Annotated in this window: 215 protein-coding genes, 2 tRNA genes and 1 pseudogene (1 of these 218 cut by a window edge); 128 read left to right on the top strand and 90 right to left on the bottom strand. The window is 62.9% G+C overall.

The window, feature by feature from the left end; all coding sequences use genetic code 11:
• From QM716_RS01085 to QM716_RS01060, 6 genes are all read left to right on the top strand, one after another.
• Positions 1-218, top strand: partial view of a hypothetical protein gene (locus tag QM716_RS01085; RefSeq protein ID WP_283301696.1) — the final stretch only. Its footprint begins 241 nt before the window's first position; the window shows 218 of its 459 coding nt (coding positions 242-459); the start codon falls outside the window, past its left edge; it ends in the stop codon at positions 216-218.
• An 89-nt stretch (positions 219-307) separates the two neighbouring features.
• A complete protein-coding gene (locus QM716_RS01080; protein WP_283301694.1) occupies positions 308-985 on the top strand; it encodes a hypothetical protein in 678 nt (225 codons plus the stop codon).
• A gap of 26 nt (positions 986-1,011) precedes the next feature.
• Entirely contained in the window at positions 1,012-1,770 is a 759-nt protein-coding gene (locus tag QM716_RS01075) for a peptidoglycan-binding protein (RefSeq protein ID WP_283301692.1), read from the top strand.
• Positions 1,767-1,901: a hypothetical protein gene (locus QM716_RS01070; protein WP_283301690.1), complete on the top strand. Its 135-nt coding sequence runs from the start codon at positions 1,767-1,769 to the stop codon at positions 1,899-1,901. The genes QM716_RS01075 and QM716_RS01070 overlap by 4 nt, the downstream gene beginning before the upstream one ends.
• A gap of 8 nt (positions 1,902-1,909) precedes the next feature.
• Positions 1,910-2,293, top strand: coding sequence for a phage holin (locus QM716_RS01065; protein ID WP_283301688.1), 384 nt, complete (start codon positions 1,910-1,912; stop codon positions 2,291-2,293).
• Positions 2,294-2,389: 96 nt separating this feature from the next.
• The gene (locus QM716_RS01060) at positions 2,390-3,319 is read left to right on the top strand and encodes a recombinase family protein (RefSeq protein ID WP_283301686.1); all 930 of its coding nucleotides are present in this window, start codon (positions 2,390-2,392) and stop codon (positions 3,317-3,319) included.
• Positions 3,320-3,435: 116 nt separating this feature from the next.
• Here QM716_RS01060 and QM716_RS01055 read toward each other — a convergent pair whose 3' ends face one another.
• The 3 genes and pseudogenes from QM716_RS01055 to QM716_RS01050 all read right to left on the bottom strand — a co-directional run bounded on the left by QM716_RS01055 (position 3,436) and on the right by QM716_RS01050 (position 5,158).
• Positions 3,436-3,885 carry a hypothetical protein gene (locus tag QM716_RS01055; RefSeq protein WP_283301684.1) on the bottom strand — a complete coding sequence of 150 codons (450 nt, stop codon included), beginning with the start codon at positions 3,883-3,885 and terminating at the stop codon, positions 3,436-3,438.
• 123 nt (positions 3,886-4,008) lie between these two features.
• Positions 4,009-4,101: pseudogene (locus QM716_RS29310) on the bottom strand (DUF2510 domain-containing protein); the annotation flags it as partial.
• Positions 4,102-4,174: 73 nt separating this feature from the next.
• Positions 4,175-5,158, bottom strand: a complete 984-nt coding sequence (locus QM716_RS01050) for an HNH endonuclease (protein ID WP_283301681.1) — start codon at positions 5,156-5,158, stop codon at positions 4,175-4,177.
• A gap of 169 nt (positions 5,159-5,327) precedes the next feature.
• Here QM716_RS01050 and QM716_RS01045 point away from each other — a divergent pair.
• A tRNA-Leu gene (locus tag QM716_RS01045) sits at positions 5,328-5,406 on the top strand.
• 98 nt (positions 5,407-5,504) lie between these two features.
• On the opposite strand, the gene QM716_RS01040 is transcribed toward QM716_RS01045, so the two are convergent.
• The 3 genes from QM716_RS01040 to QM716_RS01030 form a co-directional block, all read right to left on the bottom strand.
• Positions 5,505-6,191 carry a DUF8020 domain-containing protein gene (locus QM716_RS01040; RefSeq protein ID WP_283301680.1) on the bottom strand — a complete coding sequence of 229 codons (687 nt, stop codon included), beginning with the start codon at positions 6,189-6,191 and terminating at the stop codon, positions 5,505-5,507.
• A gap of 548 nt (positions 6,192-6,739) precedes the next feature.
• Positions 6,740-6,934 (bottom strand): hypothetical protein, encoded by a 195-nt coding sequence (locus tag QM716_RS01035; RefSeq protein WP_283301678.1) that lies wholly within the window; start codon positions 6,932-6,934, stop codon positions 6,740-6,742.
• 289 nt (positions 6,935-7,223) lie between these two features.
• On the bottom strand, positions 7,224-7,901 hold the full coding sequence (locus QM716_RS01030) for a TerD family protein (protein WP_283301677.1): 678 nt from the start codon (positions 7,899-7,901) through the stop codon (positions 7,224-7,226).
• 380 nt (positions 7,902-8,281) lie between these two features.
• Between QM716_RS01030 and QM716_RS01025 the strand changes: the two genes are divergently transcribed.
• From QM716_RS01025 to QM716_RS00990, 8 genes are all read left to right on the top strand, one after another.
• A complete protein-coding gene (locus QM716_RS01025; RefSeq protein WP_283301675.1) occupies positions 8,282-10,504 on the top strand; it encodes a putative bifunctional diguanylate cyclase/phosphodiesterase in 2,223 nt (740 codons plus the stop codon).
• Positions 10,497-12,872, top strand: coding sequence for a putative bifunctional diguanylate cyclase/phosphodiesterase (locus tag QM716_RS01020; RefSeq protein ID WP_283301673.1), 2,376 nt, complete (start codon positions 10,497-10,499; stop codon positions 12,870-12,872). Before QM716_RS01025 ends, QM716_RS01020 begins: the two co-directional genes overlap by 8 nt.
• 46 nt (positions 12,873-12,918) lie before the next feature.
• The gene (locus tag QM716_RS01015; RefSeq protein ID WP_283301671.1) at positions 12,919-13,770 is read left to right on the top strand and encodes an SDR family NAD(P)-dependent oxidoreductase; all 852 of its coding nucleotides are present in this window, start codon (positions 12,919-12,921) and stop codon (positions 13,768-13,770) included.
• Between the two features lie 3 nt (positions 13,771-13,773).
• Positions 13,774-14,679 carry a TIGR03619 family F420-dependent LLM class oxidoreductase gene (locus tag QM716_RS01010; RefSeq protein ID WP_283301669.1) on the top strand — a complete coding sequence of 302 codons (906 nt, stop codon included), beginning with the start codon at positions 13,774-13,776 and terminating at the stop codon, positions 14,677-14,679.
• Positions 14,680-14,747: 68 nt separating this feature from the next.
• Positions 14,748-15,434 carry a nitroreductase gene (locus QM716_RS01005; protein WP_230814204.1) on the top strand — a complete coding sequence of 229 codons (687 nt, stop codon included), beginning with the start codon at positions 14,748-14,750 and terminating at the stop codon, positions 15,432-15,434.
• A 72-nt stretch (positions 15,435-15,506) separates the two neighbouring features.
• Positions 15,507-16,643: a class I SAM-dependent methyltransferase gene (locus QM716_RS01000; RefSeq protein WP_283301665.1), complete on the top strand. Its 1,137-nt coding sequence runs from the start codon at positions 15,507-15,509 to the stop codon at positions 16,641-16,643.
• A 184-nt stretch (positions 16,644-16,827) separates the two neighbouring features.
• A complete protein-coding gene (locus tag QM716_RS00995) occupies positions 16,828-17,685 on the top strand; it encodes a Bax inhibitor-1/YccA family protein (RefSeq protein WP_283301663.1) in 858 nt (285 codons plus the stop codon).
• A gap of 128 nt (positions 17,686-17,813) precedes the next feature.
• Positions 17,814-18,569 carry an enoyl-CoA hydratase/isomerase family protein gene (locus QM716_RS00990; RefSeq protein ID WP_283301661.1) on the top strand — a complete coding sequence of 252 codons (756 nt, stop codon included), beginning with the start codon at positions 17,814-17,816 and terminating at the stop codon, positions 18,567-18,569.
• 66 nt (positions 18,570-18,635) lie between these two features.
• Here the strand turns inward: QM716_RS00990 and QM716_RS00985 are convergent, their stop codons facing one another.
• Both QM716_RS00985 and QM716_RS00980 read right to left on the bottom strand, forming a co-directional pair.
• Positions 18,636-19,853 carry an acetyl-CoA C-acetyltransferase gene (locus tag QM716_RS00985; RefSeq protein ID WP_019744600.1) on the bottom strand — a complete coding sequence of 406 codons (1,218 nt, stop codon included), beginning with the start codon at positions 19,851-19,853 and terminating at the stop codon, positions 18,636-18,638.
• 121 nt (positions 19,854-19,974) lie between these two features.
• On the bottom strand, positions 19,975-20,946 hold the full coding sequence (locus tag QM716_RS00980; protein WP_502941929.1) for an SGNH/GDSL hydrolase family protein: 972 nt from the start codon (positions 20,944-20,946) through the stop codon (positions 19,975-19,977).
• A gap of 71 nt (positions 20,947-21,017) precedes the next feature.
• Here QM716_RS00980 and QM716_RS00975 point away from each other — a divergent pair, with 71 nt between their 5' ends.
• The 3 genes from QM716_RS00975 to ilvA all read left to right on the top strand — a co-directional run bounded on the left by QM716_RS00975 (position 21,018) and on the right by ilvA (position 24,919).
• Positions 21,018-22,403 carry a cystathionine beta-synthase gene (locus QM716_RS00975; RefSeq protein ID WP_283301657.1) on the top strand — a complete coding sequence of 462 codons (1,386 nt, stop codon included), beginning with the start codon at positions 21,018-21,020 and terminating at the stop codon, positions 22,401-22,403.
• Positions 22,404-22,447: 44 nt separating this feature from the next.
• On the top strand, positions 22,448-23,620 hold the full coding sequence (locus QM716_RS00970) for a cystathionine gamma-synthase (protein WP_230814198.1): 1,173 nt from the start codon (positions 22,448-22,450) through the stop codon (positions 23,618-23,620).
• A 135-nt stretch (positions 23,621-23,755) separates the two neighbouring features.
• Positions 23,756-24,919, top strand: coding sequence for a threonine ammonia-lyase (gene ilvA / locus QM716_RS00965; protein ID WP_283303013.1), 1,164 nt, complete (start codon positions 23,756-23,758; stop codon positions 24,917-24,919).
• 6 nt (positions 24,920-24,925) lie between these two features.
• Here the strand turns inward: ilvA and QM716_RS00960 are convergent, their stop codons facing one another.
• Together QM716_RS00960 and QM716_RS00955 are read right to left on the bottom strand one after the other, a co-directional pair.
• Entirely contained in the window at positions 24,926-25,720 is a 795-nt protein-coding gene (locus QM716_RS00960; RefSeq protein ID WP_283301654.1) for an FAD:protein FMN transferase, read from the bottom strand.
• A complete protein-coding gene (locus QM716_RS00955) occupies positions 25,717-25,962 on the bottom strand; it encodes a hypothetical protein (RefSeq protein ID WP_153211881.1) in 246 nt (81 codons plus the stop codon). The genes QM716_RS00960 and QM716_RS00955 overlap by 4 nt, the downstream gene beginning before the upstream one ends.
• A 205-nt stretch (positions 25,963-26,167) precedes the next feature.
• Here QM716_RS00955 and QM716_RS00950 point away from each other — a divergent pair, with 205 nt between their 5' ends.
• The gene (locus QM716_RS00950; RefSeq protein ID WP_283301652.1) at positions 26,168-27,268 is read left to right on the top strand and encodes a C40 family peptidase; all 1,101 of its coding nucleotides are present in this window, start codon (positions 26,168-26,170) and stop codon (positions 27,266-27,268) included.
• Between the two features lie 72 nt (positions 27,269-27,340).
• Here QM716_RS00950 and greA read toward each other — a convergent pair whose 3' ends face one another.
• Both greA and QM716_RS00940 read right to left on the bottom strand, forming a co-directional pair.
• A complete protein-coding gene (gene greA / locus QM716_RS00945) occupies positions 27,341-27,835 on the bottom strand; it encodes a transcription elongation factor GreA (RefSeq protein ID WP_007726385.1) in 495 nt (164 codons plus the stop codon).
• A 227-nt stretch (positions 27,836-28,062) separates the two neighbouring features.
• Positions 28,063-28,488: a DUF4307 domain-containing protein gene (locus QM716_RS00940; protein ID WP_283301650.1), complete on the bottom strand. Its 426-nt coding sequence runs from the start codon at positions 28,486-28,488 to the stop codon at positions 28,063-28,065.
• A 279-nt stretch (positions 28,489-28,767) separates the two neighbouring features.
• On the opposite strand from QM716_RS00940, the gene mca reads away from it, so the two are divergent.
• From mca to QM716_RS00925, 3 genes are read left to right on the top strand one after another with little or no spacing between them, the layout of a single operon-like run.
• On the top strand, positions 28,768-29,646 hold the full coding sequence (gene mca, locus QM716_RS00935) for a mycothiol conjugate amidase Mca (RefSeq protein WP_283303011.1): 879 nt from the start codon (positions 28,768-28,770) through the stop codon (positions 29,644-29,646).
• Positions 29,643-29,957, top strand: a complete 315-nt coding sequence (locus QM716_RS00930; protein ID WP_283301649.1) for a hypothetical protein — start codon at positions 29,643-29,645, stop codon at positions 29,955-29,957. The genes mca and QM716_RS00930 overlap by 4 nt, the downstream gene beginning before the upstream one ends.
• A 19-nt stretch (positions 29,958-29,976) precedes the next feature.
• A complete protein-coding gene (locus QM716_RS00925) occupies positions 29,977-32,004 on the top strand; it encodes a thioredoxin domain-containing protein (protein ID WP_283301647.1) in 2,028 nt (675 codons plus the stop codon).
• Here QM716_RS00925 and trhA read toward each other — a convergent pair.
• Positions 31,971-32,639 (bottom strand): PAQR family membrane homeostasis protein TrhA, encoded by a 669-nt coding sequence (trhA, locus tag QM716_RS00920; RefSeq protein WP_230814192.1) that lies wholly within the window; start codon positions 32,637-32,639, stop codon positions 31,971-31,973. The genes QM716_RS00925 and trhA overlap by 34 nt on opposite strands.
• A 172-nt stretch (positions 32,640-32,811) precedes the next feature.
• Between trhA and QM716_RS00915 the strand changes: the two genes are divergently transcribed.
• Positions 32,812-33,579: an isoprenyl transferase gene (locus QM716_RS00915; RefSeq protein ID WP_283301644.1), complete on the top strand. Its 768-nt coding sequence runs from the start codon at positions 32,812-32,814 to the stop codon at positions 33,577-33,579.
• 6 nt (positions 33,580-33,585) lie between these two features.
• On the opposite strand, the gene coaA is transcribed toward QM716_RS00915, so the two are convergent.
• Complete coding sequence (gene coaA, locus QM716_RS00910) at positions 33,586-34,518, bottom strand: type I pantothenate kinase (protein ID WP_230814191.1); 933 nt, start codon at positions 34,516-34,518, stop codon at positions 33,586-33,588.
• A gap of 172 nt (positions 34,519-34,690) precedes the next feature.
• On the opposite strand from coaA, the gene QM716_RS00905 reads away from it, so the two are divergent.
• From QM716_RS00905 to phoH2, 5 genes are all read left to right on the top strand, one after another.
• Entirely contained in the window at positions 34,691-35,887 is a 1,197-nt protein-coding gene (locus QM716_RS00905; RefSeq protein ID WP_283301641.1) for a DUF885 domain-containing protein, read from the top strand.
• 76 nt (positions 35,888-35,963) lie between these two features.
• On the top strand, positions 35,964-37,271 hold the full coding sequence (gene glyA, locus QM716_RS00900; protein WP_003945195.1) for a serine hydroxymethyltransferase: 1,308 nt from the start codon (positions 35,964-35,966) through the stop codon (positions 37,269-37,271).
• 175 nt (positions 37,272-37,446) lie between these two features.
• A complete protein-coding gene (locus QM716_RS00895) occupies positions 37,447-38,880 on the top strand; it encodes an amidase (RefSeq protein WP_283301639.1) in 1,434 nt (477 codons plus the stop codon).
• A 26-nt stretch (positions 38,881-38,906) separates the two neighbouring features.
• The gene (locus QM716_RS00890) at positions 38,907-39,623 is read left to right on the top strand and encodes a helix-turn-helix transcriptional regulator (RefSeq protein ID WP_283301636.1); all 717 of its coding nucleotides are present in this window, start codon (positions 38,907-38,909) and stop codon (positions 39,621-39,623) included.
• Positions 39,624-39,898: 275 nt separating this feature from the next.
• Positions 39,899-41,266, top strand: a complete 1,368-nt coding sequence (phoH2, locus tag QM716_RS00885) for an RNA 5'-3' helicase PhoH2 (RefSeq protein ID WP_283301634.1) — start codon at positions 39,899-39,901, stop codon at positions 41,264-41,266.
• A gap of 57 nt (positions 41,267-41,323) precedes the next feature.
• Here phoH2 and QM716_RS00880 read toward each other — a convergent pair whose 3' ends face one another.
• The 5 genes from QM716_RS00880 to QM716_RS00860 form a co-directional block, all read right to left on the bottom strand.
• Entirely contained in the window at positions 41,324-41,728 is a 405-nt protein-coding gene (locus QM716_RS00880; RefSeq protein ID WP_283301632.1) for a carboxymuconolactone decarboxylase family protein, read from the bottom strand.
• A 30-nt stretch (positions 41,729-41,758) separates the two neighbouring features.
• Positions 41,759-42,184 (bottom strand): limonene-1,2-epoxide hydrolase family protein, encoded by a 426-nt coding sequence (locus tag QM716_RS00875; RefSeq protein WP_283301630.1) that lies wholly within the window; start codon positions 42,182-42,184, stop codon positions 41,759-41,761.
• An 18-nt stretch (positions 42,185-42,202) separates the two neighbouring features.
• Complete coding sequence (locus QM716_RS00870) at positions 42,203-43,816, bottom strand: serine hydrolase domain-containing protein (RefSeq protein WP_283301628.1); 1,614 nt, start codon at positions 43,814-43,816, stop codon at positions 42,203-42,205.
• A gap of 95 nt (positions 43,817-43,911) precedes the next feature.
• The gene (locus QM716_RS00865; protein WP_283303009.1) at positions 43,912-45,483 is read right to left on the bottom strand and encodes an MFS transporter; all 1,572 of its coding nucleotides are present in this window, start codon (positions 45,481-45,483) and stop codon (positions 43,912-43,914) included.
• Between the two features lie 94 nt (positions 45,484-45,577).
• The gene (locus QM716_RS00860) at positions 45,578-46,144 is read right to left on the bottom strand and encodes a TetR/AcrR family transcriptional regulator (protein ID WP_283301626.1); all 567 of its coding nucleotides are present in this window, start codon (positions 46,142-46,144) and stop codon (positions 45,578-45,580) included.
• Between the two features lie 377 nt (positions 46,145-46,521).
• Between QM716_RS00860 and QM716_RS00855 the strand changes: the two genes are divergently transcribed.
• Both QM716_RS00855 and QM716_RS00850 read left to right on the top strand, forming a co-directional pair.
• Entirely contained in the window at positions 46,522-46,977 is a 456-nt protein-coding gene (locus tag QM716_RS00855; RefSeq protein WP_283301624.1) for a nitroreductase family deazaflavin-dependent oxidoreductase, read from the top strand.
• Positions 46,978-47,036: 59 nt separating this feature from the next.
• Positions 47,037-47,756 (top strand): NADPH-dependent F420 reductase, encoded by a 720-nt coding sequence (locus QM716_RS00850; RefSeq protein WP_283301622.1) that lies wholly within the window; start codon positions 47,037-47,039, stop codon positions 47,754-47,756.
• Positions 47,757-47,805: 49 nt separating this feature from the next.
• Here QM716_RS00850 and QM716_RS00845 read toward each other — a convergent pair whose 3' ends face one another.
• Positions 47,806-49,209: a class II fumarate hydratase gene (locus QM716_RS00845; protein WP_283301620.1), complete on the bottom strand. Its 1,404-nt coding sequence runs from the start codon at positions 49,207-49,209 to the stop codon at positions 47,806-47,808.
• 101 nt (positions 49,210-49,310) lie between these two features.
• Complete coding sequence (glpX, locus tag QM716_RS00840; protein WP_003945202.1) at positions 49,311-50,345, bottom strand: class II fructose-bisphosphatase; 1,035 nt, start codon at positions 50,343-50,345, stop codon at positions 49,311-49,313.
• A 180-nt stretch (positions 50,346-50,525) separates the two neighbouring features.
• On the opposite strand from glpX, the gene QM716_RS00835 reads away from it, so the two are divergent.
• On the top strand, positions 50,526-51,095 hold the full coding sequence (locus QM716_RS00835; protein ID WP_283301618.1) for a DUF4245 domain-containing protein: 570 nt from the start codon (positions 50,526-50,528) through the stop codon (positions 51,093-51,095).
• 21 nt (positions 51,096-51,116) lie between these two features.
• On the opposite strand, the gene QM716_RS00830 is transcribed toward QM716_RS00835, so the two are convergent.
• Genes QM716_RS00830 through QM716_RS00820 form a run of 3 tightly spaced genes read right to left on the bottom strand, consistent with a single transcriptional unit; the run spans position 51,117 to position 53,193 of the window.
• Positions 51,117-51,335, bottom strand: coding sequence for an exodeoxyribonuclease VII small subunit (locus QM716_RS00830; protein ID WP_003945276.1), 219 nt, complete (start codon positions 51,333-51,335; stop codon positions 51,117-51,119).
• Positions 51,332-52,597, bottom strand: coding sequence for an exodeoxyribonuclease VII large subunit (gene xseA, locus QM716_RS00825; protein ID WP_283301617.1), 1,266 nt, complete (start codon positions 52,595-52,597; stop codon positions 51,332-51,334). The genes QM716_RS00830 and xseA overlap by 4 nt, the downstream gene beginning before the upstream one ends.
• Positions 52,594-53,193, bottom strand: coding sequence for a lipid droplet-associated protein (locus QM716_RS00820; protein ID WP_283301615.1), 600 nt, complete (start codon positions 53,191-53,193; stop codon positions 52,594-52,596). The genes xseA and QM716_RS00820 overlap by 4 nt, the downstream gene beginning before the upstream one ends.
• A 153-nt stretch (positions 53,194-53,346) precedes the next feature.
• On the opposite strand from QM716_RS00820, the gene QM716_RS00815 reads away from it, so the two are divergent.
• The gene (locus QM716_RS00815) at positions 53,347-54,360 is read left to right on the top strand and encodes a 4-hydroxy-3-methylbut-2-enyl diphosphate reductase (RefSeq protein WP_003945273.1); all 1,014 of its coding nucleotides are present in this window, start codon (positions 53,347-53,349) and stop codon (positions 54,358-54,360) included.
• Positions 54,361-54,430: 70 nt separating this feature from the next.
• On the opposite strand, the gene QM716_RS00810 is transcribed toward QM716_RS00815, so the two are convergent.
• Complete coding sequence (locus QM716_RS00810; RefSeq protein ID WP_283301613.1) at positions 54,431-55,423, bottom strand: DUF6542 domain-containing protein; 993 nt, start codon at positions 55,421-55,423, stop codon at positions 54,431-54,433.
• 217 nt (positions 55,424-55,640) lie between these two features.
• Between QM716_RS00810 and QM716_RS00805 the strand changes: the two genes are divergently transcribed.
• Both QM716_RS00805 and QM716_RS00800 read left to right on the top strand, forming a co-directional pair.
• Positions 55,641-56,816 carry an exonuclease SbcCD subunit D gene (locus QM716_RS00805; protein ID WP_283301611.1) on the top strand — a complete coding sequence of 392 codons (1,176 nt, stop codon included), beginning with the start codon at positions 55,641-55,643 and terminating at the stop codon, positions 56,814-56,816.
• Positions 56,813-59,791, top strand: coding sequence for an AAA family ATPase (locus QM716_RS00800; RefSeq protein ID WP_283301609.1), 2,979 nt, complete (start codon positions 56,813-56,815; stop codon positions 59,789-59,791). The genes QM716_RS00805 and QM716_RS00800 overlap by 4 nt, the downstream gene beginning before the upstream one ends.
• Here QM716_RS00800 and QM716_RS00795 read toward each other — a convergent pair whose 3' ends face one another.
• A complete protein-coding gene (locus tag QM716_RS00795) occupies positions 59,792-60,985 on the bottom strand; it encodes an AI-2E family transporter (protein WP_283301607.1) in 1,194 nt (397 codons plus the stop codon).
• Positions 60,986-61,137: 152 nt separating this feature from the next.
• Here QM716_RS00795 and QM716_RS00790 point away from each other — a divergent pair, with 152 nt between their 5' ends.
• On the top strand, positions 61,138-61,542 hold the full coding sequence (locus QM716_RS00790) for a hypothetical protein (protein ID WP_283301605.1): 405 nt from the start codon (positions 61,138-61,140) through the stop codon (positions 61,540-61,542).
• A 23-nt stretch (positions 61,543-61,565) separates the two neighbouring features.
• On the opposite strand, the gene QM716_RS00785 is transcribed toward QM716_RS00790, so the two are convergent.
• From QM716_RS00785 to QM716_RS00775, 3 genes are all read right to left on the bottom strand, one after another.
• The gene (locus QM716_RS00785) at positions 61,566-61,775 is read right to left on the bottom strand and encodes a YbdD/YjiX family protein (RefSeq protein WP_502941927.1); all 210 of its coding nucleotides are present in this window, start codon (positions 61,773-61,775) and stop codon (positions 61,566-61,568) included.
• Positions 61,776-61,777: 2 nt separating this feature from the next.
• On the bottom strand, positions 61,778-64,060 hold the full coding sequence (locus QM716_RS00780) for a carbon starvation CstA family protein (protein WP_283301603.1): 2,283 nt from the start codon (positions 64,058-64,060) through the stop codon (positions 61,778-61,780).
• Between the two features lie 112 nt (positions 64,061-64,172).
• Positions 64,173-65,750, bottom strand: coding sequence for an FMN-binding glutamate synthase family protein (locus QM716_RS00775; RefSeq protein WP_283303005.1), 1,578 nt, complete (start codon positions 65,748-65,750; stop codon positions 64,173-64,175).
• Positions 65,751-65,838: 88 nt separating this feature from the next.
• Between QM716_RS00775 and QM716_RS00770 the strand changes: the two genes are divergently transcribed.
• The 3 genes from QM716_RS00770 to QM716_RS00760 all read left to right on the top strand — a co-directional run bounded on the left by QM716_RS00770 (position 65,839) and on the right by QM716_RS00760 (position 70,799).
• The gene (locus QM716_RS00770) at positions 65,839-66,288 is read left to right on the top strand and encodes a CD225/dispanin family protein (protein ID WP_283301601.1); all 450 of its coding nucleotides are present in this window, start codon (positions 65,839-65,841) and stop codon (positions 66,286-66,288) included.
• A 70-nt stretch (positions 66,289-66,358) separates the two neighbouring features.
• The gene (gene ychF / locus QM716_RS00765) at positions 66,359-67,438 is read left to right on the top strand and encodes a redox-regulated ATPase YchF (protein WP_283301599.1); all 1,080 of its coding nucleotides are present in this window, start codon (positions 66,359-66,361) and stop codon (positions 67,436-67,438) included.
• Positions 67,439-68,168: 730 nt separating this feature from the next.
• Positions 68,169-70,799 carry an AAA domain-containing protein gene (locus QM716_RS00760; RefSeq protein WP_283301598.1) on the top strand — a complete coding sequence of 877 codons (2,631 nt, stop codon included), beginning with the start codon at positions 68,169-68,171 and terminating at the stop codon, positions 70,797-70,799.
• A 111-nt stretch (positions 70,800-70,910) separates the two neighbouring features.
• On the opposite strand, the gene QM716_RS00755 is transcribed toward QM716_RS00760, so the two are convergent.
• Complete coding sequence (locus QM716_RS00755) at positions 70,911-71,504, bottom strand: TIGR03086 family metal-binding protein (RefSeq protein ID WP_283303003.1); 594 nt, start codon at positions 71,502-71,504, stop codon at positions 70,911-70,913.
• A 105-nt stretch (positions 71,505-71,609) separates the two neighbouring features.
• On the opposite strand from QM716_RS00755, the gene QM716_RS00750 reads away from it, so the two are divergent.
• The gene (locus QM716_RS00750) at positions 71,610-72,545 is read left to right on the top strand and encodes a helix-turn-helix transcriptional regulator (protein WP_283301596.1); all 936 of its coding nucleotides are present in this window, start codon (positions 71,610-71,612) and stop codon (positions 72,543-72,545) included.
• Between the two features lie 327 nt (positions 72,546-72,872).
• On the opposite strand, the gene QM716_RS00745 is transcribed toward QM716_RS00750, so the two are convergent.
• Complete coding sequence (locus QM716_RS00745; RefSeq protein WP_283301594.1) at positions 72,873-73,841, bottom strand: pseudouridine synthase; 969 nt, start codon at positions 73,839-73,841, stop codon at positions 72,873-72,875.
• 187 nt (positions 73,842-74,028) lie between these two features.
• On the opposite strand from QM716_RS00745, the gene QM716_RS00740 reads away from it, so the two are divergent.
• Positions 74,029-74,101, top strand: a tRNA-His gene (locus QM716_RS00740).
• A gap of 305 nt (positions 74,102-74,406) precedes the next feature.
• On the opposite strand, the gene QM716_RS00735 is transcribed toward QM716_RS00740, so the two are convergent.
• Positions 74,407-75,504, bottom strand: coding sequence for a glycerophosphodiester phosphodiesterase family protein (locus QM716_RS00735; protein ID WP_502941926.1), 1,098 nt, complete (start codon positions 75,502-75,504; stop codon positions 74,407-74,409).
• A gap of 62 nt (positions 75,505-75,566) precedes the next feature.
• On the bottom strand, positions 75,567-76,424 hold the full coding sequence (locus QM716_RS00730) for a PE-PPE domain-containing protein (protein WP_283301590.1): 858 nt from the start codon (positions 76,422-76,424) through the stop codon (positions 75,567-75,569).
• Between the two features lie 107 nt (positions 76,425-76,531).
• Here QM716_RS00730 and QM716_RS00725 point away from each other — a divergent pair, with 107 nt between their 5' ends.
• The 7 genes from QM716_RS00725 to QM716_RS00695 all read left to right on the top strand — a co-directional run bounded on the left by QM716_RS00725 (position 76,532) and on the right by QM716_RS00695 (position 80,411).
• Entirely contained in the window at positions 76,532-76,735 is a 204-nt protein-coding gene (locus QM716_RS00725) for a lactate/malate family dehydrogenase (protein WP_283301588.1), read from the top strand.
• Positions 76,736-76,744: 9 nt separating this feature from the next.
• The gene (locus tag QM716_RS00720) at positions 76,745-77,131 is read left to right on the top strand and encodes a phage holin family protein (RefSeq protein ID WP_283301586.1); all 387 of its coding nucleotides are present in this window, start codon (positions 76,745-76,747) and stop codon (positions 77,129-77,131) included.
• The gene (locus QM716_RS00715) at positions 77,128-77,493 is read left to right on the top strand and encodes a VOC family protein (protein WP_283301584.1); all 366 of its coding nucleotides are present in this window, start codon (positions 77,128-77,130) and stop codon (positions 77,491-77,493) included. The genes QM716_RS00720 and QM716_RS00715 overlap by 4 nt, the downstream gene beginning before the upstream one ends.
• 75 nt (positions 77,494-77,568) lie before the next feature.
• Positions 77,569-78,063, top strand: coding sequence for an SRPBCC family protein (locus QM716_RS00710; RefSeq protein WP_283301578.1), 495 nt, complete (start codon positions 77,569-77,571; stop codon positions 78,061-78,063).
• A 32-nt stretch (positions 78,064-78,095) separates the two neighbouring features.
• Entirely contained in the window at positions 78,096-79,424 is a 1,329-nt protein-coding gene (locus QM716_RS00705; RefSeq protein ID WP_283301577.1) for a WS/DGAT domain-containing protein, read from the top strand.
• A 20-nt stretch (positions 79,425-79,444) separates the two neighbouring features.
• Positions 79,445-80,008 carry a mismatch-specific DNA-glycosylase gene (locus QM716_RS00700; RefSeq protein ID WP_283301575.1) on the top strand — a complete coding sequence of 188 codons (564 nt, stop codon included), beginning with the start codon at positions 79,445-79,447 and terminating at the stop codon, positions 80,006-80,008.
• A 52-nt stretch (positions 80,009-80,060) separates the two neighbouring features.
• Entirely contained in the window at positions 80,061-80,411 is a 351-nt protein-coding gene (locus QM716_RS00695) for a hypothetical protein (RefSeq protein ID WP_283301574.1), read from the top strand.
• 59 nt (positions 80,412-80,470) lie between these two features.
• On the opposite strand, the gene QM716_RS00690 is transcribed toward QM716_RS00695, so the two are convergent.
• Both QM716_RS00690 and QM716_RS00685 read right to left on the bottom strand, forming a co-directional pair.
• A complete protein-coding gene (locus QM716_RS00690; protein WP_283301572.1) occupies positions 80,471-82,168 on the bottom strand; it encodes a fumarate hydratase in 1,698 nt (565 codons plus the stop codon).
• A 114-nt stretch (positions 82,169-82,282) separates the two neighbouring features.
• Positions 82,283-83,404 carry a winged helix DNA-binding domain-containing protein gene (locus QM716_RS00685; RefSeq protein WP_283301570.1) on the bottom strand — a complete coding sequence of 374 codons (1,122 nt, stop codon included), beginning with the start codon at positions 83,402-83,404 and terminating at the stop codon, positions 82,283-82,285.
• A gap of 272 nt (positions 83,405-83,676) precedes the next feature.
• On the opposite strand from QM716_RS00685, the gene QM716_RS00680 reads away from it, so the two are divergent.
• The 8 genes from QM716_RS00680 to QM716_RS00645 all read left to right on the top strand — a co-directional run bounded on the left by QM716_RS00680 (position 83,677) and on the right by QM716_RS00645 (position 90,392).
• Positions 83,677-83,802 carry a hypothetical protein gene (locus tag QM716_RS00680; protein WP_283301568.1) on the top strand — a complete coding sequence of 42 codons (126 nt, stop codon included), beginning with the start codon at positions 83,677-83,679 and terminating at the stop codon, positions 83,800-83,802.
• Between the two features lie 573 nt (positions 83,803-84,375).
• Positions 84,376-84,570 carry a hypothetical protein gene (locus QM716_RS00675; protein WP_502941925.1) on the top strand — a complete coding sequence of 65 codons (195 nt, stop codon included), beginning with the start codon at positions 84,376-84,378 and terminating at the stop codon, positions 84,568-84,570.
• An 11-nt stretch (positions 84,571-84,581) separates the two neighbouring features.
• Positions 84,582-85,553 (top strand): alpha/beta hydrolase, encoded by a 972-nt coding sequence (locus tag QM716_RS00670; RefSeq protein ID WP_283301566.1) that lies wholly within the window; start codon positions 84,582-84,584, stop codon positions 85,551-85,553.
• Between the two features lie 85 nt (positions 85,554-85,638).
• The gene (locus QM716_RS00665; protein ID WP_283301564.1) at positions 85,639-86,118 is read left to right on the top strand and encodes a VOC family protein; all 480 of its coding nucleotides are present in this window, start codon (positions 85,639-85,641) and stop codon (positions 86,116-86,118) included.
• A gap of 223 nt (positions 86,119-86,341) precedes the next feature.
• Positions 86,342-87,112 carry an ABC transporter substrate-binding protein gene (locus QM716_RS00660; protein ID WP_283301562.1) on the top strand — a complete coding sequence of 257 codons (771 nt, stop codon included), beginning with the start codon at positions 86,342-86,344 and terminating at the stop codon, positions 87,110-87,112.
• A 168-nt stretch (positions 87,113-87,280) separates the two neighbouring features.
• Positions 87,281-87,979: a CPBP family intramembrane glutamic endopeptidase gene (locus tag QM716_RS00655; RefSeq protein WP_283303001.1), complete on the top strand. Its 699-nt coding sequence runs from the start codon at positions 87,281-87,283 to the stop codon at positions 87,977-87,979.
• Positions 87,980-88,048: 69 nt separating this feature from the next.
• Positions 88,049-89,449 carry an amidohydrolase family protein gene (locus QM716_RS00650; RefSeq protein ID WP_283301560.1) on the top strand — a complete coding sequence of 467 codons (1,401 nt, stop codon included), beginning with the start codon at positions 88,049-88,051 and terminating at the stop codon, positions 89,447-89,449.
• A 1-nt stretch (position 89,450) separates the two neighbouring features.
• A complete protein-coding gene (locus QM716_RS00645; RefSeq protein ID WP_283301559.1) occupies positions 89,451-90,392 on the top strand; it encodes an antibiotic biosynthesis monooxygenase in 942 nt (313 codons plus the stop codon).
• Here the strand turns inward: QM716_RS00645 and QM716_RS00640 are convergent.
• On the bottom strand, positions 90,380-90,610 hold the full coding sequence (locus QM716_RS00640; protein ID WP_283301557.1) for a PLD nuclease N-terminal domain-containing protein: 231 nt from the start codon (positions 90,608-90,610) through the stop codon (positions 90,380-90,382). The genes QM716_RS00645 and QM716_RS00640 overlap by 13 nt on opposite strands.
• A gap of 894 nt (positions 90,611-91,504) precedes the next feature.
• Here QM716_RS00640 and QM716_RS00635 point away from each other — a divergent pair.
• Entirely contained in the window at positions 91,505-92,287 is a 783-nt protein-coding gene (locus tag QM716_RS00635; protein ID WP_283301555.1) for a DUF1906 domain-containing protein, read from the top strand.
• On the opposite strand, the gene QM716_RS00630 is transcribed toward QM716_RS00635, so the two are convergent.
• Positions 92,274-92,774: a nuclear transport factor 2 family protein gene (locus QM716_RS00630; protein WP_283301552.1), complete on the bottom strand. Its 501-nt coding sequence runs from the start codon at positions 92,772-92,774 to the stop codon at positions 92,274-92,276. The genes QM716_RS00635 and QM716_RS00630 overlap by 14 nt on opposite strands.
• 237 nt (positions 92,775-93,011) lie before the next feature.
• Positions 93,012-94,454, bottom strand: coding sequence for an MFS transporter (locus QM716_RS00625; RefSeq protein WP_283301550.1), 1,443 nt, complete (start codon positions 94,452-94,454; stop codon positions 93,012-93,014).
• An 86-nt stretch (positions 94,455-94,540) separates the two neighbouring features.
• Between QM716_RS00625 and QM716_RS00620 the strand changes: the two genes are divergently transcribed.
• Positions 94,541-94,999 carry a MarR family winged helix-turn-helix transcriptional regulator gene (locus QM716_RS00620; protein ID WP_283302999.1) on the top strand — a complete coding sequence of 153 codons (459 nt, stop codon included), beginning with the start codon at positions 94,541-94,543 and terminating at the stop codon, positions 94,997-94,999.
• Here the strand turns inward: QM716_RS00620 and QM716_RS00615 are convergent.
• From QM716_RS00615 to QM716_RS00605, 3 genes are all read right to left on the bottom strand, one after another.
• The gene (locus QM716_RS00615) at positions 94,990-95,391 is read right to left on the bottom strand and encodes a hypothetical protein (RefSeq protein ID WP_283301548.1); all 402 of its coding nucleotides are present in this window, start codon (positions 95,389-95,391) and stop codon (positions 94,990-94,992) included. The two genes, QM716_RS00620 and QM716_RS00615, sit on opposite strands and share 10 nt — an antisense overlap.
• A gap of 78 nt (positions 95,392-95,469) precedes the next feature.
• Complete coding sequence (locus QM716_RS00610; protein ID WP_283302997.1) at positions 95,470-96,213, bottom strand: Rv1157c family protein; 744 nt, start codon at positions 96,211-96,213, stop codon at positions 95,470-95,472.
• 270 nt (positions 96,214-96,483) lie between these two features.
• Entirely contained in the window at positions 96,484-96,786 is a 303-nt protein-coding gene (locus QM716_RS00605) for a 4a-hydroxytetrahydrobiopterin dehydratase (RefSeq protein ID WP_283301546.1), read from the bottom strand.
• 16 nt (positions 96,787-96,802) lie between these two features.
• On the opposite strand from QM716_RS00605, the gene QM716_RS00600 reads away from it, so the two are divergent.
• Entirely contained in the window at positions 96,803-97,228 is a 426-nt protein-coding gene (locus tag QM716_RS00600) for a (deoxy)nucleoside triphosphate pyrophosphohydrolase (protein ID WP_283301544.1), read from the top strand.
• On the opposite strand, the gene QM716_RS00595 is transcribed toward QM716_RS00600, so the two are convergent.
• The gene (locus QM716_RS00595; protein ID WP_230814144.1) at positions 97,206-97,382 is read right to left on the bottom strand and encodes a hypothetical protein; all 177 of its coding nucleotides are present in this window, start codon (positions 97,380-97,382) and stop codon (positions 97,206-97,208) included. The genes QM716_RS00600 and QM716_RS00595 overlap by 23 nt on opposite strands.
• 324 nt (positions 97,383-97,706) lie before the next feature.
• Here QM716_RS00595 and typA point away from each other — a divergent pair, with 324 nt between their 5' ends.
• From typA to QM716_RS00565, 6 genes are all read left to right on the top strand, one after another.
• The gene (typA, locus tag QM716_RS00590; protein ID WP_283301541.1) at positions 97,707-99,614 is read left to right on the top strand and encodes a translational GTPase TypA; all 1,908 of its coding nucleotides are present in this window, start codon (positions 97,707-97,709) and stop codon (positions 99,612-99,614) included.
• Between the two features lie 151 nt (positions 99,615-99,765).
• Positions 99,766-101,550: an ABC transporter family substrate-binding protein gene (locus QM716_RS00585; RefSeq protein WP_283301538.1), complete on the top strand. Its 1,785-nt coding sequence runs from the start codon at positions 99,766-99,768 to the stop codon at positions 101,548-101,550.
• Positions 101,547-102,431 carry an N-acetyl-1-D-myo-inositol-2-amino-2-deoxy-alpha-D-glucopyranoside deacetylase gene (gene mshB, locus QM716_RS00580; protein WP_283301536.1) on the top strand — a complete coding sequence of 295 codons (885 nt, stop codon included), beginning with the start codon at positions 101,547-101,549 and terminating at the stop codon, positions 102,429-102,431. Before QM716_RS00585 ends, mshB begins: the two co-directional genes overlap by 4 nt.
• Positions 102,432-102,538: 107 nt before the next feature.
• Positions 102,539-102,697, top strand: a complete 159-nt coding sequence (locus QM716_RS00575; protein ID WP_019744522.1) for a hypothetical protein — start codon at positions 102,539-102,541, stop codon at positions 102,695-102,697.
• A 92-nt stretch (positions 102,698-102,789) separates the two neighbouring features.
• Complete coding sequence (locus tag QM716_RS00570; RefSeq protein ID WP_283301534.1) at positions 102,790-103,224, top strand: hypothetical protein; 435 nt, start codon at positions 102,790-102,792, stop codon at positions 103,222-103,224.
• A gap of 33 nt (positions 103,225-103,257) precedes the next feature.
• Positions 103,258-104,103, top strand: coding sequence for a uroporphyrinogen-III synthase (locus QM716_RS00565; RefSeq protein WP_283301532.1), 846 nt, complete (start codon positions 103,258-103,260; stop codon positions 104,101-104,103).
• Here QM716_RS00565 and QM716_RS00560 read toward each other — a convergent pair.
• Together QM716_RS00560 and QM716_RS00555 are read right to left on the bottom strand one after the other, a co-directional pair.
• Positions 104,063-105,634, bottom strand: coding sequence for a PH domain-containing protein (locus QM716_RS00560; RefSeq protein WP_283301530.1), 1,572 nt, complete (start codon positions 105,632-105,634; stop codon positions 104,063-104,065). The two genes, QM716_RS00565 and QM716_RS00560, sit on opposite strands and share 41 nt — an antisense overlap.
• On the bottom strand, positions 105,631-106,134 hold the full coding sequence (locus QM716_RS00555; protein ID WP_214885416.1) for a PH domain-containing protein: 504 nt from the start codon (positions 106,132-106,134) through the stop codon (positions 105,631-105,633). The genes QM716_RS00560 and QM716_RS00555 overlap by 4 nt, the downstream gene beginning before the upstream one ends.
• Positions 106,135-106,216: 82 nt before the next feature.
• On the opposite strand from QM716_RS00555, the gene QM716_RS00550 reads away from it, so the two are divergent.
• From QM716_RS00550 to QM716_RS00515, 8 genes are all read left to right on the top strand, one after another.
• Positions 106,217-106,405 carry an Rv3202a family protein gene (locus tag QM716_RS00550; protein ID WP_283301526.1) on the top strand — a complete coding sequence of 63 codons (189 nt, stop codon included), beginning with the start codon at positions 106,217-106,219 and terminating at the stop codon, positions 106,403-106,405.
• A 118-nt stretch (positions 106,406-106,523) separates the two neighbouring features.
• Complete coding sequence (locus QM716_RS00545) at positions 106,524-109,082, top strand: bifunctional FO biosynthesis protein CofGH (RefSeq protein ID WP_283302995.1); 2,559 nt, start codon at positions 106,524-106,526, stop codon at positions 109,080-109,082.
• On the top strand, positions 109,082-109,840 hold the full coding sequence (locus QM716_RS00540; protein WP_283301524.1) for a hypothetical protein: 759 nt from the start codon (positions 109,082-109,084) through the stop codon (positions 109,838-109,840). Before QM716_RS00545 ends, QM716_RS00540 begins: the two co-directional genes overlap by 1 nt.
• Positions 109,841-109,985: 145 nt before the next feature.
• Positions 109,986-110,309: a ferredoxin gene (gene fdxA, locus QM716_RS00535; RefSeq protein WP_003945248.1), complete on the top strand. Its 324-nt coding sequence runs from the start codon at positions 109,986-109,988 to the stop codon at positions 110,307-110,309.
• A gap of 5 nt (positions 110,310-110,314) precedes the next feature.
• Entirely contained in the window at positions 110,315-111,418 is a 1,104-nt protein-coding gene (gene dapC / locus QM716_RS00530; RefSeq protein ID WP_283301521.1) for a succinyldiaminopimelate transaminase, read from the top strand.
• Positions 111,419-111,482: 64 nt separating this feature from the next.
• Positions 111,483-112,163 (top strand): rhomboid family intramembrane serine protease, encoded by a 681-nt coding sequence (locus QM716_RS00525; protein ID WP_283301518.1) that lies wholly within the window; start codon positions 111,483-111,485, stop codon positions 112,161-112,163.
• A 12-nt stretch (positions 112,164-112,175) separates the two neighbouring features.
• Positions 112,176-113,588: an acyl-CoA synthetase gene (locus QM716_RS00520; RefSeq protein ID WP_283301516.1), complete on the top strand. Its 1,413-nt coding sequence runs from the start codon at positions 112,176-112,178 to the stop codon at positions 113,586-113,588.
• 213 nt (positions 113,589-113,801) lie between these two features.
• Entirely contained in the window at positions 113,802-115,403 is a 1,602-nt protein-coding gene (locus QM716_RS00515; RefSeq protein ID WP_283301513.1) for a substrate-binding and VWA domain-containing protein, read from the top strand.
• Here QM716_RS00515 and QM716_RS00510 read toward each other — a convergent pair.
• Positions 115,400-116,707 carry an HNH endonuclease signature motif containing protein gene (locus tag QM716_RS00510; RefSeq protein WP_349307337.1) on the bottom strand — a complete coding sequence of 436 codons (1,308 nt, stop codon included), beginning with the start codon at positions 116,705-116,707 and terminating at the stop codon, positions 115,400-115,402. The genes QM716_RS00515 and QM716_RS00510 overlap by 4 nt on opposite strands.
• A gap of 124 nt (positions 116,708-116,831) precedes the next feature.
• On the opposite strand from QM716_RS00510, the gene QM716_RS00505 reads away from it, so the two are divergent.
• Positions 116,832-117,806: an ABC transporter ATP-binding protein gene (locus QM716_RS00505; RefSeq protein ID WP_283301509.1), complete on the top strand. Its 975-nt coding sequence runs from the start codon at positions 116,832-116,834 to the stop codon at positions 117,804-117,806.
• The gene (locus QM716_RS00500; RefSeq protein ID WP_283301507.1) at positions 117,806-118,564 is read left to right on the top strand and encodes an ABC transporter permease; all 759 of its coding nucleotides are present in this window, start codon (positions 117,806-117,808) and stop codon (positions 118,562-118,564) included. Before QM716_RS00505 ends, QM716_RS00500 begins: the two co-directional genes overlap by 1 nt.
• 9 nt (positions 118,565-118,573) lie before the next feature.
• Here the strand turns inward: QM716_RS00500 and QM716_RS00495 are convergent, their stop codons facing one another.
• Positions 118,574-119,956, bottom strand: a complete 1,383-nt coding sequence (locus QM716_RS00495) for an amino acid permease (RefSeq protein ID WP_283301504.1) — start codon at positions 119,954-119,956, stop codon at positions 118,574-118,576.
• Positions 119,956-120,909 carry a 2,3,4,5-tetrahydropyridine-2,6-dicarboxylate N-succinyltransferase gene (gene dapD / locus QM716_RS00490; RefSeq protein ID WP_019749368.1) on the bottom strand — a complete coding sequence of 318 codons (954 nt, stop codon included), beginning with the start codon at positions 120,907-120,909 and terminating at the stop codon, positions 119,956-119,958. Before dapD ends, QM716_RS00495 begins: the two co-directional genes overlap by 1 nt.
• Before the next feature lie 49 nt (positions 120,910-120,958).
• Here dapD and dapE point away from each other — a divergent pair, with 49 nt between their 5' ends.
• The 10 genes from dapE (at position 120,959) to QM716_RS00440 (ending at position 129,503) form a co-directional block, all read left to right on the top strand.
• Positions 120,959-122,029, top strand: coding sequence for a succinyl-diaminopimelate desuccinylase (gene dapE, locus QM716_RS00485; RefSeq protein WP_283301500.1), 1,071 nt, complete (start codon positions 120,959-120,961; stop codon positions 122,027-122,029).
• Between the two features lie 16 nt (positions 122,030-122,045).
• Positions 122,046-122,849 carry an LOG family protein gene (locus tag QM716_RS00480; RefSeq protein WP_283301498.1) on the top strand — a complete coding sequence of 268 codons (804 nt, stop codon included), beginning with the start codon at positions 122,046-122,048 and terminating at the stop codon, positions 122,847-122,849.
• Positions 122,843-123,400, top strand: a complete 558-nt coding sequence (locus QM716_RS00475) for an LOG family protein (protein WP_283301495.1) — start codon at positions 122,843-122,845, stop codon at positions 123,398-123,400. Before QM716_RS00480 ends, QM716_RS00475 begins: the two co-directional genes overlap by 7 nt.
• A gap of 180 nt (positions 123,401-123,580) precedes the next feature.
• Entirely contained in the window at positions 123,581-125,353 is a 1,773-nt protein-coding gene (locus QM716_RS00470; protein ID WP_283301492.1) for a long-chain-acyl-CoA synthetase, read from the top strand.
• Positions 125,354-125,383: 30 nt separating this feature from the next.
• Entirely contained in the window at positions 125,384-126,283 is a 900-nt protein-coding gene (folP, locus tag QM716_RS00465; protein WP_230817391.1) for a dihydropteroate synthase, read from the top strand.
• The gene (locus QM716_RS00460; RefSeq protein ID WP_283301488.1) at positions 126,280-127,221 is read left to right on the top strand and encodes a glucosyl-3-phosphoglycerate synthase; all 942 of its coding nucleotides are present in this window, start codon (positions 126,280-126,282) and stop codon (positions 127,219-127,221) included. The genes folP and QM716_RS00460 overlap by 4 nt, the downstream gene beginning before the upstream one ends.
• Before the next feature lie 32 nt (positions 127,222-127,253).
• Complete coding sequence (locus QM716_RS00455; RefSeq protein ID WP_283301485.1) at positions 127,254-127,658, top strand: DivIVA domain-containing protein; 405 nt, start codon at positions 127,254-127,256, stop codon at positions 127,656-127,658.
• Positions 127,658-128,227 (top strand): DNA-3-methyladenine glycosylase I, encoded by a 570-nt coding sequence (locus QM716_RS00450; RefSeq protein ID WP_283301482.1) that lies wholly within the window; start codon positions 127,658-127,660, stop codon positions 128,225-128,227. Before QM716_RS00455 ends, QM716_RS00450 begins: the two co-directional genes overlap by 1 nt.
• 151 nt (positions 128,228-128,378) lie before the next feature.
• Positions 128,379-128,546: a DUF3117 domain-containing protein gene (locus QM716_RS00445; RefSeq protein ID WP_003945169.1), complete on the top strand. Its 168-nt coding sequence runs from the start codon at positions 128,379-128,381 to the stop codon at positions 128,544-128,546.
• Between the two features lie 117 nt (positions 128,547-128,663).
• Positions 128,664-129,503 carry a putative RNA methyltransferase gene (locus QM716_RS00440; protein ID WP_283301479.1) on the top strand — a complete coding sequence of 280 codons (840 nt, stop codon included), beginning with the start codon at positions 128,664-128,666 and terminating at the stop codon, positions 129,501-129,503.
• Positions 129,504-129,509: 6 nt separating this feature from the next.
• Here QM716_RS00440 and glgA read toward each other — a convergent pair whose 3' ends face one another.
• Positions 129,510-130,682 carry a glycogen synthase gene (gene glgA, locus QM716_RS00435; protein WP_283301476.1) on the bottom strand — a complete coding sequence of 391 codons (1,173 nt, stop codon included), beginning with the start codon at positions 130,680-130,682 and terminating at the stop codon, positions 129,510-129,512.
• A gap of 132 nt (positions 130,683-130,814) precedes the next feature.
• Here glgA and glgC point away from each other — a divergent pair, with 132 nt between their 5' ends.
• Positions 130,815-132,029, top strand: coding sequence for a glucose-1-phosphate adenylyltransferase (gene glgC, locus QM716_RS00430; RefSeq protein WP_283301474.1), 1,215 nt, complete (start codon positions 130,815-130,817; stop codon positions 132,027-132,029).
• Here glgC and QM716_RS00425 read toward each other — a convergent pair.
• Positions 132,026-132,661 (bottom strand): O-methyltransferase, encoded by a 636-nt coding sequence (locus QM716_RS00425; protein ID WP_007736091.1) that lies wholly within the window; start codon positions 132,659-132,661, stop codon positions 132,026-132,028. The genes glgC and QM716_RS00425 overlap by 4 nt on opposite strands.
• Before the next feature lie 330 nt (positions 132,662-132,991).
• Between QM716_RS00425 and sigE the strand changes: the two genes are divergently transcribed.
• From sigE to tatB, 4 genes are all read left to right on the top strand, one after another.
• Entirely contained in the window at positions 132,992-133,588 is a 597-nt protein-coding gene (gene sigE, locus QM716_RS00420) for an RNA polymerase sigma factor SigE (protein ID WP_029255812.1), read from the top strand.
• 52 nt (positions 133,589-133,640) lie between these two features.
• Entirely contained in the window at positions 133,641-134,000 is a 360-nt protein-coding gene (locus tag QM716_RS00415) for an RNA polymerase subunit sigma-70 (protein ID WP_283301470.1), read from the top strand.
• A gap of 99 nt (positions 134,001-134,099) precedes the next feature.
• Complete coding sequence (locus QM716_RS00410) at positions 134,100-135,578, top strand: S1C family serine protease (RefSeq protein ID WP_349307344.1); 1,479 nt, start codon at positions 134,100-134,102, stop codon at positions 135,576-135,578.
• Between the two features lie 74 nt (positions 135,579-135,652).
• Entirely contained in the window at positions 135,653-136,045 is a 393-nt protein-coding gene (gene tatB, locus QM716_RS00405) for a Sec-independent protein translocase protein TatB (protein WP_003945177.1), read from the top strand.
• A 65-nt stretch (positions 136,046-136,110) separates the two neighbouring features.
• Here the strand turns inward: tatB and QM716_RS00400 are convergent, their stop codons facing one another.
• The 5 genes from QM716_RS00400 to QM716_RS00380 all read right to left on the bottom strand — a co-directional run bounded on the left by QM716_RS00400 (position 136,111) and on the right by QM716_RS00380 (position 141,630).
• Entirely contained in the window at positions 136,111-137,247 is a 1,137-nt protein-coding gene (locus tag QM716_RS00400) for an Mrp/NBP35 family ATP-binding protein (protein ID WP_095972904.1), read from the bottom strand.
• 24 nt (positions 137,248-137,271) lie between these two features.
• The gene (locus tag QM716_RS00395; protein ID WP_283301461.1) at positions 137,272-138,132 is read right to left on the bottom strand and encodes a lytic transglycosylase domain-containing protein; all 861 of its coding nucleotides are present in this window, start codon (positions 138,130-138,132) and stop codon (positions 137,272-137,274) included.
• 145 nt (positions 138,133-138,277) lie between these two features.
• Positions 138,278-139,729, bottom strand: coding sequence for a lytic transglycosylase domain-containing protein (locus QM716_RS00390; RefSeq protein ID WP_283301458.1), 1,452 nt, complete (start codon positions 139,727-139,729; stop codon positions 138,278-138,280).
• A 75-nt stretch (positions 139,730-139,804) separates the two neighbouring features.
• A complete protein-coding gene (locus QM716_RS00385; RefSeq protein ID WP_003945067.1) occupies positions 139,805-140,347 on the bottom strand; it encodes a DUF1003 domain-containing protein in 543 nt (180 codons plus the stop codon).
• A complete protein-coding gene (locus QM716_RS00380) occupies positions 140,344-141,630 on the bottom strand; it encodes a magnesium transporter MgtE N-terminal domain-containing protein (protein WP_230817403.1) in 1,287 nt (428 codons plus the stop codon). The genes QM716_RS00385 and QM716_RS00380 overlap by 4 nt, the downstream gene beginning before the upstream one ends.
• 73 nt (positions 141,631-141,703) lie before the next feature.
• Between QM716_RS00380 and QM716_RS00375 the strand changes: the two genes are divergently transcribed.
• The 6 genes from QM716_RS00375 to QM716_RS00350 all read left to right on the top strand — a co-directional run bounded on the left by QM716_RS00375 (position 141,704) and on the right by QM716_RS00350 (position 147,801).
• Entirely contained in the window at positions 141,704-142,666 is a 963-nt protein-coding gene (locus tag QM716_RS00375) for an HpcH/HpaI aldolase/citrate lyase family protein (RefSeq protein WP_003945087.1), read from the top strand.
• Between the two features lie 106 nt (positions 142,667-142,772).
• Positions 142,773-143,267, top strand: coding sequence for a general stress protein (locus QM716_RS00370; RefSeq protein WP_003945065.1), 495 nt, complete (start codon positions 142,773-142,775; stop codon positions 143,265-143,267).
• A gap of 189 nt (positions 143,268-143,456) precedes the next feature.
• Positions 143,457-144,833, top strand: coding sequence for an ABC transporter substrate-binding protein (locus QM716_RS00365; RefSeq protein ID WP_283301452.1), 1,377 nt, complete (start codon positions 143,457-143,459; stop codon positions 144,831-144,833).
• A gap of 80 nt (positions 144,834-144,913) precedes the next feature.
• Positions 144,914-145,795: a carbohydrate ABC transporter permease gene (locus tag QM716_RS00360; protein ID WP_230817475.1), complete on the top strand. Its 882-nt coding sequence runs from the start codon at positions 144,914-144,916 to the stop codon at positions 145,793-145,795.
• A gap of 1 nt (position 145,796) precedes the next feature.
• Positions 145,797-146,627 (top strand): carbohydrate ABC transporter permease, encoded by an 831-nt coding sequence (locus QM716_RS00355; protein ID WP_019749348.1) that lies wholly within the window; start codon positions 145,797-145,799, stop codon positions 146,625-146,627.
• A gap of 4 nt (positions 146,628-146,631) precedes the next feature.
• Positions 146,632-147,801 carry an ABC transporter ATP-binding protein gene (locus tag QM716_RS00350; RefSeq protein WP_283301450.1) on the top strand — a complete coding sequence of 390 codons (1,170 nt, stop codon included), beginning with the start codon at positions 146,632-146,634 and terminating at the stop codon, positions 147,799-147,801.
• Between the two features lie 4 nt (positions 147,802-147,805).
• On the opposite strand, the gene QM716_RS00345 is transcribed toward QM716_RS00350, so the two are convergent.
• Positions 147,806-148,063 (bottom strand): hypothetical protein, encoded by a 258-nt coding sequence (locus tag QM716_RS00345; protein ID WP_283301448.1) that lies wholly within the window; start codon positions 148,061-148,063, stop codon positions 147,806-147,808.
• Between the two features lie 125 nt (positions 148,064-148,188).
• On the opposite strand from QM716_RS00345, the gene QM716_RS00340 reads away from it, so the two are divergent.
• A complete protein-coding gene (locus tag QM716_RS00340; protein WP_283301446.1) occupies positions 148,189-149,460 on the top strand; it encodes a sensor histidine kinase in 1,272 nt (423 codons plus the stop codon).
• Positions 149,461-149,470: 10 nt separating this feature from the next.
• Complete coding sequence (locus QM716_RS00335; protein WP_283301444.1) at positions 149,471-150,574, top strand: winged helix DNA-binding domain-containing protein; 1,104 nt, start codon at positions 149,471-149,473, stop codon at positions 150,572-150,574.
• Here QM716_RS00335 and QM716_RS00330 read toward each other — a convergent pair.
• Positions 150,567-151,430, bottom strand: coding sequence for a hypothetical protein (locus QM716_RS00330; protein WP_003945080.1), 864 nt, complete (start codon positions 151,428-151,430; stop codon positions 150,567-150,569). The genes QM716_RS00335 and QM716_RS00330 overlap by 8 nt on opposite strands.
• Entirely contained in the window at positions 151,420-152,118 is a 699-nt protein-coding gene (locus tag QM716_RS00325) for a metallophosphoesterase family protein (protein WP_283301441.1), read from the bottom strand. The genes QM716_RS00330 and QM716_RS00325 overlap by 11 nt, the downstream gene beginning before the upstream one ends.
• 71 nt (positions 152,119-152,189) lie before the next feature.
• On the opposite strand from QM716_RS00325, the gene QM716_RS00320 reads away from it, so the two are divergent.
• Positions 152,190-152,774, top strand: coding sequence for a suppressor of fused domain protein (locus QM716_RS00320; protein WP_219466400.1), 585 nt, complete (start codon positions 152,190-152,192; stop codon positions 152,772-152,774).
• A gap of 51 nt (positions 152,775-152,825) precedes the next feature.
• Here QM716_RS00320 and QM716_RS00315 read toward each other — a convergent pair whose 3' ends face one another.
• Both QM716_RS00315 and QM716_RS00310 read right to left on the bottom strand, forming a co-directional pair.
• Positions 152,826-153,272 (bottom strand): SRPBCC family protein, encoded by a 447-nt coding sequence (locus QM716_RS00315; RefSeq protein WP_007736117.1) that lies wholly within the window; start codon positions 153,270-153,272, stop codon positions 152,826-152,828.
• Positions 153,273-153,406: 134 nt separating this feature from the next.
• Complete coding sequence (locus QM716_RS00310; protein ID WP_283302992.1) at positions 153,407-154,477, bottom strand: magnesium and cobalt transport protein CorA; 1,071 nt, start codon at positions 154,475-154,477, stop codon at positions 153,407-153,409.
• 192 nt (positions 154,478-154,669) lie between these two features.
• On the opposite strand from QM716_RS00310, the gene QM716_RS00305 reads away from it, so the two are divergent.
• From QM716_RS00305 to QM716_RS00290, 4 genes are all read left to right on the top strand, one after another.
• The gene (locus QM716_RS00305; protein WP_283301438.1) at positions 154,670-155,524 is read left to right on the top strand and encodes a PHP domain-containing protein; all 855 of its coding nucleotides are present in this window, start codon (positions 154,670-154,672) and stop codon (positions 155,522-155,524) included.
• Positions 155,521-156,135: a MarC family protein gene (locus QM716_RS00300; protein ID WP_452623349.1), complete on the top strand. Its 615-nt coding sequence runs from the start codon at positions 155,521-155,523 to the stop codon at positions 156,133-156,135. The genes QM716_RS00305 and QM716_RS00300 overlap by 4 nt, the downstream gene beginning before the upstream one ends.
• A gap of 3 nt (positions 156,136-156,138) precedes the next feature.
• The gene (locus tag QM716_RS00295; protein WP_283301434.1) at positions 156,139-156,525 is read left to right on the top strand and encodes a hypothetical protein; all 387 of its coding nucleotides are present in this window, start codon (positions 156,139-156,141) and stop codon (positions 156,523-156,525) included.
• A gap of 365 nt (positions 156,526-156,890) precedes the next feature.
• The gene (locus QM716_RS00290; RefSeq protein ID WP_283301432.1) at positions 156,891-158,084 is read left to right on the top strand and encodes an NAD(P)-dependent malic enzyme; all 1,194 of its coding nucleotides are present in this window, start codon (positions 156,891-156,893) and stop codon (positions 158,082-158,084) included.
• 72 nt (positions 158,085-158,156) lie between these two features.
• Here QM716_RS00290 and QM716_RS00285 read toward each other — a convergent pair whose 3' ends face one another.
• The 4 genes from QM716_RS00285 to QM716_RS00270 are packed head-to-tail and all read right to left on the bottom strand — an operon-like array spanning position 158,157 to position 161,619.
• The gene (locus tag QM716_RS00285; RefSeq protein WP_214885611.1) at positions 158,157-158,846 is read right to left on the bottom strand and encodes an ABC transporter permease; all 690 of its coding nucleotides are present in this window, start codon (positions 158,844-158,846) and stop codon (positions 158,157-158,159) included.
• On the bottom strand, positions 158,843-159,526 hold the full coding sequence (locus QM716_RS00280; protein WP_283301427.1) for an ABC transporter permease: 684 nt from the start codon (positions 159,524-159,526) through the stop codon (positions 158,843-158,845). The genes QM716_RS00285 and QM716_RS00280 overlap by 4 nt, the downstream gene beginning before the upstream one ends.
• Positions 159,527-159,530: 4 nt before the next feature.
• On the bottom strand, positions 159,531-160,676 hold the full coding sequence (locus QM716_RS00275) for an ABC transporter ATP-binding protein (RefSeq protein WP_283301425.1): 1,146 nt from the start codon (positions 160,674-160,676) through the stop codon (positions 159,531-159,533).
• Positions 160,677-160,680: 4 nt separating this feature from the next.
• Positions 160,681-161,619, bottom strand: a complete 939-nt coding sequence (locus QM716_RS00270; RefSeq protein WP_283301423.1) for an ABC transporter substrate-binding protein — start codon at positions 161,617-161,619, stop codon at positions 160,681-160,683.
• A 206-nt stretch (positions 161,620-161,825) separates the two neighbouring features.
• Here QM716_RS00270 and QM716_RS00265 point away from each other — a divergent pair, with 206 nt between their 5' ends.
• Entirely contained in the window at positions 161,826-162,707 is an 882-nt protein-coding gene (locus QM716_RS00265; RefSeq protein WP_283301421.1) for a glycine betaine ABC transporter substrate-binding protein, read from the top strand.
• Between the two features lie 51 nt (positions 162,708-162,758).
• Here QM716_RS00265 and QM716_RS00260 read toward each other — a convergent pair whose 3' ends face one another.
• The 3 genes from QM716_RS00260 to QM716_RS00250 form a co-directional block, all read right to left on the bottom strand.
• Positions 162,759-163,700, bottom strand: a complete 942-nt coding sequence (locus QM716_RS00260) for an alpha/beta hydrolase fold domain-containing protein (protein ID WP_283301418.1) — start codon at positions 163,698-163,700, stop codon at positions 162,759-162,761.
• Between the two features lie 80 nt (positions 163,701-163,780).
• Positions 163,781-164,611, bottom strand: a complete 831-nt coding sequence (locus QM716_RS00255; RefSeq protein ID WP_283301416.1) for an SDR family NAD(P)-dependent oxidoreductase — start codon at positions 164,609-164,611, stop codon at positions 163,781-163,783.
• Positions 164,608-166,182, bottom strand: coding sequence for a flavin-containing monooxygenase (locus QM716_RS00250; RefSeq protein ID WP_283301414.1), 1,575 nt, complete (start codon positions 166,180-166,182; stop codon positions 164,608-164,610). Before QM716_RS00250 ends, QM716_RS00255 begins: the two co-directional genes overlap by 4 nt.
• A 71-nt stretch (positions 166,183-166,253) precedes the next feature.
• On the opposite strand from QM716_RS00250, the gene QM716_RS00245 reads away from it, so the two are divergent.
• Positions 166,254-166,874: a TetR/AcrR family transcriptional regulator gene (locus tag QM716_RS00245; protein WP_283301412.1), complete on the top strand. Its 621-nt coding sequence runs from the start codon at positions 166,254-166,256 to the stop codon at positions 166,872-166,874.
• Between the two features lie 106 nt (positions 166,875-166,980).
• On the opposite strand, the gene QM716_RS00240 is transcribed toward QM716_RS00245, so the two are convergent.
• The 5 genes from QM716_RS00240 to QM716_RS00220 all read right to left on the bottom strand — a co-directional run bounded on the left by QM716_RS00240 (position 166,981) and on the right by QM716_RS00220 (position 177,374).
• Positions 166,981-170,757: a multifunctional oxoglutarate decarboxylase/oxoglutarate dehydrogenase thiamine pyrophosphate-binding subunit/dihydrolipoyllysine-residue succinyltransferase subunit gene (locus QM716_RS00240; protein WP_283301410.1), complete on the bottom strand. Its 3,777-nt coding sequence runs from the start codon at positions 170,755-170,757 to the stop codon at positions 166,981-166,983.
• A gap of 175 nt (positions 170,758-170,932) precedes the next feature.
• A complete protein-coding gene (locus QM716_RS00235) occupies positions 170,933-174,748 on the bottom strand; it encodes an ABC transporter ATP-binding protein (protein WP_283301408.1) in 3,816 nt (1,271 codons plus the stop codon).
• 36 nt (positions 174,749-174,784) lie between these two features.
• The gene (locus QM716_RS00230; protein WP_283301406.1) at positions 174,785-175,558 is read right to left on the bottom strand and encodes an ABC transporter permease; all 774 of its coding nucleotides are present in this window, start codon (positions 175,556-175,558) and stop codon (positions 174,785-174,787) included.
• Positions 175,555-176,556: an ABC transporter ATP-binding protein gene (locus QM716_RS00225; protein WP_283302990.1), complete on the bottom strand. Its 1,002-nt coding sequence runs from the start codon at positions 176,554-176,556 to the stop codon at positions 175,555-175,557. Before QM716_RS00225 ends, QM716_RS00230 begins: the two co-directional genes overlap by 4 nt.
• Positions 176,557-176,624: 68 nt before the next feature.
• Entirely contained in the window at positions 176,625-177,374 is a 750-nt protein-coding gene (locus QM716_RS00220) for a hypothetical protein (RefSeq protein WP_230817426.1), read from the bottom strand.
• Between the two features lie 154 nt (positions 177,375-177,528).
• Here QM716_RS00220 and QM716_RS00215 point away from each other — a divergent pair, with 154 nt between their 5' ends.
• A complete protein-coding gene (locus tag QM716_RS00215; protein ID WP_283301403.1) occupies positions 177,529-177,939 on the top strand; it encodes a VOC family protein in 411 nt (136 codons plus the stop codon).
• Positions 177,940-177,951: 12 nt separating this feature from the next.
• Here QM716_RS00215 and QM716_RS00210 read toward each other — a convergent pair whose 3' ends face one another.
• Positions 177,952-178,986, bottom strand: coding sequence for a glutathione S-transferase family protein (locus QM716_RS00210; RefSeq protein ID WP_283301402.1), 1,035 nt, complete (start codon positions 178,984-178,986; stop codon positions 177,952-177,954).
• Between the two features lie 23 nt (positions 178,987-179,009).
• Positions 179,010-179,699, bottom strand: coding sequence for a GNAT family N-acetyltransferase (locus QM716_RS00205; protein WP_283301400.1), 690 nt, complete (start codon positions 179,697-179,699; stop codon positions 179,010-179,012).
• A gap of 127 nt (positions 179,700-179,826) precedes the next feature.
• Between QM716_RS00205 and QM716_RS00200 the strand changes: the two genes are divergently transcribed.
• Together QM716_RS00200 and QM716_RS00195 are read left to right on the top strand one after the other, a co-directional pair.
• On the top strand, positions 179,827-180,450 hold the full coding sequence (locus tag QM716_RS00200; protein ID WP_230817430.1) for a PadR family transcriptional regulator: 624 nt from the start codon (positions 179,827-179,829) through the stop codon (positions 180,448-180,450).
• A 2-nt stretch (positions 180,451-180,452) separates the two neighbouring features.
• Complete coding sequence (locus tag QM716_RS00195; RefSeq protein ID WP_283301397.1) at positions 180,453-181,937, top strand: MFS transporter; 1,485 nt, start codon at positions 180,453-180,455, stop codon at positions 181,935-181,937.
• On the opposite strand, the gene QM716_RS00190 is transcribed toward QM716_RS00195, so the two are convergent.
• A complete protein-coding gene (locus QM716_RS00190) occupies positions 181,897-183,297 on the bottom strand; it encodes an FAD-binding oxidoreductase (protein ID WP_283301396.1) in 1,401 nt (466 codons plus the stop codon). The genes QM716_RS00195 and QM716_RS00190 overlap by 41 nt on opposite strands.
• Here QM716_RS00190 and QM716_RS00185 point away from each other — a divergent pair.
• From QM716_RS00185 to QM716_RS00170, 4 genes are all read left to right on the top strand, one after another.
• Complete coding sequence (locus tag QM716_RS00185; RefSeq protein WP_283301394.1) at positions 183,296-184,096, top strand: enoyl-CoA hydratase/isomerase family protein; 801 nt, start codon at positions 183,296-183,298, stop codon at positions 184,094-184,096. The genes QM716_RS00190 and QM716_RS00185 overlap by 2 nt on opposite strands.
• A gap of 94 nt (positions 184,097-184,190) precedes the next feature.
• Positions 184,191-185,384: a class I adenylate-forming enzyme family protein gene (locus QM716_RS00180; protein ID WP_283301392.1), complete on the top strand. Its 1,194-nt coding sequence runs from the start codon at positions 184,191-184,193 to the stop codon at positions 185,382-185,384.
• Between the two features lie 35 nt (positions 185,385-185,419).
• The gene (locus tag QM716_RS00175) at positions 185,420-186,181 is read left to right on the top strand and encodes a crotonase/enoyl-CoA hydratase family protein (RefSeq protein WP_283301390.1); all 762 of its coding nucleotides are present in this window, start codon (positions 185,420-185,422) and stop codon (positions 186,179-186,181) included.
• A 6-nt stretch (positions 186,182-186,187) separates the two neighbouring features.
• Entirely contained in the window at positions 186,188-187,153 is a 966-nt protein-coding gene (locus QM716_RS00170) for an adenosine deaminase (RefSeq protein WP_283301388.1), read from the top strand.
• A 3-nt stretch (positions 187,154-187,156) separates the two neighbouring features.
• On the opposite strand, the gene QM716_RS00165 is transcribed toward QM716_RS00170, so the two are convergent.
• Positions 187,157-188,470 carry a D-arabinono-1,4-lactone oxidase gene (locus QM716_RS00165; RefSeq protein WP_283301387.1) on the bottom strand — a complete coding sequence of 438 codons (1,314 nt, stop codon included), beginning with the start codon at positions 188,468-188,470 and terminating at the stop codon, positions 187,157-187,159.
• A gap of 78 nt (positions 188,471-188,548) precedes the next feature.
• Here QM716_RS00165 and QM716_RS00160 point away from each other — a divergent pair, with 78 nt between their 5' ends.
• Positions 188,549-189,196 carry a TetR/AcrR family transcriptional regulator gene (locus tag QM716_RS00160; protein WP_230817438.1) on the top strand — a complete coding sequence of 216 codons (648 nt, stop codon included), beginning with the start codon at positions 188,549-188,551 and terminating at the stop codon, positions 189,194-189,196.
• Positions 189,197-189,266: 70 nt separating this feature from the next.
• On the top strand, positions 189,267-190,442 hold the full coding sequence (locus tag QM716_RS00155; protein WP_283301383.1) for an amino acid deaminase/aldolase: 1,176 nt from the start codon (positions 189,267-189,269) through the stop codon (positions 190,440-190,442).
• A 47-nt stretch (positions 190,443-190,489) separates the two neighbouring features.
• On the opposite strand, the gene QM716_RS00150 is transcribed toward QM716_RS00155, so the two are convergent.
• A complete protein-coding gene (locus tag QM716_RS00150) occupies positions 190,490-193,933 on the bottom strand; it encodes a TM0106 family RecB-like putative nuclease (RefSeq protein ID WP_283301381.1) in 3,444 nt (1,147 codons plus the stop codon).
• Positions 193,934-194,016: 83 nt separating this feature from the next.
• Here QM716_RS00150 and QM716_RS00145 point away from each other — a divergent pair, with 83 nt between their 5' ends.
• Positions 194,017-194,658, top strand: coding sequence for an alpha/beta hydrolase (locus QM716_RS00145; RefSeq protein ID WP_283301380.1), 642 nt, complete (start codon positions 194,017-194,019; stop codon positions 194,656-194,658).
• Between the two features lie 5 nt (positions 194,659-194,663).
• On the opposite strand, the gene QM716_RS00140 is transcribed toward QM716_RS00145, so the two are convergent.
• Positions 194,664-195,281, bottom strand: coding sequence for a cysteine hydrolase family protein (locus tag QM716_RS00140; RefSeq protein WP_283301378.1), 618 nt, complete (start codon positions 195,279-195,281; stop codon positions 194,664-194,666).
• A gap of 91 nt (positions 195,282-195,372) precedes the next feature.
• On the opposite strand from QM716_RS00140, the gene QM716_RS00135 reads away from it, so the two are divergent.
• From QM716_RS00135 to QM716_RS00125, 3 genes are all read left to right on the top strand, one after another.
• Complete coding sequence (locus QM716_RS00135) at positions 195,373-196,074, top strand: FadR/GntR family transcriptional regulator (protein ID WP_283301376.1); 702 nt, start codon at positions 195,373-195,375, stop codon at positions 196,072-196,074.
• Positions 196,071-197,441, top strand: a complete 1,371-nt coding sequence (locus QM716_RS00130) for an FAD-binding oxidoreductase (protein ID WP_283301374.1) — start codon at positions 196,071-196,073, stop codon at positions 197,439-197,441. Before QM716_RS00135 ends, QM716_RS00130 begins: the two co-directional genes overlap by 4 nt.
• Positions 197,442-197,526: 85 nt before the next feature.
• Entirely contained in the window at positions 197,527-198,513 is a 987-nt protein-coding gene (locus QM716_RS00125) for an NAD-dependent epimerase/dehydratase family protein (protein WP_283301371.1), read from the top strand.
• A 55-nt stretch (positions 198,514-198,568) separates the two neighbouring features.
• Here the strand turns inward: QM716_RS00125 and QM716_RS00120 are convergent, their stop codons facing one another.
• The 4 genes from QM716_RS00120 to QM716_RS00105 all read right to left on the bottom strand — a co-directional run bounded on the left by QM716_RS00120 (position 198,569) and on the right by QM716_RS00105 (position 202,832).
• Positions 198,569-200,356: an AMP-dependent synthetase/ligase gene (locus tag QM716_RS00120; protein WP_283301369.1), complete on the bottom strand. Its 1,788-nt coding sequence runs from the start codon at positions 200,354-200,356 to the stop codon at positions 198,569-198,571.
• A gap of 139 nt (positions 200,357-200,495) precedes the next feature.
• On the bottom strand, positions 200,496-201,194 hold the full coding sequence (locus tag QM716_RS00115) for a DUF8548 family protein (protein WP_283301366.1): 699 nt from the start codon (positions 201,192-201,194) through the stop codon (positions 200,496-200,498).
• 128 nt (positions 201,195-201,322) lie between these two features.
• Positions 201,323-201,949, bottom strand: a complete 627-nt coding sequence (locus QM716_RS00110; protein ID WP_283301364.1) for a phosphoribosyltransferase — start codon at positions 201,947-201,949, stop codon at positions 201,323-201,325.
• A gap of 55 nt (positions 201,950-202,004) precedes the next feature.
• On the bottom strand, positions 202,005-202,832 hold the full coding sequence (locus QM716_RS00105; RefSeq protein WP_283301363.1) for a carbon-nitrogen hydrolase family protein: 828 nt from the start codon (positions 202,830-202,832) through the stop codon (positions 202,005-202,007).
• Positions 202,833-202,934: 102 nt separating this feature from the next.
• Here QM716_RS00105 and QM716_RS00100 point away from each other — a divergent pair, with 102 nt between their 5' ends.
• Positions 202,935-204,710 (top strand): DEAD/DEAH box helicase, encoded by a 1,776-nt coding sequence (locus QM716_RS00100; RefSeq protein ID WP_283301361.1) that lies wholly within the window; start codon positions 202,935-202,937, stop codon positions 204,708-204,710.
• Between the two features lie 82 nt (positions 204,711-204,792).
• On the opposite strand, the gene QM716_RS00095 is transcribed toward QM716_RS00100, so the two are convergent.
• From QM716_RS00095 to QM716_RS00080, 4 genes are all read right to left on the bottom strand, one after another.
• Positions 204,793-206,691, bottom strand: a complete 1,899-nt coding sequence (locus tag QM716_RS00095) for an ABC transporter ATP-binding protein (RefSeq protein WP_283301359.1) — start codon at positions 206,689-206,691, stop codon at positions 204,793-204,795.
• Between the two features lie 92 nt (positions 206,692-206,783).
• The gene (locus QM716_RS00090; RefSeq protein WP_283301357.1) at positions 206,784-207,374 is read right to left on the bottom strand and encodes an AMIN-like domain-containing (lipo)protein; all 591 of its coding nucleotides are present in this window, start codon (positions 207,372-207,374) and stop codon (positions 206,784-206,786) included.
• Between the two features lie 56 nt (positions 207,375-207,430).
• Entirely contained in the window at positions 207,431-207,841 is a 411-nt protein-coding gene (locus QM716_RS00085) for a YchJ family protein (RefSeq protein ID WP_283301355.1), read from the bottom strand.
• Between the two features lie 22 nt (positions 207,842-207,863).
• Positions 207,864-209,426, bottom strand: a complete 1,563-nt coding sequence (locus QM716_RS00080) for a long-chain-fatty-acid--CoA ligase (protein ID WP_283301352.1) — start codon at positions 209,424-209,426, stop codon at positions 207,864-207,866.
• A gap of 262 nt (positions 209,427-209,688) precedes the next feature.
• Here QM716_RS00080 and QM716_RS00075 point away from each other — a divergent pair, with 262 nt between their 5' ends.
• The 5 genes from QM716_RS00075 to QM716_RS00055 all read left to right on the top strand — a co-directional run bounded on the left by QM716_RS00075 (position 209,689) and on the right by QM716_RS00055 (position 215,937).
• On the top strand, positions 209,689-210,462 hold the full coding sequence (locus QM716_RS00075; protein WP_283301350.1) for an ABC transporter ATP-binding protein: 774 nt from the start codon (positions 209,689-209,691) through the stop codon (positions 210,460-210,462).
• 4 nt (positions 210,463-210,466) lie between these two features.
• On the top strand, positions 210,467-213,001 hold the full coding sequence (locus tag QM716_RS00070; RefSeq protein ID WP_283301348.1) for an ABC transporter permease: 2,535 nt from the start codon (positions 210,467-210,469) through the stop codon (positions 212,999-213,001).
• A gap of 67 nt (positions 213,002-213,068) precedes the next feature.
• Complete coding sequence (locus tag QM716_RS00065) at positions 213,069-213,515, top strand: hypothetical protein (RefSeq protein WP_007736175.1); 447 nt, start codon at positions 213,069-213,071, stop codon at positions 213,513-213,515.
• A gap of 107 nt (positions 213,516-213,622) precedes the next feature.
• Complete coding sequence (locus QM716_RS00060; protein WP_283301346.1) at positions 213,623-214,798, top strand: acyl-CoA dehydrogenase family protein; 1,176 nt, start codon at positions 213,623-213,625, stop codon at positions 214,796-214,798.
• Positions 214,799-214,806: 8 nt separating this feature from the next.
• Complete coding sequence (locus QM716_RS00055; RefSeq protein ID WP_283301344.1) at positions 214,807-215,937, top strand: acyl-CoA dehydrogenase family protein; 1,131 nt, start codon at positions 214,807-214,809, stop codon at positions 215,935-215,937.
• A 58-nt stretch (positions 215,938-215,995) separates the two neighbouring features.
• Here the strand turns inward: QM716_RS00055 and QM716_RS00050 are convergent, their stop codons facing one another.
• Entirely contained in the window at positions 215,996-217,342 is a 1,347-nt protein-coding gene (locus QM716_RS00050; RefSeq protein WP_283301342.1) for a DUF5691 domain-containing protein, read from the bottom strand.
• A gap of 104 nt (positions 217,343-217,446) precedes the next feature.
• Between QM716_RS00050 and QM716_RS00045 the strand changes: the two genes are divergently transcribed.
• On the top strand, positions 217,447-218,658 hold the full coding sequence (locus QM716_RS00045) for a hypothetical protein (protein WP_283301340.1): 1,212 nt from the start codon (positions 217,447-217,449) through the stop codon (positions 218,656-218,658).
• A 136-nt stretch (positions 218,659-218,794) separates the two neighbouring features.
• A complete protein-coding gene (locus QM716_RS00040; protein WP_283302988.1) occupies positions 218,795-219,565 on the top strand; it encodes a hypothetical protein in 771 nt (256 codons plus the stop codon).
• A gap of 1 nt (position 219,566) precedes the next feature.
• Here the strand turns inward: QM716_RS00040 and QM716_RS00035 are convergent, their stop codons facing one another.
• Positions 219,567-220,514 (bottom strand): aldo/keto reductase, encoded by a 948-nt coding sequence (locus QM716_RS00035; RefSeq protein WP_283302986.1) that lies wholly within the window; start codon positions 220,512-220,514, stop codon positions 219,567-219,569.
• Positions 220,515-220,648: 134 nt separating this feature from the next.
• Between QM716_RS00035 and QM716_RS00030 the strand changes: the two genes are divergently transcribed.
• The gene (locus tag QM716_RS00030) at positions 220,649-220,846 is read left to right on the top strand and encodes a hypothetical protein (protein WP_283301338.1); all 198 of its coding nucleotides are present in this window, start codon (positions 220,649-220,651) and stop codon (positions 220,844-220,846) included.
• 71 nt (positions 220,847-220,917) lie between these two features.
• Here the strand turns inward: QM716_RS00030 and QM716_RS00025 are convergent, their stop codons facing one another.
• Entirely contained in the window at positions 220,918-226,401 is a 5,484-nt protein-coding gene (locus tag QM716_RS00025; protein WP_283302984.1) for an ATP-binding protein, read from the bottom strand.
• Between the two features lie 513 nt (positions 226,402-226,914).
• On the bottom strand, positions 226,915-227,700 hold the full coding sequence (locus QM716_RS00020) for a nucleotidyltransferase family protein (protein WP_283301336.1): 786 nt from the start codon (positions 227,698-227,700) through the stop codon (positions 226,915-226,917).
• A gap of 216 nt (positions 227,701-227,916) precedes the next feature.
• Here QM716_RS00020 and QM716_RS00015 point away from each other — a divergent pair, with 216 nt between their 5' ends.
• Both QM716_RS00015 and QM716_RS00010 read left to right on the top strand, forming a co-directional pair.
• A complete protein-coding gene (locus QM716_RS00015) occupies positions 227,917-228,648 on the top strand; it encodes a GNAT family N-acetyltransferase (protein ID WP_283301334.1) in 732 nt (243 codons plus the stop codon).
• 53 nt (positions 228,649-228,701) lie between these two features.
• A complete protein-coding gene (locus tag QM716_RS00010) occupies positions 228,702-229,676 on the top strand; it encodes a sigma-70 family RNA polymerase sigma factor (protein ID WP_283301332.1) in 975 nt (324 codons plus the stop codon).
• Between the two features lie 53 nt (positions 229,677-229,729).
• Here QM716_RS00010 and QM716_RS00005 read toward each other — a convergent pair whose 3' ends face one another.
• Entirely contained in the window at positions 229,730-230,140 is a 411-nt protein-coding gene (locus tag QM716_RS00005) for a VOC family protein (RefSeq protein ID WP_003945103.1), read from the bottom strand.
• Between the last annotated feature and the right edge of the window lie 546 nt (positions 230,141-230,686).

The raw sequence follows: 230,686 nt of genomic DNA, 5'->3' as shown, positions 1-230,686 counted from the left end.
TGAATGCGACCGGAACTGATCGGGTGATCTACGTACCCGTTGATACTCCGAATCCCGTTGCTGTCGAGGAAGCGGACGAGCAGATCTTCGTCGCCGACATCTCTGACTATGACGCGGATCAGATGGCGGCGTTGAAGCTGCAGATCCAGCAGAAGGAGATCGCCGACAAGATGCTCGAGCAGGCCGACCCGCATGTGCGGGGGGAGGGGGATCTCTGATGGTGGCGACACCGCAGGATCCGTCGTTCGTTCGGGAGTACACCCCGCAGAAGGCGTACACGAAGAGAACCGTTCACAGTCTTCAGAACGTGGATCCGTACGACTTCGCCGGCGAGCGCGATCGAGATCTACACGGCAGGGCCGAAGGAGTGCGCGGCAATCTGTTCACCCGTTTGCTTGCCGGGTTTCTTGATCTCGGTCAGTTTCTGGACGACCTAGCGAAGGCAATCAAGGGCATTGGCAATTTCGGTCCGGGTCCGCTTCGGGATATCCGTGATGGCCAACTTGATCTGAACAACCGAACCGATCTGTTGTCGCCGCTGCTCGACTACGGGTCCGCTTATGCGAACACTGTGGCGGGAATCTTCAACAAAGGCCAGGTCGGGTTTACCAATCAGATCGGTCCCATGCAGGGTTGCAGATTGGTCAACGGCCGGATCAGGCTCGGCGACCAGGGGTTGTGGGACATCCGCTGCCAGTTGTGGATCGACAGTATCGCGGTGGTGTCGGGGATGGTTGAGTGGGAGATTCGTGTGTTGCGACCGGATGGTTCCACGTTTTCGTTCCAGCGAACCCGCCTCGACTCGAGAGACATCTTCTCGTCCACGAACATCACCTCGGTCGTCGTCCCTGACGCTGGCTATCAGGTGCAGATTTTCATCACAGAGATGGCTCCTGGTCGCGGTGCTATCGGCGGTCCCGGACTGAACCGACTTACCGTGCAGCATATTTCGCGCCGCACGGATGTCGGAGATACAGGTCAGTAATTCGTTTCAATCCGCAAGGAGTAGTCATGACATTTCGCACCTACAACGGCAACACACATACCGAGAACGGTTGGCGCATATGCAACAGTGACCAGTGCGTAACCCTCTGGTACGCAGGCAAGCCGGTTCTCGTCCGAGACGGTCATGCGACGACGGTTCTCAAGTGGTGGATCGACTGGTACAACGCAAATGTCGAACCGATCAAGTCTCAGATCTGGGGATGGTCGGCCACTAACGACGTCCCCGGAACCCCGGGCCGCAACGACGGCTCGAACCACCTGTCAGGCACCGGTATTGATCTCAACGCGCCATGGCATCCGTGGACTGTCGATGCGTCGAGAAACTTCACTCCCGGTCAGATCGCCGCGATCCGGCGGGGTCTTGCGCTCGCCGAGGGAAATCTCTTCTGGGGGCAGGACTGGGGTCGTAAGGACCCGATGCACTTCCAGCTCAACGACGGGACCGCATCAGGAAACGGTGCGTCGGCCAAGCTCGCAGCATTCGCCCAGAAGATTCGTGAAGGCAAGGTCGGCTCGGGAGGCACGGCACAGCCTCCGTCGCCGTCGACTTCGCGCCCGACGTTGCGTCGAGGATCCACCGGTAGTGACGTCAACTATTTGCAGTCGCTGTTCAACCGCGCCTACCCGGCCTACTCGAAGCTCGTAGTGGACGGAGACTTCGGCCCTGCAACGGAATCCGTTGTCCGCGAGTTCCAGCGCCGGGCAGGACTCGGCGTCGACGGCATCGCCGGCCCCGCGACGTGGTCGAAGCTCGGTGTGAAGTGAAGGGCTTCGGCGCTCTCACCGCGACGCTCGGCCTCATCGCATTTGGCACCATCGCCGCAACCGTGATCGGACTGTGGCGCTGGGCCACCCGATACGAATCCATCATCCGCAATCAGAACAACGAACGATAGGAACCCGCATGTCTCTTCTCGATTCCATTCGTACCGCAGTGCCCGCGTCTGCCCGCGAGAACTGGTACCGCTACGGCGGCGCCATCATCGTCTTCCTCGCGTCGTGGGGGTACATCGACACCGCCGTCGTCACACAGTGGACGGCTCTCGTGTTGGGCGTCATCACATTGCTATTCGCGGCGCTGCACTCCACCTCGAGTGTTCGCACCGCGCTCTACCTTCTCCTCGTCGCTGTCCAGGGCGTCGCCGGGGGAGTGTTCGGGATCCTCAACGAACAGCGCTGGGGCGCGATCATCACTTTGGCGGCGTTGTTCCTCGGTGTGGCAACCGCGGCGGCGAAGACTCCGACACCGGTGGAGTTCCAGGGAGTTCGCGCAAGTACGTCCTGGTGACCTGACTAGTCAGGGCGAGGGGCGGGGCCGTTGTGGTCTCGCCCCTTTCTCATGTCCGCTACAGTTGCGGTAGATACAGTGAGCAAAGGGGACACAGTGAGTCGTGCATACGGTTGGAACGATACGAATGACGCCACCATCGACGAGGAAGCAGAAGTCATCCGCATGATGGCCACCACCCTCCTCGACGGCGGCTCACTCCGCGGACTCGTCGACCACCTCGAAACCGAAGGTATCTCCACCGTCTCCGGCAAAGCGTGGAAACCGATCACCATCAAACGCGCACTCACCAACCCCCGCATGATCGGAAAGAAGCAGAGCGGCGACAAACTCGTCGCCACCACCATCCCGCCGATCCTGCAGCCCCGAACCTACAAACGACTGTGCGAACTGCTTCTCGACCCGGAGCGAGCGAAGTACACCGGCGACCGCACCCAAGTCGCGCTCCTCGGGGGCGGGCTCGCCAGGTGCGGAGGCTGCGGCCGACCCATGTACGCGGCATCCACCGTCGGCCGCCCCACCGTCTACGCCTGCTCCACCCGCAGCAGCGACTGCCCCTCCATCGTGTCCGTCCAAGCTGAACTTCTCGAGGCGGACGTCATCGAACGAGTCCTCGCGCGGTTGTCGTCCCCGAAGTACCGGAAAGCGTTGACGAAGTCGATCAACGAACTCGGCTCACGCGAGGAAGGCGAAACCCGCGTCGAAGAACTCAACGCCCGCTTCACCGCGCTGGGGGAGGACTTCGCCGACGGACTCATCGATCGCGAAACCATGCGCGCCGGCACCGACCGCGTACGAGCGAACATCGCCGCAACCGAACTGAAGATGGCACAACGGGAAGTCCTCATCGATCTCCCCGAACCATCAGCAGATGACATCGTGAAGTGGTGGGAAGACGCGGACAAGCGTCGACGACGCGATGTCGTGTCAATCGTCGTCGACCACCTCACCGTCAAACCCACCGACCGGCGAGGCCGCGACGGACTCGACCCCCACCGCGTCGACTACGTCTGGAAAACACAGTGAGACTGGTCTTCATTCGACGCTATAAAATAGCGACCTGCACTATATTATGGCGCGCGAATCAACATCCGGAAGCAGCGGAGGCCCCACCGTTTGGTGGGGCCTTCGTGATGGGGGAGCTACTCGACGAGTTCGATCATGCCGATCTGAAACTGGGGAACCGTGAATTTGATGTCGGCGGCAGAGGTATACGAGAACTCACCGTCGACGACCACATACATTTTCACATCGTCGCCTTTGACAAATGGCTTGAGTGTGGCCGGATCGCCGACCATGTGAGCTGATTCGAGATTGCCAACGCCGATCGAGGAAGTACCGATGCTGGCGAGAAATCGACCAGGGCCAGTCGCTGAATCGAACTGACTAATTGATCCGTATAGGACGATCCGCTGCCCGGAACTCGCCCTGACGTCTTTCAGGATGACTTCGAGGTCCCGGCTTGAGATCTCTTTGTAGGTTGTCGGATCGAGAATCGTCTGATTGGACTGTAGGTCGTTGCGAGTTTCGATGGCCTGCTGATATTGCTGCTGCTCTTGCCGCTCGTCGGTCTTGTTGTTGTCGTTGATCAAGTTGAAGACGATCGCGACGGCAATTACGACAACGGCGATACCTGCCAGTGATCTTAGAATCTGTGCGGGTGAACTGGTTTTCCGTTCCGGCTTGGTGACGACAGGGGATCCGGGCATGGGGGTTGGCCGTGTGGCGTCTGACCACTGCAGTCCGTTCCAGTACCGCTGGAGGCCTTGAATTTGTGGGTCTGGGTACCAGCCGGGCTGTGAGTTCATCGTCGCGTCCTTGCTCGGCCCCGTGGTGGGGAAGTGTCAGCAATACATACCAGACAGTCCGGACACTGGGGAACTAAACCCTGGCGCCCTTCGCTAGATTGCACGCCCGGCATAAGAGCTGAACATTGCCTTCCGTACTTGCGCCCCCTCGGGAGAACGGAATGATGTGATCGTATTCAAGGTAGGAATTCGCGCCGCATTCCACGCAAGCCCCACGATCACGCTGAAATACAGCAGATTTGACGTGCGCCGGTATGTGCCGCGTTGGACGGTCCCCGTTGTCCGGTAGGAGGATTCGTCGGTCGATCCGTAGGGCCGTGTCCACCAGGATGGATGTGTATTCAGCATCGGGAACCGAGAAACGCCCGCTGAGTGACCGGGCTGTCGACTCGATAAGAACGGTGGTGCGGTCGAGGTATGACACCCTCTGCACCTTGCTCAGTGGGATTTCGCCGCCATGCTGCTGAGCGATAAACCGGATCTTGCGGTTGGTGATCGCTAGTTGTCCCTGGGACGGAGTGGGGCCAGCTTGGAGGTCGCGCCAGCGAGTTGCGCCAGCGACCATGTAGCAGTATTCGTCAGTGGGCAGATGGAGTCCTGGGATTTGAACAGTTGGTAGGCGACCTTGGCGGATCTCGCCGAGCATCTGCTCTCTGAGTAGTTGAGATTCGATGTGGGTGATCGCGGCGGGTTCCAATTCAAAAGCGCGTGCTGCTTGTCGGAAGGTGGCGAGTTCGTCGTCGGTGATGATGCCGTCACTGAGCGCGTATGTGGCGTATCTGTTGAGCCAAGTGAGTGCGTCCGCCCGAATGGTGTCGAGTGCATGTTTCCGGGGGATACGCGCGCCGAACAGCCATTCATGCAATGTGATCCATTCAGGTCCAAGTGGGCCTGAGTGTGCCAGCACGTTCCTCGCTGCCGCGGAGTACTGCGTGAGCGTCGAGTTCACGAAAGCTTTGCACTCAGGGCAATAGCTCTGGAGCAATCGGGTTTTGGTGCCGCATCGTGCGCAGCTATCGCCAGCCGATCGAAATGCTCTGAGCCACTTGTCTGCCATGGAAGATGCATACCAGACCGTTGGCGACGCTCGATTCGCTTGGTTCAATTCCTCTCGCAGGTCACCTTGTATTCGGTAGAAGACTTCGGGATTTGTCACCGAGTTGTCACAACTCGAGTCACGATCTGTGGCACGCGGCGATGGCAGGGGCCGGATATCGCCAGGTGAGGCCGTTCTGTGGCGACACCTGGCGCATATCCTGCGGACTTAAAATCCGTCAAGTGTCGGTTCGAGTCCGACTGGGGGCACCGCGTAGGTCAACCTTCGGTGAGATATCGAAAAACCCCGCTCGTCCCCATTCGGACGGGCGGGGTTTTCCGTGGAGCAACGACTGACCACAGAGTGGCTACTGAGCCCAGACGGTCGTTCCGGCAGGGGCGTTCAGCGTGTTGACGAGATCGATGCCGGCTACGACGGCAGCGCCGCCGCCACCGAGGATCGTTCCGGCGATACCGCCGATTCCGGCTCCTGTTGCGAGACCACCCAGGCACAGTGCCGCAGCGACGGGGAGTCCGACGATGGTCAAGCCCAGCGGAGCACCGACAGCGCAACCGATTCCGGCGCCGACGATGGTGCCGAGCAGGCTGCCGACCTGAGTGCCGAGACCGAGCTGGCTCTGGAAGTGCGCAATCGCCCGATCATTCTCCTCGGGCGAGGCGACGGGCGTCCATTCCTTTGCCGCAGGCGCACTCTCGGGCCGAGGAGTGGCCTTCGCCGAATCGGTGATCGGTGTCAGCGTGAGAGTCTTACCGTCTTCACTGATCGCGCGATCGAAGGGAAACTGCAGATCTCCGAGGTTGTATGCGAGAGGCAGGGAAACCAGGTCGGCTCCCTTGCTGTCCTGCAAGACGACGGACTTCCCGTCGCCGGACACCTTGAACAGTCCGGCGTCGATGGTGGTGACGATCGACTTGTCGACGATCTTCGCTTCGTAGTTGACGTCGGTCGACGGATCAGCTGATGCGATCCCGGTTGATGCTCCGACTGCAGCGACCGCTAGAGCAGTCACAGCCGCCTTCTTGAAGAAACCCATAGTTCAACCCCGTGTTCGCCTGCGTGTACCCGCAGAAACTCGACAACTTCGGACATTGGTAAACCCCCGACAAAGCCTTCGTATTAAAGCAGACCGAAGTGACAGAAGGGATAGTTGCGCTCGGGCCGACCGGAAGCGGCCGGTGAAATCGAATTTGCCGTTTGCAGTACCAAGGTGTCGAACGTGTGTGTGAAAATGTGGAGATGCGGTTGACCGAGCGATCCCCGGACCGCTGCCCGAACGGACACCGGCTCACGGCGAACACGTGCCTTGTCGGCTGGGAGGTGTGCGGGTGTGCCTCGGCCGAGAATGGCGGGCATCGGACCCATTACTGCAGGCGATGTGGTGAAACTGTCCGGACGCCGGAATGTGTCGGCGTGGATCCGCAGAAAAGACGATGGAGTTGAAGGGGTGCCCTGCCTGCTTGGGTGGGGCAACCAGGCAGGGCAGTGGTTGGCCGTCCCTCTCAATACCGACCTACGGCGAACCATTGGCGTTGAAGGTACCCACACTTGGTGATGCGCGCCACTTACGTACCAGTACCTTCGTTAGCCGAGTTCAGTGCTGGCGACGACGGAAGTCGCCGACGTCCCCGCGGGGACGTGGTTCATGGAGAAATCGCGGTCCCGGTCAGGGTTGACGACGCTTGCCAGCAGGAGCATGGCGGCGACAAATAGAACTCCGGCGGTGAGGTAGGCGATTCTCACGGGCAGGCGCGGGCGTCGATCTGAATTCGTGGACATTCACGTTCTCCATCGGTGCATGTTGGACGAACGCTTAGTTTAACGATCAACTAATGGAAGAGTTCGAACAGTGACGCAAGATACGAAAAGGCCCTCGATCTCGGGGGAAATCGAGGGCCTTTCCGGTCGAACGTCGGCGTCGCCAAGCACATAGCGTCACCGGCCCACTATCGGTGTCGAGCGTGACCCCTCATGTCCGACCCCACTTCTCGACACTATCCAGTAATTTGCGGCATTGGGGACGATTCGGACTTTGTCATTCGGATGGGGGGCTCCCCGGCCACGAAACCTACTTTCGTCCGGCTGCCCATTTCATTCCCCAGTTGTATGCCCGATCGAGATCGGACTGACTGCCGTTGATGTACTGCACTTCGCGAGTCACCGTCACGCCTTGACCTGAACTTTGGATGAGCGCGATCGCGCACAGTCGCTCCTGGTTACTCGCGGAGTCGAGTCGCACTTCCACCTCAGGTCCGTTGGTGGGATACAGGGTGACGACGCCGTCCACGGCCGCCCAGTTAGGAGCGCCGTCGTAGATCATCGCGAAGATGAGGATTCGCCGGAAAGCGCTGGGGTCACCGAGATTGACGTGCATGTTCTCGCCGCCGGTGTTCGCACCACTGCGGTCGTCGCCGTCGAGGGAGATGTAAGGCGGGGAAGTCAGCGAACCGAAACTTTTGCCCAAGGCCTGGACTACTCCTTTGGACCCGTCGGCGAGTTCGTAGAGGCATCCGAGGTCCAGGTCGACCGCGCCGGAGCCCGCGCCGGCGAGCTTGGCGAGGAAACCGGTCTTCTTCGGCGGCGCTCCTTGTGACCAGTTGAGGTTCACGCGCATATTGCCTTGTCGTTCACCCGCCTTCGCGAGGTTGACCGTCGGCGCTGATTTGGTGAGCGTGATCTTGCTCAGGCCGACCGGTGCCTGCGACGGTGTGGACTCGCCGGAACGTCGGGTGTAGTCGATTGCCATCGTGATAGTCCTTGTCTGAACTCGAATGAGTCCGATCGTGTTACCCGTCGAGGAATCTCCACCGACGTGATCGGCGATCTCCGGCCATTGTCCCTCATATCCGGATTTCAACCCGAGGACACGCAACTCGCTGCGCCGACCACCGGGCAGACCAGCAGTTTGCTGACTACTGTGTCTGTGGGCGGATCTCACTCCGAAAATGGTCGGACGTACTGGTTGACGCGACAGTGTTCATTTACGGGAGAATTGCTCAGTTGGACGTCCGATTCGAATTGCGCCGTTGGAGTGGGAGGTAAGTGATGTCGGTCCGCTCTCGTCTGCAACCCCACCCGAGAGAAAGACTGACTCCCGCGCAACGCGATGACGTAACGCGTGAACAGATGGCCGTCACCTTCGGCGTGCTGCCATGGGCCGCAGCTGTCCACCTCGTCGTCACACTCGGGTTGGCGCTGTATGTGATTCCACCGGACAGCGGACTGTTACCGCGCCTGTGGCCTTTCCTGTCCGGCATGATCGGGCTGGTGGGGATGTGCGTCGGACTCGCCATTCATTTCAACCTGATAGCGCCCACCTACCGGATGTCCTACGCGTTTCTCATCGTCGAATTTGCCGTCGTCGGGATCCTGTATTCCTCGCTCGCCCTGGTCCTGTACCCGATCCTGGACGATTCCGGCGATCTGATCCTGATAGCGGTCACCACATCCATCACCGGGGCCGGAGCCGTGGCCACCGCGATGTTGCGGGTGGTGGGGCTCACCTGGGTGCTGTCAAATCTTGTCATCCACGGGGTGGCATTTTGGCTTCAACCGGGACCCGAGTCCGAACGAATACTCATTGGAATGATCGCCTACGGAGCCGCTCTGATCGGCGGCACGATAGTGGTCTCGGGCAATCTGGAATCGCGTTACCGAGCTGAGTTGAGCGCCGCGTCGGAACGATCGGTCGTGCAGATGCTTCTCGAAGATTTCGAAGGCAATGCCGGGGACTTCGTGTGGGAGACGGACCAGAAAGGCAAGTTCAACCGAATCCCGACGCGGCTCGCGGTCGAGTCGGGGCTTGATCCCGCCGAGTTGCAAGCAACGGCGTGGCAGGACCTGTTCATGGAGTTGGGCACATTACGGATCCCTGGCGGAATCGATGCGCTCATGGAGTTGCAGCAAGCCCGCCACACGAAAACTGCATTCGTCGACGTCCTCGTTCCTGTCCGAGTACACGGTGAAATCCGGTGGTGGCAGGTGTCCGGACGGCCGCGTCCCGGCCGCACGCCCGACGAGTTCGTTTGGCGAGGAGTCGGTTCCGACGTCACCGAAGTGAAACTGCAGAGCGACGAAATCGTGCGGATGGGTCGGGTGGACGCACTCACCGGAATGCCGAATCGGCACAGTTTCTGGACTGAGCTGGAACGACTACTGCGGGATCCGTACACAAGCGAAAGCGGTCTCGCGTTGGCCATGCTCGACCTCGACAACTTCAAATCGGTCAACGACACACTGGGACACACCGTTGGCGACGCGGTTCTGCGGGAGGTCGCGGATCGCCTGTCCGAAGCCGGAGGGGTGTCACAGTTGTTCGCGCGTTTGGGCGGAGACGAGTTCGCGATTCTTTTCACCGATGTGGGTGACAGTTCGCACGTGCGAACTCTGCTTGGCCGCTACATCGAAGCACTCCATGAGCCGATCACAGTGGCAGGCACGCGGTTGGAGATCGGGTGCAGCATCGGGTACTACCGCCCTGACGCTCTCCCGGCCTCCGCCGACGAGTTGATGGGCGCAGCGGACTTGGCGTTGTTCGCCGCGAAGGAATCCGGGCGTGGTGCTGTACGCGAATATCGAGACTCGATGAAGTCCGTGGCAGATCGGCGTGCCCACCTTCTCGAGGATCTGGGGAACACCGTGTCCGACAAGGACCTCGAACTCGAGCTGCTTCCCCGGATCGACGTCGTCTCCCGCGAGATCGTGGCTGTGGAGGTTCGTGTGATCTGGCACAACGCCAGGCTTGGGGCTGTGACGTCCGCAGAATTCATGAGTGTCGCCGACGACACCGGTTTGGCGTATTCGCTCGGGACAACGGTTTTCGAGCTGGCCTGCGCGGCGGCGTCACGCCTACCTGATCACTTGCGGGTAGCCGTCGCGGTATCGACGCGTCAGCTCGAATCGGATTTCTTTGTCGACTCGATAGGGGATTCGCTTCGACGATCGGGTGCCAGTGCAGATCAACTCGAACTTCAACTCAACGAATCCTCGGCGATCACCGACGAGTCGAAGGCTGCATTGCATGCCATCGCGGAAATGGGCGTCTCGCTGACGGTGGACGAGTTCGGCGCCGGATTCTCCTCCCTGGCATCATTATCCGGCCTTCCATTCATCAGAGTTCGGATCGAACGCTCTATTTCGGGTGCGGCCCCCGGTGGACGGCCGATTCTCGAAGCTGTCGTGGATCTGGTCGACGCACTGGGAATGGAGGTCGTCGTCTCGGGAGTGGATAGTGAGGAGGACCTGATGTCCGTGGCCGCCGCAGGGGTGCGGACTGTCCAGGGATACGCCGCCGGCGGAGTCATGTCGGTCGACGCGGTCGCAGCAGCGACAGTCGGCCGACATGGATGACCGGGCAGCACTCCGTAGGCGTCGTGTCGAAACGTCGGTGCGCAAGCTCGGTCGAAGCGGCACGGAACAACACCTCTCGGATTACGATCGACGTCGTCTACTCGATCGACGACTGCAGTTCACCGCGCGGGTTCTTCCGTGGTCCTTTCTGACCGCAGCTGTTGCGTTGTCAGCGATCGTGGTGCTCTTGCCAGTGGATGCCAGATGGTTCACCTTCGCCTGGTCGAGTGTCATGCTGTTGTCGAGCGCCGGATTCAGTGTTTATTGGCTGCGGCGCGCGCGTCTCGGCGTCTCCGAGTCGCAGACCACCGAATTGGTGGTGCTCACAGTCGAAATCGTTGTCGGGGGAGTGCTCCTGGCATGCTTGGCTCTCGTTCTCTTCCCGATGCTCGACCCCGGTGACGAATTGGTACTGAGCTCGACTTTGATCGGCGGGATCGCAGTCGGCGTATTTCCCACGATGATGTTTCGCGGAATCACTGTCGTCTGGATCAGCGTGGTCGGGGCCGGGCTGGTCGGGGCGTTTTGGACAGAACCGGGCACGTCGCGTTACGTACTGATCGGGGTGCTGGTCATCTTTCTGGGTTCGCTCTACAGCGGAACATTGCTGTTGGCCAACCTTTTCGAGAGACGGCTACGTGCCGAGCTCATCGCCGAGGACGAACGAGATCTCGTGGAACTGTTGCTCAACGATCTCGAAGACGGTGCCCAGGATTGGCTCTGGGAGACCGATTCGCACGGTATCGCCAGTACCGTGTCGTATCGATTCGCCGAGCAGGTCGGTTTACCGGCAGCGCAGATTCGGGGCCGCACCATGCACGAGATTCTGATCGGGATCGGCGCATCCCGAACAGACGAGGGTAGGAAGTCCCTAGCTCTCCTCGCCGCGAACTTTCAAGCAGGGGAGGCGTTTCGGGACCTCACACTGCAGGTCGTCGTACGGGGCGATACTCGCTGGTGGTCGATGTCAGGTCACCCTGGCAGCGGCGACAGGTCGGACTACGGGTGGCGCGGTGTCGGATCCGATATCACGCACTCCTATCACCAGCGTCAAAACATCTTGCGACTGGCGGAAGTCGATTCGCTGACCGGGCTCAGAAATAGGTACAGCTTCAACGCTCAACTGTCTTCGCGGCTTCGGGCCGGGCGCAGAGTGTGGTTGGCGATTTTAGATCTCGACAACTTCAAGTCGATCAACGACCGGTTGGGGCATCACGTCGGTGACGACGTGCTTCGTGATGTAGCGAGCAGACTGCACAGCGTTCTGCGATCGAACGAGATCTGTGGCCGCCTGGGGGGTGACGAGTTTGCCATCGCCTTCGACGACTTCGGGAATGCAGACGAGGTGGAGGAGCGATTCCAAACGATTCTCGACGCACTCGAACGACCATTTTTGCTGGTCGGCAACCAGATTCGCATTCGTGCCAGTCTGGGCTACGGCTCTACGCCCGACGACGCCGACAGCCTCGAAGACCTGGTGATTGTTGCTGACCTTGCGCTGTACCACGCAAAGGAGAGCGGTCGGAATCAGATCCGCGCCTTCAATGTGGCTTTGCGGGATCGTGCGACCGGTAGGGCCAGGGCACTGTTGGATCTTCGTCGTGCGCTGATCGACGAAGAGTTCGAGTTGGTCTATCAACCGCAGGTTTCAGCCGCGACGGGAGCCGTTGTCGGGTTCGAGGCTCTGCTGCGGTGGAACCATCCGACTTCAGGTCTCGTCTCGCCGGGAGACTTCATTTCGGTCGCCGAGGAAACTGGCTTGATCGTGCCGATCGGTGCAGGCGTTTTGCGGGCCGCCTGCACGGCAGCGACAACGTGGCCGGAGGATATTCGGGTTTCCGTCAATGTCTCTCAGGTTCAACTGCGTTCGAGTCGATACGTCGAATCGGTACGCCGGACACTGAACGAGGTGAACCTCGACCCCAGCCGACTCGAGATCGAGGTGACCGAATCGCTGGTCATCGACGACGCCGACCGAGACGTGTTGGTACAGCTCTCTGCGCTCGGAATCGCCATTGCGATGGACGACTTCGGCACAGGCTTCTCCTCGGTTGCCAGCTTGGCGCGCCTGCCGCTCGATCGGTTGAAGATCGACCGGGCGTTCGTCGCACCACTGGACGCGGATCCCTCGAGTTCGAGATTCGCTGTCCTGCGAGCCGTCATCGCGATTGCCAAATCTCTCGGGCTGGACACCGTCGCCGAGGGTGTGGAGACGGAGAGGCAGCGCGCGATAGTGACCGAGTGTGGATGTGACGTGATCCAGGGGTACCTGGAGGGAATGCCGATACGGGCAGCCGAGATTCCGGACTACTTGACCAGGCGACTCGGCGGTCCGAGCAGGCGGGGTGTAGCGGCTACCACTGAGTGAGAACGTGGTGCCCGTTTTGCGAATCGATGTGTGACGGTACGCCGAAGTGATTCACATCGAACTGCAGAAGGGTGTCTTCGTGGAGGTCGGATCGGCGTACTCCCCAGGGCCGATGTTGGTGGGTAAGAAGGCAGTGGTCACAGGCGGCTCCCAGGGAATCGGAGCAGCGATAGCTCGGGCATTCGCATCCCATGGCGCGTCAATTCTGGTTGTGGACGTGGCTCCCCTGAACGACGTCGAATTCGACTCCGCTGCAGGTGGTTCGATCAACCATCTCGAGTACGACGTGCGGGCGCCGGAAGTCCCCGTTGCGTTGACCGAGTTCGCACCAGATGTCCTGGTGAACAATGTGGGGCATTTCCTGGATCCGCCGACATCGTTCACCAGAACCGATCCGGGTTTCTGGTCCGAGGCCGGCAACATCAATTTCGATCACGTCGTGCGCCTGACCCATGCCCTGCTTCCCGGCATGATCGACCGCGGTTTGGGCGGATCGATCGTGAACCTGACGACGGTGGAGGCGCATCGAGCCATCCCGGGCCACACCATGTACTCGGCATACAAGGCGGCGCTCACACAGTTCACCAGAAGTCTTGGTGTGGAGATCGGTCGAACCGGAGTACGCGTCAACGCCATTGCCCCGGATCTGATCGAGTCGGTACAGGTGCCGTATCGCACGATCGTCTCTGCCGACGACTGGGACAAGTGGCCGGCGTGGGCGCCGTTGAGTGGACCAGGTCAGCCGGTCGACATTGCCGGTCCCGCACTGTTCCTGGCTTCCGACCTCGCTCGGTACATCACCGGAACTGTCATCCATGTCGACGGCGGCTCGCACGCTGCCGGTGGCTGGTTCCCCACAGAAGAGGGCGGCTGGACCAACCGGCCCCGAAAGGCTTGACACATGACAACTTTCAGTCTGAACGTTCCCAATTTCGGCACCACTCTCGCGGCGGACTCCTACGGGAAACTTGTGCAGGTCTGTCAGAGCGCGGAAGCTGCCGGCTTCGACCGGGTCCTCGTTACCGATCACGTGGTGATGGGCTCGGACAACTCGGCGTACACGTGGTCGGCGTTTCCCACCGAGCCTGACGCCAACTGGCTCGAACCGCTGACCGTGCTGGCTTTTGTTGCCGGACAGACAAAAACGATTCGCCTGGGTACCGGAATCGTCATCGCCGCACTGCGCGGGGGAGCGGTACTGGCCAAAACTGCCGCGACACTCGATCTGCTCTCCGGCGGCCGCCTCGACCTGGGCGTCGGAACCGGTTGGCAGGAACGCGAATACGAAGCTGTCGGTATGGATTTCGGTAAACGCGGACCCCTGCTCGACGACGCTCTCGCGGTGTGCCGGGCCCTGTGGAGTTCGGCGCCCGCAAGCATCGACACTCCTCGACTGAAATTCGATGACGTGTACTGCGCGCCCCGGCCGTCTGCAGGAATCCTGATCTGGGTGTCGGGTTCACTCTCCAAAGCAGTCGTACGACGCGTCGCAACCTGGGGCGACGGGTGGATTCCGATCATGGGCGCCGTCGACGACGACTTGTGTGAAGGGATCAACGTCATCGGCAAGGCAATGACAGATCTCGGACGCGATCCGGCGGAACTGCAGATTCGTGGGCGATTGACCGTCGTTCGCGGGTCTGACGGCTCGATCGACCTCCCGGCGACGATGCTCGGCACCGAACAGCTGCTCGAATCCGGTGCTACCGATGTGCTGGTTGCGCTGGCAGCAGTTGATCCCGACCCGGATGCGGCGATGGCGGAGTTCGGCGAGCTGGTGGCGGCCTTCGCGAAGGTGACCCGCTGACCATCGCGTCGAGGCGGTAGTTCTATCGTGCGAAGTGTTGTAGTGCAGCCTGATCGAGGAGAGAACACATGACCGAGAGCATCGTCGTGGATACGAGCCTGGAAGCGTTGCTCGATGCCCGGATCAGCTGCCGCGCCTACGAGGACCGCCAGGTGCCGCGTGAGGTGATCGAGGAGATCCTTCGGTTGGCGCAGAAGACGCCGTCATGGTGCAACACGCAACCGTGGCAGGTCGCGATCACGGAAGGGGAGGGCACCGAACGATTCCGCGCCGGCCTCGGTGAGTACGTGATGGCCAACGCCCAGGAGTCGGACTTCGAGTTCCCACGCCAATATCAGGGCATCTACAAGTCGCGTCGTTTCGACTGCGCGATGGCGCTGTATTCGAGCGTCGGAATCGAGCACGGTGACCGCGCCGGGTCCGCGGCGCAGACGATGAAGAATTTTGAGCTCTTCGGTGCTCCCCACGTCGCGATCATCACCACCGACGAGGCATTGGGCACCTACGGAGCCGTCGACTGCGGGTTGTACGTGAACAGCTTCCTGCTCGCGGCGCAGAGTCTGGGTGTGGCCACCATTCCGCAGGCGGCGCTCGCAGGCAGTTCCAAGTTCATCCACGAACACTTCGGCATCGACGACACTCGCAAGGTCGTCTGCGCAATCTCGTTCGGATACCCCGACACCGACCACCCGGTGAACGGATTCCGCACCGAACGCGAAACTGTCGACAACGTCGTGCAGTGGATGTCGAACTGACGGGATGTCGAACTGATCACCTGCTGGTCGGGGGATTGAGTGTTGCGTAGTTCCACCTGAAAGACTGGTGGCATGTCCGACACACCCGAACTGTTCGATCGTCTGCGCCGATTCCCCGATGTCGAGGCACCAAATCTCTTTGCCGTCGACGCGGCCGATCGCCTGATCCTCGACGAGGCCGCCGACGCTCTGGCCGCCGCGCCGGCAAACTCCGTCGTCGTGATCGGCGATCACTACGGTGCGCTCACCGCCGGCGTTGCCGTGGTTCACGGAATTGTCGGTGTGCGGGTTCATCAGGATCCGCTCACCGGAGAGCTGGCACTCGCGAACAATGCGCGCGAACTCGGCTTCAACGACGCCTTCGCGTCCCACGGACTGGACGAGGCGTTGCTCAGCGGTGCCCGCGTCGTGCTCATGCAATTGCCGCGTAGCCTCGCCGAACTCGCCGAGATCGCTCAACTGATCGCACTCCATGCCGACCCGGCGGTACGGGTTTTTGCCGGCGGGCGGGACAAGCACATCACCCCGGCGATGAACAAGGTTCTCGGCGAATCGTTTTCCGACGTCAGCGCCTCACGTGGGCGCCAAAAGTCGCGCGTACTCAAAGCGTCGGGACCCAAGGCCGATGTTGCCGTCACGTTCCCGTTGACCGAACGCCTCGACGAGTTCGATCTCGACGTCGTGGCTCACGGCACAGTGTTTGCCGGTGCGAGCTTGGACATCGGCACCCGGCTGTTGCTGGAGAACCTCGGAAAAATCGCGGTCGACCCGTTGAGCGATGTGATCGATCTGGGTTGCGGCAGCGGCATTCTCGCGACGGCGATCGCACGCAAGTTCCCGGAGGTCCACGTGATCGCGACGGATCAGTCCTCGGCAGCTGTCGCTTCGTCGTTGGCGACCGCGTCCGCAAACGGCGTCGGCGATCGGGTGAGCGGTCTGCGCGACGACGCGATGAGCTCGCTGCCCGACGCGAGCACGGATCTGGTTCTGTTGAACCCGCCGTTCCACGTCGGCGCGGCGGTTCACACCGGCGGAGCACTCAAGATGTTCGAAGCCGCCGGTCGTGTCCTGCGCCCAGGAGGGGAGCTGTGGACTGTCCACAACGCGCATCTGGGTTATCGCGAACCTCTGAAAGCCGCGGTAGGTCCCAGTGAGGCGATGGCGAAGAACGCGAAGTTCATCGTGATGAAGTCGGTCAAACCGTCCTAGTATCGAAAAGGGAAGAGTGTTGACCTTCCGGAAACGCGCCGGGAACTACCGCGGATGCTTCGACGTTGTAAATTACGAGTGCTTTACTTTTAGTTAGGTACACGGACCGTGTCGGAAACTCGGATCCGTCCGGCGAACCCGCGACGCACCCGTCGTAGGCCACCACGATGAAGGGATGATCACGGTGCGCACCACCAGCAACCCGGTGTTCCGCAATCTGCCCAAGCAAGAGGGCAACGGATACGCCTCGTTCGGATCTGCGACGGCGGGCGCCTCGCAGGCAACCCAGCAGTTCGGTCAGCCGCAGTACGCTCCGGCTGAGCCGTACCAGACCGGTCCCACCTCGCGGGCCATGACGATCGACGACGTCGTCACCAAGACGGGCATCACGCTCGGTGTGCTGTCAGTTACCGCACTGATTTCTTACTTCCTCGTGAACAACAATCCCAGCCTCGCGACGCCTTTCGTGATTGTCGGCGGACTGGTCGGCCTTGTTCTGGTGTTGGTGGCCACGTTCGGGCGCAAGATGGACAGCCCGGTAATCGTGCTGGCGTATGCAGCGTTCGAGGGCCTCTTTCTCGGCGCGCTGTCGTTCATGTTCACGTTTCCGATCGAGGCTGCCGGCGGTGCAGAGGCTTCGACGCTGATCGCCCAAGCTGTTCTCGGTACCTTCGGTGTGTTCTTCGGCATGCTGGTGGTTTACAAGACCGGCGCGATTCGCGTTACGCCGCGTCTGACGCGAATGATCATCGGTGCGTTGATCGGTGTTGTCGTTCTGGCACTCGGTAACCTCGTGGCCAGTTTCTTCATCGATGGTGGACTGGGACTGCGCGACGGTGGCCCGATTGCCATCATCTTCAGCCTCGTGTGCATCGGTCTGGCAGCGTTTAGCTTCCTCCTCGACTTTGACGCCGCTGATCAGCTGATCCGAGCACAGGCTCCGGAGAAGGCGGCCTGGGGTGTTGCGCTCGGTCTCACGGTCACACTCGTTTGGCTGTACATCGAGATCCTCCGTCTGCTGAGTTACTTCAGCAGAGACTGACAGGCTCGGTACTACCCGCAAGAAGCTAAAAAGAAGGGCCCCACTCGGGGCCCTTCTTTTGTCGTCGGTGGGCGGTTACGGTGCTTTGATACCTAGCAAATGCTTGGTTTTCAGCGAAGGATGCACAAATGTCGACGAACACCACCGAACCCGTCCTCGTTGCGGATGCCGGAGCAGTGCGAACGCTGACCTTCAACAATCCGAGCCGCCTGAACGCTTTCAACGCAGCCGGCTTTCGAGCGTTGACCAAGGCGCTCGACGACGCGGCGTCGGACGATGCCGTGGCCGTGGTGATCGTCGAGGGCGCAGGCAAGGCATTTTCGAGTGGCGTCGACCTACGGGCGCTCGCCGAACCAGGCACGGACAATGCCGACTTCGGCCGCGCATTCTCGCCGCTGATCGTTGCGTTGGTGGAGTTCCCGAAGCCTTTGATCGCCGCGGTGCACGGCGCCGCCGTCGGCATCGGTCTGACCATGCTGCTCTACTGCGACGTCGTCTACGTTGCCGAGGACGCACGCTTGCGGGCACCGTTCACATCGCTGGGCACGGCGCCCGAAGCAGCCAGTAGTTGGTTGCTGCCCAAGGTGATCGGAACACAGCGCGCGGGCGAACTGATCTTGTCGGCCCGATGGCTCAGCGGCGTCGAAGCGGCTGACTACGGCTTGGCGACCGCAGCGGTACCAGCCGACGAGGTACATGCGCGCGCCCGCGAGAGCGCCGAGCAGATTGCCGCCAACGTCGGACCTGCCGTGCTGGCCGCCAAACGACTGCTCCGTCATGGTTGGGCAGAAGAGGCCCGCGCCGCCGTGCAGCGTGAAGACAACGCTGCGCGAGAGTTGATTCGCGAGTTGGGGAGTTTTGCTCAGAAATTCACCACAACGTGAAACACGACCACATGAAAGCGGCCGCCCGGCAGAAGCCCGGCGGCCGCTTTCGACGTGCTCAGGGGATCAGCTGAGGCGCTCGATCACCATTGCCATGCCCTGTCCGCCGCCGACACACATGGTCTCGACGCCGAAGGTCTTGTCCTGCTCCTGCAGGTTGTTGATCAGGGTGTTGGTGATGCGGGCACCGGTCATACCGAAGGGGTGGCCCAGTGCGATCGCGCCACCGGAGATGTTGAGCTTGTCTTCTTCGATACCCAGTTCGCGAGCGGATCCGAGGACCTGCACGGCGAATGCCTCGTTGATCTCGAACAGGTCGATGTCGGAGATCGACTTGCCGGCGATCTTCAGGGCGTTCTTGACGGCCTGAATCGGGCCGAGGCCCATGATCTCGGGGGACAGGCCCGAGACGCCGGTGGAGACGATGCGAGCGAGCGGGGTCAGGCCGAGTGCCTTTGCCTTGGTGTCGGACATGATCACCAGTGCGGCTGCGCCGTCGTTGAGCGGGCAGGCGTTGCCCGCGGTGACGGTGCCGTCGGGGCGGAAGACGGGCTTGAGGCCGCTGATGCCCTCGTAGGTGGTGCCTGCGCGGGGGCCGTCGTCCTTGGAGACGACGGTGCCGTCGGCGAGGGTGACGGGGGTGATCTCACGCTCGAAGAAGCCGCGAGCGATCGCTTCCTCGGCGCGGTTCTGGCTGCGAACTGCCCAGCGGTCCTGGTCTTCGCGGGTGATGCCGGTGGCGGAAGCGACGTTCTCCGCGGTCTGGCCCATACCCAGGTACACGTCGGGGATCAGGCCCTCTTCGCGAGGATCGGTCCAGGCGACTCCACCTTCGGCGAGCTTGGCGCTGCGAGCCTGCGCTGCGTCGAACAGCGGGTTCTTGGTGTTGGGCAGGCCGTCGGCGTTGCCGGTGATGAAGCTGGAGACGGACTCGACGCCGGCGGAGATGAAGACGTCGCCCTCGCCCGCGCGGATGGCGTGCAGCGCCATGCGGGTGGTCTGCAGCGAGGAGGAACAGTAACGGTTGACCGTGACACCGGGAAGGAAGTCGTAGCCGAGCTGGACGGCGACGACGCGGGCGATGTTGAAGCCCGACTGGCCGGCGGGCTGGCCGCAACCGAGCATGAGGTCGTCGATCTCGGTGGGGTCGAGCTCGGGGATCTTTGCCAACGCGGCGGCAACCATCTGAGTTGCGAGGTCATCCGGGCGGATGTCCTTGAGCGAACCCTTCATTGCGCGGCCGATGGGCGACCGTACTGCTGAGACGATTACTGCCTCGGGCATGAAAACTCCTTTTGTGTACTGCTCGCGGGCGGCTTGAAACGCCGTCGAGCAGGGCAAGTTGAATGCAGCTTCGACTTACAATTTACGTTGCCACTCCCAGATGGTGGTCACGCAGTCTCACTCAGTTGACGTCGGGGCGCTGACCTGCGGGTTTGGTGCGTCGCGCGAAGGCTTTCCACTGGGTTGCCGCCGCTGTCAGTCGGGCCGCGACGGTGCGAGCTTGTGCCGCCTCCGAGACGTGGGGGAGTTCGGGTAGCGGGCCACCCTGCCACTCATCCAGAGCTGACGCGAGGACCGGGACGATCTGCTTTGCTGCGAGTTCGTATCCGGCTGCGGACGGGTGGAAACGGTCGGCGGAGAACATCGTGTCGGGCGAGGCCAGGAACTCCTTGGCCAGCAGGTCTGCAAGTGGAACGGGATGACCCCCGGCGTTTCTGGTCGCGGCCGCCTGGGCGAGCGCGAGGCGATGACCCCATTCGCGCACCACGGAGCGCAGAGGTTGTGGGATGGCTGTGACCACTCCCAGATCCGGGCAGGTACCGACAACAACGACGGCGCCGCTCTCGCGTAAGCGTCGTACTGCGTCACCGAGGCGTTTTGCCGAAGCGCGAATTGCGTTCTTCGCGGTGACGTCGTTGGCGCCGATCAGGATCACCGCAGCGTCCGGGGGAGGGCCGGCAACGAACACGGCGTCGACCTGCCCGCTCAACCCGCGTGAGGTGGCGCCGCCGATAGCCTTGGTACTCAAACGGATTCGTTTCCCGGTTTCACTCGCGAGCAGCTTCGCGACCTGCACACCCGGAACTTCCGACGCCGTCAGAGCGCCGACGCCGGCCGCCGACGAATCGCCGAAGATCATCAAGTGGAGATCGAAGGGCACGCCCCGCCACCAGGGTTCCGGGTTGTCGGCGCCGGGTGCGTACACCCCGTCCGCCTCGGGTGGCTTGGCGATATTGCGACCGATCACCCCACGCGCCGCACCTGCCTGCGACATCAGATAGTTGTAGCCCAACCAGGAGAGCGTGCCTGCACTCGATCCGGCCACCACCGTGGCCACCGACGCTTTCAGACCGGTTCGACTCACACTTGCCAATCTAGCCGGATTGCACCGCCTTCGCCCGACGTCCGCGCGCACCGTTTTCTTCTATCTGGGAACATGGACGAATGCGCATCGCGGAACACGTCGTCGACCTCATCGGCAACACCCCACTCGTCAAGCTCACGTCCGTCACGGGCGAAAACTTCGGCACGGTGGCAGCCAAGGTCGAGTACCTCAACCCGGGCGGTAGCTCCAAGGACCGCATCGCCGTCAAGATGATCGACGCAGCCGAGGCTTCGGGTGAACTGAAGCCGGGCGGCACCATCGTCGAACCGACTTCGGGCAATACCGGAATCGGCTTGGCGCTCGTGGCGCAAAAGCGTGGATACAAGTGCGTTTTCGTCTGCCCCGACAAGGTCAGCGAAGACAAGCGCAACGTCCTGCGTGCCTACGGCGCCGAGGTGGTCGTGTGCCCCACGGCAGTCGCGCCGGACAACCCGAACAGCTACTACAGCGTCTCCGACCGCCTCACCCGTGAGATCCCCGGCGCCTGGAAGCCCAACCAGTACTCCAACCCGGGCGGCCCCGAGAGCCATTACGAGACCACCGGCCCCGAGATCTGGGCCGACACCGACGGCAAGATCACGCACTTCGTCGCGGGCGTCGGCACCGGCGGAACCATCACCGGCACCGGCCGCTACCTCAAGGAAATGTCGGGCGGCAAGGTCAAGGTCATCGGCGCAGACCCGGAAGGCTCCGTCTACTCCGGCGGCACCGGGCGCCCGTACCTGGTCGAGGGCGTCGGCGAAGACTTCTGGCCGACTGCATACGATCCGTCGATCCCGGACGAGATCATCGCGGTCTCCGACGCGGATTCCTTCGAGATGACGCGTCGCCTCGCCCGAGAAGAGGGCCTGCTGGTCGGCGGTTCCTGCGGTATGGCCGTCGTCGCTGCCCTCGAAGTAGCCAAGCGCGAGGGCCCCGACGCCCTGATCGTCGTCCTCCTCCCGGACGGTGGCCGCGGTTACCTGTCCAAGATCTTCAACGATCAGTGGATGGCGTCGTACGGATTCCTGCGCACCCCACTGGACGGCAAGACGAACGTCCCCACCGTCGGCGACGTTCTGCGCGGCAAGTCGGGCGAGCTGCCGGACCTCGTACACACCCACCCGTCGGAGACCCTGCGCGACGCGATCGAGATCCTGCGCGAGTACGGCGTGTCCCAGATGCCCGTCGTCGGTGCGGAACCGCCGGTCATGGCAGGCGAGGTCGCCGGAAGTGTGTCCGAGCGAGATCTGTTGAGCGCGGTATTCGAAGGCCGTGCGCACCTTGCGGATTCCGTCGAGAAGCACATGAGCAAGCCGTTCCCGCTCATCGGTTCCGGCGAGCCGGTCTCGGCTGCGACGAAGGCGCTCGGTGACACCGACGCACTCATGGTCGTAGACGACGGCAAGCCGGTCGGTGTCATCACGCGCCACGATCTCCTGGGTTTCCTGAGTTCGGATTCCTGAGTTCGGATTCCTGCGCCGGCACCGGCGCCATTAGGCTGGGGATCATGAGTGAGCAACGCAGCAAGGCCGACAACATCAGCTGGCAGGGTTTCTCCACGAAAGCGGTGCATGCGGGTTACGAACCCGATCCGCTGACCGGTGCGGTCAACGTGCCGATCTACGCAAGTTCCACCTTCGCCCAAGACGGCGTCGGTGGAATGCGCAGTGGCTTCGAGTACGCGCGAACGGGTAACCCCACCCGTCGCCCGCTCGAAGCGAACCTCGCCGCGCTCGAATCCGGAACCTACGGTCGAGCGTTCAGTTCGGGAATGGCGGCCACCGACTGCCTGCTCCGTTCGGTACTTCGACCCGGCGATCACCTCGTCATCCCGGACGACGCGTACGGCGGAACCTTCCGTCTCATCGACAAGGTCTTCACGCAGTGGGGGATCGAGTACACCCCGGCTCCGGTGTCCGACGTCGATGCAGTGCGCGCGGCGATGAAGTCCAACACCAAGCTGGTCTGGGTCGAGACCCCCACGAACCCGCTGCTCAACATCGGTGACATCGAGCTCCTCACCGAGGTCGCCCACGAAGGCAACGCAAAGATCGTGGTGGACAACACTTTCGCGTCGCCGTACCTGCAGCAGCCGCTGCAGCTCGGTGCCGACATCGCGCTGCACTCCACGACCAAGTACATCGGTGGACACTCCGACGTGGTCGGTGGCGCTCTCGTCTGCAACGACGAAGAACTGGACACGGCCTTCGCGTTCCTGCAGAACGGATCAGGCGGCGTTCCCGGCCCGTTCGACGCGTTCCTGACGTTGCGCGGAATCAAGACACTGGCGCTGCGCATGGAGCGTCACAGCGACAACGCGGAGAAGGTCGTCGAGTTGCTCGACGGTCACCCCGCTGTTGCCAGCGTCATTTACCCCGGCCTGGCTTCGCACCCGTCGCACAAGGTCGCGGCCAAGCAGATGCGACGCTTCGGTGGCATGATCTCCGTGCGTCTCAAGGGTGGCAAGGCGGCAGCTCTCGACCTGTGCTCGCGCACCGAGATCTTCACGCTGGCAGAATCTCTCGGCGGAGTCGAATCCCTCATCGAGTTCCCCGGTGCGATGACCCACGCCTCGACGGCCGGTTCCGCGCTCGAGGTTCCCGACGATCTGGTTCGCCTGTCGGTCGGCATCGAGGACGCCTCCGATCTGGTCGGCGACATCGAGCAAGCGCTGTCCTGATCTTCGCTCTACGGTAATTCGAATTCGAACCTGCAGTGCGCCTTCACACCTCACGAGGGTGTGGAGGCGCACTTTCTGGAGGCATGCGTGAATCTCGAACAGATAAAGGCTGCACAGCAACTTCTCGCCCCGGTCATGCGCCGCACCCCGGTGGTGGCTTCGCGAGTGTTGTCTGAAACCACCGGCTTCACCGTGAGTTTGAAATGTGAAAACCTGCAACGCACCGGCTCTTTCAAGCCGCGCGGTGCCTACAACCGCATCGCCAATCTGTCCGCGGAGGAACGAGCAGCGGGAGTGGTCGCGGCCAGCGCCGGCAACCACGCGCAGGGAGTTGCCTGGTCTGCAACAGAATTGGGAATCAAGTCGACGGTCTTCATGCCGACCGGTGCGCCGCTGCCGAAGTTGGTGGCCACCAAGGCATATGGGGCCCAGGTTCACCTGCACGGTTCGACTGTCGACGAAGCGCTCGTGGCCGCTCGCGAATTCGCGGATAGAACCGGCGCGGTCCTGGTCCACCCGTTCGACCACGAAGACGTCGTCGCGGGGCAGGGCACGGTGGGCCTGGAAATCCTCGAGCAACTCCCCGAGGTGGGCACGATCCTCGTTCCGACCGGCGGCGGTGGATTGATCGCCGGAGTGGCGGCAGCAGTCAAAGCTGTACGCCCGCAGGTGCGCATCGTCGGAGTGCAGGCCGAAACTGCGGCCGCCTGGCCGGCGTCGTTGGCGGCCGGGAAGCCGACGGCCTTGGCGTCGATGTCGACGATGGCAGACGGTATCGCCGTGGGCTGCCCTGGCGAGGTTCCGTTCGCCGAGGTTGCCGCACACGTTGACGCCGTGGTGACGGTCAGCGAGGAAGCGTTGTCCAAAGCGCTGCTGTTGTGCCTCGAACGCGCCAAGCTGATCGTCGAACCGGCAGGCGTCGCGGCCGTTGCGGCGTTGATGACGTGCTCGCCGGAGGAGTTGGGACTGACCGGGCCGGTATGCGCTGTGCTCTCCGGTGGCAACATCGATCCGCTGCTGCTCACGCACGTCATCTCACACGGGCTGCGGGCAGCCGGACGGTTCCTCGGCGTTCACATCACGATCGACGATCGGCCGGGCGCGCTGGTGTCGCTGCTCGAGGTGGTTCGGGCGAACGGTGCCAGCGTGGTCGACGTCATCCACTCCCGTACCGGTGGCGAACTTGCACTCGACGAAGTGGAAGTCTTCCTCACCGTCGAGACGCGTGGTCCGGACAACAAGACGGAACTTCTGACGGCCTTCGACCGCGCCGGCTACGCAGTACGCCTGCAGAACTGACGCGACTTACTCGTCAGGCCAGCCGCCCAGAACCGTCACGCGGAACTCCTGGTCGACCAGCCTGGCGGGTACGTCGAGTTGATGTAGCCAGTCGATGGCCGAACCGCCCATGCCAACCGCAACACGACTCAGTGCGGCGGCCTGGGCGCACGACGATGCAATCACCGACACCGTGCGCCACATCGGCGTCGCGGTCGATTCGCGATGCAGTGGTTTGACGGTGCTGGCTGTCGCGATCCCGCAGTCGGACGGGAGACCTACCTGGCATGTCGGATCTCCAGGTAGGTCTTGAACCTGAATCTGCCAACCGTCTTCCGGTGCCGGGCCGGCAACTGCGATGTCGCCGCCGAGGCCGACCAACACTCCGCACCCGAGAAGCGTGGCGGTGGACGCCGCGCAGTGGTCCGCTGAACTGGCGCGGGCCGTCGCGGACAGGTCGAGGACGACGTCGTCCGGGCTGTACACACGGTTGTTCTCGACGCGAATCTTCCACCAGGAGTGAGGATCTGCCGAGCCGGCCGTAGGCGTGAGTTTTCCGTCGGTCAGTCGTGCGACAGCCAACGCGTCCTCGAGAAAGTGCGCGAACATCGGCGTCACCCCGACGCCCTCGACGTTGCTTGCGGCGCTGACGTAGGTACGAATCTCGGAGTCGGCACGATCTCGATTGGTGGCGGCGTCGGCAGCGGTGAGGTACCCACGAACCAGGCTGGCAGCGGAGGGCAGGACTTCAGGGTCGGTCACGACGACCCGAGCCTGCACGCCCCAGGTGAGCCACTCGGTGGCCGAGCGCGGAGTGCTCACGAACCGTTGGAGACGGCGTCCGGGGTTCCGAATCCGGCGACCACGACGGGCCGCTTCGCTACGGGATTTTTGGTGTGAGAAGCCGAGGTGTCCGGCGCGAGTGCCGTGGCCGTGGGAGAAGAAACGAGAGAAAGTCCGCCGCTTGCGAGTGCTCCCGCCACAGCCGTGGCTGCGAGGGCGAGGCGAACGGGTCGATACACCGTAGTGCGTCCCCGGGCGGGTCGTGGCCGATCGTCGCTCATGCACTCAGCTTGCACTCCGAACCTGAGAAAAGCCTTGGCGTCTGTAGTCATTTGCGTAACGTCCACCGAGATAAATGAGACATTGGTTACAGGAGTTGCGAGACTTAGCCGCGTCGAATGCATGTTCGAAAGAGTAGATGTTCGCACCGACAAGTTTCGGGTACGACGACATACATGGATTTTCAGAGGTTTATCGGAGGTTCGGATGGCAGTCGGTGTCCTGGCGATCGCTGTGTCGATCGGCACCGCACTGGGCGTGATGAGTGGAACTCTCGGCGCGCCCGCTCGAGTCGAGAAGAACGAGTCTTCGAATGCTGCAGTCTCACTTGCAGCCTGGAACGGGCCGGCACGAACACAGGACACACCTGAGGGAATCGTGCCTTCCGTACCTTCCAACTTTCCGGGAGCGACGTTGGCGCCCGTGGGAGCGGTGGCAGTGTTCGCGCCGTGGATCAAGAAGGCCGGTGCTCTCTGCTCGGAGATCACGCCCGCGGTGATCGCTTCGCTGTACTCGGTCGAGAACGGATTCAAGTACGGACCCGATACCGACATCTCACCTGAAGGAGGACGCGGACCTGGTCGCTTCACCACCGCGGCGTGGACTGCCTATGGCAAAGACGGTGACGGCGACGGGAAGATGGACATCCTGGGTGTCGCTGATCCGGTGATGACAACCGGCTACCGGTTGTGCGATCTCGTGAAGCAAGCGCAGTCCTGGCAGAAATCAGGTGAAGTCGAGGGCGATACCGTCGACCTTGCGCTCGCGGCATACGACGTCGGACCCGACGCCGTTCGTGAAGCGGGCGGCGTTCCGGCAGACAAGTCAGGCGACGTTCCCGCCGAGCAGGCGGTCGCCGCTCCTTTTGTCGCCCAGATCAAATCGTTGCAGGACTCGTTCGCTCTGATGCTCGCACCCTTCGACTACAACAACCTCGCCGCTGCGGTGGGCGGCGTCGTCGAGGCCGGTCTGAAGTTTCTCGGATTGCCCTACGTGTGGGGCGGCGGAAACGTCAACGGGCCGTCGATGGGCGGGTTCGACTGCTCGGGACTGACGTCGTACGCGATCCACGCGGCAACTGGCGTGACTCTGCCGCGGACCTCCGAGACGCAGTGGGGCGTCGGCGTCGAGATCCCGCTGGATCAGGCGCAGCCCGGTGACCTGTTGTTCGGCAACTGGCAGGCAGGCGGCCCCGGCCACGTGGCGATCTACGTCGGCAACGGCCAGATGCTTCACGCACCCACGTTCGGTGACGTCGTGAAGGTCGGCCCGATCTTCGCCGGAATGAAGGCTCGCCGCGTGGTGTGAGTGCGCCGGAACTGCAAGAAGCGCCACCCGACCGAGTCGGGTGGCGCTTCTTTTCAGAGCTGGTACAGCAGATCAGCTGTGGTAAGGCTCCGCGCTCAGCAGCGTGACCTTCATGGTGCTGCCGTTGGGCAGGTTGTACTCACGCGTGTCGCCGACCTTGGCTTCGAGCAGTGCGCCGCCCAGCGGTGAGTTCGGGGAGTAAACCTCGAGCTTGGCGTCACGTGCGCCTTCTTCGCGAGTAGCGATGAGGAACGTCTCGGTGTCACTCTCGTCGCCGTCGTAGTAGACCTTGACTACGGATCCGGGCAGTGCAACACCGGACTGCGTGGGGGCTTCGCCGACCTTGGCGCTGTTCAGCAGCTCCTGGAGCTGGCGAATGCGGGCTTCCTGCTGACCCTGCTCTTCGCGGGCAGCGTGGTAGCCGCCGTTCTCTTTCAGGTCACCCTCTTCGCGACGCTCGTTGATCTCGGCGGCGATGACAGGGCGATTGGCGATGAGCTGGTCGAGTTCGTTCTTGAGCCTGTCATGTGATTCCTGGGTAAGCCAGGTCACCTGGGTCTCGGTCATCTCGATCACTCCCTAGTAGTCGGAGCCGGGGGCTCCCTCGACGATCACTGCAACAGCAGCGAACAACGACTCGGAAAGCACCACCAGGGGTGCAACCTTGCCGTCAAACCTTGCGTCAATGCAGCAATACACGGTTCCACCCGGAACCGTGTATCGGGCAATTCTATCACGCAGGACTACCCGCCCTGTCCGGCGCCAAACGTCCGGCAGGGTGGGTGCGTCCGAGGTCAGCTCTTGGTCAGATACTCCGGAACGTCGAAGCTGCAGCCGTAGACGTCGGCCATGCCTGGCGGCTGGGACGTCTTGACCTCGGTGTTGAAATCGAGGGTCTGATGTTCCGAAGGCGGGACGTAGACCTCCCGTCGACCGGTTTCGGAGCCGTCCTTCGAGCGGGCGCGCACGATGCACATCGCTTCACGTGACGAATCGTCGCGCGTGACGGTGAAGCGGATCTTCACCGTGGCATCGTTGGCGATGTCGAACGAGATGGTCTCGGTCTCGATTTCCTTGACTGCGAATTTTCCGTACGCGTAGTACGCGATTCCGCCGCCGACGACGATGACGAGAGCGGTCAGAGCCCACACCATCCACTTGCGGGGACTGCCCGTGCGAGTAGTGCTCGGGTACCGATCTTGGGGAAGCGGTTTGCTCATCACTCTGCTCTCGAAGACTCGAGTTCACGTGTCGTGCAGCAACTGACTGCGCCCCACCGAACTACTGAAGGGGTCACGGCAGCGCCAGGAACTCTCGGGTGGAACTATAGAGGACGTGTCCCGTCGCGCCGTCGGTAGGTTTGACGGCAGTCGGTACGTTTGACGGCAAAGGCTCGGAGCAATCCGAGCGGTACACAGCGTGTAAATCGAAGACTGCCGGTGACGGCTACAGGTGAACTGCCGGCAACGGCTCCAGGTGAAGTTGAGGTGAACGAACACGTGAGCGGATTCCGGCTCATGGCCGTCCATGCCCATCCCGACGACGAGTCAAGCAAGGGTGCGGCCACCACCGCCCGTTACGCAGCCGAAGGCCACGAAGTGATGGTCCTGACGCTCACCGGGGGTGAGCGTGGCGACATTCTCAACCCGGCCATGGACGTTCCCGGCGTCCGCGATCGAATCAGCGAAGTCCGCCAGGAGGAGATGGCCGAGGCCGCTCGCATCCTGGGCGTGAAGCAGCGCTGGCTCGGTTTCGTCGATTCCGGACTCCCCGAGGGTGACCCTCTTCCGCCGCTGCCCGAAGGGTGCTTCGCCCTCGTTCCGCTCGAAGAGTCCACGCGCGCTCTGGTCAAGGTGATTCGCGAATTCCGTCCCCACGTCGTCACGACGTACGACGAGAACGGCGGATACCCGCACCCGGACCACATCCGGTGCCACGAGGTGTCGATGGCTGCCTACGAAGCCGCCGCCGATCCCGAATACTTCCCCGAGGACGGGAAACCGTGGGAGATCAAGAAGATCTACTACTCGCACGGATTCATCCGTAAGCGCCTCGAACTCTTCCAGGAGGAGTACGAGCGCCGAGGTGAGCCGTTCCCGATGGCTGACTGGCTCAAGAAGTGGAAGACCGAGCGTGGCGACATGATGGTCCGGGTGACCACTCAGGTCACGTGCGGCGATTACTTTCCTCAGCGTGACGACGCTCTGCGTGCGCACGCGACGCAGATCGATCCCAACGGTTCGTTCTTCGCTGTGCCGCTCGACATTCAGCAGAAGATCTGGCCCACCGAGGAATTCGAGCTCGCCAAGACGCGGGTCACCACGTCCATTCCGGAAACCGACCTGTTCGCAGGTCTCGAAGAGGACGTTCAGAAGTGAATGCTCTGTCCGCCGAGGTAGTTCTCGGCACCACACAATTTCTTGCTCAGACCCCGAGTAATCCATCCGGCCCGGAGTTCGGAAAGTCGTCTCCGGTCGGATTGCTGGTGATTCTTGCGCTGCTCATCGGTGTGATCCTGTTGGTTCGGTCGATGAATCGCCAGCTCAAGAAGCTGCCGGAAACCTTTGAACCGGATCATCCCGAACTCGATCAGCAGGCGGATGAAGGCACCGACCGGGGAGCGATCACAGCTCCGGGCCCGGCGGAACCGAACGTCTCTACCGAGAAGAAGCCGAAGCAAGAATCCTGAGACGGACGAGGTAGCGACGATGGACCCACGGATGCGGAACAACCTGGGTGGGTCCTCGAGCCCCTACCTGCGTCAGCACGCCGACAATCCGGTCCACTGGCAACAGTGGGGCGAAGAAGCGATGGAGTGGGCGCGCGAGCGCAACGTGCCGATCCTCCTCTCGATCGGGTACTCGGCGTGCCATTGGTGCCACGTCATGGCGCACGAGTCGTTCGAGAACGACGAGATCGCGGCGATCATGAACGCGAACTTCGTCTGCGTGAAGGTGGACCGCGAAGAACGTCCGGACATCGACGCCGTCTACATGAACGCGACGGTCGCGATGACCGGTCAGGGCGGCTGGCCGATGACCTGTTTCCTGACTCCCGACGGTTCACCCTTCTACTGCGGCACGTACTACCCGCCGACGCCTCGCGGCGGAATGCCCTCGTTCACACAGCTTCTCGAAGCGATAGCCGACACCTTCACCGATCGGCGCGACGAGGTCGACACCGCGGCACAGTCGATCGTCACGGAACTTCAGCGCGCGTCCGGCGGAATCCCGTACGGCGGCGCGCCCGTCGATGCGGAGCTGCTGGATGCGGCGGGTCTGTCTGTCCTCGGCGACGAGGACATGCCGCGCGGGGGATTCGGCGGGGCACCGAAGTTTCCGCCGTCGGCACTTCTGGAGGGACTGCTCCGACAGTTCGAGCGCACGGGTTCGGGCGAGATTCTCGGCGGCATCGAGCGCACCGCCGAAGCAATGGCACGTGGCGGCATCTACGACCAGTTGGGTGGCGGTTTCTCGCGGTACTCGGTCGATGCCGAGTGGGTGGTTCCGCACTTCGAGAAGATGCTCTACGATAACGCGCTGCTTCTGCGGTTCTACGCGCATTGGGCGCGGCGAACCGGATCGGACCTGGCCACCCGCGTCGCCGCGGAGACCGCAGGGTTCCTGCTCGCCGATCTGCTGACCGAGAACGGTTGCTTCGCTTCGGCTCTCGATGCCGACACCGACGGCGGCGAAGGCCTCACGTACGTATGGACGCCGGCGCAATTGGTCGAGATTCTCGGCGCGGAGGACGGGCAGTGGGCGTCGGAATTGTTCCGGGTCACCGATACCGGCACCTTCGAAGAGGGTGCGTCGGTGCTGCAATTGCTCCGTGATCCCGACGACTGGTCACGCTGGCAGACGGTCTCCGACGCTCTACGCGCCGTCCGGGCTCAGCGTCCACAGCCTGGCCGTGACGACAAAGTGGTGACTGCCTGGAACGGGCTGACCGTCACGGCTTTGACGGAAGCGGGGCTTGCCCTGGACCGGCCCGAGTGGATCGACGCGGCAGCCGAGTGCGCCGGCGCTCTTCTCGACCTTCACCTGGTGGACGGTCATCTGCGCCGCGCTTCCCTCGGCGGGACTGTCGGCGCCCCGACGGCAGTGCTCGAGGATTACGCAGCGCTTGCGACGGGCCTCCTGGCTCTCTACCAGGCAACGGGAACTGCGCGATGGCTCGATGCGGCGCAGCAGCTGCTCGACGTCACTCTCGATCATTTCGCCGATCCGGCTGAGCCGGGAAGCTGGTTCGACACAGCCGATTTCGCGGAGTCTCTCGTTACCCGGCCCCGAGACCCGTTGGACGGCGCGACGCCGTCCGGTGCGTCGAGCGTTGCAGAGGCTCTGTTGACCGCAGCGGCGTTGACCGATGCCGAGCGCTCGTCTCGTTACGCCCAGGCCGCGGCGGACGCGATGGCGAGGGCCACGCTGCCGCTCGAGCGTGCGCCTCGGTCGGCGGGACACTGGCTCGCGGTGGCGGAAGCGTCGTTGCGTGGTCCGATACAGGTGGCCGTCGTCGGTGAAGGTTCGTTGTTGGCCGATGCCCGTCGGCTTGCCCCGGGTGGTGCAGTGGTGGTCGGCGGAGCGCCGGATTCTTCACCGCTGCTTGCAGATCGACCCCTTGTCGACGGTGGTGAAGCCGCGTACATCTGCCGGGGATTCGTGTGCGATCGGCCGGTGACGACGGTGGTGGAACTGGCGAGTCAGTTGAACACGACGAGCCATACCGCGATGTAGTGGCAGATCGCCGCGACGACCGTCGCGGCGTGGAAGAACTCGTGGTGACCGAACGTCGTGGGCCACGGGTTGGGCCATTTTGTCGCGTACAGAATTGCGCCGACGCTGTAGAAGATTCCGCCGACGAGCAGCAGCACCATCGGCGCCACACCGACCTGGTGTGTCAGTTCACCGACCACGGGGACGATCGCCCAGCCGAGGAGCAGGTAGAGCGGGACTCCCACCCATTTCGGGGCGGTAGGCCAGAGCATCTTGAGTGCTACGCCGGCGAGCGCGCCAGCCCACACGATCGCAAGAATGATCTTGCCGGTGTCAGTGGGGAGGCCGAGCATGGCGAACGGTGTGTAGCTGCCGGCGATGAAGAGAAAGATCATCGAATGGTCCGCACGCTTCATCCACGTTCGGCCCTTGACTGTCTGCCACTGGATGCGGTGATACGTCGCGCTGATACCGAAGAGGCCGCAGATCGTGATGCTGTAGATTGCGGTTGCCCAGGCCGCCTTGGCGCCTACCTGAGCGCCCGCCACGGACACGAGAACGATGCCCGCGACGACGGAGACACCGAGCGCCCATAGGTGGATCCAACCGCGCATGCGTGGTTTGACCGGAAGCTCGTCGAGCCCGAATGCCGTCATGTGCAACCCCTCTCGTTCCGTGATGTTGCGAATCGCGTAACCTACGGTACCGTAGGTTACGCACCAGTAGCATAACCTACCTGCAGGTTTTCGACGTGTACAAAAAGCGTGACGGCGCTCGCATGTGGCTGTCACTGCCGGGCGTAGTCTTTGACACCATGGTGATGTCACGGTGAATCTGCGCGGACTGCTGTACAGCATCTACGAGCGACGACTCCTCAGTCATCTCGACGGTCTCGCGCACCCACGGCACGTAGCGGTGATGTGTGACGGAAACCGGCGATGGGCCCGCGAGAACGGCTTCACCGATGTCAGTCACGGGCACCGCATGGGCGCGCTCAAGATCGCCGAATTGCTGGAATGGTGCGACGCCGCCGGAATCGAGATGGCAACCATCTATCTGCTCTCGACCGAGAACCTGCGCCGCGAACCGGAAGAGTTGGACACCCTCCTCGAGATCATCACCGACGTCGTCGAAGAGATCTCCGGGCCCGGCAAGAACTGGAGTGTGCAGATCGTCGGTGCCCTCGATCTTCTGCCCCCCGAGCAGTCCAGGCGATTGCGGGAAGCTGCAGCCGGAACCAGTGGCCGAACCGGAACGCATGTCAACGTCGCGATCGGATACGGCGGACGGCAGGAGATCGCCGACGCCGTCCAATCGCTCCTGCGCGACAAGATCGGTGAAGGTCTGAGCGGAGACGAACTGATCCAGGCCGTCTCGGTCGACGGCATCGACGGTCACCTCTACACGTCGGGGCAGCCCGATCCGGATCTGGTGATCCGCACCTCCGGCGAGCAGCGGCTCTCCGGATTCCTGTTGTGGCAGAGCGCCTATTCGGAGATCTGGTTCACCGAGGCATACTGGCCCGAGTTCCGCCGAGTCGACTTTCTTCGAGCCTTGCGTGACTACGCGGCGCGCCACCGCCGGTTCGGCGCCTGAGCCGGCTCAGAGCTTGCGCAGTCGGAGCCGGTTGATCGTGTGATCGGCGTCCTTGCGCAGTACCAGGGTTGCGCGGGGACGGGTGGGGAGAATGTTCTCCACCAGGTTCGGGTGATTGATCGAGTTCCAGATCTCCTTCGCCGCGATGGTCGCGTCGCGGTCGGAGAGGCCGGAGTAGTGGTGAAAGTGAGCGTTCGGATCGGCGAACGACGTGTTGCGCAGCGCGAGGAACCGCTCGATGTACCAGGCTTCGATGTCCTCGATGCGGGCGTCGACGTAGATCGAGAAGTCGAACAGATCGGAGACCATCAGACGCGGGCCGGTCTGCAGGACGTTGAGGCCCTCGATGATGAGGATGTCCGGCTGGCGGATCAGATGGTACTGGCCCGGGATGATGTCGTACGACGTGTGCGAATACACCGGCGCCGCTACTTCTTCCGCGCCGGACTTGACTTCCGTGACGAAGCGCAACAGCTTGCGACGATCGTAGCTTTCGGGAAAACCCTTGCGGTGCATGATGCCTCGACGCTGGAGCTCCTTGGTTGGATACAGGAATCCGTCCGTGGTGACGAGGTCGACGCGCGGATGGTGATCCCAGCGGGCCAGGAGAGCTTGCAGCACACGAGCTGTCGTGGATTTTCCGACCGCAACCGAACCGGCGACACCGATGACGAAGGGCACCTGACGATCGGGATGCTTCTCACCGAGGAACGTGGCGGTGGCTGCGAACAGTCGTTGGCGCGCCGCCACCTGCAGGTGGATCAGACGTGCGAGGGGGAGATAGACCTCGGCGACCTCTTCGAGATCGATCTGCTCGCCGAGACCACGCAGGCCGTACAACTCGTCCTCGGTCAACACCAGCGGCGTCGACTTACGCAGTGTCCGCCACTGCTTGCGGTCGAACTCGACGTAGGGACTCGACTCGTTGGTGCGCGCCATCAGCCCAGCTCACCGGCACGTAGTGAACCCGGGGCCCGGCGGACGAAACAGCTATGCGAGCAAGCCAGGCGCGTGAGCGCACGATCCGAGTGCATAGTCGGATTGTGCTCGGTGCCACGTCCGGGACTTTCGCCGGGTGGCATTCCGGAGCGAGCGGCTAGGCTCGGTCGTTATGGATCCAGACACACTTGTTCGCCAATATCTGCTGCTCGGACTGGGTTTCGACCGTCTCGAAGACGGGTTCGTCGACGCGTTCACCGGTGACCCCGCGCTGCGTAAGCAGATCGAGAGCGCTCCGAAGCCCGATCCGCGTGAACTTGCCCGCACGGCACGTGAATTGCGGGGCGAGCTTGCCGGAAGTGGTCTGAATGCCGAGCGCGCTCACTTCATCGACGTTCACCTGCGCGCCCTCGAATGCTCCGGACGCAAGTTCGCGGGTGAGGACATCGGCTTCGTGGACGAGGTGGAGGCGTACTTCGACGTACGAATCGAAAAGGGAAACGAGGACGCCTACAGCGACGCTCACCGGTTGATGGGTGAAGTTCTGCCCGGTCCGGGACCGCTGGCCGAGCGGGTGCAGGCGCATCGCAAGGCCGACGAGATCCCCGCCGCGAGACTGAACGAGTGCGTCGAGGCAATGTCGAGTGCGCTGCGTGATCTGGTTCGCGGCACGTTCGGGCTTCCTGCGTCGGAAACCGTCGAATACGAAGTGGTGGGGGACAAGCCGTGGTCCGGCTTCAACTACTACCTCGGTGACTACCGCTCCAAGGTTGCGATCAACTCGGACCTGCCGCAGTTCATGGCCAACCTGCCGCGGCTGATCGCGCACGAGTCCTACCCCGGCCATCACACCGAGCATTGCCGCAAGGAAGCCGGCCTGGTCGGGACCGGCCAACTCGAGCAGACGCTGTTCCTGGTCAACACGCCGCAGTGCATCATGGCCGAAGGACTCGCGGATCTGGCGCTCGAAGCGATCGTCGGCCCGGACTGGGGTTTGTGGGCGCAGGAGATCTACGCCGATCTCGGTTTGTCTTTCGACGGGGAAAAGGCGCAACGGCTCTCCACCGCGTCGGGGCAATTGCTGAGCGTTCGTCAGGACGCCGCTCTGATGTTGCACGACGAGGGCCGCAGCCTCGACGACGTGGCGCTCTTCCTCGAACGGTGGTCGCTGTCGACGCCGGAACGCGCGCGGCAGTCGCTCAAGTTCCTGTCTTCACCGCTGTGGCGGGCCTACACCAGCACGTATGTCGAGGGATACCGGCTGCTCGGGGGCTGGTTGGACGAGGTGCCGGTGGGCGCAGAGCGCACCGAACGCTTCCGCAGGCTGCTCGACGAGCCGCTGGTCCCCAGCTCTCTGCGTGCTGCCTAGTGCCGGGTGGAGACGGCGGGAGCGAACTTCGTAGACTGGACGTATTCGTTTCCGCATCCAGCTTGGAGATTCTTCGATGACCGCTGTGCCCGGCTCCGACGTCAACTCTGCATCACTCGCCGAACTCGACCCCGAAGTCGCCGAGGCGATGGCTGGTGAATTGGCTCGTCAGCGCGACACGCTCGAGATGATCGCGTCGGAGAACTTCGTTCCCCGCTCGGTTCTGCAGGCTCAGGGCAGCGTCCTGACCAACAAGTACGCCGAGGGCTACCCGGGACGTCGTTACTACGGCGGTTGCGAGCACGTCGACGTCATCGAGGATCTGGCGCGCAACCGTGCGAAGGAACTCTTCGGTGCGGAGTTCGCCAACGTTCAGCCGCACTCGGGCGCACAGGCCAATGCTGCTGTCCTGATGGCACTGATGAACCCGGGTGAGAAGCTGCTCGGCCTCGACCTTGCACACGGCGGTCACCTCACGCACGGCATGAAGCTCAACTTCTCCGGCAAGTTGTACGACGTCGCGTCCTACGGCGTCAGCAAGGAAGATCACCGCATCGACATGGACGAGGTGCGCTCGATCGCCCTCGCCGAGAAGCCGAAGGTCATCGTCGCCGGCTGGTCGGCGTACCCGCGTCAGCAGGACTTCGCGGCCTTCCGTGCGATCGCCGACGAGGTCGGGGCGTACCTGTGGGTCGACATGGCGCACTTCGCCGGATTGGTTGCGGCAGGCCTGCACCCGTCGCCCGTCCCGTACGCGGACGTCGTCTCCTCGACCGTCCACAAGACCCTCGGTGGACCGCGTTCCGGTCTGATCCTGGCGAAGAAGGAGTGGGCCAAGAAGCTCAACTCCGCTGTCTTCCCCGGTCAGCAGGGCGGACCGCTCATGCACGCCATCGCGGCCAAGGCAGTCACCTTCAAGATCGCTGCGGGCGAAGAGTTCAAGGACCGTCAGGCACGCACCCTTTCCGGTGCGCGCATCCTTGCCGAGCGTCTGGGCAACAAGGACGTCGCAGATCAGGGCATCAGCGTGCTGACCGGTGGCACAGACGTCCACCTCGTTCTCGTGGACCTGCGTAACTCGCAGCTCGACGGCCAGCAGGGTGAGGACCTTCTGCACGAAATCGGCATCACGGTAAACCGCAACGCTGTTCCGTTCGATCCCCGCCCGCCGATGACCACCTCCGGTCTGCGTATCGGTACCGCGGCGTTGGCCACTCGCGGATTCGGCGATGCCGAGTTCACCGAGGTCGCCGACATCATCGGTACCGCTCTGGCCGGCAACGCGGATCTGCCGGCGCTGCGTGCGCGCGTCGCCAAGCTCGCCCTCGACCTGCCGCTGTACGACGGTCTCGAGAACTGGGGCCTGCTCAGCAAGAACGTCTAGGAATTTCTTCACCGACGGCCCGGTCCCTTTCGAGGGGCCGGGCCGTCGGTGTTCACGGACTTCTGGTTCACGGACTTGCGGTTTTCAGACTTGTGGCATCGGTCACATGACCGATGGTGGCGGAGTTCGGCGCTTCCTAGCCTGAGAGCATCACCCCTCCGGCGAAGGAAATCCCATGACCGAACAGAATCTGCATTGGCTCTCCGCTACCGAGATGGCGGCGTCGGTCGCGTCGAACAATCTCTCGCCCAACGAGATTGCCGAAGCGATGATCCAGCGCGTCGACGCCGTCAACCCGTCGATCAACGCGATAGTGCAGTTCGATCGTGAGCAGGTCACGCGCGACGCGGCCGAACTCTCGTGGCAGCAGGAATCGGGGGAGAAGCTCGGCCCGCTGCACGGTGTTCCGTTCACGATCAAAGATCTGACGGCAGTGGACGGGCTGCCGACCACGTTCGGGATGAAGCCGATGGCCGACAACATCGCGACGGGAAATGCCGTCGTCGTGGACAGGCTGCGCGGCGCGGGCGGACTGTTCCTGGGAAAGACGAACACTCCCGAAAGCGGGTACTACGGTGGCACGGACAACCACCTGTACGGGCCGACGCACAACCCGTGGAAGCTCGGCAACAGCGCGGGCGGGTCCAGTGGCGGTGCGTCGGCTGCTGTGGCTGCCGGCCTCGGGCCACTAGCCGAGGGCAGTGACGGCGCCGGATCGGTGCGAATCCCGTCGGCTCTCTGCGGGGTTGTCGGGCTCAAGCCGACCACCGGCGTCATCCCGCAGACCATCCTGGCCGGCCGGTTCTACAACTGGGCGTACCACGGTCCGATCACCAGGACGGTTGCCGACAACGCGCTCATGCTCGACATCATGGCCGGGCCGCACAATGCGGATCCGCTCTCGATAGAGCGTGCCGAGACCTCGTACGTCGAAGCGGCGAAGGGTCACGTGAAGGGACTTCGTGTTGCGTGGTCGACGAATCTCGGCCTCGGCCATGTTGATCCGGAGGTACTGGCCGTGTGCCTGGACGCGTTGTCGGCGTTCGAGGAATTGGGTGCCCAGATCACCGAGGCGACCCCGGAGTGGGGAAATCCGTCGGAATCGATGTGGAACGGCATCTGGGTTCCCGGTTTCGCTTCGGAGTACGACTTGCTCGACTGGGAGAACCAACGCGGCGAGGTCGACGACAATCTCATCGAGATCATGCACGAGGCCGAGCGGCTCACCGGTGTCGACGTCGGGCGGGCCGACGCCTTCCGCGGCGTCATGTGGGACACGTGGACCACGTTCATGAACGATTACGACGTATTGGTTTCGCCGACCTTGGCATCGGCCACGTTCCCGCTCAGTCAGTTCGCACCGTCGTGGCTCGAAGGTGCGTCGCTGCGTGAGCAGTTGCTCGATTGGCTTTTCACCTACCCGTACAACATGCTCAACAACCCGGCGATCACCGTGCCTGCCGGATTTACCGCCGACGGCCGACCGGTGGGGCTGCAGATCGCCGCACGCCACCGTCAGGACGCACTGGTCCTGCGGACGGCCGCGAACTTCGAGGCGGTGCGTCCGTGGGCCGACAAGAAGCCTGCCGATTCGCTGGTGGTGGCCTAGCTCACACAAGTGACTAGATTGGTGTGATGACGTCTGTACTGCCTGATCGCGGCGCTGGACCTGACATGTTCGCGCCGCGATCGCCGGCGGCGGGGGCGTACGGCATTTTCGGTCTGTGCGCCGAAGAACTTCGCGCGCGTGGACTCGAATACTCGGCTGCCGCGGTCACCTACCGAGAACCGTCGACCGGACGGCATCGGGCCCTGGCGAGTTCCGGATACAACGCCAGGGTGCTCGAGTTCCTGCTCGACGACTTCGTGGCCGATCGAAATCTCTTCGGCATCATTCGCGAGGCCTCAGGTGTGCCGGTGTTCTGGCAGGACGTGCCACGATTCGAGCAGGTCGAGATGGTCACCGATGTTCTGCGGCCGTCCGGGTACGCCGAGGGTGCGTCGGTCGCATTGGGGTTTTCCGGCCGTGAGGTGACCGGATTGCTGCACATGAGCTTCGCGGATTCCGGCGTGGTCGATCGCGTGCGAGAGGTGGTGGCGGCGTCCAGCGCGGCCTGCTCCCGCGTAGTGGGGGACCAGGTGGCGCTCGATCGCGTCCACCTGAGCCCACGGGAGATTCAGGTCCTGCAATTGGTGGCCAAGGGCGCGGGCAATGTCGAGATCGCCGAGGAGTTGTTCGTCAGCCGTCGCACTGTCGCCACTCACCTCGAGAACATCTTCGTCAAGACCGGCACCAATTCGCGGGTTCAGGCAGCGGTGCGCGCCGCCAAGTGGGGTCTGATCGAGTCCTGAGGGGCGCTGAATCACACGTGTGGCATTTTGTTACCTGGCGTTCACCAGATGTGCGGCTCGTTCCGTGGCGCGAGTGTCCGATCCGCAGTACCGTCGGCAGTAACGAGTAACCAGAAGTTACTTGTGCGGGAGGTTCTGATCGTGACTGAAACACTCAGTACGAGAGGGCCGGCGCCCGGCCCTTGTTTCAGCTGACACAGCGTCACCTGACACCAGAGCCGTCCGGCCCAGCGAGCTGAGTTTGCGCGGGTGCCGCGCAGACCTAGGAGCCCAACGTGACTGCATCACGCTCCGTCTCTGCCCACTCGGCCCGGGCCGATCTATCAGCCGGGAATCATTCGGGAGATGCACTTCGCACGTACGTCTTGGATACCTCGGTACTACTGTCCGATCCATGGGCTGTCACTCGATTCGCCGAACACCACGTGGTACTGCCACTGGTCGTGATCAGCGAACTCGAAGGCAAGCGACACCACCACGAACTGGGATGGTTCGCCCGAGAATCGCTCCGCATGCTCGACGATCTCCGCATCGAATACAGCCGACTGGACCGTCCGGTGCCGATCGGCACCGAGAACGGGACACTGCAGGTCGAACTCAATCACACCGACCCTGCGGTCTTGCCCGTCGGATTTCGCACGGACAGTAACGATTCGAGGATTCTGGCGTGCGCTTTGAACCTTGCGGCAGAGGGCAAGGACGTAGTCCTGGTCAGCAAGGACATTCCGCTTCGTGTGAAGGCAGGCGCGGTGGGGCTACCCGCCGACGAGTATCACGCTCACGACGTTGTGCCCTCCGGATGGACAGGCATGACCGAACTGGACGTCGCCTCGACGGACATCGACGAGCTGTTCAACGAGGGGTTCCTGGATCTCGACGAAGCGCGGGATCTGCCGTGTCACACGGGTCTTCGTCTCTTGGGTGGTTCGTCGAGCGCGCTCGGACGGGTGACTCCGGACAAGCGCATCCAGTTGGTGCGCGGTGAGCGCGAGGCGTTCGGGTTGCACGGCCGCTCCGCTGAGCAGCGCATTGCGCTCGATCTCCTCATGGACGAGAGTATCGGCATCATCTCACTCGGCGGTAAGGCAGGCACCGGTAAGTCGGCCTTGGCTCTGACGGCAGGTTTGGAAGCCGTTCTCGAGCGCCGCACTCAGCGAAAGGTTGTCGTCTTCCGTCCGCTGTATGCCGTTGGCGGACAAGAACTCGGCTACCTTCCCGGCAGCGAGAGCGAGAAGATGGGCCCGTGGGCTCAGGCCGTCTTCGACACTCTCGACGGGTTGGCCTCGCCCGAGGTTCTCGAGGAGGTTCTCGCCCGCGGAATGCTGGAAGTGTTGCCGCTGACGCACATTCGCGGTCGGTCGCTGCACGATTCGTTCGTGATTGTCGACGAAGCGCAGTCCCTCGAACGAAATGTTCTGCTGACAGTGCTTTCTCGTCTGGGAACCGGGTCGCGAGTGGTTCTCACGCACGACGTCGCGCAGCGTGACAACCTGCGAGTAGGCAGGCATGACGGAGTTGCGGCCGTCATCGAAAAGCTCAAGGGGCACCCGCTTTTTGCGCACATCACACTCACTCGCAGTGAGCGTTCGCCGATCGCCGAGTTGGTGACCGAGATGCTCGAGGAGTTCGGCCCTACTTCCTGAGAAGTGATCTCCCCGTGCGGACTTCGGTCAGCACGGGGAGTTCGGGTTTGTAGTAGTTCAGCCCTGCAGTGATCCCAGTTCGATGTCGAGAACCTCTTGCACCACACGCATTGCCGCGAGCCCGGCTGGAGCGCCGCAGTACGCGCTCGCGTGGATCACGGTTTCGACGATCTCGGTGCGCGTCAAGCCGTTTCGAAGTGCACCGCGTACGTGGCCTTTGAGTTCGTTCTCGGCGCGCAGCGCGATCAGCATCCCCAGATTGATCAGACTGCGGCTGCGGCGATCCAGTCCGGGGCGCGTCCACACCGAACCCCAGACGTTGGCCGTCACGAAGTTCTGCAGTTCTTCGCTGTCGGTGCCGCGGGTGCGCTCGAAGGCGGCGTCGACAAAATCGGCGCCCATGACTTCGGTTCGCACAGCCAAGCCGGCATCGAAGGAATCAGGCGTGGTGTTCTCGGGCATCGAAGGTTCGCTCGCTTTCGGCAGGTGTTTTCAGGCCGGAGCAAGCCTACTTCGTGACCCGTTCCCGACTACTGCGCGGCCGACCGCGGTCACTACACCCCACGCGACGTCTCGCAGGCTGAAATAGTCTCGCCAGACGGAGATCTTGCCGTCGCGCAGTTCGAAGGTTCCGCACACCCAGAATTCGATGCGCAGCGGCCCGACGGTCAAGATGTCGGTGCGTTCGGTGAGCACCGTGGACTCGTCGCCGACGATGTGGTGCATTTCGGCCTCGAATTTCAGTGAAGGCTTGGTGACCAAACGAAGCACTCGCACGACGGTCTTCTTGCCTCGCAGTGTGGGGAGCGAGACGTTCTGCCAGATGATGTCGTCTGTCATCAGTTCGGCTGCGGTGTCCACGTCGAAATCGGTGAGGGCTGCGAACATTGCGCGCACCGTGGCTGTTGAACTGCTCATGGGGTGTCCTTGGCTGAGTTATTCGGCCGGTGTTGCCCGGATGAAGGTACCGAGATGATCGTGATCGAAGTACTCCAAGGTTAGCGAGTTTCCGTCGAAGGTGGCCCTCGAGACACTCCCAGTCGGTGCGTTCTCGCCGCTGAGGGGGAACGTGAAGGTGTTTCCGTCCCAGTGGGTCAGCGGGTACGTCACGGCCGCGGGTCCCATGGTCAAGGTCAGCGCACCGTTCTGCTGCGTCACGAGCACGGGACCCCAGTACGCGTTGCCGTAGTCGCCGGTTACTTGGTTTGTCGGCGGAGCAGGAGCAGGGGAGGCCGGCGGTGTCTTCCCAGCGAGTTCGCCCTCGGGGTCGGCTTGTGAGGCAAACGACGCTTCGTACAGCGGGCGCCACTCACGGGTGATCTTTCCGAACTGCACCAGATCGGCGAACTCGGCGGTCAGGGTCTCCGCAACACCGGTGGGAGTGCCGTTGGTGAGAACGACGATGCCGACGTCAGCGGAGGGAATCGTCACGAAATTCGTCCCGGCTCCGACCAGGAAGGCTCCGGAGTGGCTAGCTGTGACACGACCGGCGGCGCTGTCGGAAACGTTGAACCCGTAGCCGTAGAAGCCGGAGCGCTCGCCGATTTCCTGCGCGTGCCGCGAGACGATCTCGGGGTTGACCGCGGGCACGAGCGCATCCGTCTGAACGACCTGCTGCCCCTGATACTGACCGCCGGCCAGCACCATGTGCAACCACTTGGCCATGTCGTTCACCGAGGAGCTGACTCCACCGGCGGGGGATTGGGCGTCAGCGTCCCGGACCGGTCCTACCGAGTACTTCCCGTCCTCGAGGATGTGGCCGACTGTGCGATTTTCTCGGGCCTGGTAATCGGCGAACCGCGAAGACGTCAACGTCATCCCGAGCGGACCGTAGATCGTGTTCTGAGACAGCGTTTCCCAATCGGTGCCCGCCGCAGCAGCAACCGCCTCCGCGCCGGCAGTGACGCCGAAGTTCGTGTACTCGTAGGTGATTCGGAACGGATTGAGCGGTAGTTGGCGAAGCTTCTCGAGCACCTGGGCCCGGTCGTAGCCCAGGTCCTCGAGTCCGTCGCCGGCATGGTCCGGTAGTCCCGACCGATGCGTGTAGAGGTCGGAGATCGTGAGGTGATCGGTCACCCACGGATCGGCAAGTGCGAACCCCGGCAGTTTCGAGATCACCGGAGTGTCCCAGTCGACGGTCCCGATTCCGACTTCGTGGGCTACCACCGTGGCCCCCACCGATTTCGACACCGACGCTAGTTGGAACACGGTGTCGGCATCGACGGTGGCGCTCTTCCCCAACTCGCGAACCCCGAATCCCTTGGCGTACACAGTCTTGCCGCCGTGTACTACGGCCACTGCCATGCCGGGAACACCGGAAATCTCCATGAGATCGTTCGCGAGACCATCGAGCTTTCCGACGGCGTCGTCGATCTGCCCGTCCGGGATCGGCACCCCGGCGTCGAGGCCCGGGCTGGCGTCGCTGACGACCGGCCCGGGCGCTGGGGCTGTGTCGGAATCGGACGAGCACCCGGCGAGTAGGGCGACCGTCAGTGCGACCGGAACCGCCGCAGCCGACAGTCGAGAGCTGCTTCTACTGGTGATGGACACGAGATTCTCCCTAACGGGGCGTCGTCGGTACCACTCGGTCAATCCAGTATCGGGAATCGTGGGCTGATAGTGGGACAAATCGGAAAACCGTGTGCCTACTTCGGCGCCTTGGTTGTCAAATTACCGAGGATCGAACCTTCGGTGACGGGTTTCCAGGGGAGCAACAACGCGACCAGCAGAGCGGTGATCAGTGCTGCTCCGACCGTGAAGTACGAAGCGATGGCGAAGCCTTCCAGGCACGCTGTCTTCATCGTGAGGATCAGACTTTCCTTCTGTTGCTCGAAGAGCGGGCTGATGTCGCGGGAGCGGATCTCGATGACGCTGAGCACCGACTCGCGAGCGAAGCCCTTTTCCTGGGCGGACATCACGGCGTCGGGGATGGCGTCGACGATCGGGGCCACCTTGGATGTGTAGTACGACGCGACGATCGAGCCGATGACGGCGACGCCCAGGGTCCCGCCGAGTTCACGCGTCGTGTCGTTGACTGCCGATCCTGCGCCGGCCTCGTCCAGGGGGACCGAGGACATGATGGAGTCGGTCGCGGGGCCCTGGACAATTGCGAGGCCGAGCCCCATGAGCACCATCGAGATGACGACGGGCCCGAGATAGGGGGTGTTGACGGTCGTCTGGCCCGCCAGGAACATGCCGCAGCTGAGGACGAGGAGGCCGAACACCATGACTGCGGTTGTGCCGAGTTTCTGTGCCGCCAAGGTGGCGACCGGGGCGCCCACGGCAACGGCGGCAGCGAAAGGCAAAGAGTGGATGCCGAATTCGAGTGGGGAGTACTCCCGTACACCCTGAAAGTACTGCGTGATCAGGAACAGGAATCCGAACATGCTGAAGTAACTCACTGCAATAGCCAAGGCGGGGAACGAAAAACGTCGGATACGGAAGAGGTTCATGTTCAGGATCGGTGCATCGGTGCGCAGTTCCCAGATGACGAATGCGGCCAACAGTACTGTCGCAGAAAGGTATCCCGTGATGCTGAACGTCGACACCCATCCGCGGTGCGGTGCGTCGATGATGGTCCACACCAGAACGACGATGCCGAGGAGCGAGAGAATTGTTCCGACGAAGTCGAATCGGCCGACGTGGAACGCCTTCGACTCCGGAACAACCAGCAGCACGCCGACGATGACCAACAAAGCGGCCGGAACGTTCATCCAGAACACCGAGTGCCAGGAGAAGTGCTCGAGCAGCCAACCGCCTGCCGTCGGACCGATGGCAATCGCAAAGCCGGCCATTGCGGTCCAGGCCGCGATGGCGATGGCTCGTTCTCTGGCGTCGGTGAAGATGTTCGTGATCATGGCCAAGGTAGCCGGAAAGACCGCTGCGGCAAAGACACCCATGGCGGCTCGCGCCATGATCACTTGTTCGAGGTTGGAAGCCAAAGCGCCGACGAGCGACATCGCACCGACGCCGATCAGGCCGATGATCATCACTCGGCGGCGTCCGAAGCGGTCACTCAGGTGGCCGAAAGTCAGGAGGAACCCGGCGAAGGTCAACGTGTACGCGTCGACGATCCATTGCAGGTCGCTGACGCTGGCGAACAGGTCGACGCTCATTGTCGGCAGCGCGACGTTGACCACCGTGTTGTCCAGCACGACAAGGAGTTCGGCGAGGCAGATGAAGATCAGCGCAGTGAATCGACGGGATTTTGTCATCATGGGCGCCGAGAGTGCCGGTGCAAGTGTGTGAGACATGTTTGTACGCCATCTCTGCTCCTGCGCGAACGGCAGCAGCGGTTGGAAGTTGGGTTCGTCAGCTCGGGGCTGAGACCAGAGCCTTGAGGTGAGCGCCGATGCGATCGAGAGGCGCCGTGGTGTGCTGAGCTTTTGCCATCAGGGTCGCGCCTTCGATCGACGCGATGACTACGGTTGCCCACTGTGCTGCAGTCTCGGACGGCTGTCCCTGCTGCCAGAAGAACGATGTGAGAAGCGATTCCCACGATGTGAAGGAGTCGCCCGCAGCAGTTAGCGCCGCCGGCGTCGACGCGCCCTCCACCGCCGCGGCAGCGACGGGACAGGAAGAGGTGAAATCGCTCTCTACCAAGCTGTTTCGGAAAATGGTGACAACCGCGTCGATGATCTCCGGTGGGGAAGACTGGGCGATCATCGAACTGATGGCGGCGCTGACGCCCCGGCCGAAGTACGCCACGGCTTCGCCGGCCAACTGCCCTTTGCCCTCGGGAAAGTAGTGGTACACCGACCCGCGAGGTGCTCCAGAGCGTTCGACGATTTCGGTGAGCGAGGTTGTGGCGATCCCGTGTTCGCGGAAGGCGTTGATGGCGCCGACCAGCATCAGAGTGCGGGAATCGGAGTCGGCCATCCCGTCATCGTATGCAATCGCGGTGCTGCTCGATTGTTGCGGTGTCGCTGATTGCTGCGGTGTCACTGTTTGCTCTGGTGTCACTGATTCCTTCGGTACGCCCCACTTGCGACGCGCTGCGGTGATCGGACAACGCGTCTGCGGGCCGGTCATGGCATCGAGGCGTCTCGAGGTGTGTTCATCTCTGTCTCCCAGTATGTCGATCGGTATAGGAACGAATCCGAGACTAGATGTAACCGGCAGACACAGTCAAGTGTTGTATGCAGGTAGCGCGCATTGATGGAGATTCTTGCTGGTAAAACTCAGCAATCAGTGGTTATATCGTGCGGTATAGAGCTGTTGCATGGTGTGCCAGCTCCGAAGGAGAGGAAAACGACATGCCGGTTCCGACGTCCGTTGCACGAAAAAGAAGAATCGAAGTCGCAGTCGGGAAGTATTTCGCCAATCCGCTGGTCACAGGATTGAATCGGATCGGTTTGATGCCGTCGTTGATGACCGAGATCGAGACGGTCGGACGCCGCACCGGCCTGACCCGCCGAGTACCCGTTGCGATCACCTACGACGGCGACGAGGCGTGGGTCATCGCGCAACACGGCATCGACACGGGTTGGGGTGCCAACATCTCTGCGACGCCGGAGGTTCGGATCCGTCGTCGCGGCGAGTGGGTGGACGGGCAGGCTCACATCATGCCGGACGACGACGTGCCGGCGCGGGTGAAGACTTTCGCGTCGGGGAAGCTCAGATCAGCACTGACCGCGTCTGCGTTCCGCGGGTTGCAGACCGATCCGGTGAGCGTTCGTATCAAGCTCGCGCTCGACCCGTCAACAGATTGAATCAACAGGAGTTGAAATGGTCGGTACGGAATGACGCGATGCGATGTCGTCGTTGACGAATGCAGCGGTGGTGGAATCACCCCTGCATACGACGAAGGAGCAGGATCATGCGTATCGGAATCATCGGAGCCGGTCAGATCGGTGGCACGCTCACACGCAGGCTCGCTGCGCTCGGTCATGACGTACGCGTCTCGAACTCGCGCACACCGGACACACTTGCCGAGTTGGAAGCCGAGACGGGAGCGAAGGCAGTCCGCAGCACCGAGGCCGCCGAAGGTGCCGAACTGGTCATCGTGAGCATTCCTCAGAAGAACGTGGTCGATCTACCGGCGGGGATCCTCAGCGGCGCGGTCGCCGGTGCCCCGGTCATCGAGACCAACAACTACTACCCGCAACAGCGTGACGGTTTGATCTCCGCCATCGAGGACGGGCAGGCCGAAAGCGGATGGGTGCAGGAGCACCTGGGCGTGCCGGTCTTCAAGGCGTTCAACGGAATCTGGTGGAAGCATCTCCTCGAGAAGGGGCGTCCCGAAGGTGCTGAGGGGCGCATTGCGCTACCCGTCGCCGGCGACGACGACGTGAACAAGCAGGTCGTGTTCGATCTGATCAATCAGTTGGGCTTCGATCCCGTCGATGCCGGAACGATCGAGGACTCCTGGCGTCAGCAGCCGGGAACTCCGGTGTACGGCAAGGACTTCGATCGTGAGGCGACGCTGAAGGCATTGGCCGAGGCGAGCCCCGAGCGTACCGAAGAGTGGCGGGCAACCACCACGGTGTAGGAAAAAAGTGGCGGTTTCCGAAGTGGAAACCGCCACTCTGTAAGTCTTGTCAGTCCTTGACCTTTGCCATCGCCAGAACGTCGAGACGCTTGTCGAGTTCTTCCTCGCTCAGCTTGTCCGGGACGAGTCCGCGCTCGATGACGACCTGCCGGATCGTCTTCTTCTCCTTCAGTGCCTGCTTCGCAACAGCAGCGGCTTCCTCGTAACCGATTGCCGAGTTGAGTGGCGTCACGATCGACGGCGACGATTCGGCGAGTGTCTTGAGGTGCTCCTCGTGTGCGACCAGTCCGCTCACGCACTTGTCTGCAAACAGTCGGGAGACGTTGGCGAGCAAGGTGAACGACTCCAGCAAGTTGCGGGCCATGACCGGGATGTAGACGTTGAGTTCGAAAGCTCCGGCAGCGCCACCCCACGCGATGGCGGCGTCGTTTCCGATCACCTGAGCCGCAACCTGTGTGGTTGCCTCCGGCAGGACAGGGTTCACCTTGCCGGGCATGATCGAGCTACCCGGTTGCAGGTCGGGTAGTGCGATCTCGCCGAGCCCGGTCAGCGGACCCGATCCCATCCACCGAATGTCGTTGGCAATCTTCGTCAGTGAGACGGCGATGGTGCGCAGCGCGCCCGATGCCTCGACCAGTCCGTCGCGCGCGGCTTGCGCTTCGAAACTGTTCTTCGCCGGAGTCAGAGCGTCGACACCCGTCGACTTGACGAGCTCGGCAACAACTTTGGGGCCGAATCCGTCCGGAGCATTAAGGCCGGTACCGACTGCGGTTCCGCCGATCGGCAATTCGCCGAGGCGGGGGAGTGTTGCGTTGACGCGCTCGATCCCGGCCTCGACCTGACGTGCGTAGCCGCCGAACTCCTGACCGAGCGTGACCGGCACAGCGTCCATCAAGTGGGTGCGTCCGGACTTGACGACGGTCTTCCACTCGGTCGCCTTGGTGGCAAGCGCAGCATGCAGATGTTCCAGCGCCGGAACAAGATCGGTGACCGCTGCCTCGGTGGCCGCGACGTGCGTGGCGGTGGGGAAGGTGTCGTTGGAAGACTGCGACATGTTGACGTGATCATTGGGATGTACGTCCACGCCGGCGGCCTTCGCGATGGACGCGATGACCTCGTTGGCGTTCATGTTCGAACTGGTTCCGGAACCGGTCTGGAAGACGTCGATGGGGAACTGATCGTCGTGCTTGCCCTCGGCGATCTCGTTCGCGGCGGCGATGATTGCGTCGGCCTTGTCCGCGTCGAGCAGTCCGAGGTCCTTGTTGACTTGCGCGCACGCTGCTTTCAGCAGGCCCATTGCGCGGATCTGGGTGCGCTCGAGTGGGCGCCCACTGATCGGGAAGTTCTCGACCGCGCGCTGGGTCTGTGCTCGCCACAGTGCGTCGATGGGCACCCGAACTTCGCCCATGGTGTCGTGTTCGATTCGGAACTGTTGATCGTTGCTCTCCGTCATGGCTCCACATTGCCACTTTTGGAGAGCGGGCAGGGGACTACGTCCCCCGTGAGCGGTTAAGGAGTGCAGGGACTCCCTAACCACTCACGGGGCGGAGCCGATCAGAACGTCGGGGGAACCGCACCCTCTTCGCCGTCGAAGTCGACGGAGCTGTACTCACGGAGCTTCTCGAGACGGTGGTACGCGTCGATCATGCGGACGGTGCCGGACTTGCTGCGCATCACGATGGACTGCGTGCTGGCGCCGCCCCCGTAGTAGCGGACGCCGCGCAGAAGGTCACCGTCGGTGACGCCGGTGGCGCAGAAGAACACGTTCTCGCCCGAGACGAGATCTTCGGTGGACAGGATCCGATCGAGATCGTGACCGGCGTCGATGGCCTTCTGCCGCTCTTCGTCGTCGGTGGGCGCAAGCTTGCCCTGCAGTGATCCGCCCATGCAGCGCATTGCTGCTGCGGCGATGATGCCCTCGGGCGTTCCGCCGATGCCCACGAGCATGTCGGTGCCGGACTCCGGGCGCGCCGCGGCGATAGCGCCGGCAACGTCACCGTCGGAGATCAACCGGATACGAGCGCCGGTGTCGCGCACGTCCTGGATCAGCTGGTTGTGACGCGGGCGGTCCAGGATGCAGATCGTGATGTCGGAAACCGACGCCTTCTTGACCTTGGCGACTCGCTTGATGTTCTCGGCGATCGGCGCGCTGATGTCGATGACATCGGCAGCGTCCGGTCCGACGGCGATCTTCTCCATGTAGAACACGGCCGACGGATCGAACATCGCGCCGCGCTCGGCAACAGCCAGAACGGAGATGGCGTTGGGCATGCCCTTGGACATCAACGTGGTGCCGTCGACCGGGTCGACGGCGAAGTCACAGTCGGGACCGTCGCCGTTTCCGACCTCTTCGCCGTTGAACAGCATCGGCGCTTCGTCCTTCTCGCCTTCACCGATGACAACGATGCCGCGCATCGAGACGGAGGAGACGAGCTGACGCATTGCGTCGACGGCTGCTCCGTCGCCGCCTTCCTTGTCGCCGCGGCCTACCCAGCGGCCGGCAGCCATAGCACCGGCTTCGGTGACTCGGACCAGTTCGAGTGCGAGGTTACGGTCCGGGGTCTCACGATGAGTGCTGCTGGCCGTCATGTGCGGTGCCTCCTGGCGCGGTCGCGGTCGACGGGGTGTGTCGACGCAGTGGTTTCTTCAGGCGTCATTGTCCCAGATGGGAGCGGCTACGTGCGCTGTCGGGTCGCCGCACGAACGTTTTGTCGCGCTGGAGGGGGACCGGGAATCGTATCTACAGCGGAGTACCTGGATACTGGGGGTGTGGCATCGAAGAAACCCCGCATTCTCGAAGACAACAAAGACATGGTCTGGTCTCTCGTACCGTTGGTGCTGTTCTGCATCATCATTGCGGGCATCGCCAGCCAGTGCACGTTCAGTCCTGGCGGCCCGACGCAGGGGCCGATCCCGAGCGTCGACGTGGACGCAGCTCTGAACTACGACGCGAAGGAACTCGGATTCCCCATCCGTAATCCCGGTGTTCCGGACGGGTGGACACCGAACTCCGGCAGTCGCAAGATCATTTCCGGCGACGGTGGCGGTGACTCGAGCACTGTGGGATTCATCACGACCAGCGGTCGCTACATTCAGCTGACGCAGAGCAACGCCGAGGAATTCCCGTTGGTGTCGCACATTGCCGGCGGGCAGCGATTTGCGACCGGAGTCGAAACCGTCGGTGCCGATACCTGGAATGTCTTCGGCGGCGAAGGTGTCGAGTCCATCTGGGTCACGGATGTCGGAGATGTTCGCTTGCTACTCACGGGTGCAGCGACGCCGGAAGAGTTCCGGACTCTCGCCGAGAAGGTCGGCGCAGCGCAGCCGATCACTCCTTAGGATTTGTGGTCGGAGCGGGCGTTACTCGTCCGCTTCGGCCAGAGCCTTTTCGACGCGTGCCCTGGCGCCGGCCAAATGCTCTTCACAGCGCTTGGCCAACGCTTCGCCTCGCTCCCACAGCGAGAGTGACGCGTCGAGGTCCAGGCCGCCCTGTTCGAGAATCTTCACGACGCTCACCAGTTCGTCGCGGGCGGCTTCGTAGCCGAGTTCGTTGATATCGGTGTCGGTGGCGTTGCTCATTTTTCTCTTCCCATCACTGCGGCGCGAACGGCGCCGTCTGCAAGTCGAACGCGAATCTGGGTACCGGGTGGTGCGTCCTCGACCGAGCGCAGAACCTCCGGATCACCGTCGGGGACAACACGTTGCACGACGGCGTACCCGCGGGCCAATGTGGCGGCGGGGCCCAGAGTGGTGAGCCGGGCACGCAGATGCTCGATCGTTCGGGACTCGGAGTCGATCAGCCGGGTCACATCGCGTCGTCCCGCGGCTTGGAGCCTTTCGACCTCTTCGGCGCGGTGATCCACTGCCAGCAGCGGTGATGCCATGACCGGTCGAGTGCGCAACTGCTCGATCAGGTGAGACTCACGCTTGACCCAGCTGCGCAGCGCCGCAGCGCTGCGATCACGAAGATCCGAAACCAACGCAGCTTCTGCCACCGCGTCAGGTACGACGCGTTTGGCGGCGTCGGTGGGCGTGGCTGCGCGGAGGTCGGCGACGTGGTCACTGAGCGGACTGTCCGGCTCGTGGCCGATGGCACTGACGATCGGCGTCGTACAGGCCACGATGGCGCGGCACAGCGCTTCGTCGGAGAACGGCAGAAGATCCTCGACGCTACCGCCGCCGCGAGCGAGGATGATGACGTCGACTACCGGATTGGCGTCGAGTTCCTTCAGCGCTTCGATGATCTGAGGAACAGCGGTCGGGCCCTGCACCGCGGTGTTGCGCACCGCGATCGCCACAGCGGGCCAACGACGGTGGGCGACCGAGACGACGTCCTTTTCGGCAGCACTGGCTCGGCCGGTGATCAGGCCGATCGTGCCGGGCAGGAACGGAAGCGGCCGTTTGAGTCTCGGATCGAACAGGCCTTCGGCGGCGAGCAAGGCGCGCAGTCTCTCGATGCGCGCCAGGAGCTCACCGATCCCCACGGCGCGAATCTCGGTGACACGCAACGACACAGTTCCGCGTCCGGTGTAGAACGAGAGCTTGCCGAACATCACGACACGCGAGCCCTCGGTCAACGGCACCGGAGAGTTGTGCAACAACTGTGGTGAGCACGTGATCGAGAGCGACATGTCTGCCGACGGATCACGCAGAACGAGGAAAGCCGTTCGGGTGCCGGGCCGTGCATTGATCTGGGTGATCTGACCTTCGACCCAGATACTGCCGAGCCGATCGATCCAGCCGGCGACCTTCGCGGAAACCGTGCGGACCGGCCACGGCTGCTCAGCGCTACTGGCGCCGGACGAACGCTGCGATGAAGCGGGGGGCGTTGCGGAAGTCACTTTGCCTTGGCTGTGGTGATGCGGTTGGCGAGCATGGTCTGGAACGGTGCGCGGGCGAGCGTCGCATTCTCGTAGTCCAGGACGGCGGTCAGCTCGTCGATGGTGAGCGTCCGGATGCGCGCACGGAGCTGTGCGAGTGTGAGGTTGGGGTAGTCGAGTTCGGTGACGATCTCGGGCTCTTCGGCAGGCTTGTCCGACGTAGCGGCAGTGGACTCGGACTCGGCGCCGGGTGCGGGCTCTTCGATGGGGGCAGTCGGCTCGAGCGAGTAGAGCGCGAAGCGTCCGGCGTTGGTCGGGGTGTCAGCCGAGGTCGATCCGGTGGAAGACGTCGAGTCAGCAGGCGCGTCGGTATCCTCGTCGAATACTGCCCACTCGGGCTGTTCGTCTTCGGAAGACCAGTTGATCAGGGCAAATGCCTGATCGCCCTTGATCGCCAACGAGGTGATCGACTGCTGCACGCGCATGCTTGTCTGCAGCATCTGGCTCACGGCGGTCATCGGCAGGGCGACGGCGGTGGTGGGCAACTTCTTTGCCTCTTCCATCGCGGTGACGGCGAGTCCCGCGGCAACGCGCGCCACGAACGGTGGTCGGATCATTCCCACAGCTTGCCGCAAAGCACCGACAATCGGTAGCCGACTTGCCTGTGACGGACGTACTCGTTCACTTCGCACCCCTCGATCGGCACCCGAAACCGAGGTGTTCACGTTTGCCGGAGTGTCTCACGTTCGAGGTGCCAGTAGGCTGGTCACATGTCTTCGGCTGTTCCTCTCAATCTCGGTATCGCGCACTCGGCTGATTCGCCGTCCACCCGCAAGGGCAGCGCCAAGCGCGTGCTCCTCGCCGAGCCTCGCGGCTACTGCGCCGGCGTCGACCGCGCTGTCGAGACCGTCGAGAAGGCGCTCGAGAAGCACGGCGCACCCATCTACGTGCGCAAGGAGATCGTCCACAATCGCCACGTCGTCGAGACGCTCGAAGATCAGGGCGTGATCTTCGTCGACGAAACCGACGAGGTTCCCGAAGGATCGTTGCTCGTGTTTTCGGCGCACGGCGTATCGCCGGCCGTCCACGACTCGGCTGCCGAGCGGAACTTGCGCACGATCGACGCGACGTGCCCCCTGGTCACGAAGGTGCACCAGGAGGCAAAGCGATTTGCTCGCGACGATTACGACATCCTGCTCATCGGCCACGAAGGCCACGAGGAGGTCGAGGGCACCGCAGGTGAGGCTCCCGATCACGTCACCATCGTCGACGGCCCGGATTCGGTCGACGCGGTTACGGTTCGCGACGAGTCCAAAGTCATCTGGCTTTCCCAGACCACCCTGAGCGTGGACGAGACGATGCAGACCGTTGCACGCTTGCGTGAGCGTTTCCCGAATCTGCAGGACCCGCCGTCGGACGACATCTGCTACGCAACGCAGAACCGTCAGGTCGCGGTCAAGGCGATGGCTCCCGAGTGCGATCTCGTGATCGTGGTGGGATCGCGGAACTCGTCCAATTCGGTTCGCCTGGTCGAGGTCGCGCTCGGGGCGGGCGCGGCCGCGTCGTACCTGGTCGACTACGCCCGTGAGGTAGATCTCGCGTGGCTCGAGGGTGTCCAGACAGTTGGCATTACGTCGGGTGCTTCAGTGCCCGAGGTGCTCGTGCGCGGTGTGATCGAACTTCTTGCCGAGCACGGTTACAACGACGTTCAGCCGGTCACCACAGCCAACGAGACTCTGGTGTTCGCTCTTCCCCGTGAATTGCGAGCAGCGCGCACGTCGTAGAACAACCAAAAATGCGGGGCACCTTCCACATCTGGAAGGTGCCCCGCATTTCTGCTACTGGCTCGTCTGTTCAGGGCTCGTCGCGATCGCGATACCGAACTCGCGGCGGCGGATACGCCGGAAGATCGACTCCCGGTGGGCGGCGGCGAGGGGGCGGCGGCGGCGATACGTCGTCACCTGAAGCGAAGAAGGGCTCCATCCGCTCCTCACGCCTGGGCGCCGGGGTGGGCTCGGGCGCTCGGCGGCGACCGTACGACGGGTAGTCGTCGTCTGCTATCGGTCTGTTGTCCGGCTGAGGGCGACGCGTGGGCGGTTGATGCGTGCGATCGACCCTGGGTGGCAGTGGGCTTCTCCGGGGCGGCAGCGGGCGCTCGTCCTGAATCGGCTCGCGCCTGGGGGTGCTTCGGTAAGTGGGCTGTTCGTCCACCTCGGGGGCGCGGCGGCGCGGGGGCTCGGAGACGGGTGCGTCGGTCACTCGGCGACGACGCCCGGTCTCGGGCGCGGGGTCTCGAGTGGCAGATGCCGAGGAGGCGTCTCGAGTGGCAGATGCCGAGGAGGCGTCTCGAGTGGCAGATGCCGAGGAGGCCGAACGGCGGGAGCGGGTCGAGCGCGCGGGCCCGGTGGGGCGCTGATTGAGCAGGAAGTACCGGAAGCCGCCGATGATCAGGACGACCACCGTTGCGGCCAACATGATCGGAAAGCGGTTGACCAACGGGTACGCGATGTTGATGGCGATGTCGCGCAAGGCGGTGCTGTTGTCCTTACCGATGAGCGTGTGCCCGATCGGCACCGCAGCGAAGAGCAGCAGAGGCGGTTGGGCCATCGCGGTGAACAGCGCCTTGTTCGAAGCGGCAACCACAGCAAAGAGACAGCCCAGGAAGTAGAACGTCGAGAACACCGCTGTGAGCTCGCCGCCACCTCCGGTGGCGTCGATCAGTACGCCGACGGCGGTGACACCGGCAGCAAGCAGGATCACTCCCCACCAGGGCAGGCCGGGGACGGTCACGATGAGCGATCGCTTGTCCAGCGGTACCCCGGAGCGAGCACGTTGGGTTGCAGACACATAACGACATTAGCGGTTCTTGCGTTGCCGGCCGTGTTTGTGCGGGTCGTGGCTGGCGCATTTATCGACGCGATGGCGCGATGGTTTCGGGTTCTTCGCCAAACGAACCGGACGGATTGTGTGCAGGGTCACCGGACGCTCGTGGGTTGGGGCACAGCGCCGTAGCCGTCAGCGTGGGAGATCGGCGGTGTCGGTGGGCTGCTCTACCGTCGGATTCATGAAGATTCTGCACACCTCCGATTGGCACATAGGTCGCACCTTTCACGGCGTCGATCTGTTGGCCGATCAGGCGAGTGTGCTCGGTTCCATTGCGGATTCCGTCCGCGAACACGGCGTCGACGTCGTGGTCGTGCCGGGGGACATTTACGACCGCTCAATTCCCAGTTCCGATGCGGTCACCGTGTGCAATCGAGGCTTCGAGGCAATTCGGGCGGCCGGAGCGGTCATCGTCGCGACGTCCGGCAATCACGATTCCGCGGTGCGGCTCGGGGCCGGGGCATCCTTTGCTGCTGCCGGCGGATTGCACTTGATCACCCGCGTCGGCCAGATCGGTACTCCGGTGATGCTGAGCGATCAGTTCGGGCCTGTCGCGTTTTACGGGATTCCGTATCTGGAGCCGGAGATCACGCGCGTCGAGTTGGACGTGCCCCGGGCTCGTACTCATTCCGACATCCTCGGAGCGGCCATGTCGCGTGTTCGGCGAGATCTCGCCGAACGAACGGCTACTGACTCGTCGACTCGGTCGGTATTGCTCGCGCATGCCTTCGTCGTGGGCGGTGAGGCCTCTGAATCGGAACGCTCCATTTCGGTCGGCGGAGTGGAGACCGTTGCAGTGGGTGAGTTCGACGGTGTCGACTACGTCGCCCTCGGGCACCTGCATTCTCCGCAGATGCTCTCGGAGAGTGTTCGCTACTCGGGTTCACCGTTGCCGTATTCGTTCGGTGAGCGCAGCCACCGTAAGGCAGCGCTCCTGATCGAGCTCGACGCAGCCGGCCTGTCATCGGTGCAGCGCCTCGATCTCCCGGTGATTCGGGGGCTGAGCCAGGTGGCTGGAACTCTCTACGAACTGCTCAGCGAGTCGGAGTATGCCGATTCCGAGCAGTGCTATGTCTCCGCATTGCTCACCGACCCGGTCCGTCCCGTCGATGCCATGAGGCAACTTCAGGGACGTTTCCCCTTTGCCGTTCATCTCGAATGGCAAAGGCCGGAAGGACAATCGGATCTCAAGTACCGCGACGCGGTACGGGGTCGAACCGACGTGGAGATCGCCCGCGGGTTCGTCTCGGCCGTGCGTAGTGACCCGTCCGAGCGCGAGGTCACGTTGATGGCCGAAGCGCTCAGCGCTGCCGCGCGCGCAGAGGAGTCCACGGTAGAACTGGGTGAAACCGCGTGAGACTGCACAAACTCGAAGTCAGCTCTTTCGGGCCCTTTGCCGACACGGTGGAGGTCGACTTCGATCGATTGGGTGCAGACGGGCTGTTCCTCCTTCACGGCGACACCGGGGCAGGCAAGACCACGATCCTCGACGCGGTTGCGTTCGCCCTGTACGGGCGGGTGCCGGGTGCACGCAACGAGGGCAAGCGATTGCTGTCGGATCACGCGGCCGCCGGTTCGGTGCCGCGTGTGGAGCTCGAGGCAACCATCAGTGGTCGCAGAATCAAACTTGTTCGCAGTCCGGAGTTTTCGCGTTCGAAGAAGCGCGGGACCGGTTCGATCACCGAGAATGCCAAGGCCACGCTGACGTGGCTGGACGGCCGCGGCGAAAACCTCTCGCGCATCCCTGACATCGGTGACGAGATCAACCGTCTCATGGGAATGAGCGCTGATCAGTTCTTCCAGGTTGTGCTGCTCCCACAGGGTGAGTTCGCCAAATTCCTGCGTGCCGAAAGCGACGAGCGAGGCAAGCTGCTCGAGCGCCTGTTCGATACCAAGCGTTTCGTTTCCGTGGAGGCATGGTTCGACGCCAAACGGAAGGCAAGTGCCACCGCACTCGCGGCCAGGGAGCAGTCCGTGAGGCTGCTGCTTGCCAAGGTCGAGACTGCGGCGGGACTCGAGGTTGGAGCCGAAGCGCACCCACTGGAATGGTCGCGCAAACTTCTGGCCGAGGCTCAGGACACCCGCGACGCAAGTCTCGCGGAGCTGGTGACCGCAAAAGATGCAGCAGCCGACGCTAATCGGATTTTCGCAGCGGCACAGCGAACCGCCGACCTGGTCGCTCGCCGCAATCGTGCAACCGGTGAACTCGCGGCATTCAACACCGGCGCCGCGCACCGATCTGCGATCGCCGCCGAACTCGAGACTGCCAAGCGCGTCCTGCCTGTGGCCACAATCGCCGGCGATGTAGAAGCTGCCCGCGTGGCTCTTGCCGCATCGCTCGAATCGATGAACACCGCGATGTCGACCTACACCGCACTCGACGGGCCGGACATTTTCGAGCCGGAAGTGTGGCCGCCCGCCGGCGATGAGCGCCAACGCGTCATAGCTCGGATCAGGACGTGGCGCGACGAGATCGTTCGTCTGGACGCGATGGCGGAGGACGCTCGCAGTGCCGATGCGGCAGAAGTCGAGATCGAGAAACTCGGAGTTCGGCGAGACTCCCTGTCCGAGCGCGTAGATGCGATTGTGCGTGAACGGACTCAACTGCCAGAGCTGGTGCGCGCGGCCGGCCAACAATTGGACGACGCGCAGCGCGCGCATGCGGCTCTGCCGGGCCTCGAGGCTGCACTCGCGAAGGCGTCGGATGCTGCGACAGCGGCCCATGAAATCGTTTCTCTGCGTGCGCAAGCTGAGAAAGTTCGTGTGGAGGTTTTGGATGCACGCGACGCTCATCAGGGTGCTCGTGGGCGGTGGCTCGATCTTGTGCAGAAGCGTATCGAGGGCATGGCCGCGGAGTTGGCGAGTTCTCTCGAACCCGGTGACGCATGCCAGGTGTGTGGTTCTCGTGAACACCCTGCGCTGGCGCAGTCGGATGTCGTTACGGTCACCGAGCCCGATCTCGAGGCTGCGTCGGCAGCCGAGCGCGCAGCCGAGAAAGCTCTGAGCAAAATCGTCGACCGCCAGGGAACCGTCGACCGTGACATCGATCGGGTGATCGCGCGTGGTGGGGACGGCGATGTCGAAGAACTCGACAGGCTTCGCGCTGCGGCGCAGAACTCCGTCGACGAGGCAACGCGGGCTGCCGGGCAGGTTGGAGCGCTGGCCGAAAAGCTCGCGCAACTCAACGAGCGTGACGGCGAGCTGCAACATGAATCCGCATCTCTGACGGCCGAATTGGCGGCACTGACCGAGCGCATCTCGGCTCTGTCGGCCACGGTCGCGCAGATTCGAACGGCGATCGTCGCTGCGGTGGGAGACGATTCGTCCATCGCTGCTCGGCGCTCGCGGTTCGAAGGGCTTGCGTCCGCTGCCACGTCTGCGTCCGAAGCGCGGGACGATGCCGTCCGTGCGCAGTTGCGATCGGCAGAGTTGTCTACCAAGCTGGCCGACGCTGCCGCCACTGCCGGATTCGATTCGGTGGAAGGAGCGATCGAGAGCGTTCGATCCTCCGCTCGAATCGCAGCGATCGAAACGGAACTCGCCAAAGCGCGTGACCTCGAGGTGGCCGCTTGGACCGTCCTCGACGATCCTGACGTCGTCGCGGTGGGCGAGGTCGAGACAGTCGACGTCGACGGTCCTCGCGAGCGCGCTCTCGAGTGCTCAGAGGTGGTGAACTCGGCTGTTGCAGCTGCTTCCCTGGCCGAGAACCGTGTGTCGGATCTCGAACGGTTCAGCGGACAACTCGAGAATGCGTACGAGGCGGTTGCGCCTGAGCGGGAACTGCACGAGGAACTCGCTGCCCTCGCAGACGTGATCGCCGGCAAAGGGCAGAACAGTCGCAAGATGTCGCTGAGAGCCTACGTACTCGCGTCGCGGTTGGAAGAGATCGCGGTGTCGGCATCTGTCCGGCTGCAGCGAATGTCCGGGGGACGATACGAGTTCGTCCACAGCGACCAGGCCGGAACTCGGGGCCGCCGCGGCGGTCTGGGACTCGACATCCGTGACGACTTCACGGGCGTCGTTCGCTCGGCGAAGACGCTCTCCGGCGGTGAATCGTTCTTGGCGTCTTTGGCTTTGGCGCTCGGACTCGCCGATGTGGTCGCCGCGGAGTCCGGGGGAATCGTTCTCGACACGATGTTCATCGACGAGGGATTCGGAACGCTCGACGCGGATACCCTCGACTCGGTCATGGGTGTATTGGACGAACTCCGTGATGGTGGACGCGTGGTGGGCATCGTCAGTCACGTCGACGAGATGCGGCAGCGAATCCCGAGTCGCCTGCACGTCATTCGCGGACGTGCAGGCTCGTCGGTGAAGGTGATCGCGGGCTGATCAGGCCTTTTTGTTCTCTACCTCTGACTCGGCTTCGTCATCCTGCTCTTCGAGGATGTCCGAGGTGTCTCCGGCCGGCATCGGCTCGTTGTCGCTTGCGCGTTCGTCGATCTGCTCGCCGATGTACCGGATGACCACCGCAGCCACGGCCGCGACCGGTACTGCGAGGAAGGCACCGACGATGCCGTACAGCGAGCTACCGGCGGCAACGGCAAGCAGCACGATGACGGCGTGTAGTTTCATCGACTTGCTCTGCAGCACAGGCTGAAGGACGTTTCCTTCGATCTGCTGAACCGCCAGGATGATGATCAGCACGATGATGGCGGTGGTGAGACCGTTGGCCACCAGGGCAACCAAGACGGCCAGGGCGCCGGCGACAAACGCACCGACGATCGGGATGAATCCACCGATGAACGTGAGAATTGCCAGCACCGGTGCCAACGGGACGCCGAGGATCAGCAATCCGGCGCCGATGAAGACCGCGTCGATCAGGCTCACCAGCGCTTGAGTCCTGATGAATCCGCCGAGCGTGTCCCACATGCGAGTGAGGACCTCTTCGAGGTGCCTTCCGGCACGGCCGCCGCCGACAGCGTGGAGCCAGGGGATGAACCTCGGTCCGTCCTTGATGAAGAAGAACGCGAGAATCAGGACCAAACCGAGCGTGACCAGCAATGAGCTTGCCGTGCTCACACCGCTGAAAACGCCTGAAGCGATAGCAGTTCCACTTTCCTGCACCTTGGTGACGACGGCGTGGACGGCGTTGTCGATCTGGTCGTCCTTGAGGTTCAGCGGCGGACCCTGTAGCCAGTCCTGAACCTGGTTGATGCCCTCGGTGGTCTTGTTCGCGAGCTCGGGGGCCTGGCTGACCACTGACGGAACGATGCCTGCGATCACTCCGGCCAAGATTCCGATCGAGAGCACCAGGGTGATTCCGGCTGCCGCGGCCGGGGGCATACCGCGCTTGATCATGCCGCGGGTCGGTGGCCACATGACTGTTGCAACAACGATCGCCAGAGCCACCGGCAGGACGATGACCCAGAGCTTTTCGATCAGCCAACCGAAAATCCAGGCACCCAGCGAAATCGACGCCAACACCAACGACCACTTTGCGAGCCACATACCCCCTTGCCCGATGATCTCGCCGCGGTCGCGCTTTCGCACCCCTGCGGACGTCCCCTTGTCTTGCTCGCTCACTGATCGTCCTTTCCGTCGACGCAGGGATCTCCTCGCCGATGTGAGAATCCGGTGATCTAGCTGAGCTGATCGTAACGACTGCATGCGATAACTCGTGTGTTGCGCTGCAATACTGTGTTTTGAAGCATGCCGCTCGGACTAACATTTCCGTCATGAGAATCGCAGCAGCAGTCGGGGCAGCAGCAATCGTCGTTCTCGGGCTCACCGCGTGTAGCACCGAGGATCAGGACAACGCCCAGAACAAGATCAGCGAGGCAGTCACGAGCGGGCAACAGGCGCTCGAGACGGCGAAGCAGTCAGCGGGCAACGCAATCGACCAGGGCAAGGTGGCGCTGTTCGTCGCTACGTTCCGTGGGGCGTACGCACCGTTGGCGGAGAACCGCGACGACGCAGACATCGAGGAGATCTTGACGACCACGTGCACCGAGGTCGCGAACGGCACGGACGAGGCGAAGGTCAAGACCGAGATCGTCGACCTGGCCGAGAACAACGGCAACAAGCCCACCGACGAGCAGGCGGGCCACATTTACGAACTCGCGAAGGCCACCTGCCCCTGACCGAGATTCAGCAACTGCGGGATTCAGCAGCAGCGGGCGCCTGGGTTGGCGTCGGCTGCTGCGTGTCGGCGTCGCCAGAACTCTCGTTCGCTGATCACCGGTGAGTCGGCGTGGTGGCGTCGAGTGTGCTCGACGTAGCGCTGATAGTCGAGATCACCCATCACCGAGCGAACCCACCACAGCGTTCCGCGGAACGCTGTGGTGAGTCTTGCCGTCATGGTCGCCGTCGTCATGGTCAGTGCCCACCTCCGTGCGCGGCTCCGGGCGCACGGACCTTCCCGGCTTTGATCAGCTCGTCCCATTCCTTCTGGATTTCCTTTTCGGCGGGCGTCGGAATGAAGCTGGCGGGACCGAAGATCTTCGACGGTTCTTCCGGGGACTCGGTGGTCGGGAGGCCGCCGGCTCGGATTGCCTTGACACACACGATGATCCCGGCGATGACGACGACAATCACCAATGACGCAAAGATGATCGACAGAGTGCCCTGGATGAAGGTGTTGCGGATGACGGCGTCGATGGCCTCGGGAGTCTTCGCGGAACCGTGCGCCGTCTCGCCGGCAGCCTTCGCATCCTTGAAAACATTGTGCTGAGCCCAGTACCCGATCGCGGGGTTGTCGGAGAAGATCTTCTGGTACGACGCGGTCATGGTCACGACCAGGTCCCACACCAGCGGCACGCCGGGGATCCAGGCCCATTTGAACAGGCCCTTCTTCATGACGATCGTCATGACCACCGTCAGCGCGATCGCGGCGAGTAGTTGGTTGGCGATGCCGAAGAGCGGGAAGAGCGTGTTGATGCCGCCGAGTGGATCGGTGACACCCATGAGCAGGATCGCGCCCCAGGCCGCGACGACGATCAGTGAGCACAACCATGCGCCGATGCGCCAGGACGGGTCCTTGAACTTCTTTGCCGGACCGCCGAAGTTGCCGAGCGAGTCCGAGAGCATGAATCGAGCGACGCGGGTGCCGGCATCAATCGTGGTGAGGATGAAGAGAGCCTCGAACATGATCGCGAAGTGGTACCAGAACGATTTCAGCGAGTCACCGCCGAACACGTCGCTGAGCACTTCGGACATGCCGAATGCGAGCGTCGGGGCACCGCCGGTTCTCGAGATGATCGATTCCTCGCCGACGGCCTCGGCTGCCTGAGTCAGCACGTCCGGTGTGATGGGGGCGGTGCCGAGGGGCAGATTGTTGACGTATTCGGCTGCGGTTTCCGGTGTTCCGCCGGTCAGCGCCGCGGGAGCGTTGAGTGCGAAGTACAGGTGCTGATCGAGGATGCAGGCGGTGACCAGAGCCATGATCGCGACGAACGATTCGGTCAGCATGCCGCCGTACCCGATCATCTTGGTCTGGCTTTCTTTTTCGAGCAGCTTCGGTGTCGTGCCCGAGGCGATCAGCGCGTGGAATCCCGAGAGCGCGCCACAGGCAATGGTGATGAACAGGAACGGGAACAGCGAACCGGCAAAGGCCGGGCCTTCGCCGTTCGAGGCGAACGGCGTCACTGCCGGCATGTTCAGCGCGGGTCGTGCGACCAGAATTCCGATGGCCAGCAACGCGATGGTGCCGACCTTCATGAACGTCGACAAATAGTCACGCGGCGCCAGGAGCAGCCAGACCGGCAGCACCGAGGCGGCGAATCCGTACGCGATCATCAGCCACGCGATGGTGACCTTGGAGAGCGTGAACCAGTCTGCGCCCCAACCGGTATCGGCAACCCAGCCACCGGAGACGATGGCAAGGAGAAGCAGGACGACGCCGATCAGTGAGACCTCGGAGACCTTGCCCGGCCGCAGATACCGCAGGTAAACGCCCATGAACAGAGCGATGGGGATGGTCATCGCGATCGAGAACACACCCCACGGGGACTCGGCGAGGGCGTTGACGACAACAAGGCCGAGCACCGCGATGAGGATGATCATGATGACGAAGACGCCGATCAGTGCGGCGACACCGCCGACGAGGCCGAGTTCTTCGCGGGCCATCTGACCGAGGCTGCGCCCGCGGCGCTTCGACGAGATCCACAGGACCATGAAGTCCTGCACCGCCCCGGCGAACACGACGCCGACGATGATCCAGATCGTTCCCGGTAGGTATCCCATCTGCGCGGCCAAGACAGGCCCTACCAGTGGACCGGCACCGGCGATTGCCGCGAAGTGGTGACCGAAGAGCACCCGACGATCGGTCGGCATGTAGTCGGCGCCGTTCTCCATGATCTCGGCGGGAGTGGCGACGTCGTCGCGGGGTTTGACGATTTTGCGTTCGATCAACCGCGCATAGAAACGGTAGGCAATCAGATAGGTACAAATTGCGGCCAACACGAACCACACGGCGCTGATGTGTTCACTGCGGACAATCGCGATCATGTACCAGGCGCCCGCGCCGACCAGTCCGAGAACGAGGAAGACGACGCGCGCAGTCGTGGAGATGGGTGTTTTGTCGATGACACCGACAGGTGGCAGGTCAGGATCGGTCTTCAGGTACTCGACATTTGGTTCCGGCGCAGTCGTCAAGCTCATCGTCGAACTCCGTCCACTAGTGCACGTGTGGCCGCCGTCATAGCGGGCCATCTGTCACTGTAGGACCAGAAGGGTGAATCCGCGCGATCTGAGGCGCGGGAGTCGACCGGCGTCAGAATCGGTGAGCGTCGGCGTCGATCCAATCGGTGAGCCAGCTTTGCGGCGGGGACTCGAGCAGTTCACCCGGCATCAGCCAGTCGAACAGGTCGGCATAGGTGCGGGTGGTCAGACCGTCGACGCGGCGGTTGAGCATCCCCGGTTGCAGTTGGTCGAAGGAATCGATACCCATCGACGCGATCATCTGTTGAGCGCTGGCGACGGTTGCCTTCTGGAAGCGGTAGACGCGCTCGCTCTTGTCCGGGATGTCGAGTGCGCGGGTGCGTGCTGGGTCCTGGGTGGCAACGCCGACCGGGCACCGGTTGGTGTGGCACATCTGGGCCTGAATGCAGCCCACTGCGAACATCATTGCGCGGGCCGCCATCGTGAAATCGGCGCCCTGGATGATGCGTTTGACGATGTCGGAACCGCTCGCCACCTTTCCGGAGGCTCCGACTTTCACGAGAGGGCGCAGACCAGTTCCCACCAAGGCGTTGTGCACGAGCATCAGGCCCTCGGTCAACGGCATGCCCATGTGGTCCTCGAACTCCACCGGACCTGCGCCGGTGCCGCCTTCGGAACCGTCGACGATGATGAAGTCGGGCGTGATGCCTCGCTCGATCATCGCTTTGCAGATGCTGAGGAATTCACGACGCGAGCCGACGCACAGTTTCATCCCGACAGGCTTGCCACCTGACAGTTTTCGCAGGGTGGCGATGAAGTTGATCAGTTCGACCGGGGTGCTGAACGCGGTGTGTGCCGGTGGCGAAATGACGGTCTGGCCGACGGGAACGCCGCGGGTCTCGGCGATTTCGGGGGAGACCTTGACTCCGGGAAGCACGCCACCCAAGCCGGGTTTGGCGCCTTGCGAGAGCTTGATCGAAATGGCTTTCACTTGATCGGAGCCGGCGCGCTCGGCAAAGCGGTCAGGATCGAATCGGCCGTCCTCGGTTCGGCATCCGAAGTACCCCGAGGCGATTTCCCAGATCAGATCGCCACCGTGTTTGCGGTGATATCGACTGATCGCGCCTTCTCCGGTGTCGTGGGCGAAGCCGCCTTTCGCGGCGCCGGCATTGAGGGCCTCGATTGCGTTGGCGGACAACGATCCAAAGCTCATCGCCGAGACGTTCAGGAGAGCGATGTCGTACGGTTTCGTGCAATCGCGTCCGCCGAGGCGAACTCGCGGAACGGTGTCGGGTGCGGTCCGGGCTCGGATCGAATGCGTCATGAACTCGTAGCCGATTGCATTGACGTCGCGCTCGGTTCCGAAAGGCTCTTCTGCCAGTGTTCCCTTGGCGCGCTCGTAAACCAGATCTCGCGTTTCGCGATCGAATGGCATTCCATCGGTGGAAGATTCGACGAAATACTGCTGTATCTCCGGTCGAATCTTCTCGAGCAGGAACCGTGCATGGCCCAGGACGGGATAGTTACGGAGAATGCTGTGGGACCTCTGAGTGAGGTCGTAGGTGCCCATCGCTGCCAGCGCGATAGTGACGACCGCGATCACCCACCATCCGGGCGAGACGACAATTGCGAGGGCGGCAGTGCCGAGACCCACTATCCATATCAAGAGCACGATCAGCATCCGAGTCACCTCGAGAGCGTAGGCGCTCACTGTGACACGGCAACGCTAAGTCTCCACTAGGTTCTGCGATAGAGAACCGAATCCGACTCTTGGGGGAATGATGACCGAACCGCAATATCCGACCGACCCGCAGGATCCGAAGGGGCAGCAATATCCGTCGGGCCAGCAGTATCCGACCGACCCGCAGTATTCAGCGGGCCAGCAGTATCCGACGGGTCAGCAGTACAGCGCGCCCCAGCAGTACAGCGCCGCACCTGCATACACGACGCCCCAATACGGTCCGCCGAAGTCCAATGCCGGGTGGGCCGTCGCGTCGATTCTTTTCTTCTGGCCTATCGCGTTCGCCGCGTTCAACCACCTCCACGACATCTACCCGAAGTGGGCGATGGGCGATCACCAGGGTGCGCAGTACGCGTCCGAGCGGGTGAAGAAGCTCGGGCAGATTTCGCTCCTGATAGCCGTCATCTGCTGGGTGCTGTTCATCGCGTTCTACGTGATCTTCCTGGTTGCGATCGTGTCGTCCGTGGACTCGTATACCTACAACTGATCACCTGCGGCGACGTGACGGTGGGGCGAGTACCCGTCACGTCGCCGCGAGGCCGTAGAATCCACAGACCGTGAGCCTTACCCTCGGAATCGTCGGACTGCCCAACGTCGGCAAGTCCACCCTTTTCAATGCACTGACCAACAACGACGTGTTGGCAGCGAACTACCCGTTCGCGACCATCGAACCCAACGTCGGCCTGGTCGAGCTGCCCGATCCGCGGCTGCAGAAGCTCGCCGAGATCTTCAGCTCCGAGCGCATTCTTCCCGCGACCGTGTCTTTCGTGGACATCGCCGGAATCGTCAAGGGTGCCTCCGAGGGTGCCGGGCTCGGCAACAAGTTCCTGGCCAACATTCGTGAAGCCGACGCAATCTGCCAGGTAGTGCGCGTCTTCGCCGACGACGACGTCATCCACGTCGACGGCAAGGTCGACCCCGCATCCGACATCGAAGTCATCGAGACCGAGCTCGTGATCGCCGACATGCAGACCTTGGAGAAGGCTCTCCCGCGTCTGGACAAGGAAGCTCGCAAGAACAAGGAGCTCAAGCCGGCGCACGACGAGGCACTAAAGGCTCAGACATTCCTCAACGAGGGCACGACGCTGTTCAGCGTCAAGGACAAGCTCGACTTCTCGTTGCTGCGTGAGCTGAGCCTGCTCACCACCAAACCCTTCCTGTACGTCTTCAACGCCGACGAGTCGGTGCTCACCGATGAGGCGAAGGTTGCCGAACTGCGCGCTTCCGTCGCTCCGGCCGACGCTGTGTTCCTCGACGCGAAGGTCGAGCAGGAATTGCTCGAACTGGACGAGGAAGACCGCCAGGAAATGCTCGACTCGATTGGTCAGACCGAGCCCGGCCTGCATGCCCTCGCGCGCACCGGCTTCCACACTCTCGGGCTGCAGACCTACCTGACGGCTGGTCCGAAGGAAGCTCGCGCCTGGACGATCCACAAGGGTGACACCGCGCCCCAGGCCGCCGGCGTCATTCACACCGACTTCGAGCGTGGCTTCATCAAGGCCGAAATCGTGTCCTTCGACGACCTCGTCGAGGCGGGTTCCATGGCCGCAGCCAAGGCTGCCGGCAAGGTTCGCATGGAGGGCAAGGAATACGTCATGACGGACGGCGATGTGGTGGAGTTCCGCTTCAACGTCTAAGGCACCTGTTCAGCGGCCCATTTCGGGTCAATCGTCCGCAGTACGTCCGCAGCAGAACCCGCAGAGGCGCGAAACAGATCGTCCGCCGCCCTGTGGGTTTTGTCATCCGCGAACGGCCACAGGTGCGACTCAGGAGTAGGTGCTCTATTCAGTGCCGTCACCGAAAAGTACTGAATCGGTCCTTTATCGCATCGCATCGCATCGCGTCGTCGAGGACCAGGACTCTCGCCACCAGTTGGATTGCCCCACCTGTGGCAACAAGTGCGGCGCTAGTCGGAGAGCACGTTCGACAGCACGTTCGACAGCACTGTCGAAGACTGATTCCTGGCATGGACCATGCCGTCATCGTTGTGTTTCGGATGCTTAGGCTTAAATCCTAAGCCGAGCCAAGTTGCACCGCCGACTTACTGCTGAGGTCGATCTCTCCGAACCACCCCTTCTTCGAACCGCCGGCAAAACAAGCAGACCGGTCGTTCTCTGGCTATCATGACGCCGAACGCATTGCGGGGCAGTCATGGGGACGCATCGCTCGAGGGAGTGAACAGGGAACAGGGGCGCTGTCATGTTGGATCTGCGAAATGAAATGGTGCTGGTGCAGCGGTCCGTTCGAGAGCCGTTCGAGGACAAGACGACGGAGATCGAGTCGTGCTCCCAGGTTGGTTCCAAAATTATTGTGCGGTACCAAAATTCAAAAAAGGCCTACTCGTACTCCGTGGCTCGAATGCATCGCATGACTGGTCCCCGTGAGCTACTGCAGGGTGAGTCGATTGTCACCGTCGACGGCGAAGAATGGCCAGAAATCATCAGCGTGCTCGAGTTCAGCAACCCCACGGTGAGCTGGGTGCGATTGTTCCGGGGCGTCGACAAGAGTTACAGCCGTCCTTCATCGCAAGTCGAGGTCCGTGCGCTACCGGCGCTGTCGGCTCTCGCCGGTGACGCGCTGGACTACTGGCGCCGCGCGGTCGATGCTTTGCCGCCGGTAGACGGATCGGAAGATCCACTGAAACGCACATATGCCGAGTTTAAGAAGGTCCACCCGGAAAGCGCGCTTGCGCATATCCTTTCCGCTCGACCACTCGAATTTTCTGAACCACTCGGGTTGGCAATCGAGCCCTTCTCGTCGAATGTCAGTCAACGAGAAGCCGTCAATATCGCGCTCCGTCATCGCGTGTCTGTCATCGAGGGCCCGCCCGGTACTGGAAAGACTCAGGCGATCTTGAACCTCGTCGCTTCGCTCATCGCTGAACCAGGCACAAGCGTCGGTGTTGTGTCGGCGAACAACGCCGCCATCGACAACGTCGTTGAGAAGCTGAACAAGCAGGGGTACGGATTTGTTGTCGCCGAACTCGGCAACAAGACCAGGCGAGATGCGTTCTACGCGGGGCAGGAAGAACGCAACAGGGACACGGATCGGTGGCTTGCAGCTCGCGTAGGTGAACGGCACGGAGATCAAAATGAAGCAGACTCGCGGATCGCGACACTCAATCGATTGCAAGGTGACGAACGACAGCTTCGGAAGTTGCAGGACTCACTCGCCATGCATCGGCACGAATTCGAGCGATTCGAGGTCTGGCTGGGAGAGGAATCCGTCAACCTGTCAGAGTCAGGAATTTTGGCGGGCCGACCGGCACAGCGAATCTTGACGCTGCTCGCCGAGTCGGAGTTCGATACTCAGACCGGTCCAGTTCGAACGTGGATGCGCCGCCTCAGTCGGCGGATCCGGTTCGGCGATCTTCGCGACATCGACCTCGAGCAGTCCGACGACGTCATATCGCTGCACCGGCTGTACTACGAGCGGCGGATCAAGGAGCTTGCGGACGAGGTCGACCGTCTGTCGAACCGGCTCGAGTCGGCCGGCATGGAGCGTCTGCTCGACGAGCAGGCAGAGCTTTCGAAGCGGGTACTCGACGACGGCCTGGTACAGCGCTACGCAGACAGCTCGCGACCGAAATTCGATCAGAAGGACAGCGGCCGGAATAACCGAAAACTCCTGCGCGAGTATCCCGTTGTCGTCAGTACGTGCCACTCGCTCCGACGGAGTATCGGAGCGGACACGCTTCTGGATGTAGTGATCATCGACGAGGCGTCCCAGCTGGACCTACTCGCCGGCGCTCTCGCCATGGCGAACTGCCGGAACCTGGTGGTCGTTGGCGACCTGCAGCAGCTCAGCCACATCGCACCTGCACTGTCGACCGATATCGGGCCGCCGCCACACACCGCGCTGGATGTCACTTGTCATAGCGTGCTCTCGTCGCTGACGTCCTTGTACGGCTCGGCGACGCCGCGGACGATGCTTCGGGAGCACTACCGTTGCGACCCGGCGATTATCGAGTTCTGCAATACGAAGTTCTACGGCGGTGAGCTGATTCCCTATCGCGAGGGGACGGCCACAGGCCCGGCGTTGTTGCTCGTCCGCACGGTCGAGGGAAACCATATGCGCCATTTCCATGCCGGCGGATTCTTGAACCATCGTGAAATCGACTCGATCACCCGGGAACTCATGCCGTCACTGCTGACCACGTACTCCGCTGACCAGATCGGAATCGTGAGTCCGTACCGCAAACAGGCGAACGTCGCGACGACGTCACTGGGCGAGAGCGGTGCGGACACGCAGAGCGATACCGTTCACAAGTATCAGGGACGCGAAAAGGACGTCATGATCTTCACTGCCGTTTTGGACGATTCGTGGCGAGGTCGGTTAGGCGTGAAATTCGTCGACGACCCTCGGCTCGTCAATGTCGCCGTTTCACGGGCGGTGGACCGCTTCATCCTCGTCACGCACAAGAGCGGACTGCCTGAGAGTCGGCATCTACGAGATCTTGTCGGCTACATCGAGTTTCGCAATCCGGACTCCGTACGAGACAGTCGACTCGTCTCGATCTTCGATCTCTTGTACACGTCGTACGCCTCAGAATTGAGGGGACTCAACCGGCGGATTCGTGGACGCAGCAAATACCCTTCGGAGAATATTGCCTGGACGATGCTCGAGGAGATCCTCGAGGAGGAGAAGTACCGGGGACTCGCACTATCCTCGCAGGTCCTTCTGCGGGAACTGGTACCTGTGCTCGATCGGTTGACGGAGAGACAAGTCTCGTACGTGCAGCATCGTGCGTCAGTCGATTTTGTTGTGCGGAACGCGATCACGCGGCAACCGATCTTGGCGATCGAAGTCGATGGGTATCAATTCCACGAGAACAAACCGGAGCAACTCGCACGGGACGATGTCAAGAACAGCATCTTCGGCACGCTGGAAATGTCCCTACTTCGTTTACCGACGACTGGTCACGGCGAAGCGGACCTTGTTCGCAACGAACTCGACGCAGCTCTGGCAGGCGAAAGTCGTGTGAAAGCTGATCGGTGACGCGAACATGCTGCCTCGCCCCCGAATTGGTCATCGCGGCACGCCGGTTGTGCAGATGCACGCGCGGTTGCGCACGCATCTGCACAACCGCGCGGTAGCTGTGGGCGGCAGTTAGACCCAACCCGCCGAAGAACGCCCGGACCAGTTGGCCAGACGCTCGGTGGGGCCCGCCTCAGCGCGAGGCTCCACGACCACGGAAAAGGGTACGCCCGGCACGCGGGCGGCAGGGGGCAAGACTTGACGTTGCATCGCTGCCGTCGGCTCCACCAAGGCCGGATCGGCTTCGGCCGGCTGCCCGATCGCTACCGCCAGGTCCCAGCCGTGGACGAGCACCTCGTTTGTGTAGCCCCAGAGCGCAATTCGGCCGGAAGACTCGCCCCACGGTGCGACGATGGGCTTGTCGAGCATAGCGTCGTCCGCCCACGCCTTCTGGGCGAGCTCGGCCAGGCGCGCGAAGGTATTCGCGTCGTACTCGGGTGCGATCGGTGACACCGATTCGGGGCTTCCCAGTTCCGCGATGGCGATGATTCGACCGACTGTTCCGATCAGGTGTGACGACAGGGTTTTGACGTCGTACTCGTCGCATGGTGTCGGCAGCGAGAGTTGGTCCTCTCGGACGCTTCGGAGCAGGGCCGTCACCCACGTTGTCGCTCCGAGATAGATGGGGCGTGGGTCGATCAGTTCGGGAGCGCTGACGGTGTTGATGGCGGAAATCCTCTCGTCGGTGCCGCGTGGAGTGCGGTCGTGCAATCAAGTAGACCCGCCAAACATGTCATCTCCTGTCATGTTCTGCTGGCAAGATTTCAGAACATGCGCGCCGACCGGCTTCTGGCCATCCTCATGCTTCTGCAACGACGCGGACGGCTGACCGCATCGGATATTGCCTCCGAGTTGGAAGTGTCCAAACGGACAGTGCTTCGCGACATCGACGCTCTGTCCACGTCGGGAGTGCCCGTCTACACCGATCGCGGACGCGGCGGCGGAATCAGCCTGATTCCCGGATACCGCACCGACCTCACGGGCCTCACTCTGGAGGAAGCAAAAGCCTTGCTGGCCTCTGGTGCCGGTCGCGTCGACTCGCCGCATTTTGCAAGCGCGATGCGCAAGGTGGCCGCCGCTCTCCCGGAGTCACACCGCGCGGAGGCAAACCGTGCTTCGCAGCGGATACTCGTGCGTCCCGACGGATTTGTCTGGCCCACTCCGCCGGATCTGCACCTGGTCGAATTACAGCGGGCGGTGATCGACGGACTGCGAATACGTGTGCGATACAGCAGTCGTACTGCGCCCGCTGCGGAGCGGACCCTCGACCCGATCGGCCTGGTGTTTGCCGGTTCCCATTGGTACCTGTTGGCGCGGCGTGACGGCGTCGAGCGGACGTACCGCGTGTCCCGTGTCGAAGAGCTCACGGTGCTTGCCGAGCCTGCCGTTCGCGATGTCCAGGTGGATCTGGAAGCGGCATTCTTGGTGCACTGGGACTCATTTCGCAATTCACTTCCGAAGGTCGTGGTTTCGTGTCTGGTACGCGAAGATGTGTGGGAGGCGTTGTCCGCCAAGTCACTTCGGGTCCACAGTCGTGAAGGCGGGGCCGACGGTTGGTGGCGAGCGGAGTTGGAGTTCGCCGAGGACGCTCATGCTGTCCGGGCAATGTGGGCTGCCGGGCCCGCTGCCGTAGCGCTGGGGCCACCGCGAATCAGAGAGGAGCTCACGGTCCGTGCGATCGACACGGCGGCCAGGTACCAAGCGTGAACGATCCTGTGATCACGCTTCCCGAGTCGGCGCGCCCCGGGTGCGTGGGGGTCGGACCCGGGCATACGTCACGGCCGACGGCGATGTGGTGGAGTTCCACTTCAATACTCGAGGTCCAGGGTCAGCGGCCCATTCTAGGTCGTTCATCCGCTGCAGAACCCGTGTGGTCACGGAGCAGTTCGTCCGCAGCACTGCGGGTCTTGCCGTCAGCGAGAATCTTGCGCAGTCCGGTCATCGTAGATTCTCCAGGACGACTTCGCCTGGATACCAGGCCAGCGATAGTCTCCAGGTGCCTGAAGGCACAGACGTCAGACGCGCACTCAGCAGTTAGACGGGCATCTCGCTGAGCGTCCGACGCGTGACAAACCGCCGCGGTCTCCCCGACAACGGATCGGTGAATTCGAGTTCCCTCGCGAGCAATTGGAGTGGGAGAGAATGATCGTCGGGTGCGTCGGGCAGCAGGTCGGGGTATCGCCGGTCGCCCAGAATCCCGGCGCCGAGAGCCGCCAAATGCACCCGCAACTGGTGCATTCGCCCGGAGTGCGGACGTAGAACCGTGTGCAGCACAGTACGTCCGGAGGCGCTCACGCCCGTTCCTCGCGCCTCGATCATGGTCTCCGAGTTGGGTTCACGGCTGTCGTCGACGAGGACCCGCAGCTCCCCGCGCCGAGCTTCGATATGGTTGCGGTAGACGAGGGGACCGTCGGATTCGGCGAGCGCCGGTGCATCCTGGCCCCAAAGTGGGGGTCGCGCCGACACCGCCTCGTAGACCTTCGTGACTTGCCGCTTCTCGAACAAAGACTGGTACGCGCCGCGCGTCTCGGGGCGGGCCGAGAACATCACCACCCCTGCGGTGCCGCGGTCGAGTCGATGGATCGGGGTCAGATCTGGATTGTCGAGGCGGACCCGCAGTCGGACGAGTGCCGACTCGCGCAGGTAGCGCCCGCTGGGGGTGGTCGGGAGAAAATGTGGTTTGTCGATCACGACGAGGTCGTCGTCGACGTGCAGGATTTCTTCGTGAAACGGCACCGGGTCCTCCGCCGGTAACTCACGGTAGTACCAGATAAACTGGTGTGCGCTGAGTTCTGTGCTCCGGCAGATCGTGTGACCGTCGATACCCACGAACTCGCCGTCGTCGAACCGCCGATACAGGTTTTCGGCTTCCAGATGGTCGAACTTGGCCACGACGTACTCAGCGATTGTCGCCCACGGCCCGGACAGCGGGATGCGTAGACGCGTCGGGCCAACTCCGTTCTTGACGGGCAGCGGTGGGGACATGGACACACAGGTAATCATCCCATCGACTGCTGGTCAGCGGTGATTCGGTGTGGCCTTGCCGGAGACGTCCCCGCGGGGACGCGGGAACCAACTCGGAGCGGTGATCACCAGAGATCGTCGAGTCGAAAATCAGTAGCGCGGACGACAGGCGGGTCCGTATGGTTCGGGAGACAAAGACCGCAGTCGAAAAGCGCTGCGGTCCATACCTTCTGTAGCTCAATTGGTAAGAGCACCCGACTGTGACTCGGGCGACGGCGGATCGTAACCGCCCAGAGGGACTCAGGCCGCACCTCAGATGGGGCTGAAGCTTGGCCTAGATGCAGAGACCGGAAGCCCTCTGCCTGGACAGTTGCCGAACCAGCCTCAGCCGGTATTCCCTGAATCGCCGAACAGCATTCCAGTCACCTGCAATTTCCGCGTCGGCAAGTAGGTATTCGCAGTTGTCCAACTGATCCTTCAAAGACATCATCAGAATTCACCTCCGATCACCCGAGCAAGTACCTGTCCAGGATCCGTCCGGCGGGACCCCGCGGGCATCGGCCGTAGTACCTGTTCAGGTACCTGCTTCGGAGTGGGCCGCAGGCTACTTCTTGACCGCAGGCGCGGGTAGCGGCATACCGCGCTCGGTCAGGACGAAACGGAGACGGTCGGGGTAATCGGTGATGATTCCGTCGACACCGAGGTCGATGAGGGCGTGCATGGTGGCGGGATCATCGACGGTCCACGGGATGACCTTCATGCCACGCGGATGTGCGCTCGCGATCATGTCGGCTGTCGGGTACAAGGCGAAACCGGGGTCGCCGACCTTTCCTCCCTGCGGAGTTCCCTGGACAGGGGAGTAGGCGGAGGCGCCGAAGGTTGACACCGCCGCGATGCCGTCGCCACCGAAATCATCGATGTCCAGGCCGCCGAGCCACGGTGACGCTCCGTCCTTGCCTACCTGGAGAAAGTCGCCGTTAGTGAGCGCGACGACGGGCACACTCGGCGCGAGTTGACGGGTGAGCATCAGCGAGCCCCAGTCGAAGCTCTGAATGGTGACGCTGTCCAACAATCCTGCTGCCCGGATCGTGTCGAGGACTACAGATACGAACTGCTCACGCGGGGCGGTCTCGTGAGGCGCTCCGGCTTCCACCTTGGTCTCGATGTTGAGCTTGATTCCGGGTGCGTTGTACGACTTCACCAGAGCGAGTACTTCTTCGAGTGTCTGCATTTTCGCTCCCGGAACATTTTGCTGCTCAGGGTATCCAGCAAGGGGGAGGGTGCCACAGTCCATGGTCTTGATCTGCTGCAGGCGCAGCGTGTTGACGAATTTACCGACGTACGGGAACTCCGGGTCGCCGGTAGTGGCTGGCTCCGTGTCGAGGCATTTCTTGTTCGAGATCTTACGATCGTGTGTGACGACAGCGATCCCGTCTTCGGTGATCTGGGTATCGAGTTCGAGTGTGCTGACGCCCATTTCGAGGGCGTTGGAGAACGCAGCCAGGCTGCTCTCCGTGTACAGGCCGAGTCCGCCGCGGTGGGCTTGGACGTCGAACGTCGAAACCGGCTGGGGCGCTGAACTACCGAACGAACCGGACCAGTCGAGACTGCCGGTTGGCGATGCGGTGGCCGGGGTCGCCAGCGCGGTGAGGGGGAGTGCGACGGTCACGGCGGCACACGACAATATTCTGCTGAGTTGCATGAAAGGAACGTAGAGGCGTCGAATGGCTCGCCGGGGTTCGTTAGGTAAACTAACGGTAAAGGTCAGGCCGCGTGAATGTGCTGCCCGACGCCGCTCGCTTGGATCTTCATCCACGACGCCAGAAGCTCGCACCCGGTCAGTCCACTCTCGTCGAGAGGTTCGATTGCGTAGCTGATGTGTCTACCGCCGCGAGGGTTCTGTAATTGAAAACGGTTCAGGTTCAGCCGCGTCGGCAGATAGCCGAGTACCTCGAGGAACGCGGTGCGAATGCGTCGTAGATCGGTGCGCCACTGTTTCGGGCTGAAACGAGTCTTCTGCGCATTCTGGAAAGCATTGCTACGAAGGAGTTCCCACACCTTGCGTGCCCACACCCGCGCCTGCGAGAAGGACATCCAGCGCGTCAAGTCTGCGATGTCGCGAATGTAGCTGTCGTCGCTGGCATTACAGATCATGTCCTGCGGGTGGCCGATCCACTTGACCGGGATCCACGGCTGGACTTCCGGTCCATCGCCGGCAACACCGTGTCCCTCACAACCTTCGACGACGCCGGCCGGTTGTTGCGGATCGGAGATCAGTCCGACTCCGATGATGTTGGCGCCGTTGAGTGTCGGAAGAGTCAGCGTCGGAAGTGCCGCTCGGATTACTGTGCATCCCTGTGAGTATCCGATCAGCATCACGGGGCCGCCCGACTGCGCGATTTCGGTCGAGAGGGCCTTCACACCCATCGCGGTGCTGTGCCGAAAGCTCAGGCCGCCGTCGGCGACCGGGCCGTACGACGCGGGATACGCGACCCAGCGAGAATCGAATCGACTGTCGAGTTCGTCGGTAACGGCACTGAGGAGTCCGCGCACACGGGCGCCGTCGTCGCCGACGTGGGATTCGCCGGTGCCGCCAACTGCAAGAACGGTTACCTCAGCCATGTCAGCGATCATCCACGCCGATTCTGAGAAGTCGGCATCCAAACCCTGAGAAGAGACTGGCAATCCGTAGTGCTGCGAAATCGTTATAGAGCGAGCACCATTTACCCATGACGACGTCGAATCGTTCGTCCAGACGAAAAGTGTCCGTGGTCGGTGCGGGAAGCGTCGGCACGGCAATTGCGTATGCCTGCCTGGAACGCGGATCGGCCGACGCGCTCGCCCGCCACGACACCCACAGCGCAAAGGTCCGGGCCGAAGTTCTCGATCTCTGGGATTGTGAATATCTGTTGTCCTCGATATCCGACATATAGGATCAATAAATGATCAGCTTCCTGATTCGCGCCGCGATCTTCCTGGGTTCTGCGGCTGTCGGGCTTCTTGTTGCGTCGTTGATTCTTTCGGGCTTCTCGGCGCCTACATCCGGATTCATCGTGGCGGTCGTGATCTTTGCGATTGCGCAGTCGGTCTTGGCGCCGTTCATCGCGACGGTGGCAAAGCGACATGCACCGGCATTTCTCGGCGGAATCGGATTGGTGTCGACGTTTGTCGCTCTGTTGGTGGCGTCGATCTTCTCCAATCTGTCGATCTCCGGTGTCTCGAATTGGATTCTGGGAACCGTCGTCGTGTGGCTGGTAACCGCAGTTGCGACACTGGTTCTTCCGTTGTTGTTCGTTCGTAAGAAAGTTCAGGAGAAGAAGGCACAGTGACGCGCCCGAGCATCGGTATGGACTACACAGTCCTGGACTGCCCGGATCCGGCTGCATTGGCCAACTTCTACGTCCAGGTCCTCGAGTGGAAAAGTGTTCGGGACGAGGATGATTGGCACGTGATCGAAGGACCCGGCGGGGAGCGGCTCGCGTTTCAGCTCGCTCCGGATTTTGTTCCGGTGGACTGGCCGACGTCCGGCGTCGGGATCCATCTGGATCTGCTCGTGGATTCTCTCGACCCCGCGGAGGCTTGGGTGACGAGCCTCGGTGCGCAGCGGGTGACCGGCATCCCGGAGCATCAGACTTTCCGCGTCTACCGCGATCCGGTCGGTCACCATTTCTGCCTGTGCCTGCGGGACTGAGTGTCGACTCGCCTCGATCTCGTCGACCGTGGATAATTCCGAACACTTGTCACGCCCGAGAATTGGAGATCGACGATGGCTTCGCAGAATTCCGACGAATTCCTGGTAGAACGTACGACGATCGTCAAGGCAGAAGCATCGGTCGTCTTTGCGTTGATCAACGATTTCCATCAGTGGACTCAGTGGTCGCCGTGGGAAGGTCTCGACCCGGCGATGCAGCGCACGTACGCGGGTCCTGACGCGGGCGTCGGGGCTTCGTATGCCTGGGCCGGAAACAAGAAGGCGGGCTCCGGTTCGATGGTGATCACCGAGTCCGTTCCAGGCGAACGCGTAGTTTTGGACCTGGCCTTCCGCAAGCCGTTCAAGGCGCAGAACGTCACCACCTTTCTCATCTCTCCGAATGCCGGTGTCTCTCCCAATGCCGGTGAAGTTCAGGTGACGTGGAAGATGACCGGAAAGAAGAATCTGTTCTTCAAGATCTTCGGTTTCATCTTCAGCATGGACAAGCTTGTCGGAAAGGATTTCGAGAAGGGCCTGTCCCAGCTGAAAGCTGCTGCAGAAAAGGGCTGACGAGCCGGTGGTACCGTCTCCCGGTGTTACGGATGACGCCTACCGACGCCCAAACCTTCTGGATTTCGGAGAAGATCCCCAACGATCAGCTACTGCTCTACTGCTTCGACGGGCAGAGTCAGTCGATCGACGAGCTACGACGCTCGGTGGTGGAAAGAGCGTCGCTCATTCCTGATCTCAATGTTCGGATTCGTGAATCACCGTGGCACCTCGACTATCCGGTCTGGGAGCCCATGCCGGTCGATACCTTGTTGGTGAGAGTGCATGAGCTGCCCGATGACTCGTGGATCTCGTGCATTCAGGGAATCGAGAAACTACTCGAGCATCACGTCGACCCGCGTCAGTCGCCGTGGACGCTGCACCTGTTTCAGGATGTCAGCGGCGTGCCGCGCTGTAGCGGCCGGGCGCTGATCGCAGTTCTGCAGGTCGCTCATTCTCTGGCGGACGGCAAGCGGGCATCGGCGATCGCTCGCCTGCTGTTCTCGCCGCAACCGCCCACACCACAGAAGATGGACGGGCGACACAGCGGATCAGCAGAAATACTGGGCCGCGCGGCTCTGCGCCTGCCAGGTCAGCTTGTCTCACTGTTCCGCGACGGCCGAGCGGGGCACAAAGCGCAGTTGCAACTGCAGGCGGATACCGAGTCGGGAGTTGTTGCGCCGCAAGCGGCGAGCCGTCCCAAGGTGCGCTCCAACATCCCTCCCGGACCTCATCGGCTGGTGCGCATGGTCGTGCGGGACAGTGCAGATTTCCGCGGCGACGACGTGTCCGTCACAGTCGGTGCGATGACCGCGATCTCGGTGGCGATGGCGAACTATCTCACCGAACGAGACGGTTCGGTACCGCCCGAATTGGGAGCCGAGGTGACTATCGCCAAGGCCGGTACACCCACGGCGCGCAACCACTTCCGCAATGCGGGTGTCGGACTGTTCCCGGATATCGACGGCCTCCGGGAGCGAGCCCGACGGATCAAGGAGTCGATGGACGAGCGTCGTGCACGTGCGTCCCATCCGTCCAGCGCAGCTTCGGATCTCGCGCTCAACGCGGTTCCCGGACCGCTCGTCCGTTGGGGCGTGCAGCAATACGATTTCACGGTCGTGCCCGACGAGGTCACCGGCAACACCGTCGTGTCGAGTGTCGCGCGTGGTGATGCGGATCTGGTGCTCGGAGGCGGCGTCGTTCGGTTCACAGCGGGCTTCCCGAGTTTGTCGCCGGTCATGTCGTTGACCCACGGCGTACACGGGATCGGGGACACGGTGACGATCAGCATCACGAGCAGTCCGGCCTCGATTCCGGACATCGATGTGTACGAGCAGATGATGCACGACGCGATCGACGAGGTGCGCGAAGCGCTGTCGTGACGGCCTGATCTACTGGGAGCATGGGATTCACGCGTGCCGAACTGGAATCGTTCCGAGACGCCGAGATCGAGGATCTGATCGGGCCGGATTGTCGGCTGTTGTTCGTCGGTATCAATCCGGGGCTGTGGACGGCGGCGACCGGCGCGCATTTCGCCAGGCCGGGCAATCGGTTTTATCCGGCACTGCTGCGGGCAGGCATCATCGAGCGTGCGATCGATCCCTCCTCGGGTATGTCGGACGCTGACACACAACATCTGATCGGTCGGGGAGTGGGCATCACCAATTTGGCGGTGCGGGCAACTGCGCGCGCAGATGAATTGACCTCGGAGGAACTCGCAACTGGCGGAATTCGGGTCCGAAACATCGTGCGCGCAACCAAACCAGTAGTCGTTGCCTTCGCCGGGATCACCGCCTATCGAACAGCTTTCGGTGACAAGAAGGCGAAGGCCGGGCGCCAGGACCGCGATTTCGAGGGGGCAAAACTCTGGATCGTGCCCAATCCCAGTGGCCTCAACGCACACGAGACGGTGGACACATTGGCAGCGAAATATCGTTCCGCCGCATCCGAAGCCGGAATTCTCTGAGAGAAGTCGTAGTTCCGTTCGGCCAGAACAAGGTACAAGTTAAAGTGCTTGTATGTCTGTTCTATACAACATCTTTGTAGTGATTCACCTACTCGGTATGGCTGCCCTGGTCGGTAGCTACTTCACCGTCCTCAAGGCTCCCTCGATCACCGAGGTCATGGTGTGGGGTGCCAGGATGCAATTCGTGTCCGGCCTGATCCTCGTCGGTCTGGGCGAGGGCGCGCTGGACAAGAACTACATTCACGCGAAAATCGCTGTGAAGCTGGTGCTTTCGCTGGTCATCGTGGCCCTCGCCGAGATCACCCGGGCGAAGCAGAAGAAGGGGCAACCCAATCCGAATCTGGTGCACGTCGTCGGAGGGTTGTCGATCGTGACCGTGTTCGTGGCTGCGCTCTGGACCTGACAAAACACAAAAGAGCCCCGGCGATCGAAACGCGCCGGGGCTCTTTGCTGTTGACGTGTTTACAGACCCGGACGCTTGCCGATCGTCAGGGTCACTTCACCGGTGTGGGCGAAGAAGTCGTTGCCCTTGTCGTCGACGACGATGAAGGCGGGGAAGTCCTCGACATCGATCTTCCAGACGGCTTCCATACCCAGTTCGGCGTACTCGAGGATGTCGACCTTCTTGATGCAGTCGAGCGCCAGGCGAGCGGCCGGTCCACCGATCGATCCGAGGTAGAAACCGCCGTGCGAGTTGCAGGCGTCGGTGACCTGCTTGGAACGGTTTCCCTTGGCCAGCATGATCATCGAGCCTCCGGCAGCCTGGAACTGCTCGACGTACGAGTCCATGCGGCCGGCCGTGGTCGGGCCGAACGAACCGGACGCCATGCCGTCGGGCGTCTTGGCAGGGCCGGCGTAGTACACCGGGTGATCCTTGAGGTACTGCGGCATTTCTTCGCCGGCGTCGAGACGCTCTTTGATCTTGGCGTGCGCGATGTCGCGTGCCACGACGAGCGGACCGGTCAAGGAGAGACGAGTCTTCACCGGGTGCTTGGAGAGCTCGGCCAGGATCTCCGACATCGGCTTGGTCAGATCGATCTTGACCGCAGCGCCCTTGCCGGTGCCCGAAATTCCATCGGTCTCTTCGTCGAGCTGAGCGTCCGTGACCTCGGGCAAGAAGCGGCCAGGGTTGAATTCGAGCTGTTCCAGGAACACGCCCTCCGGCGTGATCTTGGCCTTGGCCTGTCGATCGGCCGAGCAGGACACCGCAATGGCGACGGGCAACGAAGCGCCGTGACGGGGGAGTCGGACGACGCGGACGTCGTGGCAGAAGTACTTGCCGCCGAATTGTGCGCCGATACCGATCTTCTGCGTGAGCTCGAAAACTTTCTTCTCGAGTTCGTGATCGCGGAAGCCGCGACCCGTGATAGCGCCTTCGGTGGGCAATTCGTCGAGGTAGTGCGCCGACGCGTACTTCGCCGTCTTCATCGCGAACTCGGCCGAGGTACCGCCGACGACGATTGCGAGGTGGTACGGCGGGCAGGCTGCTGTCCCGAGTGAGCGGATCTTCGCCTCGAGGAACTGCATCATCGAGTCGGGATTCAGGATCGCTTTGGTTTCCTGGTACAGGTAGGACTTGTTGGCGCTGCCGCCGCCCTTGGCCATGAAGAGGAACTTGTACGAGTTCTCGTGTCCGGCAGCAGTATCGGCGTACAGCTCGATCTGCGCGGGCAGGTTGTTGCCGGTGTTCTTCTCATCCCACATCGTGATGGGGGCGTTCTGCGAGTAGCGAAGGTTCAGACGCGTGTAGGCGTCGTAGACGCCTCGGGCAATGGACTTCTCGTCGTCTCCGGGGGTGAGCACATGCTGCCCACGCTTGCCCATGACGATGGCGGTTCCGGTGTCCTGGCACATCGGCAGGACACCGGCCGCGGCGATGTTGGCGTTCTTGAGTAGATCGAGCGCCACGAACTTGTCGTTGTCCGACGCTTCGGGATCGTCGAGGATGCTCGCCAGCTGCGTCAGGTGATCCGTGCGCAGGTAGTGAGAGATGTCGTGCAGCGCCGTTTCGGTCAGCAGACGCATCGCCTCCGGCTCGACCTGCAGGAAGGTGCGGCCGTCCGGTCCCTCGACTGTCGACACCCCTTCGGTGGTGAGCAATCGGTACTCGGTGGTGTCATCACCGATCGGCAACAGGTCCTCATAGAGGAAGTCGGCCATCATCTCTCCTGAACAAGGGTGCGTGCGAAGGTCGCATTCAGGTTATCGTTGGGGGTTTCCTTCTCCGAATCGGGGCGGGTGTGAGCTGGAATTATCCGTGCCGCACTGGCTCGATCAAGATACTTCGACCAGTTCGGAGAGCTCGGCGCCACGAAATTCGGCAAGTATTTCGGCCTGCTCGGCGACTGCTGCGCGGGCCGATCGGGACCACGTTCCCCACGGGGTGATCGCGACCTTCAGATTCTTTCCGGACGCCCGCGGTCGCCACAGTCCGGTGATCGTGCCGCCGACCACCACCGTGCCCGGTCGCCCGAGGGTCGGCCATACCGTCTTCTGTGCGGCCGGGTCGGGAACCAAGGTCTGCCGATCCTTGAGCTGTACATACGGATCGAAAGGCCCGAGCAGGCGCGTACTCGAATCGGTGGGGGAGCCGAGCAAGTCTTCGCGGTCCTGTTCGAGAATCCACCGCTTCTCGCCGTTCACCTCGATCTCCTCGGCATCGGTGGGCCAGTGGGCTCTGACATCCTTGACCGGAGCATCGAGAAACGACGCGACGTGAGCAGGAGTGGCGGGGCCGTAGAAGCGCAGATACCCGCGAATCACGTCGAAGCGGGGATCGGCGTCAGAACCTGAGGCTGTGTACGGGCGTCGACGCCAACCCGGAATGCGTTCGAGCACTGGGGGAGATGTGTCCGGCTGCAGCTCGAGGCCCGCCTGAAGCGCCGCGAGCCGGAACGGCATCTCGTACAGATGGGTGGCGTTACACGGTCGGCAGAATCTCAAATACGGTTCGGTGACCCGCGTGGTCAATTGCGCGGACATCTCGCCCTTGACGGTTGGTTTCGAGACGATGTCCCGCATCGCGGTAGCAACTGTTTGCAGGGCAGTCAGCGTCGGGATGCCGGCGGCCTTCAGCGGCCGGTTCGCGTCGTAAATACGTTTGGCTGCATCGACTTCACTGAACGGCGACGTGGCGACAGCGACGGCAGGCAGGTCGCGACGACGGTAGTAGTGGGGAGCTCCGCGCAACGTCCAGGCAAGAGCGTGGTCAGTGGCGTCGACGCGTACGCCGCGGATCTGTAGTGCCCAGGCGGCGCCGTCCGGTCCGGTGTTCTGAATCCCGAGATCGAGAATGTCGCAATCGTGGTGATCGGCATCACCGGCAAGAGGGGTGTCGAGTTGATGGCGGTGCCACCGGAAATTAGCTACCTGCGTGAGTGAGGTTGCGCTAGACATGATTTCAGTTTACTGGTGAGTAACCGCAGGTTGTGTGTCGGTTAATGATCGCGGCAACAGAATCAGTAAAATCCGACCGATTTGCCGGAATTTTTTCAGTAGCAGACCTTATTAGTCGAAATAATGACCCCATTGTCGGAATTCTTTGCCAACTGGTCGTTCGTATGATTACTGTTACCCACGTCACGGATACATTACAGATGTGACGCAGCTGTCACAGCACTGTCGGGTGCTTTTTGACGGCTGACCTCTGACTTCTCAAGGAGATTCACATGGGTTCAATGGAAGGTATTCTCGGCGCTGTTGTTCAGGGCCTGGGATCACTGTTCAGTGCTGACGGTCTGCTCAAGACTTTCATGGGTTCGGTAGAGGGCATCTCCAAGGACCCGACTCCTTAATCCAGCGCAACTTTGCAGCGTCCGCTTCGGACGTAGTTACTTCAACTTCTACTAACTGCAGGAGGAAACTCATGGGATCTCTCGGTGAAGCATTCGGAAGCGTCAACAACCTCGGCCAGCGTCTCGTCGACGCACTGACCACGCTCAGCGGCGGCACGGTTACGCCCAAGTAAGCGTCGTCTGACGAGAAAGGCTCACGCACTCGGTGCGTGAGCCTTTCCGTGTCGACCGGGTCGCGTTTTTCCGATCACGTCGGTTTTGCCTGTCTCAGGCGGTACCGTTCGAACGGTACCGCTGCCGAAGAGAGTGACCCGGATGATCGAGACTCGTTCCTTACGAACGGTTTTCCGCGTCTTCGTGGCTCTGACCACGGCGGTATGTGGGTTCCAACTTTCTCAGCGCACCGGGTCACGCTCAATCAGTGGACAGCAGGCTGGTCGACACCTCGGTGTACTCACCGTCGGTGGGGCGCGACATACCGTTGCAGGTCTTGCGGCCGGCTGATACCTCGACACCCGCTCCGACGCTCTACCTACTCAATGGAGCGGCCGGACCCAAGCCTCGCGAAATCCGGTGCAGTTTGTTCTCGGTGGCGGAATCGAGGCAGCAACTCACTACTGCACCACCCAGCTTGCGGAAAAGACGAACGCATTGGGTATGAACGACATTCGCTACAACTTCAAGCCGGCAGGAACGCATTCATGGGGATACTGGGAAGACGACTTACACGATTCGTGGCCGATGATCGCCGCGTCGCTCGGCGTGTGAGTTCCCGTCGAGTGAGCCTTCGAAGCGTCGTTCTCGTCGGCGCGCTCGCCCTGAGTTCACTTCTTGCGCTGCCGTCGACCGCACTCGCCGACGAGGCCCCGAAGATAACGAGCGTCTCCGAACTGTCCTCGCGCTTGGTTCTTCTCGACGTTCTGAGTCCCGCCATGGGGCGCACCATGGCGGTGAAAGTGCTACTTCCGGCCGACCGCTCGGAACCGCGCGGGACGCTGTATCTCCTGGATGGCAATTCCGGGCAGATCGAGGAGAACAACTGGTTGGCCCCGACCAACGGCGATATCGTGCCGTTCTTCGCCGACAAGAATGTGAACGTCGTACTCCCCATCGGTGGAACCGGCACCATGTACACCGATTGGCAGGAAGATCACCCGAAATTCGGTCGTCTGAAGTGGGAGACGTTCCTGACAAAAGAGCTTCCCTCGCTGATCGACGAGAGGTTCGCGACCAACGGGCACAACGCAATCGGCGGGATCTCGATGGGTGCAGAAGCCGCGCTGATCCTGGCCCAACGCTCAGCCGGGTTGTACGACGCGGTCGCCGGCTACAGCGGCTGCTACACAACCGTCGGAGGATTCGGCAAGGCGTTGACCGATCTTGTGGTCGTCAACGGAAATGCCCGTTCGGAGCAGATGTGGGGTCCGGCCGGCAGTGAGGCTTGGCAAGAGCACGACATCTTCGCCAATGCCGACAAGCTGCGCGGCACCAAGGTGTATCTCGCCTCGGGGTCGGGACTACCAGGCCCCCACGAAACCCTCGATACTCCTGCCCTGGGTCGTGTACTGGTCGTGGGCGGGGTTATGGAACTGGGATCGAACCTGTGCACCGACCAGATCACGCAGGTGCTGCGCGAGCGAGGAGTCGATGTCACCCGCAGCGCTCAAGCGGTGGGGACGCACGGTTGGCCGTATTGGCGCGACGAACTCGTTCGGTCATGGTCGATGCTCGAATCTGCGTTGTCCGCTTGAGCAGTTCCTTGCGATGAGTTTTCGTTTCCGGTCGGGTCTATAACCGTGTACACCTGATTCGTAACCTCTCCGACAAGGACAGAACATGCCTTCCATCACCCCCTGTTTGTGGTTCGACAATCAAGCAGAAGAAGCAGCGAACTTCTACATCTCGGTGTTCGGTTCCGGGCAGATACTCGGAATCGAAAGGTACGTCGAGGGATCGCCCTCCGGAATGCCGGCGGGATCGGTGATGACCGTCAGCTTCGAGCTCGGCGGTCAGCGATTCACCGGATTGAACGGCGGACCGATGTTCACGTTCTCGGAGGCCGTGTCTTTCGAGATTCCGTGCGTCGATCAGGCGGAGGTCGATCACTACTGGTCCCGGCTGACCGATGGCGGGGAAGAAGGCCCGTGTGGATGGGCCAAGGACAAGTTCGGACTGTCCTGGCAGGTAGTCCCGAATCGTCTCCTCGAACTGATGCAGGATCCAGATCGAGCCAAGGCGCAACGCGCCACGGACGCGATGATGAAGATGAAGAAAATTGACATCGCGGAACTCGAAAAGGCCGCAGACGCATCCTGAACATGACGTGACAGACGGGCGACAGTCTTCTTTAGCTGACGCTAGCCTTCCCTAATTCTCGCTGGAGCGTTGGAGGAGTGCTGGTAACCATGCGGATCAAAGTCTCTCGAATGAAGATTGCAGTCACGGCGCTGGCAGCCTCGCTTGCCGTCGCCGGGCTTGCCGGTTGCAGTAGCGACAGTGCTGACGCACCGGCGGAGGCGGGCGCAACCATTTCGACGATGTGGGCACTCAACCAGTGGGCGTCGCGGACTGGATGGCGTTCGGCGGCAAGGGCGTCGGACCGTGGGTTGCGGACGAGTTCACCACCGACCCGAAGATCCTCGGAACGATGGATCTGAGCGTCGAGGACGTCATCGCACTCGAGCCGGACCTCATTTTGTGGACGCGGAGCGACAACACGCAGGCGACGTACGACAAGCTCAGCGCCATCGCGCCGACGGTCGGGCCGCCTCCAGGTCTCTCCACGGCCTACGGGACGACGGTCGAGCAGCAGACTGAACTCGTCGCCAAGGCACTCGGTAAGGAAGCGGAAGGCAAGGCGCTACTCGACGGCCTCGACGCCAAGTTCGACGCCGCGATTGCCACCAATTCGAACTTCGCGGGCAAGACCGTGGCAATCGGTGCCTACAGTTCCGACGGTTACGCCGCCTACGTACCCGGTGACGCGCGCGCAGACTTCATGACCCGTCTCGGCTTCACGATTCCGGCCGCGATCACCGAAAAAGCAACCGGCAATTTCTACGTTCCGGTCGCCAACGAGAACCTCAACCTGTTCGACGCCGATCTCACCGTGCTGTTCCCGATCTTCCTCGACAGCAGTGCGTTTGCGAACGATCCGCTATTGCGTGCAATTCCGTCGGCCCAACATGGACACTTGTTGATTCTCGATGACGTTTCACTCGTCAATGCTTTCTCGAGTGGCTCCGTACCGGGGCTGACCTACGCAATCGACAACGCGGTTCCGAAGTTCGCGAGCACGCTCGGGGCCTGATCAGTGCCATTTCAGGGCCTGCCCGTCACTGTGAGCGTGTTCGCAAAAAGTGGCGGGCAGTTCTCGTACGTCGGTACACTGGAAAAAGTGAACTTTCAGCTAACGAGCGACGGCCCCGTGGAGATCGGTCCAGTGGAGATCGCAGCGACCGCTCCCCGTTTTCCGCGGATGCACGCATACGTGGATATCGCTGTTGTGATCGTGGTGCTGGTCGGAACGAATCTGATCGCGCACTTCACCACCGCCTGGGCAAGTATCGCCACGGTACCTATCTCTGCTCTCGTTCTGCTGGCGCTCACCAAACGCCGGGGGATGGGGTGGGCGGAGCTCGGGCTGTCTCCCCGTGACCTGCGGAAGGGTTCGAAGTACGCCCTCGCCGCCGTCGGTTTGGTCCTGACGGTTGTCGCCGTCGGTGCGCTGCTTCCGCTTACGCGCCCCTTCTTCATGGCGGATCGCTACGCCACAATTTCCGGCGCCATCATCGCGTCGATGATCGTCATTCCGCTCCAGACCGTCATACCCGAAGAGTTGGCTTTCCGCGGCGTCCTGCACGGCACGCTGAACCGGGTCAGTGGATTCCGGGGCGTCGCAGCGGCCGGTTCACTGATGTTCGGACTGTGGCACATCGCGTCGTCGATGGGTTTGACCAGCGGCAACGAGGGGCTTTCCGGCTTTCTCGGTACCGGAGTCGTCGGTCAGGTCGCCGGAATCCTCGGAGCTGTTCTCGCCACCGCTGCAGCCGGTCTCGTATTCACCTGGCTCCGTCATCGCAGTGGCAGCCTCATTGCGCCGATTGCTCTGCATTGGTCGTTGAACGGGGCGGGCGCGCTGGCTGCGGCTCTTGTTTGGCACGCAACTCTTGCTTGATCCCAATATCTGACAAAAAGGACAGTATTCGCCGCGCGGCGCCGGGTAGTTTTGTGCTTTGCTCAGTGAGTGACGCACCTTCATCGAGGCCATGTCTTCCACATTTCCGGTCGTCCGACGGTTGAGGATGCGGCGCAGTCGCTCGTCTCGATCCCCGACGGCGTGTTGGCGATCGACGAAGCGGGAACCATCGTCTACTGCGGAGAATTCGAATCACTCCCGAGTGAACTCGAAGGCGCTGAAACCCACGATCACCGGCCAGGATTCCTGCTGCCCGGATTTGTCGACGCACACATTCACTTCCCGCAAACGTACGCCGGCGACGCGTACGGCGGCGGTCAGCTCCTCGAGTGGCTCGACCTCTGTGTCTTTCCCTCCGAATCGAGGTTTGCTGATCCCGAGTTCGCCCAGCACGCTGCCGAGGCCTTCTGCGCTCGCCGAATCGCCACGGGAACCACGGCCGCGATGGTGTTCGGATCGGCCTTCCCGCACGCGCAGGACGCGTTGTTCTCGGAAACTCTGAAACGCGGCCTTCGAGTGGTCAGCGGGCGGGGGATTCAGACCACCGGCCCGGCCTCCGCCGCCGCGCTGATCACCTCGGAAGAGGACGCGATCAGGCTCACCCGCGAGGAGATCGACAAGTGGCACGCGGCCGACACCGGTGACGTGAACACTGCCTTGGTTCACGTCGCAGTGGTTCCGCGCTTCTCCCTCGCGGTGACGACCCGAACGCTGAAAGCGCTGGGGGAGTTGTACGACTCGGTCCGCGACCGCGGCGTCTACTTCCACAGTCACCTCAACGAGAACAACCGGCCGGGAACCGGCGAGGTGGCAACCACACTTGCCGAGTACGAGGTCGAGACCTATCTCGACACGTACGACGGCAAGTTCCTCCCCGGCTCGCAAGTCGGCGGAAAGAGCTTCCTGGGTCCGCGTGCGATTCTCGCGCACTCGGTGCACTGCCAGGACTCCGAACTCGCACGAATGGCCGAGACCGGAACCTCGATCGCACATTGTCCGACGTCCCAGCAGTTTCTCGGCTCAGGCACCATGCCGTGGAAACGAACCGTTGCATCAGGGGTCAACATCGCGATCGGATCGGACTTCGGCGGCGGCGACGAGTGCCTGCTCACCCGAGTCCTCGGCGACGCCTTCAAGGTTCACATCTCCGAAGCCGGCGACGACGGAGTGTCGATGCACCCCGCCGAACTGCTGTTCACCGGAACTCTCGCCGGTGCTCGCGCGCTGGACATGGAGAACCGGATCGGCAACTTCGACGAGGGCAAAGAGGCCGACTTCCTGGTGATCGATCCGGCCGGGTGGCCGCCGCTCGCCGGGCTCGTCAACCATGGAACGCGTTCGGATGATCCGATACTCGCCCGCGACCAGACGCTTTTCGGGCTCCTGATGGCGATGCGCGAACCCGCGATTGCGCACGTGTACGTGCAAGGGCGCCGGGTGTCGGGCTGACGTGTCCGCAACCGCCATCACCGGGTACCACCGAACGAGTTCGGGATTCCGGGCGTGGGTGGAGCGTGCGGCCGAGATCGCCGGTCGATTCGACGGCTACCTGAGCTGTGGCATCAGTGATCAACCGGATCCGGTGTCGCACGGGTTGTCCGTCACCTTTGACAGTGCCGACGATCTTCATCGTTGGCTGGAGTCGGGCGAACGCCGCGATCTCGAAAGATCGGCTGCGGCAACGGGAATTCTCGCGCAGACGAGTGATCTGGTCCTGGTCGACGGCCTTTTGCCGCCGCCCGGTATCGGTGTGTACGACCATGCCGTCGTCGTGGGTAAGGAGAACGAGTTTCTGCGAACGCAACGACACCTCATCGATCTCAGTTCGCGATTTTCAGGCTACGAGTCAGTGATGTTGTTGCGGTCGGTCACCGACTCCACCCAGTGGAAGTCCGTACTTCGGTTTCGGACCGAACAGCAGTTGGCGGTGTGGATGGCGTCGCCCGAAAGGGCCGCGGCACTACCGAAACTGCGAGCCGAGCTAGCCGAGGACTTCACCGAGACCACGCGGTCGACGCCGTTCGGCACGATCCTGCGCACGGAGAACGGGCAGACCCGTGCGACGCCGAATTGGAAGACGGCGATGATCATCCTGCTCGTTCTCTATCCGACGGTGATGACGCTGTCGAGGTTTCTCGGACCGCTGCTCGACGGGATCGGAGCGCCGCCGTGGCTCTCGATGTGGCTGAGCCAGATAGTCAGCGTCGGCGCCATGACGTGGTTCCTGATGCCGACGGTCACGAAGTGGTTCCGCCATTGGCTGGACCCGGTCGACGGCGCCGTTCCCCGCACCAACTGGCGCGGAGTCGCGGCGGTAATCGCGGTGTATGCCGTAACTCTGACCCTGTTCGCGTCGGTGAAGTGGCTGCAGTTCTGGGACTACTTCGACTGAATCCGGCCTCGGCGGAAGTAGGCGAGCGGTCCGAAGAAGTTGACGAAGATGATCGCTGCCCACTTCTTCTTGCTGCCGTTCACCGTTTCGGCAGGTCGTCGCGCGAGGTCGGTCCACGCGGCAATCGCCAACAGGGACTGAATCGTTCCGAGCAGGGCGACGATGCGGCACTGCGCGGGTGACAGCTCACCCCAGGACTTCGTTTTCGTGAGGTTCATGAACTCCACCTTGCCCTCGAATGTCCAATTGGTGTGGAGATGGGATTGCCATCGGCACCCGAAGTTCCTCGACACGGTGTGAATAGCATCACCATGATGACCGCTAAGTACGGTGTGGGACCGCGGCGGGACGGTCGTTTTAGGCGTAAAGATCTCGCTAACTCGAACTGTGGCTGAATGTTTGCGTGAGCGCTAAGCTCGACCGGCCCGATTGCCAGATGCGATTTGGCCAATCTGCTGGTACGCGCTCTATCGGGTGAAACACCCGGTCAGTTAAGTAAGGCTTGCCAAACTTGTGTTCGGCGTACAGATGTCATGCTGGCTGATAGCTGCTATCGGGAACGATGTTCGGAATGTGTCAACAAATCGCCCGTAGGTGACAGTTTGATCACTGCCGGTGGGTGTCACCTGTGTGTATGTCTATGGCCGGAAGAGGCTGAAATGTAACGTCCCGGACACATTTGGTGTCGCCAAAGTAACGGAAGGGCTCTAAAGTTATGCCCGGCAGCCAGCCAGTGGCCCGCCATCACGGACAGTTCATCACTGACAGGAGCTAATTCAATGCCTACTATCGGTTTCGGCGACATCTCAGACTTCCTCGGCGCTTTCGCTGACCTCTTCGGATTCCTCGACTTCATCTCCGGAAGCGTTGAAGGCCTGTCGGCCGAGTAAGTCCCGCAAAGCCAGAAGTGCCCCCGAGTCGCAGACTCGGGGGCACTTCTTTAGTTTTCGGCGGGCAGGTGGCCGAATGCGCGCTGAGCCCATTTGTCGCAAATGTGGCTCGTGTTGGCCAAGTGCATGGCGGGGACGATGTGACTGTGGTGGAATGCGAGCGAAAGAAGACAGCTTGCCTGCCCGCCACTTCGAGCGGGACACGCCGATGATCGGAGCTTTGTGCACGTCTCGCGAAGAAACCTCTTCAAGTACGCAGCCGCTGGATCGGCAGCTGCCGGACTCGCTGCATTGAGCGGTACGACGTCGGTGGCCAATGCCGGTTCGCTCGGGACCCTGCTCGATTACGCCGCCGGCGTGCCGTCCGCTCAGGCAATCAAGGCCGCCGGGTATGCAGGCGCCATTCGATACGTCTCGGATCGACGACCGGGCGCAGATTGGATGGTCGGTAAGCCCGTACTGGCGCGGGAAACCGACGCGTTGACGGCGGCCGGACTCCAGGTCGTTTCCTGCTATCAATTCGGCAAGGGTGGAACGGCGGACTGGCGCGGGGCCCGCGAGGCCGGCAAGCGTCACGCGTCCCGTGGCCTCGAACTACATGCTGCGGCCGGGGGGCCGTCCGGTCGGCCGATCTACGCGTCGATCGACGACAATCCCACCAGTACCGAGATCACGACGCTGATCGCGCCGTACCTCGAGGGGTGGGCCTCGGTTGTCGGCAACGGGGCGCTCGGTATCTACGGAAACACTCGCGTGATCGACGCGATGATCGGTGCCGGGGTCGGAACCTGGTTCTGGCAGCACAACTGGGGTTCACCCGCAGGGTATGTGCACCCGCGGGCAAACCTGCACCAGTTCGAAATCGACAAGCGCAAGGTCGACGGCGTCGGCGTGGATCTGAATTCGATCCTCACTCGCGACTACGGGCAATGGTCGTTGGCCGGCTCGGTCGGTCCGGTCCAGCCCGTCGGATCGTCGCTGCCGACGGGATCTATCGCACCATAGCGCCGAATTTGGCGAGCCAGGCCTTCGCGTCATCGGGGAGAGCGCCCGCCGCTTCGGCGGCGAGGCACCATGCTTTTGCCATCGACAAAAAGTTCATCGGGTTGTAGGCGTCTTCTTCGCGAGACCACAATCCGTCGCCCGCATAGTGCAGGATCGTGATGTTGGCGGCGCCGTGCTTGGATCCGTCACCCGGATCCTCCATCGGGTTGTCGATCTCGCACACGATCCATCCGCGCTGCTCGTCGACGACGAACCAGTTGGCCGGGAACTCGGTCATCCGGCGCCCCGGGAACTCGGTCATCGTGCGAGTCACCCACTTGCGTACGGCTTCTCGGCCGTCGAGAGTGCCGAAAGCGTGTTCCACGTAGACGACGTCCTCGGTGAACAGGTCCGCGAAGGCATTCCAGTCGCCGGAACGAGTGCACTCGACAACGGTGTTCTGGTAACTCGCGAATGCTTCCTCAAGTTCAGTGCGTGACCAGGTCATGAAAACTCCTCGGGTAGTCGTCGCCTCAAATTAGAACACGTTGCAGAATTGTGTGTCGGCGATTCGATGCAGAAGGGTTCTGCGGTACCGTCGTCGACGGGTCGGGGACCCATTATGTGAGAGGGCAACACGTGGAATTCATCATCGACTTCATCTACACACTTCTGTCGAAGTTGCAGACGGGCAGCATCGAAGACTCTTCGGTGAAGTGAGTCCTCCGCCGGGTTGATTCCCTTATCAGACTTTCTGTTTGGGGATCAGTCCGGCGAACACCATTGTCGCGACGGCGGCGGCGATGGAAATCAGGAACGTGGCGCGAAACGCCTCGAACGAGGGGATCACTGCGGAGCCGACCGTGATTGTCATCCCAGCCAGAACGACGCTCACGATCGCGGCAGACGTCGACGTGCCGATCGATCGCATCAGAGAGTTCAGTCCGTTCGCGGCCGCAGATTCCGTGATGGGTACCGCGCCCATGATCAAGGCTGGCATGGCCGAGTACGAGAGTCCGACCCCCGCGCCGATGAACATTCCGGCCACGGCGACCTGCCAGACGCTCGACACCGTGAAATATGCGAAGGCGTAACCCAATCCGATCACGAGGGCACCAAGCATCAACGTGATTCGTGGACCTCGCCAAGCTGAAATCCGAGCGGAGACGGGTGAGAGCGCCATCATGACAAGTCCACCGGGGGCCAACGCAAGTCCCGCTGCGACCATGGATAATCCGAGGCCATAGCCGGTGGACGTCGGTGCCATGAGAAGTTGGGGGAGCGTCAAGGAATTGCCGTACATGGCAAAACCGACGGCGATCGACGCGAAGTTGGTGAAGAGAACCTGCGGCCGGGCCGATACGCGAAGGTCCACCAGCGGTGCGCTGCGTCGAAGTTCCCACCATCCCCACACCAGGAAGCTGAGGGCGGAAACCGCCAGGAGTCCCAGTGTTTTCGCGTCGCCCCACCCCCAGGTTCCGCCCTTCGTGATCGGGAGCAGAAGGGTAATGAGTCCGGCGGTGAGACCGAGCGCTCCGATGAAGTCGAAACGTCCCGGGCGACGTACTTTCGATTCCGGAATGACAAACGCAACCAGTGCGATGCAGATCAAGCCGAATGCCGCCGAAGTGACGAACAGGAAGTGCCAGTTGGCATTCTGTGCAATCACTGCGGCGATCGGTAGTCCGATCGCACCGCCGACGCCGAGGGTGGCGCTCATGACGGCCATGGCGCCGGCCACCTTCTTCGGCGGAAGAACGTCGCGAATGATGGCGATTCCCAACGGAATTGCACCTACCGATGCACCTTGAAGTGCACGTCCGATCACCAGCACGATCAGTGAAGGCGCGAGCGCGCAGATCGCCGAGCCGAGGACGACCGTCCCGAGACTGACCAGCAGCATTCGTTTCTTGCCGAACATGTCGCCGAGGCGTCCGCTGATCGGCGTGATCACGGCGGCGGCGAGCAGCGTTGCGGTGATCGCCCACGACGTGTCGGCGGGAGAAGAGTTCAGCAGGTGCGGCAACTGCGGAATGATCGGGACGACCAGCGTCTGCATAAGGGCGACGACGATTCCGCACAGTCCGAGAACTGTGAGCACGGGACCCGAAGGTGCGTAGTTCGTGTCCGTGTTTTTCTCGTCCGGGGTTTTCTCGTCGACATTCGACGACCCTGCGTGAACGGACATTCGGCTCCCGCCATGGCGTGTTCTGTTTCGGTGCGTTCGCCCCAGTGTGCACGCTACACATCGTGTGTAGTCTGCACAATATGAAGATGGACCGGGACCCCGAACTGGTGAATATCGAGTACGAGTTGACTCTGCTCTCGCGCTACCACGCGCTCGCTCAACGGGCGGAACTTCATCTGGACCGGTCGGCGTATCTGCTGCTCGGACGACTGGAATTACAGCATCCCATGAGCCTCAAGGAGCTCTCCTGCGCTTTCTCCCTCGACATCTCGACCATCAACAGGCAGATCGGTGCGCTACGCAGGTTGGGCTTGGTGGAGCGGGTGGAGGATCCGGACGGTGGCCTGGCACGAAAGGTGCGGCCGACAGCGCTGGGGTTGTCGAAACTTCGTGCTGATCGCGAACATTCGACAGCGGGCGTCGAAAAGGTCTTGCGCGAGTGGACGCCGGAGCAGCGCCTTGCGCTCGGTGATCTACTCCGGCAATTCAATCACTCGGTGGAGAACTTGGAGGGCCGCGACTGGCCGCGACCGGATCAGGTCTGAGAGTGCGAAACGGACCGCAACGAGCGGTCCGGATCGCTCGAATCCGATTCCGGCGCAATGACAACAAGTTTCGGATGTTCTTCGGGCGCTGCATGATTTCCACGCCAGGAGAGCAACGACCAGCGTGAGAGACCGGACAGTGCGGACCCGAGACTGGCGAACGAGCCCGAACTCAACACCGATGCCGTCGATCCGATGCTTCCGATGGACAGAAATGAGCCGACGCTACCGATCGACAGAATCGAGTACGCCGATCCGATCGAGAGAATGGACCCCTCGGATCGGATGGACAGTATCGATCGAGTCGACTTGTGCGACCGTATCGACTGGTCGTCTGGGCTTGATTTCTGGTCTGAACGGCCATGCGTGATGTCCACTCTTAGATGTCCCATCTATCGGGTCTATCACGGTGATCGGAGATGCAAAAGGGACCCACCGAAATTCGGCGGGTCCCTTTCACAAGACTTCGATCAAGCGACCGCGAACATGCCCACGGTCGGCAGGAAGCTGCAGGTGATGCGTTCTGCGCCTTCCGGCTGGGTGGTCAGCGAACCGCTGATCACCGAGAGGACGCGTCCGGGGCCTGTATCGGCGATAGCCGACAGGGTGGCGGGGCCGTCCGGGTTGATGCGCGCGGCGTTGGTCAGGTTCTGGGTGGCGCTGCGCTGGTTGTCGATGTTGACCCAGGTCACGGTCATCGGCACCGGCTGGTCGTCGACGGCGGGAGCCGTACCGAGAGCGGTGAAGACGAATCCGGCCTGACCGGCGGCGGGGCCGGGAGGAGGCAGGTGAGCCGGGCCGGGAACAGCAAGTGCGGTTCCGACCGAATCGGCGGTTGCCGAGATGCAGCCCTTGCCCAGCGTCGGGTAGAGGAACTGCGCGATGACAGGTGCATTCTCGTTCGGGATTTCCGGTCCGCCGCCGCCGCTGCCGTCGAGGAAGGTGATGACCTTCTCGAGAGTGGCTTTGATCTCGGGCGGAATGCCGGGGGAGTTCAGGATCGCACGAGCCTGGTCGAGCAACGCTTGCTGCGGGCCGCCGGCGACGTCAGCCGGACCTGCAGCGGCGCCGATGATGGCGGGCGCAAACGATGCGAGGAACTCGATCGGAACACTTTCGGGTGCGGGCGGTGCTGCCGGATCGGCCATTGCCTGTGCCGGCAATGCCAGTCCTGCTACTGCGGCAATAGCGACGGCGGTGAACGCCTTTCGCATACCTCGGGTTCGAAGCACTGTTTCCCCATCCTTAGTCATACCGCGCGGGCGCCTAGGCGAGCTCCGCGTTTGACGGCTCGAGGGGTCACTCTATGTACAGAGCCCCCGGGTTGTACAGCTGTTCAGTTGCTGAGCAGCTACGCACCGGGGGAGTCTATGGCATGACCGGCCTCGATCGTGATTTACGGCGACCATACCTGTGACTGAAGTGATCTATGTGAAAGTTGATGCAACTGTTACGTCAGATTGCGAGGATTGTTCACTCGAAGATCAGTCGAAACGGACCGAATCGTCGACAAGTACGTCAATTCGACGGGCCAGGTCGAAGTCCAGATCGGTGAGTCCGCCGGCCGAGTGTGTCGAGAGCGTGTAAGTGACCTTGCGCCATCGAACATCGATGTCGGGATGGTGATCTGCGGCCTCGGCGACGGCCGCGATGCGTTGGAGAAGGGCGATCGCGTCCGGGAAGGTCGCGGAGTCGACGGTGCGAGTGATCGAGCCCGGGGACAGCTGCCAGGCAGGCAGTTCGTCGAGCGCGCTTTGGATTGCGGAGTCGGACAACAAAGTGGCCATACTCCATCATGGTGCGATGAGTGATGTGCCTGCAAGGGATCGCGAAGTTGTTGCCGGCGCGATCTTCCGTGGGGGAAGGCTGCTCCTCGCGCAGCGGACGAGTCCGCCGGCGTTGGCCGGCCGCTGGGAACTGCCGGGCGGGAAGGTCGAGGAGTTCGAGTCACCGCAGAACGCGTTGGTGCGAGAGCTACTCGAAGAACTCGCGGTCGAAGTTCGGTGCGGCGCCAGAATCGGCGTCGATGTGCCCCTGTCGCCTGGGTTGGTCTTGCGGGCGTACCGGGCGGAGTTGGTGTCCGGCGAACCGGTCGCTCTCGACCATGCTCAGTTGGCATGGGTCGACGCCGAAGAACTCCTGTCGATCGATCTGGTCGACAACGATCGGGCCTGGATGCCCGAACTGCTGGAGGAGTTGAGGGCGCCTACGCCGCACGGGCCTTCTTGAGGCCGGCTTTGAGTTCCTTCTTGGATGCGCCCTCGTTCTCGAGCTTCTTCATCCGCATGATGACGACGGGGCACTTGATGCACCGCGTCTTCTTGCGGCAGCACTTCTTTTTCGGCTTGAGCTTCGAGACCTTGCTTGCTTTGACTTTTCCCATGTGACGCTGCGGCTTTCCTGTTTCACTACGGCGGAGAGCCCGCTCTTGGAACGAGGTTAGCGTACCCTTAAATATCCTGTTTCTCCAGGTCGTAATCCTACGCGCTTCAGCGTGGTGCAGATCACTATTGGCTGGTGGGAGCGGTGATCGAGGCCGCACAATGCAGGAGTATCCGCTCGGAGCGAGTAGTATTTACTAGGCCGCGGTGCCTATTCAGGCGATTCGTGCCCTGATTCGGATCACACACTCGTGCAGCGGCCACCAGAAGAGCCGTGCGACTTGACTTTCGCGTGGCCGAATCAACTCAGCCAGGAGAGCCATCGCGTGACCACTACCAGCTTCCGTAACGTTGCCATCGTCGCACACGTCGACCACGGCAAGACCACCCTCGTCGACGCCATGCTTCGTCAGTCCGGCGCGTTCGAGGAGCGCGCCGAGCTGGTCGATCGCGTCATGGACTCCGGCGACCTCGAACGCGAGAAGGGCATCACGATCCTCGCGAAGAACACCTCGGTGCACAAGCGCAACGAGGATGGTTCGGTCACCGTCATCAACGTCATCGACACCCCCGGCCACGCCGATTTCGGTGGCGAGGTCGAGCGCGGTCTGTCCATGGTCGACGGCGTCGTCCTGCTCGTCGATGCGTCCGAGGGCCCGCTTCCGCAGACGCGTTTCGTGCTGCGTAAGGCACTTGCTGCCTCGCTGCCCGTCATCCTGGTCGTCAACAAGACCGACCGTCCCGATGCTCGCATCGAAGAGGTTGTCTCCGAGGCTCAGGACTTGCTCCTGGACCTCGCGTCCGATCTCTCCGACGAGGCCGCCGAGGCCGCCGAGCTTGCGCTCGGGCTACCGGTTCTCTACGCCTCCGGCCGCGAGGGCAAGGCTTCGACGGTGCAGCCCGAGAACGGTCACGCACCCGACGCCGAAGACCTCACCGCACTGTTCCAGGTTCTGATGGAGTACGTCCCGGCCCCCAAGGGAACGGTCGACGCGCCGCTTCAGGCCCACGTCACCAACCTCGACGCCTCGGCGTTCCTCGGTCGCCTCGCACTCGTCCGCATCCACAACGGCGAACTGCGCAAGGGCCAGACCGTGTCCTGGTGCCGGGAGGTCGACGGCGAGCCTGTCATCACCAAGACCAAGATCACCGAACTGCTCACCACCATCGGTGTCGAGCGTGTTCCCGCAGAGGTTGCGCTTGCCGGCGATATCTGCGCTGTTGCGGGCTTCCCGGACATCATGATCGGCGACACGCTCGCCGACCTCGACAACCCGGTTGCGCTGCCTCGCATCACTGTCGATCAGCCGGCTATCTCGGTCACGATCGGTACCAACACCTCACCGCTGGTCGGCCGCGTCAAGGGTCACAAGCTCACCTCACGCATGGTCAAGGCTCGCCTGGACCAGGAGCTGGTCGGTAACGTCTCGCTCAAGGTCCTCGACATCGGTCGTCCTGATGCGTGGGAGGTCCAGGGTCGTGGAGAGCTCGCGCTCGCCATCCTCGTCGAGCAGATGCGTCGCGAAGGCTTCGAGCTGACCGTCGGAAAGCCGCAGGTGGTTACTCAGACTGTCGACGGCAAGATCCACGAGCCTTTCGAAGAGCTGACCATCGACAGCCCCGAGGAGTACCTCGGTGCCATCACTCAGCTCCTGGCCAACCGCAAGGGCAAGATGGTTCAGATGTCGAACCACGGTCAGGGCTGGGTTCGTATGGAGTTCATCGTTCCCTCACGTGGCCTTATCGGCTTCCGTACGGAATTCCTCACGGATACCCGCGGAACCGGCATCGCCAACGCCGTCTTCGACGGGTACGGCCCCTGGGCCGGCGAGATTCGTGCACGCCACACAGGTTCGCTCGTGTCGGACCGTTCCGGCACAGTGACGCCGTTCGCGATGATCCAGCTGGCTGACCGCGGAACCTTCTTCGTCGAGCCCGGCGCCGACACCTACGAGGGCCACGTCGTCGGTATCAACCCCCGCCAGGAAGACCTCGACATCAACGTCACCCGCGAGAAGAAGCTGACCAACATGCGTCAGTCGTCCGCAGACGTGATGGAGACCCTCGCGAAGCCCATCAAGCTCGAGCTCGAAGCGGCCATGGAATTCTGCTCCGGCGACGAGTGCGTCGAGGTCACCCCTGAGGACGTCCGCGTTCGCAAGGTGCATCTCAATGCAACCGAGCGCGCTCGCGAGCGTTCGCGCAGCAAGTCTCGCGACAAGGCTGCTCTGTAGTCTTTCGTCGGTTACAACCTGACAGGCGGATGTGCCTTTCAGCCGAGTTTTCGGCGGAAAGGTACATTCGCCTTCATGGTTTCCGGGCGAAAGTTCTGCCCGGAAATCGAGTGCGAAGGGGCGACGCGGCCCCGTACGGAAGGAATTGTCTGTGGCCTCAGGACGTCGCTACCTGGCGTTGGCAGTGGCAGTGACGGCGTTGTCGCTGACAGCATGTACAGCCGATCCGCCGCCTCCGGTCGAGAGCACCGAAACCGTCAAGCCCACACCGACTCCCGTCGTTCCGGCGATGAAGCAGGTCACTGTGGCAATCGACGAGGTAGGAGGCGGATTCAACCCGCACCTGCTCGCGGATCAGTCGCCGGTCAACTCCGCAGTCGGCAACCTCGTGCTGCCCAGTGCGTTTCGCCCGATCAATTCGCCGACGCAACCTGGTGCGACGGAGTGGGCGATCGACGATTCTTTTCTCGTTTCGGCTGAAGTGACGTCAGAGGCTCCGTTCACGATTCGCTACCAACTGCGCAACGAAGCTCAATGGTCGGACGGTGCTCCCATTGCTGCAGAAGACTTTCGCTATCTGTGGCAGCAGATGATCTCGGTTCCCGGTGTGGTCAATCCAGCGGGCTATCAGATGATCGACGACGTGAACTCGTCCGGCGGTGGCAAGACGGTCAACGTCGTGATGCGTGCACCGTACCCGGCGTGGCGAGAGTTGTTCACCGATATTCTTCCGTCGCACCTGATCAAGGACACTCCCGGCGGTTTCAGCACCGGATTGAGTGAGGGGATTCCGGTGTCGGGAGCCCACTTTCACGTGCGCTCTGTCGACCGTGGTCGCGACGAGATCGTGCTGGAGCGCAACGACCGATTCTGGGGCAAGCCGTCCGACCCGGATCAGATAGTTCTGCGACGCGGCGGAACGGCTTCGCAGTTGGCGGATGCACTTCGCACCGACGATGCTCAAGTGGCGCAAGTTCATTCGGGTAGTGCCACTGATATTCAGCTGTCTGCGATCCCGGGGGTCAGTACTGCATTCTCGTACGTTCCGCGCACTCTCGACATCAACGTGAACGGGCGCAGCAAGAACTTCGCGGACGTTCGGGTGCGTAAAGGTGTTCTGGGACTGCTCGATCCGGACCTGCTCGCCGTAGTGGCGGCAGGGAGTGAATCGGCGTCGGCACCGGTGAAAGCTCAGATCCTCGCTCCGTCGGACCCGGGATACGCGCCCACCGCGCCGCCGAAGCCGACCAGAGAGCAGGCGCTGGGCGAGCTGACTGCAGCCGGCTACCTGACGGCACCGCCCACCGGAATCGTCACGGGCACTGGAACGGTCGGATCGATCGTCCGGGACGGCGCTCAGTTGACCTTGCTGATAGGTGCTCCCGAGAACGACGACATCGCGATCGCCGTGGCAAACACCGCGGCCGACGAATTGCGCGACGTGGGGATCCTCGCGACCGTCGAATCGGTGCCGCCGGAGGAACTCTACGGCGAGGACCTGACTGCAGGACGCGTTGACATGATTGTCGGTTGGAGCCGCGCAGGCGCCGACACGGCCACTTCACTGGCCTCGCGGTTCAGTTGCCCGACAGCACCTTCCACTCCGGCAACAAGTTCAGCGGTACCCGCACCGGCGCCGTCGCAGTCTCCGGAGCCTGTCCGCACGACAAGCGTCGAGGCTCCGAGCAATCTGTCCGGGCTGTGCGATCCTGCGCTGCAAGGCCGGATCGACGAAGCGCTCAGCGGCGTCGGGGATCTCGGATCGTTGATCGCCGATGCGGAACCCAAGCTGTGGGATCTTGCGGCGGTCTTGCCGATCGTGCAGAGCCGAGCGCTGGTCGCGGTCGGGACCGGAGTCGAGGGCGTCGTCCTCGACGGGCCGGTGCAGGTGGGGATATTCGGAAACGCTACGGACTGGGTGAGGGTGGCAAAGTGACCGCGTCGGCGAAACGACTGCTGTTGGTGCACGCACATCCGGACGACGAAACGATCACCACCGGTGGCACCATCGCGCGTTACGCGTCCGAGGGCGCCGAGGTCACGGTCCTCACCTGCACGTTGGGGGAGGAAGGCGAAGTGATCGGTGACCTGTGGGCCGGGCTCGTGGCTGCCGAGGCGGATCAACTCGGTGGCTACCGGATTGCGGAACTGAGCGCAGCTCTGTCGGCCCTGGGCAGTGCAGCTCCTCGATTCCTCGCCGGCGCCGGTCGGTATCGCGATTCCGGAATGATCGGCACACCGTCGGCGGCCAATCCCCGTGCTTTTGTCAATGCTCGACTCGACGAGGCAGTCGGCGCGGTGGTCGCCGTCATTCGTGAGATCAGGCCGCACGTGGTGATCACGTACGACCCCAACGGCGGCTACGGGCACCCGGACCACATCCAGGCACACACGATCACGACAGCGGCCGTCGAAGCTGCAGCAACGACGGCGTATCCCGAGGCCGGCGAGCCGTGGTCGACCCCGAAGTTCTACTGGACCGTGACCGAGCGCAGCGGACTCGAGCGCGGCATCGCGGCAATTTCCGAGTTCCCGGCGAACTGGCGTCTGCCCGAGCCCGGGGAATTGCCGAGCGTCGAAGACGGAGACGTGACGACGGCGATCGACGTTCGCGGCGTCATCGATGCGAAGGCGCGGGCATTGGGCGCCCACTCGACTCAGGTGACGGTTGCCCCGAGCGGAGCCGAGTTCGCATTGTCGAACAACGTAGTTCAACCGATCTTGACGGTCGAGCATTTTGTGTTGGTGGCGGGGACTCTCGGTCCCGTGGCTGAGGACGGTCGCGAGAGCGATCTGTTCGGCGGGCTGCACACCTGACCTGGGCGTCGGCTCACAGGCATTGCGATCGACGCCGTAGTGGTGTGTGATGCGTGTCACCGGATGGGTGGTCCTTTCGGTAACAGCAAAGCCTGGGGGCTGAAGAAATGTACAACTGGGACCTGCAGAACCAGATCGTCGCCTTTGTCGATTCGTTGCGTCCGATGGCTGGTTACTACCACGACATGTATTACGGATCGCTCTACGCATTCGCAGATCAGCAGAGTCATCTGCTGACGCTGCTCGGGTTCCCGCCGGTTCCCTGATCGTCTTCGTGCTTTCGGGCGCGAGCCGGGGTGCTTGTCGGGAGGGGACCCCGCGCTCGCGCGATGACGACCGATAGACCACTATCAAAACCATGATCACGGTCGAGAAGAACACGGACGCCTCGACAGGAACGTCGCTGTCGTGGCTCGACCCTGTCATCCTCGGCGTCCTGATTTTCGACGGATTCCTGTGCGCGGTGCTGTCCGTTCTGTTCCTGCCGACTCATCTCGGTACGACGGCATTTCCCATGAGCATTCTCGTAGCCGCGGTTGCGAACCTCGTGTTGGTGATCGCGGCCCGCACTGTCACGACTCCGGGCAGGGCCGCATTGCCGCTCGCTGGTTGGATCGTCGGGTTCTTGGTGTGCATGGTGGGCGGCCCCGGCGGCGACGTGCTGGTGCTTTCGTCCCCACTGACGTTCTTGCTTTTGGTCGGTGCGATCGCCCCGGCCGCAGTTTTCCTTTTCAAAGTGGCAATCAACAGGCTTGCCACCCTCAGTTCGCAACAGACCTCGGCGCGCGCGTAGGAAAGTGACCCATACATAAGGGACACTCAGCCTGTGGCTGAACATGATCTGGCGGGTGCGACGATCGCCTTGACCGCAGAACGGCGTGCCGAAGAATTTGCGACGCTCCTCGAACGTCGAGGTGCAGCGATCGTGCGGACTCCGGTGATCCACGTGCTGCCGTTGGTGGACGATCGAGACCTGCGCACCCAGACTTCCGCCCTGATCGCCGATCCACCGGACCTGGTCGTGATCAGTACCGGAATCGGCTTTCGCGGATGGCTCGACGCCGTCGCCTCGTGGGGTTTGACCGACGAGTTCCTCGGAGCTCTCGCCCGGACACGCATCGTCGCCCGGGGCCCCAAAGCGACGGGCGCCATCCGAGGTGCCGGATTGCGTGAGGAGTGGTCACCTTCGGGTGAGTCGTCCGAGGAAGTTCTGGCGCACCTCGGAAGCGAGGGAGTGGCAGGCTTGCGCGTCGCAGTCCAGTTGCACGGCACCATCACCGAATGGGAGCCGTTGACGGATCTGAGCGCTTCCCTTGCCGATACCGGCGCGATCGTCACTCCGGTATCGGTCTATCGGTGGATCCGGCCGCCGGATCAGTCGCCCGTCCGCGCGCTGGTTGCTGCAGTTCGTTCCGGCGCAATCGACGCGCTGACCTTCACCAGTGCCCCCGCGGTCTCCTCGATGCTCAGCACGGCAAAAGAGATGGGCGAGCTGGAGCGGTTCGTCGCAGCGATGCGCGGACCGGTACCGACCTACTGCGTCGGACCGGTGACGGCCGCGCCGCTGGAACTGCTCGGTGTTCCCACCATCCAGCCGGAGCGATCACGTCTCGGTTCGCTGGCGAGGCTCATCATCGACGACCTGCCCAGACGTCGCCTCCGCCCGGAGTGACGGCCTCGATCAAAGCCCACGCGTTCTCCGCGGGGAGATCGATCACTTCGTAGCTTCCGGTGCCGGCGGGCGTCGCGGCGATGACGGTTGCCACGCCTGCGCGACGTTGGAAGTACGTTTCGCGCACCGTCCAGCCGATGACGCCTTCGGATTCGAGGCTGTGACGCTGGCGATCGAGCGAGCCGCTTCGTGTGATCAACCATCCCGACAGAACTGCGTGGCCGAGGCCGTTGTATCTGTCGTAGGCGAGGGCGGCGCCGCCGATCGCGAGTACAGCGACCCCGAACCAGGCGTAAATCGGCACGTGTAGCCCCGATGCCGCGCACGCCACGCAGGCCAGAAACGCCACTGCCGCCAGAAACAGCGCTCGGGTGTACCGGCGACGCCGCGCGGCCGGGCCGTGATTCATCAGGGGAGCGGAAGCTTGTCGTGAATCACCGATCACCGTGGCCATCACTCGCTCGGCCTCCCTGCGTGGTCCCTGCGGGAGCAGTAGCGACGATTCCTTCTTCTCGGCACTCACTCCCGTCATGATGGCGTCGAGGCGCGCGCCGCGGGCCAGACGCAGCAGGAGCGGTTCCTTGAGCGTCGTGCCGCGAAGGCGGGCTCGGTCGAGTGTGGTCTGCCGGGTTTTCAACAGTCCGTGGCTGACGTGCAGGATGCGGCCGTTGTAGGCGAGTTTCATGTTGCCGAACGCGATCAGATACTGGACGCAGGCGAGTGCGCTCGACAGCACCAGCAACACGACGAGTGCGATGACGATCATCACCGCGATGCCGAGGCTCTCGAGTGAGTCGAAGCTGTCACTGACCGCCGAGGATTTCGCGACGGCAGTGCCGATGCCGTATTGGAAGGAAATGCCGATGATTGCCGCGATGATGGCGATTCCCGTGAACGAAAAGGGGGCATAGCGAACCCAACTCGGCTCCCAGTGACCGATCTCGGTGTCGACTGGTTCGGCGATGTTCTCGACCGGAGCGCCGGGGACCTCGAGGTTGCGTGCTTGTTGCGCGCGGGCCAACAGTGCGGCACGGAGGTCCGGAACCAGGGCGGTCGAGAGGGCGTTGAGTTCGAACTTGTTCGAATCGTGGCCGCCCCCAGCGCGTTGGCCGGTCCCGATGCGCACGATCGACAGCCCCAGCAGTCGGTGCATGACACCAGCCTCGACGTCGACGGATCGGATGCGGCTACGCGGGACGGAGAGCAGCTTCTTCTGGAATACCCCGGTGCGGAGTTGGACGTGAACGGGCCCGATGCGGTACGTGGTGGTGAAGTACCGCAACAGACCGAAGACGACGAGCAGAGTGACGACGCCGAGTCCCCACCAGTGGTTTCCGGATTGGCTGCCGAGGACTAAGGAGACGAGTAGGACCGGGAGCAGTTTGACGACTTCGTTGACAGGGTGGACCAGAAGCATGCGTCGGTCGAGGCGGAGCCAGGGCTGCTCCTCTTCGGCTGCCTCGGCAGCTGCCGTTTCCGCCTCAGCGGGGATCTCGATCGCGGTCGTCTCGCCCAACTGTTTCTCGTTCATGTTGCGTCTCCCACGTTGGTGCCCGCGATCTCCGTCAGTTGAGCCACTGTGCGGTCGGCGATTTCCTGGTCGAGTGCGGAGATTTTCACAGCCCCGGCCGACGACGCCGTAGTGACAGTCACCGTTGCCAGACCCAACATGCGGTCGATCGGTCCGCGCTCGGTGTCCACGGTCTGCACACGCGAGATCGGTGCAATGCGTCGTTCCTGGGTGAACCAGCCGGTGCGTGTGTATACCGCGGTGTCACTGATTTCCCATCGGTGGACGCGATACCGCCACGCCGGAACCATCAGAATGTAGGTGGCCGCGAAGAGCACGGTGACTGCGAATACGGTGCCGACCACCCAGGACGGGATTCCGGGTATCAAGACGGCACAGACGATTTCGGCGACGATGACGGGTACCCAGAACAGCGAGGCGGTGATTGCCCACAGCCTCGGGGCTTTGGTGCTGGGTCGCCATAGTGGATCGGCCATGGTCAGCGGTTGCGGCGCAGTCATGGGCACTACTTTGGTCGAGTGAGGGGCGAGCTGTCGACATCCGCCCTATCGTGGAGTGTGGCGACCGCGAAGGGAGCACGTGATGACCGAACAAGATGCGACATTCGACCCGGAGGCTCCGGAATCAGATGCGCTCGAACAATCGACACCCGTAGATCCAAACGCCCCCGAAGAACCCGATCTGACCGACATTCCGCTCGACGCACCTGTGGCTGACGTGGTGGATCAACGCGTCGAGGTCTCGGTCGACGACGACTACCGGCCCTCGTGATCGAGGCGGTATCGCGGCGGTAAGGCCTCCTACTTCTGGCACCGGGTGGCACTAGTCGTCTCACATGGCGCATGATCGCTAGGTGAACCGAACTGGTGATGACTCCGGCAAACCCACCATGCTTCCGATGCCAGGTATTTCCGCGTCCGCCTCGTCCAGTCCGTCGCCCGGCCCGTCAGCGTCGGCGATGCGGCGAGTGCTCCGTCGCGCACGCGACGGAGCGACCCTCAATGTCGACGAGGCGGCAACGCTGCTGCAGGCGCGGGGAGCCGATCTGACCGATCTGTGTTCCTCGGCGGCCAAGGTTCGCGATGCCGGTCTGCTGGCAGCGGGTCGGCCGAACACCGTGACGTATTCGCGAAAAGTTTTCATTCCGCTGACCCGACTGTGCCAGGACAAGTGCCATTACTGCACCTTCGTCACCGTGCCCGGGAAGCTGCGTGCCGAAGGGCACGGCATGTTCCTTGAGCCGGACGAGGTTCTGGACATTGCCCGGGCCGGCGCCGAATTGGGCTGCAAGGAAGCCTTGTTCACGCTGGGGGATCGCCCCGAGGCTCGCTGGCCGGAAGCAAAGCAGTGGCTGGATGAACGCGGCTACGATTCCACCCTCGACTACGTGCGAGCGATGTCGATTCGGGTGCTCGAGGAGACCGGACTGCTCCCACACTTGAATCCCGGTGTGATGAGCTGGCAGGAACTCTCGCGGCTCAAGCCCGTTGCGCCGTCGATGGGCATGATGCTCGAGACGACGGCAACTCGGCTGTTCACCGACAAGGGCGAATGCCACTACGGAAGCCCGGACAAGGACCCGACGGTTCGGTTGCGCACCCTGACTGACGCAGGCCGACTGAACATTCCGTTCACCACCGGCATTCTCGTGGGCATCGGGGAGAACTTCCTCGAGCGTGCCGAGTCGATCATGGCGATACGCAAGTCGCAGAAGGCGTTCGGCCACATCCAGGAAGTGATCATTCAGAACTTCCTGGCCAAGCCTGATACCGCGATGCGCAATACCCCTGATGCAGGCCTTGACGAATTTCTCGCGGCCATCGCCGTCGCGCGCCTACTGCTCGGGCCCACGATGCGGATTCAGAGTCCGCCGAACCTCGTCTCGAACAGCGAGTGCCTCGCGCTGCTCGGCGCAGGCGTCGACGACTGGGGCGGGGTATCACCGCTGACCCCCGATCACGTCAACCCCGAGCGCCCGTGGCCCAATCTCGAGACCTTGGCCGAGATCAGCGCAGAGGGCGGCTTCGCGCTGACCGAACGCACCGCGGCTCAGCCGGCTTATGTCCTGGCCGGAGCTCCGTGGATCGATCCGCGCATCGCGGGTCACGTGCAGGCGCTGGCGGACCCCAAGACCGGCCTCGCCTTGCCCGACACCAAGCCGGTGGGTCGGCCGTGGCAGGAGCCGGACGAGTCCTGGGAATCGAGCGGACGCGTCGATCTCAACAGCGAGATCGACACAGACGGGCGCAACACCGAGACCCGTAGTGACCTGGGCAGTGCGTTCGGCGACTGGGAGACCGTGCGCGAACAGGTGCTCGAGCTCAGTGCTCCGATTCGCGTCGACACCGATCTGTTGGCTGCGCTTCGCAGTGCCGAACGCGACCCCGCCGGATGCTCGGACGACGACTATCTTGCCCTGGCCACCGCGGAGGGGCCCGGCTTGGAAGCCGTTGTGGCACTCGCGGATGCGCTACGCAAGGATGCCGTCGGCGAGGACGTCACCTATGTCGTGAACCGGAACATCAACTTCACCAACATCTGCTATACGGGCTGCCGGTTCTGTGCGTTCGCGCAGCGCAAGGGCGACGCCGACGCCTTCACACTGTCGGCAGACCAGGTCGCCGACCGTGCATGGGAGGCGCACGTCGCCGGCGCGACCGAGGTGTGCATGCAGGGCGGTATCGATCCGGAGCTACCCGTCACCGGTTATGCCGACCTGGTCCGGGCCGTCAAGAAGCGCGTGCCGTCGATGCATGTCCACGCGTTCTCACCGATGGAGATCGTGAACGGCGCATCGCGCAGCGGTGAAAGCATCAGGGATTGGCTGACCGCCCTTCGTGAGGCGGGCCTCGACACCATTCCCGGCACGGCAGCCGAGATCCTCGACGACGAGGTGCGCTGGATCCTCACCAAGGGCAAACTGCCGACAGCGGAGTGGATCGAAGTGGTCACCACGGCCCACGAGGTAGGACTGCGGTCGAGTTCGACGATGATGTACGGACACGTCGATCAGCCGCACCACTGGGTCGGGCACCTGAACGTACTTCGCGGAATCCAGGATCGCACAGGCGGATTCACGGAGTTCGTGCTTCTGCCGTTCGTTCACCAGAGTGCGCCACTGTACCTGGCAGGCGCTTCACGACCAGGGCCGACCAATCGGGACAACCGTGCCGCGCACGCACTGGCACGCATCATGCTGCACGGACGCATTCCCAACATCCAGACCAGCTGGGTCAAACTTGGCGTCACCGGGACGCAGATGATGCTCAACGGCGGAGCCAACGACCTCGGCGGAACACTGATGGAGGAGACGATCTCGCGGATGGCCGGCTCCGAACACGGGTCCGAGAAGACCGTCGCAGAACTGCGCGCCATCGCCGAGGGAATCGGACGTCCGGCGCGCGAACGAACCACCACACATGCACGACGCGAAGGAGCGATTGCCTGATGGCCGATGTATTGGGGGACCGCAAGGTCGTCGAGGTTCTCGATCGAGCGGTCTGGGGGATCAACCCGGTTCTCGACCTCGCCTACAGCGATCCGCTCGGTATCAAGCGTCGGACCTTCGAGCCGACCGATCCCGAGCGAAACGCTGCCGCGATGGTGTTGGACGCAGCCGCTTGGGTCCTCGATGTCGTCAAGTTCCCCGGGACGGCGGCGTGGTCGGTGATGACCGACGAGCAGCGCTCGAAGTGGTGGACGACCCGGTTGGGTGCACTCAACACCGTTGCCGTCGCATTCCCCGGCATCTTCGGCGTCCTCCTCAATCGGTTGCCGATCCAGGATCTGCTGGCTTTCGCGAATCAGGCCGTTGTGCTCGTTGCGGTTGCCCGTGAACACGGAGTGACGGAACGGGATCAGCAGGTGGACCTCCTGGCGTCGGTGCTGTGCCGGCGTGAGACCAAGTCCCGAGATCTGCTCGCCGGCGAAGATTTCGCCGAAAAGTCGGTCAATGCCACCGACGAGACCTGGCGCCCCTTCGCCCTGATCGGGACCTTGTGGCGCACGTCGAAGACTTTCCGTGCCATTACGGACGAGCTGCACAAGCGGCCGTCGCGGACAAAACCATACGAGATATTCGGCAAGATTCCGGTGGTCGGCGTCGTGGCGGACTACCTCGGTGAGCGGGGCGCACTGGTACGCGCGGCCACCCTGGGGGAGAAGTGGATCGCGATTCGGTCGAGGAACATCACCGCAGTAGGCTGAAATGTGTTACCCCGCCTGCTCAGAGTCGGTAGGCAGGGGGATAATAGGCTGTTCCCGCGGTACGTGAGAGTCGTATCGGATTTTCGGCCCCGAGCAACTCCGTGTCGCGGCGGCGATGCACGACAGGAAGGCAGGGAGATCGGCAGTGACCTACACGATTGCTGAACCGTGTGTAGATGTGATGGACAAGGCGTGCATCGAAGAATGCCCTGTCGACTGCATCTACGAGGGTGGACGCATGCTTTACATCCACCCCGACGAGTGTGTCGACTGCGGCGCGTGTGAGCCTGTCTGTCCCGTCGAAGCCATCTTCTACGAAGACGACGTCCCGGACCAGTGGAACGCGTACATCAGCACCAACGTCGATTTCTTCGACGATCTCGGTTCGCCTGGTGGGGCCGCCAAGCTCGGCAAGGTCGACTACGACACGCCGTTCATCAAGGCGCTGCCTCCCATGGGTGAGGAATAGAGATCTTGTCTCGTACTCCGGTGGCCGCTGGGCTTCCTGATTTTCCGTGGGATTCGCTCGCCGACGTCACGGCAAAGGCGCACTCTCATCCCGACGGCATCGTGAACCTGTCCGTGGGTACGCCGGTGGATCCGGTGGATCCGGTGATTCAGGAGGCTCTGGCCTCTGTTGCCGAGGTGCCCGGATATCCGACGACTCATGGCACGCTCGCGCTTCGTGAGGCCGTGGCGGAGTCTCTGGATCGCCGCTACAACATTCCCGACGTCGATCCGGCAGCGGTGCTGCCGGCGATCGGTACCAAGGAAATGATCGCGTGGCTGCCGAAATTGCTCGGTCTCGGAGCCGACGATCTAGTGGTCATTCCGGAGTTGGCATACCCGACCTACGAAGTCGCGGCGAAGCTGGCAGGCGCCCGCGTTTTGCGTGCCGACGGCTTGAACAAGCTCGGTCCCGAGTCGGCGGCGATGATCTTCGTGAACTCGCCGTCGAACCCCACCGGCAAGGTGCTCGGCCTCGAGCACTTGCAGAAGGTCGTGGCCTGGGCGCGCGAGCGCGGCGCCATCGTCGTCTCGGACGAGTGCTACCTCGGATTGACCTGGGAGGCAGATGCGCTCTCCATTCTCGATCCCCGAGTCAACGACGGCGATCTGACCGGTTTGCTTGCGGTCCATTCACTTTCGAAGACATCCAACCTTGCGAGCTATCGCGCCGGGTTCGTCACCGGTGACCTTGCTCTGGTGTCGGAACTGCTCGAGGTGCGCAAGCATGCGGGCATGATCCTGCCGCTCCCGATCCAGGCGGCGATGACCGCGGCCTTGGGCGACGACCAACATGAGAACATCCAACGCGAGCGGTACCGCGAGCGTCGCAGCGTGTTGATCGAAGCTGTTCGAGACGCCGGATTCACCGTCGACAATTCCGAGGCCGGCCTGTACCTCTGGGCAACCCGCGGCGAGGAATGCCGAGCGACGGTCAGTTGGTTCGCCGAGCGCGGGATCCTCGTTGCCCCCGGTGAGTTCTACGGACCGAGCGGGAGCAAGCACGTTCGGATCGCTCTCACCGCAACAGACGAACGAATCGCCGCGGCAGCAAAGCGCCTCTCCGCCTGAACTGTGTGCTTTCGCAGGTGTCAGGTTCCCTGATGTCGGTATCAGTCCGATGTAAGGTCGCGCTGTGACCACCTCAGGGACCGGCGGCTTGGACGCGGTACTGATTGTCGCCGTCGTTGTTGCCGCGGTTGCGCTGATGCTCACCTGGCTGAAGGATCGTCGAATATTCGGAGACTTCCCTCTTGCGGCCGCTGTCCTTTGGCTGGTGGTGGCAGTTCCGTCGATCCTGCAGGCGCTGATGCCGGGACTGCTGGACATGTTTCGTCGTGATCCCACCATGATCCGTGACGGTCAATGGTGGCGCATTCTGACCTCGGTGCTCGTCCAGGACGGAGGGGTCGCAGGAACCGTCACCAATCTCGTGACGTTGGCAGTGGTGGCGCCGCCGGCGTTTCGACTCTGGGGCGCCGCACGCGGATGGGCTCTCTTCCTGCTCGGTCAACTGCTGTTCGGTTTGCTCACCACCGCAGTCTTCCCGTCGACCGGCGCAGGCAACTCCGGTGCCACACTTGCGCTGGCAGCGGCGGCCGCCGGGATCGGGGTTCTGGTACGTCCTCGAATGCCCGAGATTGTTCTGACTGCCGTGATTGTGGTCGGCGGCGCAACGCTGGTGACGGTCGACGACGCGCACGGATTCGCCGTGCTTTCCGGGGCGCTCTTGGGGGCGGCGCTGGTGACCCTCTTCCCACCACACTCGATGGATGCACGTCGGGCGGGAGAAAGTTTGCGACCATCCGCGCTGTGAGATGCTGTCGTGGTGCTGCTGAGATCCCTGAACCCCCTTGCTGTCGCCCGCGGCGACGACCTCGACGACGCCGTGACGATCGGTGACACGGTTCTCTCGCGGAGTGCCATTCTCGGTGCCGCAACCTCGGTCGCGGAGCGAGTGGCGCAGGCCGATCGGGTTGCCGTATTGGCAACTCCCACAGCAAAAACGATCCTCGCCGTCGTCGGGGCATTGATTGCCGGCGTCACCGTTGTGCCGGTACCGCCGGACTCGGGGAAGGCTGAGCGGGAGCACATCCTGCGTGACTCCGGCGCTCAGGCGTGGCTCGGCGAAACGGACGACCACTGCGAAGGCCTGCCGGTAGTTCCCGTCCGACTGCACGCTCGCTCGTGGCACAGCTATCCCGAACCGGCACCGCAGTCCACAGCATTCGTCCTGTACACGTCCGGAACTACCGGCCCACCTAAGGGTGTTCTGCTCAGTCGCTCGGCCATCGCAGCCGGGATCGATGCGCTCGGCGAGGCTTGGGACTGGACGTGGCGAGACACCCTGGTGCACGGGCTTCCGCTCTTCCACGTGCACGGACTGATCCTCGGAATCCTCGGCCCCCTCCGGATCGGCAGCCGGGTGATCCACACCGTCAAGCCGACGCCGGAAAACTATGCGCGGGCGAAAGGCTCCCTCTACTTCGGTGTCCCCACCGTCTGGTCGCGTATCGCCGAAGACGAAGAAGCTGCCCATGCGTTGTCCGATGCCCGACTTCTGGTTTCCGGTAGTGCGCCCCTTCCTGTGCCTGTCTTCGAAAAGCTGCGTGAGCGAACAGGATTGACGCCCATCGAGCGTTACGGCATGAGTGAGACGATGCTGACCTTGAGTACGCGTTTCGACGGCGAGCGACGCCCGGGGTGGGTCGGCGTGCCGCTGCGCGGTGTCGAGACTCGTCTTCGTGACGAGAAGGGCAACGACGTGCCACACGACGGCGAGAGCATCGGTGGCCTACAGGTACGCGGGCCGATGCTTTTCGACGGCTACTTGAACCGTCCAGACGCAACCGCCGAGTCCTGGACGGAGGACGGCTACTTCAAGACCGGTGATGTCGCCGTCATCGACGAGGGTGGGTTCCACCGAATCGTCGGCCGCGAATCCATCGACTTGATCAAAACCGGTGGGTTCAGAGTCGGCGCCGGCGAGATCGAGACCGCCATCCTCGGGCACCCCTCGGTGTCCGAAGTTGCGGTGGTCGGTGTCCCCGACGCCGACCTGGGGCAGCGGATAATCGCCGTCGTAGTCCGCAAGCCCGGGAGCCGCGAGGTCACCGAAGCTGAATTGGTCGAGTTGGTCGGGGCAGAGTTGTCGGCGCACAAGCGTCCCCGTGAGGTTCGCTTTGCCGAGACTCTGCCGCGTAATGCGATGGGCAAAGTCCAGAAGCGCGAGCTGTTCTGAGCAGAGCAGTTTGCTGAAAAATCGCTGAGACGCTTGAAGGATCGTGAGTTCGGCCGCCCTGTCCCGGAATGTGGGCTCGCCGGTTCTCCGATGATTCAGCGCTAGTTGGATTTTCTGTGTTCTTGGCTACACTACCGCCCGGTAGGGATAGCTCCAGTCGCACGCATGCCGTCGGTATGCCCTAGTGCGAGTGGCCTCGGAAGGACAGATTTCATGGCGGGCGGACGGCATTCGAGTCCTGACAGCGGGCGGTCGATCGGGTTCTACGCAGTGGGTGGGTTGGTTGCCGTCGCGGTAGTCGCCACCGGAGTGGTGGTCTTCAAGGCAACACAGTCCGATTCCTGCGAGAGCGTCGACGAGTACTCGCTGGCAGCAGATCCTGCGATCGCGCCTGCAGTGACGGAGATCCTCGCTGAATCGTCGCCGGAACAGACAGGCTGTTCGCGGATCACAGTCACCTCTGCGCTGCCGGGCGACGTCGCGGGAACTTTGGGTAAGGGCGTGGACGCTCCGGACATGTGGATACCGGATTCGACGGCGTGGGTCGGCAAAGCTGCATTGACGGCGAAGGGACCGGTCGCTGCCGCCGGCGGTTCGATCGCCACCTCGCCCGTCGTCCTCGCCTCCGGCGGTGGCGAACAGTTTGCCAGTTGGCTCACAGCGCTGCAGCTACCCGATCTTGCGCTGGGCAATCCGTTGTTCACCGGGGTTGCATCGGCGCCCATTCTCGGAGCTCTCGCGGAGACCGGCGCCACCTCCGAATCGGTTCGAGCGGCCCTCGTACCCCATGCCCAAGCCGAGAGTGTTCGTACCGAAGATCAGCCGGTAGGACAGAAGATGCTCACCGAATTGGTCAGCTCCGGGAAGGTCGGTGTTTCGACCGAGCAGCAGGTAGTCGAGTTCACGAAGGCCGAGTCGAAGATTTCCGCGACAGTGCCGGCGACGGGAACCATGATCATGGATTACCCCCTGGTGGTCAGTGCTTCGGCACCGGATCGGCACTATGCCGCAGCGAAGAAGGGTGACGCCATCGCCGACCTGTTGCACAGTGAATCTGCGCAGGAGGTTCTGACACGCAGCGGTTTCCGTACTTCCGGCGGAGGAGCTGTCGAAGGTGGAGTCGGTGACGTCACGGCACTGACCGTGTCCGAACAGTCGGTGGCCGATCAGACACTGGGTGCTTGGGCGTTGATGGCCAAGCCGATCCGGACACTCGTCGCGATCGACGTGTCTGCGTCGATGGACTATCCGGCGGCCGGCGGCAAGACGCGTATGCAGCTGACCACTGCTGCGGCCCTTGCCGGCAATCAAGTTTTCCCGGACAGCGTCGCCGCCGGTCTGTGGGCGTTCTCCCAAGGTATGAACGGAACCCAGGACTTCCAGGAATTGGTGCCGATCAGGCGTTACGACACCATCGTCGACGGCGTGACTCAACGAAAGTTGATGGCGGATCAGGCGAACCGGCTCACCGAACTCAAGCGTGGCGCCACAGGTCTGTACGACACGACTCTGGCAGCCTTCCGTAAGGTTCAGGAATCTTATGATCCGCGAGCGGTCAACAGCGTCATCATCTTGACCGACGGTGCCAACGAAGACCCCGACAGTATCAGCCGTGAACAGCTGCTCGATGTTCTTGCACGCGAGCAGGATCCGGCTCGACCGGTCATCATCGTCACCATCGGCATCACCGACGACGCTGATGCGGCGGCGCTCGCCGATATCTCCCGTGTGACGGGCGGTTCGACATACATCGCTCGCGACCCCTCGGAGATTTCCGAGGTGTTCGTGAACGCACTGGCTCACCGAGGAACTTAGGCCGCATCGGGACCGGCCCACGGTGTCGGAAGTGGCGGAGCCACAGACGAATATCGGTGCCCGGTAGGTGTCGTTGTGGTGAAGGTATGCCGGTTACCTGGTACAGGTTCGGCAGACCAGTCCAAGCCCTCCTTGGCGTAATTGCATGCCGCGCACAACCCCGCGCCGTTGGCTGCGCTGGTGGGGCCGCCAATTTTGTGATCGCGAATGTGGTCGCGGTGGCGAACCGGCGCGTCGCACCACGGAGTGCGACAGCTTCGATCACGGAGTTCGATCAATCGCGCCAACCCCTTCGGGAAGGTTCTCGCCGTTGATTCCATTGCGGTCATCGCACCGGTGTCGGGGCATGCGTAGATCTTTCGGACCGTTGCCATCGTGTCGGAGTCTTCGCTGGACTTGGCGATCCATTCGCGTGCAATGTCGGCTGGTACGGGTCCGTAGCCGTGGACGTGTGCCGGGTCGGTGCTGTCGCCCAGTAATGACTGATCGGAGACAACCAGATTCACGGTAATGGGTGTCGGTGTGGCGCGGCCGATTCCGGTGACACGCTCGACCAGGAGATCGGCCATGATTTGCGCATGCGTGCGCTTGTCCCCGCCGGCGAGAACGGAATCTGCGTCGCGCCTGAGCGTGGCGTGCACGGCGATACCTTCGGCAACGGGAAGTAGCACACTGAGATAGCACATCGTGTCAGGTGCAGGCCGTGCCGTCACTCGTCTGTCTCCCACGGCTTTGCGTGCTCGTCTGGCAACACTGTCGGCGTCGATCTCGGCAGTGCGTGTGCGGATCCTTGCTGCCAGTTGATGGTCGCCGCATCCGGCCAAGATTGCAGCGTCGCGGCAGAATTCGCGATCCAGTGTAGCGCGATCCTGGGTTGTGAGACACGCAGTCTCGCGCATGAGGATTGTCGCTTGATGCTCACTGATGGAGCCACGGACGAGCAGTCGAAGTGTGTGCGGCATCTCGTCGTTCAGTGCGCGGGCCAGGCTCAGATGTCGAGTTCCGAACCACACCGACTCTCTCCGTGCGAGTGCAACCTGCGCGTTGATCCCGCGGCCCTGGTAAGCGCGCGGAACACCCCGTTCGCTGCGGTCTTTGCGGGTCAACGCATCGAGGTCGGCAGCCAGCAACGCTTGGGCCCCGGCACAACTGGCCTTCAATTCTTCCAATGCGCGTAGAAGATCCACACGTGCTGCATTGTCGATGGAACGATCTATGCTGGCGAGTGAAGCTCTGAATTGTCCGATCGTCTCTTCGGATATCGCCTGCACAGGTATCGCCTGTTCAATTACTGTCGTCGTCACTTTTACCCCCCGGTAGTGTCGAACATACATTCGATACTAACGTCGACAACGAACTTACGCAACGGTTTTCTCCGTGCGCAGAGGAAAGTTCCGACAGTTCGGTTTTCGTGGTTGACTGGTCCTCATGATCGAGCTGAGGGGATTGACCAAGGTTTACGGACCGACGAAAGCGGTGGACGATTTGTCGTTCACGGTCAAGCCGGGCATCGTGACGGGCTTTCTGGGTCCGAATGGTGCGGGTAAGTCGACGACGATGCGGATGATTCTGGGGTTGGATCAGCCGACGTCGGGTTCGGCGTTGATCGACGGCAAGCCGTACCGCGAGTTGACGACACCGTTGCGGACGGTGGGCGCGTTGTTGGATGCGAAGTGGGTGCACCCCAATCGCAGTGCGCGGGCGCATCTGCAGTGGATGGCCGCCTCGAACGGGATCCCGAAGTCCCGCGTCGACGAGGTGCTCGGGTTGGTCGGGTTGTCCGAGGTGGCGGGCAAGAAGGCCGGCGGGTTCTCGTTGGGTATGTCGCAGCGTCTGGGGTTGGCGGGTGCGTTGTTGGGTGATCCGAAGGTGTTGTTGTTCGACGAGCCGGTCAACGGTCTCGATCCGGAGGGCATCGTCTGGATTCGTAAGTTCATGCAGCGGTTGGCGACCGAGGGTCGCACGGTGCTGGTGTCGAGTCACCTCCTGTCGGAGATGGCGTTGACGGCCGAGCAGTTGGTGGTGATCGGCCGGGGTCGGTTGATTTCTGATTCGACGGTGAAGGAGTTCGTGGATCGCTCGTCGGAGTCGACGGTGCGCGTGCGCAGTCCTCAGCTCGATGCGTTGCGCAGTGTGTTGCTCTCGCAGGGGCTGACGGTGCGTGAAGACGGTTCCGGTGTTGCGCCGGCATTGGTCGTCGTGGATTCGACCACCGATGTGATCGGCGGTTTGGCTGGTTCGCAGGGAATCGTGTTGTACGAGTTGGCGTCCCAGCAGGGATCGCTCGAGGATGCGTTTATGAAGTTGACCGGAGACGATGTCCAGTACCACGCGTCCGGTGTCGATCCGGGTGCTGGTGCACACCACGCAAATACACAGCAGGCTATGGGAGGTGCACTGTAATGGCTGTTCTCAGTGCTGAACGTATCAAGATCACCACGACCAAGTCGCCGCTGTGGTGCACGATCATCATCGTCGTTCTCGGGCTGGGGCTTGCGACCGCTTTCGGACTCAGCGCCAAGTCGTCGCTCCGCAGTTCGAACGGTGCAATGATGCCGACCGTGTCGGGGGCGCTCAGTGGAGTGACCGGCTTCGGCGTGTTGGTTCTGATGATCATGGCGGCCCTCGCGGTCACCAGTGAGTACCGCTTCGGGACCATCCGAACCACATTCCAGGCGATTCCGAATCGCGCTTCGGTGCTGATCGCCAAGGCCGGCCTCATCGGCGGTTTCGGAGCGGTATTGACTCTCGTATTGTCGTTCGGCGCCTTCGCTCTGACGAAGGCCACAGCAGGTGACGCCGGAAGATTCCTTACGCTGTCCGGCGACGAGAACTGGCGGGTCGTCTACGGAACACCGATCTACGCGTTCTTCTGCGTGGTTCTGGCAGTCGGAGTGGGAGCGTTGCTCCGGCAGTCTGCAGGTGCTATCGCGCTACTGCTGTTGTGGCCCCTACTCATCGAGAATCTGTTCAACCTGTTCGGCAGCATTGGCGAGAAGATCATGCCGTTCCTGCCGTTCATGAATGCCAATAACTTTCTCGGTTCCGGCGGTAGCGTCGACTTCCACTGGGGACCCTGGGGCAGCCTGATCTACTTCGCCCTCTTCGTACTCGTCGTCTTCGGTCTCAGCGTCGTCGTAGTGAACAGACGAGATGCATAGGCACACAGATCAAGCGGGCTGATTCTGCTTACGCCAGCGGGCGTTCAGGAAACCCAATGCCGCGATCACGAGGAACAACACGGTGGTCGAGATTAACTGCGCACGTGCATCGGCGTCGAAGAGCATGAGGACGACGAACACGCCGAGCATCGCGAGTGTCGCGTAGCTCAGATACGGGAACAGCCACATACGAACTGTCAGCTTGCCCGACGCTTCGAGTTGTTTACGCAGTCGCAGATGCGAGACGACGATGAAGATCCAGATGACGAGCAGCGCGGCGCCGACTGCGTTGAGCAGGATGCCGAGCAGGTCGTCGGGGAGCAGCCAGTTAAGCAGGACGCTGACGAAGCCGAAGAACACCGACAGCAGAACGGCATTCGTAGGAACTCCGGTGCTCGACAGTTTCGCCATGAAAGCGGGCCCGTCGCCGCGGCGCGACAGTGAGAACGCCATACGAGAGGTGCCGTAGATGTTGGCGTTGAACGCGGAGAGCAAAGCCACAACTACGACGAGTTCCATGAACCCGGCAACACCCGGAATGTTCGCCTTGTTCAAGACGGCCACAAACGGGCCGCTCTCGAGTTCGGGGTCGTTCCAGGGCAGCAGCAGAACCATGATCGAGATGGCGCCGATGTAAAAGACGCTGATGCGCCACACGACGCTCCGGACAGCGACGGCGATGGAGCGTTCCGGATCCTCGGATTCGGCTGCGGCGATGGTGACGATCTCGATCCCGCCGAAAGCGAATGCCACGACGAGAAGACCTGCGGCAATGCCGGACAACCCGTTGGGCATGAAGCCGCCCTGCCCGAAAAGATTGCTCGTACCGACCGGGTCGGTATCGGGCAGGATGCCGAACACCAGCAGGACACCGATGATCAGGAAGCCGATGATGACGGTTACTTTGATTGCGGCGAACCAGAACTCGAACTCGCCGAAGTTGCTGACCTTGGCCAGGTTCACGACGGCGAAGAACACCACGAAGACCAGGGCGACGACCCATTGCGGGATCGACGGCACCCAGTCGTTCACGATCGCCGACGCTCCGGTGATCTCGGCGCCCAGCACCATGATGAGCATGAACCAGTAGAGCCAGCCCATCACGAAGCCGGCCCACTCGCCGATTCCCAGGCGTGCGTAGTGGGAGAAGGAACCGCTGGCCGGAATCGCAGCTCCCATCTCGCCGAGCATGCGCATCACGAACACCACGACGGCGCCCGCAAGGATGTAGGAGATCAGGACTGCCGGGCCGGCCTTGGCGATACCGACGCCGGTTCCGAGAAATAGTCCGGCGCCGATGGCCGAGCCCAGGCCCATCATCGTCAGATGGCGGACCTTGAGACCGTGGCCGAGAGCAGTGGTTGTTCCGTCGGAGACGTCGGTGCTAGTCATCAGTCGTTGGCGTGCAAAGCAGCGTTCAGTTCGACGCCGGTGCCCTTCCACGGCACGACCTCGACGGCACCCGAGACCGAGTTACGGCGGAAGAGAAGGTTGGACTTGCCGCTCAGTTCCTTGGCCTTGACGACGGTGCCGTCCGGACCGGTGACCTTGGTGCCCGCGGTGACGTAGAGGCCGGCTTCGAGGACGCAGTCGTCGCCGAGTGAAATGCCGAGGCCGGCGTTGGCGCCGAGGAGGCAGCGCTTGCCGAGGGAGATAGTTTCCTTGCCGCCGCCGGAGAGGGTGCCCATGATCGAGGCGCCGCCGCCCACATCGGATCCGTCGTCGACGACGACGCCCGCAGAGATGCGGCCTTCGACCATCGAGTTGCCGAGGGTGCCGGCGTTGAAGTTGACGAAGCCCTCGTGCATGACGGTGGTGCCGCTGGCGAGGTGTGCGCCGAGACGGACACGGTCCGCGTCACCGATGCGAACTCCCGACGGCACGACGTAGTCGACCATGCGGGGGAACTTGTCGACGCTGAACACGGTGACGACTCCGCGGATGCGCAGACGCGAGCGAACCTGCTCGAAGCCCTCGACGGCGCACGGGCCGAAGTTGGTCCACACGACGTTGCTGAGCAGGCCGAACTGGCCGTCGAGGTTGACGCCGTGGGGCGCGACGAGACGGTGCGAGAGGAGGTGGAGGCGCAGGTAGACGTCATGGGCGTCGACCGGTGCCTTGGAGAGATCGGCGATGGTGGTGCGCACGACGACCTGCGAGACCTCGCGAGCGTCGTCAGTGCCTGCCAGGAGTGCAAGATCGGAAGGAATGTCTGTTCCCTCGACGTTCTCGGTACCGGTCTTGTCGAATGTTCCCAGCTCCGGTGCCGGGAACCAGGTGTCGAGGACGGTTCCGTCCGCGGTCACGTTGGCGATACCTACTGCTGTTGCTCCCTGTGCGCTCACGGGACTAGAGATTACTGGGTGGTGGGTGCACCGGCCTAGGCTGGTGCGTGTGAGCATCCTCGATCTTGCTTCGGACCCCATCGACTTGACGGCTGCCCTGGTCGACATCCCCAGCGTCTCGCACGACGAATCCGTCATCGCGCAGGCTGTCGAGGATGCGCTGCGTGAGCAGACTTCGGGCTTCGAGATCATCCGCAACGGCAACGCCGTGTTGGCGCGTACCTCGCGTGGTTTGCCCAGTCGCGTCATGCTCGCCGGACATCTGGACACGGTGCCGATCGCCGATAACGTTCCTTCGCAACGTGTTGGCGACATCCTGCACGGATGCGGGACCGTCGACATGAAGTCGGGCGACGCGGTGTTTCTTCACCTGGCCGCGACCATCGAGAACTTGGCCCACGACTTGACCCTGGTCTTCTACGACTGCGAAGAGATCGCCGCGGCGTACAACGGACTCGGACGAATCGAACGCGAGATCCCGGAATGGCTCACGGCCGACGTCGCAATTCTCGGTGAGCCGACGGCCGGTTTCATCGAGGCCGGGTGCCAGGGCACGATGCGGGTTCGGTTGACGGCTTCGGGAACTCGCGCACATTCTGCCAGGTCCTGGCTGGGCGAGAACGCCATTCACAAGTTCGGCGGAGCGTTGGAGCGGTTGTCGAGTTACCAGCCGCGCTCGGTCGACATCGACGGTTGCGGCTACCGCGAAGGTTTGTCGGCGGTGCGGATCTCCGGAGGTGTCGCCGGAAACGTCGTCCCTGACGAAGCCGAGATGGACGTCAACTTCCGATTTGCACCCGATCGCAGCGAGGCACAAGCCGAGGCACACGTGCGTGAAGCGTTCGACGGTCTGGGCCTCGGATTCGAGGTCACCGACTCCTCACCCGGCGCGCTGCCTGGCTTGGCGAACCCGTCCGCTGCCGCCCTGATCGAGGCGGCCGGTGGTCAGTTCCGCGCGAAGTACGGGTGGACCGACGTGTCCAGATTCTCGGCGCTCGGCATTCCTGCCGTGAACTACGGACCGGGTGATCCGAACCTCGCGCACAAGCGCGACGAGCACGTTCCGGTGCAACAGATCACCGACGTCGCGGACGTGCTGAGGAAGTATCTGTCGGCCTGACCGTTAGCCTTGCCGCATGGCACCAGAGAAGAATTCGGCTTCGAAGAAGCAGAGCTCGTCGATCAAGCACCGCGGGCCGGTTCAGCTTCGACGCAAGCGCAAGGACGAGAAGACCACGACAGATCAGCGCTTGCTCGACAAGCGCGGACCCACGGATTGGGTACACACCGATCCGTGGCGTGTGTTGCGTATCCAGAGCGAATTCATCGAAGGTTTCGGCGCGCTCGCCGAGGTCCCGCGTGCAGTGACGGTGTTCGGTTCGGCCCGCACCACGGTCGATCATCCCGAGTATCAATCCGGCCGTGAACTGGGAACGGCGTTGGCCGAGGCCGGGTACGCCGTCATCACCGGTGGTGGGCCGGGCGTCATGGAAGCTGCCAACCGCGGTTGCAGCGAGGCCGGCGGATACTCGATCGGTCTCGGCATCGAGCTGCCGTTCGAGCAGGGACTCAACGAGTGGGTGGATCTCGGAATCAACTTCCGGTACTTCTTCGCTCGCAAGACGATGTTCGTGAAGTACTCCCAGGCCTTCATCTGCCTGCCCGGCGGCTTCGGAACACTCGACGAGCTGTTCGAAGCACTCACCCTGGTGCAGACCCACAAAGTCACGCGCTTCCCGATCGTCCTGTTCGGTACCGAGTACTGGTCCGGACTCGTCGACTGGATTCGCGGCACCCTCGAGAGTGACGGCAAGATTTCCGAAGGCGACGTGAACCTGCTGCACGTCACCGACAGCGTGGAAGAAGCAGTACGAATCGTCCTCGACGCAGACAAGGGCGTCGACGAGGCCGCAGATCTGGGGAAAGAAGAGGAATGGTGACCGATTCCGACAAGAAGTACTCGATCTGCGTCTACTGCGCGTCAGGTCCGGTGGACGAGTCTTTCCTGGCGTTGGCGGCAGAGGTGGGAACCGCGATCGGTCGACGCGGATGGCAGTTGGTCTCGGGCGGCGGCAACGTTTCGATGATGGGCGCTGTTGCCGAGTCCGCTCGCGCGGCGGGCGCTTGGACCGTCGGCGTCATTCCGAAGGCCTTGGTACACAAGGAAGTTGCCGACGTCGATGCCGACGAGTTGATCGTCACGGACACCATGCGCGAACGCAAGAAGCTGATGGAAGATCACGCCGACGCGTTCATCACGCTGCCAGGCGGAATCGGCACGCTGGAAGAGTTGTTCGAGACGTGGACCGCCGGCTACCTCGGAATGCACGAGAAGCCTGTGGTGATGCTCGATCCCGTCGGGCACTTCACCGGCCTGCTCGAGTGGTTGAACAAGCTCGAGGGGACCGGCTTCGTCGGGCGTCAGGCGCTGGACACGCTGCTGGTGAGGACGGACGTCGAGGCTGCCCTGGACGCGTGCGTCGAAAGGTGACAGACGCGTGCGTCGAAAGGTGACAGACGCGTGCGTCGAAAGGTGACAGACGCGTGCGTCGAATGGTGGCAGACGCGTGCCTGAAACCCTGACCTGGGGCATGGCGGGCTTTATTACCGTGCAGTAAGGTGGCCGCAGACCGGGCGGCCGAATGGGCGCCGGATACGTGTTAGGGGAGCCATGAGTTCGGAAGCCCGTTCGACCGTCGGCCTGCTGGATCTGGCGGCAAAACTGCCGTCGATGATCACCGAGGTGCCGATCCTGGCGCGGGGGGCTGCCGGCCTCACCCGAAAGCCTTCGGCCAAGGAATCGATCGGGTTGATCTTCCAGAAGGCTGCGCACGCTCACCCGTCACGCCCGTTCATCCGGTTCGAAGGTCACGCGACCAGTTATGCCGAGGCCAACGAACTGGTGAACCGCTACGCGGACGTTCTCCGTGGCCGAGGGGTCGACCGCGGAGACGTCGTCGGAGTGCTGGCAAAGAACACGCCGGAAGCCCTGCTGATCGCACTCGCTGCCGTCAAACTCGGTGCGGCGGCAGGCATGCTGAACTACAACCAGCGCGACGACGTTCTGGCACACAGCCTTACGCTGCTCGACGCTCGCGTCCTGGTGGTCGCCGACGAGTGCGAAGAAGCCCTTGAATCGTTGCCTGCCGGATTTGCCGGGCCAGCTCAACTTCTTGTCAGTGAACTGTCGGATCTGGCGAAGACGGCTGATCCGGCCAACCCGGCGGTCACCGCCGAGGTGCTGGCTAAGGAGAAGGCGTTTTACATCTTCACCTCGGGCACCACCGGAATGCCCAAGGCCAGCTTGATGACTCACTTCCGCTGGTTGAAGTCGATGTCAGGGCTCGGGTTGATGGGCGTGCGCTTGCGCGGCTCCGACACCCTGTACTGCTGCCTGCCGCTCTATCACAACAACGCGTTGACGGTCTCGTTGTCCTCGGTGCTCGCGTCCGGTGCGACCATCGCGATCGGACGTCAGTTCTCCGCCTCGCGGTTCTGGGACGACATCGCAGTCAACAAGGCGACCGCCTTCACCTACATCGGCGAGCTGTGCCGCTATCTGCTCAACCAGCCGGTCAAGCCGACCGACAGCGACAACGCTGTTCGGCTCATGGTGGGTAACGGTCTGCGCCCTGAGATCTGGGCCGAATTCACCCAGCGGTTCGGCATTCCCCGCGTCGCCGAGTTCTACGGTGCCAGTGAATGCAACATCGCGTTCGTCAATGCACTCAACGTGGACAAGACAGCAGGCATCTGCCCGTTGCCGCACGCCGTCGTGGAGTTCGACGAGGACACCGGAAAGGCGTTGCGCGCCGCCGACGGTCGACTCCGCAAGGTCTCCACGGGTCAGGTCGGGCTCCTGCTGTCCAAGGTCACCGACCGGGCGCCTTTCGACGGTTACACCGACGAGGCGGCGAGCAACAGCAAACTGGTACGCGGCGGATTCAAGGACGACGACACCTGGTTCGACACCGGGGACCTGGTGCGCAAGCAGGGATGGGGCCACGTCGCCTTCGTCGACCGCCTCGGTGACACTTTCCGATGGAAGGGTGAGAACGTCGCCACCACGGAAGTCGAGGGCGCGCTGAGTTCGTACCCGGCCGTCGAGGAAGCGGTTGTCTACGGCGTCGAGATTCCGGGCACGGACGGGCGCGGGGGCATGGCGGCGGTCAAGCTACGGGACGGTCAGAGTTTCGAGGGCAGCGAAGTCGCGGCTCACCTCTACGGCAAGCTCCCCAACTACGCGGTCCCGCTGTTCATCCGCATCGTCGACTCACTCGAACACACCAGCACTTTCAAGTCGCGCAAGGTGGAATTGCGGAACGAGGGTTACGACGTCGGCGTCGACACTCTGCACGTTCTCGAAGGCCGCGAGGGTGGTTACGTGGACTCGTACGACGAATACGTCGGAAAGGTCGCGGCAGGCTCGGTACCCAAGGGCTAGACCGAGTTCCGTCATGCCAGTATGAGTGGCATGTCTTCACTCTCCGGTTCTACCGCGCAGCCAGGTCCGGCGCCCACCCTGTGTGGGCGTCCGGTCGCGGTCGACCGTGCATTGGTGATGGCGATCGTCAACCGCACTCCCGATTCCTTCTACGACCAGGGCGCGACGTTCTCGGACTCGGCGGCGATGGCTGCCGTCGATCGGGCCGTCGACGAGGGCGCTGATCTGGTGGACATCGGGGGAGTGAAAGCCGGACCGGGTGACCTCGTCGACGCTGACGAGGAAGTCAGGCGGGTGGTTCCGTTCGTCGCCGCGATCAGGGCCAAGTACCCCGAGCTGATCATCAGCGTCGACACCTGGCGCAGTGGCGTCGCACGGCTGGCGCGCGACGAAGGCGCCGACCTGATCAACGACACGTGGGCCGGTGCGGATCCCGAACTCGTTGTGGTCGCCGCCGAGACGGGCGCCGGCATCGTTTGCTCGCACACGGGCGGCGCAGTTCCGCGCACCCGCCCGCACCGTGTCCGCTACGACGACGTCGTCGCAGATGTGGTCTCCGAGGTGGTGTCGGCGGCAGAACGCGCCCTGGCTCTCGGTGTTCCGCGTGACGCGATTCTGATCGATCCCACCCACGACTTCGGCAAGAACACCTTCCACGGGCTCGAGTTGTTGCGAAAAGTGGACGTTCTTGTAAACACCGGGTGGCCAGTGCTGATGGCGCTGAGCAACAAGGACTTCATCGGGGAGACTCTTGGTGTGGAGCTTTCCGAGAGGTTGGAGGGAACATTGGCAGCGACAGCAATGGCCGCGGCGGGCGGCGCCCGGGTGTTCCGTGTTCACGAGGTGGCGTCCACCCGTCGAGTAGTCGACATGGTGGCCGCGATCCAGGGACGCCGCGCCCCGGTACGTACGGTTCGAGGTCTGGCATGAGCATCACCGGTGCGGGCCCGACCCGCGTATGGGCAGAAGCCAACAGTTGGGACCATCCAAGTTGGACGGTGGCCGAACTCGAACGGGCAAAGGGTGGCCGAACCGTCTCGGTGGTGTTGCCCGCGCTCAACGAAGAGGACACCGTTGCTGCGGTGGTCGACACCATTCATCCGTTGCTCGGCGGCTTGGTCGACGAATTGATCGTTCTCGATTCGGGTTCGAGCGACCGTACCGCCGAACGTGCTCGCGCGGCCGGAGCGACGGTGATCAGTCGTGAGAGCGCCGTCCCGTCCATCCCACCGACCGCGGGCAAAGGCGAGGTGCTCTGGCGTTCGGTCGCCGCGACGACCGGCGATCTGATCGCATTCGTCGACTCCGACCTCATCAATCCCGATCCGGCGTTCGTTCCCAAACTGCTGGGCCCGCTGCTCACCGTTGACGGCATCCATCTGGTGAAGGGCTACTACCGCCGTCCGCTGCGCGTGAGCGGCACGGAGGACGCCAACGGTGGCGGACGAGTCACGGAATTGGTTGCGCGGCCCATGTTGGCTGCGCTGCGGCCCGAACTCACGTCGGTGCTGCAACCATTGGGTGGTGAGTACGCGGGCACCCGAGAGTTGCTCTCCGCAGTCCCGTTTGCACCCGGCTACGGCGTCGAGATCGGCTTGCTGCTCGACACGTACGACACGTTGGGCCTGGCGGCGATCGGTCAGGTCAATCTGGGTGTGCGCAAGCATCGCAACCGGCCACTCGCCGACCTCGGCGTGATGAGTCGGCAGATCATCGGAACGATGCTCAGGCGGTGTGGGATCGAGGATTCAGGTGCCGGGTTGACCCAATTCCTGGTCGACGGTGATTCTTTCGTGCCCGAGACCACGGAGGTATCGCTCGTCGATCGACCCCCGATGAATTCGATAGTGCGCACCGCGGGGGTCTGACCGCTTACCCACGGGTATGGGAGTATCGGTCCATGATGACGATCCTCCTGTACCTGATTGTCATGGCACTGGTCGGCGCGATGATCTTCCTCGCCGCCAGCGCTGTGTTCGGGCGCTCGGAAGAGCTGCCGCCGCTGCCTCCGGGCACGACGGCGACCGTGCTCCCGGCTGAGGACGTCACCGGAGCGGACGTCGACGCTCTGCGCTTTCAGCAGGTGCTGAGGGGTTACAAGGCGAGCGAAGTGGATTGGGCCCTGCATCGCCTCGGAATGGAAATCGATTCTCTGCGTGCACAACTGGGCCGTGACGAGAAATCCGAGATTCTGATCCAGCCTGAAGGCCTGTCCAAGTCCGAAGCATCTGCGGCGGGGCCTGATTCGGCAGCACCTGAGTCTTCGGCGGTTACTGAGTCCGAGTCGAAGGATTCACAGGGCTGATGGCAGACGGACTGGTTCGATGCGGCTGGGTGGTCGAGACGCCCGGCGACACCCTGTACCGCGACTATCACGACGAGGAGTGGGGGCGCCCGCTGCACGGGCGCGACGAACTGTTCGAGCGGCTCGCTCTCGAGGCATTCCAATCGGGGCTTTCGTGGATCACGATTCTGCGCAAACGCGAGTCGTTCCGAGAAGCGTTCGACGGGTTCGATCCCGACAAGGTCGCAGCGTACGGAGTTGCGGATGTGGAGAGATTGCTCTCCGATGCCGCGATCGTCCGCAATCGCGCGAAGATCGAGGCGACGATTTCCAACGCCCGAGTGCTCGTGAATTCACCCGATCTGGACCTCGATTCGTTACTCTGGTCGTTCTCGCCGCCTCGACGCACCAGACGACTGACATCAATTGCAGAGGTTCCGGCGGTCACTCCCGAGTCGACTGCCATGGCTAAGGAACTCAAGCGGCGCGGGTTCAAGTTTGTGGGTCCTACCACGGCTTATGCGCTCATGCAGGCCACCGGAATGGTCGATGATCACGTGGCTGATTGCTGGGTTCCAGCGCAGGTGTGACGGTCGACTCAACACCCCTAAATGTGACTCAGATTCCCGGTTCCCGCATCCATAGGGAACAATGGAGGGTACGAGCCTCGCTGATTGTTGGCGGGGCACACCGTTAGTCGAGGCGCAGAGTAATGCAGCGCAGATCTGGAGGGAGCAGAGGATGGCGGCCATGAAGCCCCGGACCGGGGACGGTCCCCTCGAAGCAACCAAAGAGGGACGAGGAATCGTCATGCGGGTTCCACTCGAGGGTGGCGGACGCCTCGTCGTCGAGCTGACCCCGGATGAAGCTGCAGCGCTCGGTGTGGAACTCACGAACGTCACCAGCTAGTCGGGTCCAGGTTGTAGCAGTACGAACAACAGCACGTGATTGCACGCAGGCTCCGTAACCGTTTCGGTACGGGGCCTGAAGTGTGTGCGCACCACAGGTAGCCGAAAGGACGGATCAATGCTTGCCGCCGTGATCGATCTTCTGTCCTGCCCTCAGTGCGCTGCCGAGTTGGAATTGGTGGACGGCGCCGCCGAGTGCGACCGCGGACATCGATTCGACCTGGCTCGCCAGGGTTACGTGAGCCTGATCAGCGGCGGAGCCACGAAGTTCACCGGCGACAGTGCCGAGATGATCGCGGCGCGCGCACGATTGCTCAGCGCGGGCCATTTCGACCCACTGATGGGTGCCGTCTCCCGGGCCTGCTCGACGACAGCCGGGCCGGACCCTGCGCGGATCGTCGAAATCGGTGCAGGCACAGGCCAATACCTCGCCCACGTCGTGGATTCGCTGCCTGATTCTCGCGCGATAGCCTTGGACGTGTCCAAGTTCGCGGCACGGCGAGCTGCGAAGGTCCACAAAAGAATCGGCTCCATCGTCGCAGACGTCTGGCAGCCACTGCCGATTCGCGACGGAGCGTTGTCTCACGTGCTCTGTGTGTTCGCTCCGCGCAATGGTGCGCAGTCTCATCGTGTTCTCGCCGATGACGGCGTTCTCGTGGTGTTGACGCCCACCGACAGGCATCTGCGCGAGCTGATCGACATCCTTGCGATGGTCCGGGTCGACGATCGCAAGGTGGAACGCCTCGAATCCTCGATGGCCGGCTACTTCGACCGTGTGAGCAGCGACGAGGTCGAGTTCACGATGTCATTGTCACACCAGGACATCGTCGACCTGGTGGGGATGGGACCGTCGGCGAGACACCTGACGCCCGCCGATCTCGCTGCTGCCGTGGCGAAGCTGCCGCAGTCGAGCACCGTCACCGCGTCGGCGACGATCTCGACCTACCGCAAAATCTGACCTGGATCAGCGTCTCGTGACGGCATCCGCGTAGACCTCGAGCGTCTGCTTGGCGATTTCGGACCAGGAGAACTCGTCGATCGCACGGATTCTGCCCGCACGACCCATCGCTTCGGCGCCCTCTCGGTCGGCGACAACGGCATTGACGGTGGCCGCGAGTGACTCCTCGAAGGCGTTCGGCTCGTAGGCGTTGTAATGCACGAGTCGCCCGGTGACGCCGTCGGCGACCACCTCGGGAATACCGCCGACATCGGAAGCGACCACGGCGGTCTCGCACGCCATGGCTTCGAGATTGACGATCCCGAGAGGCTCGTACACCGAAGGGCAGACGAATACCGTTGCTGCCGAGAGTATTTCCCTGATCTGTTCGATCGGGAGCATTTCGCGCACCCAGAAGACGTTGCCTCGATGCTTGGCGAGTTCGGCCACCGCCTTCTCCGTTTCGGCGGCGATCTCCGGTGTATCGGGAGCGCCGGCACACAGCACGAGTTGAATCTCCGGGTCGAAGTGGTGTGCCGCCGCGACTAGGTGACCAACTCCCTTCTGCCTGGTGATGCGTCCGACAAACGCCACGATAGGTTTGGCTGGATCGACGCCGATCGACGCGAGCGCGGACTGTGCTCCCGGCGCAGACCCACCGGGATGCCATACCTCGGTGTCGATTCCGTTGCGCACCACGTGAACGCGACTCGGATCGACAGCGGGATACGCGTCGAGGACGTCGAGTCGCATTCCGGCACTGACGGCGATGATCGCGTCTGCATGCTCGACGGCGTTGCGTTCGGACCACGACGAGATCCGATAGCCGCCACCTAGCTGCTCGGCCTTCCACGGGCGCCTGGGCTCGAGTGAGTGGGCAGTGAGGATGTGCGGTACGTCGTAGAGCGCCGAGGCGAGATGCCCGGCCAGTCCGGTGTACCAGGTGTGGGAGTGGACGATGTCGACGCCGGCCGCTGCGTCGGCCATCCGCAGCTCGGTGGAGAGCGTTGTCAAGGCGGGGTTGGATCCGGCGAGTGCGGGGTCGGGAGAGTGGACGATCGCGCCTTCGCGCGGGGCGCCCATGCAGTGCACGTCGACCTCGCACAACCGCTTCATCTGAGCGACAAGCTCGGTTACGTGTACTCCTGCGCCGCCGTAGATCTCCGGCGGGTATTCCTTGGTCATCATCGCGACTCGCACGCGCTAAACCTAACCGCCCGTGGTCGATCCGGCTACCGATCGCGCTTTCCCCGCCCGTTCGGAGAGGGACACGATCGGACCTCTCGGACTGCTTCGCTAGCGGGAGTTCACCAGTGCGGATAGGTTAGCGGTGTGAGAAGCCAGCCGCATGTGCTTGGAATCGTGCTCGCCGGGGGCGAGGGCAAACGCTTGTATCCGCTGACCGCGGACAGAGCGAAGCCCGCAGTGCCCTTCGGAGGTGCATATCGACTTATCGACTTCGTGTTGAGCAACCTTGTCAACGCGGGATATCTGCGTATTTGTGTGTTGACGCAATACAAGTCACATTCACTCGACCGTCACATTTCGCAGACGTGGCGATTGTCCGGGTTCGCGGGTGAATACATCACTCCGGTCCCGGCCCAGCAGCGGCTCGGGCCGCGCTGGTACACCGGCAGCGCCGACGCAATCCTGCAGTCGCTCAATCTCGTTTACGACGAGGACCCCGAGTACATCGTGGTTTTCGGTGCCGATCACGTGTACCGGATGGATCCCGAACAGATGGTGCAGCACCACATCGACTCCGGGGCAGGGGTGACGGTCGCGGGTATTCGTGTACCGCGAAGCGAGGCTTTTGCTTTCGGCTGCATCGACAGTGACGAGTCCGGACGCATCACCCAGTTCCTCGAGAAGCCCGCGCATCCTCCCGGGACTCCGGACGACCCCAACTCGACGTTCGCGTCCATGGGTAACTATGTGTTCACCACCAAGGTGCTCGTAGACGCCATTCGTGCCGATTCGGAGAACTCCGACTCCGACCACGACATGGGCGGCGACATCATTCCCGCCTTGGTCGCCGCGGGTGAGGCGTCGGTCTACGACTTCAAGGACAACGTCGTTCCTGGCGCCACCGATCGAGACCGTGGTTATTGGCGCGACGTCGGAACCCTCGACGCCTTCTACGACGCTCACATGGACCTCGTGTCCGTGCATCCCATCTTCAATCTCTACAACCGTCGCTGGCCCATCCGCGGCGCCACCGAGAACCTCGCACCTGCCAAGTTCGTGAAGGGCGGACTCGCGCAGGAATCGGTGGTCGGTGCGGGGTCGATCCTGTCTGCCGCGACCGTGCGCAATTCGGTACTCAGCTCCAACGTGATGATCGAGGACGGTGCGACCGTCGAGGGCAGCGTGCTGATGCCGGGTGTGCGCATCGGCAAGGGGGCCGTCGTTCGGCGCGCGATCCTCGACAAGAACGTCGTGGTAGGTGACGGCGAAATCATCGGCGTCGACCTCGAACGTGATCGCGAACGATTCGCAATCAGTCAGGGTGGCGTCGTCGCCATCGGGAAAGGCGTCTGGATCTAGAGCTTGCTCGCGCAGAGGAGGCCGTCGCCGAGGGGGAGGAGTACTCGAATGAGTCGCTCGTCCTCGGTCACGGCCTTCGCTGCTTCTCGGACCGCAACAGTCGTCGCATCGCGAGCGGAGCTGTCGGCAACGCGGCCGTCGGCGAGGGCGTTGTGCAGAACGATGACACCGCCGGAACGCAGCAGGCGGACACCTTCGCGGACGTAGTGCGGGTGGTCGATCGCGGCGCAGTCGACGAACACCAGGTCGTAGCCGCCGTCGGCGAGACGGGGGAGGACGTCGAGTGCGCGTCCGTTGATCAGGCGGGTGCGTGCCGGAGCGATTCCGCTTTCGCGGAAGGTCAGCTTGGCCGCCCGCTGGTGTTCGGGTTCGCTGTCGATCGTGGTCAGGACGCCGTCGTCGCGCATACCGTGCAGAAGCCACAGGCTGCTCACGCCGGCTCCGGTGCCCACCTCGACGGCTGTCTTCGCGTCGAGCATTCTCGCGAACATGGCGAGCGTTGCGCCGACAGCGGGCGTCACCGGATGGGCTCCGAGATCCAGCGCTCGATCTCGCGCCGCGGTCAAAATCTCGTCCTCGGAAACTACGTCCTCGACGTGGCGGAGTATCTGTTCGGCGTGGGTCACGCTCATGAGGTTATCGGGCGGTTCGGATTGTCGCTGCAAGGCGCGCAGTCACCAGGATTCTCAGGAATCCCTCAGGCTCCTCATATGGCGTGCACACCGCGATGAGAAAAGGTGTATACATCGCCGGATCGAAGATCGCACGGCGGTATCGATTTCTACCAAGTTGGTCTCTCGCAGCTCGGTGATCGGGAACAAATCACAGCATCGGCTGGTTCTCCCGAATATCGCGCATTACGTGAACCGGACAACGCGGTGATCGAACTACGCGATCCCGAGCAGGAGGATCAACTTATTTACCAGGTCAACGACGAGCCTCGCCCTCGAGAGTCGGAAGTTTTGACGACGGAATCGGCTGTGGATTCCGAATTGATCGGCACGGCTGTGTTCGATGCAACTGGTGAGAAGTCCTCCATGCCGTCTTGGGACGAACTCGTGCGTCAGCATGGCGACCGGGTGTACCGCCTGGCCTATCGACTGTCGGGCGATGCCCAAGACGCCGAAGACTTGACGCAGGACACCTTCATTCGGGTGTTCCGCTCGCTCTCCGATTATCAGCCCGGCACGTTCGAGGGCTGGTTGCACCGCATCACCACAAACCTGTTCCTCGACATGGTTCGCCGACGCAACCGCATCCGGATGGAAGCGCTGCCCGAGGACTACGACCGCGTTCCCTCACCCGGTCCCGACCCCGAGCAGATCTACCACGACGCGCGCCTCGACGCAGGTCTGCAGGCCGCACTGGACTCACTCGCGCCAGAATTTCGTGCCGCTGTTGTGCTCTGTGACATCGAAGGTCTGTCGTACGAGGAAATCGGTGCCACACTGGGAGTGAAGCTCGGAACGGTTCGTAGCCGTATCCATCGTGGGCGACAGGCGATTCGTGATCATCTGGCAGCGCAGCGCGCGGCCGAATCCGAACTCGTCGGTTTCTGACGGTCGGGTTCGAGCTACAGAGCGGGACGTGGTCAATCACCTGGAGGGACGAATGACGGAGGCGCGGGCACATCGCCAGTTCGGATCGACCGAACATCTGGCCAGCGAGGCAATCGCTGCCTACGTCGACGGAGAGCTCCGAATGCAGGCCTATCTGAGGGCCTCCCATCACATCTCGATCTGCACCGAGTGCGCTGCAGCCGTCGATGCTCAACAGCAGGCGCGTGGTGCGCTGCGTCGAAGCGGCGAGATGACGATGCCGTTGTCCCTGGTGGGACTTCTCAGTCAGATTCCCTCGTGCAACAGTCCGACTACCGGACCCAATTCGGAAAACGCCGACAGTTCCGTCGGTAATCAGCCTGCGGGCTTCTCCACCATCAGCAAGAGGTTGTCCCGTCGCTGGCGCAAATGACGCCGCGCGCCTGCTTCCCGGCGCGGATCAGTGATAGCTTCCCGGCACGGATCAGTGATACTGGACGACGTGACTGACGGAAAAAGGGGGCACTCCGGAGTGAGCTCGGATTCTTCGGCAAACGGTTCGGTGGATAGACCGGCAGATGCGCCGGTACTCGACCCCCGTCCGGTCTATCGACCCCAGATCGATCCGGCCTCGCGCCAGGTGTTCGGTCGGCCGACCGGAGTCGAGGGCTCGTTCACCCCGATAGCCGCGCGATCGACACCGTCCTCCGACGTCGTGATCGGCGCTCCGGACCCGGTTCTGGCCGAAGCATTCGGTCGCCCCGCAGATGCAACCGAGTCGATCGGCCGCGATCCCGAGGCGTCGGCGAACAACGCGCCCGAAGAGGAGCCGCCGAGCGATCCGTGGCGTGATCCGGAATCCGCGGTCTCCCTGGGCAGTCCCGCAGAGTCCAAGGCGCCGGTGCAGTTGCAGCCCGCCCAGAAGCTCGATGTGCGTGAGGTGTTGTTCGGTCGCAAGGTCGCTCCCTCGGCGCTGGCCGCACTCGCCGGGATGGCGCTCGTCATCGCGCTCGTCGGCGGCTTACTCGCCACGGTCATCACTGCCGATCGCAGTTCACTCACCAGCTCGCGCGTCACCCTCGTCCAATCCGGCGGCGGCGAACAGCCGGAGTCGCAGGTGGCGAAGGTCGCCGACGCGGTGCTGCCTTCCGTGGTGTCGATTCAGGTCGCCGTCGGCGATCAGGGCAGTACGGGCTCCGGTGTGGTCATCGACGACGGCGGATACATCGTCACCAACAACCACGTGATCTCCTCTGCCGTTCCGCCCGCTCAGGACGCGAAGATCCAGGTGATCTTCTCCGACGGAACCAAGACCGACGCCCAGATCGTCGGCCGTGACGTCAAGACAGACCTCGCAGTGCTCAAGGTGTCGGCGAACAATCTGACGGTCGCTCAGCTCGGAAAATCCGAGGATGTTCAGGTAGGCGACGACGTCGTCGCCGTCGGCTCACCACTTGGGTTGAGCAAAACCGTCACCCGCGGAATCGTCAGTGCGCTGAACCGGCCACTGCGGTTGTCGGGTGAAGGCACAGACACCAACGCCGTCATCGACGCCGTCCAGACCGATGCGGCGATCAATCACGGCAACTCCGGCGGTGCGCTCGTCGACGACGAAGCCCGCGTCATCGGTATCAACACGGCAATGCTCAGTGAGTCCGGTGGTTCGGTCGGGCTCGGTTTCGCGATTCCGATCGACACGGTTACGGAGGTGGCGCAGACCATCATCCGCGACGGCAAGGTTCATCACCCCGACATCGGCGTGAATGCCCGCACCGCAGTCAACGACGCGACCAGTGGCGCTGCCGTGGCCAACGTCCGCGACGGCAGCCCCGCTCAACGCGCGGGAATCGTCGAGGGTGACGTCATCGTCAAGGTCGGTGACCGGCCGGTGACAAGTGCCGACGAACTGGTGGTTGCGGTCAACGCGACGACTGTCGATCAGCCCGTCAACGTTCAGTTGATCCGCGAGGGACGGCAGGTCGACATTTCGGTCACGCCGGTGTCGGACTGACCGGGTCCTGCGATCTTCCTGTGAGGTTGATCCGGACATGCGCGCACCGAGCGAGCACACAGTAGGCTGACCCTGTGTTTGGCAACATCGGTTGGGGCGAGTTCATGATCCTCCTCGTAGCGGCTCTGGTCATCTTGGGACCTGAGCGGCTTCCGGGTGCGGTCTCCTGGGTCACGAAATCCCTGAGGCAGGTGCGCGAATATGCTTCGGGCGCTTCCAATCAGCTCAAGGAAGAACTGGGCACCGACTTCGAGGATCTGCGTAAACCACTCGCAGATCTGAACAAGTTGCGCGGAATGACGCCGCGCGCTGTGATCACCCAGCACCTCCTCGACGGCGACGACTCCATCTTCACGGGGAACTTCGACAAGAAGCCGCAGAGCGGAGTGCAAGAGCCGAAGACGCTGTCGAAGGACAAGCCACTTACTGCCGGCGAACGTCCTCCTGTGGACTTTGACGCAACCTAGATTCGATATACGAAAGGGCGCCTGCCACCGATCGGTGACGGGCGCCCCTTTCGTATAGCCGGGTTTTAGAGGTTGCGAACCGTGTTGATACCGAGCGACATTCCGGCCAGTCCGCGCTGACGGACGGCCAACTTGTCGGCGATGTCCTTGAGGGCGATGGCGGCGGGTGAGTCGGGGGCACTGAGGACGATCGGTGTCCCGGCGTCGCCTGCCTCGCGGACGGACGGATCCAGCGGGATCTGTCCGAGAAGCGGAACCTTGGCGCCGACGGCCTTCGTGAGGCGATCGGAGACGGTCTGCCCGCCGCCTTCACCGAAGACGTCCATGCGGGTGCCGTCGGGAAGTTCGAGCCACGACATGTTCTCGACGACGCCGGCCACACGCTGACGGGTCTGCAGGGCGATGGCGCCCGCGCGTTCGGCGACCTCGGCGGCAGCCTGCTGCGGTGTGGTGACGACCAGGATCTCGGCGCTCGGGATGAGCTGAGCCACCGAGATGGCGATGTCACCGGTGCCGGGCGGCAGATCGAGAAGCAGCACGTCCAGGTCGCCCCAGAACACGTCGGCGAGGAATTGCTGGAGCGCGCGGTGAAGCATCGGTCCGCGCCAGACGACGGGAGTGTTGCCCTGGGTGAATTGCGCGATGGAAATCATCTTCACGTCGTGGGCGACGGGCGGCATGATCATGCGCTCGACCTGAGTCGGCTTGGCGTCGGTGCCGAGCATGCGGGGGATCGAGTGACCGTAGATATCCGCGTCGAGTACCCCGACGGACAGTCCGCGCGCGGCCATGGCCGCCGCGAGATTGACTGTCACACTGGACTTTCCGACGCCACCCTTGCCGGAAGCCACGGCGTAGACGCGGGTGAGTGAACCCGGCTGGGCGAAGGGGATGACCGGCTCGGCGGAATCGCCGCGAAGCGACTTGCGGAGCTCGGTTCGCTGAGCGTCGTCCATGACGTCGAGTTCGACGCGGATCGCGCCGACACCGGCGACGTCGGCGACGGCCTTGGTGACGCGTTCGGTGATCTCGGTGCGCATCGGGCAACCGGCGGTCGTGAGGTAGATGCCGATGTCGACGCTGTTGTCACTGGAGAGGGTGATCCCCTTGACCATCCCCAGTTCGGTGATGGGTTTGCGGATCTCTGGGTCCAGAACTCGCGCGAGCGCGGAGCGAACGTCGGACTCGGTCAGTACAGACATGACTCCATGGTAAGTCCAGGTAGGTCAGTGGATGCGCGGCAGGTCCGATGCGGCGGGGACGATGCCGGTCGAGTACCCGAGCGACCAGGCCAGAACGTTGGCGACGTAGGCCGCGGAGTTGTTGTAGCGGTGGATCGCGGACGCGACCTGGGTGACGTCCTGCATGTTCAGTCCGCCGTCGCACAGGTACTTGCCAGTGGTCAGGGCGGAGTCGAAGAGGTTCTGCGGGTCGGCGATTCCGTCACCGTTGCCGTCGCCGGCGTACTGGTTCCAGGTGGACGGGATGAACTGCATCGGGCCGACTGCACGGTCGTAGACGGTGTCGCCGTCGAGGGCGCCGCCGTCGGTGTCCATGATGACGGCCTGGCCCGGCAGGCTGCCGTTGAGCGGCAGGCCGATCACGGGCTTGTAGAGGTTGCCGTTTGCGTCGGCGTCCTTGCCGTCGTTGGCGTGACCGGATTCGACGCGACCGATACCGGCGAGGAGCGTCCAGTGCATGTTGCAGTTGGGCTTTTCGACGGCGAGGATCCGCTCGGCGTTCTGGTAGGCGGCGACGCTCACGCTCGGGATTCCGAGTGCGCCCTCGGCCATGGAGGCGGGGAGCGGGGGAGTTTCTTGCACGGGAGCCAACGGCGCGGGCTCCGGCGCTGCGGCGGGAGCCGGCTCGGCGATAGCTTCGACAGCGGGCAGAATCTGCGCCTGCGGTTCCTGCGTGGCCTGCGCAGCGTCGACCGTCTCGGCGGAGCTGGCGTTGAAGAACGGAACCTTGGGAGCGGCGCCGGCCGTGTTGGCTGCGGTGACGAGTCCGATAGGGATGAGTCCGGTGAGCGCGATGACCGAATTTCGACGGATATGCGAATCTGTCTTCTTGCTGTGCCGACCCACTGTGTATGCCTCCTGAACCTCCGCGAGGAGGTTTTCCGTTCAACTGACGGAGTCGAGGCTACCTGATTTGTTGCGTTTCCGTTATTCAACCGTGATCTAGGAGGGCAGTTTGGGACATTTGCACTGTTCTTTCGTGATTTTTTGGTTACAGAGCGGGCATGCTGGGCAGGCCCGGGAAGAACGGCACGAATGCCGGCGCAGGGGCCGGGGCGGGCTCTGGCGCGGGCGCCGGCGCCGGGGCGGGCTCAGGCGAGGGGGCGGCGGGCGGCGAGGACTCCGCGGGGGCTGCGTCGGCGGGGGAGGGTGCCGCCCCGGCCACCTGCATACCGGGGACCGTGCACGGTAGAAGGATGCCGTCCTGCAAGGCGTCGAGGGCTGCGGGGTCCGGAAGGATCACGCACATGTCGTCGGGCCAGCGCCATCCCTCGGCCGTCAGAATCGGCCACACGAGACCCCGTGAGGTGAGGACGGGGAGCGGGATGACCGGACCGGGAGCCGCGTTGGGTCCCGGAGTCGGGCTGGTCGGCATTACTCCCGGCGGGATCAGTGCCTGGATCTCGGGTGAGAGCGCAGGCATGTCCGGCAGACCCGGGAAGAGGGGCGTGGTGGTCGGGGTTGCCGTCGTCGACGCTGATTCCTTGTCGCCGGCCGCCGGATCGGTAGCCGCAGCCGCGGCGAGTACGGCCGAAGCGGCGGAGTCTGCCGAGGTGGCGGCGTTGATCGCCGAGCTACCGGTGTTGATGCCCGAGGTGTACGGCAGCTGACCGGAAGGAATGACGCCGTTCTTGTAGGCCGTCGACCACATGATCACGTTTGCTGCGTACGCGGCCGAGTTGTTGTACCGCAGAACAGCTTTGGTCTCCTGGGTGACATCGCGGAGGTTGAGTCCGCCGCTGCAGAGGTACTTGGCTGCCGAGAGTGCCGCGTCGAAGACGTTGTTGGGATCCTTGATTCCGTCCCCGTTACCGTCGCTGGCATATCCGGCCCAGGTAGCCGGAATGAACTGCATCGGCCCGACGGCGCGGTCGTGAGTGGGGTCGCCGTCGGTCGCGCCCTTGTCGGTATCTCGAATGACCTCATTGCCGGCCAGCCGTCCGTCGAGGACGGGGCCGAGGATCGGGGTGACCGTTGTACCCACCGACGTCGTCTTACCGCCGTTTGCGTGACCGGATTCGATGCGGCCGATGCCGGCCAGGAGATGCCAGGGGATTCCGCAGCCCGGCGCCTCGGTCATCATCACCAGCTCCGCGGAGCGGTACGCGTTCAGAACGATCTCGGGGATGCCCAGAGAAGTGAGGACGACCGCCGCAGCGTTCGGCGCTGCCGGGGCGCCGGCGACCGTATCGCTGGGCGGGGCCGACCGTTGCGTTCGGACCGTGCGGGGCGTCGGGAGGAAGTCGACAGAGTCCGGCTGCGCAACGGAGGCGGAGCCTGCGAGGGCGATGGGGACCTGTGACCCGCTGGACGGTGCGCTTCCGGCAGTGAGGGCCGCTGGACCTGTGACGACGAGCAGTCCCCCCACCAGTGTGGATGCTGCAATCATTCCGCGTACTCGCACGATTCCCCTTTGCTGGCGCTCCCGCTCCGGAGTACCCACCGTGATATCCGTATTGCTGTGACTTACGTTACATATCGGTCACGGTGCGTGCAGCAAAACTCAGCGAACGCTCAGCTAGTTGTGACTTTGTTTCGCAGTATTCGAGTCACGGTGCTTCTTCTTCGGGGTCGGTTCGCCGTCGGCAGCGAGGATCGACTTGATCTCTTCGAGCTCCCGTCGCAGGTAGTCGCGGGTGGCAACCTCGCCGACGGCGATGCGCAGAGCTGCGAGTTCACGGGCGAGGAATTCGGTATCCGCCTTGGTTTGCTCGGCGCGTGAGCGATCCTCCTCGAGCGAGACCCGGTCGCGATTCTCCTGACGGTTCTGTGCCAGGAGAATCAGCGGCGCCGCGTAGGCGGCCTGGGTGGAGAAGGCCAGGTTCAGCAGGATGAACGGGTACGGGTCCCACTGCAGAGCCACCGCGAACACGTTGATCAGGATCCAGACGATCACGATGATCGTCTGGATTGCGAGATAACGCCCGGTGCCGAGGAAGCGCGCGATGCGTTCACTGACGCGTCCGACAGCTTCGACGTCGAAATCGAGATTGAACCGGCGGCTTCCGCGAGGCGTTTCCAGTCGTTGCCGTGCGGTCGTGCTCGACGCCCGTTCGCTCATCGGAGTAGTTCCTCGTCGTCGGAGTAATCCTCACGCCAGTCTTCCGGCAGGAGGTGATCGAGTACGTCGTCGACCGTCACGGCCCCGATCAGGTGGTTCTCGTCGTCCACGACCGGCCCGCACACCAAGTTGTAGGTCGCGAAATATCGGGTGACCGACGCCAGCGAGTCGTCCGGGGCCAACCGGGGCATGTCGGTGTCGAGAAGTCCGCCCACCAGGCTGGCGGGAGGCTCGCGCAGAAGTTTCTGCAAGTGGACGCAGCCGAGGTAGCGCCCGGTCGGAGTGGCGGTCGGCGGACGCACGACGAAGACCATGCTCGACAGAGCCGGGGTCACGTCGTAGTTGCGGGCGCGGGCAAGAGCCTCGGCGACGGTCGTCGAGGCCGTCAATACCACCGGTTCAGGTGTCATCAGACCGCCGGCGGTGTCCGGGGAGTGTTCGAGCAGCCGTCGAACAGGTTCGGAATCCTGCGGGTCCATCAACTGCAGCAGTGATTCGGCCTCGGTCTCGGGCAGCTCGCCCAGCAAGTCGGCGGCGTCGTCGGGATCCATTGCCTCGAGCAGATCGGCGGCACGTTCGACTTCCAGGTGCATCAGCAGATCGGTCTGATCGTCCGCAGGCAGTTCCTGGACGACGTCGGCGAGGCGTTCGTCGTCGAGTGCCACGGCCAGTTCGTGGCGGCGCTTCTCCGGCAGTTCGCGCATGGCGTTGGCCACGTCGGCGGGTCGCATCCCTTCGTACTGCAGAAGAAGGTGAGCGACGCCCTGGCCGGGGAGCGAGAGGTCGCTCTGGGTGAGGCCGGCGACGTGCTGCCAGTCGACGACGTGAATCGCCGCGCGTCGACCGAGGCGTCCGCGATGGCCGCGAACCGCGACCTTGGAGACGACCCAGTCCCGGGTTCGAGTCGATTCGATCCCGAGGTCGACGACTATCGTGTCGGCGCCGTGAAGCTCCTCGAGTTCCGGGTCATCCACGCGCACATGCGAATCGAGTACCTGTGCCAGAGCGAGTACTTCGCCCGGACGCTGGTTGAAGCGCCGCAGACTGACGTTGCCCGTGGTCAGGGTGACCGCACTCGGCTCGATAGCCGTCACTCGCAGCATCGGGACGAAAATGCGTTTGCGCGTGAACATTTCGATCACCAGACCGAGAACTCGCGGTTGCTGGCGTCCGATGCGGACCGTGATGACGACGTCGCGCACACGACCGATCGATTCGCCGTCCGGGCCGAGTACAACCAGGCCGGCAAGCCTGGCTGCAAATACCTTGCCTGCTGCTGCCATGATTGCAAGGCTAATTCGTCCAGCGTCAAAATCTGCAACGGCGCCGCCGAAAATCGAGAAGGGCAGTCCGCAAATGACTTCACGCAACCGGTCCCGTCGATCGGTATTGGCAGTTCCCGGCAGCAGTCGGAAGATGATCGACAAGGCTAAGGGATTGCCCGCCGACGAGATCTTCCTCGACCTCGAAGACGCAGTGGCGCCGCTGGCGAAGCAGGCTGCTCGCGAGTCGATCGGCGACGCGTTGGCCGAGGACGGGTGGGGCAAACAGGTCAAGGTCGTCCGGGTCAACGACTGGACCACCGAATGGACGTATGCCGACGTCGTGGAGGTGGTGGGCCGCGCCGGAGCGCATCTCGACGCCATTCTGCTGCCCAAGGTTCCCGACGCGAGTCACGTGCAGGCACTCGATTTGTTGTTGACGCAGGTGGAGAAAGCCAATGGTCTCGAGGTCGGCAGAATCGGAATCGAACCGCAGATCGAGAACGCGATCGGACTGACCAACATCGACGCGATCGCCACCGCGAGCCCCCGTGTCGAGGCGCTCGTGTTCGGTCCGGCCGATTTCATGGCGAGCCTGAACATGCGAACTCTGGTCGTCGGCGAGCAACCGGACGGCTACGACCGTGGTGATGCTTATCACCACATTCTGATGACCATCTTGATGGCCGCACGGGCACACGGAGTCCAGGCGATCGACGGGCCGTACCTGCAGATCCGCGACGTCGAGGCCTTCACTCGTTCGGCGGCGCGAACGGCAGCGCTCGGCTTCGACGGTAAATGGGTACTGCATCCCACACAGATCGAGGCGGCCAACGAGGTGTTCAGTCCGCGCCAATCCGATTACGACCGTGCGGAACTCATCCTGGACGCGTACGCATTCCACACCTCTGCCGCCGGGGGAGGGCGGGGCGCGGTCATGCTCGGCGACGAGATGATCGACGAGGCGAGTCGCAAGATGGCACTGGTGATTTCGGCCAAGGGACGCGCCGCGGGGATGACGCGCACGTCGGAATTCACGCCACCCGAACACGCCTGACGCTCGTGTGGCCGAACGATTCAGGTCTGTAAAGGGCACAATAGGGGTAGATGTACTTGCGTCATCCGCGTGGATGACGTGCCCGAAAAGAGGAGCGCAGCCAGCCATGTCCAATCCGCTCGGTCAATCGTCGAATGGGTCGCGCCGTGGAGCGTTGCCGACACCGCCGTCGGGATGGCCCATCGGGTCGTACCCCACCTACGCCGAAGCGCAGCGCGCAGTCGATTACCTCTCCGATCAAGAATTTCCGGTTCAGGACGTCACGATCGTCGGCGTGAACCTGATGCAGGTCGAGCGTGTCCTCGGTCGGTTGACGTGGGCCAAGGTGATCGGTGGCGGCATCGTCTCCGGTGCCTGGCTCGGTGTCTTCTTCGGCCTGGTGCTCGGAATCGTCACCGGTGGTTTCCTCGCCCCGCTTATCGCGGGCATCGTGGGCGGCATCATCTTCGGCGTCATCTCGACGACCATCCCGTACGCCGCGACGCGTGGGCAGCGGGACTTCGCCTCGACGATGCAGTTGGTCGCCGGACGCTACGACGTACTGTGTGAGCCCAAGACGGCGGAGTCGGCACGCGACCTTCTTGCCAAGCTCGCCATCTGAAATTCTTGCTCGGGCTGCCAACTTGTGTGATCTCGGTTACTTTATGTACATGCGGGCGAGGTAACACTCACTTTCCCGTGACCGTTTGCCGGACAAGGAAATAGGTCCCTTTTCCGGCAAAAGTGCCGATGTGTGGTGCGTCGGCCAGCCGTAACGACTGTGCCGTCTCGCCGCCCGAGGAGGACGGCTGTGCAGAACAAGAGATTGCGGGCGGGGCAGAAGAAGAAATACAGAGTGGGGCTGCTCGGCGCGGCAACATTGTTGTTGGCGCCCTTGCTCAGTGCGTGTGGATCAGACAACGACGACGGGGTGGTGCTGTCCTTCTACACCGCCGCCGACGGCGCCGAGCAGTATGCGGAGGCCGCTGCCAATTGTTCGGCGGCCTCGAACGGCGCATATCGGGTCGAGCAGAAAACTCTGCCCAAGGGTGCTGACGACCAGCGACTTCAGTTGGCCCGGCGTCTGACCGGCAACGACAAGTCACTCGATCTGATGACGCTCGACGTGGTGTGGACCGCCGAATTCGCCGAAGCCGGTTGGGCATTGCCACTACCTGCTGACGTGGCGGCCGAGGTGAGCGACGGGACCCTCGAGGGTCCGCTGGAGTCGGCGAAGTGGCAGGACCAGCTCTACGCGGCGCCGCTGAACACCAACACCCAATTACTCTGGTATCGAAAGGATTTGATGCCGGACGGCCAACCGCCCCAAACCTGGGATCAGATGATCGACATCTCCGAAGGTCTGGCTGCGGAGGGACGACCCAGCTGGATCGGCGTGCAGGGCAAGCAGTACGAAGGATTGATGGTCTGGTTCAACACCCTTCTCGCCAGTGCGGGCGGATCAGTGGTGGGGCCGGACGGAACCACAGTGACGGTCGCGGACGGTGATGGCGCGGAGCAGGCCCTGACCGTCATGAAGCGCGTCGCTACTGCGAAGGGCGCGGATCCCTCGATTTCGCAGGGGGACGAAGCGTCGTCGCGTCTGGGCATGGAGAGCGGTAAGTCCGCCTTCCAAGTCAATTGGCCGTTCGTGCTTCCCGGCATCATGGAGAACGCCGAGAAGGGCGATCTTCCGTACATCGACGACAAGGGCAACGTCACCAGCCAGAACACCGGCAACACGGTGCTGACGGTGAACGGTGAACGGAATTTCCTTGCGGCTCCATATCCTTCGGTGATCGAGGGCAAACCGGCGGAGGTCACGATCGGCGGCTTCAACGTCGCGGTGGCCAAGACCAGTCAGCATCCGGATCTCGCTTTCGAAGCGCTCACCTGCCTGCGTAACGAGGAGAATCAGCGCAACAACGCCGTCGCCGGTGGTGTCCCGCCGACGCTCGAGAGACTGTACGACGACCCGGCATTCCAGGAGGCGTACCCGGCATGGCGTGAGGTTCGCGACAGCCTGGACACCGCGTCGGTCCGGCCGGTTTCTCCTGCCTATCAGAGTATTTCGACACTCATCACTGCCACGCTCAACCCTGTGGGAAACATCGATCCGGAATCGACCGTGAACGATCTGGCCGAGCAGGTACGCAAGGCAGTCAATTCGGAGGGGCTGATTCCGTGACGATCGACAGCGAAAACTCCGGAGCTGCAACGGCAGTCGCCGACCGCTTGCCGGAGCCGAAGCGCTCCAGGACGTCGAAGATGTCGGACGGAAAGGCGGCCGAGCGTCGACTCGGCCTGTGGCTGGTGGCGCCCGCTGCGATACTCATGATCGCAGTGACCGCGTATCCGGTGGTCTACGCCGTGTGGCTGAGTTTGCAGAGGTACGACCTTCGCTTCCCGGATCAACGAAAGTTCGTGTGGTTCGACAATTACGTATCGGTGCTTACCGACGGCTACTGGTGGCAGGCGTTTGCCGTGACGACGTCGATCACCGTTATCTCGGTCATCATCGAGTTCGTCCTAGGCCTGACCATCGCGCTGGTGATGCACCGGACGATCGTGGGTAAAGGCCTCGTCCGCACTGTGGTGCTCATCCCGTACGGCATCGTCACCGTCGCTGCGGCGTACAGCTGGTACTACGCGTGGACGCCGGGAACCGGCTACCTGGCCAACCTCCTGCCCGACGGCAGTGCGCCGCTCACCGACCAGATCCCGTCGCTCGCGATCATCGTTCTTGCCGAGGTGTGGAAGACGACGCCGTTCATGGCGCTGCTCCTGCTCGCCGGTTTGGCGTTGGTTCCGGACGACCTCCTCAAAGCGGCTCAAGTCGACGGCGCCGGTGCGTGGACTCGCTTGGTACGCATCATCCTTCCGCTGATGAAGCCCGCCATCCTCGTCGCGCTGCTGTTCCGCACGCTCGACGCGTTCCGCATCTTCGACAACATCTACGTGCTGACGAAGGGAGCGAACGACACCGGTTCGGTGTCGATTCTGGGTTACGACAATCTGTTCAAAGCGTTCAACCTGGGCATCGGATCGGCGATCAGTGTGCTGATCTTCGTGTGTGTGGCCCTGATCGCGTTCGTCTTCATCAAACTTTTCGGTGCCTCGGCTCCCGGATCCGATACGGAAGGACGCTGACATGACCGTGACTCCCAGACTCAAGATCAGCTGGTCCGTCGTCAACCTTCTGGTCTTGCTGTACGCGTTGGTTCCTGTTCTGTGGATCGCCAGCCTGTCCTTCAAACCCGCCGGAACCATCAAGGACGGCAAGTTCATTCCGGAGAAGTGGACCCTGGACAATTACCGAGGAATCTTCGACACCAGTGCCTTCACGAGTGCACTGATCAACTCCATCGGAATCGGACTGATCTCGACGGTCATCGCCGTGGTGATCGGAACCATGGCTGCGTACGCCATTGCCCGCCTGGATTTTCCGGGCAAGAAGCTGCTGGTGGGTGTTGCTCTGCTGATCGCGATGTTCCCGCAGATTTCATTGGTGAGCCCGCTGTTCGACATCGAACGACGGCTCGGACTTTTCGACACCTGGGCCGGACTCATCCTGCCGTACATCACCTTTGCGTTGCCGTTGGCGATCTACACACTCTCGGCGTTCTTCAAGGAGATCCCATGGGAGCTCGAGAAGGCGGCGCAGATGGACGGCGCGACGCCGGGTCAGGCGTTCCGGAAGGTGGTAGCGCCGCTTGCCGCGCCCGGCATCGTCACCGCGGGCATTCTGGTGTTCATCTTCTGCTGGAACGACCTGTTGTTCGCGATTTCGCTGACGTCGACCGAACGCTCCATCACCGCCCCCGCGGCCATCGCGAACTTCACCGGCGCTTCACAATTCGAGGAGCCCACCGGGTCCATCGCCGCGGCCGCAATGGTCATCACCATTCCGATCATCATCTTTGTTCTGTTCTTCCAACGTCGTATCGTGGCCGGGCTTACTTCCGGCGCAGTGAAGGGATAAGCCTGTGGCCGAGATCGTGCTGGACAAGGTGACCAAGCTTTACCCGGACGGAGCCAAGGCGGTCAGTGATGTCGACATCACCATCGCCGACGGAGAATTCATCATTCTCGTGGGCCCGTCCGGTTGTGGAAAATCCACGACTCTCAACATGATTGCCGGGCTGGAAGACATTTCGACCGGTGAGCTGAGGATTGCGGGTGAGCGTGTCAACGAACGCGCCCCCAAGGATCGCGACATCGCGATGGTGTTCCAGTCGTATGCGCTGTATCCGCACATGACGGTGCGCCAGAACATCGCGTTCCCATTGACATTGGCGAAGATGTCCAAGGACGAGATCAACGCCAAGGTCGACGACGCGGCGCGGGTCCTCGACCTCACCCAGCATCTCGATCGCAAACCGGCGAACCTGTCGGGTGGTCAGCGTCAGCGTGTCGCGATGGGACGCGCGATCGTGCGCAGCCCCAAGGCCTTTCTCATGGACGAGCCGCTGTCGAACCTGGACGCCAAGCTGCGCGTGCAGATGAGGACGGAGATCGCCCGTCTGCAGCAGCGACTCGGTACGACAACAATTTACGTGACCCACGACCAGACCGAGGCGATGACACTCGGCGATCGGGTAGTCGTGCTTCGCGGCGGAATTGTTCAACAGATCGGTGCGCCGCAGGAACTCTACGATCGTCCGAACAACCTGTTCGTGGCGGGGTTCATCGGATCCCCGTCCATGAACTTCTTCCCCGGACAGTTGACGGCCGAGGGTGTGAGCACGCCGATCGGCGACGTTCGCCTACCCGCGGCGGCGCAATCGAAGATTTCGGGCAGCGGTTCAGGTAAGGACGTGGTGGTCGGTATCAGGCCGGAGCATTTCGAGGATGTCGCGCTGGTCGATGCTGCGCAGAAGCCGCACGGCGGGACGTTCACCGTCGACGTCGACGTGTTGGAGTCGATGGGTTCGGACAAGTACGCGTATTTCCTCGCCGGTGGCCCTGCCGTCAATTCCCGCGAACTCGAGGAACTCGCCGCAGATTCGGGAACGGCCGTCGCTGGTGGCGGTCAACTGGTTGCCAGGCTGTCGTCCGAGTCCACGGTGGCGCAGGGCAGGTCGATCGATCTGTGGTTCGATCCCGCCAAGATCGCGGTATTCGACGGCGGCACGGGAGCCAATCTGCTGCTGTGAACCTCTACCCGGGCAAGGTGACCGAATAGGTCGTGCCCCAGGGGAGCGGTACCTGTTCCGGGCCGGGTGCGGCGTCGGTCGGCTCGGGCAGGGGGATCAGTCGGCCGAACTGTTCGTGATGGGTGGTGGTCGGGGCAGCTTGTGCTGTCCCGGCCACCACGGTGATCGGTGCAGCAGCCAGGGCGCCGGCGACGGCAAAACGAGTGGCAATGCGACGCTTACCTGCTCGGGTCCGAATCATGGTCTCTCCTGTGACAATCATGGTCTCTCCTGTAAAAACTGCGTGGGGGATGAACCGGTGCCTTTCACGGTATTGCGGGTTGATTGTGAAATCTCGTGTGCGAAGCTCATTCACAGGGAACTGGGATGGGTGGCACAGGAGGACACATGAACGGATCCTCGGTACGAACCGAACACCTGCCCGGCGGCCCGGACCTCGAACGGATACTGCGCGAACACGCATACCGTGGTGCTTACCTCCAGTTGACGGTGCGCGGCGCTCTGGTGCTGTTCATCGCCCTGACATTGATATTCGTCCCGCCCATGAACGACGCGGGATGGTGTTTTGCCATCCTGGGCGCGTATGCCCTCTGGTCGGCAGCGGTGGCTTTGTGGATCCGCAGGGGCGGCACCGGCCCGGTGACGATGATCTGGCTCGGGTTGTTCGTCGACCTCGCTGTGCTCGCAACTCTTACCCTGCTGACCGGTCTCGCCGCCGAACAGAGTTGGACCGCCGACATCCTGAGCAACGGGCTCTTCGTCATTCCCGTCCTGGCGTGCACACAACTGCGGACCGACGTGTGTGTCGGCGTCGTGGCCTGCACGATCGGTGTGTTCTTTGCCTCCAGTTGGGCAACGATGACCTCGAACTCCGAGCCGTGGCCGTCGATCCTGCTGAGCACCATGGCATTGGTCGGGGTGGGCGCCGGCGCCGTCGGATTGACTCGGATTCAACGATCACGCGTGCTGACCATCGGACAACTCGTCGGGCATCGCACGAGCCTTCTTGCTGAGCTCATCGGGCTCGAGCAGCGTGAGCGCACGGAACTGTCCGAGCAATTACACGACGGGGCGCTTCAGTACGTTCTCGCGGCGCGGCTGGATCTCGACGAATTGGCGGACAGTGCGGAGCCTGTCGCCTTGGCGCGAGCCGGGAAAGCGCTCGGTGAAGCGACCACACTGCTGAGATCCTCCGTCTCGGAGCTGCATCCCACTGTCCTCGTTCACGTGGGTCTTGCAGGTGCACTCGGGGACCTCGCGCGCTCGGCGCAGGGACGCGGCGGAGTGGTGGTCGAAGTCGACGCGTCGGGCTGGAACGGCGATCTGCGCACATCCGCGGACGACGTGCTGTTCGGCGCCGCACGGGAGCTTCTGGGCAACGTCGTCAAACATGCCGGCGCGCAGAATGTTCGGATCGAGCTCGCACGACTGGATCACCGTGCGGTGCTCGTGGTCTTGGACGACGGCCGGGGGATCAGCGCCGATCGGATTGCCGAACGACGGGCCGCCGGTCACATCGGACTGCTCTCGCACGAACTGCGGGTGGTTGCCGCGGGTGGCTCGTTCTCGGTCGGACCGGGTGAAGAGTCCGGAACCCTCGCGCGAGTCGAGATTCCGTTCGAGATCGCCACTGCCACTGCCACTGACCACGATCGCTGAGGAGTTGTCGATGACGCTGATAACCGATCGCGAGCTCAATCTGGCGACACTGGCGAGGCAGTTCCTCCTGCGGCGCGCCGATGTCAGCGCCTTGGATGCGATCGAGCACCTGGCGGGTCTGCAAGCACAGGCACCGACGCCTCCCTATCTGGCACTGTGGGCGCGGCTGAAGAACTTTGCCGCAGAAGACCTCTCCACCCTTGTGGAGAAGCGCCAGGTGGTGCGGCTGGTTGCCATGCGGGGCACGGTCTTTGCCCTATCGGCCGCGGATGCGGGCCCCTTCCGAGCCACGGTTCAGACGATAATGGAACGCGATCTCCACACCAACAGCACACAGCGCGCGGCGCTCACCGGGTTGGATCTCGATGCTCTGGCACAGGCCGGACGCGACCTGGTAGCACACGGGCCGCTCACCCAAATGCAGATGAGGCCTCTACTGGCAGAGTGTTTTCCCGGCCACGCGCCAGAAGGGCTGGCACACGGAGTTCGCGGACTGTTGCCGATGGTGCAGGTCCCACCGCGAGGGTTGTGGGGACAATCCGGTGCACCGGCGCTGACGACCTTGGAGAATTGGCTGGGCGCAGAAGTGGATTCGACTCCGGTCCCCGACACACTGGTGCTGCGTTACCTGGCCGCGTTCGGTCCCGCGAGCGTGAAGGACGCCCAGGCGTGGTCGGGCCTGACCCGGCTCGCCGAAGTCTTCGAGCGGCTACGACCCGGCTTGGTCACCTTCGTCAACGAGAAAGGGACCGAGGTGTTCGACCTGCCGGACGCGCCACGACCGAACTCCGGGACACCCCCGGCCCGCATACTCGCACCGTTCGACAACATCCTGCTCTCGCACGCCGACCGCTCGCGAATCATGGACGAAAAGTACCGAACTCGCGTCTTCACCGTGAACGGCATCATCAAGCCCGCCATCCTGGTGCGCGGAAAGGTGGTGGGATTCGCGACGGTGACGCCGGCAAAAGAGACGGTCGAGTTGGGTGCGACTCTGTTTGCGCAGCAATCGAAGACCACCCTCGCGTCCATCGAGAAAGAAGCGCGTTCGTTGCTGAAGTTCATGCACCCGAAAATCCCGAACCGCGAGGTGCAGTTCACTGTATCTACGTAGCGGGCTTGTGCTTTCGCGGTGCTCGATCGCGTAGTTCGGCCACGATCTCGTCGTTCCACATGTGGCGCCGCACCAATCGGTACCGCTCCCGTGCGATCCACAGATACGCCTCGGCGTCGGTGTGCTCGGGCAGCATGTCGGCGCCCCTCAGCATTCGCACGACGGGTAGAAACTCCTCACCGAACCAGCGGCGGGCGACGGTGTCCCGGCCGAGAAACTCACCCTTCTCCTGCATGAGGCGAAAACCCCAGGCCTCCACGCACTCACTGAGTTCGGCGTACTCCCACGGGTCCGTGACCTGTACGGCTTCGCGTTGAGAACCTTGCAGCGGAACGCGAGTGAGGAAGAGGCGGCGATGGTCCTTGATGAGCAGATCGGCGCGCTGAGTGATGCCTTCCGGTGAGATACGCGTGATGATTTCGGTGACGTACGCGTCGATGGTTTTCTGGTGCATCGCACACGCAATGGACACCCGGTGGTGTCCGTCGATCACGAAGTGCATGGAGCCGACGCGATACAACTGGACAGGTGGAACCGATTCGCCGCGTCGTTGCGCCACGGCAAGCCGTTCCCAACGCGCACGAGAATGAGTTGACGTCGGCCGGAAGTACCTGTCGAAATCACCTGTGCGGTCGACACTTCCGACGATCGATTCGATGGTGACGACCTGCAGTCCGAGAGACTTCTCGCCGACCTTGCCGAGAGCGGCGACAACCTCGTCGAACGGCAGGATCGCGTTGACGTCGTCCGGTTCGCGTCGTAGCCAACTGACCAGTCGTGCCACGTCGGCGCGTCGACGCTGACGAGCGAAGTCGTTTTCCGCGTCGGCTGTGGGGAAACCTGTGTCACGAGCCATGTCGGCGCCTCACGATCGTCGGCGGAGTACCTGGGGAAATCTCCATCAGCGTGAAGCCGACGGTATTGAGCACGATAGTCCGGCCCACCTCCAGATCGAGAGGTCTTCGCCCGTGCGGATGGATGTGTCCGTGGATCATGACCGTTGGATCGAGGTTGTGAATCAAAGGCGTGAAGCATTCGAACCCTCGATGTGGCCGATCCTCGGCGTCGCCGACGCCACGGGCCGGGCTGTGAGTGAGCAGCACATCCACGCCCGCCCGGCCGCCGGGAAGTCGCGATTGCCAGGCGTTTCGCCAGGTGAGCGAGCGAGCGCGTCGGCTCTGCTGGCGCTCGGACCACTGATTGGGGCCCGTGTTGTATCGGATGGAACCGCCGAGGCCCGCGATCCGCAGACCGGCGACGGTCACGACGCGTCCGTCGGCGTTGACAGCGCCGGTGGGCCCTGGCCACTGCACCGGCATGCCCGCACGCATCCAACCCGATCTCCTGTTCGAGTATCCGGACAGATCGACGTCGTGGTTCCCGGGAACGAACACGCAAGGCGCGTTCAGTTGATCCGACAGGTACTCCAGATACGCAAACGGCAGATCGCCCGCACCGAGGATCAGGTCGACTCCGAGTGAACGAACCTGACTGCTCCACAGGTATTCGACGGTCTCGTCGCTGACAGCAAGAACGGAGGCCATTTCGACGACGCTACCGCCACCGCGAGGTATCTGCGCTGCGAACCTCGAGGGCACGGTGTTTAGATGGACGAGTGTCAGACAGCGTCGTATCTTCCGTCCGGGCCCATCTCGTCAGCAGCATCGAGGGGCCGGAGCCCGCCGCTGCCTCGGTGACGTTCCTGGGTGTCGAACCGCTGGATGTGCTGCGTTTCGAATCACCCGACGGACTGGTCCGCTACATCACCCTGGGGTGCTCGCGTCATCCGATGGGCGACCCCAACGAACTGGTCGCGGACCCCACGCGCGGTCCCCGTGCCGAGTTGGTGCTCACCCTGCGCGGTGGCACGGGTATTGCGTCGGGTGTGGCCAGGACACTCGCGGTGTTGGCTGCCGCGCCGTCCGTCGAAGGCGTCGTGCTGCTCGAAGATGCGCTACTGGACCTGGGTGAGCCGCTGTGGAAAGACACCGCATTCACGGCGGTGCTTCTCGGTGACAGTGGGATCGAAGACCTGACGCTGCCGGAGCCGTTCGATCCGGTGCGCTTCCTCGGCGTGGTCCCCCTCACCGGTACCGAAGCCGCCTGGGTGCGTCTGCGCGGCGCGGAGGCACTGAGGGAAGCGTGGACCGAGGCGGGGATCGACATTCGCGATCCGCACCGTTCCGCCGCCTCGCTCTAGGGTTCCGGCTGCCCCTGCGGTACCGGCTGCCCCGGCGCGGTGTCCGTCAGATCATTCGGCGTGCACGAGTATGTCTGCCAAGTTCTCGAGACTGACCCGAACTGTCCGTGAAAATGCTTTCGTGACGATCGGGTCGGCCATCTTGCCGAATACGCCGCCGAGTCCGCTTTCACTGTCGAGTCGGTAGGTGACCCGAGTGCCGTCACCGACTTCTTCGCAGGTTGTGGTTTGCGAGAAGCTGACCGGACTTTCGACGGACGTCGATTTCGACGATCTCGGTGGGTCGTACTCGGTGAATTCGGATGTCCACTCGAGACGCTTGCCCAAGATTCTCGAGACGCCGTGCCATCGGCTTCCCACGCCCATCGGGCCGTCGGTGATCTGTTTGCATTCGACCATCGAGTTTTCCCAATTGGGCCAATTCTCGGCGACGGCGATGTACTCCCAGACGTCCTTGGGTGGCAACGCGATCTCTACGGATTGCTCGACTGTAGGCATGGTTGTTCCTCCACTTCTCTTCGGATCTGAATTTGCTTGTCACAAAATGGATTTCGGGAACGGAATGAAAATGCGTACCCATATCCATTGTCCGCCTGCGACGGTGGCAAGTACAGGGAGTCAGAAGGAGTTGTTCACAGCCAGTTGTTGCGACGGAAGAGAAAGAACAAGCCGACACACACCGAAGCGATGAGACACAGGATGGACTGATAGCCGTATTTGTAGCCGAGTTCCGGCATGTTCTCGAAGTTCATTCCGTAGATACCGGCAACGCCAGTCGGCACGGCGGCGATGGCGACCCACGCGGAGATCTTGCGCATGTCGGTGTTTTGCTGCACCGCGATCTTCGCAAGTGCGGCATCGACCAGAGAACTCAACACCTCGTCGTATTCCGAGATGCGTTCGGACACGATCGTGTGGTGATCTCGGACGTCACGGAAGTACCGGCGGATCTCCTTCGGGACGAGACCGCCCGCGGGCTGGGTGAGTTGGAGCAGCGGCAATCCGAGTGGCGTGACCGAGCGTCGTAGTTCGACGATTTCACGTTTGAGCAGGTAGATGTGCTCGACGGCAACGGTGTTTCGCGGGTTGAACACCAATTCTTCCATGCTGTCGACATCCTGTTCGACCAGCTGAATGACGGAGAGATAGCTGTCGACGACGTGGTCGGTGATCGCGTGCAGCACCGCGAACGGGCCCATGGTGAGGCGCTCGGGGTTCTGCTCGAGTGACTTGCGTACGCTCGCCAGCTCGGAGTGATCTCCGTGGCGGACGGTCACCACGAAGTCAGGACCGACAAACACCATGATCTCGCCGGTTTCGACGATCTCGCTCGCCGTCGCCACTGACTCGTGCGGTACGTAGACGACCGTGCGCAGCACCAGGAACATGACGTCGTCGTAGCGTTCGAGTTTCGGACGCTCGTGTGCATGAACGGCATCTTCGACCATCAGCTCGTGCAGTCCGAAAGTTGCTGCGACATCTTGCATCTGACCTTCGTCGGGTGCATGCATGCCCACCCAGACGAACGCGTTGTCGCGACTACGAACCTCGGCAAGCGCGGCGCGGTGCGTGTACTTGCCCGGCAAACGGACGCCGTCCACGTAGACCGCGCAGTCGACGATCGCGCGGGCAGCAGGAACGGGGATCTTGGGCGCATCCACTTGCGTCGATTTGCCGTTCGACCAATTCGGCAGTGACGGCATGGTTGGCACGCTCGCTCCTTCTCGGTCTGTAATGCAGTGGAACCTGTAATGCGGTGGAACCTGTGATGCGGTGGAACGGCACTGCAGCGACACGTGATCGAATTGCGCTGCCGCTGCGGCGTAATCGTACGTCAGCCTCCGGCTCGCCCACCGGAGCGCGATGAAGTTGCCGATTGCTGACACACTGGAACAGTGCGAATAGACCTTCACACCCACTCCAACGCATCGGACGGCACCGATACCCCGGCTGCCCTCATGCGTGCCGCAGCCGACGCCGGACTCGACGTCGTCGCCATCACCGATCACGACACGACTTCAGGCTGGGCCGAGGCCGCGCACGCCTTACCGGCCGGCGTCAGCCTGGTTCGTGGGATGGAGATGTCGTGCGAGGGTCGAGGTGAGCGTGGTTGGCCGGTGGCCGTTCATCTTCTGGCGTACCTGTTCGATCCGACGCACCCCGAGTTCGCAAAAGAACGGGAGCGACTGCGCGCCGAACGCGTCGAACGTATCCGAGTGATGACGACCATGATGGCGCGCGACGGTCTGCCCGTCGATCCCGATCAGATCCTCGCCGACGCCGGTCCGTCTGTCGGACGCCCGCACGTCGCAGCGGCCTTGATGCGAGCCGGAGTGGTGTCGAGCATCAGCGAAGCCTTCTCCGACCTGTTGTCCAGTCGCGGGCGGTACGACGTGCCCAAGTACGACACTCCGCTCGAGTACGCCGTCGAGCTGGTGGCAGCGGCCGGGGGCGTGACCGTCCTTGCGCATGGACGGGCGCGTTCGCGCGGCGGACTGCTTGCACTCGACCACATCCGCGATCTGGCGGCGCTGGGTCTCGGGGGTCTCGAAGTCGATCACCCGGACCATCGCAGCGACGATCGCGACGTCCTGCGACGCCTGGCCGGCGACCTCGGACTGGCGGTGACCGGATCCTCGGACTATCACGGCGAGAACAAGACGATCGGACTCGGCGACGAGCTCACGGACGAGGCCGAGTTCGACAAACTCGTCTCTGCCGCCACCGGCGTGGAGGTACTGGGGCGCTGATGCTCGACACGACGCTTTATCTCACCGTGTTCATCACGCTCTTCGTGATCATGGACCCACCCGGAGTGATCCCGGTGTTCTTGTCACTGGTCGGCCGCAAGAGCCGTGAAGATCGCAATCGGGCGGCATGGCAGGCCCCGGCCGTCTCACTTGCGGTCATCTCGGTCTTTGCCATTGGTGGTCAGGCGATTCTCAACTACCTCCACATCGGCATTCCGGCGTTGCAGGGCGCAGGCGGACTGCTGCTGCTTCTCATCGCACTCGAACTGCTGACTGGCAAAGCGTCCAACCGTCCACAGGGAGCCGACGACGTCAACGTCGCACTCGTTCCGCTGGGGACGCCGATGATGGCAGGTCCCGGTGCGATTGCGGCCGTCATCGTCTTTGTCGCCCAAGCCGACGGTGAAGCGGGGTCGTATCTGGCGATCGCGCTGGCGATTTTGTCCATCCACCTCGTGCTGTTCGTGGTCCTGCGCTTCTCGACGGCACTGATCCGGATCCTGGGCGAGGGAGGCATCAGCCTGCTGGCACGCATCGCCGGTCTTCTACTCGCCGCCATCGCGGTTCAACTCATTGCGGAATCAGTCCGCGGATTCGTCGCGGGAGCGTAAGAGATGACATATGACGACCGGAACGACAGGTACGAGGACGAATACCAGTACCAGGATTATCAGGACTATCAGTACGAAGACGACTACGGCCAGTATCCCGCCGACAATCGTCAATGGCTGCTGGTCCGCGCTCTACGCGCCCTGAGCGGCACTGTGGCGGCCGGAATCGTGGTCTTGACACTCGTGATCATCGGTTCGGCATATCTGGGCGGAAACCGCGGATTCCCGGGTCCGGGAACGACATCGATCACTGCGCACATTTCGGCCTCGGTGGTTGCTCTTGCCGCGCAGATCTGGTGTGACCGCAGGCGGGGTATCGCGGCGGTTGCCGGATCGGTGGTCGTGCTCGTGGTTTCGGGGCTGTTGTTGGTGACGCAGTGGTGGGGATGACGGCTCGGGTTTGAGTGTGGTGAGGAATCCGACCGCTTGGAGGATTTGATTGTGATCCGACTCTGGTGGCAAACTGGAGTTACTTCGAGGCGGCGCCACAGCCCGGCCCCGAAGTGCAGGTTTCGTCAGGATTTCTCCCGGAACCTAGATTGCATGGACACGCCAGGGCTCACCCGCCCCACACCATGACGCTTCGGATGTATTGCGGCCCACTTTCTCGCGCACGCCGAATGCTCTTCTTCTCAGTAGTCGTTCGCGGAAGAAATGATCTCTGACCGTTGTGAACGTGATTTTTGCACCGGTCCGAAGGATTACTTCCCAGTAACCCAGCCCCGAATGAGGCTGGACTAATCAGGAGTGTCATCGTGTCCCTCGTGACTGAAGCCATCAACGTACCCAAGGTCGAGTTGACCGACGAAGAAATCTTTGCCGCTCACGTCGGTGGCAAGCTCTCGGTCGAGACCACCGCGCCGCTCGATACGCAGCGTGCCCTCTCGATCGCCTACACGCCGGGTGTTGCTCAGGTGAGCCGTGCCATTGCTGCAGATGAAACCCTCGCCGATCGATACACCTGGACCAACCGACTCGTCGTGGTGGTCAGTGACGGCACCGCGGTTCTCGGACTCGGTGACATCGGCCCGCGTGCCTCGCTGCCGGTCATGGAGGGTAAGTCGGCGCTGTTCAAGAATTTCGCCGGATTGAACTCGATTCCGCTGGTTTTCGATACCAAGGATCCTGACGAGATCGTCGAGACGCTCATTCGTCTGCGTCCGAGCTTCGGCGCGGTCAACCTGGAGGACATCTCGGCGCCGCGGTGCTTCGAGATCGAGAAGCGTGTCATCGAAGCGCTGGACTGCCCTGTCATGCACGACGATCAGCACGGAACTGCGATCGTGGTTCTCGCGGCGCTCAAGGGTGCAGTGAAGGTCCAGAGCCGCGACATCACTGCGCTCAAGGTCGTGATCTCCGGTGCCGGTGCTGCTGGTGTTGCCTGCGCGAACATCTTGCTTGCTGCGGGAATCGCCGATGTCATCGTGTTGGACTCGAAGGGCATCATCTCGGGGGAGCGCAGCGACCTCAACGAGGTGAAGGCAGAACTTGCGGCCCGCACCAATCCGCGTGATCTGCATGGTGGTGCCGTCGAGGCGCTCGAAGGTGCGGACGTGTTCCTCGGTGTGTCGGCGGGCAAGATCCCGGAGGAGCTCATCGCTTCGATGGCTTCCGAGTCGATCGTGTTCGCACTTTCCAACCCGGACCCGGAGATTCACCCTGAAACCGCGGCGAAGTACGCGGCGATCGTGGCGACGGGTCGTAGCGATTTCCCGAACCAGATCAATAACGTTCTCGCTTTCCCCGGTGTGTTCAAGGGTGCGCTCGACGCCGGTGCCCGTCGTATTACCGAAGGTATGAAGCTCGCTGCCGCCGAGGCAATCCTGTCGGTGGTCGGCGACGAGTTGGCGGCGGACAAAATCGTTCCCAGCCCTCTCGACCCTCGCGTGGCACCCGCAGTAGCGGAAGCCGTCGCGGCCGCAGCGCATGCTGAGGGCGTGACCAGCTAAGAGGGACTACGAAAGCCCCGATCGGAACCCGCACACAAGGTTCCGATCGGGGCTTTTTCGTGGGAACCCGAGCTACAGACGGGCGAGGTCGGGTGTTCGACGCAGCCTGCCGGTACCAGGAACGGAAGCCCAGACCACCAGTGCCAGTAAACCGTCGACGACAAGAGCCACAACCGCGACCAGGATTGCGCCGACGACCACGCGGTCGTACTTGTAGAGCGCGAGACCGTCGAAGATGTACCGGCCGAGGCCGCCGAGGTTGACGTAGGCGGCGACCGTCGCTGTGGCTATCACCTGCAGGGTCGCGTTACGTAATCCGCCGAGAATCAGCGGGAGCGCGTTCGGAATTTCGACTCGGAATAGCACCTGGAGTTCGGTCATACCCATTGCCCGCGCGGCCTCGACGACGCCACGGTCGACGCTGGCAATTCCGGCGTACGTACCGGCGAGGAGCGGAGGAATGCCGAGGATCACGAGCGCGAGAATCGGCGGCATCACCCCGAGTCCCATCAGCAGAACGAGGAAGGTCAGCAGGCCGAGTGTGGGCAGCGACCGCAGTGCGTTGACCAGACTGACGACCACGATCTCACCGCGGCGCAGATGGCCGATGAGCAATCCGATGGGCACCGCGATCACGGCCGAAAGTGCCACGGCCAGAACGCTGTACCACAGGTGCTGGAGAATCCGGGTGCCGATTCCGGTGTCGCCGCTCCAGTTGTCGGGATCGACGATGAAGTCCCAGGCTCCGGTGAAGATGCTCATACGGGTTCGCCCTCGGCTGACAGGACGGCGGGAACCTTCGACGAGGTCGATGTCCTGGTCCACGGCGTCAGGAACCGGCCGATCAGATACAGGATCAGATCGAGCGCCAGTGCCAGCACGACGATCGCGATGATGCCGGCAACGATCTGATCCGGGTAGTCGCGGTCGTAGCCCTGTTTGAACAGAACTCCCAGACCGCCGATTCCGATCAGCGATCCGACCGACACCAGCGAAATGTTGGTAACGGCAATAACTCTGATGTTCGCGATCATCACCGGCAGCGCCAACGGCAACTCGACCGTCAGGGCGCGTCGTAGTGGTGTGAACCCGACGGCGGTGGAGGCGTCGATGACGTTGTCCGGTACCGAGTCGAGTGCTTCGGGTACAGCCCGGATGAGCAGTGCCGTCGCATACACGCTGAGTGCGATCACGACGTTGAGCGGATCAAGGGTTTTGAGACCGAACAACTGGGGGATCGTGACGAACAGCGCGAGAGACGGAATCGTGAACGCGATGCTCGCCAGGGTCAACGTGATTCGGCGCAGCCACCGGACGTTGCGGATCGCTGTTCCTACCGGCACGGCAACCAGGAGACCGATCAGCAAGGGCAGCAGTGCGAGATAGAGATGGGTCTTCGAGTAGTCCACGACCGTCGAGAAATTGTCGATGAGCCAGCGCATGCCCCTACGCCCCGAATCCCTCGGTGAAGGCGACTCGGTTGCGTTCCTCGTCTTCGCGTCGACGCTGATCTGCCAATTTCGCAACGACTTCGGAACCGAGGATCCCGCCGATGACCGCGCCCTCGCCGTCGACGGCAACGCCGATACCGGAAGGCGACGAGATTGCCGCGTCGAGTGCTTGGCGGAGATCGCCGCCGGGGGAGAACAGGGAACCACCGGCCGACGTCGACTGAGCAAGGGTGCGTCCCGATCGCAGGCCTTCGACGCCGGTCACGTCGATCCATCCCTGGGGGCTTCCGCTGTCCGTGACCACGAGAACCCATTCACCCAATTCGAGACGCAGAGCTTTCAATTCGTTCTCTACGGCCGTCCGAACCGGGTGCAGAGGAACCTCGTCGGCAGCGCGGAAAGACAATCCGCGGTACCCGCGATCGCGTCCGACAAATCCGGCGACAAAATCCGTTGCCGGAGCGGCCAACACGTCGCGAGGCGCCGCCACCTGCTGCAGTCGTCCGCCGGGGCCGAAGACGGCAATGTGATCGCCGAGTTTGACTGCTTCGTCGATGTCGTGGGTGACAAAGACGATCGTCTTCTTCAGTTCGCTTTGCAGCCGGAGCATTTCGGTCTGCAGATCCTCACGCACCACAGGATCTACCGCGCTGAAGGGCTCGTCCATCAACAGGATCGGCGGATCAGCTGCCAAAGCACGGGCAACTCCCACACGTTGTTGCTGCCCACCTGAGAGTTGCCCGGGATAGCGAGTGGCAAGCGAGATGTCCAGACCGACTCGTTCGAGCACACCCAACGCGGCTTTACGTGCGGCGCGGCGGGACTCACCGCGCAGCACCGGAACCGTTGCGACGTTGTCGATCACAGTGCGGTGGGGAAGCAGGCCGGCATTCTGAATGACGTACCCGATGCCGAGACGCAATTTCACCGCGTCGGTCTGGGCGATGTCACGACCGTCGACGAAGATCTTGCCCGACGTCGGTGTGATCATCCGGTTGATCATGCGCATCGACGTCGTCTTGCCGCACCCGGACGGCCCCACGAACACCGTGAACGACTCGGCTTCGATGGTGAGATCGAGACGGTCGACGGCGGTGGTGCCGTCCGGATACTGCTTGGTGACATCCTCGAAGGTGATCACGTGACTACGAGACCGGCTTGTCGAGGCCCTGCGCCGTCACCCACGCCTTGGCCGCCGCTGCCGGCTCCGTTTTGGTGTCGCCGGACACCTGGACGTTGAGTGCCAACAATTCTTCGGTGGTGAGCTTGGCGGACACCGCATCGAGGACCGTCTTCAACTTGTCGGAAGACTTCGACGCGCGCAGCACCGGCACCACGTTCTGAGCCGGGAAATTGTTCTTCGGGTCTTCGAGAACCACGAAGTTGTTTTCCGGGATGGAGGCAGACGTCGTGAAGATGTTTGCCGCGGTGATGTCACCGGACGAGAGCGCCTTCACGGTTGCCGGTCCACCGCCGTCGGCGATCGGGACGAAGTTGGCAGCTGAGATGTCGAGACCGTAGTTGGACTTCAAACCGGGCAATCCGGCTGGACGTTCCTGGAACTCGGCCGGAGCACCGAACTTGACCTCGGCGGAATGCTGAGCCAGATCGGCGATCGTCTTCAGGTTCCACTTGTCGGCGGTTTCCTTGGTGACGACGACGGCGTCCTTGTCCTCGGCGGATGCGGGAGTCGCAATCGCCAATTCCGAACCGAGAGCTGCGGGAAGGGCAGCGAGGACGTCAGCGGAGCTGGTGGCTGTGCTGTCGGGATCCAAGTACTGCAGGAGGTTTCCCGTGTAATCCGGAATGACGCTGATGGACCCGTCCTTGAGCGCCGGAATGTACGCCTCACGGCTGCCGACGTTGAACGACGTGGACACATCGAACCCGTTGACACGCAGTGCTTCGGCATAGATGTTTGCGATCGTCTCGGATTCAGTGAAGTTGGCGGAGCCGACGACGACCGAGTTGGGATCGCTGTTGGAGTCACCGTCGCTGCTACCGCACGCTGTGAGCGCAGTGAGAGAGACGACAGTTGCCGCGGCTACGAGCCAACGGTTGGAACGAAATCGTGAGGTGCGCATGAGCGTCCTTCCGGTTTTTCGGGCGTCCCGTGTTTCGGGCGTCGGAAACCATCCCCTTGTGGCGAAGCCACCCGAGTGGCTTCGACGGCGCCGCCACCGAGTGGCTGCGTCAGGACTGGTTACCGCGCATCGCCCGACAAGTGTAACGATAGGTACCGACATGGCACGGTTTTCGATCCATGGGATTGGATGTGAGGATTTCGGTGATGAGCACGCGCACGAAGTATTCGACTGTTGTTGCAGCACTGATGGTCCTGCCGATTCTCAGCGGATGCGCAAACGGTGATTCGGTGGTAGAGGGTGCCGAAGCGGAGTCTCGTGACCAGATCGTGGTGGCCGCTGATGCATCGGTGGAGAGTTCGGTGTTGGCCGAGGTGTATTCGACGGTGCTCTCCTCCTCCGGCCTGTCGGCTCGCGTCGAATCGCTGGGAGGGGGCAGGAACCAATCCCTCGAGGCTCTGGACGCTGCGCGGGTCACGTTGGTGCCCGAGTTCACCGGCGCGCTGCTCGATCACTACGACTCTTCCGCCCCGGCTCGCAAGGCGGACGACGTCTTCGAAGCCTTGAGTCGCTCTCTGCCTGAGGGTCTTTCGGTCTCCGACTATGCGATGGCCGAAGACCGTGCGGTAGTTGCGCTCGACACCGCATACGCACAGTCGTTGGGAGCGAAGACGATAGAAGCCTTTGCCCCTTCGTGCGCCGCGGCGGCGCCGCTCGTCTCTGTGAGATTCGTCGAGGCCGGGGCGGTGGAGCAGTTGGCCGAGGGTGCCGAGTGTGTCTTTGCGGGCGTCGATCAGGCAACGCCGGCGGACGTACCCGGTGCGCAGGTATTCGGAACCACGACGCTGTCAGCGCTGGCGCAGTCCGATGCCGTCACGGTGCTCGCTGATTCGAATCACGTTCTGGCCGCGCAGAATGTCGTTCCGCTCTTTCGAACGGGTGCACTCGGAGATTCGGCGATCAAGGCGCTCAGCGTCGTTGCCGGTGAACTGTCCACCACCGACCTCGCTGCAATGATCGATCAGGTGCGGACCGGCAAGGCGTCAGCCTCGGAAGTTGCCCGCACCTGGTGGGACACCCGTCAGTAACAGGAACGGAGTGGGCCATCCGTCAGTGACATAGACGGAGTGGGCCATCCGTCAGTGACTGTTCGAGCCTACTGCTGAACTCGAATCATCCTTGGCGCGAATCAGTTTCGATGCGATGAAGCGGCCCAGATCGGCAACGGCGTCTGCTGCTTCCTTCACCAGTGACGCCTGTGCGTGAGCCACGTGCCACAGTCGTGCGTACTCGACCAGGGACACATCGACGCCGGCAGCGGAGAGCTTGTCGGTGAACGTCATGATCTGCGGGTAGAGAACTTCTTCGGACCCGACGTGAATCCTGGTGGGTGGCAATCCGCCGAGCTTCCCGTGCATAGGTGCGTAGCCGGGATCTGTGCGATCGCCGCCGGCAAGGTAAGCGTCGGCGGCGTCGAAGGACCACGCTGTATTGACGACCAGGTCGGCCTTTTTGGTGGCACCTCGATCTCCGGGATCGACCCACGGCGAGATCAACGCAAGCGCGCCGGGGGACACGCCGTGACGCTCGATCAGACGCAGAGCGGTCGCGGCGGCCAAACCGCCACCGGCCGAATCGCCGGCGATGGCAACGCGGTCTTCCGAATATTCGAACTCGGTGACCAACTGCATGAAGGCGGAGACCGCGTCGTCGAGAGCAGCGGGATACGGGTTCTCCGGTGCGAGACGGTAGTCCAGGGTGAAGACCGCGCTGGACGATTCACGCGCGAGGTGCGCTGCGAGAGAACGGTGGGTGGCCAGCGAACCCAGTGTGTACGCCCCGCCGTGCAGGTACAGAACTGCAGTGGGTCGCTCGGTTGCGCCGACGGTGATCTTCTCTGCCGGTCGGCAGGCGAGCTCCAGCGGGCGCACGACGGCGCCCGCTGGAACCTGCTGTAGCGGTGCCCCAGCCTCGAGCAACAGACGTTGAATCCGATACGGCAGTCGCGAGTTGAAAGCCAGACGGAAGTACGGCTTCAACAAGAATGCGACCACGGGCAGCGGAAGGGTGAACGTGCTCACCGGCAGGGCTCCTGACTCTGTAATCGAACGACGCTCTGAAACGAAGGGCGCTGGGAAACGAAGGACGCTGGGAAACGAACTCAGCTGGACTTGGGCATCATTCGACCGGCGACGATCGAGACGATGCGCTGGTAGCCCGATCCTACGAGGCGAACCCAGGCGTCGAGTGCGATTGCGTCCATGCCGATGAGAACGCGCGGCTTGCTCTTGCGAACGCCGTTGACGATCGTCTTGGCAGCATCTTCCGGCGTGGTGCGCGCGAGCTTGCGGTCGAAGAACTCGGAGAAGACCGCAAGATCTTCGCCCGGGCCTGCGGTGGCGTTGCGTGCGATGGCGGTCTTGATTCCGCCCGGGTGCACGCAGGTCACCTTCACCGGGTGCTTGGCGATCAGCATTTCCTGTCGAAGCGACTCGGTGAAGCCGCGAACGGCGAACTTTGCCGAGTTGTATGCGCTCTGACCCGGCATCGACAACAGACCGAAGAGGCTCGACACGTTCACGATGTGTCCGTCGCCTGAGGCGATGACGTGGGGAAGGAAAGCCTTGGTGCCGTTGACAACTCCCCAGAAGTCGACGTCCATGACGCGCTCGAAGTCCTTGAACTCGGACTTCTCGAAGGTGCCGTGGTACGCGATTCCGGCGTTGTTGTAGATCTGGTTGACCTTGCCGAAATGGGCGACAACCGCGTCGGCGTACTCGAGAACCGCTTCGCGCTGGGTGACGTCGAGATGGTCCGACTTCACCTCTGCTCCGATGGCCTCCACCAGACGCGTGGTCTCGGCCAGACCCACGGTGTCCACGTCGGAGATCGCCAACTTGGCGCCCTGGCCGGCCAGGTTCAGGGCGAGTGCGCGACCGATGCCCGATCCCGCTCCGGTGATGACTACGACCTTGCCTGCAAAATCACTCATTGTGCTACTGCCTTCTCGTCGTCGAGGTCGATCTGTGAAGTGGTTGCGGTGCCGACGGCGCCGAGATCCGACGTCGCGACGCTGCGGTACGCCGCGAGGTCGAAATGCTTGGTGGCATTGCGGAACTGGAAGGTGAAGCCCGGCCACAGGGTGGTGTTGTTTCCGTGCTTGTCCATGTACCAGCTGGCGCAACCGCCGTTGTTCCACACGCTCTTGGACATAGCTGCCTGCAGGTCCTTGTTGTACTTGTCCTGCTTGTCCTTGCGCACCTCGATGGTGCCGATGTCGTACTTGTCGATGGTGGCGATCGCGTCGACCAGGTAGTTGATCTGCGACTCGATCATGAAGACCATCGACGAATGTCCGAGGCCGGTGTTGGGTCCGACGAGGAAGAACAGGTTGGGGAAGTTGGCAACTGCCGCGCCCTTGTATCCCTGCATGCCGGTCTTTTCGAAGACCTCGGCGAGCGAGCGCCCGTCCTTGCCGAAGATTCCCGCGAAGGTGGGGGAGTCGGTGACGTGGAAACCGGTCGCCACGACGATGGCATCGATCTCACGCGTGGTGCCGGTCTTCGAAACGATCCCGTTGGCGGTGACCTCTTCGATGCCTTCGGTCACCAGATCTACATTGTCCTGGGCGAGGGTGGGGAAGTAGTTGTTCGAGATCAGCATGCGCTTGCAGCCGATCTGGAAGTTGGGCATGACCTTCTTACGGAGGTCCTTGTCCTTGATCTGAGCTTTAAGGTGACGCTCGGCGGCGAACTGCAGCGGCTTCATGAACACCGGCGCCTTGGCCAGGCCGACGACCTGCGTCTCACGCATCCAGTAGATGCCGGTTCGGCACAGCTTCTGGAAGCCGGGAAGGTACTTGAACGCGAGGTGTTCGATCTTGGTGTACTCGCGGTCTGCACGGGGCAGGATCCACGGCGCCGTGCGCTGGTACACGTCGAGATGCGAAACCTTCTTGCCGATGGCAGGCACGATCTGGATGGCGGAGGCGCCGGTTCCGATGACGGCCACGCGCTTGCCGGTCAGATCGGCGTCGTGGTTCCAGCGCGAGGAGTGGAAGATCTCGCCCTTGAAGCCGTCGATGCCCTTGATGTCCGGAGGTGAAGGCTCACACAGTGCGCCGACGGCCGAGACCACGATCTTTGCGACAAATTCGCCCTTGTTGGTGCTGATGTGCCACCGGGCGGACGCTTCGTCCCAACGGGCGGAGAGTACGTCGCAGCCGAAGATGTGCTTGTCGAGCACCTTGTGGCGGTTGGCCACCGACTGGATGTACTTGTAGATCTCAGGCTGAGTGGAGAAGGAGCGCGTCCACTCCGGGTTGAGTGCAAAAGAGTACGAGTACAAATGCGACGGCACGTCACACGCGGCGCCCGGGTAGCTGTTGTCGCGCCACGTTCCACCGACGTCGTTGCCGCGCTCGAGGACGACGTAGTCGGTGATGCCGGCCTGTGCCAGTTTGATCGCCGCACCAAGACCGGCGAAACCACTGCCGATGATCAGTGTGCCGACGTGGCGAGTATCCGCGGCAGGTGCTGAAGTATCTGTAACTGGAAGACTCATGTAGGGAACGATATGCCTTTATTGAGCCGCGGTCAATAGCTTATTGACGAGTATTCAGTAGTCTATTGGGCATGGACGCAGTAAAGCGAACGCGACTCGACCCTGCACAACGCCGAGCACAACTGATCGATCTCGGCGCGCGCATGCTGGCCGAACGGCCGCTCGAACAGATTTCCGTCGAGGACATCGCCGATCAGGCTGGAGTATCGCGTGGGCTTCTGTTCCACTACTTCGCGTCGAAAAGCGAGTTCCATCTGGCGATCGTCCGGCACAGCAGTGAACAGATGCTCCAGCGCACCGAGCCGAGCGAATCGGACGATCCGATGCTCACCCTGCGGTCGGTGCTGGCGTCGTACGTCGACTACGTGACCGAGAACCGCAACACATACGTCTCGCTGCTCCGAGGGACCGCCAGCGGGGATCCGCAGATGCGCGAGGTGTTCGAGCAGACCCGCGACATCATGGCCAACAGGACCCTCGATCAGCTCCCGAAGATCGGCCTGACGCGAACGCCTCAGGTGGAGTTGGCCGTTCGCGGATGGATCGCGTTTGTCGAGGAAGCCACCATCAGTTGGCTCCGCGCGCCGGCCATCACCCGCGAGGAACTGATCGACCTGACAGTTCAGTCGTTGCCTGCGTTGGCATTGGCTGCCGTCGGTTTCGATGCCGGACCGGATCTGGGTCTGCTGTAATCGATTTGATCGCAGCCGAGAAAGGCCGGGCCCCACACTCCTTGCGGAATGTAGGGCCCGGCCTTCATGGCTTGCCACTATCAGTTGGTCGGCAGGAACGCCACTATCAGTTGGTCGGCAGGAACGCCTCGTCCAAGATCTCCTGCTGCTCCACCGCGTGAACCTTGCTCGATCCCGAGGAGGGAGCGGACATCGGACGACGCGAGATGCGCTTGATGCCGGTCAGGGTCTCCGGCAGCAGGTCCGGCAGTGCCAGTCCGAGGAACGGCCAAGCACCCTGGTTCGCGGGCTCTTCCTGGACCCAACGGAACTGATCCGCATTCGGGTAACGGTCCAGGGTCTCCTTGAGGCGACGCTTCGGAACGGGGTAAAGCTGCTCCATACGCACGATTGCGATGTCGTCGCGCTCGTCCTTGTGCTTCTTCGCCAGGAGTTCCCAGTACAGCTTGCCGCTGACCAGCAGAACCCGCTTGACCGATTCGCGGGCGCTTTCCCCGCTCTCGAATGCAGGCTCCTCGAAGACCGAACGGAACTTGCCCGTCGTGAAGTCCTCGACGTTGCTGACTGCAGCCTTGTTACGCAGCATCGACTTGGGCGTGAAGACCACCAGCGGACGGCGGATGCCGTCGAGGTGATGGCGACGCAGCAGGTGGAAGTAGCTGGCCGGAGTCGACGGAACCGCGACGGTCATCGAGCCTTCGGCGCACAGCTGAAGGAAACGCTCGATGCGACCGGAGGTGTGGTCCGGACCCTGACCCTCGTGACCGTGCGGCAGGAGCAGCACGACGTCGGAGAGCTGACCCCACTTGGCCTCGCCCGAAGAGATGAACTCGTCGATGATGGTCTGCGCGCCGTTGACGAAGTCACCGAACTGCGCTTCCCACAGGACGAGAGCGTCGGGGTTGCCGACCGAGTAGCCGTACTCGAAGCCCAGACCCGCGTACTCGGTGAGTGCGGAGTCGTAGACCATGAACTTGCCGCCGTTTTCGGCGTCGGCCGCGATCTTGGCGATCGGGCTGTACTCGTTGCCGGTCTTGCGGTCGATGAGAACCGAGTGGCGCTGCGTGAACGTTCCGCGCTTGGAGTCCTGACCTGCGAGGCGGATCAAAGCGCCCTGCTCGGCCAACGAGCCGAACGCGAGCAACTCGGCGAACGCCCAGTCGACATGTCCGTCACGAGCCATCTCGCGACGCTTCTCGGCGACCGGCTTGACGCGCGGGTGCACGGTGAAGCCCTCGGGAACATTGACGAACGCGTCGCCGATGCGCTCGAGAACCTCGGGAGCGACAGCCGTTGTGAGGCGGGCCGGCGGAGTCTGGTCGAGTTCGACGGACTCGGACGGTTCGGGCTGGAACTTCTCGAGTTCACGGACCTCGTTGAAGACCCGTTCGAGCTGGCCCTGGTAGTCGCGAAGTGCGTCTTCGGCTTCCTTGAGCGAGATGTCACCGCGACCGATGAGGGACTCGGTGTAGCTCTTACGAACGCTGCGCTTGGTGTCGATGACGTCGTACATGGCCGGCTGGGTCATCGACGGGTCGTCGCCCTCGTTGTGACCGCGCCGGCGGTAGCAGATGAGGTCGATGACGACGTCCTTGCCGAACTTCTCACGGAAGTCGACGGCCAGCTGAGCAACCCAGACACAAGCTTCGGGGTCGTCGCCGTTGACGTGGAAGACCGGTGCGGCGATCATCTTCGCGACGTCGGTGCAGTACTCGGACGAACGTGAATGTTCCGGTGCAGTGGTGAAGCCGACCTGGTTGTTCACGACGATGTGCACGGTGCCGCCGGTGCGGTAACCGCGCAGCAGCGAGAGGTTCAGCGTCTCGGCGACAACACCCTGACCGGCGAATGCAGCGTCGCCGTGCAGCATGAGCGGCAGGACGGTGAAGCCTTCTTCGCCCTTGTCGAGGATGTCCTGCTTGGCGCGAACCAGGCCTTCGAGAACCGGGTCGACGGCCTCGAGGTGCGACGGGTTTGCGGTCAGTGAGACAGCGATGTCGTTGTCACCGAACATCTGGATGTACGTTCCGCTGGCACCCAAGTGGTACTTCACGTCACCGGAGCCGTGAGCGGCTGCCGGGTTCATGTTGCCCTCGAACTCCGTGAAGATCTTGGAGTACGGCTTGCCGACGATGTTGGCCAGCACGTTGAGTCGACCACGGTGCGGCATACCGATGACGACCTCGTCGAGCTGGTGCTCGGCGGCCTGGTCGATCACGGCGTCCATCATCGGGATGACGGCTTCGGAACCCTCGAGCGAGAAGCGCTTCTGGCCGACGTACTTGGTCTGCAGGAACGTCTCGAAGGCCTCGGCGGCGTTGAGCTTACTCAGGATGTACTTCTGCTGAGCGACCGAAGGCTTGGCGTGATGGCCTTCGACGCGGTCCTGGATCCACTGACGCTGATCCGTCTCGAGGATGTGCGTGTACTCGACACCGACGTGGCGGCAGTACGCGTCGCGCAGCACGCTCAACACGTCGCGCAGCTTCATCTTCTCTTGGCCGTGGAAGCCGCCGACCTTGAACTCGCGGTCCAGATCCCACAGCGTCAGGCCGTGGCTGATGACGTCGAGGTCGGGGTGGCTGTGGAACTTGTCCTTGACGAACTGCAACGGGTCCGTGTCGGCCATGAGGTGGCCGCGGTCACGATATGCAGCGATCAATTCGAGAACACGGGTGTTCTTGTCGACGGCGCCTTCCGGCACGTCCTTGCGCCAACGCACCGGCTCGTACGGGTTGCCGAGCGCGTGGAAGATCTCGTCGTAGAACTGGTCGCTGATCAGCAGGTTGTGGATCGTGCGCAGGAAATCGCCCGACTCGGCACCCTGGATGATGCGGTGATCGTAGGTCGAGGTGAGGGTCATCAGCTTGCCGACGCCCATCTCGGCCAGCTTCTCGTCGCTGGCGCCCTGGAACTCGGCGGGGTATTCCATCGCGCCGGCGCCGATGATGGCGCCCTGGCCCTTCATCAGGCGGGGAACGGAGTGAACCGTGCCGATGCCGCCCGGGTTGGTCAGCGAGATGGTGACGCCGGTGAAGTCTTCGCCGGTGAGCTTGCCTTCGCGGGCACGGCGGACGATGTCCTCGTATGCCGCGTGGAACTGGACGAAGTTCATCGACTCGGTGTTCCGGATGGCGGCAACTACCAGTGAGCGGTTGCCGTCCTTGCCGGGAAGGTCGATCGCGAGTCCGAGATTGGTGTGCTCGGGCGTGACCGCGTTCGGCTTGCCGTCGATTTCGGCGAAGTGCCGGTTCATGTTGGGGAACGCGTTGACTGCCTGGATGATCGCGTAACCCAGGAGGTGGGTGAACGAGATCTTGCCGCCACGAGTACGCGCGAGGTGGTTGTTGATGACGATGCGGTTGTCGAACATCAGCTTCGCGGGGATGGCACGCACGCTGGTTGCTGTCGGGATCTCGAGCGAGAGCGACATGTTCTTGACGACTGCGGCTGCGGCGCCGCGGAGAACCTTGGTTTCCTCGGCTCCGCCGGCAGGGGCTGGCTTCGCAGGAGCTGCCGCGGGCTTGGCTGCTGCAGGCTTGGCTGCTGAAGACTGGGAAGGGGCGGCCTTGGCGGCGGGCGCTGCCGTCTTCGCGGGGGCCGGTGCGGCAGCCTTGGCAGGCGGCGCAGGAGGTGCGGTCTTTGGGGCGGGAGGCGTGGCCTTGGGAGCAGCAGGTGGAGCTACAACAGCGGCGGGTGCAGCCGCGTTGCCGTTCGAGGCAGTCCCGTTTCCACCTCCCGTGTTCGCCGAGTCCGGCGAGTAATCGGTCAAGAATTCGTGCCAACTGGGATCCACGGACGACGGGTCGTCCTGGAAGCGTTGGTACATCTCGTCAACCAGCCACTGGTTCTGTCCGAATTGGGATGTAGAACTGCTGCTCACGGCAGGTGTTCGCCTCGTTTCTATTTCGGTACCCGATCAGAGCGCCTATATACATGAGATTAGCCCGAGCGTGTGACGAGCAATTGTGCGGCACACAATTTGTGAGCTGTCTCACGGAAGTCCGTGATCTTGCGATCGCGCACTCGCTCTCGGCGGTACAAATCCGTGCCGACTGTCACGCGACGGGGTTGCCTTCGATGACAGTTCTCGACATCAGATTATTCCCCTCACGCGCCTGCGATGCATCCCAGAGTCCCGAGTAGTGACCACCGGCATACCGCAGAACATCGTGCGGGCCGTATTCAACGATACGTCCCCGGTCAACTACGACAACGAGGTCCGCTCGGGCAGCGGTGGCGAGGCGGTGAGCCACGACGACCGACGTCCGTTTCCGGGTGACCGACCGACTTGCTTCGAGCACCATTCGTTCGGTCGCGGGATCGAGCGTCGCGGTCGCCTCGTCGAGGAGCAGAAGGTCCGGGTCGACCAGTTCGGCACGGGCCAATGCGATCAGTTGACGCTGGCCTGCCGAGAGCCCCTGGCCACGCTCTCCAACGGGATGATTCATGCCTCCACGCATGTCGGCTATCGAATTCAGGGCGCCGACGGAGCGCGCCGCTTCCTCGATCTCCGCATGCGAAGCCGAAGGCCTGCCGTACGCGATGTTGTCGGCGACCGTGCCGGTGAACAGATGCGCTTCTTGTGGGACTACGCCGAGACGACGTCGGTACTGCGGGAGATGGAAGTTCCGGATGTCGGTTCCGTCCACGTCGACGGATCCGGACGTCGGGTCGTAGAAGCGGGCGAGCAACTTCACCACCGTCGACTTTCCGGCACCGGTTCGGCCGACGAGAGCGACCGTCGTGCCCGGCGGAATCTGCAGAACGAAGTCGGAGAGCGCGTCGACGGCCGCGCCCGAGTACCGGAACCCGACTCCGTCGAGATGGACGGCGCCGTCGAGCCGTCCGGAAATCGTGATCAGATCCTCGCTGTCGGCTGTCTCGATCGAACTTCGAGTGCGCAGCAGGTCGCCGATTCGCTGCAATCCGACGTTTGCCTGTTGGTAACCATCGAAGACTTGTGAGAGTTGCTGAATCGGTCCGAACAGCAGACCGAGGTAGAGCACGAACGCGATCAGTACGCCGGGCGACGTCGACCCGTTGGCGATCTGGTGCGCGCCGACGAACACGACCGCGGCCAACGCGAGGTCGGACAGGAACGAGATGAACGGGAAGTAGATCGAGATGGCTCGCTGCGACCGCATCCGCGATCGGCGGTAGCTCTCGGAGCGTTCTGCGAACCTGCGCGCCGCACCTTCCTCGCGGCGGTATGCCTGAGCCGCTCGCAGGCCGGCGATGTTCTCCTGGAAGTCGGCATTGACGAGCGAGATCCGCTCGCGCGACTGGCTGTAGGCCACCGAGGAGATCTTGCGGAAGATCACGGTTGCGACCACGAGCGGTGGGATGACGGCCAGCGCCACCAGGCCGAGCGTCACGTCGGTCGCCAGGAGCGCGATCGAAATTCCGCCGACGGTCAGGACGCTCACGATCGCCGTCGACATGCCGGTCTGGATGAACGACGAGAGCGCGTCGACGTCGGTGGTCATGCGCGTCATGATGCGCCCGGACAGTTCTCGTTCGTAGTAGTCGAGGCCTAGTCGCTGCAGGTGTGCGTAGCTGCGGACGCGGAGTCCGAACAACACGCGTTCACCTGCCCTGGCGGTGAGCACCGTCATGACCGCGACGACAACCCAGTCTGCGGCGACCAGGAGCGCGCCGAACGCCGTCGCGATCCAGAGCGTGCTGCTGTCCGCGGTCACGACCCCGTGGTCGATTGCATATCTGACGAGGGAGGGGAACGCGATCGCTGCGGCCGAGTCCAGAGCAAGACATGCGACTACTGCCAGCAGAACCCAGCGAACCGGCCTCAGGATTTGTCGGAGTGAGAAGTGCGGATTCGATTCGCGCAGACTTTCGGGTGCGACTCCGGGATCTTCGTGCGCGGGCGGAAGAGCGTCGACTGCTGCCCGTAGGGACGGCGTCACCGCGATTCCGCTGAGTGCTCCGGCCATCGGACCGCCTGCACCCTGCGAGGCACTGGTGGTGTTGTCGGCTTCGGATTCCGGTGCCTGCGGCCACAACTGTGCGGTTGTCGGCTCGCGGCGGTCACGTCCGAAGGCATCGGAGTCGTCCTCGTCCTCGTCGAGTTCGGCTGGTAGTTCCGGCGCGGAGGAGAACAGGGCCCGAAAGAGGGGACATCGTGCTTCCAGCTCGTCCACGGTTCCGGAGTCGATGATCCGTCCGCCGTCGAGTACGGCGACCCGGTCCGCCAGCGTCAGGGTGGATCGCCGGTGGGCGAGGATCAGGGTGGTCTGCCGTCGTCTGGCTCGGAACGCGTCGAAGATCGCGGCTTCGGTTGCCGCGTCGACCGCGGAAGTCGCGTCGTCGAGGACCAGGATCCGCGGGTCGACGAGCAGGGCTCTGGCCAGTGCGATGCGCTGACGCTGTCCGCCCGACAGCGTCAGGCCGCGTTCGCCGACGACGGTGTCGTACCCGTCCGGGAGTGCCTCGATGAAGGCGTCTGCCTGTGCCAAAGCCGCGGCGGCACGGATCTCCTCGCCGGAGGCGTCCTCGCGGCCCAGCGCGATGTTGGCGGCGATGGTGTCCGAGAACAGGAATGGTTCGTCGAATACCAGGCTGACGGCGGCACGAAGCTGTTCACTGCGCAGTTCGGCGACGGGGAACGTCTCGCCGGCGGTATCGACGCTCACGACACCCGAAGACGGTGCGTAGAACCGGGGGAGAAGCAAAGACAACGCAGTCTTTCCCGACGCCGCCGGGCCTACGACGGCGACGGTCTCGCCTGGTTCTATGCGGAGGTTCAGCCCGGTCAGGACCTCGCGTTCGGTGTCGAACCCGAATGCGACGTCTTCGAAGGTAACTCCGAGCGGACCGTCGGGCAGGTCCACCGGATGGTCAGGATCGGCAATGTCGGGCTGGGCGTTGATGACGTCGTAGACACGCTCGACGGCGGCGCGCGCCAGCTGCGCCATGACGATCACCGACGACAGTGTTCGGGTGACTCCGGTCATCGTGACGATGTAGGTGGCGAACGCGAGAAACGTTCCCACAGTGATCTTGTCGTGTAGCGCGAGATACCCACCGAGGGCGATCACTCCCACCTGCCCGAGCTGTGGCAAAGCAGCCATGGTCGGGGCGAATCTTGCGTTCAACCACGCGGAGCGAAGCCGCTCCGCGTACAGCGTGCGACTGTGCTTTTCGAGCTGGTCGACGGCTCGTTGTTCCTGCCCGAATCCCTTGACGACGCGAACGCCCGTGACGGTTTCCTCGACGTGTTGGGCGAGGTCGGCTGCCCGCTGCTGCGCGGACCACGTTGCGGCGAAAAGCATCGGTCGCATCAGGAACACCACGAGTCCTACTGCGGGGATGACGGCGACAGCGACGAGAGTCAGCAGCGGCGAGAGCCATGCCATGATGCCGATCGCGAGCACGAACTGCAGGAGCGCACCCGCCGACATCGGCACCATCGCGAGCAAGCCCTGGACGAGTTGTAGATCGGTGATGGACCGGGAGACCACCTGTCCCGTGCGGATCTGATCCTGTCCTCGTCCGTCGAGGCGTTGCAGTGAGCCGAGGAGGGCAAGTCGCAAGTCGTGTTGAACGTCGAGCGAGAGTCGGCCGGCCAGCATCCGCCGGCCGTACTGGCACGCGAAGCGAACAATCGCGAGCAACGCGATCGCCAATGCGACGAAACCGATCACCTTGCCAGGGTTCTCCTGGCCGGCGGCGTCGAGCGCATAGCGGGTCAAGAGCGGAAACGAGATGTCGATCGCAGAAGCGATGACGGTAACGAGAAGCGCGCCGATGGCAACTCTTCGGTGCAACCAGCATGCGTGGGCCAAGCGGCGGATCCAGCCCGGAGCTCGATCCGCCTCTTCGGCTACCGGACTGTCCGTGTTGATCGTGTTCATCGAGATCCACGGTAGACCCGGCCCCAGACAGCTTTTTCAGGTGATGTCGCGGGTCCTGGTTCGCAGCCAACCGAGTCCGCAGAACAGAACTACCCAAGCGGCCAACATCATCGGGGCACTCGGCCAGGAGGCAAAGGCGTCGACGTCGATCGACGGTGCCGCGTTGACGATCGTGCCGATCGTGGCCGAAACGGGAAGCGCGGCGCCGATCCCGCCGAGATCCATCGCGAGCAGCACTGCGCGGACGATCCATTCACCGAAGACGAACCACAGAATCACCGAGAGCGCGCCGGCCATCGACGATCCGGTGAGCAGTGCCACCCCGGCGCCCAGCAGCGCCCACAGCGCACACGCCAGAATGCCTGCGGCGCAGATGGCGAAAAGATCGGTGGTGAAGCTGAAATCCCGGCCGAAGAGCAACATCGCGCCGATGCTGACCACTTCGACCGCCAGCGCGTAGCCGACGGCGAATACCGCGACGACGGCAAGCTTCGCGCCGAGAACTCCGTCGCGCCCTCGAGCGGTGAGAAACGTCGTGGTGAGAGTCTTGTAGCCGAATTCGGAACCGGCTGTGAGCGCTCCGAAGACGGCCGCGAACACCAGGACAAGAGTGTTCGAGACACCCAGGCTGACACCGGTGGACACGACGTTGACGTCGAAAGTCGTGTCGGCCGAATCGGCCACAGCCTCGACGAACGTCCGCGTGGAAGCGGCAGTCAACAACGCGACGACCACCGGTGCAATGGCGAGTGCCCACCAGTACCGCAGGGTGAGGACCTTCAGTGTCTCCGCGCGCACGAGTGTGGTCATCGGTGTCCTCCAGACGGTCCGTATGCGGCAGGGCCGTAGTAGCCCGGTCCCGAACCCGGGCCGGGTGGGCGGTGGTATCCGACCTGGGGGACGGCATATTGCGGCGTTGTCATCGCCAGGAACAGTTGCTCGAGATCTGCGCCTTCGGTCGCGACGCCGAAGATCGTGACACCGGCCGCCGACGCCACCGGTGGGAGCGCGGACGTGTCGGTGCCGCCCACGGCGAGCCGTCCGTCCTGGGTGATCTGGGCGTCGATGATTCCGCGAGCCGCCAATGCTGTGGCGAGCAGCGCGGGGTTGGAGCACGAGACGAGTAGTCGACTGCGCTGGGAGCGGCGAAGTTCGTCCATGGTTCCTTGGTAGACGAGTGAGCCGGCGCTGACGATGACCACGCTGTCGACGGTTGCTTCCACCTCACGGAGCGCGTGGCTGGAGATCAGAACTGTTCGGCCGGAACTGGCGAAGGTCTGCAGGAACTGACGTAGCCACGCCATGCCTTCGGGATCGAGTCCGTTCGCGGGTTCGTCGAGTACGAGGATCTCGGGATCACCGAGCATCGCGGTGGCAAGGATGAGGCGTTGGCGCATCCCGAGCGAGAATGTGCCGGTCTTGTGGGCTCCGACCGAACCCAGACCGACCATTCCCAGTACCTGCGCGGCGCGTTGTGTCGGCATTCCGATGGCAGCCGCGTAGATCTCGAGGTGTGCGAGCGCTGTGCGTTTCGGATGGAGGCTGCCCACGTCCAGGACGGCGCCGACGGTCCGCGCCGGGGTGGGAAGCGAACGCATCGGCGCGCCGTTTATGGTGGCCGATCCCGAGGTCGGCGACACCAGGCCCAGGAGCATCCGCAATGTGGTGGTCTTGCCCGAACCGTTCGGGCCGAGAAACCCGGTGATCGAGCCCGCCTGGACGTCGAAGCTCAGGTCGTTGACCGCGCGCGCCGCCTTGAATGTCTTCGTCAACCCACGAATCTCGATGGGCGCAGAGAAGGATCCCATTGCGGTGTTCGTCAATGCTGCTCCCGGGTCGGCGGCGAATACGTGATGCGAGCCTACGGCCCGGACAGCTATCTGCGGATGGCCCGGCGTGTTTGCGTCTCGGGGAGGAGCGCGGCATCGTCGGCAGGCATCACGATGAGGTGATCGGTCCACCTGGCGGGCGCGGGTCCGAAGGCTTCGCGCGCGTTCTTGACGACGCCCTTCCCGATGGCCCGGTTACCCGCGCCGCCGATGACGGCACCGATCCCGGCGGGAACGAGCTTGCCGAGGATCAGTGCGCTGCGCCTGGCGGCGTACTTGGTCACGAACTTCCGCACGAGAGTGCTGTTCATTCCCTTCATCGTGGGTCCGGGAATCTTGCTCGTGATCGCCGTTCCCCAGTTCTTGGCCGTGATACCGGTGGCCTTCTGGACGATCTCCATACCTGATTCGCCGAGTGCGACTGCCAGGACCAGGGCGCGTCGTTGCTGGTGATCCTGCACGGAGATTCCATGGACAGACGCGATTGCCAACGTCAGCAGCGCCGACGCTTCGAGGAAGAAAGCCGATTCCGCGCCGACGGCAGCGATGGACGCGACCGTTCCGACGCCCGGCACCGCGGCCGTGGCACCGACGGCACTGCCGCTTCCGGTCACGGCGAGAATGAACATCTTCTCCATCCGCTCGACGATCTGAGCGGGTGACTCGTCGGGGTGTGCCTTACGGACATGGTTGACGTATTTGGCCACTGCGGGCGCTTGCAGGCGGCTTCCGTTGTCGAGAACGGAAACGAGGACCTTCTCGATACGCCCGCTGTCGTTGTTCGTCGACTTGCTCATTGCTGCCCCTCCACAGTTGTCCTCCTCTGAAGCGAGGTGGACCGTATCTCGAGAATAGGTGAAGTTTTCGGTAGCGGCGGTGATCGCAGGGGCCATAGGCTCGTACGAGACTCGGTTTTCTTCGTGACTTTTCCCAGGCAGGAGTTCGAGTGTCATGACCGCCACTTCCGAACCTCGTTCGACGACCATCTGGCCGACACTGCGCTACATCGACGCCCGTTCGGCAATCCACTTTCTGGTGAGCACCTTCGGTTTCGTGGAGAAGGCCGTCTACGGAGAGGGTGACGTGGTCGACCACGCCCAACTCGACTGGCCCGGCGGTGGCGGCATCATGCTGGGTTCCCCGCGCACGGATTCGGCGATCGCCGGCCTACCACCCGGAATCGGTTCGGTGTACATCGTCGTGGACGACGCGGAAGCCGCCGATGCACTCTACGAACGCGTTGTCGCGTCCGGCACCACGATCACGCAGGGATTGCGCGACGAGGATTACGGTTCGCGAGGTTTCACCTGCCGTGATCCTGAAGGGGTGTACTGGAGTTTCGGGACGTACGCAGGGGAGTAGCCTTGCCGCGATCTATCTGGTGGCCCAGTGCTGCGCTGGAACCACTTCCGACGGTACGGGCGGATGAGGCGGTGTGCCGTCCCCGAATGGTCGGCCGCCCAACTGTTCGCGGCCGTGCGGTTCGAGCCAGTGCGTCAATTCCGGTCCCTTGGGCACGATTCCGGAGGGATTGATCTCGGAATGCACGATGTAGTAGTGAGCTTTGATCTGTGTGAAGTCGATGGTGTCACCGAATCCGGGAGTCTGGAACAGATCGCGCGCGTAATCCCACAGCACCGGCATCTCGCTGAGTTTGCTTCTGTTGCACTTGAAATGGCCGTGATAGACGGGATCGAATCGCGCCAGCGTCGTGAACAGGCGCACATCAGCTTCGGTGATGGTGTCTCCCACCAGGAAGCGTTGCCGGGCAAGGCGTTCGGTGAGCCAGTCGAGACGGGCGAACAGCGTGTCGTAAGCCTCGTCGTACGCCTGCTGTGAACCGGCGAACCCGCAGCGGTAGACGCCGTTGTTCACGTCGCGGAACACGTACTCGGCCACTTCGTCGATCTCGTTTCGCAGAGGCTCCGGGTACAGATCCGGTGCACCTTCGCGGTGGTACTTCTTCCATTGCGTCGAGAAGTCGAGGGTGATCTGTGGGTAGTCGTTGGTGACCACCTTGCCCGTGGAGATCTCCACCATGGCGGGCACCGTGATTCCCCTGGGGTAGTCGGGATCTCGGGCGAAGTACGCCTCCTGTAGTCGTGGGATCTTCAGCACCGGATCGACGCCGCCGGGATCGAGATCGAAAGTCCAGCTTCGCTTGTCGTGGACTGGACCGCAGATGCCCATCGACAGTACGTCTTCGAGGCCGAGCAGGCGGCGGACGATGATGGCGCGGTTCGCCCAGGGGCAGGCACGCGCCACGATCAACCGGTATCGCCCCGGTTCGACGGGGTAACCGTCGCGACCGTCCTCGGTGATCCGGGTCTGGATGTAGTTGGTGTCGCGTTTGAATTCACGACCCTCTTCGACGAATGTCGGTTCGCTCGCGCCATTCTCCGTACTCATCTGCGGTTCCTCTCGTTCGAGTGTCAACTGGGCAGGTGCACGTGTACTCGAGCGTATGCCCCCAGAACGTCGAATTTGGCTTTACGTGGAAGCGTTGCGCTGATCGCGCTGCCCCGACTCGTTCGTAGTTGTGGGATCAATCCCGAATCCAGTGCGTCCTCCGCAGCCAGAAGTGTTACTCCGCAGCCGATTCCGCGCCGGCGGTGCGCTGGGGCTGTCAGGGTCGTGAGATCTGCCACGAAACCCTGGAATTCGGAGTACGCCGCGCATCCGAGTACCTCGTTGTCATCGGTGAGTGCGGTGAACCACCGCGTGCGGTTCTCGAGGTCGGCGGTGGTGCTGTCGTCGGGTGGGCACAGAGCGGCAACGGCGAGGGCGTCGTCGACCTCGTGGGAGATCAACAGTTGTTCGTCTGGCGGTGTCTCGGTGTAGTCGCCGAGGAAAGCGAGGTCGACGGGTCCGGTGATTCGGCCGCCGTGATCGCCGGTGACGTCGAGTAGACGCGCAGGTTGTAGTAGCGCTTCGACGGGGATGTCCGCCGTGCGCTCGATGAACCACTGCGGTCCGACAATCGCGCCACCGCCGGCCAGGTCCAGTACATGGATGTCGTCGCCCACCACCCTGGCGGTGTGTGCCGGTCGCAACGCGGAGTCGCCGAGGCCCAGTTCGCGCGCCCATGCGAGTCGGATGATGTCGAGGTGATGATCGTCCACTCGCTACAGGCTAGTCCGGTTCGAACGGGTTGATCGAGATGGCTGGAGGTCGTATATTCCATGTGGACTATTTCGCGCGGAATAGTCAAGAAATAGTCAATTGAGGCTTGTCAGAAAGGGGGGACTCATGGGTGACGTGTCACTGACGCCTTTGGGAATCACCGTTCTGGGCCTGCTGTCCGAGCGTTCGATGCACCCGTACGAGATGTATCAACTCGCCTCGGTTCGACGGGGCGATCAACTGGTGAAGATCAAGCCGGGATCGCTCTATCACACGGTTTCCCGGCTGGAGAAGCAGGAATTGCTGGCTTCGATCGGGACCGATCGTGAGGGCAATCGGCCGGAGCGGACGACGTACGAGATCACCGCCCGAGGCCGTGATGCACTCGAGCACCAACTACGTGAGATGTTGGCGGTTCCGGTGCGGGAGTATCCGCGGTTGCCGCTCGCGCTCGCCGAAATGCACAACCTCTCCGCATCAACTGCGTGTCAGATGCTTCGGATCCGTCTCGCGCACCTCGACAAGACGATTGCGAAATTCGAGGTCGACTACGAAGCGGTGAAGGCCGCGGAAAAACCACGAATCTTCACGGTGGGCGCGGACTACGCCCACGCACTCACGATCGCCGAAAGAGAGTGGATCGGCGCGTTGGTGACAGACATCGAGAGCGGCGAAATGCCCTGGCTCTCACAAGAACTTCTCGACCGGCTGGCCGGCTCCGCAGGCTCGTCCGCACTACCTAAGGACTGAAGATGGAAAAGCAGGTCAATCCCTGGCACGCGCTGTGGGCGCTGTGTATCGGGTTCTTCATGATTCTGGTGGACAGCACCATCGTCGCTGTCGCCAACCCCGCGATCATGGAGGACCTCGGCACCGACATCAACAAGGTCGTCTGGGTCACCAGCGCGTACCTGCTGGCGTACGCGGTGCCGCTCCTCGTCACCGGCCGACTCGGTGACAGGTTCGGACCGAAGAACCTGTACATGATCGGCCTCGTACTGTTCACCGGCGCATCACTGTGGTGTGGACTGTCCGGCAGCGTCGAGATGCTCATCGTGGCAAGGGCTTTCCAGGGCTTCGGCGCCGCAATGATGACTCCGCAGACCATGGCAGTCATCACGCGCACCTTCGCGCCGAACAAGCGTGGCGCCGCAATGGGGCTGTGGGGCGCCGTTGCCGGCGTCGCGACGCTGGTCGGTCCGCTAGCCGGTGGTGTGTTGGTCGACAATCTCGGCTGGGAATGGATCTTCATCGTCAACGTCCCGGTTGGTGTCATCGCCTTCCTGCTCGCCTGGAAGTTGGTTCCTTCGCTGCCGACGAGCGAGCACAAGTTCGACATCCCCGGCGTGATCCTCAGCGCCGCAGGCATGTTCCTGCTCGTGTTCGGAATCCAGGAAGGCAGTTCGTACGACTGGAACGGATTCGTCTGGACTCTGATCGGCGCCGGCGTGGTGTTGCTCGTGGTGTTCGTGTTCTACCAGTCACGCAACAAGAACGAGCCGTTGCTTCCCCTCGAACTTTTCAAGGACCGCAACTTCTCGCTCGCCAACGTCGCCATCACCGCGATGGGCTTCGCGATCACGTCGATGGTCCTTCCGCTGATGTTCTACACCCAGGCAGTTCGCGGACTCTCCCCGACGCAGTCGGCGCTCCTCCTCGTGCCGATGGCCGTGCTGACCGGCATTTTTGCGCCGATCATCGGAAAGCTCGTCGACAAGACGCATCCGCGTTACATCGCCGGCACCGGCTTCCTGCTGTTCGCCATCGCCCTGGGCTGGCTTGCACTGGTGATGTCTCCCGACGTCCCGATCTGGGAACTGCTCCTGCCGATCGGTCTGATCGGCTTCGCCAACGCATGCATCTGGTCGCCGCTCGCGGCAACCGCGACTCACAACCTGCCTCCGATGCAGGCCGGCGCCGGGGCAGGCGTCTACAACACCACCCGGCAGGTGGGCGCGGTTCTCGGTAGTGCCGCGATCGGCGCACTGATCACCGCACGATTGGCGGCTCAGGGTCTGACCGGCGGCAGTTCCGAAGCCGGAGTGGGTCACCTACCCGAGTTCGTCCGTGAGCCGTTCAGCACGGCGATGTCGGAGTCGATCTGGCTACCTGCAGGCGTGCTGCTCATCGGCTTCGTCGCTTCGGTGTGCTTCGCGCGGCCTCTGCGCGGAGATGCACACGACGACGCGATGGCCGTCAGTGCCGAAGCGCGTCGGGAAACATCACTGCACGATTGAGATAGTCGCTCGGGTCCAGGGCTCGCTTGATCGCCCACATCGTGGCTATGTCCTCCGCAGAGAGGGCCAGGTCCAGATAGTTGCGTTTGAGCGAGCCCACCCCGTGCTCGGAACTGACGTTTCCGCCGTGATCGCGAACCAGTTCGAGGATGCTGCGGTACACAGTGTCGGCGTTCGGGCAGTTCAGGACATTGAGGTGAATGTTTCCTTCGGCGATGTGTCCGAAGAGGATCGGAATCGCCTCGGGGGCGCGACTTGTGATCACTGCCGCGGCATCCTCGGCGAAGGTGGCAAGCGAGTCCAGGGGCAGTGCCGCATCGAATTTCAGTGGGGGACCGAACAGTCCGACCACTTCGGCGAAGCATTCCCGCGCCGCCCACAAACGCGTCGAGCCGGGGCTGTCGACCGCCACCGCCGGGGTTTCCGGCGGGTCGATGCGTTCGAGTACTTCGCCCAGGCTTTCCAGCGGATCGTGAGCCGCGGACACCTCGGCGAGCAGGTACCACGCCCGCCCCGTCGGCACGGCGGCGTTCAAGCGTCGAGCGGCGAGTTCGAGTCCGCGACCGTCCAACAACTCCAGTGCGTCGACGCCGTCGAGAGTGCGCAACGTGCGTCCCGCGTCGACGACGTCTTCCAGCCTGTCGAAACTGGTCAGTGTCGTGACCCGGTGAGCCGGCACCTGGCGCAGTTTCAGATCGACTGCTGTGACCACACCAAGAGTTCCTTCGCTGCCCACCCACAGTGCGGGCAGGTTGTATCCGGAATTGTCGGACAGCACTTTCGGTGACCGGCGCACCGTGGTTCCGTCGGGGATCACCACCTCGAGGCCGAGCACCTGTTCGGCCATGTTCCCGTATCGAACCGTGTGCAGGCCACCGGCATTGGTGGAGACCATGCCGCCGATGGTCGCCGTGTCCCGTGAAGCTATGTCGACGCCGAATTTCAGGCCGGCGTCGGCCGCAGCGGAATGTACCCCCGCGAGTGTCACTCCCGCGCCGACGGTGATCCGCCCGCCGGCCGCATCGACTTCACCGATCGTCGTGAGACGTTCGGTGGAGAGCAGGACGTCGTCGTGCTCGGGCACCGTGCCCGCGACCAGGCCGGTTCGTCCGCCCTGAACGGTGACCGGTACACCGTGGGAGCGGCACACGTTCAGCACTGCCGAGACTTCGGCGGTATTTCCGGGTCGGACCAGAGCGCTGGCGCGCCCGCTGTAGCGCCCCGTCTGGTCGGTGGAACGGGTCGCCAACACGTCGGCGTCGTCGACGACGAACCGGTGTCCCACAACGTCCGCGAGCGCATTTCTCAGACCGTCCACCCGACGATCGTAGGCCGGTTCCATGTGGCAGTGTGGCGGCATGACTGCTCCCGAATCGCACCCCACCCGTCTCGAGCGCTTCACCACCGATGGTGGTGCCGAGGTGGCTGTCCTGACGTTCGCGCACGGACCACTCAATCTGTTCGATCAGGCCATGTTCGACGCGGTCATCGCCGACGTTGCAGCGTTGACCGAGAATCCGCCACGAGCTGTCCTCCTGCGCGCGGAGGGCAAGGTCAACTCGGCCGGCGTCGACGTCCACGTATTCGACGGACTGAACCCGGAGCAGGGCGCGGAGTTGTGGCGCGAACTGTTCGCCCAGATCTGCCATCCGCTCGAGGCATTGCCGTGCCCGGTGATCTACGCGGCGCACGGGTTGACGCTGACTGCGGCATTCGAGATCTCCTTGGCCTGCGACATCATCCTTGCGGCGCCCAAGGCAAAGTTCGGGCTGGTCGAGACAGTGGTCGGTCTGACGCCGTCCATGGGCGGACCGCAACGTCTGGCCGAGCGCGCCGGTTCCGGACGGGCTCGGGAGTTGGTCATGACCGGCGATCTGTACGACGCCGCAACCCTGCACTCCTGGGGCGTCGTCAATGCAGTTCACGAGGACGTCGATGGTGCGGCGCGGGCCCTCGCGACCAGGTTGGCGGACGGACCCACGCGAGCACACGACGCCACCAAGCAGATCGTGGCAGCGTGGCGTTCCGGCGGCATCGCCCACGCGGATTCGGTGACTCCCGGGGTGTCCGGCGCTCTTTTCGACACCGATGACCTGCGCGGCGCCGTCCGCAGTTTCCTCGACGTAGGCCCGGGTAAGGCTGTCTACTCCGGAAAGTAGGTTTGGGACCTTTATCGTCAGAGACCTCCACGAACTGTGATCCACGTCATATAGTCGAAGTGCCGGTGGGTTCGTCAGTGACGTGGAGGTATCGATGCGGTCGACGCTTGTGGAATACCCGTGTTCGAATCTGCTCCTCGCCGACGCCCGCGTCACTCGCGCCGGTGACGGAGTGCTTCGGTACAGCCAACTGGACCCGTCGTTGTCCGAACTCCTCGATATCGCCGTTCATCGATTCTCCTCACGCATTGCGGTCGAGGAGGTCGACGGGGAGCAGGTCACCTTCGCGGAACTGTGGGCCGAAGCGTCGCGGGTCGCAGGCGGGCTGAAGTCGCGAGGCGTCGAGATCGGTGATCGTGTGGCGATTCGTGTCGCCGCGGGGGTGCGGTGGATGGAGGCGTGCCTCGGCGTCATCCTCGCGGGAGGAGTCCCGGTCTCTGTCGGTGTGCACCTGGGTGACGACGCAGCGGACTTCGTCATCGCGGACAGCGGCTCGGTGCTGGTGCTCGATGGGGAACTCCCACACGGTGTTCCGTTCATCGACGACGGCGCGGCTCTGGACGAGATGGCGATTCTCGCGTACACCGCCGATTCTTCGGGCGAGATGCTGGGCGTCGAGTTGAGTAACGAGAACGTGCTCTCCGCTATCGTCGGTATTCTGCACTCGCGCGATTACGGTGTTGAAGGTGTGCGGAATCTGTTGGTGGACAATGATTTCAATTCGGTGCGTCAGTTCGTGCACGTGCTCGCGACGCTGGTGGTCGGTGGAACGGTGGTCCTCGCCGGCGACTTCTGGCGCGAGAGTGTGCATACCGTCGACATCGTGACCGGGCGGCCGGAGGACTTGCTCGAGCCACGGTTGCTCACGCTCGGACCGGCGGCGCGTGCCGGTTCGAGGTCGGTGCAGTGGATCGACTGCAGCGGATCGCCGATCACGGCCGAACAGGAATCGAAGCTGCTGACGATGTTCCCGGCCGCTCGACATGTGATCGGTTGGGGTAAAACCGAAACCTGTGGGGCCGGTCTCATTCTGCCGACCGAGTCGGCACCCACACATCTCGGCAGCGTCGGAATCGCCTTCGGCGGAATGGAAGTGGCGTTGTACGGCCCGGATGCGCCAGGTGGTTTCGGTGAGTTGCTGTGCCGCGGGCCGAGTGTCACGCGTCGGTATTGGAATTCGCCGGAAGCGACCTCGACGAGATTCACCCAGGGGTGGTTCTGCACTCACGACACCGCGCAGATCGACCCCGATGGCTTCGTCCGTATTGTCGAACGCAACGTCGCGTAGTCACGCGGGCGTGGTCGACAAACGAGAGGGACACCATGGCGGACGAGGTTCTCACCGAGCGGCGCGGGCGGACACTGATCATCACGATCAACCGACCCGAGGCGCGCAATGCCATCAACTCGGCGGTCAGTCACGCGTTGGCCGCTGCGGTCGAAGAGCTTGATGCGGACGACGATCTGTCCTTGGCGGTGCTGACGGGTGCAGGCGGAAACTTCTGTGCCGGTATGGATCTGAAGGCATTCGTCGCCGGCGAGAACGTACTCGTGCCGGGACGCGGTCTCGGATTCACGGAAGGGCCTCCGCGCAAGCCGATCATTTCGGCGGTCGAGGGGTTTGCGTTGGCAGGCGGCACGGAACTCGTGCTCGCCACCGACCTGGTGGTGGCGTCGTCCGAAGCGAAGTTCGGTATCCCGGAGGTCAAGCGAGGACTGGTTGCAGGTGGCGGCGGATTGTTGCGCCTGCCCAAGCGGATTCCGTACCAGAAGGCACTGGAACTTGCCCTGACCGGTGACAGTTTCACCGCCGAGGAGGCATACCGCTACGGCTTCGTGAACACGTTGACCGAGCCGGGCATGGCGCTCGAAGGCGCACTCGACCTGGCTGATCGAATCACCCGCAACGGACCGCTCGCGGTTGCGGTCACCAAGGAGATCATCGTCAAGGCCGGCGATTGGTCCGACGACGAAGCTTTCGCGAAGCAGTTGCAGGTGATGGCGCCGGTGTTCGCATCCGAAGATGCACGCGAGGGTGCAACGGCGTTCGCCGAGAAGCGAGCTCCGGTCTGGAAGGGGCGCTGAACCGAAATGGCTACTCCTGTTGCAGAACTGCACATGCACATCGAGGGTTCGCTGGAACCCGAACAGATCTACCAGCTTGCCGAGCGCAATCGAATGGATTTGCCGTACAAGGACATCGACGATCTGAAGTCTAGGTACGAGTTCACCGACCTGCAGTCGTTCCTCGACCTCTACTTCGCCAACATGGCCGTCCTGCGCACCGCCGAGGATTTTGCCGACCTGACGCGGGCGTATTTCCGTCGGGCCGCAGCCGCTGGAGTCGCGCATGCCGAGTTCTTCTTCAATCCGCAGGCGCACGTAGTTCGTGGTGTCCCGCTGACCGAGGTCCTGGACGGCATCATGGATGCGGTGGCATCGAGTGAGCGCGAGTTCGGGCTCAGCAGTGCGGCAATCGCCGCCATTCTCCGTGATCAACCAGTCAAGGACGCCGAAGAGATCTTCTCCGAAATCATTCGCTTGCAGGCGCCGATCGTCGGGCTCGGACTCGACTCCGCCGAGGTCGGTAACCCGCCCTCACTGTTCGAGGACGTGTTCGCGCGTGCGCGTGCCGAGGGCTTGCACGTCGTTGCTCACGCCGGCGAGGAGGGGCCGCCCGAGTACATCTGGCAAGCGCTCGACATTCTCGGCGCCGAGCGCATCGACCACGGCGTCCGGGCGCTCGAGGACCCTGCCCTCATCGAGCGTCTTGTCGACGAGGAGATTCCACTGACGGTCTGCCCGTTGTCGAACGTTCGTCTGCGAGTGTTCGATTCGCTGTCGGATCATCCGCTTCGATCGATGCTCGAGATGGGTTTGATCGTCACGGTCAACTCCGACGACCCGGCCTATTTCGGGGGATATGTCGACGACAATTTCACCGAACTGGGCCGAGCCTTGGGGCTGACCGAGGCCGAGCGTGACACCCTCGCCCGGAACTCGATCAAAGCCTCGTTTGCGAGCGACGCGCGAAAAGCGGAACTGCTGCGGCACTGACCGTCAGTCGCCGAGCACCTGGCGTAGGTATGCGTTGTCGAACACCCGATTCGCGTCGTACTTGTCTCGCACGGCGACAAAATCGTCGAGTCGGTCGTACGTAGGACGCAGGTCGTCGACGGTCCGGTTGTGCATTTTTCCCCAATGCGGCCGGCCGTCGACGGCGCGAGCGATGGCTTCCACTGCGGCGAAGTATTCGGTTTCAGGTCGGCGGTGATACTGATGGACCGCGATGTAGGCGGTGTCGCGTCCGTGAGCGGTCGAGAGCCAGAGGTCGTCGGCGGCAGCAAAACGGACTTCGACGGGGAAGGCGACGTTGGTCCCGGACTTCTTCATCCAGCGATCGATTTCGTGGAGCGTCTCGGCGACGTGTTCGCGGGGAATTGCGTATTCCATCTCCTTGAACTTCACCCGGCGCGAAGACGCGAATACTCGGTAGCTGCGATCGGTGAACTCTCGGGCGCCGAGCAGTCGAGACGATACGTTGTTGATTCTCGGGATCGCAGCCGGAGCCAGAGTGGCGACGCGATTGACACCCTCGAAGAGTGTGTTGGAGAGGAGTTCGTCGTCGACGAACGCGCGGACCTTACCCACCGGATTGGGTTCGGTGTCTCCGGGGAGTCGGGTGTTGCTCTTCGTGAGGACACGGTCGGTGTGTGGAAACCAGTAGAACTCGAAGTGATCCAAGCCCAGACGATCACTCTCGAGAGTGTCCAGTATGTGAGACAGCGTGTCGGGTTCCTCGATTGCGCGAAGTGTGAATCGCGGAACGCAGGCGAGAGTGATCTTCGAAATGATGCCGATTGCGCCCAACCCGAGGCGGCCCGCTTCGAACAATTCGACGTTTTCGTCGGCGCTTGCGGTGACGACGGATCCGTCGGCGAGAACGATCTCGATTCCGCGAATCTGAGTGGCGATACCGCCGAATCGGGCACCGGTTCCGTGCGTGCCGGTGGACGTCGCGCCGGCCAGCGACTGGACGTCGATGTCGCCGAGATTAGCCATTGCATATCCGCGTTGCCACAGGGCGTCGTTGAGTGCGTGAAGGCGAGTGCCTGCAAAAACAGTAACCAGCGCGCCGTCGTCGGTCGGCGTGATCGAATCGATTCCGCTCAGGTTGTCCAGGCTGACGAGGATGCCGTCGGTGACCGCGACGCCGGTGAACGAATGGCCTGCGCCGACGGCCTTCACGCGTTGGCCACGCGCCGCGGCCTCGGCGACCAACGACGAAAGTTCACGGGTATTTGTCGGCGTCGCAAAGCGACGCGGCGCGGCGCTTTGAGTGCCCGCCCAGTTCTGCCAAGTGTCCGAAGCCATTACGCAATAATGTACTTGGACGGTCGTCCAGGCAAGTATTGCGCGAAGATTTTGTCATTTGCGTTCTACGATCATTGGATGCTGAACAGGCTCCCGGCGGACGAACGCCGCACACAATTGGTCGAGTCCGCATTGTCTATTGCGGAACAGCGCGGTGTCAGTTCTGTGACGGTAAGGGCGGTGGCAGAAGAGGCCGGCGTATCACTCGGCGTCGTTCATTACTGCTTCGAGAGCAAGGAAGCGCTGATCGCGGCAATGGGCGAAACGCTCATTCTGCAGCTCAGTGCGTCGATGCAGTACGCGTTCGCGCAGGTCCGACACGCGCCGGATCTCAGTGGCGTGCAGGGGCTCAAAGAATTGCTGCATATCGGGTTGACGGGAATGTGGCCCACTATCGAGGCAACGCCGGACAGGCAGTTGTTGACCTACGAAATCACCGCGCAGGCACTCCGCAGTCGTAATCTCGGCGCCGAACGCGCTGGGGCTGTTGCTTTTGAGCAGTACCGAATCATGGACGAGCTTGCGGTTTCGTTTCTGGAGGAGTGCGCGAAGATTTCCGGCACCGTGTGGACGGAGCCGTTGAGTTCGATTGCGCGCCTGAGTCTTGCACTTATCGACGGACTCGTTCTGCGATGGCTGGTCGATCGCGACTCCGACGCGACTATTGCGGAGTTCGGAGAAATGGTTCAGGTAATTGCCAACAAAGCAGTGATCGCGCCCCAGTAGAAGTGCCATCCTGGACATACGTCCAGTATTGGTGATTGACTGGTCGCACGCCGCGACGATTGGATCATCTGTGACCCGGACCCTCGATCGACTCACTGCTGCCACGCGAGAACTCGACCCGCCTCTGGCTGCTCTGGATCTGACCACACTGCGCAGTAATGCAGCCGACCTGGTGCGCCGCGCCGGTGGAACACCGGTGCGAGTGGCGAGCAAATCGGTTCGTTGTCGTACGGTTTTAGCTGAAACTCTCGGCGACACACTGACCGCGTCCGGTGGATTCCGCGGAATCATGGCGTACTCACTGCGCGAAGCTTTGTGGCTGGTCGGGCTTGGCGCACGGGACATCCTGATGGGATACCCGACCGCCGATCGCGGCGCCATCGCGGATCTCGCTGCCGATGACACCGCTCTCGAATCGATCACCTTGATGATCGACGACGATGCACAGTTGGATCTCATTCGTTCGGCGTCGACGGGGGATGCGCCTGTCCGGGTGTGTCTCGACGTCGACGCGTCACTGCGGATCGGCCCGATCCATCTGGGTGTACGACGCTCGCCGCTGCGCGAACCTGCCGCGGTCGCCGCACTCGCGGCGCGTGCTCGCCAGCGCGGATTCTCCGTCGTAGGAGTGATGTTCTACGAGGCCCAGATCGCCGGCCTCCCGGACACCAGTGCTCCGATCGGTTGGGTCAAGAAGGCCTCTGCACGCGAACTGGCGTCCAGAAGGGGCGCTGTGGTCGCGGCCGTCACCGATGCCGTGGGTGCACTCGAGATCGTCAACAGCGGCGGTACGGGGTCGCTGGAGGTCAGCTCGGCCGATTCTGTGGTGACCGAGGTAACAGCAGGCTCCGGACTGTACGTACCGACCCTGTTCGACCGCTACCGCGCCTTCCGCCCCGATCCGGCGCTGTTCTTCGCGCTGTCGGCAGTGCGCAAGCCGACCCCGTCCGTGACGACCCTGTTCGGCGGCGGATACATTGCGTCGGGACCTGCGGGAGCCACCCGCGTTCCATCACCGGTCTGGCCATCCGGTCTCAAACTGCTCCGCAACGAAGGTGCCGGCGAAGTCCAGACGCCGGTCACCGGGAAGGAAGCCGGAAACATCGCAATCGGCGACCGCGTGTGGTTCCGGCATGCCAAGGCAGGCGAGTTGTGCGAGCGCTTCGACCGCGTCTTCGTGGTCGAAGCTGACGGCACCCGAACCTCGGTTCCCACCTACCGCGGTGAAGGACAGTGCTTCGGGTAGGACAGTGTTTCGGCTAGGGCAGTGTTTCGGGTAGTGCAGTGTTTCGGCTAGCTCGTCAGCCTCATGAACGCGCCCAGTTCCACCAATCCTGCGGGCGTGCTCGGCATGTACTGCGTCAATGCATGCGATCGGACGATGATCGCGCACCACTTGCCGCGTGAGACAGCAACGTTGAGTCGGTTTCGCGACAGCAGGAACGACATTCCTCGCGGGACATCCTCGACGGCGGAGGCAGCCATCGACACGATTGCCACCGCGGCCTCGCGGCCCTGGAACTTGTCGACGGTGCCGACCTCGACCTCCGTGAGACCGGCCTCGGTGAGATCGCGCTCGATGGTGCCCACCTGTGCGTTGTACGCCGCGACCACGAGGATGTCCGACTGCTCCAGCGGCCTGGTTCCCTCGAACTCGCTGGGGTCGGTCCACGGTGTGCCGAGAAGTTCCTGGATCTGGCGAACGATCTCCTGCGACTCTTCCGGAGAGTACGTGGAATTACCGCGGTGATCGACGTACACCGTGTGCACTCCGGCGGCGAGTCCGTCGAGTTTCCTTGCGGCGCTGACGGTTTCCTGGGAGTGGAGTTTTCCCTCGTACGACAGTGTAGACACGGGGGCACACAGATCGGGGTGCATCCGCCACGTTTTCTCGAGGAAGTAGCCGAGTTCGGGTGGCAGTGCGCCGTGTCCCTCGGCCAGCCAACCGAGTGCCGATTCGTCGACAGGTTCGGGGTGAGTGCCTTGGCTGACCTGCGGCAGCTGCTGTGGATCGCCCAGTAGCAACAGGTTTCGCGCGGAGATCGCGACGGCAATGGTGTTGGCCAGCGCGAATTGACCTGCCTCGTCGACCACGAGCAAGTCCAAACTGCCGGCGGGAACACGATCTGTGTTCGCGAAGTCCCATGCAGTGCCGCCGATGACGCAGCCGACGCCCTCGGCTTCGGCGATGAAACCGGCGTATTCCTCGGACGCGATGTCCTGCCATTCCGCGGACTTGCTGCGGCTGCCCTTCTTTGCGACCAGTGCTGGGTCCACGCCCGCCTTCAGAATGCCGCCGAGCATGTTCTCGACCACCGAATGCGATTGTGCCACCACTCCGATTCGCCAATGGTGTTGTTCGATCAATGTCTGGACGACACGAGCGCCAGTGTAGGTCTTACCCGTACCAGGAGGACCCTGCACCGCCACGTAGGAATCATCGAGGTCGAGAAGTGCGGCGGTGATGGCGTCCGCGTAGTTGTTGTCGGTGCCGACAGACGGCAGCGGTGAACCCGAGAGGGTTCTCGGGGTGCTGCGCCTGAGAATGTCGACGGCTGCGATGTGTGGCAGTTCGGGCAGGCTCTCACTGGCGCCGGACGCGGCAGCGGCAATCGACTTCTCCATACGTCCAGTGGGAATCGGACGACCAGGTGCCAATGCGACTGGGGAATCGATGTATTCGTCACCGCTGAGCAGTTCTTCGACGGTGACCACGTCGAGCCCTTCGGACTTGACCACGGCGGTGACCTTGACGTTGCTGGTGCCGCGCTGGGTGGGGTTCTCGCTTGCAACGGCATCCGGGGAGGGGGTTGCGTAGAGAGCGAACAGGTCACTGCCCGGGCTCAAAGACGTTCCGGTACCGAAACTTCCGGTCAACTGGATGTGGCGACGAAACTTCTTCTGCCGCGGGGTGCTCTTGTGCCAGTCCGCTTCGATTTCGGACTGCTCGACCACCATGACATCGCGGATGTCCACGAGGTCTTCGATCGGTGTGACCAATCGGTCGAAGTGGGCCCACCAGTACGGCTTCCGCTCGCGATTGTGGTATCCCACTGCTGCGGCCAATAGAGCAGCAGCCTGCTGATCGGGGGTGCGTGTCGAACCGGCCTTGTGGCCTGCGAAGTCGCGGAGTGCGATTTCCGATTCGGTGAGTTCTTCGAGTGGAATCTTGATCTGTCCGGTCGGCTCGCGAAGTTCGACACCGTGTTCTGCGGCGCGCTCGGCCAGCCAATCACGCAGGCGAAGAGTGGATTCGCAGTCGTACTCGTTGTAGTCGGAGATGCCCTGAAGAAGATCCCTGGCCTGGTCGGCTTGTCCGCCGTCGCGTAATTCGCAGTAGTCGGCATAGGCGACGACCGAGGCGGCGGCGTTGGTCACGTCACCGTCGCGGCCGTGCTCACCCATGTAGATCGGCTCCAGTTTTTTGATGCTGTACGAGCGTTGCCCGATCCGTAGGCAGGCGCGGACGATCGGATACAGGTCGACGAGCACGTTCTCACTCAGGAGCGTGTCCACCGTCTGCTCGCCGACACCGTGACGTGCGGCCAAGCGCAACAAAGCCGATTTCTCGTACGCGGCGTAGTGATAGATGTGCATGCCGGGGTGGGTTTCACGGCGCGCGGTGACGTAGTCGAGAAAGTCGAGGAGCGCTTGGCGCTCACCCTCGCGATCGTGTGCCCAGAACGGCTTGAACACGTAGTCGTCCGCCGGCCCTTCGACCACTCCGAACAGGTACTCCAACCCCCAGTCGGTGGATCCGTCCTCGGCCCAGAGAGGATCGCCCTCGAAGTCGAAGAAGATGTCGCCGTCGTCGGGGACGGGTAGTCCGCCGAGCGCCGAGGGGTCGTAGACCTCGAATTCGGCGTCGCCGGATAGTTCCTGGCGTAGTTGAACCGACGCCTGCGCACGGAGTTTGTCGAGGGTTTCCCAGCGGATTCCCTCGACTGGGCCAGTACTCGAGGCGAGTTCGTCGATTGTCGTGATCCCCGAGACGATCAGTTGTTCGCGCTGGTTGCCGCGGACACCCGCAACCAGCAGCAGGTCCCGATGGCTTTCGACTTCGACGCTGCAGGTGTCGCATCGGCCGCAACGCAGGTACCGATCGTCGAGCCACTGGGTTGGTTTTCCTTCGGCGCGGTGCTCGTCGAGGATTTTTTCGAGTTCAGCTCTGCGCGCCGCGAATACCGGTGCGATGTCTCCGATGTCGTGTGACGACGTGCTGCCGTCGCCGAGCAGTAGATGAACCTGATCGGAGGCGGCGATTGCATTGCGCTCCAACGCGTCTGCGTATGCGGCGAGTTGGAGGAGCGCCGACACCTTGGCATGCCGGGAGAGTTTGCTGTCGTAGACGGCGTAGGTGTCGCCTTCGCGGACGAGGAAATCGCAGAACCCGAGGAATCGGCCGTCGAAGAATGTTCCCTGATAGATCACGGGAGCGCCCGATCGGGCTGCCTCGACGGTCGCCAGGGTGGCGGCGGTCAATCCCGCGCGTGAGTGTTCCGGCCGCGGCATGATGACGACGCCGTCACCGTGTTGATCGATGAACTTCTGAAGCTGCTCGCGCTCGTGCGAGTCACCGAGGCTCGACGTTCGCTCGAGCATCGGGTCCGCTTCGGCGGCCTCGGCCGCGATCAGACCGGTACGGGCGTCGAGTTGCCGCAGCAGTGCGAACTCGCACGAGGCCGCCGCCGAGAGGTCGCTGGCGCTGTATACGATCTGATCATCGAGTAGGAACACAGGGCGATTGTGCCATCGCTCACCGACAAGGCAACCCACCAGTAATCGCCCACGCGCCGCGGATACCGGTCGTGGAGTGCAGAATGACGATCATGCCTTTCTTCGACGGACGAACCGGTCAGGTGCACTTTCGGCGTTGGCCGGCGGCAGGGGGTGCGGTGCCCACGGTGTCATTGGTCTTTCTGCACGGTCTCGGTCAGCACAGCGGTCAGTACCACCGCTTCGCGGGCGCTATGACGGCGTCGGGGATAGACGTGTGGGCGATCGATCACACCGGGCACGGCTTGTCGGAGGGGGATCCGGGGGTCGGCGCTCCGCTGTCCGATCTTGCTGCCGACGCCGCCGCGCTCGCTGACATCGCTTTGGCGGAACTGCCCGAAGTCCCACAGGCGGTGATGGGCCATTCCTTGGGCGCGGTGACGGCGCTGACGATGCTGGCTCATCGCGATCACGATTTTGCCTCCGCAGTGCTGTGCGGCATTCCGCGCAGCGCGGTCGAGCAACACGGGTGGGCGGAACTCTCCGAAGCCGGGATTCCGGTCCTGGTCGTGCACGGCACCGACGACCGGATCGCGCCGGTCGATCCGGTCCGAGACTGGGCCCGGACGCTGCGCAACGTCGAGATGCGCGAGTTCGAGGACGCCGGTCACGACCTGCTGCACGAGAAGGTTCACGCCAGTGTCACTGGCGTCAGCCGTGAATTCCTTCTCGCGCATTCCAGGTAGGCATCTCAGGTGAGTGCGTCAAGCACCTCTTTCGACGTGACGGGATGCGAGAACATCGGGTAGTCGTAGGTGATCGCGTTCTCGTGTTCGGCGACCGAAGTTCCGGCTACACAATCGGTGAGAGTGATGACCCGATAGCCGTTCTCGTATCCGGTGCGCATGGTCGATTCGACGCAGCAGTTGGTCAGGAAACCGCCGAGGATGATCGTGCGAATCCCTTTGCTGCGCAGAATGAAATCGAGGTTGGTGCTGGCAAATGTGTCGAGTCCGCGCTTGCCCTCGATGACGATGTCGCCGTCTTTCGGGGTGAGGTCGTCGACGATCGCGGCGCCCCAGGAGCCCTTCACGAAAGCCTTGCCGTCGACGACGCCCTTGAGGATTCCGTACGGATGCGAGGTGATTTCGTTGTACCCCTCGGCGAAGGTGATCGGTGCGTGCATCACGGTGACACCCGCCGCGCGGGCCGCATCGACCAGCGTGGCGGTGTTCGCGAGGAGTCCGTTCGATTCCATGACCGGTGCGACGGCCTCGTGAAGGACACCGCCTTCGGTGGTGAAGTCGTTCTGGTACTCGATGAGCACGACGGCGGTGGTTGCGGGATCCAATTCGAGCTTGTCGGTCATGGTCGGCGCCTTCTCTGTTGTGGTCCGGGTCGCGAATCTCTCAATTAAACAGTTTGTCGGACAAGCAGGCAAGGGGTGGTAGCGTCGCGGCATGGATACGACTCCGTTGTCGCGCATGCCGCTCAGCCTTGCCGTATCGGGAAGAATCCGCGCCGCCATTCTCGACGGCTCGCTTCCCGTCGGTGAGGCTTTGCCGACCGAACAGGAACTTGCACAAACGTTCTCGGTGGGACGTTCGACGGTGCGTGAGGCACTTCGTGTCCTGCAAGCGCAGGGATTGCTGACCGGCGCGGACACCACTTCGACTGCCAGACCTCGGGTGACGCACGAGCATACGGCCGATTCCGCAGCAACCGCCCTCAGTACGGCGTTGCAGGTGGGCGCAGTTCCCCTGGGCGATCTCGTCGAATTACGAGTGCTGCTCGAAGCCGCTGCGCTGCGCACAGTCGGTGCGGTGCCAGGCGAGGCCAGGGACGCGATCGAGCGGATGCGCGTCGCGACGCTTGCCGACGACTCGGTCGCCTTCCACGACGCAGATGTCGACTTTCACGTTGCGCTCGCCGGAGCGGGCGGGAACAAGGCGTTCGGGTTGGTCATGACGGTTCTCCGCGACAGCATCGCCGGCTACTTGCTGAGCGAACTCGACGCACGAGAGAACTCGGAAGCCACACTCGGTGCACTGCTGAAAGAACACGAGGGTATCGCCGACGCGATCGAGCGCGGCGCCTCCGACGAGGCCGCCGATTTGGTCGAGCGCCACGTGCGCGGATTCTACGAAGGACGAACGGAATGACCACGAGTATCGATCTGTTGGGCGAACGATTGCAGAAAGCGCTGGGGGACAGGGCCACAACCGACCCCGACCGAATGAGCGCATACGCCCGGGATCAATCACTGCTCACTGCGGCCGGAAGTCCCGCTGCGCTGGTCAAGGCGAAGACGGTCGACGATGTCGTCGCCGTCATGACGGTGGCCCACGAACTCTCCGTTCCGGTGGTGACGCGAGGGGCAGGTACCGGATTGGCCGGCGCCGCCAATGCACTCGACGGTTGTATCGTCCTGAGCGTCGCGGGCATGGATCGTATTCTGGAGATCGATCCCGCCGCGCGCACCGCCACGGTGGAGCCCGGAGTGATCAACGGCGACCTGGCCGAAGCTGCTGCACAGCAGGGCCTTTGGTACGTTCCTGATCCGGGAAGCCGGTCGATCTCGAGTATCGGCGGCAACCTGGCGACAAATGCGGGCGGGATCTGTTGCGCCAAGTACGGCGTCACCGGCGATCACGTCGCGGCTCTGACGGCGGTATTGGCCGACGGGCGTCTGATCCGTACCGGTGCGCGGACGCGCAAAAATGTCGCGGGGTTGGACCTGACACATCTGCTCGTGGGGTCGGAGGGCACTTTGGCGGTCATCGTCGAAGCCACGATGCGGTTGCGTACGGCGCCCACTGCAGCGACCACCGTCGTTGCGTTTTTCGATTCCGCGGAGTCCGCGATCGATGCTGTCCTCGCCGTGTCGGCAGTGGCCGAGCCGTGTCAGATGGAGTTGATGGACGACGTCACCATCGGCGCGGTCAACCGCCTGACGAAGATGGGGCTCGACGAGTCGGCCGGGGCGACGTTGCTCATCCAGTGCGACGGTAGGTCTGCGGCTGCCGAAGCAGCGGACTGCGCCACGGCGTGCGAAAGCGTCGGGGCGCGTGAGGTTTTCCACACCGATGATCCGGTGGAAGGTGAAGAGTTCACCGCTGCCCGCCGGATGGCGTTGCCCGCTCTCGAGGCGTTGGGCACGGTGCTACTCGACGACGTCGCGGTGCCCGTGCCGGCATTACCGTCCATGCTGGGGTGCGTCCGCGAGGCGGCTGAGCGTCACGGTGTCACGATCGGAACCTTCGGTCATGCCGCCGACGGAAATCTCCACCCGACCATCGTGTTCGACGCCGCCGAAGCCGGAGCGCAGGATCGTGCGCGCGGAGCGTTCGACGACATCGTCGCCGGGGCGCTGGCGTTGGGCGGAACGATCAGCGGTGAACACGGTATCGGTGTTCTCAAAGCGCCGTACATGGCAGACATGGTGGGCCAGACCGAACGCGAAATGATGCTTGCAGTGAAGGCCGCATTCGATCCGAAGAACATTCTCAATCCCGGACGAGGTATCTGAGCGCTTCGTCCGAGCCTCACTCGTCGGATTGCGCTACCAGACGAACGTGTTGCCGCACGAAGCTTTTCGAGTGACGATGGCCGTCATGAAGCTGTTGATGCTCGGAGGAACACGGTTCCTCGGCCGCTCCCTCGTCGACGACGCTCTGGCGCGGGGCTGGGAAGTGACAGTGCTCCATCGGGGGCTCACCGGAGCGCCACCGTCTACCGCCGAGGTCCTGTTCGCGGATCGCACCGATCAGCGAGCGATGGTCGAGGCGCTCGGTGACCGTCGATGGGACTTTGTCGTCGACACCTGGTCGGGTACCCCCCGGGTGGTCGGTGAGAATGCACGCGTCTTGCGCGGTCACGTCGAACGGTACGCATACATTTCCAGCGGATCCGTCTACCAGTGGGGCTTGCACGTGGACGAGAGCTCACCTGTGGTTGCCGCATCCGAGACGTCCGACGACGGCAGCGATTACGCGTCCGCCAAACGCGGAGCCGAACTCGCTGTCCTGGAATCCTTCCCGAATGCACTGCTCGCGAGGGCAGGGCTGATCCTCGGACCACACGAGGACATCGGGCGATTGCCGTGGTGGCTGCACCGCATCGGCGCAGGAGGCCGCGTCGTTGCTCCCGGGGCGCCGACCAGGCCACTGCAATACGTCGATGTTCGTGACATCGCATCCTTTGTCCTGTCCGGAATGGCCGCAGGGATCGGCGGGGCATACGACGTCATCAGCCCGTCCGGGCACACCACAACCTTCGGGCTCCTTCAGGCCTGCGTGGACGCCACCGGTTCGGGCGCGGAATTGGTGTGGATCGACGAGGACAGGCTGGCGGCCGCTGGAGCGCAGCCGTGGACACAACTTCCGTGTTGGGTGCCGCAAGAGGGTGAGTTCGCGGGCTTCCTCGAAGCCGACACCGCCAAGGCAGCGCAGGAGGGTCTGCGATGCCGCCCGGTCCAAGACACCGTGAGAGATACCTGGGCGTGGATGCAGCAGGAAACTCTGCCGACCCAGCGGGAGGATCGTGCGGTGCACGGACTGCCCCCGGAGATCGAAAGAGAACTACTCTCCGCCGGCGACTGAAACGCGTCTGGCCCGATTCGCATTCGAACCGGGCCAGACGCGTGAAAGACGAGGATCAGGCGTACAGGTCGCTGATCTTGGTCTTGTGAGCTTCGTGAATGATGTTGCGCTTGAGCTTGAGCGTCGGCGTCAATTCGCCGGTCTCCTGGGTGAAGTCGACCTCGAGGATCGTGTACTTCTTGATCTGCTCGGGGTTGGAGACTTTCTTGTTGGCGTCGGCAACGGCCGAGTCGATTTCGGCGATCAGATCGGCGTTCTTGACCAGATCGGCAATCGCGGTGTTCGCGGGTAGGCCGTTGCGCTCGACCCAACCGGGCAGTGTTTCCGGATCGAGGGTGATCAGTGCACCGATGAACGGCTGGCCGTCACCGACGACGAGGCACTGACTGATCAGAGCGTGCGCGCGCAAAGAATCCTCGAGGCCTGCCGGTGCGACGTTCTTACCGCCGGCGGTGACGATGATTTCCTTCTTGCGGCCGGTGATCGAGACGTAGCCCTCGTTGTCGATCGATCCGAGGTCGCCGGTGTGGAACCAGCCGTCGACGATGGATTCGGCAGTGGCCTTTTCGTTGTGCCAGTAGCCGGCGAACACGACCGGGCCCTGCAGGAGGAGTTCGCCGTCTTCGGCGATCCGGGCGGCGTGGCCGTTGATCGGCTTGCCGACGGTGCCGACACGCTGCGCGCTCGAGGTGTTGACGGTGATCGCGGCGCTGGTCTCGGTGAGTCCGTAGCCCTCGTAGATCGGGATGCCGACGCCGCGGAAGTAGTGGCCGAGGCGCGCACCGAGGGCTGCGCCGCCGGAGACTGCACGCTCGCACTCGCCGCCCAGTGCTGCGCGCAGCTTCGAGTAGACGAGCTTGTCGAATACCGCGTGCTTGAGCTTGAGTGCCAGTCCGGGGCTGCCCTTTTCGAGGGATTCGCTGTATTCGATGGCCGTGGCCGCAGCCTTGTCGAAGATGCTGCCCTTGCCGCCGTCGACGGCTTTCTGGCGAGCCGAGTTGTAGACCTTCTCGAACACGCGGGGCACCGAGAGGATGAAGTTGGGCTTGAAGCCGGCGAACTGCTCGAGGAGCGTCGTCAGATCCGACGTGTGGGCGACGGTGACCTTGGCGTCGAAAGCGCCGAACGAGATCGCTCGCGCGAACACGTGGGCGAGCGGCAGGAACATCAGCGTCTTCTTGCCGGGGACCATCGACTCCGGCATCGCCAGGCGGCAGGCGTTGGACTCGGCGTAGAAGTTGGAGTGCGTCAGCTGGACACCCTTGGGGCGTCCGGTGGTTCCGGAGGTGTAGATCAGGGTCGCGGGCGAGGCTGCGGTGACCTGGTGACGACGAGTGTGCAGTTCTTCGTCGGTGATTGCGGAACCGCGGCTGGACAGCTCGTCGATCGCACCCGACTCGATGACCAGAACTTCGCGGAGGGCGTCTGCGCCGTCGGTGACTTCCTTGTGAGTCTCTGCGTGCTTGACCGTTTCGACGACCAGAAGTGTCGTCGCGGAGTCGTCGAGGATCCACTGCGCCTGGTCGGGGGAGGAGGTCTCGTAGATCGCGACGGTGCATCCGCCGGCTGTCCAGATGGCGTAGTCGAGAACGACCCACTCGTAGCGAGTCGCGGAAAGGATAGCGACGCGGTCGCCGAGCTCGACACCCGAAGCGATCAGGCCCTTGGCAACGGCGGAGACCTGCTTCGCGAATTCAGCTGCGGTGACGTCGACCCATCCACCGTTCGACGGCCTCTTGAACGGCACGAATGTGGGGTCTTCTTCGGCATGACGGAACACGGAGTCGGCCATTGAAGCGTTCTCCGGAATTGAGAACGACTGTGGAACTGAGAACTCGCGCACTATTGACCCCTCCAGTGACTACTGACATTTCTGATGTGCATTGCATCACATTAGTCGGCATTTTGCACTGTCGTTACTATTCGGTAGAACTGGTCGGGCGCTGACCTGCAGTTTAGTGTGACTGGCTGTTTACAGGTACTCAGGCGACGTGTTGGAGTGTGCGGCCGTGTACGGACAGCCAGCGGCGAATTGCGTAGTCCAATCGGTCTGGATCTACGCCAAGTTGCTCTGCAGTAGCTGCAAGGATCTCCGAGGTGTCTCCGGGCAGCTCGGTGGTGCCGAGTGTTGCGCTGATGAAGGTGTCGGCAGCGGTGCCCAGATCGGTGTGGGGGATTCCGGCCAACATCAACAGGTGCGCCCACGTCACTTCGGAACCGTCTCCGCAGGCGTCGACCCACGCATGATGAACCGCATCGAGCGCGTTGTCGGAATCAGCAGCCGACAGCAGATCCTCGACGCTGTTGATCTGCAAGTAATGGAGTTTCTCGGCGACCTGCTGGATGTGATGTGCCTCGATCGGGACACCCGTCGCCGTGTAGCGGCGCTTGTACGAGCCGATCTTGCCTGCCCACTGGTCCGAACTCCCGGCTTCTTCGAAGGTGCGGAGGAGTTCGCGCGCGCCGTCCGTGACGGGTTTGTCTTCGCGGGCTTTCCGGTAGGCGAGGTAGCGATCGACGACGGTCACTTCGCTGTGTCCCGACGTGGACTGAACGGATTCGATGATGCACAAGGCGAGGCTCTGTCGATAAGCGTCTGACGCAACCCAGGCGGACGGGTCGCCCAGGCGATCACGGCACGCGGCTGCGACGGCGTCGACGGTATCGGTCGAGATGGTCACGGTTCCTCCAGAAAGCCGAATTCTTTGTGTTCCATTCGGGCTATCGGCACCGAGGGGCGAAATGTTGCACACATCACAAATTCTCAGAATTCTCTTGGGCTGCGCTCAGGTAAGAAAGCGTCAGGGGCTCAGGCGAGGAAGGTCAGAACTTCGTCGTCGCTGAGTTGATGAAAGTCCTCGAATGCAGCACCGACGCCGCCCAGCAGGGCAGGAACGAAGGGACAGATGACGCGATCGGCCGAGCACGCGATCACTCTCATGGCTTCGGGGGAGGCGACGGGTACAGCGATGATCACGGAGGCGGCACCCGCGGTGCGCGCACACCGGCAGGCAACGGCGGCACTCGCTCCCGTAGCCATGCCGTCGTCGACGATCACCGCGGTGCGTCCGTGGAGGGAAACCGGGGTCCGCCCCTCGCGCAGGAGACGCGCTCGCCGTTCCAACTCGGTTCGTTCGTCGTGTTCGACGGCGGCGAGTTCTTTTTTCGAGACGCGAACCGCTGCGATGACGTCGTGGTTGAGGACTCGCACCCCGCCCTCACCGATAGCGCCCATCGCGAGTTCCGGGTTGCACGGACTGCCGAGCTTGCGCACCACCACGATGTCCAGCGGAGCATTCAGTGCCGCAGCAACCTCGGCTGCGACGGGTACTCCGCCGCGCGGGAGTCCGAGAACGACCGGCTTGTCGATACGCAGAGCCTCGAGCCGCCCGGCCAGAAATTTGCCGGCGGAAGATCGATCCCGATACTGGGCCACTGTTTTGTCCTCGAGAAGCTCGAACCCCGACCAATTCGACGCTACTCGCTGCACGTCACCGCGACGAGACTGTGAACCTCCGCAGTGCGAGAGCAGGATTCTTCTCGCGCACTTCGGCAATTCGAGCGGCCGTAACAGTCGCGGTGGCGACCCCGACCTGCTCGCCCAGTGAGCACATCACTACGCCCATCGGGTCGACGATCATGCTGGCACCCGCGCCACCGCGTGCGCTCTGATCTGCCGCTGCGATGTACATGGTGTTCTCGATGGCCCGGGCGCGCACGAGAGTGGTCCAGTGGTCTTCCTTGAGCGGCCCTGGCACCCACTGGGCGGGCAGGAGCAAGACGTCCGCGCCGACGTCGACGATGCGTCGGGTGACTTCCGGGAAGCGCAGGTCGTAGCAGGTCTGGAGGCCGAAGGTCAGGCCGTCGCACCCGAAAGTCTGAGGTTCGGTGATGTCACCCGCGCGGATCACGGCCGATTCCTGGTAGCCGAAAGCGTCGTAGAGATGCAGCTTGCGGTAGGTCGCCACCAGTTCGCCGTTGGGGTCCATCGCGACGAGGGTGTTGGAGATTCTGCTCACGTCGTCGATCCGCTCGTTCATTCCTGCCACGAGGAAGATTCCGAACTCCGCGGCGACCGCCGCCAGCGCCGAACCGAATTCGCCGTCCAGGTCCTCGGCGGACTCGATCAGTCGCTCATCCGTCTTCGGTGCGGTGAACATCGAGTATTCCGGCGCCACGACAACTTTCGCGCCCCGTGCTGCTGCGTCGGAAGCCAGTGATCGCAGTGATTCGAGGTTGGCTTTCTTGTCCGTCCCCGGGGCGAATTGGGCAATCGCGACAACGGTCTGGGAGGGGGTGTCTGCGGTGGCTGCGGTCATGCTTCCTACGCTAGGCGAAACCCGCTGGGAGGGTGGATCTGTCGTAAATGCACCCCCGGTATGTCGTCGTGTCTATACTCGATCCGCTAAACTGCTGGTCAAATGAGTGATATTGAGCGTGACCCCGAACCCCCAACATTTGCCGACCTCGACATCGATGATCGGGTACTGAAGGCACTGTCAGACGTGGGCTACGAGTCGCCCTCGCCGATTCAGGCTGCCACCATTCCGCCACTGCTCGAAGGCAAGGACGTCGTCGGTCTCGCACAGACCGGTACCGGCAAGACCGCAGCCTTCGCAGTTCCCGTTCTGTCGCGGATCGACACGTCGATCAAGCAGACCCAGGCGCTGGTGCTTGCTCCCACGCGTGAGCTGGCGCTTCAGGTTGCCGAGGCATTCGGCAAGTACTCCGCCCACATCCCCGGACTCAACGTCCTGCCGATCTACGGTGGCCAGAGCTACGGCGTCCAGCTGTCCGGCCTGCGCCGCGGTGCGCACGTCGTCGTCGGTACCCCGGGCCGTGTCATCGACCATCTCGAAAAGGGCACCCTGGACCTGACCAATCTCAAGTACCTCGTTCTCGACGAGGCCGACGAGATGCTCAAGATGGGTTTCCAGGAGGACGTCGAGCGCATCCTCCGCGACACCCCCGGCGACAAGCAGGTCGCCTTGTTCTCGGCAACGATGCCCGGCTCGATTCGCCGGATCTCGAAGCAGTACCTGAACAATCCGGTCGAGATCACCGTCAAGTCCAAGACGTCGACCGCCTCGAACATCACGCAGCGCTACATTCAGGTTGCCCATCAGCGCAAGCTCGATGCACTGACCCGAGTCCTCGAGGTCGAGGCTTTCGAGGCGATGATCATCTTCGTCCGTACCAAGCAGGCCACCGAAGACCTGGCGGAGAAGCTGCGCGCCCGCGGGCACTCGGCTGCCGCGATCAACGGCGACATCGTCCAGGCACAGCGTGAGCGAACCATCGGTCAGCTCAAGAACGGCGCCCTCGACATCCTCGTCGCGACCGACGTTGCTGCTCGAGGCCTCGACGTGGATCGGATCTCCCACGTCGTCAACTACGACATCCCGCATGACACGGAGTCGTACGTTCACCGCATCGGTCGTACCGGCCGCGCGGGTCGCCAGGGTGACGCGTTGCTGTTCGTCGCTCCGCGTGAGCGTCATCTGCTCAAGTCCATCGAGAAGGCGACGCGTCAGCCGCTTGCGGAGATGCAACTCCCCAGTGTCGACGACGTCAACGCCCAGCGTGTGACCAAGTTCGGTGACTCCATCACCGAGAGCTTGGCATCGGAGAATCTCGCGATGTTCCGCAAGATGATCGAGGACTACGACCAGGAACATGACGTTCCGCTCATCGACATCGCTGCCGCCTTGGCATTGCAGTCGCGCGACGGTGAGGCATTCCTGCTGGCTCCCGAGCCGCCGGCACCGCCGCGTCGTGAGCGTGAGCCCCGTGAACCTCGTCCCCCTCGCCGTTTCGACGACGGCCCGGCTCCTCGCTCGCGTGGACCCGAGGGTCAGGAATTGGCCGCGTACCGTATCGCGGTCGGCAAGCGTCACCGCGTCGTGCCGGGTGCCATTGTCGGTGCCATCGCCAACGAGGGCGGGCTTCGTCGAAGCGACTTCGGGCACATCAGCATTCGCCCGGATCACAGCATTGTCGAGCTGCCGGCCGACCTGTCCAACGAGACTCTCGAAGCTCTGCGTCGCACACGCATCTCCGGAGTTCTGATCCAACTGCAGCCTGATTTCGGCCCGCCGCAGGGACGTCCGACTGGGCGTGGCGACCGTGGTGGCCGCGATGACCGCGGCGGACGTGACGACCGCCGTGGTGGCGGACGCGAACGCTACAACGACTGACGCACAGACTGAAACAGGCGCTGCCCTCCGCAAGGAGGCCAGCGCCTGTTTTTTTGTGGGGCGGTGTCAGGGGTGGGCAGAATCAAATCGGAGTCGGTTCGAGGGCGGCGTTCTTCCTGGCGTTGGTGTCGAACTGTGTGCGGTACAACTCGGCGTAGCGACCACCGCGTGCAAGCAGTTCTTCATGGTTGCCGCGCTCGATGATCTGCCCTGCCTCGACGACAAGGATCAGGTCGGCTGCACGGATCGTGGACAAACGGTGTGCGATCACCACAGCAGTCCGCCCGGCGAGCGCTTCGCCGAGTGCTTCCTGAACCGCGGCTTCCGACGTCGAGTCGAGATGCGCGGTGGCCTCGTCCAGGATGACGACACGAGGCTGGGCCAGGAGCAGTCGTGCGATGGTCAGGCGTTGACGCTCACCGCCTGAGAGGCGGTATCCGCGTTCACCCACCACTGTCTCCAATCCGTCGGGTAGCGACGCAACCAGGTCGGTGAGCCGTGCTCGCTCCAGAACCTCACGCAGATCTTCTTCGGTGGCATCCGGTCGCGCGAGGAGCAGGTTGGATCGAAGGCTCTCGTGGAACAGGTGCCCGTCCTGTGTGACCATGCCGACGGTCTCACGGATGGAATCGGCACTGAGGTCTCGGACGTCGACGCCGCCCAGCTCGACCGAACCGGAGTCGATGTCGTAGAGGCGCGGAATCATCTGCGCCACGGTCGACTTTCCGGCACCGGATGTGCCGACCAGGGCGACCATCTGTCCTGCTTCGGTACGGAACGACAAGTCGTGCAGCACGTCCTCGCCGCCGCGGGTGTCGAGGATCGCGACCTCCTCCAGCGAAGCGAGTGACACCTTGTCGGCAGACGGATAAGCAAAAGTGACGTTCTTGAACTCGACGGATACCGGACCCTCCGGCACCTTGCGTGCATCGGGCTTCTCGGTGATGAGCGGTGCCAGATCGAGAATCTCGAATACCCGCTCGAAGCTGACCAGTGCGCTCATGATGTCCACTCGGGCGCTGGCCAGTGCGGTCAACGGCGAGTACAGCCTCGTGAGCAGCAGCGCCATAGCGACGACGGCGCCTGCGTCCAATTGGCCGCGCAGCGCGTAGAAGCCGCCGAGTCCGTAGACGAGGGCAAGAGCAAGTGCGGAGACCAGCGTCAGTGCTGTGACGAAGACGGACTGCAGCATCGCGGTCCGGACTCCGATGTTGCGCACACGCCTGGCACGAACCGCGAACTCTGCGGACTCTTGCGACGGGCGACCGAACAGCTTGATCAGAGTCGCGCCGGGAGCAGAGAACCGTTCCGTCATCTGGGTGCTCATCACCGAATTGTGGTTGGCAGCTTCACGATTGAGTGCCGCGAGTTTTGCGCCCATCCGCCGTGCGGGGATCACGAAGATCGGGAGAAGTAACAACGCGAGGACGGTGATCTGCCACGAGATCCCGAGCATGACGATCAGCGTGATCACCAGCGTGACCAGATTGCTGACCACTCCGGACAATGTGTCGCTGAAGGCGCGCTGAGCGCCGATCACGTCGTTGTTGAGACGGCTGACCAGTGCTCCGGTTCGAGTTCTGGTGAAGAACGCGATCGGCATCTTCTGGACATGATCGAAGACGGTGGTGCGCAGATGCAGGATCAGATCTTCACCGATGCTGGCCGAGAGCCACCGGGTCAACAGGCCGAGAGCGGCTTCGAGAATTGCGACCAGTGCGATCAGGGCGGCAAGTTTGACGACCACGTCGACGGCGTCGCCGCCAACTATCGCGTTGACTACGCGCCCGGCGAGGACGGGGGTTGCCACGGCAAGCGCAGCAGTGACGACGCTGAGTACGAGGTACCAGCTGAGATTGCGTTTCTGCGGGACTGCGAACGTCGCGATCCGCTTGAGTGTCGCCTTCGAGAACGGGCGCCGATCTTCCTGCGCGTGCATCGCGTTGTACATCGCGTTCCACGCGGTGACTTCCATGCTCATGACTTCGCCCCTCCGGTCGCCGGCCACGAAGATTACGCGGCCGGTACGACACGAAGGTAGAACCTAAACCAAACTTCAGGTCAAGTACGGCCTCAGCGGGCGACGTCGACCACCACGCGCGGGGGATCGCTGAGCGTCGTCACCGTGAACGGCTGCTTCTCGGTCACCCCGATGAACGACTGCGTGACTCCTTCGAACACGTTCGACCCGTTGACCTCGGTCACGACTCCGCCGACGCCCGGAACCGGGTTGGGGCCGGAGTACTGTTCGACGCCGCTGTCGAAGGGATAGGCGGAACCGTCGATCAGTACCTGGATCACTGCGGCGCCCTGGATGTCCACGGGCTTTCCGCTGCCTTCCTGCGTGGCCGCGTCGACGTACTTGACGCGCCATCCGGGTGTGCCGGTGCCGCCCATCTCGTAGACGACTCGATCGAATCCGTCGTGCTCGCCCACGCGGATGTCGACGACGGTGAGCTTGGATTCGGTGCCCGCTGCCGATGTCTTGTCGGAGCTGTCCGTCGGTACCGGTTCTGTGGTCGACGCTGCGGCACTCGAGGTCGAGGTGACGGCCGAGGTAGCTGCCGTGGGAGTGGTCTCCGCGTCCTGCGAACAGGCAGTCAGGCTCACGCCCACTGCGATGGCAGCGACAGCGGCAAATGATCTCGTCCGGTTCGTTGTCATGACTCGATCGTAGGGCTCGCGTGATCGGGTTCCGCGGCGGCGGTGCCCGGAGTTACCTAACCGATATCGCCGTCGACGTAGAGCCACTTGCCGTCTGTTCGCGCAAATCGACTGCGTTCGTGGAGCATTCCCCGCTCGCGCCCGAGTGCGTAGTGAGCGCGAAACTCCACGACGCCGTCGGAATCGAACAGGCCACCTCGTTCGGTGTCCAGGATCTCCAACCGGAGCCATTTCTGGTGGGGATCGAGATCGAGTTCGGCGGGGCGATGGTCGGGATGCCAAGTCCGCGTCAGGTATTCGTCGTCCATCACAGCGAAAGCCGTGTAGCGCGAACGCATCAGGGTTTCGGCGGTCGGTGCGTGCGCTGCTCCGCCGATGTACTTGCCGCAGCACACGACCAACGGGTTGCCGCTGCCGCACGGGCACGGATCGTTCGGTCGGGGTGTGGTGGGGCGGCTCGAGGTCACCGCCCCATTACAGCACGGGGTCTCAGATCAACTTGTGTTCGCGGTTCTCCCAGTACGGTTTGCGGAGGTCGCGCTTGAGGATCTTTCCGGTGGGATTGCGAGGAAGGATCTCCACGACGTCGATACTGGTCGGGCACTTGAACTTTGCGAGACGTTCTTGGGTGTAGGTGATCAGTTCGGTTTCGTCTATCTGCGCATCGGCGGTGAGAACCACGACGGCCTTGACGGTTTCACCCCAGCGGTCGTCGGGAACGCCGATGACCGCGACCTCGGCGATTGCCGGATGCTCCACCAGTACGCGTTCGATCTCGGGGGAGTAGACGTTCTCGCCGCCGGTGATGATCATGTCCTTGAGACGGTCCTCGATGAACACGAAGCCGCCGGCGTCGGCGCGGCCCATGTCGCCGCTGCGCAACCATCCGTCAGCGGTGATGGTTTCGGCCGTCGCCTCGGGTTTGCCCAGATATCCGGGTGTGCACTGTTCGGATCGCCACCACAGTTCGCCGGTCGTTCCGGTGGGTACGTCCTCGAGCGTGACGGGGTCCACCACGCGCATCTCGACGCCGGGGATCGCTGTACCTGCTGATGCCATGCGCTCGACCTGCGACTCGTCGCGGTGAACGTCCGGCATCAACGCGGTAATGACACCTGCCATTTCGGTCATCCCGTAGACCTGGACGAATTCGGTGTCCGGCCAGGCTGCGAGTGCCGCTCGCAACAATGGGAGGGGCATGGGGGCGGCGCCGTAGGTGATGCGTTTGAATGCCTTGAAAGCGGCGACTGCCTGCTCGCCGGCGGCCAGAACTCCGGCAATGACCGGTGGGACGAGGAAGGCGATGTTCGCGCCGGCGGCGAGACCGGCGAAGATCGACGGCCCGTCGGCTTCTCTGGTGAAGTAACAGCGACCACCGGTGTGAATGGCCATGATGGCGTAGCACGTTCCACCGACGTGGAACATCGGCATCGCGATCAGGAAGCGATGATCCTCGTGAGCCGGCAGGATTTCGAGAACATTGTTGCTGTGCGCGAACAGGTTTCGATGTGTGAGCTGGACACCTTTGGGTCGACCGGTCGTTCCGGAACTGTAGAGAACCAGAGCGGTGGCATCCGGGCTCACCTCGGGTCGGGAACTCAGCGGGGTGACCTCGTCGATCCACGGTTCGAACTCGTCGTGTTCACCGCCGACGGCGAAGATCGACTCGACGGCCGTCAATCTGTCGCGCATGGCGACGATCTGGGGCAGGAGGTCGCTGCCGACGAACAGAATGCGAGCGCCACAGTCCGCGAGGACGTAATCCAGCTCTTCGCCCGAAAGTCGCCAGTTGGGAACGACATTCGCGGCCCCGAGCAGTGAGGCGGCGTACGTGACTTCGAGACAGGACAGATGATTCTTGTCGACGAAAGCGACGGTGTCGCCGGCGCCGATGCCGGATTCGGTGAGGGCGGCGGCGATACGCAAGATGCGGTCCCGCCACTGGGCCCACGTGTAGTCGGTCCCTTGGAAGGTCATCGCTGCTTGATCAGGCTTGACCGTCGCCCAGTGCTCTAGCCGATCGAAAATGATTCCAGCGGTGACGTCGGACATTCGGCCGCCTCTCTCGTGTGATTGGTGTCACAAGGTTAGTGCGCGCCCGCCATTCATATCGCTGTTTCTCGCCAATGCACGCCCCTGGGAGGGCCGTAAATTCTCAGACCCTGATCGGCTCGGCCGTAGATATCAGGGTGGTCCCCGATGGCGGGCGCGCCCCACACCCGACAGGATGGAACCAACCATTGCGGGCGTCCGTGTTTTCACGGGCGCCCGTCACGCCCGCAAAGTAGCACCGAAGTGAACAGGAAAGGCGATCATGAGTTCGCACGCCCAGGATGTCGCGGCCCGCGCAGTCGGCCTGTCCAAGACCTACGGCACCGGAGATACCCAGGTGCACGCCCTCAGTTCGGTGTCCGCAGATTTCGCCCGCGGTGAGTTCACGGCGATCATGGGGCCGTCCGGTTCCGGCAAGTCGACGCTGATGCATTGCCTCGCCGGTCTGGATTCCGCCAGTTCGGGTTCTGTCCTCATCGGCGACACGGAACTCACGACGCTCTCGGACAAACAGATGACGCAACTACGACGCGATCGCATCGGATTCGTCTTCCAAGCGTTCAACCTGGTGCCGACGCTGACGGCGCTCGAGAACATCACGTTGCCGCTGGACATTGCGGGACGCAAAGCGGATCCGACCTGGCTGAACAGCGTCCTGACCAAGCTGGGACTCGGGGATCGGCTCGATCACCGGCCGGGAGAGTTGTCGGGTGGTCAGCAGCAGCGTGTGGCGTGTGCGCGTGCGCTGGCGGGTCAGCCGGAGATCATCTTCGGCGACGAGCCGACCGGAAACCTCGATTCGAAGTCGTCCGGGGAGGTGCTCTCGATCCTGCGTGCGGCCGTCGACGAGTTCAATCAGACCGTGGTGATCGTGACGCACGATCCGCGGGCAGCGGCGTACGCCGATCGGGTCGTGTTCCTCGCTGACGGCAAGATCGTCGACGAATTGCGCGAACCGACGGCGGATTCGGTCCTCGATCGTATGAAGCGTCTCGACGCGCCGCACTCGGTCGTGAATGTGGAAGCCGGGGCTTGAGCACATGGCTTCGGTAAGCAACTCGCCGATGCGCAAGGTCTCCCTGCGCAACTTGGCGGCACACAAGGTGCGACTTGCGCTGACGGTTCTGTCCGTCGTGCTCGGCACGGCTTTTGTCGCGGGGTCGTTCGTTTTCACCGACACCCTCCAGAAGACTTTCGATTCGATCTTCGAGAACACCGCCCAGGGCGTCGACGTCCGGGTATCGATGGAAGAGCGCAATACCAGCGGCGTTCCGGTGGAGGACGTCGACAAACTTGCCGCAGTCGACGGCGTCCGGGCGGTAGCGCCGGCCGTCAGCGGACAGATCGTCCTGATCAACGCAGACGGTGGTGCCGTTCAGACCGGCGGCGCGCCGAGTATCGGGCAGTCCTACCTGCCTCCGGGCCAGGCGATTGCCGAACCCGACACCTTCGTCGAGGGCGCGCCTCCGACGCAGACCGGTCAGGTCGCGCTGAACACCAGCGCCGCCGAGCGAGCGGGACTGAAGGTGGGGGATTCCGCCAAGGTTCTGGCTCCGGCCCGCGGAATCGTGGACGTGACGTTGTCCGGCATCTACGAAGGGGCGGGCAGTGACACCGGTGGATTCATCGGTGCGCTCTTCACCGACGAACAGGCTCGTGGACTTTTCACCGACGGCCAGCATGTCGAGTACATCGACGTCGCGGGCAACGGGGTCTCGCAGACGGAGCTGCAGCAACGCGTCGAGCAGGTTTTCCCCGATCTCAAGGTGCAGACCGGCGACCAGGTTCGCGAGGAGACCAAGGCCGAGGTCGACTCGGCGTTGAGTTTCATCAACTACTTCCTGTTGGCGTTCGGTGCGATCGCTCTGCTCGTCGGCACGTTCATCATCTACAACACCTTCTCGATGATCGTGGCGCAGCGTCTTCGTGAGCTGGCGCTGCTGCGTGCGATCGGTGCGAGCCGAGCGCAGGTCGGTCGTTCGGTGGTCACCGAGGCGTTGGTGGTCGGGCTCATCGGCAGCATCATCGGTCTGCTCGGTGGTATCGGTCTCGCCTACGGATTGCGCAGTCTGCTCAACACGTTCGACGTCGGTCTGCCGGAAGGCCCCCTCCAGGTGGGTGCACGCACGATCATCGTCGCATTGGTGGTGGGCGTCGTCGTCACGACGCTCAGCGCTTACGCTCCCGCTCGGCGCGCGTCGAAGATCCCGCCGGTAGCGGCCATGCGTGAGGAGTTCGCCTCCACTGGTGACTCACTGCGGGTACGGACGCTGATCGGAGCGATTCTCGGCGTGATCGGTGTGGCACTGCTCGTGTTCGGTTCTCGCGGTACCGGCGGTGGCGCCGCCATGATCGTCGGACTCGGTGCGTTCTCGTTGATCATCGCGGTTCTTCTCGGTGCTCCGGCGCTGTCGCGGCCGATCGTCGGCGCGCTCGGTGCCGTGTTCGCCAAGCCGTTCGGTGCCATCGGGCGATTGGCTCGTACCAATGCGGTGCGCAATCCCCGTCGCACGGCCGCAACGGCATTCGCGCTGACTCTCGGCCTGATGTTGGTGACCGTCATCGGAGTGTTCGGATCTTCGGCCAAGGCGAGCATCAATGCTCTTGTGGACGTGGGTGTCTCGGCCGACTACATCCTGACCGGTCCCAACGCGATTGGTGTGCCGCGCGGTGCGGCCGACGCCGTCCGGCAGGTACCCGACGTGCAGAGCGCGACATCCTTGCACGGAGTGCGCGCGAAGGTCGACGGTGAGGACGAGCAGGGCGCTTCGTTCGACGGCCCGATCGAAGGCGTGCTCGAGTACAAGATCCTCGAGGGCGCGGTTGATCTGACCGGCAACAACATGCTCGTCTCGAAGTCGACTGCGGACGACAAGGGGTGGACTGTCGGCTCGACTCAGACGTTGACCGGTCCAGGCGGCGTCGAGTACCAGACGGTTGTCGCGGGAGTGTTCGAGGACAACCAGCTGATCGGTTCGTGGATCGTCTCGGACGAGGCGTACCGGAAGCTGATGCCGGCGGAGAGTCTGCCGGACTTCGTGGTTCTGGTGAAGGCGAAGCCGGGGGCGGATCTGACGACGCTGCGATCCGAACTCGAAACGGCGACGGAGAAGTACGTTGTCGTGCAGGTGCAGGATCGTGAGGAGTTCAAGGGAACTCAGGGGCAGCAGATCAACACGTTGTTGGCGATCCTGTACGGACTCCTGGCACTCGCGGTCGTGATCGCGATCCTTGGCATCATCAACACGTTGGCGCTCTCGGTGGTCGAGCGGCGACGAGAAATCGGAATGCTGCGAGCCGTCGGCATGCAGCGAGGACAGATGCGACGCACGATCTACCTCGAATCGGTGCTCATCGCGGTGTACGGCGCGGCAGTTGGAGTTGTTCTCGGCATCGCGTTCGGTTGGGCGTTCGTGAGCACACTCGCGGATCAGGGCCTCGACAAGATCACGATCCCGTGGGGCCAGGTTGTCGGAATGCTGATCGGCTCCGGTGTGGTCGGCGTCTTGGCGGCGCTGTGGCCGGCCAACAGAGCGGCCAAGACGAAGCCGCTGGAGGCGATTGCGGACATGTAGGGCCTTCGGCCCCGTGCGCACTTTTGGTAGCGGAAGCAGCCGAAAGTGCGCACGGTACCGTTGCCGCATGAGCACCCTTCAAGAAGTCGGCGAACGTGAATCCTGGCGCTGCTGGCTGTGTGACGAACCGGTCGACCCCGACATGTCCGTCAACGATCCGCGTGGCCCGAGCATCGACAGCATCAACACCGCAAAAAAGGGTGGCAAGACCAAAGGTGGCGTCGAACGCTTGGCGCATCGCGCGTGCAACACCAAGAAGGGTGCAGTCAAACCTGTTGTGGAATGGCCGGATCGGCTGTTCGTCGTGGATCCCGCTCCGATCATCGGGGTCGTGGAGCAGCTCGAGCGCAAGGGCGGCCGCGTCGCCGTCGCTCGCTGCCCTGGCAAGGACGACGCCCAGGAAGCCTCGGACTGGCTGATCGATCGGTTGTCGCGTCTGGCTCCTGCGTTGAACGTCGAAACGAGCATCGACGCCGCGGGTGGGGGTTACCTGTTGGTCCTCAAAACCGTGTAGGAGGCCGGCTCGGGGTGCCGTCTTTCGCGGTACCTGTTCCGCCTCCAGTGTCGTCGGGGTACGGTCGAACCGAACATGAATCCGGTTTCGAGTGCGAAGGAATCCCGATGAACCTGGCATTGACCGACGAGGAACTAGCGTTCCGCGACGAGATGCGGACGTTCTTCCGTACGCAAATCCCCGCGGACATCAGGGAGGCGTACGCCCACGGCGAGGAGTTGGGGCGCGACCGTATGGTCGAGGCGCAGCAGATCCTCAACGCTCACGGTCTGGCGGTGCCGCACTGGCCGGTCGAGTGGGGCGGCAAGGACTGGACCCCGGTCCAGCACAACATCTGGCTCGACGAACTCCAGCTCGCGTCTGTACCCGAACCGTTGGCGTTCAACGCCAACATGGTCGGTCCGGTCATCGCGGCCTTCGGCTCGCAGGAGCAGAAGGAGAAGTTCCTTCCGGCGACCGCGAACCTCGACATCTGGTGGTGCCAGGGATTCTCCGAACCAGAGGCCGGCTCCGATCTCGCTTCGCTCAAGACTCGCGCGGTCCGCGACGGAGACGACTGGGTCATCAACGGCCAGAAGACGTGGACGACGCTGGGACAGTACGCCGACTGGATTTTCTGCCTCGTGCGTACCAATCCCGATGCGCCGAAGCGCCAGGCGGGCATCTCGTTCATCCTCGTCGACCTGAAGACGCCTGGCGTAACGGTCCGCCCGATCAAGCTGATCGACGGCGGCTACGAGGTCAACGAAGTGTTCTTCGAGGACGTCCGCGTCCCGGGGGAGAACCTGGTCGGTGAGGAGAACCAGGGCTGGGGTTACGCCAAGTTCCTGCTCGGCAACGAGCGCACGGGTGTCACGCGCGTCGGTTTCTCGAAGGTTCGTCTCGCGCAGGCCAAGGCTCGCGCTGCCGAGGTCAAGGTCGGTAACGGAACACTGCTCGAAGATCCGCTCTTCGCTGCCCGCCTCGCCGAACTCGAAAACGAATTGCTTGCCCTCGAGCTCACTCAACTCCGGGTGGTCGCCAGTTCCGCTGACGGCCAGCCGAATCCGGCGTCGTCGCTGCTGAAGCTTCGCGGTTCCGAATTGCAGCAGGCGAGCGTCGAACTGCTGATGGACGTGGCCGGCCCCGATTCACTGCCGTACGACGCGGGCATCGACATCGCCTCCGCGAGCTGGGCGCAGCACACTGCCCCGACGTACTTGAACTACCGCAAGGTATCCATCTACAGCGGATCGAGCGAAGTGCAGCGCAGCATCATCGCTTCCTCGATCCTCGGATTGTGAGGCGTGGCATGGACTTCGAACTCAACGACGAGCAGAAACTTCTCCGCGACACCACCAAGGATCTCCTCGCGCGCAGCTACGACGCCGAGAAGCGCAATGCGATCATCGACTCCGATCCCGGGTGGAGCCCACAGGTCTGGAAGCAGCTGGCCGAGGTCGGCTTGCTTGGCCTGACGTTCTCCGAGGACGACGGCGGCATGGACGCGGGTCCGGTGGAAATCGGCGCGGTCATGACCGAGATCGGTCGACGCTTGGCCCCCGAACCGGTACTCGACGCGGTCGTGACGCCGGGCGGACTCATCTCCGAAGGCGGCAGCACAGCGCAGCGGTCGTCGATTCTTCCCGGTGTTGCCGAGGGCGTCACGTTCCTGGCATTCGCCGATCAAGAACCCGGAATCCGTTGGCCGGCAACCGAACGTGCGACAGCCGCGGCGCAGGTCGACGGCGGCTGGACCGTGACCGGGATCAAGAATCCCGTCGGGCACGGCGCGACGGCGGATATCCTCGTCGTGAGCGCTGCGCTCCCCGGCGGTGGCGTCGGACTGTTCCTCGTCAAGAGCGATGCCTCCGGTTTGGTGCGCAAGTCCTACGCCACACACGACGGTTTGCGCGGTGCGCAGATCGAGTTCACCGATACTCCGGCCGAAGCGCTCGGTGAGGGCGGCGACGCTTCTGCTCTGATTCAAGCCGCGCAGATCCGTGAGCAGGCTGCTCTGTGCGCCGAGGCTGTCGGAGCAATGGAAGAGGCGCTGCGCCTGACCACCGAATACCTCAAGACGCGCAAGCAATTCGGTGTTCCGCTCGCGAAGTTCCAGACGCTGACGCACCGCGCCGCCGACCTGTACGTCTCGCTCGAGTTGGCGCGAAGTATGAGTCTCTACGCAACGATGTCCCTTGCCGACGGCGTTGTCGATCCCGTTATCGCTTCGCGGGTGAAGTTGCAGATCGGGCGCTCGGCTCGGCTCATCGGTCAAGAAGCGATCCAGATGCACGGTGGTATCGGTATGACCGCCGAATACCCGGTGGGTCATTACGTGAGCCGACTCGTCGCCATCGAGCACACGCTTGGCAGCACCGAAGACCACCTTCGGGCGTTGGCCGCCGGTGTGGCCGATCACGAGATGGTCAGCGTGGTCTGACCTTTCACGGCTCGAGGAGGGGCCGCATTCCGTGAGAGGGATGCGGCCCCTTCGCCGTTCAGCGGTGATTGCGTAAGACGTCCAAGCGGAGGCGACGCTGCTCGATGTTGACGGCGCTGTCGGTGAACGCTTGTTTCCAGCCGGCGTCACCCGTTCGGGACGCCGCGTCTTGCAGAAGTGGAATCGCGTCGAAAGGGAAGCGCGCCTGCACACTTCGCAGGGTGGAGAAGTGACTGTGGCGCGAGTGGATGCCCAAGTCCTCGCCCGTCGCAGCATGCTCCAACGCTTCGTTTTCCAAGGCATTCAACAATTTTTCGGCGACGGCCAGTGGCCATGGGCGGTCGATGCCGTCGAGTAGCGCGCTGCCGTCGACGCCCAGAAGGTACTCGTCCGCGTGTCCGGCGACGATGTACTCGACGCGCTCGCGCGGGTCAGCGATGGCGACGATTCTCCGGTCCGTCGTGCGCCCGTCCCGCTCCAGAAATGCCGACGCCCACGCTGTGTTCTTCTGGAGAACAGTTGCAGCAGTCCATGATTCGATCATCACGTCGCGCCACTGTTTCTCGATGGGGATGGTGAGGGCGCCGCGTGCCGAACCGGCCATCGATTCCCACAGCGTCAGCGGAGTAGCGGTCACAACTTGCCGCAACCACCAGCGCCGGATGCCCTTGTTCTTGTAGTGGACGTCTTCGATGCCGTCTCGGAATGCGAGGTCGTCGAGCGAACCCGGCAATCGGACGGCCAGGCGGGGTCGCAACGGCTTCGTCTCGAGCCGCACCCACGACTGAGCCCGGGTGACCATGCGAGAGGCAAACGGAGATCGGGGGAGTTGCCGCAGGAGTTGAATTGCGCGCTCACGGACCCGCACGGCTGGATCGTCGAGTGCACGCTCGAGGAGTGCGTAGTCGTGTTCGCCCAGTCCGACGTCGAGGTGATCGAGGAAATGCAGGCGGCTTGCCGTGGCCGCCTCGCTCCAGGCGATCTCGAGCTCTTCACTCGCCAGTTCCGGGTCGACCGTACGTATGTAATCGAACCAGGCCGTACGGTCGTCCGGATCGGGCGAAAGCCACAGCTCGTCCCGGCGTGATCCGATTCGTCGTAGCTGGGCCCAATCCGGATTCTGCTCCGCCAGATACTGCCCACGTCGACCGGCCAGGCGCAGTAGCGCCTCGCGGTGCTCGGGATACTTCAGTGCGGCCTCCATGAAGAGCGGAACGCTGGCAGCGGGAGCGAGGAATCCGCGTTGGTCGGCCATCGCGAACCATTCCGGGAGAGTCCAGGAACGAACCTGCAACAAGGACTGAAGTTGTTCGATCGCGAGGTCGGGAAGCAGCGGTTGAACCGCTGGATCAGTCCTCGAAGCGCGCGAGTGACCTGCGTGCGCGTCTGATCGCAGGGAGGTCACCCGCCTACGGTATGGCAGAGGTGCGTCGAGCACGGGCACAGGGGTCGGGCGCGTGTCGGCAGAGTCTGGAACAGTGGTAACCGGCGACCAGCAGGAGGCGTGAGATGACAGACGGAACTGACGACGTCTTTGTCGTGGCGTCGGTGGCCGAGCGGCGAACGCTCATCTCCACTCGGGTGAGGGAGTGGTGTGCGGCAGGGACCGTCGAGTCGAACCGGCCGGAGTTGTCCGACGACGTCGCACTGCTGATTGCGGGTGGCTATGCGGACGAGTCGACGCGATCGATCCTGGCGAACCGGCGCGGTGTCGGGCGGTCGTTCCCGGAGCTCGGCGGCTTCTCGGAGTTGCGCTACCTCACCGACGAACTGGCCCGCACCAGACGCCGACTGCTCGCGACCCGAATCGGTCCTGTTCAGGTAGTCCTCGAACGGCGGGTGCAGACGCTCGACAAGCGCGTGCAGTCGATGCGTTCGGCGATAGTGCATTCCAATCGCCACTTCGCGAGCAGCGTCCGTGCCATTCGCAAGGACCGCCGCGACGGCCTTCATCTCGACGTCGAGCAACGTGAGGCACTTTTTGCCGGGCTCACCCGCACCCCGGTTCCAGCCAAGCTGCCGGTGGGGTTGGGGGTCGTGGCAAGTGGTGGAAACGCTGCGCTGGACAAACTCGCCGCCCAATTGGGCAAGGTCCAGGGAACCGGTGTCATCGCCGATGCAGGTAGGCGGATCGCGGAGGTCCTCGACGGACTGGTCGACTCCGAACCCGAAGGACGTGCGGGTGAGTACGACGCTCTGCTTTACCTCGCCGGAAATCTGTTCGACCGGATCGAAAGCTCCAGCGCATGGCATTCCGATCACTTTGTCATTCAACGCAATCAACTCGACCTGGCCGACGAGATCACCCAGATCGCGGTCGATACCGTAGCGCTGCGTTCGATTCTCGCGGAGTTGGACGACGCGGCTGCGTTGGCACGCGACGAGGGAACCCGAGCCGGGATCGCTTCGCGCAAGGAAGCACTCGGCGCGGTCTGGGACCAGTTGGTCGAACGCGTCGCGGCGCTTGCGCGGATCGGTGACCTGGTCGCACGGGCCGAGGATCAGTTGAGTTCGCAGCGCGCGGTTGCGCATGCAGCGAGCCTCGACAGCCGGATCGACGACCTACTTGCGCGCTCCGGTTCACGTGAACTTTCGGCCGCAAACACGCACTACGTCGGGGATCAATTCGACGGCGTGGAAGAGCTGATGTTCGCTCACCGCGCGGCTCTTTACGGGGACATTGCACTGCTGACCTCTGGGAACGAGCGTCGGGCGCCGTAGTCAGGCCGACGTCGGAGCTGTAAGGTCGGAGGTACTGACCGGCCGAACTTTCGAAGAACAGGCCGAGAATTCGCTCCTTGCTCGACCCCGTGCCGATCCGGTGATGCGGGCGTATCCGCTTCAAGACAGGTCGATGATGGAAGACACCGCAAGCCGCGGCATCAATGCGTTCATTTCCGAAGCTACGCAGCGTGGGGGCAAGGCCGTCCGGCTCACGCACTCGCGTCGTAACCCGGTCGAGGTGACGGGTGCAGACGGCACCAGTCGTATCGTCCGAGTGCGTTCGAAGCTCGAAGGCGACTGGCAGGCCAGGCGTCAAGACGAGTCGCTCGAGAGCGACGACACGCGCTCCGAGTTCTGGGTGTTCGTGGACCTGGCAGCAGATCCGCACGAGTTCTTCATGCTGCCCTCCAACGAGGTCGCGGACGACATCCGTGCCGAGGTCGACCTGTGGATCATGGACAGCCCCGGACGTAATCGCACCGGTCATCACGCGATCCCGCGCGGACGCGTCGTGCACGGCCACGATCGTTGGGATGCCCTGGGCCTCGCTGCCGTAAAGGATCCGAGCATTCACGTCGAAACACCGGTCGCAGCCAAGCGCAAGGCTTCGCCGGTCGCGGCGAAGAAGCGCCGCGCCAGCGGTGTCGAGGAGATCGAAGTCGTCGATAATCGCCTCGAGATGACGGCTGATTGCCACGGATACCGCTGGGTCGGACGCTTCGACGAAACCACCGAGGTGGTCGAGATCATGCGCGGACCGATGGAAGGCCGCCGATTCCCCGATCCGACCGCGGCCGCCAATGCCGTCACCGGTCACATCTCAGGCGACACCGAGAGCCATGACGGCTGGTCGTTCTGGACGATCAACAACACTGCCCTCGGTGCCCATCTCAAAACTGCCTGATCTAGGCGCCGACTGCCGCCGACACTCGTTCGAGCGTGTCCAGTTCATTCGACGACAGCACGAGGTTCGGGGCGTCCAGTAGCGCGGGGAGCTGCTCCGGCCGGCTGACGCTCGCGATCGGTGCGGTGATACCCGGTCGAGTCAGCAGCCAGGCCAGCGCAACGGTCGAGATCTCGCTGTCGTGTGCCTGCGCGATTGTCGCCAGTTCTGCGACGACGTCGAGTCCGGCGTCGCTGAAGTATCCAGCGGTCAGTCGTTCGCGGGAGCTGCCTTCGATGTCTGCGCGGGTCTTGTACTTTCCGGTCAGGAAGCCGGAAGCGAGAGCGAAGTACGGGAAGACGCTGATGTTGTTGTCGGTGGCGATCTCGGCGAGTTCAGGTTCGTACGACTTACGGTGCACCAGGTTGTAATGCGGTTGCAGCGCGATCGGCGCGGCGTAACCGTTCTCTTCGGTGATCCGCAGCCACTCGCGGATGCGGTCGGGGCTGTAGTTGGAGATTCCGAGGTAGCGAACTTTGCCCGCGACGACCAACGCATTGAAGGCTTCGAGCGTTTCTTCGAGCGGAGTCTGCGGGTCGTCGAAATGCGCGTAGTAGAGGTCGATGCAGTCCGTCTGCAGACGGCGCAGCGACGCCTCTGCTGCGGCCGCGATGTTGTCTGCCTTCAACCCCTTGAAATCGGGATGACTACCCACCTTGGTGGCGACGATGATGTCGTTCTGTAGTCCGCGATCGGTGATCCATTTCCCGATGATCGTTTCGGATTCCCCACCGGAATTGCCGGGAGCCGACGCCGTGTACGAGTCGGAGGTGTCGATGAAGTTCGCACCGGCTTCGGCGAACGAGTCGAGGATCTCGAACGACGTCTTCTCGTCAGCTGTCCACCCGAAAGGGTTGCCACCCAAGCTAAGTCGGAAGATGTCGAGGTCCGAATTTCCGATGATCGCCACTGTGTGGAACTCCCGTCGATGAAGGTGGTCGCTGCATCCCGCACCGTACCCTCTCATGGAACTGACGATGGCGCGCCCTCGCCAGGTTCGCCGAAAAATGTATCGGATCGTGATGGCCGCAGTCGGTGTTGGGTATGGCCCCGAATACTGAATTCTTCGATGACCACACGAACACCGTAGATCACCGTGCGGTAGTGGAATCCGTCCGTTCGGCTCGAAGCTTCGAAATCGAGTGGCCAGCGGCGGTGACCATCTCGGCGGGGCATCTGCTCGCGACAGAGCAGCACAATCACGTCCTCGGGGAGATCGGGGAGGCACTCGAAGGCGCCTGAGTGCAGTGCGGTCCGAATACAAATCGAGCGGCCCCCGCATTTCGCGGGGGCCGCTCGACGTGCGGAGAAACTTACTGCGCGAGTGCGCGCTTCATACCGCGTTCGACTGCTGCGATGATCTGCGGACGCAGTTCTGCGGCAGGGACGATCTCATCCACCGAGCCGACCTCTCGGGCCCGCTGGATGTTGTGGATCGCTTCGAATTCGGATGCTACTTCGCCGAGCTTGTCGGAGCGGACGGCGATGCGCTGAGCGTTCAGTTCGACGCGCAGATGTGCTTTCTCCGTGTCGTCCTTGGCTGCTGCCAAGTCTGCTTCAAGTTGCTGCACCTTCGGATCGTTGTTGGTGCGGGTGTTCACCTCACGGGTGAAGACCACTGCGGCGGCCGGGGCCCCGCCGAGTACCGAGGCGAACGAACCTTCGACAGCAAGAACTTCCATGTTGTCGTTGAGCGCGCCGGAGAACACGACGAACGCGCCGCCGTGGTAGCGGGAAACGACGCAGAACACGATCGGTCCGTCGAAGTTGACGATGGCGCGGCCGATTTCGGCGCCGTACTCGAGTTGGATGTTGCGCAGCGACTCCGGCGAACCGTCGAAGCCGGACAGGTTGGCCAGCACCACGATCGGACGGTTGCCGCTCGCAGCGTTGATCGCGCGGGCCGTCTTCTTCGACGAGTTCGGGAACAGCGTTCCCGATGTCCAGGTGTCGGGTCCGTCGGCGGGGAAACGACCCTTACGCGGGATCGCGCGGGATTCGATGCCCACCACCGTGACCGGATGTCCGGCGAGGTGCGCGTCCAGAACGACCGAGGTGTCGGCGCCGGCCATGTCGGCCCAACGCTCGAGTACCGAGTGGTCCTGGTCGACTACCGAACGCATCACGGTTCGAATGTCGAAGGGCTTCTTGCGATCCGGGTTCTTCGCCGAGGAGAAGATGTCGCCGACCGTCTCGAAGTCGCTCGACGGGTGGGTGTGCGGGAAGCTACGCACGTCGCGATCGACGGGGTCCGTGGTCGCCGCGCGACGCGGGAACCGTTCGCCGGGAGCGAGGTACGAGTGTGCGTAGTGACGGAACAGGATCTCGCACGCCGCGGTGAGGTCGGGGGCCCAGTACTGCGCCTGGCCGTTGGGGCCCATGACGCGGTCGTAACCACCGATGCCGAAGTTGTCTTCGGCCGACACACCGCCGGAGTAGTCGAGAGACTGCTTGCCGGTCAGCACCATTGCGCTGTCCGGGGTCATCACCAGAATGCCCTTGGTGTGCATCAACATGGTGGCTTCGGCGTTCCAGTAGGGCTGAGCGCCGACGTTGATTCCTGTGACGACGATGTTGATCTCGCCGCCGTTCTGGGTGAAGGTGATGATCCGGCGCAGGCCACGCGAGACCCAGTCCATGTTCTCGGTGCCGCTCTCCATCGAGATGGTGGCACCCGACGACAGCGCGAACCACTCGACCGGAGCGTTCAACTTCTCGGCCAGGTCGATTGCGGCGACCACGCGTGAGCACTCGGCCTCGGCGACGGTGCCGAGCGCCTTGGTGGGGTCACCGAAGAGCGCTACACGGGTCATTCCCTCGGGATAACGCGGCGTCCGAGTGTTCACGAGGCCGACGACGATGCCGGCCTTGTTGAGTCCGTACGGGCGCTCGACGGGGGAAAGGACGCCCGCTTCGTCGAAGTCGTGCTCGACGAAGGTGCCCTTGGAGCCGGTCAGGAGCGGAATCAGCTCGTACGGGTACACCGTGCCACGTGCCCGCGAACTCTGAACCTTCTGCGCATAGGCGTCGAGAGGGAGGAGAGGTTCGGTGGGAGGAGTGGTCTTGTTGATGACCACACCGGCGCCTGCGCGGTACGAGAATCGCAGCGCGACTTCCTTGGGTGCGCCACCCTTTCGGTCCTTCAGGCGGGTGATGAGCGTGATCTCTTCGATCCCCGCGCCGACGGTCAGTCGGGCTGCGTTCTGAGCGATCACCGAGAAGCGTTCGCTGGGAACGTCGGCGACCGGCCACACGTAGAGCACGACGCGGTTGGCTGCGAGTCGACGCTTGTCCCCGCGCTGGGACTGCGCACGGCGGATGCCGTCCAGGCACGCGGCAAGGGTGCGCTCGATCGCCGGCAGTGCAACCATCTGACCTTCGTCGTCGAGTTGCGGTGTCACGTCGCGGATTTCGGCCAGAGCGATCAGGCGCTCGTCCTTCGGGTTCTCCTTGGCGGAGAGGTGGAACAGGTAGGTGTTCTCCGGAGCCGGGAGGCGCTTTCCGTTGAAGTTCTTCAGGCGCCACATGTCCAGTCGCTGACCCGTGAGCGGGTGCATGTCGCGAATGATGTGGTCCTCGACCAGTTCACCGTCGACCGGGCGGAAGGTGACCCACCGGACCGGATCCCCGTTGGGATTGCAGATGATCACCGTGGCGCGCCGTGAACGGGTGATCGTCTCGTTGCGGGAGAGTTCGGTGCGCAGCGTCTCGACGAGCGTGTCGCCGTCAGCGGGCTGATTCGGCCAGTCGAGGTAGATGTCTACAACCAGGCCGCGACCCGACGGAGCATCCTGTGCGATCGTGGCGACATCGTCGAGAGCGGTTCCGAGAGCATCGAATTCGGCCACCGTCGAGACCAGGTGCAGACCGTCGCCCTTGAGGTCGAAGTTGCCGGTCACGAAACGGCGGTCGACGTGCTCGAAAACGCGGACGTCTTCGAAGGAATGAATCTTGTAGTAGCGACGCGTGATGACCTCGAGCAGCGGTCCGCCGTCGCGGTTGCCCAGGCCGATCTTTCGACCAAGCAGGTCCAGGAGGGGTTCGGGGGTGGCGACGAGGTTGGCGATCCGCTCGTTGAAATCGGCAGCGTCCGGCTGCTCTTCGAGGTAGGCAAGGTTGCCGCGGACGCCGTCGTAGACGTCTTCGCGAACCTTACGGATGCGCGGCTCGTCGAAGAACCGGAAGCGAAGGTTGCGGGCGACGTCGCCGATGACGGGGTAGCGGACCTGCGTCGCGACGATGAGTCGATCGAGAACCTCGTTCAGCTCCTGAGCCGAGCAACCGGGGGCCTTGTCACCGACGAGCCAGCCTTCGAGAAGTGCTGCAATGACCGGGATCTGGGCTTCCATACGCTGCAGAGCCAGGAAGAGTCGGTAGACCGCTTCCTCGACGGCCTGGCGATCTTCCAGATCGGTGACGTCGTAGTGGCGAAGTGCGCGTTCGAGTCTCGTGCGGAACGACGCAGGCAAACCTTCACGCTCGGCGTCGAGTGAGTGCAGGAAAGTGTGGAAGTGTTCGCGGGGGCTGTGGACGGATTCGTCCTTCGCCGACTCGCCCGAGGTGGGCTTGTTACGCGAGAGCTCGCAGATGTCGGCGAAGGTGGTCAGCACGGCCAGTTCGGCCTGTACCAGTTCGCGGTCCTCGGATTCGAGTGCGCTGCGAAGTGCGTCGTATTCGGCCAGAACAGCGTTGGCGTGCTTGCCGCTGACGTCGTAACCACTGAGCATCGCGGTCAGCGCTTCGAGCTGTGCCAGTGCGTCGTCACGGGCGTCGGTACCGGAAGTTGCAGCAGAAAGGTCGAATTCGACTCGCGGAGCCTTTTCCGTGACAGCTTCCTCGCTGACCTGGTCGACGCGCAGGAGCGGCGCGCCGGCATCGACCTGTGAGTTGACGGTAGCGAGAACCTCACGCACCTTGCCCGCGTACGGAGCGCGAACTGCGGTCTCCATCTTCATGGATTCGAGCACGACCAGCGTGGAGCCGGCTTCGACGTCGTCGCCGACTGCGACCGGTACTGCCACCACGACGGCAGGAGCCGGCGCGCGGACCACTCCGGCGTCGTCCTGGCTGATCTGGTGGCTGATGCCGTCGACCTCGACGAGATAACGAGCCGGGCTCGAGACGGAAACGACGTGGAAGCGGCGATCACCGATCACCAGACGTGATTCGAAGTCACCGAGGCGGTCGACGTCGACTTCGATGTCGCCTGCGTCTCCGTCGACGCGGTAGCGGTGCGGGCCGATACGCCCGACGGTCAGTTTGTATGCCTGACCTTGGTAGTTGAGCTCGACGGTACGTCCGATCGCGTGATTAGCGCGGGGGCGACCGCCACGTGCCGAGGCGAGGAAGGCCGCACGCTCGAGAGACTCCTCGGCGTCGTAGGCATCGATGGCGGTGGCGATCAGTGCGACGTCGGCGCGGCGAGTGGCGCCGGTGAGGGCGCCCGTGCGGTCGAGCCAGCCGGTATCCGCCGATGCCGAGATGACCTCGTCGCGATCGAGTAGATCGAGGAGGAACGACTTGGTGGTGGTGCCGCCGTCGAGTACGACGGTGGTTTCACGGAGGGCGGTGCGCAGACGCGCGAGTGCCTCGGAGCGGTTGCGGCCCCACGCGATGACCTTCGCGACCATCGAGTCGTAGTCAGGCGGAATGACGTCGCCGGCCGCGATGCCGGTGTCGACGCGGATGCCCGAGCCGAGCGGGAACTTCAGCAGCTGAACGGTGCCGGGCGCCGGAGCGAAATCGTTGTCGGCGTCCTCGGCGTTGAGGCGAGCCTCGACGGCATGGCCGAACGGGGGCGGGCAGTCGCCGACCAACTCTTCACCGCTTGCCACGAGAATCTGCAGTTTGACGAGGTCGATGCCTGTCGTGACCTCGGTGATCGGATGCTCGACCTGTAGGCGCGTGTTGACCTCGAGGAAGGTGAAGAGCTTGTTCTCGGGCTGGTAGAGGTATTCGACCGTGCCGGCGCCGTGGTACCCGGCTGCCTTGACGAGTTCGGCCGAGACCTCCTTGAGATGGTCCGACTGTTCTTCGGTGAGGACGGGGGAAGCGGACTCTTCGATGACCTTCTGGTTGCGACGTTGAATCGAGCAGTCACGAACGCCCGGAGCCCAGACGTTGCCGTGGTTGTCGGCGATGATCTGTACCTCGACGTGGCGCGCATCGGTGACAAGGCGTTCGAGGAAGACGACGGGGTCGCCGAACGAGCGCTCGGCCTCACCCTGAGTGCGCTCGAGCGCAACTTCGAGTTCGTCCTCGGCCCACACTTTGCGGATGCCGCGTCCGCCGCCGCCGCTGCGAGCCTTGATGATCAGTGGGTAACCGATCGCCTGTGCGTGACGGCGTGCGTCGGCGCGGGTCTCGACCGGCCCCCCGCTCCACGGTGCGACCGGTACACCGACCTTTTCGGCGAGGATCTTGGCGGCAACCTTGTCGCCGAGCAGACGCATCGCGTCGGCGCTCGGGCCGATGAACGTGATGCCCAGCTTCGCGACGATCTCGGCGAACGTGGGGTCCTCGGCCACGAAGCCCCAGCCGACCCAGACGGCGTCGGCCTTGGCTGCGAGAAGTGCTCGCTCGAGTTCGGCGTAGTCGAGGTAGGGACTGCCTGCGCCAGTGCTGCGCAGAGTCACGCCCTCGTCGGCCTGGCGGACGAACATGGCGCGACGCTCGGCCTCTGTGTGCAGTGCAATGACGCGAATACCGTGGTCGTGTTCGGCGTTCAGTTCGCGTACAGCCCTGATCAGGCGGACCGCGGCCTCACCTCGATTGACCACTGCGATTCGTTTGAACATTGTCACTGCCACCGTCCTTGATGAGATTCGTCGTCACGTACGTTGCGATATGAGCCGACCGTGTCACACATACCGGATTGTCCGGTTCGTGAACTACGCCGCGATGCGCTGTGTTTCCCCCGGTTGCGCGTCGGCAGGTGATTGCCCTTCCGGTTCGTCGAGTCCCTTGCGCCGTAGCACCGTGTGCGCCGATGCACCACGTGTGCCTTGTGCGCCACCCTGCAGGTGTGGACTCAGAACCGCTCCAATCACGAATCAGCAACATATTGTGTCTGCTTCCAGGGAATCCCTGGTTTATCTAAGGATGCAGTATGTCGACGCTCATGTCACCTGGGCGAATTGAAGAATATTAGTCAATGTGAACTACGGTTACTGGTAACGAGTTAAAGCATTGCGGTGCAACATTATTCGTTGCTGTGATGCGGATCACGACGCCGCGGAGATATGCAAGAAAGTGAATACCCGCTGGTAACAAAATCGAATATTCGGAAGATTTTCCGGATTGCTCAATTATTACTGATCAGTACTACTGGCGAGTATTTCCTTATCTTGCCCGGTCGTATTCAAGAAGTCGCCTTCGATGGTGGCGATGTGCTCTGCGACCGCATCGAGTCCTGCGGGAGGGAGTTGCAAGGTGTTGCCCAGGGCAAGGGCAGCGCACTTGAAGTGCTCCACGAGGGGTTGGTACTTCGTAGCCAGTTTCAGTCTGTCGGTTTCATTCAGGTACTTCACGCTGCCTGCGTTGTCCACGAAGTCGCTGAACTTCACGAGGAATACTGCGGGATCCTTGATCGCTTGGATGACGTGATCCTGGTAACCGAGGGTGGCGTCGCCGTCCGGGTAGGTGATTGGATTGGTCACTGCCTCAACAAGTTCGGAGATCTTGCGGCCGAAGTGCGAGGCGATGAGTGTCGATGCACGTTCTTGCGCTTCGGACGGCGTCACGTCGTCGGCGGTGCGGCCACCGAGTAGTGCGATGACGACGTGCGGTTGGTCCTCGACCGTGTCGTGAAGCGCGGTTGCGCTCAGGATCTCGACGTCGGAGCACCCGTACCGAAGTAGACGCAAGACATTCCGCAGGGGATGAACGATGTAGGGATCCTCGTTCGACTTGATCCCGTTCTTTCTGAACTGATCGAGATGCGCGAGGGTTGCGACCTCCATGGCGAGCCTCAGGGTTTCGCCCGGGATCGACATCTCGTCGACGGCGCTCTCGATCGCGAAGACCAGCGTCGCAGCGTCCATCTCCTTCAGTGGCAGCTGGTCGAATGCAGATCTGATCGGGTCGGAGTTGCTCATGACAAACAGCCTTCCGCTTGGTGAGGAATCGCGACGAAAGTCGTGGTGCAGATCTGCGATCGAGCCCTGGTTGACGCCGGAAGCGGGGGCCGAAGTCAGAATCATCTTGATTCTATCCGGCGACTACGACAGCAAGTGTTCTTAGCGTTGTCATCGAGGTGGGCGGGGAGTTCCGTTCGCCTTCATCACCGGCAGACTTGGGCAGGAAGAGGTTCGATGACCACGGAGGCGACCCTGGCGTCGTTTGTCGAGACAGTCGACACGGATGTCGACATCCATCCACTGGACGACCCTGTGCGACAAGGTCTTCGCGGGCAGCATGCGCAATTCGCTCAGTGGGCAGGCAAGGTTGCACGATACGACCCGACGGTCGCTCCGTTCGTCGGTCATCCGACCGAGTTGGACGCCGAAGACTGGGAGAACCTGCGCACACTCGTAGGTCCGGGCGGCACAGTAGGTTTGCGAGGATTCGATCATCATCCGCCGGTAGGGTGGCGCGTTGCGGATCAGTTCGGCTCGGTGCAGATGGACGGCTCCGCACTCGAAGTCTCCGTTGATCCGTCGGTCGAACTTCTCGGGACGAGCGATGTTCCCGAAATTCTGGCGTTGATCGAGCGCACCAAGCCCGGACCTTTTCTCGCTCGCACCATTGAGATGGGGGGCTACTACGGTATTCGCGTCGACGGAAGACTTGTTGCCATGGCAGGGGAGCGACTGCACCCTCCGGGATGGACGGAAATCAGCGCGGTGTGCACTGACAGCGATTTTCGGGGTCGAGGACTGGGCGCGACCCTGATCCGAGCCGTCGGCGCCGGGATTCGCGAGCGTGGCGAGCTGCCGTTTCTCCATGCAGTGCAATCGAATACGAATGCGATCAGACTCTACGAATCACTGGGATTCGTGCTCCGTAAGAAATCCCGGTTGACCGCGGTGCAGGCGCCTGCCTGATCAAATTCTCGCCGACGCCTGTGTTCGGGACGCTCGGCCACTAGTCTGAACAAATGACAGTCGATCAGGCGTTGGACAGTGATTTCCTCACTCTTGCCGATCCGTATCGCCGCGAGTTGTTGGCGCACTGCTATCGCATGATGGGCTCGATCCACGACGCCGAAGACCAGGTCCAGGAGACGTTCATCCGGGCTTGGCGAGGATTCGACGGGTACAAAGGCCAGTCGTCGCTCAGGACCTGGCTCTATCGCATCGCGACGAACACGTGCCTGACTGCGCTGGAAGGGAGATCGAGGCGTCCACTCCCGACGGGCCTCGGCGCACCTAGTTCGGACCCGGCCGACGATTTGATCGAGCGCAACGAGATTGCCTGGTTGGAACCGATCGCCGATTCTGCGCTGGGCGACGTCAATGATCCGGCTGTCATGGTCGTCAATCGCGATTCGGTGAGGCTCGCGCTTGTTGCCGCCTTGCAACACTTGTCCGCGCGGCAACGTGCGGTTCTGGTTTTGCGTGACGTTCTGCAGTGGAAGGCGTCGGAAGTTGCGGAGGCCCTGGGCACCACAACCACTGCGGTGAACAGCCTGCTGCAGCGGGCTCGCGCACAGATCAATCACATCGGGCCCACGGAGGACGACCTCGTGGAACCGACTACCGAGGCTGCCCGGAAGTTGCTTCGCGACTACGTGCACAGCTTCGAGAGCTATGACGTCGAGGCCATCGTGGAACTGTTCACGCGTGAGGCCATCTGGGAGATGCCGCCGTTCGAGGGTTGGTACCAGGGCCCGGAAGCAATCGGGCAGCTCATCGGTACGAAGTGTCCGGCCGACGGACCGGGCGCGATGCGGCTACTACCGACCGCTGCCAACGGACAGCCGGCGTTCGGCCTCTATATGCGCGAGCTCGACGGAGTTCACCGGGCTTTTCAGTTGCACGTTCTCGATGTCACCGAGTCCGGGATCTCGCACGTGACGTGTTTCTTCGATCTGAGCCTGTTCGCACGGTTCGGATTGCCGGCGGAGCTATAGGGCAACGGGTTGTGCGCGGGCCCTCCGGCATGAAGGGCCCGAGTGACTAACCGCTATTGCTGGGGAACCGTCGCAGCCGGGTCCATCCACATGACCTCCCAGACGTGGTTGTCGAGGTCGCGGAATGCGCGTCCATACATGAAGCCGTGATCCTGGGGCTCCATCCATTTGCTTCCGCCGGCAGCGATCGCCGCGTCGACGAAGGTGTCGACTTCTTCCCTGCTGTCGGCTGACACACACATCAGTGCCTCGCGAGCTTTCGACGTGTCACAGATGTCGTCGGCGATGAAGTCCCCGAAACGGGGTTCGTTCAGGAACATGACGGTGGCGGAATCGCTGACGATCATCGAGACAGTGTTCTCGTCACTGAACATGTCGTTGAACTCGAAGCCGAGGCCGCTGAAGAATGCCCGGGTAGCGGCGACGTCCTTGACCGGCATGTTGACGAAGAGAAGACGAGACATGGAGTGCTCCTTGAAATCGGTTGACTGATTACTGATCGCTTCGGTTCCTGTTGGTTCCTGCTCATACAGACCGCAGTGGGGACAGAAAGTCATCGCGACAGTCGAAAATTCGGAGAAATTATCGGTTGTTAACCCGTGGTAGTGCTCTGACCTGGCGATTTGGTGTTGTGTTGATCTTCGCGTAACTTTGTCCAGGTCAGAGCGACACGGACACCGACTCCCACCTGTGAGGGTGAGTGACACGAGGTTGTACGAAGTGCCTGGCGAACACAATCCAGTTTTTCTTCACAAGGTTCCGGTTTGCGCCGGTGACCTGGTTGGGATAGGCTGGGAAAGTTGCCCCGGAGCGGCGGCCGTAGGGTCGTGGTGATGGTGTGTGCGTGTTCTTTGAGAACTCAACAGTGTGTCGATGAATGTCAGTGCCAAATTTTTTTGGTACTTCACATCCGCGAATGATCAACCGCCTTTTGGGGTTTGGTTGGTTTGTGTGTGGTGTGAGTATTTTTCGTCGGTGATTGTTCATTCTTCCGTCTGAATGGTTGCCGA

The sequence above is a fragment of the Rhodococcus sp. IEGM 1409 genome (genome assembly GCF_030056735.1).
GTDB lineage: Bacteria > Actinomycetota > Actinomycetes > Mycobacteriales > Mycobacteriaceae > Rhodococcus_F.
This window is presented reverse-complemented; position numbering and strand designations above follow the sequence as displayed.

Coding starts and splice junctions, on each gene's coding strand:
- QM716_RS00055 (WP_283301344.1), top strand. CDS start 214,807: ATGGACTTCGAACTCAACGACGAGCAGAAACTTCTCCGCGACACCACC.
- QM716_RS00075 (WP_283301350.1), top strand. CDS start 209,689: ATGAGTTCGCACGCCCAGGATGTCGCGGCCCGCGCAGTCGGCCTGTCC.
- QM716_RS00745 (WP_283301594.1), bottom strand. CDS start 73,841: ATGATTACCTGTGTGTCCATGTCCCCACCGCTGCCCGTCAAGAACGGA.
- QM716_RS00215 (WP_283301403.1), top strand. CDS start 177,529: ATGACCGCCACTTCCGAACCTCGTTCGACGACCATCTGGCCGACACTG.
- QM716_RS00015 (WP_283301334.1), top strand. CDS start 227,917: ATGACCACGGAGGCGACCCTGGCGTCGTTTGTCGAGACAGTCGACACG.
- QM716_RS00230 (WP_283301406.1), bottom strand. CDS start 175,558: ATGACCACACTCGTGCGCGCGGAGACACTGAAGGTCCTCACCCTGCGG.
- QM716_RS00105 (WP_283301363.1), bottom strand. CDS start 202,832: ATGACCGCAGCCACCGCAGACACCCCCTCCCAGACCGTTGTCGCGATT.
- QM716_RS00040 (WP_283302988.1), top strand. CDS start 218,795: ATGGAAGACACCGCAAGCCGCGGCATCAATGCGTTCATTTCCGAAGCT.
- QM716_RS00470 (WP_283301492.1), top strand. CDS start 123,581: ATGAGTTCGGAAGCCCGTTCGACCGTCGGCCTGCTGGATCTGGCGGCA.
- QM716_RS00610 (WP_283302997.1), bottom strand. CDS start 96,213: ATGCGAAAGGCGTTCACCGCCGTCGCTATTGCCGCAGTAGCAGGACTG.
- QM716_RS00940 (WP_283301650.1), bottom strand. CDS start 28,488: ATGAGCAAACCGCTTCCCCAAGATCGGTACCCGAGCACTACTCGCACG.
- QM716_RS00265 (WP_283301421.1), top strand. CDS start 161,826: ATGAGCACGCGCACGAAGTATTCGACTGTTGTTGCAGCACTGATGGTC.
- QM716_RS00550 (WP_283301526.1), top strand. CDS start 106,217: ATGACCGAACAAGATGCGACATTCGACCCGGAGGCTCCGGAATCAGAT.
- QM716_RS00030 (WP_283301338.1), top strand. CDS start 220,649: ATGGCCCCGAATACTGAATTCTTCGATGACCACACGAACACCGTAGAT.
- QM716_RS00070 (WP_283301348.1), top strand. CDS start 210,467: ATGGCTTCGGTAAGCAACTCGCCGATGCGCAAGGTCTCCCTGCGCAAC.
- QM716_RS00255 (WP_283301416.1), bottom strand. CDS start 164,611: ATGAGTGATTTTGCAGGCAAGGTCGTAGTCATCACCGGAGCGGGATCG.
- QM716_RS00790 (WP_283301605.1), top strand. CDS start 61,138: ATGAGAATCGCAGCAGCAGTCGGGGCAGCAGCAATCGTCGTTCTCGGG.
- QM716_RS00145 (WP_283301380.1), top strand. CDS start 194,017: ATGACGATCATGCCTTTCTTCGACGGACGAACCGGTCAGGTGCACTTT.
- QM716_RS00780 (WP_283301603.1), bottom strand. CDS start 64,060: ATGAGCTTGACGACTGCGCCGGAACCAAATGTCGAGTACCTGAAGACC.
- QM716_RS00270 (WP_283301423.1), bottom strand. CDS start 161,619: ATGCGCACCTCACGATTTCGTTCCAACCGTTGGCTCGTAGCCGCGGCA.
- QM716_RS00025 (WP_283302984.1), bottom strand. CDS start 226,401: ATGTTCAAACGAATCGCAGTGGTCAATCGAGGTGAGGCCGCGGTCCGC.
- QM716_RS00615 (WP_283301548.1), bottom strand. CDS start 95,391: ATGGGACATCTAAGAGTGGACATCACGCATGGCCGTTCAGACCAGAAA.
- QM716_RS00200 (WP_230817430.1), top strand. CDS start 179,827: ATGGGTGACGTGTCACTGACGCCTTTGGGAATCACCGTTCTGGGCCTG.
- QM716_RS00220 (WP_230817426.1), bottom strand. CDS start 177,374: ATGAGCAAGTCGACGAACAACGACAGCGGGCGTATCGAGAAGGTCCTC.
- QM716_RS01000 (WP_283301665.1), top strand. CDS start 15,507: ATGTCCGACACACCCGAACTGTTCGATCGTCTGCGCCGATTCCCCGAT.
- QM716_RS00335 (WP_283301444.1), top strand. CDS start 149,471: ATGACGCTGATAACCGATCGCGAGCTCAATCTGGCGACACTGGCGAGG.
- QM716_RS00135 (WP_283301376.1), top strand. CDS start 195,373: ATGGATACGACTCCGTTGTCGCGCATGCCGCTCAGCCTTGCCGTATCG.
- QM716_RS00500 (WP_283301507.1), top strand. CDS start 117,806: ATGGCTGTTCTCAGTGCTGAACGTATCAAGATCACCACGACCAAGTCG.
- ilvA (WP_283303013.1), top strand. CDS start 23,756: ATGCGCCGCACCCCGGTGGTGGCTTCGCGAGTGTTGTCTGAAACCACC.
- QM716_RS00160 (WP_230817438.1), top strand. CDS start 188,549: ATGCTGAACAGGCTCCCGGCGGACGAACGCCGCACACAATTGGTCGAG.
- QM716_RS00850 (WP_283301622.1), top strand. CDS start 47,037: ATGCAGCGGTGGTGGAATCACCCCTGCATACGACGAAGGAGCAGGATC.
- QM716_RS00555 (WP_214885416.1), bottom strand. CDS start 106,134: ATGACTGCGCCGCAACCGCTGACCATGGCCGATCCACTATGGCGACCC.
- QM716_RS00175 (WP_283301390.1), top strand. CDS start 185,420: ATGGCGGACGAGGTTCTCACCGAGCGGCGCGGGCGGACACTGATCATC.
- QM716_RS00865 (WP_283303009.1), bottom strand. CDS start 45,483: ATGATGACAAAATCCCGTCGATTCACTGCGCTGATCTTCATCTGCCTC.
- QM716_RS00045 (WP_283301340.1), top strand. CDS start 217,447: ATGACAGACGGAACTGACGACGTCTTTGTCGTGGCGTCGGTGGCCGAG.
- QM716_RS00325 (WP_283301441.1), bottom strand. CDS start 152,118: ATGGCCTCCGTTCTTGCTGTCAGCGACGAGACCGTCGAATACCTGTGG.
- QM716_RS00620 (WP_283302999.1), top strand. CDS start 94,541: ATGGACCGGGACCCCGAACTGGTGAATATCGAGTACGAGTTGACTCTG.
- QM716_RS00575 (WP_019744522.1), top strand. CDS start 102,539: ATGTACAACTGGGACCTGCAGAACCAGATCGTCGCCTTTGTCGATTCG.
- QM716_RS00925 (WP_283301647.1), top strand. CDS start 29,977: ATGGACCCACGGATGCGGAACAACCTGGGTGGGTCCTCGAGCCCCTAC.
- QM716_RS00445 (WP_003945169.1), top strand. CDS start 128,379: ATGGCGGCCATGAAGCCCCGGACCGGGGACGGTCCCCTCGAAGCAACC.
- QM716_RS00415 (WP_283301470.1), top strand. CDS start 133,641: ATGACGGAGGCGCGGGCACATCGCCAGTTCGGATCGACCGAACATCTG.
- QM716_RS00730 (WP_283301590.1), bottom strand. CDS start 76,424: ATGGCTGAGGTAACCGTTCTTGCAGTTGGCGGCACCGGCGAATCCCAC.
- QM716_RS00355 (WP_019749348.1), top strand. CDS start 145,797: ATGACCGTGACTCCCAGACTCAAGATCAGCTGGTCCGTCGTCAACCTT.
- QM716_RS00605 (WP_283301546.1), bottom strand. CDS start 96,786: ATGGCCACTTTGTTGTCCGACTCCGCAATCCAAAGCGCGCTCGACGAA.
- QM716_RS00340 (WP_283301446.1), top strand. CDS start 148,189: ATGAACGGATCCTCGGTACGAACCGAACACCTGCCCGGCGGCCCGGAC.
- QM716_RS00130 (WP_283301374.1), top strand. CDS start 196,071: ATGACCACGAGTATCGATCTGTTGGGCGAACGATTGCAGAAAGCGCTG.
- QM716_RS00860 (WP_283301626.1), bottom strand. CDS start 46,144: ATGGCCGACTCCGATTCCCGCACTCTGATGCTGGTCGGCGCCATCAAC.
- QM716_RS00285 (WP_214885611.1), bottom strand. CDS start 158,846: ATGAGCATCTTCACCGGAGCCTGGGACTTCATCGTCGATCCCGACAAC.
- QM716_RS00065 (WP_007736175.1), top strand. CDS start 213,069: ATGAGCACCCTTCAAGAAGTCGGCGAACGTGAATCCTGGCGCTGCTGG.
- QM716_RS00515 (WP_283301513.1), top strand. CDS start 113,802: ATGGCGGGCGGACGGCATTCGAGTCCTGACAGCGGGCGGTCGATCGGG.
- QM716_RS00545 (WP_283302995.1), top strand. CDS start 106,524: ATGCTTCCGATGCCAGGTATTTCCGCGTCCGCCTCGTCCAGTCCGTCG.
- QM716_RS01065 (WP_283301688.1), top strand. CDS start 1,910: ATGTCTCTTCTCGATTCCATTCGTACCGCAGTGCCCGCGTCTGCCCGC.
- QM716_RS00495 (WP_283301504.1), bottom strand. CDS start 119,956: ATGACTAGCACCGACGTCTCCGACGGAACAACCACTGCTCTCGGCCAC.
- QM716_RS00020 (WP_283301336.1), bottom strand. CDS start 227,700: ATGAGCAACTCCGACCCGATCAGATCTGCATTCGACCAGCTGCCACTG.
- QM716_RS00685 (WP_283301570.1), bottom strand. CDS start 83,404: ATGTCTAGCGCAACCTCACTCACGCAGGTAGCTAATTTCCGGTGGCAC.
- QM716_RS00225 (WP_283302990.1), bottom strand. CDS start 176,556: ATGGGATCCTTCTCTGCGCCCATCGAGATTCGTGGGTTGACGAAGACA.
- QM716_RS00165 (WP_283301387.1), bottom strand. CDS start 188,470: ATGGCTTCGGACACTTGGCAGAACTGGGCGGGCACTCAAAGCGCCGCG.
- QM716_RS00480 (WP_283301498.1), top strand. CDS start 122,046: ATGGCACCAGAGAAGAATTCGGCTTCGAAGAAGCAGAGCTCGTCGATC.
- QM716_RS00990 (WP_283301661.1), top strand. CDS start 17,814: ATGTCGACGAACACCACCGAACCCGTCCTCGTTGCGGATGCCGGAGCA.
- QM716_RS00330 (WP_003945080.1), bottom strand. CDS start 151,430: ATGGCTCGTGACACAGGTTTCCCCACAGCCGACGCGGAAAACGACTTC.
- QM716_RS00950 (WP_283301652.1), top strand. CDS start 26,168: ATGGCAGTCGGTGTCCTGGCGATCGCTGTGTCGATCGGCACCGCACTG.
- QM716_RS00235 (WP_283301408.1), bottom strand. CDS start 174,748: ATGAACACGATCAACACGGACAGTCCGGTAGCCGAAGAGGCGGATCGA.
- QM716_RS00820 (WP_283301615.1), bottom strand. CDS start 53,193: ATGATCCGACCACCGTTCGTGGCGCGCGTTGCCGCGGGACTCGCCGTC.
- QM716_RS00750 (WP_283301596.1), top strand. CDS start 71,610: ATGCGCGCCGACCGGCTTCTGGCCATCCTCATGCTTCTGCAACGACGC.
- glyA (WP_003945195.1), top strand. CDS start 35,964: ATGACCGCTGTGCCCGGCTCCGACGTCAACTCTGCATCACTCGCCGAA.
- QM716_RS00805 (WP_283301611.1), top strand. CDS start 55,641: ATGAAGATTCTGCACACCTCCGATTGGCACATAGGTCGCACCTTTCAC.
- QM716_RS00425 (WP_007736091.1), bottom strand. CDS start 132,661: ATGAGCGTGACCCACGCCGAACAGATACTCCGCCACGTCGAGGACGTA.
- QM716_RS01075 (WP_283301692.1), top strand. CDS start 1,012: ATGACATTTCGCACCTACAACGGCAACACACATACCGAGAACGGTTGG.
- QM716_RS00455 (WP_283301485.1), top strand. CDS start 127,254: ATGATGACGATCCTCCTGTACCTGATTGTCATGGCACTGGTCGGCGCG.
- QM716_RS00280 (WP_283301427.1), bottom strand. CDS start 159,526: ATGCGCTGGCTCATCGACAATTTCTCGACGGTCGTGGACTACTCGAAG.
- QM716_RS00625 (WP_283301550.1), bottom strand. CDS start 94,454: ATGTCCGTTCACGCAGGGTCGTCGAATGTCGACGAGAAAACCCCGGAC.
- QM716_RS00450 (WP_283301482.1), top strand. CDS start 127,658: ATGGCAGACGGACTGGTTCGATGCGGCTGGGTGGTCGAGACGCCCGGC.
- QM716_RS00705 (WP_283301577.1), top strand. CDS start 78,096: ATGACGCCTACCGACGCCCAAACCTTCTGGATTTCGGAGAAGATCCCC.
- QM716_RS00370 (WP_003945065.1), top strand. CDS start 142,773: ATGTCCAATCCGCTCGGTCAATCGTCGAATGGGTCGCGCCGTGGAGCG.
- QM716_RS00315 (WP_007736117.1), bottom strand. CDS start 153,272: ATGCCTACAGTCGAGCAATCCGTAGAGATCGCGTTGCCACCCAAGGAC.
- QM716_RS00170 (WP_283301388.1), top strand. CDS start 186,188: ATGGCTACTCCTGTTGCAGAACTGCACATGCACATCGAGGGTTCGCTG.
- QM716_RS00310 (WP_283302992.1), bottom strand. CDS start 154,477: ATGCCGTCACTGCCGAATTGGTCGAACGGCAAATCGACGCAAGTGGAT.
- QM716_RS00640 (WP_283301557.1), bottom strand. CDS start 90,610: ATGAACCTCACGAAAACGAAGTCCTGGGGTGAGCTGTCACCCGCGCAG.
- QM716_RS00630 (WP_283301552.1), bottom strand. CDS start 92,774: ATGACCTGGTCACGCACTGAACTTGAGGAAGCATTCGCGAGTTACCAG.
- QM716_RS00600 (WP_283301544.1), top strand. CDS start 96,803: ATGAGTGATGTGCCTGCAAGGGATCGCGAAGTTGTTGCCGGCGCGATC.
- QM716_RS01005 (WP_230814204.1), top strand. CDS start 14,748: ATGACCGAGAGCATCGTCGTGGATACGAGCCTGGAAGCGTTGCTCGAT.
- QM716_RS00955 (WP_153211881.1), bottom strand. CDS start 25,962: ATGAGCGACGATCGGCCACGACCCGCCCGGGGACGCACTACGGTGTAT.
- QM716_RS00375 (WP_003945087.1), top strand. CDS start 141,704: ATGACTTCACGCAACCGGTCCCGTCGATCGGTATTGGCAGTTCCCGGC.
- QM716_RS00905 (WP_283301641.1), top strand. CDS start 34,691: ATGGATCCAGACACACTTGTTCGCCAATATCTGCTGCTCGGACTGGGT.
- QM716_RS00695 (WP_283301574.1), top strand. CDS start 80,061: ATGTCTGTTCTATACAACATCTTTGTAGTGATTCACCTACTCGGTATG.
- QM716_RS00770 (WP_283301601.1), top strand. CDS start 65,839: ATGATGACCGAACCGCAATATCCGACCGACCCGCAGGATCCGAAGGGG.
- QM716_RS00655 (WP_283303001.1), top strand. CDS start 87,281: ATGCACGCATACGTGGATATCGCTGTTGTGATCGTGGTGCTGGTCGGA.
- QM716_RS01025 (WP_283301675.1), top strand. CDS start 8,282: ATGGCCGTCACCTTCGGCGTGCTGCCATGGGCCGCAGCTGTCCACCTC.
- QM716_RS00975 (WP_283301657.1), top strand. CDS start 21,018: ATGCGCATCGCGGAACACGTCGTCGACCTCATCGGCAACACCCCACTC.
- glpX (WP_003945202.1), bottom strand. CDS start 50,345: ATGACGGCCAGCAGCACTCATCGTGAGACCCCGGACCGTAACCTCGCA.
- QM716_RS00895 (WP_283301639.1), top strand. CDS start 37,447: ATGACCGAACAGAATCTGCATTGGCTCTCCGCTACCGAGATGGCGGCG.
- QM716_RS00720 (WP_283301586.1), top strand. CDS start 76,745: ATGATCAGCTTCCTGATTCGCGCCGCGATCTTCCTGGGTTCTGCGGCT.
- QM716_RS00010 (WP_283301332.1), top strand. CDS start 228,702: ATGACAGTCGATCAGGCGTTGGACAGTGATTTCCTCACTCTTGCCGAT.
- QM716_RS00970 (WP_230814198.1), top strand. CDS start 22,448: ATGAGTGAGCAACGCAGCAAGGCCGACAACATCAGCTGGCAGGGTTTC.
- QM716_RS00190 (WP_283301396.1), bottom strand. CDS start 183,297: ATGCCGCCACACTGCCACATGGAACCGGCCTACGATCGTCGGGTGGAC.
- QM716_RS00570 (WP_283301534.1), top strand. CDS start 102,790: ATGATCACGGTCGAGAAGAACACGGACGCCTCGACAGGAACGTCGCTG.
- QM716_RS00560 (WP_283301530.1), bottom strand. CDS start 105,634: ATGAACGAGAAACAGTTGGGCGAGACGACCGCGATCGAGATCCCCGCT.
- QM716_RS00060 (WP_283301346.1), top strand. CDS start 213,623: ATGAACCTGGCATTGACCGACGAGGAACTAGCGTTCCGCGACGAGATG.
- QM716_RS00505 (WP_283301509.1), top strand. CDS start 116,832: ATGATCGAGCTGAGGGGATTGACCAAGGTTTACGGACCGACGAAAGCG.
- QM716_RS00595 (WP_230814144.1), bottom strand. CDS start 97,382: ATGGGAAAAGTCAAAGCAAGCAAGGTCTCGAAGCTCAAGCCGAAAAAG.
- QM716_RS00385 (WP_003945067.1), bottom strand. CDS start 140,347: ATGAGCGAACGGGCGTCGAGCACGACCGCACGGCAACGACTGGAAACG.
- QM716_RS00295 (WP_283301434.1), top strand. CDS start 156,139: ATGACATATGACGACCGGAACGACAGGTACGAGGACGAATACCAGTAC.
- QM716_RS00880 (WP_283301632.1), bottom strand. CDS start 41,728: ATGCCCGAGAACACCACGCCTGATTCCTTCGATGCCGGCTTGGCTGTG.
- QM716_RS00095 (WP_283301359.1), bottom strand. CDS start 206,691: ATGAGCATGGAAGTCACCGCGTGGAACGCGATGTACAACGCGATGCAC.
- QM716_RS00100 (WP_283301361.1), top strand. CDS start 202,935: ATGAGTGATATTGAGCGTGACCCCGAACCCCCAACATTTGCCGACCTC.
- QM716_RS00985 (WP_019744600.1), bottom strand. CDS start 19,853: ATGCCCGAGGCAGTAATCGTCTCAGCAGTACGGTCGCCCATCGGCCGC.
- trhA (WP_230814192.1), bottom strand. CDS start 32,639: ATGACGGCATTCGGGCTCGACGAGCTTCCGGTCAAACCACGCATGCGC.
- QM716_RS00195 (WP_283301397.1), top strand. CDS start 180,453: ATGGAAAAGCAGGTCAATCCCTGGCACGCGCTGTGGGCGCTGTGTATC.
- QM716_RS00855 (WP_283301624.1), top strand. CDS start 46,522: ATGCCGGTTCCGACGTCCGTTGCACGAAAAAGAAGAATCGAAGTCGCA.
- coaA (WP_230814191.1), bottom strand. CDS start 34,518: ATGGCGCGCACCAACGAGTCGAGTCCCTACGTCGAGTTCGACCGCAAG.
- QM716_RS00140 (WP_283301378.1), bottom strand. CDS start 195,281: ATGACCGACAAGCTCGAATTGGATCCCGCAACCACCGCCGTCGTGCTC.
- QM716_RS00380 (WP_230817403.1), bottom strand. CDS start 141,630: ATGGCAGCAGCAGGCAAGGTATTTGCAGCCAGGCTTGCCGGCCTGGTT.
- QM716_RS00400 (WP_095972904.1), bottom strand. CDS start 137,247: ATGTCTGTACTGACCGAGTCCGACGTTCGCTCCGCGCTCGCGCGAGTT.
- QM716_RS01010 (WP_283301669.1), top strand. CDS start 13,774: ATGACAACTTTCAGTCTGAACGTTCCCAATTTCGGCACCACTCTCGCG.
- QM716_RS00830 (WP_003945276.1), bottom strand. CDS start 51,335: ATGAGCAACGCCACCGACACCGATATCAACGAACTCGGCTACGAAGCC.
- QM716_RS01040 (WP_283301680.1), bottom strand. CDS start 6,191: ATGGGTTTCTTCAAGAAGGCGGCTGTGACTGCTCTAGCGGTCGCTGCA.
- QM716_RS00005 (WP_003945103.1), bottom strand. CDS start 230,140: ATGTCTCGTCTTCTCTTCGTCAACATGCCGGTCAAGGACGTCGCCGCT.
- QM716_RS00460 (WP_283301488.1), top strand. CDS start 126,280: ATGAGCATCACCGGTGCGGGCCCGACCCGCGTATGGGCAGAAGCCAAC.
- QM716_RS00475 (WP_283301495.1), top strand. CDS start 122,843: ATGGTGACCGATTCCGACAAGAAGTACTCGATCTGCGTCTACTGCGCG.
- QM716_RS00440 (WP_283301479.1), top strand. CDS start 128,664: ATGCTTGCCGCCGTGATCGATCTTCTGTCCTGCCCTCAGTGCGCTGCC.
- QM716_RS00710 (WP_283301578.1), top strand. CDS start 77,569: ATGGCTTCGCAGAATTCCGACGAATTCCTGGTAGAACGTACGACGATC.
- QM716_RS00345 (WP_283301448.1), bottom strand. CDS start 148,063: ATGATTGTCACAGGAGAGACCATGATTCGGACCCGAGCAGGTAAGCGT.
- QM716_RS00690 (WP_283301572.1), bottom strand. CDS start 82,168: ATGGCCGACTTCCTCTATGAGGACCTGTTGCCGATCGGTGATGACACC.
- QM716_RS00875 (WP_283301630.1), bottom strand. CDS start 42,184: ATGAGCAGTTCAACAGCCACGGTGCGCGCAATGTTCGCAGCCCTCACC.
- QM716_RS00680 (WP_283301568.1), top strand. CDS start 83,677: ATGGGTTCAATGGAAGGTATTCTCGGCGCTGTTGTTCAGGGCCTGGGA.
- folP (WP_230817391.1), top strand. CDS start 125,384: ATGTCTTCACTCTCCGGTTCTACCGCGCAGCCAGGTCCGGCGCCCACC.
- QM716_RS01030 (WP_283301677.1), bottom strand. CDS start 7,901: ATGGCAATCGACTACACCCGACGTTCCGGCGAGTCCACACCGTCGCAG.
- QM716_RS00180 (WP_283301392.1), top strand. CDS start 184,191: ATGCGGTCGACGCTTGTGGAATACCCGTGTTCGAATCTGCTCCTCGCC.
- QM716_RS01020 (WP_283301673.1), top strand. CDS start 10,497: ATGGATGACCGGGCAGCACTCCGTAGGCGTCGTGTCGAAACGTCGGTG.
- greA (WP_007726385.1), bottom strand. CDS start 27,835: ATGACCGAGACCCAGGTGACCTGGCTTACCCAGGAATCACATGACAGG.
- QM716_RS00785 (WP_502941927.1), bottom strand. CDS start 61,775: ATGACGACGGCGACCATGACGGCAAGACTCACCACAGCGTTCCGCGGA.
- QM716_RS00845 (WP_283301620.1), bottom strand. CDS start 49,209: ATGACGGAGAGCAACGATCAACAGTTCCGAATCGAACACGACACCATG.
- QM716_RS00210 (WP_283301402.1), bottom strand. CDS start 178,986: ATGAGTACGGAGAATGGCGCGAGCGAACCGACATTCGTCGAAGAGGGT.
- QM716_RS00080 (WP_283301352.1), bottom strand. CDS start 209,426: ATGTCCGACGTCACCGCTGGAATCATTTTCGATCGGCTAGAGCACTGG.
- QM716_RS00760 (WP_283301598.1), top strand. CDS start 68,169: ATGACTGGTCCCCGTGAGCTACTGCAGGGTGAGTCGATTGTCACCGTC.
- QM716_RS00735 (WP_502941926.1), bottom strand. CDS start 75,504: ATGCAACTCAGCAGAATATTGTCGTGTGCCGCCGTGACCGTCGCACTC.
- QM716_RS00360 (WP_230817475.1), top strand. CDS start 144,914: ATGTCGGACGGAAAGGCGGCCGAGCGTCGACTCGGCCTGTGGCTGGTG.
- QM716_RS00185 (WP_283301394.1), top strand. CDS start 183,296: ATGACTGCTCCCGAATCGCACCCCACCCGTCTCGAGCGCTTCACCACC.
- QM716_RS00665 (WP_283301564.1), top strand. CDS start 85,639: ATGCCTTCCATCACCCCCTGTTTGTGGTTCGACAATCAAGCAGAAGAA.
- QM716_RS00725 (WP_283301588.1), top strand. CDS start 76,532: ATGACGACGTCGAATCGTTCGTCCAGACGAAAAGTGTCCGTGGTCGGT.
- QM716_RS00245 (WP_283301412.1), top strand. CDS start 166,254: ATGGACGCAGTAAAGCGAACGCGACTCGACCCTGCACAACGCCGAGCA.
- QM716_RS00815 (WP_003945273.1), top strand. CDS start 53,347: ATGTCTTCGGCTGTTCCTCTCAATCTCGGTATCGCGCACTCGGCTGAT.
- QM716_RS00090 (WP_283301357.1), bottom strand. CDS start 207,374: ATGACAACGAACCGGACGAGATCATTTGCCGCTGTCGCTGCCATCGCA.
- QM716_RS00890 (WP_283301636.1), top strand. CDS start 38,907: ATGACGTCTGTACTGCCTGATCGCGGCGCTGGACCTGACATGTTCGCG.
- QM716_RS00125 (WP_283301371.1), top strand. CDS start 197,527: ATGAAGCTGTTGATGCTCGGAGGAACACGGTTCCTCGGCCGCTCCCTC.
- QM716_RS00250 (WP_283301414.1), bottom strand. CDS start 166,182: ATGAGTCTTCCAGTTACAGATACTTCAGCACCTGCCGCGGATACTCGC.
- QM716_RS01035 (WP_283301678.1), bottom strand. CDS start 6,934: ATGTCCACGAATTCAGATCGACGCCCGCGCCTGCCCGTGAGAATCGCC.
- QM716_RS01050 (WP_283301681.1), bottom strand. CDS start 5,158: ATGGCAGACAAGTGGCTCAGAGCATTTCGATCGGCTGGCGATAGCTGC.
- QM716_RS00540 (WP_283301524.1), top strand. CDS start 109,082: ATGGCCGATGTATTGGGGGACCGCAAGGTCGTCGAGGTTCTCGATCGA.
- QM716_RS00700 (WP_283301575.1), top strand. CDS start 79,445: ATGGGATTCACGCGTGCCGAACTGGAATCGTTCCGAGACGCCGAGATC.